Here is a 213,069-nt window from a genome sequence, read left to right as displayed (position 1 = left end):
TCGTAATGAATTACGTGTTCACTCCTGAGACTTGGTATTCATTTTTCGTCCGAGGACGTTAAGAATCCATGTCACTTTGAGTGCCCACACAGATTGTCTGATAAATTGTTAAAGAGCAGTTGCGACGCGCTTTAGCGCTCTGTCGCGAGGTCCCGTATAATACGTTTTCCTCATTCAGAGTCAAGCGCTTATTTTGCTTTTCTCTGTCGGCTTTCAACGTCGATTTCCGTCGCTGAATCCTCCTGGCCCGGCGGCTTGTTTGCCGTTGTTCCGTGTCAGTGGAGGCGCATTATAGGGGGTAATTCTGAAGTGACAAGGATAAATTCAAAAAAAGAATTCAACCGCTCACTTTTCAACCAAATCAGGTATTGAGTTTTAATTCTTGCCTGGTTTTTAAACAAAAACGAGCCCGCTGGGCTCGTTTTTGTCGTTTTGTGATTTACTGCACTGCCACAATGCGGTCGTCTTTTACTACCAGCTCGATGGTTTTACCCGGAACCAGCTCACCGGAAAGGATCTGCTGGGCTAACGGGTTCTCAATCTGCTGCTGAATAGCACGTTTCAATGGCCGCGCGCCGTATACCGGATCGTAACCGTTGGCGCTCAGCAGCTTCAGCGCCTCATCGGACATCTGCACTTCATATCCGCGCTCTTCCAGACGTTTATACAGACGCTGCAGCTGGATCTGGGCAATAGAGGCAATATGTTTCTCGCCCAGCGGATGGAAGACCACCACTTCGTCGATACGGTTGATGAACTCCGGACGGAAGTTCTGGCTGACTACCCCCAGCACCAGGTCCTTCATATGTCCGTAGTCCAGCTCGCCGAACCGTTCCTGAATCAGATCGGAACCGAGGTTCGAGGTCATGATGACTACCGTATTACGGAAGTCGACCGTTCTCCCCTGCCCGTCGGTGAGACGCCCGTCGTCGAGTACCTGCAGCAGAATGTTGAACACATCCGGGTGCGCTTTTTCCACTTCATCCAGCAGGATGACGGAATAAGGACGACGGCGCACCGCCTCGGTCAGGTAACCGCCCTCTTCATAGCCGACGTATCCCGGAGGCGCACCGACCAGACGCGAGACGGAATGTTTCTCCATAAACTCGGACATATCGATACGCACCATTGCGTCGTCGCTGTCGAACATAAAGTTAGCCAGCGTTTTACACAGCTCGGTTTTACCGACCCCGGTTGGACCGAGGAACAGGAACGAACCAATCGGCCGGTTCGGATCGGACAGCCCGGCGCGGCTGCGGCGAATGGCGTTGGATACCGCTTCAACCGCCTCATCCTGGCCAATCACCCGATGATGCAGCTCCTGCTCCATACGCAGCAGTTTGTCACGCTCGCTTTCCATCATGCGGGAGACCGGGATACCGGTCCAGCGAGCCAGCACTTCGGCGATTTCAGCATCCGTCACTTTATTACGCAGCAGACGCATGGTTTTCCCTTCGGACTGAGTGGCAGCCGCCAGCTGTTTCTCCAGTTCCGGAATTTTGCCATACTGCAGCTCGGACATCCGCGCCAGATCGCCGACGCGGCGCGCCTGTTCGATGGCGATTTTCGCCTGCTCCAGCTCAGCTTTGATGGTCTGGGTGCCGGAGAGCGACGCTTTTTCCGCTTTCCACTCTTCTTCCAGCACCGAGTACTGCCGTTCTTTATCCGCCAGCTCCTCGTTGAGCATATCGAGACGCTTCAGGCTCGCCTCATCAGACTCTTTCTTCAGCGCCTGCTGTTCCAGTTTCAGCTGGATAATACGCCGATCGAGACGGTCCAGCTCTTCCGGTTTGGAGTCAATCTGCATACGGATGCTGGATGCCGCCTCATCGATGAGGTCGATGGCTTTATCCGGCAGCTGACGGTCGGCAATATAGCGATGCGATAAGGTCGCCGCCGCCACGATAGCCGGGTCAGTGATCTGCACGTGGTGGTGCAGCTCATAACGTTCTTTCAGACCGCGCAGAATCGCGATGGTATCTTCTACCGAAGGCTCGGCAACGAACACTTTCTGGAAGCGACGTTCCAGCGCGGCGTCTTTTTCGATGTACTGACGGTATTCATCAAGCGTCGTCGCCCCGACGCAGTGCAGTTCACCACGCGCCAGCGCCGGCTTCAGCATGTTACCCGCATCCATCGCGCCGTCGGCTTTACCAGCGCCAACCATGGTATGCAGTTCGTCGATAAACAGAATGACGTTGCCTTCCTGTTTGGACAGGTCGGTCAGCACGCCTTTCAGACGCTCTTCAAACTCACCGCGGTATTTCGCCCCGGCCACCAGCGCCCCCATATCCAGCGCCAATACCCGACGGCCTTTCAGCCCTTCTGGTACTTCGCCGTTGACGATACGCTGCGCCAGGCCTTCGACGATTGCCGTTTTACCCACCCCGGGTTCACCGATCAGCACCGGGTTGTTTTTGGTACGACGCTGCAGTACCTGAATGGTACGGCGAATCTCTTCATCACGGCCGATCACCGGATCCAGCTTGCCCTGCTCGGCTCGCTCGGTCAGATCGACGGTAAATTTCTTCAATGCCTGACGTTGGTCTTCGGCACCCTGATCGTTCACGCTTTCACCTCCGCGCATTTGTTCAATCGCCTGAGTCACGTTGGCGGTTGTTGCTCCGGCGGATTTTAAAAGGTCGGTCAGCGTACCGCGCGATTCAAGCGCCGCCAGAACGAACAGTTCCGACGAAATAAAGTTGTCCTTTTTCTTTTGCGCCAGCTTGTCGCAAAGGTTGAGGATCCGCACTAAATCCTGAGAAGGTTGCACATCGCCGCCGGTGCCTTCCACCTGCGGTAAACGGCTCAAGGCCTGTTCGATGTCAGTGCGCAGTTTCCCGGCATTCACGCCCGCCGAGGTTAATAAAGGACGTACCGATCCCCCTTCCTGATTCAGCAAGGCGCTCATTAAATGAAGAGGTTCGATGAATTGGTTGTCGTGCCCGAGTGCGAGCGACTGGGCATCGGCAAGAGCAAGCTGGAATTTATTGGTAAGACGATCCAGACGCATAACTCCTCCCATAAACAGGTCAAATTTGCTACTGGAGATTAAATGAGGTCATCCCTCAATTATTCAAGGTTAAAGACCCGAACTATGTGAAAAATAAGTTTGCCTTCTGGATCGTCTTGATTCTCTAGGTTATATCAGCCAAATGAAACTTGCCATACGACCGGTGGTCTTGTCGCGCCGGTAAGAGAAAAAATCATCCTTTTCGCTTAGCGTGCAGCGATCGCCGCCGAAAATCAGCTCAACGCCGACGTTTGCCAGACGCTGCCGCGCCAGTTGGTAGATATCAGCAAAATATTTTTCGCCTGCCGGACGAAAAGCCCGGTGCGCATTCTCGTCCTTCGCCATAAAGGCATCCCGGACTTCCGGTCCCACCTCAAACGCCTGCGGACCGATGGCGGGCCCCAGCCACGCCATAATATTTTCGGCTTTATCGGCGAAACGAGCAATCGTCGCTTCCAGAACCCCTTCGCATAAGCCGCGCCATCCCGCGTGCGCCGCGGCGACTTCGGTGCCATCGCGGTTACAGAACAGCACCGGCAGGCAGTCAGCGGTCATCACCGCGCAGACGGTCCCTGGCGTACGACTATAAGAGGCATCCGCGCGTTTCGACGGATAGGGTCCGCCGTCCAGCGTCAGAACCTCGGTGCCATGGACCTGCTCCAGCCAAACCGGGTAAGACGGCAAGCCGCCGGCGGCAAACATCCGCCGCCGGTTTTCTTCGACATCCTGCAGATTGTCGCCGCAATGGGCGCCCAGGTTGAGCGAGTCATAGGGCGGCAGACTCACGCCGCCGATGCGGGTAGAACTACAGGCCGCCACGCTGCCGGGCATTGGCCACTGCGGTACAATCAGTTTCGTCATAACCAGTCAATATCGTCCTTATGGGCTTCAAAATCGGCGCGCATCGCCTCGATGAGCTCGACCATATCCTGTGGGATGGGCGCGTGCCACTCCATTTCAATGCCGGAGATCGGGTGATACAGGCGCAGCATGGTGGCATGCAGCGCCTGGCGGTCGAATTTACGCAGCGCGGTGATGAACTCCTCCGACGCGCCCTTCGGCGGACGCGGCCGGCCGCCATAGACCTGGTCGCCCACCAGCGGATGGGTGATATGCGACATATGCACGCGGATCTGATGCGTACGACCGGTTTCCAGACGCAGACGCAGGCGGGTATGGATGCGGAAATGTTCCATAATGCGGTAGTGGGTCACCGCCGGTTTGCCCATCGGATGCACCGCCATATGGGTACGCTTGGTCGGGTGACGGCTGATCGGCTCTTCCACTGTGCCACCGGCGGTCATATGACCGATCGCCACCGCTTCGTATTCACGGGTGATCTCGCGCAACTGCAGCGACTCCACCAGCCGGGTTTGCGCCGGAATGGTTTTCGCCACCACCATCAGACCGGTGGTGTCTTTATCCAGACGATGAACAATACCCGCGCGCGGCACATCGGCAATTGGCGGATAGTAGTGCAGCAGCGCATTCAGCACAGTACCGTCAGGGTTGCCCGCGCCAGGATGTACAACCAGATCGCGCGGTTTATTGATCACGATGATGTCATCATCTTCGTAAACGATATTGAGCGGAATATCCTGCGGCTGGAAGCGCGCCTCTTCTTCGATTTCCACATCGATAGCGATGCGTTCTCCCCCCAGCACTTTTTCTTTCGGTTTATCGCCAATGGTGCCATTGACTAATACGCGTTGGTCGAGGATCCATTCTTTTATCCGCGATCGCGAATAATCAGGGAACAATTCGGCCAAAGCCTGATCTAAGCGTTGACCGAGTTGATTTTCGGTCACCGTTGCGGTGAGTTGTACTCGTTGTGCCATATACAGCTTCTTCGTTTAACGTTGGGTTTTACGGCTTTGCCGTTTAATATAGTGTGCTATTGTAGCTGGTCTTAATCGGGAGCAGGAACAGAGATTCTCCCGCATAAACATTTTGAGGAAGTCAAAACGTCATGACGCGCATGAAATACCTGGTGGCAGCCGCCACACTGAGCCTGGCTTTGGTGGGTTGCTCCGGCTCTAAGGAAGAGGTGCCTGATAATCCGCCGAATGAAATCTACGCGACCGCCCAGCAAAAACTGCAGGACGGTAACTGGAAACAGGCGATAACGCAACTGGAAGCGTTGGATAATCGTTATCCATTCGGCCCTTATTCCCAACAGGTACAGCTGGATCTGATTTATGCGTATTATAAAAACGCCGATCTTCCTCTGGCTCAGGCGGCTATCGATCGCTTCATGCGTTTGAACCCCACCCATCCGAACATCGACTATGTCATCTATATGCGCGGCCTGACCAACATGGCCCTGGATGACAGCGCGCTGCAGGGCTTCTTCGGCGTTGATCGCTCCGACCGCGATCCGCAGCACGCGCGCGATGCCTTCAATGACTTCTCCAAACTGGTGCGTGGTTATCCGAACAGCCAGTACGCCACTGACGCCTATAAACGCATGGTGTTCCTGAAAGATCGTCTGGCCAAATATGAGCTGTCGGTCGTGGATTACTACACCGATCGTGGCGCATGGGTTGCCGTGGTTAACCGTGTGGAAGGGATGATGCGTAATTATCCGGATACCCAGGCCACCCGCGATGCCCTGCCGAAGATGGAAAACGCCTATCGTCAGATGCAAATGAACGCTCAGGCGGACAAAGTCGCGAAGATTATCGCCGCGAACAGCAAGAACACCTGAGCCTGACTCATCGATCGCAAACGGCAGCCACTGGCTGCCGTTTTTTTATACGTTTCCCGACGAGCTGAAGCGGTTTAGCGCCGGGTTAACTCATCAAATATGGCCTGCTTTATCGGGTTCGACAAGTAAAATCTCACTTCTTCCTGCCCTGTCTCACAAAATGAATTTGTTGACAAAAAGTGACAATAAAATGTGATTTAGATCACACATTTTGACATTGGGAAAGGTATGCTGGATTCACCAAGACGGGAAAGACAAGAGGTAAAATTTATGACAATGAACATTACCAGTAAACAAATGGAAATTACTCCGGCAATCCGCCAGCATGTCGCAGACCGTCTCGCCAAACTGGATAAGTGGCAAACTCATTTAATCAACCCGCACATCATTCTGTCTAAGGAGCCGCAGGGTTTTATCGCTGATGCAACCATCAACACGCCAAACGGCCATCTGGTTGCCAGTGCGCGTCATGAAGATATGTACGCCGCCATTAACGAATTGATCAACAAGCTGGAACGGCAGCTCAATAAAGTGCAACACAAAGGGGAAGCCCGCCGCGCCGCGACGTCGGTGAAAGAGGCAGGCTTTGTGGAAGAAGAAGAGTAATCCTTAACTTAAGTTGTGTCATGCCACGCGCCTTCGGGCGCGTTTTTTATTGACAGAGTGAAAACAGTACAGGTACTGTAATCCCCACTACCTAAAGGAATTTACCATGAAACTTGTCCCGTTCTTCTTCGCATTCTTTTTTACCTTCCCCTGACCGGGAGGCAATTCGTCGTATAAGAAAGAATGCGAAGACGAACAATAAGGCCTCCCACCCGGGAGGCCTTTTTTATTTGATAACAACAAAGGCAACATCTATGACCGAGGAAAACCCATTACTGGCGCTGCGCGATAAGATAAGCGCCCTGGACGAGAAGCTGCTTGCTCTGCTGGCGGAGCGCCGCGGACTGGCTGTTGAGGTTGGAAAAGCCAAACTGGCCTCCCATCGTCCGGTGCGTGATATTGACCGCGAACGCGATCTGCTGGAGCGCCTGATGACTATCGGCAAGCGCCATAATCTGGATGCGCACTATATCACCCGCCTGTTCCAGCTGATTATCGAAGACTCTGTTCTTACCCAGCAAACCCTGCTGCAGCAGCATCTGAATAAAATTAACCCGCATTCGGCCCGCGTGGCGTTCCTCGGTCCCAAGGGCTCTTACTCGCATCTGGCGGCGCGTCAGTACGCCGCTCGCCACTTTGAGCAGTTTATTGAGAGCGGCTGCGCGAAGTTCGCCGATATTTTTAATCAGGTAGAAACCGGCCAGGCCGATTACGCGGTGGTGCCGATTGAAAACACCAGCTCCGGCGGGATCAACGACGTCTACGATCTGCTGCAGCACACCAGCCTGTCGATCGTTGGCGAGCTGACGATCCCTATCGATCATTGCGTACTGGTGAGCACCTCGACGGATGCCGATAAAATTCAGACCGTTTACAGCCATCCGCAGCCGTTCCAGCAGTGCAGCCAGTACCTGAGCCGCTACCCGCACTGGAAGATTGAGTATACCGAGAGCACCTCGGCGGCAATGGAAAAAGTGGCGCAGGCGAACTCCCCGGCCGTCGCGGCCCTGGGTAGCGAAGCGGGCGGCGCTCTGTATGGTCTGCAGGTGCTGGAGCACTGCCAGGCCAACCAGACGCAGAACATCACGCGCTTCCTCGTCCTGGCGCGCAAAGCGGTGAACGTCTCCGATCAGGTGCCGGCCAAGACCACGCTGTTAATGGCGACCGGTCAGCAGGCGGGCGCCCTGGTGGAAGCCCTGCTGGTGTTGCGCAACCACAATCTGATCATGACCAAACTGGAATCCCGCCCGATCCACGGCAATCCCTGGGAAGAGATGTTTTATCTCGATATTCAGGCCAACCTGGATTCGCTGCCCATGCGCAAGGCGCTGAAGGAGCTGGCGGATATCACCCGCTCCATGAAGGTCCTCGGCTGCTACCCTAGCGAAAACGTGGTCCCGGTGGATCCGGTTTAACATTCGCGGAACGGTAATTTCTTCATCCCTGCCACCGCTACCGGCAGGGTGAAGATGGCGCCTGACAGCGGATACTGCGCCAGCTCATCGTCCTCCATGTTTTCCCGGGTGGTGGTGATATAGAGCGTTTTCATATCCGCCCCGCCGAAGCAGACCATCGTCGGGCAACGAACCGGCATCGGGTAGGATTCCAGCTCCTCGCCCTGCGGCGAGAAACGGGCGATCCGCCAGCCGTCAAACATTGCGCTCCAGTAACATCCCTCCACGTCGATCGCCGCCCCGTCAGGGATCCCTTCGCCAGGCTGAAAACGGCGAAAGACTTCGCGTCGGCCAGGCTCACCCTGCTCATCCAGCGGCGTACGGTAGATCACGGCGTTCGGCGTATCAGAGGTATACATCCAGCGCCGGTCGGCGCTAAAGGCCAGGCCATTGGCGCCATGGATGTCACACTGGATCACTTTCGGCTGCAGGTCGTTATCCACTCGCATCAGCAGCGCGCCGTTGTAATCCCCAGGCCCCCAGAAGGTACCGGCATAAAAGCGCCCATCGCGATCGGTCCCGCCGTCGTTAAACCGCGCCAGCTCCGGGTTGCTCGGGTTATCGCAGACTTTCCGCCGCAGCAGGCCGTGGGCGTCGGTCAGCCAGATGCCGCTGCGCAATGCAACGATAAACCCGCCCTTCTCGCGCAGGGCAAAACAGCCGACCTCCTCTGGAAACTGCAGCACCTGGTGTTCTCCGCTGCGGATATCGTAGCGGTGAATTTCACATTCCATGATATCAGCCCAGTAGAGGGCCTGCTCTGCCTCGCTCCAGGTCGGGCATTCCGGCAGGTATCCGGTGTAGTCAAACAGCGGTTGTGGTTCAGCCATCGTTGTCATCCCTATAAAAAAAGCCAGCGGTCGCTGGCTTTATTGTATACATCTTTTTCGCTTTACTGCCGATTATCGTTCGCCTGACGCAGCAGCGTGCGGCTCTCGCTCTGGAAACGCTGAGCGTAATCGCCAAACCAGTGTTCGACTTTACGGAAGCTGTCGATAAACGCCTGCTTATCGCCCTGCTCCAGCAGGCCGATCGCTTCGCCGAAACGCTGGTAGTAGCGCTTAATCAGCGCCAGGTTGTTTTCCGATGACATAATAATATCGGCGTACAGCTGCGGATCCTGGGCAAACAGACGGCCTACCATCGCCAGCTCCAGTCGGTAAATGGGTGACGAGAGCGCCAGCAGTTGCTCAAGACGTACATTCTCTTCCGCCAGGTGCAGGCCATAGGCGAAGGTGGCAAAGTGGCGCAGCGCCTGAATAAAGGCCATGTTCTGATCGTGCTCAACGGCGCTGATGCGGTGCAGCCGCGCGCCCCAAACCTGGATTTGTTCGAGGAACCACTGATAGGCCTCCGGCTGGCGGCCATCACAATAGACCACCACCTGCTTCGCCAGGCTGCCGCTGTCCGGACCGAACATCGGGTGCAGGCCAAGAACCGGGCCCTGATGCGCCGCCAGCATCGCCTGCAGCGGCTCCGCTTTCACCGAGGCAAGGTCAACCAGAATGCAATCCGCCGGAAGGGGCGGCAGCCTGCCGATCGTCTCCACGGTGGTGTGAATCGGTACGCTGACGATAACCATGCCGGCATCGGCGACGATATCCGCCGCCCGGGCCCAATCCTCTTTTTCCAGAATACGCACCTGGTAGCCGGACAGCGTTAACATCTTCTCAAACAGACGGCCCATCTGCCCACCGCCGCCGACGATGACCACCGGCCGCAGATTCGGCTGCAGGGTTTTGAAGCCTTTGTCGTTTTCGCTGGAATAGGATTCCCGCATCACGCGACGCAGAACATCCTCGATCAGATCCGGTGGTACGCCGAGCGCAGCCGCCTCTTTACGTCGGGAGGCGAGCATCGCCGACTCGCGCTCCGGGACGTAAATCGGCAGGCCATACTGGCTCTTCACCTCGCCGACTTCGGCCACCAGCTCCAGACGCTTAGCCAGCAGGCTAAGCAACGCTTTATCCACTTCATCAATTTGATCGCGTAACGCGGTCAGTTCAGCAACCATACTTTCCTCTTAAACCAAACGGGCCGCCAGGTGGCCGCGGAGATCCTTATCCAGTTCACGCAGCAGCGCCTCGGTAGTCTCCCAGCTGATGCAGGCATCCGTCACCGAGACGCCGTATTTCATCGCCTCACGCGGCTGTTCAGAGGACTGATTGCCTTCGTGGATATTACTTTCGATCATCAGGCCGATAATGGAGCGGTTGCCATCTTTGATCTGCGCGACCACGGATTCAGCCACGGCCGGCTGGCGGCGGAAATCTTTATTGGAGTTCCCATGACTGCAATCTACCATCAGCGACGGCTTCAGTCCCGCCTGCGCCATCTCTTTTTCGCATTTCGCCACATCTTCCGGACCGTAGTTCGGCGCCTTGCCGCCACGGAGGATCACATGGCCGTTCGGATTACCCTGCGTTTGCAGCAGGCAGACCTGCCCGGCCTGGTTGATGCCGACGAAACGGTGCGGCATCGCCGCGGCGCGCATGGCGTTGATGGCCGTGGCCAGGCTACCGTCGGTACCGTTTTTAAAGCCGACCGGCATCGACAGGCCAGAGGCCATTTCGCGGTGCGTTTGTGATTCCGTGGTACGCGCGCCGATAGCGGACCAGCTGAACAGATCCCCGAGGTACTGCGGGCTGTTGGGATCCAGCGCTTCCGTCGCCAGCGGCAGTCCCATATTGACGAGCTCGACCAGCAGACGACGCGCAATCTTCAGGCCGCCTTCAACATCAAACGAACCATCCATGTGCGGATCGTTAATCAGCCCCTTCCAGCCGACGGTGGTACGGGGTTTTTCAAAATAGACGCGCATCACCAGGTAGAGGCTATCGCTGACCTCTGCGGCAAGGGCTTTAAACCGACGAGCATATTCAATCGCAGCTTCCGGATCGTGAATGGAGCAAGGACCACATACCACCAGCAGGCGCGGATCGCGACCGGCGATGATATCCGAAATGGTCTGACGGGCGTGCGCGATCTGCGCTTCCTGCTCGACGCTCAGCGGGAATTCCGCCTTCAGTTGCTCCGGGGTCATTAATACATGTTCGTCGGTAATATGTACGTTGTTCAGCGCGTCTTTTTGCATGATTGCGATCCTGTGTAGCTCGTTTGCGATAAGGGTTGCCTCCGAGGGCATGACGTAACGATACCACACAAAGTAAAGAATTCAATCCATATTCCGTAAATTTTAATTTACACCAACGAATTAATTGCCACTCACAATGGCGCGATGCGTATAACAATATTTACACATAGAAAAAACAAGCCAAACTTGCGCACCCACGGTATCGGTACTACGAAAAATCCTGGTGAGAATTGTCCCAAAGCAAAGGGCGCATCTAATGACGGGTTTTATTAACAGTGGTATTCTTCGCCGGGCATCGGCAGCGGCTTTTCCCGCGCTATGGCGACTTTGACGGAAGCGTTAATGACAGTATTACACCGTCTTTTATTGACTGTATTTTTTCTCATCGCGGTATCTCCTGTTTTTGCTGCCGGACCTTCAGAACATGTTCGCGCTATTGTTTCCGGGATCGTGACCTACACCCGTTGGCCGTCATTAACAGGAGCGCCAAAGCTGTGCATTTTTGCCTCATCACGCTTCACCCATAGCCTGGCTCATGAAGATCCGGATGCATTACCCTATCAACCGGTGATAGTACGTAATCGTGAAGAAGCGTTAAAAACGACCTGCGATGGTTTTTATTTTGGCAGCGAATCGCCGACTGAACAGTCAGAACTCACTCGCCGCTATGGCCCGAGGCCGCTGTTACTCATCGCAGAACAAAATACGGATTGTTCAATTGGTAGCGCGTTTTGCCTGATCATCAATGACGACCGGGTCCGCTTCTCCGTTAATCTGGACGTTCTGACGCACAGCGGGGTTCGGGTTAACCCGGACGTCCTGATGCTTGCCCGGAAGAAACCACATGAATAAGGACTTTTCACAGACTCCGCGCCCGACTTTCAAACGCGCGCTCCGTCGCATTAGCGTGATAAGCGTGGTGATCTCCATGACGCTGGTCTGGCTGCTGCTGAGTACAGCCTCAATCTTCACGCTCAAGCAGTACGCGCAGAAAAATCTTGAGCTCACTGCCGCGACCATGGGGCGCAGCCTCGAAGCCGCCCTGGTGTTTGGCGACAGCGCGGCGGCAGAGGAGACCCTCGCGTCGTTGGGCAAGCAAGGGCAGATCTCCCAGGCAATCGTGCTAAACGGCCAGATGCAGCACTTCGCCGCGTGGCGCCATGAACCGCTGGCCAATAAAGAGCAAGTGAGCGGGCTTATCAGTAAATGGCTGTTTCCGGAGCCCACGGTGCAGCCCATCTGGCACCAGGGGAAACAAATCGGCGAGCTGAGATTGACCGCGCTTGATGAACTGATTAGCCACTTTCTCGGTATCTCGATTCTGGTGCTGACCGGCAGCATTCTGCTCGCCTCGTTCATCGCCCTGCTGCTGACCCACTCCCTACACCGGGGGATCGTCGCCGCCCTGCAGAGCATCACTGAGGTCGTGCATGATATACGTGAAAACCGCCACTTCTCCCGGCGGGTGCCGGAGGAGCGTATCGAGGAGTTCCATCTTTTCGCCCAGGACTTTAACAGCCTGCTGGGGGAAATGGAGGACTGGCAGCGCCAGCTGCAGGCCAAAAACGCGCAGCTGTTGCGCAGTTCGTTACACGATCCGTTGACCGGCCTGGCTAACCGCGCCGCCTTTCGTAACGCGCTCGCCGAGCTGATGCAGAATGAAGTCGATCATCAAACCTCGGCATTGCTGTTTCTTGATGGCGATAATTTCAAACTGATTAACGACAACTGGGGGCATGCGGCGGGCGATAAAGTGCTGATGGAGGTCGCCAGCCGCCTGATGACTTTTGCCGGTAAACGCCATCTGGCGTGGCGTCTTGGCGGCGATGAGTTTGCCGTTCTGCTGCGCGAGGTGCGCTCGGAAGCAGAAGTGCAGGCCCTGTGCCAGGCGCTAACGGAACAATTTCTTCCGTCATTCAACCTGCACAACGGTCATAGCGCCACGCTCTCGCTGAGCGTCGGTTATGCCCTGGCGTGGGAGCACGCCACCGCGGAATCACTGCAAGAACTTGCCGATCAGAATATGTATCGGATGAAAAACCAACGTATCCAGCAGACGCTGAAATAATAAAGGACTCATTATGATCAGAAAATATTTCGTCCCCGCCCTGATGGCGGCGGCGCTTTTGACAGGTTGCCAGGCTCCTCAGGGAAAATTTACCCCGGAGCAGGTGGCGGCGATGAAATCTTACGGCTTCACTGAAAGCAATGGCGATTGGTCCCTGGGCTTATCCGATAGCATCCTGTTTGACAAGAATGACTACCGACTACGTCCCGACAGCCGCCAGCAGATCACCACGATGGCCTCGCGGCTGGCGGCTACCGGGATCACCCATAGCCGCCTTGAAGGCCATACCGATAATTATGGTGAAGATAGCTACAATGAAGCCCTGTCGCTTAAGCGGGCCAACAGCGTGGCCGATGCCTGGGCGGAAGGCGCTCATGTCCCACGCAGTAATTTAGTCACCCGCGGCCTTGGCAAAAAATACCCGATCGCCAGCAACGACACGGCGGCCGGGCGCGCCGAAAACCGCCGGGTAACGGTGGTCATCAGCACGCCGTAAGTCTTCACTTAGTCGCTGGACTTCATCATCCTCATTGCCGTTGCCGCGCGCCAGCGCAGGTAGTCAACGGCAATGAACAGCAGCAGGCTGGCTCCCATTAACGGCATGGCCAATCCAAGGGCAAACGCCAGCCCAAGCACCAGGCTTCGGGCAGGCCAGGCGAGCGACAGCCACGCCTGCAGCAGCGAACGCGCCGGATCCCAGGCCGCCTGAGGGGGACGGCGGATCCACCATAACCGGTACCCCACCCCGATGGTAACGCACAGCGCGCAGCCAAATCCCACCAGCAGCAGCTGATTCGCCAGACCAAAGAGGATCCCCATATGGAAATCGACGCCCCAGCGGGTGAGCTTCGCCATCAGCGGAAAGTCGGCAAAACGCGTGCGATCCACCACCTGCATCGTGGCGCCATCGATCGCCACCGCGTCCACCTGCGTCGGCCAGCGACGGTCGATCTCATTCACCGTCCAGGCGCGGTCGTCTGACACTGGCGGACGGATCTCCAGCCGGCTGGCGTTCAGCCCCGCCTGACGGGCCGCCGCCAGCGCCTGGTCAAACTGGGCCAGCTGCAGCGCCGGCTGATGCTGGGCCATGGCCATCGCATCCATATGATGTCCGGCATGGGGATCGTGCGTCATCGGCATCTCGCCATGCAGCTGGGTATTGACCTGCGGCGTCAGCCAGCCGAACGCTGCCCGCATTTTGTCCACATTGCCGCCGGCCCATTGCGACCAGGTCAGGCCGGTGGCGGAGAAGAGCAGCATACCCACCAGTAAGCCCCAGCCCAGCGTCACGTGCAGCCGACGATGGTTCTGCAGGGCGTTATTCAGCCGCCGTTTTGGACGCGTCATCGCCCACAGGGCAATGCCTCCGAGCGCGGCCACCCACATCCAGGAGGCGGCCAGTTCGCTGTATAACCTCCCGCTGTCGCCCAGCAGCAGAGAGCGATGCGCATAATCAATCCACTGGCGCAGCGGCAGGATGCCGCTGGTGCCGTAGACCGTCATATCGCCCTTCACCCGCAGCGCGATCGGATCGACAAAAATAGCCCGGGATTCCGACTCTCCGAGACCCGGATCGGCAAACATAATGCGCGTGGTCTCGCCCAACGCAGACGCCGGACGCACCGCCAGCAGCCGCAGATTGCCCTGGGTCGCTTCTTCGGCCACCGCAATCTGGGCGCTGAGCGGCTGCGGAGTCCCCTCGGCAAGGCCATGCAGCGCGTCGTGATAGAGCCAGTTTTCCAGCTGCGGCGTCGCCACGTACAGCGTACCGGTCAGGGCAGCGACAAAGATAAACGGTCCGATAAACAAACCAATATAGAAATGGAGGCGACGCAGCAGGTTCAGCCATGCCGCGCGCGAGGTGCAGGTTGTCATACTTTTCCTTTTTTAAAGCAAAAGAGGTCGTTGCGCGGTGCGCAGATTGATTTTTATTAAAGGGAAAAAGCAGACAGCCGCGGCGGGGCGCGGGTTTCGGGGTAGAGCCAGGGAAAGTAGTGCCAGTGCTTTAATACCGGGCGAGAAATCGGCAGGCGAATGCGCCGCAGGAGCATGGCGACGAACAGCGCCAGCGCGAAAAGGAGCCCCGGGACATGGGCTAACAGCACGCAATAGCCACACGCTTCGGCATGGTCCAGCGGCATTTCGTGTCCGGTATGCGTAGCGCCGTCTGTGCTGTGCATCATTGCCATCTTGTGCCCAGGCATCTGCGCCATGTTCGCGGACGAGCTATCCATCATCATGGCGTGGTGCATGCCGGGCATGGCGCTCATGGGGTCTTTTTGCAGGGAGACGAAGATCAGGGGGGCCACCACGATCAGCAGGATCGCCAACAGCGCCAGCCAGGCGGCTCGCCGTTTAGGTGTCGTTTGCTGAAAACTGTTGCTGACCACCGCCCCTCCGTATAGAGGGCGTATTGTAAATGATTTACATCACGATGGTTACAACAAAGATAAAAAAAGGGCCGGCCCTGAGGCCAGCCCTTTTTGTCAGGATGTCGCGAAAGCGAATCTTAGTTAAGACGCTCTTTGATACGAGCAGACTTACCAGTGCGCTCACGCAGGTAGTACAGTTTAGCTTTACGTACAGCACCACGACGTTTAACAGCAATGCTGTCAACTACCGGAGAGTGAGTCTGGAAGACACGCTCAACGCCTTCGCCGTTGGAAATTTTGCGAACAGTGAATGCAGAGTGCAGACCGCGGTTACGAATAGCGATAACCACGCCCTCGAATGCCTGCAGACGTTTTTTGGAACCTTCAACAACCCATACTTTCACTTCCACGGTATCACCCGGACGGAAGGAAGGTACGTCCTGCTTCATCTGTTCTTGTTCAAGTTGCTTAATAATGTTGCTCATAATTTAATCTCTTATCCTGGGTAAACTGATATTGGGGGCTCACGCCTGCCCATCATGTTTATGCTGCTGTTGCGCGTGTTCAGTTTTGAACTCCGCCAGCAGCTTTGCTTGCTCTTCAGTCAGAGCCAGGTTTTCCAGAAGTTCAGGTCTTCTAAGCCAGGTGCGGCCCAACGACTGCTTCAGACGCCAGCGACGTATCTCAGCATGGTTTCCCGACAGCAATACTGGCGGTACTTCCATCTCCTCTAACACTTCAGGACGGGTATAGTGGGGGCAATCCAGCAACCCATCAGCAAAGGAATCTTCCGTTGCCGATGCTTCATGGCCCAGTACTCCCGGAATGAACCGGGAAACGGAGTCAATCAGCGTCATTGCCGGTAACTCACCACCGCTGAGAACGTAATCGCCGATTGACCATTCTTCGTCAATTTCGGTTTGGATTACGCGCTCGTCTATCCCTTCGTAGCGACCGCACACCAGAATCAGTTTCTGATTCGTTGCCAGTTCGCTGACGCCCGCTTGATCAAGCTTGCGTCCCTGAGGTGACAGATAAATCACCTTCGCGCCTTCACCTGCCGCGGCTTTTGCTGCATGAATGGCATCCCGTAAGGGTTGCACCATCATTAGCATCCCCGGTCCGCCGCCGTAAGGACGATCGTCCACGGTACGGTGCCGGTCATGCGTGAAGTCGCGAGGACTCCAGCTTTCGATGCTCAGCAGGCCATTTTTTACTGCCCGGCCAGTTACCCCGTAATCGGTAATTGCGCGGAACATTTCAGGAAACAGGCTAATTATGCCAATCCACATAGCGCCGTCTTTTACCGTTTATCCGGAGAATTTAAAAACCAGGATCCCAATCTACTTCGATAGTACGCGTAGTGAGATCGACTTTCTTGATAACCTGCCCATCGAGGAACGGAACCAACCGCTCCTTGATACCAAATGCATCTTTCAGGTTTGCCTTGATGACGAGCACGTCATTCGACCCGGTTTCCATCATATCGATGACTTTACCGAGGCTATAGCCTTCCGTCGTAACTACCTGGCAGCCCATCAGGTCTTTCCAGTAGTAGTCACCCTCTTCCAGCTCCGGCAACTGCGATGAATCCACGATAATTTCGCAATTAGTCAGTAGATTCGCGGCATCACGATCGTCAACGCCTTTCAGCTTGATGATGATGTCCTGATTGTGGTGGCGCCAGCTTTCCAGCTCAACGACCTGCCACTGACCCGCCTTCTGGATTAACCAGGGCTGATAGTCAAAAATGCTTTCGGCGTCTTCGGTGGAGGAAAACACTCTGAGCCAACCACGGATACCGTAGGAAGAACCCATTTTCCCCAATACGATCGGATCAACAGGTGCTTGCGCGGTGTGTTGCTTGCTCATCATGACCACCGTGACAGATTAAGCTGCTTTGTTAGCGGCTTTGATCAGCGCGGCAACGCGATCGGAAACAGTAGCGCCCTGGCCAACCCAGTGAGCGATACGATCCAGATCCAGGCGAGTTTCTTCTTCCGCACCGTTAGCGATCGGGTTGAAGAAACCAACGCGCTCGATGAAGCGACCGTTGCGTGCATTACGGCTGTCGGTGACAACAACCTGGTAGAACGGACGCTTTTTAGCGCCGTGACGTGCTAAACGAATAGTTACCATAACATCCTCTTGTGTGAATAAAACAACCGGGCCCCATCGAGGAACGGAGCCCGGTGTCATATTAAAAGCCCGAAAATTTTACTGATTTCTGGGGAAAATGCAATCAGCAGTTGATAAGTCTGCTGTAAAAGGCCGTCGGCGGTGCAGCCAGTTTAGTACCAGCGTGTGCGCAACCACTGGAACGTACAGGTAGTACGTGAGGATGGCGAGCACACCCCGGCGCTAAAATGGCAAACAAGATAGCCTTATGCCCTTGTTTTTAACGACCCGGGAAGCCTGGCGGCATCATCCCTTTCATCCCGCGCATCATCTTCATCATGCCGCCTTTCGATTTCATCTTCTTCATCATGCGCTGCATGTCGTCGAACTGCTTGAGCAGACGGTTCACATCCTGCACCTGCATGCCGCAGCCGGCGGCGATACGGCGCTTACGTGAACCTTTGATGATTTCCGGCTTAGCGCGCTCTTTCAGGGTCATCGAGTTGATGATCGCTTCCATACGCACCAGCACTTTGTCGTCCATCTGCGCTTTCACGTTGTCCGGGATCTGCCCCATGCCCGGCAGCTTGCCCATCAGGCTGGCCATGCCGCCCATGTTTTTCATCTGGCGCAGCTGCTCAAGGAAGTCGGTGAGGTCGAAACCGTCGCCTTTCTTCAGCTTGGAGGCCAGCTTCTCGGCCTGCGCGCGGTCAACCTTGCTCTCGATATCTTCGATCAGCGACAGCACGTCGCCCATGCCGAGGATACGGGAAGCGACGCGGTCCGGATGGAACGGCTCCAGCGCTTCGGTTTTCTCGCCGACGCCGAGGAATTTAATCGGCTTGCCGGTAATATGGCGAATCGACAGCGCCGCGCCGCCGCGGGCGTCGCCGTCCACTTTGGTCAGCACCACGCCGGTCAGCGGCAGCGCTTCGTTAAAGGCCTTCGCGGTATTCGCCGCATCCTGACCGGTCATCGCATCGACGACGAACAGGGTTTCAACCGGGTTAATGGCGGCGTGGACGTGCTTGATTTCGTCCATCATCGCTTCGTCAACGTGCAGACGACCGGCGGTATCCACCAGCAGCACGTCGTAGAATTTGAGTTTCGCTTCTTTCAGCGCCGCGTTGACGATATCAACCGGCTTCTGCCCGACATCAGACGGGAAGAAATCGACGCCGACCTGCTCGGCCAGGGTTTCCAGCTGTTTGATCGCCGCCGGGCGGTAAACGTCCGCGGAAACGACCAGCACTTTCTTCTTGTGCTTCTCGCGCAGGAATTTCCCCAGCTTACCGACGCTGGTGGTTTTACCAGCACCTTGCAGGCCAGCCATTAGCACCACGGCCGGCGGCTGCGCGGCCAGGTCGAGCGTCTGGTTCTCTTCGCCCATCGCCGCCACCAGCTCGTTGCGGACGATTTTGACGAACTCCTGACCCGGGGTCAGGCTTTTATTGACTTCATGGCCGACCGCGCTCTCTTTGACGCGGCTGATGAAATCACGGACCACCGGAAGCGCAACGTCCGCTTCCAGCAGCGCCATGCGCACTTCGCGCAGGGTGTCTTTAATATTGTCTTCTGTAAGGCGTCCGCGGCCGCTAATGTTGCGCAGCGTACGCGACAAACGATCGGTTAAATTATCAAACATTGTCTCTCGCCTGAGGTGGAAACGGTCGGTCGCCGCAGCGACACACAAAACGAATGTGGCGGAGTATAACACGACATCAATCTGAATGTGCTGCAACGGTTGGAGCAGAGGCCTGCTAACGTTATACTGCTTCTCTTTCTTATTTAGCCAACAGCCGACACCTATGCCTGTTTTTGCTCTACTCGCCCTTGTCGCCTACTCCGTCAGCCTCGCGCTGATTATCCCCGGCTTGCTGCAAAAAAACAGCAGCTGGCGGCGAATGGCGATTTTATCTGCAACTATCGCCTTGATCTGCCATGCTTTTGCGCTGGAAGCACGGATATTCCCCGGCGGCGAGAGCGGGCAAAATCTCAGCTTACTGAACGTCGGGTCGCTGGTCAGCCTGATGATCTGTACGGTGATGACTATCGTGGCCTCGCGCAATCGCGGCTGGCTGCTGCTGCCTATCGTCTATGCCTTCGCGCTGATCAACCTGGCCTTCGCCACTTTCGTGCCTAACGAATATATTACCCACCTGGAAACCACCCCGGGGATGCTGGTGCATATCGGCCTGTCGCTCTTCTCGTACGCCACGCTGATCATTGCCGCGCTGTATGCGCTGCAGCTGGCGTGGATCGACTACCAGCTCAAGAATAAAAAGCTGGCCTTCAGCAGCGAAATGCCGCCGCTGATGAGCATTGAGCGCAAAATGTTCCACATCACCCAGGTCGGCGTGGTGCTGCTGACCCTGACGCTGTGCAGCGGCCTGTTCTACATGCACAATCTGTTCAGCAGCGAAAATATCGATAAAGCGGTGCTGTCGATTATTGCGTGGTTCGTCTATATCGTCCTGCTGTGGGGGCACTATCATGAAGGGTGGCGCGGACGTCGTGTGGTCTGGTTCAGCGTCGCTGGCGCCGGTCTGCTGACGCTGGCCTATTTTGGTAGCCGCGTGCTGCAGCAGTTCGTGAGCTAAGTCTTTTAAGGAATCCTACGTGGAACATATCTCCACCACCACGCTGATCATAACGCTGATCGTCATGGTGATTATCTCTGCCTATTTCTCCGGTTCCGAAACCGGCATGATGACGCTGAACCGCTACCGGTTGCGCCACATGGCGAAACAAGGCAACCGCCCCGCCAAGCGCGTGGAGAAGCTGCTGCGCAAGCCGGACCGCCTGATTAGCCTTGTGCTGATCGGCAATAACCTTGTCAACATTCTCGCCTCGGCGCTGGGCACCATCGTCGGCATGCGCCTGTACGGCGACGCCGGCGTCGCGATCGCCACCGGCGTACTTACCTTTGTGGTGCTGGTATTTGCCGAAGTGCTGCCGAAGACCATCGCCGCCCTCTATCCGGAAAAGGTCGCCTACCCCAGCAGCTTCCTGTTGGCGCCCCTGCAGGTGCTGATGATGCCGCTGGTGTGGCTGCTGAATACCATCACCCGCATATTGATGCGCATGATGGGCATCCGCACCGATACCGTCATCAGCAGCGCCCTGAGCAAAGATGAACTGCGCACGATTGTGAATGAATCCCGTTCACAAATCTCACGACGCAATCAGGATATGCTGCTGTCGGTGCTGGACCTGGAGAAGGTCAGCGTTAACGACATCATGGTGCCGCGCAATGAGATTGTCGGCATCGATATCAATGATGACTGGAAATCTATCGTCCGCCAGCTGACCCACTCCCCGCATGGCCGCATCGTGCTCTACCGCGATTCGCTGGACGATGCCATCAGCATGCTGCGCGTTCGCGAAGCCTACCGTCTGATGACGGAGAAGAAAGAGTTCACAAAAGAGATCATGCTGCGGGCGGCAGATGAGATCTACTTTGTGCCGGAAGGCACGCCGCTCAGCACCCAGCTGGTGAAATTTCAGCGCAATAAAAAGAAAGTCGGTCTGGTGGTCGATGAATACGGCGATATTCAGGGGCTGGTCACCGTCGAAGATATTCTTGAAGAGATTGTCGGCGACTTCACCACCTCCATGTCACCCACCCTGGCGGAGGAAGTGACCCCGCTTAACGACGGCACGGTGATTATCGACGGCAGCGCCAACGTTCGCGAAATCAACAAAGCGTTTAACTGGCACCTGCCGGAAGATGAAGCCCGCACCGTCAACGGTATTATCCTCGAAGCGCTGGAAGAGATCCCGGTCCCGGGCACCCGCGTGCGCATTGAGCAGTACGATATAGATATCCTCGACGTGCAGGACAACATGATCAAACAGGTGAAAGTGATGCCGGTGAAATCATTACGCGAGAGCGTCGCGGAGTAGCGCGAGCGAAGGAATTAATATCACGGTGGGCTGCGGCCCGCCGTTTTTTTATCTCGCGTCAGCAGCGATGACACAAAAAACGGCCGCCCGCAGGCAGCCGTTGAGCAAGGCAGCAAGCGTTATTTCGCTTTCGCTACCGTCACCATCGCGGCGCGAATAGTACGGCCGTTCAGGGTATAACCTTTCTGCATCACGGACAGCACGTTGCCCGCCGCCACATCTTCAGACTCGACCATCGCAATGGCCTGGTGGACGTTCGGATCCAGCGGAACGTTGGTGTCGGCGATCACTTCCACGCCGAACTTACGCACTACGTCCAGCATAGATTTCAGGGTCAGTTCGATCCCTTCCACCATCGGCGCCAGCTCCGGATTAGCCTTGTCGGCCACTTCCAGCGCGCGGTCCAGGCTGTCGATCACCGGCAGCAGTTCATTGACGAATTTTTCCAGCGCGAATTTGTGCGCTTTCTCGATATCCTGCTCGGTACGGCGACGCAGGTTATCTTCGTCGGCTTTGGCACGCAGCATCACTTCACGTTCACGTTTCTGCGCTTCAGCCAGCTGGGCTTCCAGATTCGCAATTTTTTCATCGCGCGGATCCACCTGCTCAGCCGAAACTTCAGGCTCTACCGCCTCAACGTCGTCGTGCTGCTCCGTGATAATTTCTTCCGGGGCTTGCCCCTCAGGCGTTTTCTGTTCTTTACTACTCATGAATTTCTCCGCGTTTTTTTCGCATTCATCTCGCTAACTTCGCTTATTATGGGGATCAGTTTCCGGGTTTCAAGGGAAGCGGACAGATTGTCACTATTTCATTTAACGCAAGGACATCCAGATCATGAAGAACCATTTCAAGTGTATCGGCATTGTGGGACATCCTCGTCACCCCACCGCCCTGACCACACATGAAATGCTCTGGCGCTGGCTGTGCAGCAAAGGGTATGAAGTGCTGGTTGAACAGCAGATCGCCCATGAACTTCAGCTCAGCAACGTGAAAACCGGCACGCTGGCGGAGATTGGCCAACAGGCCGATCTCGCGGTGGTGGTGGGCGGCGACGGCAATATGCTCGGCGCGGCGCGGACCCTGGCCCGTTACGACATTAACGTCATCGGCATTAACCGCGGCAACCTCGGCTTTCTCACCGACCTTGACCCGGACAACGCCCTGCAGCAGCTCGCCGACGTGCTGGAAGGCCACTACATCGCCGAGAAACGCTTTCTGCTGGAGGCCCAGGTGTGTCAGCAGGATTGCCAGAAACGTATCAGCACCGCCATCAACGAAGTGGTGCTGCACCCCGGCAAAGTGGCGCATATGATTGAGTTCGAAGTCTATATCGACGAAGTCTTTGCGTTCTCTCAGCGATCCGATGGCCTGATTATCTCCACTCCGACCGGCTCCACCGCCTATTCGCTGTCGGCCGGCGGCCCAATCCTTACGCCGTCGCTGGACGCCATCACCCTGGTGCCGATGTTCCCGCACACCCTTTCAGCGCGACCGCTGGTGATCAACGGCGACAGCACCATCCGCCTACGCTTCTCTCACCGCTGCAGCGATCTGGAGATCAGCTGCGACAGCCAGATTGCCCTGCCGATCCAGGATGGCGAAGATGTCCTCATTCGCCGCTGTGATTATCACCTCAATCTGATTCACCCTAAAGATTACAGCTATTTCAATACATTAAGCACCAAGCTCGGCTGGTCGAAAAAAATGTTCTGATTTTCACGGCTGCCTCTTTACTGGATAAAAAACCAGTTTATACTGTACGAAAACACAGTATTGGTTTTTCATACAGGAAGGCAGCTATGTTGGCGCAACTCACCATCAGTAATTTTGCTATCGTTCGTGAACTGGAAATTGATTTCCACAGCGGCATGACCGCCATCACCGGGGAAACCGGCGCCGGGAAATCCATTGCCATCGACGCGCTGGGGCTGTGCCTCGGCGGCAGAGCGGAAGCCGACATGGTGCGTCGCGGCGCCACCCGTGCCGACCTGTGCGCGCGCTTCGCGCTGAAAGATACCCCTGCCGCCCAGCGCTGGCTGGAAGAGAATCAGCTGGAGAGCGGGCGTGAGTGTTTACTTCGCCGGGTGATCAGCGCCGACGGCCGCTCGCGCGGCTTCATCAACGGCACCGCCGTCCCGCTCTCGCAGCTGCGCGAGCTGGGCCAGCTGCTGATCCAGATCCACGGCCAGCATGCCCACCAGCTGCTGACCAAACCCGAACACCAAAAAACGCTGCTCGACGGCTATACCGGTGAGTATGCGCTTACTCAGCGTATGGCCGAGCACTATCGCCAGTGGCACCAGAGCTGCCGCGAGTTGGCCCAGCATCAGCAGCAGAGCCAGGAGCGCGCCGCCCGCGCCGATCTGCTGCAGTATCAGCTTAAAGAGCTGAACGAATTTAACCCGCTGCCGGGAGAATTCGAGCAGATTGACGAAGAGTACAAGCGCCTGGCCAACAGCGGCCAGCTGCTCAGCACCTGCCAGCACGCCCTTACGGTACTGGCGGACGGCGAAGAGGCCAATCTGCAGAGCCAGCTTTATACCGCGAAGCAGCTGGTCAGCGAGCTGGTGGGCATGGACAGCAAGCTTTCCGGCGTCCTGGATATGCTGGAAGAGGCGGCCATTCAGCTCAGCGAGGCCAGCGACGAGTTGCGCCACTACCATGACCGTCTGGATCTCGATCCGAACCGTCTGTTTGAACTTGAGCAACGGATTTCCCGACAAATCGCGCTGGCGCGTAAACATCAGGTGATGCCGGAAGAGCTGCCGGCGGTTTATCAGGCGATGCTGGAAGAGCAGCGCCTGCTGGACGACAGCGCCGGCTCGCTGGAATCCCTCAGCCAGCAGGTGGTCGAACATCATCAGCTGGCGCTGGAGACCGCACGCCAGCTGCATGCCCTGCGCCAGGCCAGCGCCGACGAGCTGACCCAGCTTATCACCGAAAGTATGCACTCACTTTCGATGCCGCACGGGGTCTTCGCGATTGAGGTCGCGTTCGATGAACGCCATCTCACCGCCGACGGCGCCGACCATATTGAGTTCCGCGTCACCACTAACCCCGGTCAGCCGCTGCAGCCAATCGCCAAAGTGGCCTCCGGCGGCGAACTGTCGCGCATTGCGCTGGCGATTCAAGTGATCACCGCGCGTAAAATGGAAACCCCGGCGCTCATCTTCGACGAAGTGGACGTCGGCATCAGCGGCCCGACCGCCGCCGTGGTCGGCAAGCTGCTGCGCCAGCTGGGCGAGTCCACGCAGGTGATGTGCGTGACCCACCTGCCGCAGGTCGCAGGCTGCGGCCACCATCATTTCTTTGTCTGCAAAGAGACCGATGGCGAGATGACCGAAACCCATATGCAGCCGCTGGATAAACGTGCTCGCTTGCAGGAGCTGGCCCGTCTGCTGGGCGGCAGCGAAGTCACGCGCAACACCCTGGCGAACGCGAAAGAGTTGCTTGCAGCGTAAACTTTTTGATTTTCACAGGGTCATAGTGAACAGCAAATTGCCTGCTGACCTGCAGCCGGAGGTTTCCAACGGCGCGAAGGTCTATTATTATCGGCATATTACAGATGAGCCACGTACTGCTCGGGCCCAAAAAGGAATCAAATCACTATGCGCTGTAAAACGCTGACTGCTGCCGCAGCGGTTCTTCTTATGTTGACCGCAGGCTGTTCCACTCTGGAACGAGTGGTTTACCGTCCTGACATCAACCAGGGTAACTATCTGGCACCAAACGATGTAGCAAAAATTCGTGTCGGTATGACGCAACAGCAGGTAGCTTATGCTCTGGGGACGCCAATGATGACGGATCCGTTCGGCACCAATACCTGGTTCTATGTCTTCCGTCAGGAGCCGGGCCACCAGAAAGTGACTCAGCAGACCCTAACCCTGACCTTCAACAGCGGCGGTGTGTTGACTAACATTGATAACAAGCCTGCGCTGACCAGTCAGTAAGGCCCGGAAAAGCAAAAAGCGCTCGATGAGCGCTTTTTTATGGCTGATAGTCGGTCTGCTGCAGGTTACTTTGCGGCGCTTTTCTCTGCCCGCTGGCGACGCAGCTCTTTCGGGTCTGCGATCAGCGGACGATAGATTTCCACCCGGTCGCCGTCGTGAACTTCGTCATGCAGCTTTACCGGACGACTATAGATACCCAGCTTGTTTTTCGCCAGATCGATGTCATCACGCAGCGCCAGCAGACCGCTGGCGATAATCGCCTGCTCGACCGTCGCCCCCTCGTCCAGCGTGACCCGCTGCAGATACTGCTTTTCAGGCAGCGCGTAGGCGACTTCAACACGAATATTAGCCGGCACTGTAAACCTCTTTGGCGCGCGAAGTGAACGCCTGCACCATGTTAGCGGCCAGCTCTTTGAAGATCCGACCAAAAGCCATCTCAATCAGTTTATTGGTAAACTCAAAATCGAGATGGAATTCTATTTTGCAGGCCTCGGGGCTCAGCGGAATAAACTTCCAGCCGCCAATCAGCTTCTTGAACGGGCCATCCACCAGGCTCATCAAAATGCTCTGGTTGCTGGTCAGTGTATTGCGTGTGGTGAAGGTCTTACTGATGCCGGCTTTGGACACATCAACCGCCGCCGTCATTTGCGTCGGCCCGAATTCCAGCACGCGGCTACCGGTGCAGCCTGGCAGAAAATCAGGATAGGACTTCACATCGTTTACCAGTTGATACATCTGTTCCGCGCTGAAAGGCACCAGCGCAGTACGGCTAATCTGAGGCATAGCAGGTTCCACATTTAAACACAGTGCAAATAATATCATTTATCTGCTGCTAAAAAAAACGCTGTGCCGCAACTCGTGCTAAGATGCGCAGTACACCTCGCAGGATGCGATCGAGGTAACTGTGTATAAGACGATGACTTCAGGACATTATGACTAAGAAAAAAGCCCACAAACCTGGATCAGCCACCATTGCGCTGAATAAACGCGCCCGTCACGAATACTTTATCGAAGATGAATACGAGGCTGGTCTCGCCCTGCAGGGCTGGGAAGTCAAATCCCTGCGTGCAGGCAAAGCCAACATCGGCGATAGCTATGTCATCCTGAAGGATGGCGAAGCCTTCCTGTTCGGCGCCAACTTTACGCCCATGGCCGTGGCTTCCACCCACTATGTCTGCGACCCGACGCGCACCCGTAAGCTGCTGCTCAACCAGCGCGAACTCGACACGCTGTACGGCCGCATTAACCGCGAAGGTTACACCGTCGTCGCCCTGTCGCTGTACTGGAAGAACGCCTGGTGCAAAGTGAAAATCGGCGTCGCCAAAGGTAAGAAACAGCACGACAAGCGTACCGACCTGAAAGATCGTGAATGGGCGCTGGATAAGGCGCGTATTATGAAGCACGCCGGACGTTAATTTCCCCTCCCCGAGGGCCAACTCTCGCTGGCCCTTACGCTATATCCTTGTTGATGCTGCTTTTTCGTCCATCCTGCTGAAATAATCCTGCGTGATGGGGCTGGTAACGACATTCACAAATCTGTTATACTTAACCTACACATTGGGGCTGATTCTGGATTCGACGGGATTTGCGAAACCCAAGGTGCATGCCGAGGGGCGGTTGGCCTCGTAAAAAGCCGCAAAAAATAGTCGCAAACGACGAAAACTACGCTTTAGCAGCTTAATAACCTGCTCTGAGCCCTCTCTCCCTAGCTTCCGCTCTTAAGACGGGGATCAAAGAGAGGTCAAACCCAAAAGAGATCGCGTGGATGCCCTGCCTGGGGTTGAAGCGTTAAATCTAATCAGGCTAGTTTGTTAGTGGCGTGTCTGTCCGCAGCTGGCAAGCGAATGTAAAGACTGACTAAGCATGTAGTGCCGAGGATGTAGGAATTTCGGACGCGGGTTCAACTCCCGCCAGCTCCACCAAACATTCATTCATGATGCATCATGAACCTTAAAAAAGCCTGTAACTTCAACGAGTTGCAGGCTTTTTTGTTGCATGTGTGGTCATGATCTCTGTATGAATCTTGAGCATTATGTATCTTGTTTTGTACCGCGTTGCCTGGACGCTAAAAAAACAAGGTGCAAAAACATGCCTAAGGTATTGAAATCCCTAACCAATACCGAGATCGCTGCCGCCAAACCGCAGAAGACTGAGTATATGCTGCGCGATGGCGACGGACTGGCGTTGTTGATTAAGCCATCCGGCAGAAAGATCTGGTACTTCGAATACGCTCCCCCGGCGCTGAAAAAACGGACCAAAATCAGCATTGGCCCCTACCCGGTAGTCACCCTCGCCATGGCGCGAGATTTCAGGTTGCAATACCGGCGTTTACTTGTGCAGGGCATCGACCCGCAGGCCCATCTGGAGCAGGTTGCAGAGGAGCAACGACTCCAGAATGAATGCACGCTGGAAAAAGTTGCGGAACAGTGGCTCAAAGAGAAAAAACGGACTAGCGATCTTAGCGAAGATCACGCCAAAGATGTCTGGCGCTCGCTGGAGATGCACGTCTTCCCCTCTTTGGGTAACACGCCCGTCACTGAGATCCGCCCGAAGATGCTCAAGGAACACCTCACGCTACTGGAAGAACAGGGCATACTGGAAACGCTGCGGCGGGTGATCTCACGGCTCAATGAAATCTTCCGTTTTGCCATCTCCGAAGAGCTCATCGAGTTCAATCCGGCTGACAACCTGGTCGCCCGCTTCAAGAAACCGAAAAAGCAGAACATGCCCGCCCTTCACCCCAGTGAACTGGGTAGGCTGATGCTGGCCTTACAGAACGCTTCTATCCGCAAGGAAACCCGCTGCCTTATCGAATGGGAGCTACTGACCTGGGTTCGCCCCGGCGAAGCCGTCAGCGCCCGCTGGTGCGACATCGACATGAAAAAAGCGGAATGGCGCATCCCCGACACCTTTATGAAGATGAACCGTTCGCACACTGTGCCTCTCAGCAAACAGGCGCTGCGCGTTCTTCAGATCATGGAGCCCGTCAGCCGCCATCGTCCGTGGGTGTTCCCCAGCATCCGCAAACCACTGGAGCATATGCACCAGCAGACCGCGAACGCCGCGCTTATTCGTATGGGGTTCGGCGGTGAGCTGGTTGCCCACGGTATGCGCAGTATTGCCCGAACGGCGGGAGCAGGTCATTTCCCCCGTGAAGTTCTGGAATCTGCGCTGGCACACCAGAAAGAAGACGAGATCGAAGCGGCCTACAACCGCAGCGACTATCTGGAACAAAGGCGACCGCTGATGCAGTGGTGGGGAAACTACGTTGATGCCGCCAGACGGCAGGCATTGCTCGGTGAAGAAGAACCGCTGCGGATCGTGGAAGGAGAATAATGTGACCAGTCCCATTCGTCAGAATCTGTTTGAACGGGAATGCGATATGCCGCTGCTGGAAGCGCGGCATCTCGCCCTTCTGCTTCTCGGCCTTGATGCTTCCCAACCGGCAAACGCCCTGCCGGAAGAACATCAGGAGAATTACCGTATCCTACACGACGCCATCAGTCGCACCATCAAAGCCACTGGCATGGTCAGCGCCCCGGCGAACAAACGCATGTTCTATGCCGATGAGATGTTCGCCCTGGCCTGGCGGCTTATTGATGACGAACTGACGCCGCCAGAAATTAAGGCCCGCAGCCTGAAGGCGGTGATGAAACTGTCACGCAACAGCCGTGGCCGCAAGTGGCTGAAGACGCTCGGTGACGACGCGCTACCAGATCTCACTACTTCAGCACAACCTTCCCAGCGTGGGATGCATAAACGCGACAAAGCGCGGGAGAATACTGCCAGGCTCTGCTGGCTGCTGGTTCAGCTTCTGGTTGAGGAGACTGACGGGCGTTATGGGACGTCTGATAAACCGGCTTCGGATAGGATACTTCGAAAGCTGAGAGCGCTAGCGCAGGAGCGTGAATTGCCGTCAGACGGGCTTGGGCGAGGGACGTTTTATGAGGTGTTGAAAATGGGACGAGAGAAGGAGAAGTAGGTATATACTTCTTGAACAGGGACTGAAAGTTGAAGAAGGAAATCTTAACTTCTTATACTATGCTGAGATTCACAGAGGAACTTTAGAAATACTTTTCTCTTGTGGGGTTCAACCCATATTAGAAGACATGGATATCATCAAAAAATTGAGGGGTAGTTGAGTATGGATCCAATATCAGTTACAACAGTATCAATTTATGTCGCAACAAAATTTATTGATCAGTTCATTGCAGAAGAAGGTTACGGATGGTTAAAAAAGAAATTATTCCCCAAAAACAACTATGTTAACCAGCTCTATAGAATAATTGAAGAAACGGCTATTGAATTCGAAAAAAAAATTCCCCATCGATAGTATAAAAATTCCATTTTACCAATCTCAACTATTGTTTGAAACATTGAATGAGCATATTTTATTCAAAGAATTACCAGATAAAGATTATTTGTTGCAAAAATTCAGTGAATATCCAAATGTCATCCCACCAACTCAAGAACAACTTGAAACTTTCTATAAAATTTTTTTACTAAAAATAAACAACTGTAAAGAATTAAAAAAACTCCACATTGAGGAGACTTATAAAGATAAGATATTCGATGTAAGCAATGAGATCATTCAGATAAAACTTTTGCTGCAATCATTTGATGAAAAATTTACTTTTCACTTAAACGATAATTGGTTAAATAATAAAAATAGAGAAGCTATAGCTGATTTAGGAGGACGTTACACACCCGAACTAAATTTAAAATTAGAGATCGCAGATATCTTCGAAGGGCTTGGGAAAACTAACAAATTTTCCAAAATATTTTACGAACATATCGATAATTTCTTGATCAAAGGAAACAATCTTCGAAACTGCGATGAAATACGTGAGCAGTTAGCTTTGATTTCTAAAGCCTTAACAGACACCTCAATTCTGTTTCTAAAAATTGATTTTCACGAATCCAAAAGCATTCCAATCAATAAATTTAATGAATATATCTCAAATTGTCAAAAATACATTTCTGAGGCGGAGTCGACACTATGGAAAATCGAGGAAAAGGAAAATCCGGATAAGACAACAAGTTTTAGCGATAAGTATTCATCAATTTTGAGAGACTTAAGAGAATTTTATTATGAGTGTGACACTTTATATATATTTCTCAATTCTATAACGGTAAAATTATCGAATAACCCATTTCTGCTCCTTGAAGGAGAAGCTGGGATTGGTAAGTCTCATTTGCTTGCTGATATCATCGAATCAAGAATTCAAACAGGATATCCATCTCTATTTTTATTAGGGCAGCAACTTACAACTGATGAATCCCCTTGGGTGCAAATTTTAAAAAGGCTACAGCTAAACACTGTATCCTCAGAATTTCTTGAAAAGCTAAATCTCTATGGTGAAAAACAAGGGAAAAGATTCCTGATATTTATTGATGCAATAAACGAAGGGAATGGTAACATTTTTTGGGAAGATAACATCAATAGCTTCGTTGATGAAATAAGAAGTTTTAAATGGCTTGGCCTTATAATATCAGTCAGATCAACATATAAAGATATTACTATCTCAAACGAACGGATCTCTCGTAATAATTTTGAAATTTATGAACACTTGGGTTTTAAGAATAAAGAGATGGAAGCTGTTAACTTATTTTATGATAATTATAATATAGAAAGACCATCATCACCTAATTTAAATCCAGAGTTTAAAAACCCTTTATTTCTTAAGTTACTATGCGAGGGGATAAAGAAAAGTGGTCTGACAAAAGTCCCTGTAGGATTTCATGGGATTTCTAAGATCTTAAGTTTTTTTGTTGAAGGCGTAAATAAGTCACTATCCTCTCACAAAAGATATAATTTCGATCCTAGTTTCCCATTAGTTAGTGATGCTCTCAATAAATTAATTAAAGTTAAACTAGCTAATGGCAGAAATAGTATTGCTCTTAAGGATGCTCATACAGCTGTCCAGTCTGTTGTTAAAGACTATGTGAACGATAAAACATTTCTCAGCTCTATGATAGATGAAGGAATACTGACCAAAGGTATCGTTCGCAATGAAGACAACTCTGTTGAAGAGGTCGTTTATATATCCTTTGAAAGATTTGATGATCATTTAACAGTTAACTATTTATTAAATGGTGTTGATAACATTGAAGATGAATTTAAAACAGGAGGTTCTCTTCAAAAATACTTCAATGATGAATACAGTTTTTATCGCAATCAAGGAATCATTGAGGCTTTATCTATTCAATCACCAGAAAAATATGGAAAAGAAATTTATGAATTACTGCCTAATTACAGTGACAATTATAATTTAGTGACTGCTTTTATCGATCGCTTAGTTTGGAGGGATTCCGCAGCAATTGATTTTGAAAAAATTAAGCCTTTTGTAAACAAGCAAGTACTCGGTTTCGATAATAGTTTTAGTCATTTTCTTGAGACGCTAATATCTATTTCTGGATTAGAAGAACATCCTTTCAATGCTAATTTCTTACATAACTGGCTATTACAGCATTCTTTACCAAATCGAGATGCCTTTTGGACTACTGCGTTAAAATATAGATATAGTGAAGACTCAGCATTTAAAAATTTGATTGACTGGGCATGGAGTGGGACTGATAAAAGCTATATATCAGATGATTCGATAGAGTTAGTTGCAACCACTCTATGCTGGTTTTTAACTTCAACTAATAGAGAGCTAAGGGATTGTACAACTAAAGCATTGGTTAATTTGTTAGAGGAACGTATCTCCGTTTTAATTAGGATAATCAATAAATTCGATGGGATAAATGATCCATATGTTTGGGAGAGAGTGTTTGCTGTAGCCCTAGGTTGCACATTGCGAACAAAGAATCATAATAAGCTAAGTCAATTGGCAGAGACAGTTTTTGCCAAAGTGTTTCAACCTAAATATGTGTATCCACATATTCTATTACGAGACTATGCGAGAGAGATTATAGAGTATGTTTCACATCTTCAATTGATACCGGAAGGACTCGACCTATCCAAAACTAAGCCGCCATACAAAAGTAAATGGCCTGAAAATATACCAACCAAAGAAGAACTTCAATCACTTTATAAAAAGGATGGGTATTGGTCACTTTGGGGATCCATAATGGGTGGAGGAGATTTTTCTAGATATACTATTGGAACAAATCATAATCACTCAAATTGGTCTGGTTGTAAATTTGGTGAAACTCCTATTAATCGCAAAAAAATTTTTAACGATTTTCTAGGTCAATTGTCAGACGAACAAAAAGCGCTCTACGACTCTACAGACCCTATTATTTACGATAAAAATTATAAAAGCATTTCATTCGGTAATACACTTATTAAATATGGTGTAGCAATAGGTAGAAAGAGTGAGGAGGAAGTTCTTTCCCATAAATCCGCGTTCAAGAAATCATTGCCAGAGGACTTATTAGCTACATTTGAAAGAGACATAGAAAAATATTTAGATCACAATAATAATCTGCTCGAAACCGATAAATATTTTGATCTAAGAATTGCTGAACGCATGATTTTTAATCGTGTTATTAACCTTGGTTGGGATCCAAAACTTCATGGTGATTTTGATAAGCAGGTAGGCTCTGGGCGCGGACGAAGAGAATCGTTACAAGAGCGAATTGGGAAAAAATATCAATGGATTTCTTACTATGAATATATGGCAATGCTTTCTGATAATTTTATTCGTTTTGATGGGTATGGAGATGAACGCAAAGAAAATCCTTATCAAGGACCTTGGGATCCATATGTAAGAGATATAGATCCAACCATTTTAATCAAAAATACAGGAACAAAAGAGTTAACCCAACAAGAAATGTGGTGGGATACTAAAGAAGTATTTGATTGGGATTGTACTTTTCAAGAATGGGTTAGCAATCCTTCCACGATAAGTAATCCATATGGACTGATTGAAGTCAATGACAACAATGGTACTGAATGGTTGATATTAGAAAGCTATCCCTCATGGAAAGAACCTAAAACTATCGGTAATGAAGAGTGGGGGCATCCTCGAAAGGAAGTTTGGTGTCAAATCAGAGGATATTTAGTTAGAACAACAGAATTAAATGCTCTTAAAAATTGGGCAGAAAACCAACACTACATGGGCAGGTGGATGCCAGAAGGAAGCAATAGGTATCAATTATTTAATAGAGAGTATTATTGGTCTGAAGCATTCCATTATTTTAAATCAGATTATTATGGCAGTTTAGATTGGAGTTCTGTAACAGATCAAGATTCTGGAGCTAAAATTGCTGATGTAAGCGTCACATCGATCAATTATTTATGGGAAGAAGAGTTCGATAAATCAAAAACAGATACTTTAAGTTTCCTCAAACCAACCAGCTTAATTTTCGACAAGATGGGCCTCAAAGATGGTAAATATGAAGGTAGTTATGAGGATAAATATGGAAGTATAGTTTGTTTCGCCACTGAAGCTTTAAATAACTCAAAAGCACATTTGTTAATTAAGAAAGAGCCGTTCTTAAAAATGTTGAATGAAAATAATCTAGAAATAGTGTGGACGCTTCTTGGTGAAAAAGGTGTTATCGGTGGGTCCTTAAGTTCAACTCACCAGTATGGTCGTATAGAATTCAGTGGTTTTTTTTCTTACGACGATGGAAAACTGACTGGAGCAAACAAAATATATTCATCTTGATATTTCCTTTAACTTGAAATTGTAGCACAGATAGAGACCTATTTGTGCTGCTAACTAATTCACGACATTCTCATTATCAAGTTTTTATCAATGATTTAGCTTTTAGCTTTTAGCTTTTAGCTTTTAGCTTTTAGCTTTTAGCTTTTAGCTTTTAGCTTTTAGCTTTTAGCTTTTAGCTTTTAGCTTTTAGCTTTTAGCTTTTAGCTTTTAGCTTTTAGCTTAACGTTAATGGAGTTTTTGTAGTAGTGCATTGCCATCCGTTAACCTCTGAACATCAACTCCCAATAAGAATCATAGGAATTAAAACTCTCAATTTCAGTAAGTTAACTAAATTCTATTGATTTTGCCAGCCAATTAAATCTTCTCGGACTAATTATTTTTTATCCGGATTCCCATTTTTCACCCGGACCTATACCTCCCCTCCCCGTTCCGCGCTATAACCGCTCCGATACTCTGTTCCCGTGAGGTGCAATCATGAAAACCCGTGCTGACAATAACGATGCTTTTCCCGAAAGCGGCAATGTGCGTATGCGGCAGGTGGTCCAGTTTCTGGCGATGAGTGAATCGTCGGTTTACCGCCTGATTAAAAACACCGACTTTCCCCGCCCCGTCCACCTATCTTCCCGACTGGTGGTTTTCGATGCCGCTGAAATCCGCCAGTGGCAGCAGCGCCGTACCGCCATCCGTTAATCCACGCTCAGGGATGAGCCGACCGATACCTCATCATGAAACGCGCCCCTTTTCTCTGTAAGCAGTCTCCGGACCGCACGCTCGAAGTGGTGATCCTTGCCGGAAGCCTGGCATGGGAGACCTCACGCGACTGGCGAAAAGATCCTGACCGGGAAGATGATATTCCTCCGGTGGTACTCGGCCCGGATGAACTGGCCGATCTGGACAACCTGACCATAATCAGGCCCGACACGCTTTACGTCCGGGTACTTCGCACCGGCGATATCCGCGAAGAGGAGTTGCTGAAAATCGCCGTAAAACTGGCGCACGCGGGTGTGCAGATGGCCCGGCTGATGAGCCCTGACGGTGAGTTACTGGAGAACTGGACCGGGCAGCTTGAACGCCTGCGACAGGAAAGGCCTTCCGATATCCTGCCGGATCACTTCCGCCTCGATGAAGAAGCGCTGTGGTTTGACAAGCTCACCGAACGACGCGACGGCGAAAGCGACGTCCAGCCCCAGCGCATCTGTTCCCCTCTGCGACCGGGTCGCCCGCTTCCACGGCACCGCCTTTCGTGCCTGGCTGACCTTCCTCACCGGCGACCTGGACGCCAGCACCACGCTGGCGAGAGAGTTACTTCGCCGCTACCAGACGGCCCTGATGCCGGACAACGCCGGAAATCAGGTGCAGCGCATCGTGGCCCGCTTTGCGCTGCTGGCGGTGGCCGGAGAGATAGCGACGCTGCAGGGCATTACGGGCTGGCAGGAAGGCACGGCGTATGAGGCGGTCCGGATCTGCCTGCACGCCTGGCTGAACGAGCGCGGCCATATTGCCAACCAGGAGGATGAAGGCGTGCTGGCGCAGATCAAACGGTTCATCACCGCGCACCAGTACAGCCGTTTTGCCTCGTGGGATGGCCCGGACCGCCCGCTGAATATGGTGGGCTTTCGCCGGGTGGAAAAAGATCCGCTGACGGGCGAGGAACACACGCTGTTCTTCATCCTGCCGGAGGGCTGGCGGGAAATATGCCGGGGATTCAGTCCCGCAAGTGCGGCCAGATTATGCCAGGAAGCAGAATGCCTGCTGCCCGGCAGCGACGGGAAATACCAGTCGCAGGTTCGCCTGCCGGAGATCGGCAAAGCCAGGGTCTACCGGCTCACCTCCCGCATCCTCAGTATCTGAGTGCCATCTCGCGTGTCTTAAATAAAGGTGGTACAGAATGGGACAAGTGGTACAGAGTGGGACAGCCGTTGCTGAATCTGTCCCACTTTTCCGACTGATGTTTTTCAGGTGGTACAGCGCAAGGCCACGGCTGGCGCGGTTGTACCACTTGTCCCACCTGTACCACCTCAAAAACAGAAGGAATGAAAATGGCGAAAAGGGACTGAAAAGGCAAAGGCTGAAAGGAAGGGAGAATAAGGGGAACGGGCCTGCTCTTAAAGGGTCAAATAGCTCGGTATAAATTGATTCCTAACGTATAAAAAAGACATCAATTTCCAGAGCCACTAATTAGTTTGTTTAGTTACAAACGATATGGTCCTGTGAATAGTTATTTTCATAGAGTCATACAGATAAAATCATCGTCCCTTGTTCATTATCTGACGAAAAAAGGAAAATACCATGAGGCCACAACAAGCGTTCAACATGAACGTTTAGTGCATATAAGTCCTCTCTAGTCCAAGATGGTTGCTTCCAGAAGCGTTCAAGATCATGTGCAAACACATCCACCCACCCAGCAAGTTCACGTGCGGCGATTGCTGCACCTACATCAGTATCAGAGTTTAGTAACGGTGATTTACTTATTCCCTGTAAATGGCCGATTAATCGAGCCATAGCAATCAAAATATCAGCTACTGCAGCATGCACAGTCCTAAACAATTTTGAATGATTGTTGTCTATTTTATGTTCTTCTTTTGCGCTAACTATCTTAAAAAAATTCGAATCAAGGGCTCTAATTACGTAATGTGAAAACTCCTGTTCTAATAATCCTTCGGCTCCAAATTCTGCACTTGCAAAAGCATAATAATAGGCACGCAGAGCCTTTCGCATAGCACAATGCATAACAGCTGGATGATTATTCATCATTACGGGCTCCAGCAGGAATTCTGGAAGTACATACTCAAAGTGATTAATTGTATGAACAATAAATAATGATGAAACAAGAAGATGAATAGCTACTTCCCTATTTTGCAGATCTTCACCAGCCAAAGCATGAGCATAATCTTGATGAAAGACAATGCGTACTTTTATTATCCCATTCCGCTTGACTAAAAGAGCAGCACCACCTTGAGCAAGGTAATCTGCTTCACTTTCTGGAGTTTCATTTCCATCAAAACCACGTTCGATATCTTCAAGTGCCTTTTCACAATTAGATGCATATGTAATTCCATCCAATCGTGAAAGATCCAGCCATTGGCTTAGTTTTGCCACAACCCCCTGAACTATCTCATTAATATTCTCAATATCATCACTAAGCCCATCATTAAAAGTAATCTGATAGCTAAATGAAGGACAAGAGATACTTTCCGCAACATTTAAATTATCATAGGCCTTATGTTCACATAGAGTATCCAATGTGTCATGGACAAGATTATCCATTCTATTTTTCCATCGCCCACCAATATTTTTACGTAAATATTCATGAGCAGATGATGCAGCAATAAATAATTCATCACTGCATTCCGAGGCGTCATCGTTGAATCCAGATAGGTCAACATTGATATTACTCGCTCGAACTCCAACAAGTAGTTTCTCGGAAGTAAGAGGCATGATGACAGTAGAGATAGAGGAGGCCATAATATAGGGAAGGTAAACACCCTCTTCCTCATCAAAACCAATAGCTATGCAATCTGGCATAATCGCCCCTTCTTGCGGGGCAGGGAAAATACGCCATAATAATGATTCGAGAGACTGCTTCCGAGCCTCTACAACAACACCATTATTAAGTACCTTTTTATGGCCATAACTAATAGCATCCTCAATACCAGTGAGAAGTTGAGTGAACAAGGGCTGTAATTGAAAGTAAAATGGATTTGCATCACCTAAAAAACTTTCTTTTGCACTCATAAATAGCATTCGCTCTATCGAATCTTTTGGAATGCCAATTTCCTCCGAAACACCCCCCAAGGATTTAGCTATTTCCGGATTTCTATTGAAAGAAGATGCTATATGTTCACTCCATTTTTTATTTGTTGTAGGTTCATCCAGCCCTAAAAGAGATATCATTAACGTTTTATCAGATATTACATCAGCTAAGCCAGAGATAAGTTTTTGTGTGCCATGGCCAAATATACTACGAAGGCTTTTACTTCTAGGTGTTAAATGTGCAATTACTTCTGCAGCAATAGATGCCTCGACATCAGTACCAACGTTTTTTTCCCGCAATATGCGAAGCAATTCCCCTAATCTACCTTCATAATCCGTCAGTTTATCATCAAGAGTTTTATTTGCATCATTTGCTGGCTTAGAGTAAAAATCCCTTTGTGCTGCCACACTATCAGTTTTAGATATGAACATTTTATCTCTGCGATAAACGTGTGTTTGCCCAGATTGCTGGCATATGAGAAACCCGCGCAGGAATAACTGTGGTATATAGTGCTGTTTTCTGCCTGACATACTGATCCCTCAAATATTTTACTTCAGATCATTTCTAATTATTTGGTGATAATAATAAAGTGCGACCGGGGTTACGCTTTTTAAACCGATGATATTGAAGAATCAATTCAGCTAAATCATCGTCAACAGCATAAAAATACGCTTCCGGTACATCAAGCGCTGCAGCCAGCTTACAGACGAGTTTGAAATCGGGTGCATGGACTTCCTTTTCATACGAACTGATCCGCGCGCTTGCGGATTCTTCATCCAGCCCTGCGAGTACACCCAGTTCCGCTTGCGTCAGATCAGCCCTGACTCTTGAAATCTTTAATCTTTTACCAATCACGATTGCCACCCTGCACCTGAACATGCAGGAATTATCCCTTTCTGGGCAGCAACCATCTTCAGGCATTCCCTTATCTATTCATGTATTACTTGAATTTTGATTACATTTAGAGCAATATTCAAGAATTGCGTGATTTATCACGGTTAAAAAGAGAAAACCGATGAAAAAGTCAACAACCAAAGACTGGCACCCCGCCGACATCGTTGCCGCCTTACACAAACGCGGTACCAGTCTGGCGAAACTGTCGCGGGAAGCGGGGCTGGCCTCGTCAACGCTGTCGAATACCCTGACGCGCCCGTGGCCGAAAGGCGAGTGGCTGATTGCCATCGCGCTCGACATGCATCCATCAGAAATCTGGCCCGGCCGTTACCTCAATTCCAGTAACAAACGTGAACCCCGAAAACCGCTTCACCCGATGACAACAACCGACAACTCCGGGACATAACGACCCGCGCTGTGAGTGGCAGGACGCATTAACCAACGACACCTGACAGGAGAGTTGTTTATGCACACCGAACCACAACCATGCACCATCGCACCACTCGCAGGAGGCCGCCATGTTTCTGGTCTCCCTGGCTGAAGGCTTCATCCACCTGTTCCAGGCCGCAGGCAAAATCTTCCTCGACATGATGACCGGGCTTATCCCGATGCTCATCTGCCTGCTGCTGGCCATCAACTTCCTGATGAAGCTGGTTGGCACCGTACGGATGGAGAAAGTCGCCGCCCTGCTCGGCCGCTCGCGCATCCTCACCTACGGCGTGCTGCCGGTACTCGGCTGGTTCTTTATGAGCAGCCCCGGCGCGCTGACGCTCGGTAAGCTCTTACCTGAGAAGAGTAAACCCGGCTATGAAGATGCACTCGGCACCACTGCCCACCCCCTCACCAGCCTGTTTCCCCACGTGGTGCCATCGGAGTTGTTCGTCTGGCTCGGCGTGGCCGCCGGGGTTAAGGAGCTCGGTCTGCCCGTCACCTCGCTGGCGTTGCGCTATATCGCTGCCGCCATGCTGATTGGTTTAATTCGCGGGATTATCACCGAGTACCTGTTCCTGCGGCTCAGCAGGCGGGGGAATGCGCCATGATGATTTACTGCGCGCGTATCGTCGCCATCGGGCTGTTTGTCGCCGACGGCCTGACCGACAAGATGCTCATCACCTTCGACAGCAACGGGCCGAAGGACTGTCTCGATTACTCCCTGTCGCTGGAGCCGTCGTTCCGGGAAGAGAGCCTGATGATACTCCCCGGCGACCGCCTGCTGCTGGCGGGCCATGATTATCTGGTGACCAGTGTTGGCAAAGGGGCACAACAGGCGCTGTTTGAACTCGGCCACCTGACGCTGGTGTTTAACGGCGACCTGAATGCCTGCCATGTCGGCGCGGTTCATCTCTCCGGCCCGGTGCCGAAACTCCGCGACCTGCACGGCAATCTGGTCATTGAGGAGGGACGCCCATGAACACGGTGCTTATTCCCCCCGGCCCCGGTGGCTACGGCAAGGGACTGTGGCTGCCCGTCGGCAGCGGCAAAAAGGTGCTGTCGCTCACCGGGCGGGAAATCCATCCGGTGGCGATTGAAATCGGCGCGCTGACGCAGTCTGAGGTGGTCAACGGCTTTGCCGATATTCCGCCGGATAACGACATCCTCTGCGTGGTGATTAACTGCGCAGGCTCTCTGCGCTGCGGCCTCTATCCGCAGAAAGGCATTCCGACCATCAACGTGCTGCCCACCTGGCGCGCCGGGCCACTGGCGCAGTTTATTACCGAAGAGAATTACGTCTCCGGCGTCACGATGGAGCAACTGGTTCTGGTGGATACCGCCGAAGCCCCGGACGGTAAACCTGAAACGACTCAGGAGCCTGCGCCACGGGTTATCAGTACACCGCCGTCTCCACGAGGCGCGGAGAAACTGGTGCGTATGGTCGAGCAGACCGGCACCGCCGTCGGGCACGTTATCGCCCTGCAGTTCGCCGCCAGCCGCGAGGCGGTGGACGTGTCCCTGCGCAACGTTATCCCGTTTATGGCCTTTGTCTCGCTGCTGATTGCCCTGGTGCAGGAAACCGCGCTCGGCAGCCTGATAGCCCATGCCCTGACGCCGCTGGCGAACTCGCTCTGGGGGCTGGTGCTGCTGTCGCTCATCTGCGGCATTCCGTTCCTCTCCCCGGTGCTCGGGCCGGGGGCAGCCATCTCGCAGGTGATTGGAGTGATGATTGGTACGCAGATTGGCGCGGGTGCGATATCTCCGGCCTTCGCCCTGCCCGCGCTGTTTGCCATCAACGTACAGGTCGGCTGCGACTTCGTGCCGGTAGGTCTTTCCATGCAGGAGGCAAAGCCGGAGACCATTGCGAAGGGCGTCCCCGCCTTCCTGCTGTCGAGACAACTGACTGGGCCGCTGGCGGTAATAGTCGGCTGGTTGTTTTCCCTGGGCTTATTCTGAGGACTCCATGATGAACAAAATCAGAGCCGCCGTGGTCGGCGCAGGCATCTACGGCAGACACCATATGAACGCGTACCGCCATAAGCCGGACACGGTGCTGGTCGCCATCTGCGACACCGACATAGAGCGCTGCGACGACCTTGCCATGGCCTACGGCGTGATGGGTTATACCCGGCTGGATGTCCTGTTGCAGGAGGAAGCCATCGACGTGGTCTCGGTGGCGACACCGGACCCGTACCACACCGAATCCATCCTCACCGCCCTGCGCCACGGCAAACATGTGCTGGCGGAAAAACCGCTCGCCACCTCAGTACGCGAGTGTGAGCTTATCGTGGAGATGGCGCAGCAGCGGGACTTGCTGGTTGGCGTCGATTTCCACAAGCGCTGGGATCCGGCGGTGATGCGCATTAAGGCTGAACTGGATAAGCCGGAAGCCGGGCGCATCCTGCGCGGCCATATCAGCATGGATGACGTAATCAGCGTGCCGACGGAGTGGCTGGACTGGGCGGGGCGCAAGCTCTCCGGTGTGGTTTCTCGGCTCACACTGCTTTGACCTGGTGCGCCACCTCTCCGGCCAGGAGGTGGTGTCGGTGTACGCCGTCGGGCAGAAGCGGCTGATGGCTGAATGCGGCCTCGACACCTTCGACAGCGTGCAGAGCCTGCTGACGATGGCCGACGGCAGTTCGTGGGTGGTGGAAAACTCGTGGGTACTGCCGGAGGGCTTTCCGAAGGACAACGACGGGCGTATCGATATTCTCTGCGAGGCAACGTATATCCGCAGTACTTCCCAACATCGCGGGCTGGAAATCACCACGCCGGGCATGACGCTCACGCCCAACAGCTATTTCATCAACTACCGCAACGGCATCGCCAGTGGTTTCGGTATCGACCCGATCAATGACTTTGTTCACTCCGTCAGACATAAAGCGCCGTACCCGGTCACCGCAATGGACGGACTGGCGGTCAGCCGGATTTGTGAGGCAGTGCACCGCAGCCTGGAAAGCGGCAAACTTGAACGCCCGATAAAGCCATAACTTCAAGGGCTGTACCTGTCTGCTATGTCAGACTGGTAAAGCCCTTAACCCAGCAAGCTAGTCAAAGCACAGGAATGATTTGAAAGCATGGTCAGCTTTGAGCGAGAAGCAGAAGTTTCTGCTTAATTATTTATATTATTGGTGATTTAATTCCCACTCAATACATGATTTCATCATAGGAATAAACCTCTCACAAGATGATGAAAATACCTCAACAAATTTTAATTTGTAACTTTCCGGAACATGCCAATCTTGAGGGATGCTATCTGCGATGGATTGATAAAATTCAATAGGTATTTCACAAATTTTATCCATACATGATTTATACTCTTCTGCAGAATGCAAAATTCCGCGATGATATGGCGATGATTCAATAAACAATTTATTTTCTGTCCATATAAGACCACCTTCCCCCCACGCCTCACAATTATCATCCTCAAAGGCTATTCCAGCATCCATGAATAGCAGTTCACCATTTAACAATTTGCAAGTATCATTTTTTACATCACCTATTGATAGCCAATTATCAAATATTGATTTGCCATAGAGATTTTTTATTTGGTTATTACTGAATTGATAACCCTCAGGCAACTCTTCTAGATTATGCATGAACTCATATGCAATAAAATGAGAAGTTGATACATTTAGTTCACTCTTTACACTTTCTGAAAACTGAACTAGATGGCCCTTTGGCCAAGGTAAACCTATCTTCTCAGCTAATTTAAAAGCTACTAATTCATTAAATAACGCATTTGTTTCATGACCGGACTTGCTGAAATATGTTTTTACAAACCAATCATTGCCTAACTCATCAACACCAATAAAAGGATTGGAGTGATTTGTGGATTTTTCCAGTTTATCTTTAATGGAATTAATTATAATCACGGTAACCTTCAATAGAAACAATAAAATATGACGCGAAGTATAATTGTATAACCAAATAGAGCACAAACATTTTCGAGAGACTCCTGAGTTATTAATTTTTCTACGTGAGCTACCTCTGGTGAAGAGTTTACTCACTTAACCGCATGTCCACTATTGGTGGGTAAGATCATTAAACATGTATCAACCAGACTGAAGGCATAATCTTTGATTATTCCGACATCTGGCACACAGTCGCGCCAGATGCCACTCTGTTCTTCTAACCTCAGTGATGCTGCAACAACACCTGTGAAATCTTCCTCGCTTCATCCGCCGGATCCGCCGAATGCGTGATCGCCGACCCCACAATTACCACATCCGGGCCTAACAGCGCATAGTCCTTCACCGTCTGGCTGCTGATACCACCTGCCACGGCAATCCGGGCTTTACGGCGCGCCTTCAACATCGTTATCAAATCATCAATCGGCTTGCGCCCTGCCGCCTGCTGGTCGGTGCCTGTGTGTACCGCCAGCATATCCGCGCCCGCCTCTTCCAGGAGGCGGACCCGCGCAGGGAGATCGTCGACGCAGATCATATCCACCACCACCTGCTTTCCGGCCTCTTTAGCCGCCCGAATGCATGACTGGATAGTCAACACGTCAGTCACGCCTAACACCGTGACATAATCTGCCCCGGCGTCGAAAAGCATCTGCGACTCAAAATGGCCACCATCCATAATTTTCGCATCCGCCAGCACTTCCTTATGCGGGTATTTTTCTTTAATGGCTTTAATCGCGTTCACGCCTTCCCGAATTAGAAAAGGCGTGCCCACTTCAATAATATCAACGTCGTCAACCACCTTATCAATAAATACCAGCGCTTCAGGCAGGGTTAACTCGTCCAGGGCAAGCTGTAATTTCATGTTGGTTTCCTTGTGTTGAATGACTATTCGAGGTTGGCGTGCAGCGCAAAGCCTTTGGTTAAGTGATATCCCGTCGACTGGGCCAGATTCACAATCATGGCGTCACCCAGCACCATGACAGCCTCTTCAAACAGGCTGCCGCCGGGCAGAATTCCTTTCACGTTATCCGGTCCATCCGGCAATTTGTCGGTATAGGCCGGGATCCTGACCACCACATCCGCCAGTTTCCCCAGCGTGGACTCGGGGAAAATGGTCAGCAAGGCCACGGTGCCACCCAGTTGCTTCGCTTTCGCAGCCACATTCACCAGCGAAGCCGTTTCGCCCGATGCACTCGCCAGTAACAGCAGGTCGCCTTTTTGCAGCGCAGGCGTGACCACATCGCCGACAACATGCACCTTCAGGCCGATATGCATCAGGCGCATCGCAAAAGCTTTCAGCATTAACAGCGAACGCCCTGCGCCAAAAACAAATACCGCGTTCGCCTCAGCGATGGCCTGCTCCAGACTCGCCAGTGCGGCACCATCAATCCGCGACATCGCCTGATGCAGGTCAGTACAGGCAACGCCTGCAACAAATTGCGTTTCCATCATGCGTCCTCCTGACTGAGCGGGAATAAATCATCCTGATACTCGAGCATCCCCATGATTTCCCGGACATAGTTATCGACATGCCCCAGAAAATGGAAACGTTCCGGCGCGGCGCGATAGCGCTGGTAAAGTGGCGTATCGAAGGTGATGCCAAGATGCGGGTTCTCTTTGACGGTGGCGAATTTGATGTACGGAATATGCGGATAGTAATGATTCTTGCGCACGCAGAGCTGCCCGTTCTCCTCCACGATGTAGCAGGCCATACCGTGGTAAAACTGCACCGTGTCGTAGTGAACCGCGCAGGGTTTATACGCCAGGTTGCTGAATACCAGCGGCCCGTCGCCGATATTGATAGAGCAGTGGCCGTAATTCGGCGGCACGATAATGCTCTGCCCTTCCTTCACCACCGCTACGATAAGATCGTCCACCAGCAGATCTTTTGGCTCAACGGCAAAATCCGGCGACTTTTGCAGGATATACGCCGCAGTGCCCTTAATCACTTCATACACTTCCGGATGGGTGTTGCGCCGCGTATCGTTATAGCCGTGATAGTGACCGCTGGTTTTCTTGCGCTCCTTGCCAATCGTTCCCGGCATGATGATGGTGATGTCGTACTGATACTGATCAGCGGCAAGCCGTTCCTGATCCTCCGGAAAGCACAAGCCGCGATAAACATCGTAAGCCGGTTCATCGCATAGCGCTTCGGTGAACTCCGGTAAGACCACCGCCATCTGCCCGGCGCTTTTGCGGCCAAAGCCGAGATAGTTTAGCGGCGGTTTCAGCGCCATTACGCCATCATCATCGAGATACAGCGGCAGGCCGCTGTGGTGTAGCTGTTTCATTTTGCCTCCTGTGTATACGCGTTAGCTGCGCGGATCGCCTCTTTCAGCCGATCGGACTTCATGCCAAATACGCTCTGGATGTTGTTCCCGACCTCGACGATGCCCGCCGCGCCAAGCTGTTTCAGCAGCGCTTTGTCCACCAGCGTCTTATCCGTTACGTCAATGCGCAGACGCGACATGCAGGCTTCGATGCTGGTCATATTTCCCAGTCCGCCATAGGCCAGAATGATGCCGCTCACCAGGTCGTTTTGTTCGCTTTCCTGCGCCACCGCGTTTTCTTCAACCTCACGCCCCGGCGTCAGCAAATTCCAGCTACGAATAGCAAAGGTAAACAGGGCGTAGTACAGCGCCCCCATCACCAGCCCGACCGGGAACACCATATACCAGTGAGGCGCGCGCGGCAGGACGCCAAAGAACAGATAGTCAATAAGCCCGCCAGAGAAAGAGAGCCCGATATGCACGCTGAACCACTCCATCAGCAGGAACACCAGTCCCGCCAGGACGGCGTGAATGCCATACAGCACGGGCGCAACAAACAGGAAGGAGAACTCAATCGGCTCGGTGATGCCGCAGACAATGGAGGTGATCGCGCCAGAGAGCATAATGCCCTTCACCCGCGCTCTGTTTTCCGGGCTGGCACAGCGGTAGATCGCCAGCGCAATCGCCGGAATACAGAACATTTTGATGGGCGTCAGCCCGGCCATAAAGGTTCCGGCGGTAATCGGCACCTGGTCTTTCAACTGGGCAAAGAAGATAAGCTGGTCGCCATGCACCACCTGCCCGGCCTTATTCACGTACTCGCCAAACTGCAGCCAGAAGGTCGGCCACCAGACATGGTTAAGACCAAACGGGATCAGCAGCCGCTCGACAAAACCAAACAGGAAGGCGGACACGCCCGGCCCCTGCACCGTCATGGTATTCGACAGGCCATTAATCAGATGCTGAACAGGCGGCCAGACCACCGCCATCACCAGCCCGACGAACAGCGCGGCGAAGGAGGTTATAATCGGCACAAAACGCTTGCCGGAAAAGAACTCCAGCCACGAAGGAAGCTGGATGCGGTAATAGCGTTTATACAGCCAGGCGGCGATAATCCCAATGATGATGCCGCCAAACACGCCAGTCTGGAGCGAAGGGATGCCCAGCACCATCGTGTAGTCACGCACCTGCGCCACCGACTCGGGCGTGATCCCCAGAAACTGGCCGATGGTGACGTTCATAATCAGAAACCCGGCGATCGCCGACAGCCCGGCAATGCCCTGATCGTCACTAAGCCCTACCGCCACGCCGACCGCAAACAGCAGCGGCAGGTTAGCGAAAATCACGCTGCCTGCTTCCGCCATCAGCTTCAGCACGTGAACCAGCCAGTCCGCGCCGAGAAACGGCAGGCTGGCGACAATATTGGGATCCTGAAAGCTGACGCCGAAGGCCAGCAAAATACCGGCGGCAGGCAGCATGGCAATGGGGATCATGAGCGATCGCCCGATGCTTTGTAACATTTGCAGAAGGTTGAATCTTTTCATCTCGATCTCCTGAGCGCGTCTTTATGACAGGGATTCGCACAACAGCAGGTTCTGCTCCGAACACCTTCAGTATCCGAACCGGGGATGATTAAAAAAACAGCAACCAAAGACGAAAGTTATTTCCGGTTTTCGCTTAAAACCGGAAAATTTATGAGGGCAATCACGCCGCAAACCGTCAGAAAGAGATAAAAGAGGAAATCGCGTTCGGCGGGAGGCCATCATATGAATATCTTCGAGGCGCATTTTCGCAGACTGCACGCCCGCTACGGCGCAGGTCAGACGCACGAATTACAGATGCAGGAGATCGCCGCCATCTTCGGCTGTTCAGTGCGTAACTGCCGTATTGCGCTGAAGAAGATGCATCAGGAAAAATGGCTCGACTGGCAGCCGCAGCGCGGACGCGGCAAGCGCTCACGGCTCCATCTGTTAACCTCGCCGGAAAAGCTGTTCAGCCAGAACGTCAATAAGCTGCTGGAGAAGCAGGATTACGGCAACGTGCTGAGGTTTATCGGCAACGACAAGTATCTGCTGGATCGCCTGAGCCTGTGGCGCTTTGGGGTACAGGATAAAAGCAGCGAAACGCGGGTGCGCATCCCCTACTACCGCAATCTGGATCCGCTTAATCCGCTCGTTCCCCTGCGGCGAACCGAACGCCACCTCCTGCGCCAGTGCCTGAGCGGGCTGACGCGCTATGACGCCATTCAGGGCAGGATCGTCCCCGATATCGCCCACTACTGGACCCACAACGACGACTTTACCCGCTGGGAGTTCTGGCTGAAATCCACCGCCCGCTTTGCCGATGGCAATGAGCTGGATGCCAGCGCCGTTCAGCGCGGCCTGCTCGCCGCCAGCCAGAGCCCGCAGTTCGCGCCGCTTTTCAGCCCAATCAAAGCCATCACCGCTGACGCCCCCTGGCATCTGGTGATTGAAACGCATCACCCGGTCAGGCGGCTCGACTGCCTGCTCGCCACCCAGCCGACGATGCTGTTTGATTACCAGCACGGACACATCCGCTGTACCGGCGCTTTCCACCTGCAGGAGCACAGCGACAACTTTATGGTTTTGCGGCGCAATCAACACTGGCATCAGGCGCGCCCCGGACTGGATGAGATCACCATTTTCACCTGGGCGCCAGAACATATCAGCATGAGCTTTATTCCCCTGCTGCGGGGCGAAGAGGCGCAGGATGACCGCCCGCTTAACGAGCGTAGTCTGGAACAGGGATGCTGTTTTGTTCTGCTCGACGGTGACGGTGCCTTTGCGGATGAGGCCAGAAGACGGTTTATCAATTATCTGCTGCAACCTGTCGAACTCCTCAGCCAGACGCAGCTTCCCGACGAATACGCACGCATCCTCTCCGTTGCTCAGGGCATGCTGCCGCATTGGAATCACCGCCCGGTGGATTTCGGCGGGATCACCGCGCCGTTTAACCTGCGTCAGCCGGTGATCATCAGCACCTTTCAGCAACCGGAACTGGCGGAGCTTGCCGGGGCGATTCGCATCCTGCTTGAGCGCTGGCATATTCGCGCCGAAATACGGATCGACGCATTTGACCGCTTTAACAGCCAGCCGCTTCCTCCTGCGGATATCTGGCTCAGCAACTTTATGCTCGATACGCTTTCGGTTCCGGCGTTTCTGGAATGGCTGGCGTCCACCACGCTGTTTACACGACTGCCTGAATCCCAGCGACGCAACCTGAACGCCCTGCTGTCGACCATTCTGAACAGCGACGATGAACAGGCATTCGCCACCATTGCCGCCTTTTTCCATGAGATTACCCATCAACGATATGTCATTCCTTTGCTGCATCACTGGATGGAATTTGCGACCGAGAAGTCATTTACCTGGCGGGATTTAAATACGCTGGGATGGCCGGATTTCAGCCAACTTTGGCTCGAATAATGCTACGCCCGCAAAAGCTCGCTAAAGGGCCTTTAAAGGCCTTTAAGGGTAAGGGAGAGAAGTGTGGGATTTGGGGGGGAATGTTTGACCATCTGCATTGGCTACGTCCTCACGACGGAGCCTGTTCAAAGGCCTATGTACTGACGCCCCAATATGGCTTTACCGCCAGCGCCGATTGTTGAACACGTCAATGTCATCGAAGATATCTGCATGATCCAGATCCTGGGTTTTGTAGACCCGTTTTCTGATGCACTGCTTTTTCAGCGAACTGAAGTAAGGTCGTAGAAGTAAAACAGTACCGCCTGGCAACTCGGGCATTTTCTCGTTCTACCACTGTGCTTAGATTCAGCTTATGACGTCAGCCGATAGTGCGACTGCACCAGACCCGAAGGGAAGCTGCGGCTGGATAATAGCGTCAAATCGACATCATGGGGCAGCACTCCGAACAGCGGTTTTCCCGAACCGAGCAGGACAGGAACGGTAGTGATAACGATATCGTCGACCAGACCTTCGCGCAGGAACGACTGTATTAACTGCCCACCATCGATATAGACCCGGTGCACGTTCTTCTCCATCAGGTCAGTAAGAGCCTCCCTGGGCGTGCGGCATGAAAACTGCACTTTGCCCTTCAGCGCCTCAGGCACCGGGGTATTGGTTAGCTGCCGGGAAAGTACCAGCACGGGTCGATCATAAGGCCATTCCTCAAAAGTCAGCACCTTCTCATAACTGCCTCGCCCCATAATGATCCAATCTTTGTCCGCGATGAATGCGGCATAGCCATGGTCTTCTGTCGGGTCATCGCGCTTCAACAGCCAGTCGATATCGCCATCCTGTCGAGCGATATAACCATCAAGACTGACCGCGATGAAAACATGTGTGGTAATCATCAAGTGCTCCGTATTCAGGTTGCATATATCTCGTTGAGTTTAGCAATGTAAACGATATTGATATGCTCCGATAAAGCCACATCATAATGTTCTCAACGTCCGTTCTAGGCACGAAGCAAGCAAGTTATCTAAGCTGAAGGTCCGCTGTGAGCGAGAAGCAGACATTGTGTTCATGTGGAAAACCGGAAGATTTAGCATCCGGTTTTCCGCACTCTTGGATTACATTAATGATCTCCAGCATCTCGTGCTGGCACCGCAGCAGCTTGTCGCACTTGACGACGCTGATTTCTTTTTTCCCACTTTGCTCGTAACCATTCGCTATATGCCGGCATGTTAAGGTATAACTGCTGTGTCATATCGGCCAGAACGCGAAGATTATCTGTATAGCCGAAGTGTCCCTTTCCCATTTCAGCATGGCGGCCACCTGCAGCATCCCAGGCTTGAGAAAGCGAATATGGTGCGAACAGCTCTAGACCAGTTAAGAGTATTACAGGAGCCCTTGTTTGTCGGCGCTCGTGGATGTATTCACGCCCCCAAGACGCGAGTTTTGTAATTCGCTGAATTTCGGCCGGGGAAAGATCTCCTGCCTGCTTCATGGTTGCAAAAACCAAAATTGCGCCAGGGAAGCGGATAGCAAGTTGTTTCATTCTTTCTACATCTTCAACTTCAAATGCATCAGCAACAGCTTTTTTCTCTTCGGAATTCTCGCCCCTAAAGCTTTTTGCCTCTCCAAATACGAGTTCTGCGTGGTGATCCAGCTCATTGAAAACTTTGCGTCGGTGCCAGAGTATTAGGTCAGCTTCAATATATTGTTTTGGGGCCAATGTCAGTATTTGGCCGGTTGACCATGTAATCGTGGCATCATGATTTCCAAATGTGTTGGCGAGAAATCTTAGCGTTAGGGATGCGGCGTATCCCCCACGAGCATAATCGGGAAGTGCAAAGGGGCCTATCAACCTGTAAGCCCAACGGGACAATTGACTCGAACTTGGATCGATCATTGGAAAGCTAAACTTATTTAGGCAAAGGCCGCATGCTACTACAAGATCCAGTTCGCGTAGCGCGTGCCATCCCCAAGTAGAGCATTTTGCACACTTTAACTCCAAGCCAAGCTCAACAGCACCAAGCTCAACTAAAGTTTCAGCATTTTTATTTCGCCATATATCACCCTTCACCACATTATTAATTTTATTCTGAAATTCTTGGTGTTGAATTGAGGGTGAAATGGGCCGTCGAGAAATTTTATTGAGAAGTTTCACTATCTCTGCATGAGCAAAACTACTAATTCCCCTGAAACCTCCGAGCGTATTAATAATTTGCTGTGTAGCTTGTCCTGCATCGGAGATTTGGCTTTCAACTCCATTGTTTTTTAGCCATTCACTTATCGCCGTTGTGCCGTCACTCAAACGCCAGAGATCGGACATATTATGGAAACGGCAAAATACAACAAAACCTTCAGTTGTAGATAAGATGCTTCTCTGTATTGACTGGAAACGTGGCATCTTGGGCGACCTGTAATTACAAGGATAAACGGTTGCAGCCCGACTGGTATTTGACCAATTTTTTAATTTCACTACGTTCACCCAGCGAGCATCATTGGCACCATATCTTTCAGTGAATTCTGGATGGAGATAATCAAATCGAACTTCGGTTCGGTCACCTTCGATTTGTGTGTCAAACGTTTTTTCTGCACAGGATAGAGTAGGTCGAGTACTGCGAACTGTAAAACCAGATGATGGTCGCCAAATCGGTGGATACCAATCTTGACGCCTATTTGCCTCATCTTGATTAACCCGCAAATAGTCGGCGTAAAGTTGTTCGATATTCGCAGTAGGGATAGATCTTGCAAACATTACGGTAGCATGAGTCATTAAGCCAAATTGATTCCCTCGAACGGGGCGATGGCAATCTTCAATGTATTCTCTGCAGTATGGGGAAAGCGCATCAATCCATTGGAGTGGAATTGGTCGGACATATTTCCGCATAGCGCGAAGGTTCCAGAAGTCAATAAGATCGCGCGAGTCATGTGCATCCATGACAAAGAGCGTTGGATCCGCATTGTCATGATAATTAACCTCAATATTCGAGTGACCGATTTGTAGTGCTGAATTAAATCCATCCTTGTACAGGTCTACTAGAGCTTCTGGGGATAATTCAACCTGTTTGGGATCAAAAGCATCACAGAACCCTTGGCCAAAATATTTAAGGTCTTCATCCTCAGGGAAGCTGCCAGATAGGCAAGCACAGAACGACTTCAATGCATTCGTCCGAGGTATGAGTTCCACGATATTGTGCTCATGTCGACGCACGAATTGAAATTGTTTCTTATACAGATCTTTATATAGGTCGAAGACATCAAGCCCAGCTTGACCCCGCAGTTCATCAGATCGCCTTAGCATGGCTGAAAGTTGCAGTACTCGGTCTGGGTCATAGCCAAACCCTTTAGCCAGCCCTGCTTCAGCTTCTACAAGGAAATCAGGTTCGAAAGCATCAAGATAGCCATTGACGATCTGCAAAGCGCTCTCAGGTTTGTAGTCATCCCTATCCCACCATTTAGGCACATGGCCAAAAATTGGAATGATAGGGTTAAATTTACCGCCCCAAAGGCATGTGTTTATTTGGAAGATTTCCAGTAACCGTTTACTGTCATTAGGTTTAACGAGGAATGCGAATCGAATTGGTCGTAGGGTTACGACGGCGCTGATATGAGCCATAATTCTTCCTGTCAGAATGTAGTACGTTCACTTTGAGGTTGCATAACCGATTTGTCACGCACCGCGTAACTGAGCGTTTACAAGCATTCTACTTTGATTTACCTGCCGTTTAAAAATGGTTTAAGCATTATGTTGTGTGGAAAAAGAGGCTATTGATCTACACCTAAAATTAAATCTACGTTCAGTTAATAACGTCCGCTCTTGGCACAATGCTGACGGGACATGAGCACTCTCGGAGTTCGGACCAGAAATGGAATGGCCTGAATAAGAAGGGTAAGTCTTATAACGAAAAGGCCGCGAAAGCGGCCTTTTTTAGTCCGATGCAACCTAACTAGACTGTTGAAACGGCAGGCTTTAAAGTAATCTCACGCAAGACGTTAATCAGCTCGCGGCCACATTTTAAGTGCGGCATTCCCTAGCAACGCACCACGGGAGAGAATTTGTTCCTCATCCCATCTGTCTTTAACGGTCAGAGGCACGTTCAAACGCAGGCTGGTATGGGCAAGAAAAGCATCGCGTTTCTTTAGAAAATCTGAGTGTTGGAGGGATCGATTCACGCTGAGGTTAAGTAACGTAAGATTTCCCAAAGTTGCAATTACTTGCTGCCGTTTCCGCACCAGTTCCTGATCAGGCGTCAGCTCCGCCCCTGCAAGAACTATCTGAGCAACCGCTGATGCTTCTGTATCCGTAACAGATTGCCCATTTTCGAGAGGCCAGTGAGAGAACCACTGTTGAGGCATAAGGTGATCGATATCAAGGCTGGAAAGTTTAGGAACATCTGGTTCCTCTGTTTTAACCTGACGGCGCAGTTCCCCTTCAAGCTCTGTCAGCATCATACGCATCTTCGGTGTATCAAGCCTGCCAGGATAAAGCTGTGCGGTGATACAGGCATTAAGGAATTCTGAGTCAGTCGGCCAGCGAGAAGCCTCGCCATTCAGATTCTTAAGGCTGTAGCGTAGCTCAATACTAGAAACGGCAGTTTTAGCCAGGTGCCGTAAGACAGCCATGAATATGTTATTGTAGTTCTTAGGTGTCAACCCACACACGGCTCTTCGTACAACATATGAGACTAGATCATTAAACATGATTGTCTTTTCGGTATCAGAGATATCAGTGACTGAAATCAGGAGCGCAAGAGGATGAATAGTCGTCACGTCATAGGCTGCAATACGACGGCCAAAGCGCGCGACAGGAGTCGTACCACTATCTCCGATCAGTTCTTTATATTGATTAGCATAGCGAGTGAGAAGCGCGACCTGCTGATCGGCGCGGCGCGCAGGCATATCCTTAGTCACAAAGTCCCGGAATTCATTGTAAAGGCGCGACAAATCCACCTCACTGCGTTTTTCAGCCTGTAGCGTGGCGTGAATTAACCATTCCAGTCGGGGTTTATAAATACGACCACGGCGTTGATTTTCAGTCCAGTAGGGATCTTCAAAAGGCTTCCAGTCATTCTCATACAACATCGCAGCATCAATATCGTCACTTACAGCGCGCATAAAGATGTAATTGCGAATGAGATCAGTTGCATGAAGTTCTGCCCCACGGCCATTTAACGTTTCAAAAATGATTTGAGCATCATCTCCTTCCTCCAGGGTGATGTTGATCATTTTGAGGTCAGTCAGGACTGCATTAATCAAAGCCTCTGCATTTGAGGCTACAGGGTGCCCTTCCGCGTTGATGAACTGAATAAAAGCGTCACTAAAGAACCATAATGCTTCCAGTGAGGGTGGGTGGCTGAAATACTTACGCAGGGTCCCGTGTTGTGTGAAGTTTTCCGGATAGACCTCGCGAAGAGCTTCGACTGAGTCAACGTTGAGACTTTTAATAAAGTCTTTTTGATCACGGAATGTCGGCCAAAGTTTGAAACGTTCAACGTCTACATTACGCATAGTCTCTTCGTTTATGTTGCGTAAACAAGGCAATACGATCTTCTCCAGGCCGGAAAGTCCTGTTGCCCGAAGAGCAAGACGGATGGAAGCAAGAACATACTGAAGTGTGGTGAGTCGCTGCTGGCCATCAATGATGTGTGACGTATCCACCCCCAATAGGCTGTCTTTGGATTGTGGTTCGAGCACGATGGCCCCGAGGAAGTGAGGCGTTGGTTTTGTTTTAGAAAGTCTGCTCTCAGCCTTATCGATAATATCTTCTAATAAAGCTGACCATTGGTCTCTTAGTGTCCATACATAGGCTCGTTGATAAAATGGAACGCAATACTGCCGACGATTCTGGAAGAGTTGATTGACGGTAAGCGGCTCTGATTTCATGGGGTTCCTATAATAACGTTAAGTATTTTAAGAGCTTAAGAAACGTAAGGTTGCCACCACCTATTCAGGTAACAAGCTCCTGTAGAAGTCAGTTAAGATATCGAAGATTATTGGTAAGCGTAAAGTGATAGCCGCATTGACGGCTATCACTTTACGCTTACCCTGTATCGCCGTCGATTATTAGTATGTATTTGATGAGCATGGTCTACAGGCCAGAAAATTAAAGAGAGTGAATTATCCGACAGAAACGCTCACTTTCGGAAACGAACGACAAGCCTGTAGCGTCCACCAGAGCCTAAACTAGCAAGGAAAATCCCACTCCCAACAATCAACTTAAAAATCAATCAGATAAAAAAACCCTTCCATATCAACATCATCGCCACTCTTTTTGCGCCTTTCCTTCACCGCAAAAAATCAAAATCCCCAACAAACTCAACCACCTCCCCCACCAATTACAAGGACGCCAGCAAAATTCTCCATCGGTGATTACCAGAGTCATCCGATGAAGTCCTGAAAACCCGCACGGCGCAAGCCCTGCGGGCTTTTTTGTGCCTGCAATTTGTCCCGCGAAGTCTGAAGAGAACTCATTAAATCCGAACCTTTTAGGCCCATTGATAGGCCCAACGAAAAGCTCTGTTGTTTTCGCGTTACCAATTACCCGGCAACCCATCCCTCTCAGAATTAGACCACCAACGACACCTTTCACCCTCCGGCCGCGTCCGCGGCCGGAGGGATAGATTTACCCCTTGTGAGAATACGCGTCCAGCATGGCAAGGACCGCCCGACGCGCCGCATCGTCTGCAATATTCTCAGGCAGCGCATCAGCCCGCAGATTGACATAAGCGTCGGCAGCCCTTCGGATGGCAATCCCGACAGAGTGACGATCGTGCGTTGCCAGAGTGGAAGTCAGCAGGCCATCGGGATCAATGCCGAGGGCTTCTATTCGACGAACGCCGCGTTGCGGTAGATTGGCGCGACGAAACAGCATCGGTCCCAGCACTTGTTCCCGGAAGAAAGACAGCATCCCCAGCGCTTCGAAGAGTTCCCCCCTGCCCAGTTTAACCACGGCATAATGCAGCCAGATCCAGGCCCGGGACTCAAACCACTCCGGCGTCATGTTCGGCCAGTGCGCGCTAAATTTTGCCAGCTGTCGCTTGAGAGCATCGTTATCACGGGTAAATAGCACGGTAGGCTCCTCAACGCGCTGAGTGAGCATGTCCAGGGTGATAAATTTCAGATCGACATGCAGAAGTTCCGGGCCAAACAGGCAGATCAGCAGGCGAGGCTCACCGACGTGTTCCCCGGTGAAAGCATGTAGCAGATGGCCGAGCGTTCCGGCGAACGCCATACGCTGAGCCATGATTTCGTCATAATAGAGAGGGTCGATCACCACCACGAAATCCAGATCGGAGTATTGATCAAACCCGCCATGGATAAACGAGCCGCCGGCGAGAAGGGAGTGGATCCGCGAATCAGACTGTAATTTAAGCTTCAGTTGCTCTGCAAAACTTCTGTGTAAATCGGGTAGCGTATTAAGCATACTTTTTCCTGTTCACAAAAAAGACAAAGCATTACAGAATATCGAGTGATTCATTAGCAGACCAGATATTTCTGCTGGAACCCTACCCTCCATCGCGAAGCGCTAAATGCAAGCAATACTCCCCTCAAACCACCTCGCTCATCCACTCAGCAAACGCCCGCACGGCGGGAGAGAGAAAGCGCTGGTGCGGATAGAGCAATGTGACGGGTACCGGGGGCGGCTGCCAGTCCGTCAGCACTTCCACCAGTCTCCCCTCCTGCAGGTGGTCAGCAACGATATTCTCCGCCAGCTGCGCCAGCCCAAATCCTGCCAGGCACATTTTTATATAGAGCCCCGTTTCATTCACCGCGGCGTTGCCGCTGACGGGTACAGAAAAGGTCTCGCCATGGCGAACGAAGCGGAACTCATCGGCCCGCCTCGCCTGACCGGAGAAATAATGCACAGCCCGGTGCTGAGAGAGCGCCTCCGGTGACGGCGGCACACCATATTCCCGAAGATAGTCCGGTGACGCGCAGGTGACCCAGCGAAAGCGGCCCAGAGGGCGGGCCACCAGGCTGGAGTTGTTCAGCTCTCCCGTTCGTATCACGCAGTCGACGCCTTCCTGAATGAGATCGACCTGGCGATCGCTGACGCCGATCATCAGGTAGATATCGGGATAGCGCCGGTAAAAGTCCGGCAGATGCGGCATGACGATGAAATGCGCGATGCCCGCGGGCATATCAACCCGCAGGCGCCCCTGAGGCCGCGCGACAGACTCGCTCAGGGTGGATTCACTATGTTCGATGAGGGCGAGAATTTCCCGGCACTGCGCCAGATACTGCATCCCTTCCGGGGTAAGGCTCACCCGCCTTGTGGTCCGGTTCAGCAGCCGCACCTTCAGGTATTTTTCAAGGTTTTTAATGGTACTGGTGACAGTGGAGGCCGGCAGGGAAAGGGTTTCCGCGGCACGCACGAAGCTTCCTGCCTCCGCGACGCGCATAAACATCTGCATAGCCTGAATACGATCCACCTTCTTTCTCTCCTGTAGCGAGCAGCTTACCGACAGACGGCATGATTATTCGTGGATTATGAATAATGAAAACAATTTACGCACCTTTTTACGCTTAATCGCCTGGCGTATCGTTGCACGGTGGATTACGAAAGGGGGCCAGAAAATGAACATGCCCTCAATAAATATTCAGATAATCATTACGTTAAATAGCATGCACAAAGGAAAAACCATGTCCGTTCAGCCTGTCGAAATAAGTAAGGCCTATCGTTTATTGCAGGTCGGGTCCACCACCATGATTTCCGCAAAATATGATGGCGTCGAAAATGTCATGTCAGCCGCCTGGGTTGGGCTGGCAGGCGAGCGAAAAGTGGTGGCCTATATTGGCACCCAGGCTTTCACTCGTCAGCTGGTGGAAAAGAGCGGCTATTTCGTGGTGCAGATCCCCGTAGTCAGCCAGATGGCAACCGTCCTCTACGCTGGCGGGCGCAGCTATGCCGACGCGCCGGATAAAAATGACACCATCCCCTTCTTTTATCAGCCGGAATTTGATCTTCCTCTTGTGGCAGGCTGTGCGGGCTGGCTGGTGTGCAAAGTGATGCCCTACCCGGACATTCAGCAGCAACACAATCTGTTTATGGGCGATATCGTCGCCGCCTGGAGCGATGACCGGGTATTCCGCAACGGACACTGGATTTTTGATGATGCGCCGGACGAGCTACGGACCGTTCACTATGTCGCAGGCGGGCAGTTCTATGCCATCGGCAAAGGCAGCAAATTCGATCATGGGCCGGGTCAGGACTGACCCTCCCCGGTCATGCGGATCGCTGACGAGATGTCTGCGCAACAGAGCGGCTGATACTCCGGCGCCAGACGCCGGGCGCCTGGCCGTACTGGCGCTTGAAGCTGCGGTTGAAGGACTGCTGGGAGTCAAAGCCGAGGGCAATCGCCACGTTCAGGATCGGCTCGTTGCTGTGGGCCAAGCGTTCGATCGACTTTTGCAGCTTTTTCGCCCGAATATATTCTCCGAGGGGCTGCCCGGTATGTTCTTTGAAGATCCGCTGCAGGTGCCACTTCGAATAGCCGGCTCGTCGGGCAACGGTGTCAATATCCAGACGGCTATCAAGATGGTTGTCGATCCAGTCGATCAGATCCTGAATGATGGCGCCAGTGTTCATCATGTTACCCCCTCGCGGCCGGTTAAAAGCATCTTTGTCAGTTGCATTTAAAGGTGGCCTGTTTTTACACAAAATGCAAGTTTTATTGTTACATTTAAATCCACGCCGGGATCGCGGTTTTTTATCCCCCCCTGGACCGCACATAAAGTGCAACAATTATTCTTGCACTTAGTTAAGCGCCTTCCTACAATCGCCGCGATAGTGTATTCGAAATTGTTACAGTTTTGTGGCGATGATCGACACAAATGGCCTTAAGCCAGCCCGGACAAAGGAAGTGGCGCGGCTTCTCACGCTGCGTCTTGCCCGGCGGCTACATTTACCGGAATAAAAATAATGAGCCTGCAAAAAACCTGGGGAAACATTCACCTGACCGCGCTCGGCGCGATGATGCTCTCCTTTCTGCTCGTCGGCTGCGACGACAGCGTCGCGCAGAATGCTGCGCCTCCCGCCCCGACGGTCAGCGCCGCTAAGGTGCTGGTGAAGTCGATCAGTCAGTGGGATAGTTTTAACGGTCGCATTGAAGCGGTGGAGAGCGTTCAGCTTCGCCCTCGCGTCTCGGGATACATTGATAAAGTGAATTACACCGACGGCCAGGAGGTGAAAAAGGGCCAGGTGCTGTTCACGATAGATGACAGAACCTATCGCGCCGCGCTGGAGCAGGCGCAGGCGGCGTTGGCAAGAGCCAAAACGCAGGCCAGCCTGGCGCAAAGCGAGGCGAACCGCACCGATAAATTAGTCCATACCAACCTCGTCTCCCGTGAAGAGTGGGAGCAGCGCCGGTCAGCCGCGGTTCAGGCGCAGGCCGACATTCGCTCCGCGCAGGCGGCGGTGGATGCCGCGCAGCTTAACCTCGACTTCACCAAAGTGACCGCCCCTATTGACGGCCGCGCCAGCCGGGCGCTGATCACCAGCGGTAACCTGGTCACCGCGGGCGACACCGCCAGCGTGCTCACCACCCTGGTCTCGCAGAAGACGGTGTACGTCTACTTTGACGTCGACGAGTCAACCTACCTCCACTATCAAAACCTCGCCCGCCGCGGGCAAGGCGCGTCCAGCGATAATCAGGCGCTCCCGGTGGAGATTGGCCTGGTTGGCGAGGAAGGTTACCCCCACCAGGGCAAAGTGGATTTTCTCGATAATCAGTTAACGCCGAGTACCGGCACCATCCGCATGCGTGCGCTGCTGGATAACTCGCAGCGTCTGTTCACACCGGGGCTGTTTGCCCGCGTGCGTCTGCCGGGCAGCGCAGAGTTCAAAGCCACGCTGATCGACGACAAAGCGGTACTGACCGATCAGGATCGTAAATACGTCTATATCGTTGATAAAGATGGTAAAGCACAGCGCCGCGACATTACCCCAGGGCGGCTGGCAGACGGTTTACGCATCGTTCAGAAGGGGTTGAATCCTGGGGATAGCGTCATCGTCGACGGCTTACAAAAAGTGTTTATGCCGGGTATGCCGGTTAACGCCAAAACCGTTGCCATGACCTCCAGCGCCACCCTTAACTGATCCCTAATCAGAGAATCCAAGACATGGACTTTTCCCGCTTTTTTATCGACAGGCCGATTTTCGCCGCGGTGCTGTCGATTTTAATTTTTATCACCGGGTTAATCGCTATCCCGCTGCTGCCGGTGAGCGAATATCCGGACGTCGTCCCGCCGAGCGTCCAGGTGCGCGCGGAGTATCCCGGCGCCAACCCGAAAGTGATTGCCGAGACCGTGGCGACGCCGCTGGAGGAAGCGATCAACGGCGTTGAAAACATGATGTATATGAAATCGGTCGCCGGCTCCGACGGCGTGCTGGTCACCACCGTCACCTTCCGCCCGGGTACCGACCCGGATCAGGCGCAGGTTCAGGTGCAGAACCGCGTCGCGCAGGCCGAAGCGCGTCTGCCGGAGGATGTACGCCGTCTGGGGATCACCACCCAGAAGCAGTCTCCGACGCTGACCCTGGTGGTGCATCTGTTTTCGCCAAAGGGTAAGTACGACTCGCTGTATATGCGCAACTACGCCACGCTGAAAGTGAAGGATGAGCTGGCGCGCCTGCCCGGCGTCGGTCAGATCCAGATTTTTGGCTCCGGTGAATATGCGATGCGCGTCTGGCTGGATCCCAATAAGGTCGCGGCCCGCGGTCTGACGGCCTCGGATGTGGTGACGGCGATGCAGGAGCAAAACGTCCAGGTGTCTGCCGGACAGCTTGGCGCCGAGCCGCTGCCGCAGGAGAGCGATTTCCTGATCTCCATTAACGCCCAGGGCCGTCTGCATACCGAAGAAGAGTTTGGCAATATCATTCTGAAAACGGCGCAGGATGGCTCGCTGGTCCGCCTGCGCGACGTGGCGCGCATCGAGATGGGTTCCGGTAGCTATGCGCTGCGCTCCCAGCTCAACAATAAGGATGCGGTCGGGATCGGTATCTTCCAGTCACCCGGCGCTAACGCCATCGATCTGTCGAACGCGGTACGCGCCAAAATGGCCGAGCTGGCCACCCGCTTCCCGGAAGATATGCAATGGGCGGCGCCGTACGACCCGACGGTTTTCGTCCGCGACTCCATCCGCGCGGTGGTGCAGACGCTGCTGGAGGCGGTAGTGCTGGTGGTGCTGGTAGTGATCCTGTTCCTGCAGACCTGGCGCGCGTCGATTATCCCGCTGATCGCGGTGCCGGTATCGGTGGTGGGTACCTTCAGCATTCTCTATCTGCTGGGCTTCTCGCTGAATACCCTGAGCCTGTTCGGGCTGGTACTGGCGATTGGTATCGTGGTGGACGACGCCATCGTGGTGGTGGAGAACGTCGAGCGTAATATCGAAGAGGGGCTTGCGCCGCTTGCCGCGGCGCATCAGGCGATGCGTGAGGTCTCCGGGCCGATTATCGCCATTGCGCTGGTGCTGTGTGCGGTGTTCGTACCGATGGCGTTTCTCTCCGGGGTCACCGGCCAGTTCTACAAACAGTTCGCGGTGACCATCGCCATCTCGACGGTGATCTCGGCCATCAACTCGCTGACGCTCTCCCCGGCGCTGGCGGCCCTGCTGTTAAAGCCGCACGGCGCGAAGAAAGACCTCCCTACCCGGCTGATCGATCGCCTGTTTGGCTGGATTTTCCGTCCGTTTAACCGCTTTTTCCTGCGCAGCTCGAACGGCTATCAGGGACTGGTAGGCAAAACGCTTGGACGCCGTGGCGCAGTGTTTGCGGTGTACCTGCTGCTGCTCTGCGCCGCTGGGGTGATGTTTAAAGTCGTCCCCGGCGGGTTTATTCCCACCCAGGATAAGCTGTATCTCATTGGCGGCGTGAAGATGCCGGAAGGGTCGTCGCTGGCGCGCACCGACGCGGTGATCCGCAAAATGAGCGAGATCGGGATGAATACCGAAGGGGTCGACTATGCGGTCGCTTTCCCGGGGCTTAACGCGCTGCAGTTCACCAACACGCCGAATACCGGGACGGTCTTTTTTGGCCTGAAACCGTTCGACCAGCGCAAACACACGGCGGCGGAAATTAACGCGGAGATCAACGCCAAAATCGCGCAAATCCAGCAGGGCTTTGGCTTCTCCATCCTGCCGCCGCCGATTTTAGGACTGGGTCAGGGTTCCGGCTACTCTCTGTACATCCAGGATCGCGGAGGGCTGGGCTATGGCGCGCTGCAAAGCGCGGTGAATGCGATGTCCGGGGCGATTATGCAAACGCCGGGGATGCACTTCCCGATCTCGACTTACCAGGCTAACGTGCCGCAGCTGGACGTGCAGGTCGATCGCGATAAGGCGAAAGCACAGGGGGTATCGCTAACCGAGCTATTCGGTACGCTGCAGACCTATCTCGGCTCGTCTTATGTCAATGACTTTAACCAGTTCGGGCGTACCTGGCGCGTGATGGCCCAGGCCGATGGGCCATACCGCGAGAGCGTGGAAGATATCGCCAACCTGCGCACCCGCAATAATCAGGGCGAAATGGTGCCGATCGGCAGTATGGTGAATATCAGTACCACCTACGGGCCGGATCCGGTGATCCGCTACAACGGTTATCCGGCGGCGGACCTGATTGGCGATGCCGATCCGCGGGTCCTCTCTTCTTCACAGGCGATGACGCATCTGGAGGAGCTGTCGAAGCAGATCCTGCCGAATGGGATGAATATTGAGTGGACGGATCTCAGCTTCCAGCAGGCCACCCAGGGCAACACGGCGCTGATCGTCTTCCCGGTGGCGGTGCTGCTGGCGTTCCTCGTGCTGGCCGCGCTGTATGAAAGCTGGACCCTGCCGCTGGCGGTGATCCTTATCGTACCGATGACGATGCTCTCCGCGCTGTTTGGCGTCTGGCTGACCGGGGGCGATAACAACGTCTTCGTGCAGGTGGGTCTGGTGGTCCTGATGGGCCTGGCCTGTAAAAACGCCATTCTGATCGTCGAGTTTGCCCGCGAGCTGGAGATCCAGGGGAAAGGCATCATGGAAGCGGCGCTGGAGGCATGCCGCCTGCGTCTGCGCCCGATCGTGATGACCTCCATCGCCTTTATCGCCGGGACCATTCCGCTGATCCTCGGCCACGGCGCGGGGGCGGAAGTCCGCGGCGTCACCGGGATCACGGTATTCTCCGGGATGCTGGGCGTGACGCTCTTCGGTCTGTTCCTGACGCCGGTGTTTTACGTGACGCTGCGGAAACTGGTGACCCGCAGGAAGCCGGTCCAGGAGGATCTGCCCGCCTAGCCTGCAGCAGATAACAAAAAAACCGCCTTCACAATTTGAAGGCGGTTTTTTTTCGTCACCAGAAAATGATTAATGCGCTTTTTTAAAGCGGGCGATCATTTCCGGCACCGGGTCGCAGCCGCTGGTATCGGCGTTTTTGACCGCCTCCAGCGCGCTGGCCACGGTATGGCGAGCGAGGACGTTTAACGAAGCCTGCTCTGCTTCGTCGGCAACCGATTTGAAGTACCAGCAGGCGTTGGCGCTGACCACGCAGCGGGCCGGGACGTCAGGACGCGACGCCCACAGTTTTTTATCTTCGATAACCGAAAGATAGATATCACGCAGGGTGATCTTGTCCGCCGGACGGCCAAGATGAATTGAGCCGTTGCGGCCAAGCGTGGAGACGATAATGCCGTCACGAGTTAGCGGAACCATTAGTTTACGGATAAAGCTCGGGTTCGCTTCCAGGCCGTAGGCCAGAATCGCACTCGTCGAACGTTCACCCATCTGCTCCGCCATTGCTACGCTGAGAACCATCTGCAAAGCTGTCGGGAAGCGGTAATCTAACATGGCAGTGTCCTGGGTTGCGGTGAATCTTGTTCTTTTTGGCACCGCAGAGGTGAATAATCAATGAACAACAATATAACAAATACGGGAATTTTTTTGAAGCAATCTGCGGTTAGCCTGCGAAGTAAATTTTCTGATTTCACGGGCAAAGGCGGGGCAAACACAGATTCCCTTTCGTACCGTTTTATTTAACGCAAACGCCATCCTTTGTTCCGCTAGCCGCGACCTGTCCACACCAGCGGCGCCTAACCCTGTGGATAACCTGGAGGCAGTTGCCTGGCAGCCGCAGCCCGGGCGGGCTACCGGCCGCCGTTCGTTTTTTGAACAGGGGACATACCCCCGCCGGGCAGCGCGCTAAGCGCGAAAATCACCACCCCGGCACAGGGAAGCGCCCGCCCCGCTTAATAATTCCACTTCGGCCGCGCTACCGTATTTTTCTTCAGCAGATCGCGGAACGCTTTCAGATAGGGTTCATTGCTGCGCCCGCGCTTACAGATGGCCGAGAACGGCGACTGAAAGCCAAACTCGTTGGGCAGCAGCACCCGCAGGCGGTTCTCTTTGATCCACGGCCAGGCGTAATGCTCCGGCAGATAGCCAATATATTTCCCCGAGAGGATCAGCAGCAGCTGGGCGTCGACGGTCTCGACGGTGGCGCTCCCTTTGCTGAAGCCCCGACGGCGGAGATCGCTGGTGTTCCAGTAGCTGCGGGTCACCAGCGGGCACTGGCTGATCTGCTCTTTATCGAGCTGGCGGCTGAAGAACATCGGGTGCAGATCGCTGCAGTAGAGCCAGTGCTGTTCACGGTACAGCGGCTCGCTGATGATGTTATGCACCTGCGAGTTGTAGCTGCCGATAGCCAGGTCGATATGGTTGTTCAGCACGCCGTTCAGTTGCTCCGCCGGGGTGCGGATAATCAGTTTGATATGCACATGGGGAAATTTGTCGCTGAAGCTGCGCAGAACCACCGGCAGCGAGAGCGCCGTTTCGGTCTCGATGGAGTCGAGCGTCGAGATGCACAGGGTGCCGCTGTGCTCCCCTTTGAGCAGCGCCGACTGCCGCTCCAGCTCATTGAGTTCGCTCAGTACGCGGATCGCCTGCTGTAAAAACTGCTGACCTTTCTCGGTCAGAGAAAAGCCGCCGCGCCCGCGCTGGCAGAGGGTGAAGCCGAGCTGTCCCTCCAGCTGCGACATCGCATTGCTGATGGCGGAGACCGAAATACCCAGCTCCTGCTGGGCCCGGCTGTAGCTCTCCAGGCGGGCCACCGCCTCGAAAACCTGCAGCTGGCGAATATTGAGGCTGGCGTCGTGATGCATCGTATTTAGTTCACCAATAAATGAACTGAGTATTTACGCCAGACGATGTAAAGTCCAGCGCGGGTTGCGCACTATCTCTCCTGTTACGTTTCATCCGTCAGATTCAGGAGCAGACATGGATAACCTCTTTCACCAACCGCAGGGTGGCAATGAGATGCCACGCTTCGCCGGCCGCGCCACAATGATGCGCCTGCCGTTTATTGAAGATTTACAGGGACTTGACGCGGCGTTTGTCGGCATTCCGCTGGATATCGGCACCTCGCAGCGCTCGGGCACGCGCTACGGACCACGCTATATTCGCGCCGAATCGGTGATGATCCGTCCGTACAATATGGCGACCGGCGCCGCGCCGTTCGACTCGCTGTCGGTGGCTGATATCGGCGATGTGCCGATCAATACCTACAGCCTGCTCAAATCGGTGCAAATTATCGAAGATTACTACACTGGTTTGAATAGTTATCCGCTGATCCCGCTGACCCTCGGCGGGGACCACACCATTACCCTGCCGATCCTGCGGGCGCTGACCAAAAAACATGGTCCGGTGGGGCTCATCCACGTCGACGCCCATACCGACACCAATGATGAGATGTTCGGAGAGAAAATCGCCCACGGCACCACCTTCCGCCGCGCCGTTGAGGAGGGACTGCTCGACCTCAAACGGGTGGTGCAGATTGGTCAGCGCGCCCAGGGCTATGCCGCCGGCGACTTCCAGTGGGGCGTTGACCAGGGCTTTCGCCTGGTGCAGGCGGAGCAGTGCTGGCATACCTCGCTGGCGCCGCTGATGGCCGAAGTCCGCCAGCAGATGGGCAACGGGCCGGTGTATCTCAGCTTTGATATCGACAGCCTCGATCCCATCTGGGCTCCAGGAACCGGGACGCCGGAAGTTGGCGGTCTGAGCTCCATTCAGGCGCTGGAGATCGTCCGCGGCTGCCGCGGCCTGAACCTGATTGGCGCCGATCTGGTCGAGGTCTCGCCCCCCTACGACGTGAGCGGTAATACCTCCCAGCTGGCGGCCAACCTGCTGTACGAGATGCTCTGCGTCCTGCCCGGCGTGAAGTACGCCTGAGGAAGCCGCCATGGAGCTGAAATGCTTTCGCACTCTCTGGGGAGTGACGACCCCCTGGCCGCAAACGCTGGATGAACTGCAGCGCGTCGGCTGCTGCGGCATCGAAGCCCGCGTGCCGTTAACGGTGGCCGAGCGGCGGCAGCTCGCCGACCGCCTGCAGGCGTCGGGGCTGGAGTATATCGCCATTCTTTTCAGCGGCGGCGGGGTGCTCCCCGCCCAGCATGAAACGCCCGAGCAGCATCTGGCGCGCCTGCAGACCCGCTTCGCCGAGGCCAGCAGCCTCAACCCGCGCTTTGTCAATTTGCTGGCGGGCAACGATCGCTGGCCGCTGGCGCAGCAGGTCGATTTTCTCGGCAAGGCGCACGAGCTGGCCGCCGGGTTTGGTTTGACCTGCAGCTTTGAAACCCATCGCGCCACCTCGCTGTACAGCCCGTGGCTCACCCTGGAGATCATTCAGCAGCTCCCCCAGCTGCGCTTTACCGCCGACATCAGCCACTGGGTGGTGGTCAGCGAGCGCCTGCTGGATGACCCCAGCGATGACTTCAGCGCCTTTATCGACCGCGTACATCACGTGCAGGCCCGGGTGGGCTACGACCAGGGGCCGCAGGTGCCGCACCCGGCGGCGCCTGAGTATCAGCCGGCGCTGGCTTTTGCCGAGCGCTTCTGGCAACAAATCTGGCGTTCGCAGCGCCAGCGCGGCTACCCGCAGACCACGCTGACCCCGGAGTTTGGCGCCGACGGCTATCTGCACCATCTGCCGTTCACCAACGTTCCGGTGGCCGATCTCTGGTCGCTCAACGCCTGGATGGCCACGCGCCAGCAGGCCCACTTTCAGCAGTTTTTATCGCTCACTGAACAGGAACCGCAGCCATGACCGCCGTGAAGCACGCTTTTACTGAACTCCCGACCATCGATATCCGCGATCTGGCCGGCGATGACCTCGCCAGGCGTCAGGCGGTGGCCGACGCCATCGGCCGCGCGGCGCGCGAGGTGGGCTTTTTCTACATCACCGGCCACGGTATCGACCCGGCGCTGATCGCCGGCGTCCGCGAGGCGGCGAAGCAGATCTTCGCCCTGCCGATGGAGGAGAAGATGAACTATTACATCGGCCACTCCAAAAGCCATAAGGGCTACGTTCCGGAAGGAGAAGAGATCTACGGCTCCGGCAAGCCGGACCATAAAGAGGCTTTCGATATCGGCTTCCAGGCAGCGGATGACCATCCGCTGGTGCTCGCCGGTACGCCGCTGATCGGCGCCAACGAGTGGCCCGATCTGCCAGATTTCCGCGCGCGGGTGCTGGCCTACTACGACGCGGTTTTCGCCCTCGGCCACCGTCTGTTCGACGCTTTCGCCCTCGCGCTCGGCCTGCCGGAAGGGTATTTCAAACCGATGGTGACCTGCCCGCCGGCTAAGCTGCGGCTGATCCATTACCCGTTCGACGCCAGCGTCGAAGATGTTCCCGGAATTGGTGCACACACCGACTATGAGTGCTTCACCCTGCTGCTCGCCGACCAGCCCGGCCTTGAAGTTCTCAATGAAGAAAGCGTGTGGATCGATGCACCTCCCGTCAAGAACGCCGCCGGAGAAGAGGCGTTCGTGATCAATATCGGCGACATGCTGGAAGTGCTCAGCGCTGGCACATTTGTTGCTACAGCCCACCGGGTGCGCAAAGTGCCGCAGGAGCGGTACTCCTTCCCGCTGTTTTTCGCCTGCGATTACCACACGCTGATCCGTCCGCTGCCGACTTTTCTCGCCGCCGGCGAAGCCGGTGAATATCAGGAGCTCAGCATCGGGGAGCATATGTGGAGCCAGGCCCTGCAAACCTATCGCTACCTGCGCGAAAAGGTCAATCGCGGTGAACTTCAGCTACCGGAGCGCGCGCGCGGCACCAATACGTTTGGCCATTTGAAAAAACAGGCTCAGCAAAAAAACCCCTAACCACCCGTGAGGATCCATGATGACTAGCACCCTGAAAAAAATCTCGCGCCATGTCGCGCTTACCCTCGCCGTCAGCGCCTGTTTTTCCCCTGTCACCCAGGCGGCGGAACTGCTGACCGAGGGCGTCTTTAAGGTGGGAATGGAGGTCACCTACCCGCCGTTTGAGTCCTATGACAGCAATAACAATATCGTCGGTCTCGACCCGGAGTTTGCCGCGCTGATCGCCCAACATCTGCAGGCCAAACCGCAGCTGATCGACACCAAGTTCACCAGCCTGATCCTCGGCATCGGCAAGAAATATGACGCGGTGATCTCCGGGATGTACGTGACGCCGGAGCGCCAGAAACAGGCCGACGCCATCCCTTACGCCCTCTCCGGCGCGTCGATCATCGCCCTGAAGGGCGGCGCGGTGCAGCCGAAAACCGAAGATGAGCTGTGCGGTGTGAAGGTCGGTCTGCAGGCGGGCACCACCTGGGTGACCAGCCTGAAAAAACACTCCGATGAGTGGTGCCTGAAAAACGGCAAACCGGCCATCACCATTCAGGAGTTCCCGACGGCGCCGGAAGCCTCGCAGGCGCTGCTGTCGAAGAACATCGGCGCTCAGCTTGAGATTGCCCCGGCAGCGCAGATCATCGTCGACAAGAGCCGCGGCCGCCTGGCGATAAGCTCTACGCGCCTGGTCTACCCGCTGCCGCTGGGGATCTACGTCGCCAAAGGCAACACCGAGCTGGCGGAGGCGATCAAGGCCGCCCTGGCCACGCTGAAGGCCAACGGCCAATATGCCGCGTTGATCAAAAAATACAACTTAGAAAGCATCGATTAAGACAATAAGCACTGCGCAACAGGAGTCAGTATGGCGTTCGATTGGGGATACTTTTTTTCATTGTTTAGCATTGGGGCATTCTGGCAGGCGTGCGTGACCGTCATCGTAATCAGCACCTTGTCCTGGGGGATCGGCCTGGTGGTCGGTTTTCTGTTAGCCTGCGCGAAGCTCTCGGCGCCGCGCTGGGTCAAGATCCCCGTCGAACTCTATATCTGGTTTTTTCGCAGCGTGCCGCTGATGGTGCTGCTGGTGTTTGTCTACAACCTGCCGCAGCTGTTTCCGGTGACCCAGCCGCTGCTCGGGGTGCCGTTTATCGCCGGGCTGGTGTCGATGACCGTCACCGAGGCGGCCTATATGGCGGAGATCCACCGCGGCGGGCTGCTGTCGGTGGCCAAGGGGCAGAGCGAGGCAGGCCATGCGCTGAGCTTCAGCTTTATCGGCATCCAGCGGCTGATCGTGATCCCTCAGGCGTTTCGCATCTCGCTACCGACGCTGATCAATGAATACATCACCATCATTAAGCTGAGCTCGATTCTGTCGGTGGTCTCCTTACCCGAGCTGCTGCTCACCGGCCAGCGCTTGTATGCGCAGAATTTCCTTGTGATGGAGACCCTGCTGGCGGTAGCGGTGTACTACGTGATGGTGGTTACCGTCTTCACCTGGCTGTTCCGGGCGCTGGAAAATCGTCTCGATATTCAGCGTAAGCGTCCGCAAACCCTCAGCGAGGCGGAATGCCAGGCGCTGCGCCAGAGCCTGCCGGCGCTGACGGAAGAGATCAAAACGCCGGCCGTCAACGGCGCGCCGCCAGCGCTCGATCTGCGGGGCATTCGCAAATCCTGGGGTCAGCATGAGGTGCTGAAAGGCATCGATCTGCAGGTGGAGAACGGGGAGGTGATCAGCATCATCGGCCCGTCCGGCTCCGGCAAAACCACCCTGATCCGCACCATCAACGCCCTCGAAAGCCTTGATGGCGGGGAGATCATTCTCTACGGCGAGGACTATCTGAAGGGCGGAGCCATCGTCGACAAACGCCAGATGCGCGCCGGGGTGCGGCGCATCGGCATGGTCTTCCAGAGCTTCAACCTGTTCCCCCACCGCACGGTGCTCGACAACGTGATGCTGGCCCCGCGCTATCACCAGCTGCTTGACCAGCCGGTCGCCCGCGAGCAGGCCCTGGCGCTGCTCGACCGCGTCGGCCTGCTGGCCCATGCCCACAAATACCCCGGACAGCTCTCCGGCGGCCAGCAGCAGCGCGTGGCGATCGCCCGGGCGCTGGCTCTGAAGCCGGACATTATGCTGTTTGACGAGCCAACCTCGGCGCTGGATCCGGAGCTGGTAGGCGAAGTGCTGAAGGTCATTCAGTCGCTGGCCCGCGAAGGCATGACCATGCTGATTGTCACTCACGAGATGGACTTCGCCCTGTCGATTTCCGACCGCGTGGTGCTGATGGAGAACGGCGTGGTGCAGGCCGATATCGCCCCGCAGGTGATCCGCAGCCCGCTAGAGGCCCCTTCTCTGCAACGAATCCGTGAATTTATGGGAGTACGCTAAATGGCAACTGAGCAACACCTGCGCCAGCAGTTGGCCGCCGCCTACCGGCTGGCGGCGCTGTTCGGCTGGGAGGATACCCTCTACACCCACTTCTCCGTGCGCCTGCCCGGCGATGGCGAGCCGCGTTTTTTAATTAACCCCTTCGGCATGATGTTTGACGAAGTCACCGCCAGCAACCTGATCGTGGTGGATATGCAGGGCAAGGTCGTAGCGGGCGACGCGCCAGCTAACTCGGCGGGCTTTACCATCCACAGCGCGGTGCATATGGCCCGGGAAGACGCCCACTGCGTGATCCACACCCATACGCTGCCGGGAATGGCGGTGGCCGCCTGCGAGGATGGCCTGCTGCAGCTTAACCAGATCAGCACCGAGTTTTACCAGCGCGTCGGCTACCATCCCTATGAAGGGGTGGCCTTTGACCTCGACGAACGGGCGCGCATCCAGCGCTCGCTGGGGAATAATATCGCCATGATCCTGCAGAGCCACGGCCTGCTGTCGGTGGGCCGCACCGTGGCCGATGCGTTTTACATCATGTACTACCTGAACCGCGCCTGCGAGATCCAAATGGCCACCGCCCAGCTGGCGGCCCTCAGCCCGATCCACACCATCGCTCCGCACCTCAGCCAGCACGCCTGCGAGCAGCTGATGGGCGTGGAGCATGAACGTCAACAGGTCTGGCAGGCGTGGCTGCGCCGTCTTGACCGTCTCGATACCTCTTACAAAGACTAACGCCTATGTCTGATATCACTATCGTGGTGGATTGTAACGACGCGGATTTCGCCCGCGATATCTGCGCCGCCCTGCAGCAGTTTCCCGACGTCACGGCGCTTCTGCCCCATCACCAGGCGGCGCGCGACGCCCAGTACGCCAGCTGCTGGTTCCCGGACCCGCAGCTGTTGACCCGTTCGCCGGGGCTGAAGCTGATCCAGGCCGCGTCCGCCGGGGTCGATCATCTGCCGCCCGCGCTGTTCGCCAGCGAGATCCCGCTGTGCCGGGTGATCGATGAAGATTTTCGCCACGGCATGTTCGAATATGCCCTGTGGAGCGTCCTGTGGTTTCAGCGCCATTTCGACCGGGCGCTGGCCCACCAGCGGACCCAAACCTGGAAGCTCTATCCCCAGCGCGCCGCCGCCGACTTCCATATCGGCATTATGGGGCTCGGCGAAATTGGCGGCTATATCGCCGACCAGCTGGCCCGCCTCGGCTATCGGGTCTCCGGCTGGTCGCGCAGTGAAAAGCAGTTGGCTGGCGTCACCTGCTATCGCGGCGAGGAGGCGCTCGACAGCTTCCTCGGGTCGCTTGACGGGCTGATTAACCTCCTGCCGCTCACCGCGCAGACCCGAGGTATCCTCGCCGCGCCGCTGTTCAACCGGCTACCCGCCGGGGCGGTGTTGATCAATTGCGGCCGCGGGGAGCATATGGTCAATGAGGATGTGCTGGCGGCGCTGGAGAGCGGCCAGCTCGCCGGGGCGGTGCTCGACGTCTTCCCGCAGGAGCCATTGCCGGCGGACGATCCGCTGTGGCGCCATCCGCAGGTGGTCATCACCCCGCATATGGCCTCTGCGGCCTCTGCCGAGGTGATCGCCCGCCAGCTGCTGGAGAACATTCAGCGCCAGCGCCGCGGGCTGCCGCTGAAAAACCTGGTCAATAAGCACGCCGGTTACTGATCCCCGGCTATATCGCCGCTGCTACGCTTAATAGGAGATCCACAACCAGAAGGCAGGAACATGAAAATTGATTTAGCGGGAAAAGTCGCGCTGATCACCGCCTCCACGGCGGGTATTGGCTTCGCCATCGCCAAAGGCCTGGCGGAGAGCGGCGCAGAGGTTATCCTTAACGGGCGCAGCGAGCAGAGCGTGAACGCCGCGATCGCCCGGCTGCAAAATGAGGTGCCGGGCGCGAAGGCGCGCCCCGCCATCGCCGACCTCAGCGACGCCGACGGCGCAGCGCAGCTGCTGCGGGCCGTGACCGGTGTCGATATTCTGGTCAATAACGCCGGAATCTATGGCCCGCAGGATTTCTACGCCACCGACGACGCGACCTGGGACAACTACTGGCAGACCAACGTCATGTCCGGCGTACGCCTGTCGCGGGGGCTGCTCCCGGCGATGGTCAGTAAAGGCTGGGGGCGGGTGGTGTTTATCTCCTCAGAATCGGCGCGCAATATCCCGGCGGACATGATCCACTATGGCGTCACCAAGACCGCGCAGCTGTCGCTGGCCCGCGGCCTGGCGAAATATGTCGCCGGCAGCGGAGTGACCGTTAACAGCGTTCTGCCAGGGCCAACGATTTCCGACGGCTTTGCCGAAATGCTGAAAGACGAAGTGGCGAAAACCGGTCAGTCGCTGGAGGAACTGGCGAAAGCGTTTGTCATGACCCATCGTCCGAGCTCGGTGATCCAGCGGGCGGCCTCGGTGGCAGAGGTCGCCAATATGGTGGTCTACGTCTGCTCGCCGCAGGCGTCAGCCACCTCCGGCGCCGCGCTGCGCGTCGACGGCGGCGTGGTGGATGATATTCTCTGAATCCCCTTTATGCAGGGGAGCCCCCTCCCCTGCCGCCTTCCCGGGCGCTAAAAAGCGCAAAATGTTAAAAAACAGCCGCAAAGTCGCACAAAGTGAACAGGAACATGTATTCCCAGAACTTATGATATTTGTTTTAAGCATAAGTTGTGGTGTTAATGTCTCTGTTACGAAGCTTGCTTTTCTTTTTCGGCGCGGCGGTCGCGGCCGCCCTCGCGGTACTCTGCCTGTGGGTGGATATTCGGGTGTTTGGCAACGACATCCCGGAGGTGTCGCTCACCGAAGTGGTCCAGGAGAGCGTGCTGGCCGTTATCGTGCTGGTTCATCTGCTGCTGGCGCGGAAATATGCCCACTTGCGCTATAGCAATATCCTCATCGGCGGCTTCTTTCTCGCCATGCTGATCCGCGAACTGGATGGCCTGTTTGATTTACTCTCCCACGGCAGCTGGGTGTGGTTTGCCCTGCTGGCCACCGCGGGGTCGCTGCTGTTGCCGTTGCGCCATCTGCGTAAGACTCTGTCGCAGCTGGCGGCGTATACCCGCACGCCCTATTACGGGATGATGATCAGCGGCCTGCTGGCGATTCTGGTCTTCTCGCGGCTGTTTGGCATGCACGGCCTGTGGTACGCCGTGCTGGAAGAGAACTACGCCCGGGTGGTAAAAAATACGGTCGAGGAAGGCAGCGAGTCGTTTGGCTATATGCTGTGCCTGACCGCCACCCTGGGCTACGCCTGCTACTTTCGCAGTCTGGCGCAACAGGCACTGTCGCCGCAGCGCTAATCGTGGACGATAGCCACCGCCGGGCGTGTCTGCTGGCGGTGGCGCGCCGCCGCGGTTAACCGCGAATTTTCCACTTCCGTTTGAGAACCTCTTTGTCCTGGCTATCCAGCCACTGGTTCACTTTCTCCAGCAGCGCCGGGTTATCTTTACTCATCATATACACCTTGTTGCTGGCGGTGCCGGCGAACGGTGTTTCGTTAGCAACGCAGAACACGCCGGGCTCTTTGCTCTGGTAATAGTCGCCTTCAATCAGATCGGTCACCATCATATCGGCCGTTTTCTGCCGCAGCGCCTGCAGGTTATCGACATTGTTCTGCACGCGGATAATTTGCGCCTGCTTGATGTGCTCATCGACAAAGCTCTGGTTTGTGCCGCCAGGGTTGACGACCACTTTCACGTCCGGGCGGTCAATTTTTTCCAGCGAACCGAGCCGCGGGGCGGCCTGGCAGTTGGCTAAGGCGATTTTTCCGTTCGCCACCACCGGATGGCTGAGGGCGAAGGCTTGCGCCCGCGCCGGGGTCTCGGTAACCCCACCCATCGCAATATCAAACTTGTCCGCCTGCAGATCGGCGGCGAGCGCGGGCCAGCTGGTGTAGACGAAGCTCACCTTCAGCCCGAGCGTGCGCCCGAGATCGCGGGCCATGTCCACGTCATAGCCCTGCAGTTCGCCGGCGGCATTGCGAAACGCCAGCGGCGCGTAATCGCCCGGCACGCCCACCTTCAGTTCACCGCTGTGCTCGATGGATTGCATATTGCGCGCCTGGGCGCCGCAGGTCATTATCGCCAGCGTCAGCGCCAGCCCCACCGTCAGTCTCATTTCGCCATCCTTAAAGTTATCGTTTTTCATGCCAGAGTGACCGGCCGCATCAGTCACAGTATCCGCCGCGCGAGCCAGGGCATTCATCCTATTTTTAAACACCGGGACATACAACCCGACGTGGGGCAAAACGTTAATTAATCCTCTTTCTCGCTGTGAGCTTGCTGGTTGTTTTGACTTTCAGTAAAATGCCCCGCAGCGCATTCATATTTTATTCCTGGCTATACGTTTAATATATTATTTATTATCGTTTATTTTACTTTTCTCTTATGCGTTAATAGTTGAATCTTAAATTATAACCCTCTGATTAATAAGTAAAAACACTTCATGCAACAACTTTCGTTAGGATTTTTCTAATGATCGTGCTTATCATCTTATTTACTCCCCTCCTCTCCAGCAGTAATACTTGGTTACAGAAGCAGTGTATAAGGAAATACATTATGATTATTATCATTTCCGCCAATAAATTTTTTATTAACGGCATCCGGTCTCTGGTTAACATGACCATGAGTGCTCAACGTCGGTATAGTCAAACATTGTTTCTGGATAATATTTCTGACGTGAATGATAAAAGTCTAACCATAGCCAGAACCATTATCGTGGACTATAGCCACCCGGACATTCAACAATTAGCCGCACTGCTCTATCGTAAAAAAAAGATCATTCATGGCGATATCGTTTTTGTCGTTAAAAGTGAGATTCTTGCCGATCCAGTCGAAAACATTATCATAAACTCTATTTCGACGATCGTGCTTGATTATATAGATGTTACCCAACGACTGCAGAAATACTTACAGAATGCGTCTGATCACCGCTGTATTAAAGTGTTCAGAAAATCAATTAGCTCGCTGGACAGTCGTGTCAATATTAAACTTACGAAACAGGAGGACTCTCTTCTCCCCTATATCATCTCAGGTTTAAATAATAAGAAAATTGCTCAGGCCACCGACCTTAGCAATATGATGATCAGTCACTATCGGAGAAACATCTACCAGAAACTCAATGTCCGCAATATTGCAGGCCTGTATCATTTCCTCCACTCCCTGGAGGGGGGATAAGTTCGCTTTATGGCTATCACAACAACAGAGCTAACGGCTTATGCAGCGTCAATGAGTATGCCTGGCTATTAGCTTCCCAGGGTCACAACAGAAGGAATTGGCTATGAAAATGAAATCACTTTGCCTGGCAATGGTACTCGTCGGCTTGACCTCACACTATGCCTCCGCGGCGGACGGTACGCTGTATTTTTCAGGTACAATTGTCAACTCAACTTGCAAACTGGCAAGCGGCAATGAGAAGGGTCTCATTGAAGTTAAGATGGGCGCTGTTCCGCTGTCTAAATTAAAAAATGATACCAATGGCACCGGGCCAGAAGTTGGGGTCAATATTAGCGTCAAAGATTGTGAAGCGGGCACGTACTATATTGTGCTCGACGGTGCTTCAGCCAACGAGGCGCCTATCACTAACGTACTGGCTCTCGATGCGGGTAATCCTACAGCTAAAAAAGTCGGCATTAAGCTAACCGACCGCAATAATACCCCGGTCACGCTCGATAAACCTTTCGATCCCAACGTCGACCCGCGTATTACGGTCAATGCCGATGGCACCGGTACCTTCAACCTGAAAGCCTATTACTATACCTGGGATAAAGACAACGCCGAAGCTGGCGACGGCAATGCGACCGCCAGGTTTACCATTATACAGCAATAACGCCTGGCCAGGGACGGCACGACGCGGATAAGGGGTAAGATATGAAAACGCTGCTGGCAGTGATCATAGGCGCTTTGGCTTTTCAGACCCAGGCGGCCATTACCATCGATGCCTCACGGGTTATTTATTCGGGCAAAGATAAATCGGCCAGTCTGAAAATTAACAACCGAAGCAGCAAAAACTATATCGTCCAGACCTGGCTTGATACGGGTCCGGAGACCCCCAGCAGCGGCTTACCCATTGTGGCAACGCCGCCCCTGGTCAAATTACGCCCCGAGCAATCGGCACAACTGCGCTTTATTTACTCAGGAACCGGTCTTCCTGCCGACAGGGAAAGTCTGTTTTGGGTTAATATTCAGGAGGTCCCTCCTGCGCCTGAGGAAAATAACATCCTGCAGTTCGCAATTCGCACTCGATTAAAACTATTTTATCGCCCGCAAGGAATTGCCACATCGCTGCCCAAAGCCGTTGAAAATCTGCAGTGGCAGCAAAGCGCTAACACGTTATCTTTTACTAACAACAGTCCACTGCATATTACGGTTATTAATGCCGAGGCGATCGACAACAAAGGCAAAATCTATCCTCTGAAAAACTTTATGTTGCTGCCGTACAGTCACCACGCTGTCAATATCGCCAGCATGCAGCGCTTGCATAAAATGAAATATATTAATGATTACGGCGCCGTTGTTGATATTCCAATAAAAAAATAAACGTCGCACCTCTTTAGGGAGATAGAGTGATGGACGATAGTAAATTACGCTATTTTGCCAGCGCATGGTTAATCTCCATCACGTTACCGGCAGACAGTGCGGAACGCTATAATGCCCAGTTTGTGAACGGTATCGACCCGCTGGCTTTTAATCAGTTTGTCGCCAGCGATGGCGACGTCATGCCGGGCACCTATGACGTTAATATTTACATTAACGATCTGCTGGTGGACAGTCGCCCCGTTCGCTTCTCAGAGGATAGCGCACACGGCGGGTTGGCCCCCTGCCTGAGCGCGGCGGAATATATCCGCTATGGAGTAAAGATTGACGATGACCACCAGCCCTGTTTCGCGCTGTCGCAGACGATCCGCCAGGCAGAGCAACAGCTGGATATCGCTAATCATCGGCTGATCATTCATATCCCTCAGCAATATATTGAGCACTATCCCCGTGACTATGTTTCCCCCATGCGCTTTGATGAAGGTATTAACGCTGCTTTCGTCAACTACAGCTATTCTACCGATGCCAATAATGGCGACGGGGGCAGCCACCAGTATCAATATCTTTCGCTAAACAGCGGGATCAATATTGCATCGTGGCGATTGCGCAATAATGCCTACTGGAATAAGTTCAGCGGCCAGGCGGATAAGTGGCAAAGCATCGCCAGTTGGGCGGAAACGAACATCATTCCCTGGCGCAGCCGGCTTGTCGTCGGCCAGACCAGTACCGACAACAGCGTCTTCGATAGCGTCCAGTTTCGCGGCGTACAGCTTGGCACCGATGTCGAAATGCGCCCCAGCAGCCAGACCGGCTTCGCGCCGGTCATTCGCGGTGTGGCCAACAGCAATGCTCGGGTGGAAGTTCGGCAGAACAACTATCTGATTTACAGCGAGAACGTCCCAGCCGGTCCCTTTGAGCTAAATGATATCAGCGCCGTTAACCGCAGCGGTGATTTCTACGTGACCGTCATTGAAGCCGACGGTAGCCAGACGACTTTTACTGTCGCCTACACCACCCTGCCACAGCTGGTGCGGGCAGGCCAATGGAATTATCAGCTGTCGGCGGGTAAGTATCATGACGGCGCTGACGGCTATGCTCCCGCCCTGATGCAAAGCTCGCTCTCTTATGGCCTGAATAATACCTTCACACTGTACGGTGGCGCCCTTGCCGCGGAGAACTATCGCGCCGGCGCCTTTGGCGTCGGTAGCAATCTGGGGGAGATTGGCGCCCTCTCAGCCGACTATACGCTGGCGGGAACGACGCTGGCGAATGGCCAGCGCAAGCAGGGAGGGAGCGTGCGTTTTCTGTATGCTAAATCCTTTTTGTCGAGCAAGACCGACTTTCAAATCGCGGGCTACCGTTACTCAACCGCAGGTTATTATAGCCTCAGCGATGCGGTTAACGAGCGTCGACGCTGGCACAATGGCCTGTACGAAAATGATTACTGGCCCTCTGACGAAGACGAAAGCTGGCAGGCAAGCGCTCCCCAACACTATTACACGTCCTGGTTTTATAATAAAAAGCATCGCTTTGATATTTCTGCCCGGCAAACTCTCGGTAAGAACAGCGCTTTCTTCCTTAACTTCAGCCAGCAAAATTACTGGAATAGCTCAGGAAGCGATATCTCGCTGCAGGCGGGCTTTAACAGCACTATCCATAACGTGAACTATGGTCTGTACTATCAGAATACGCGTAGCCACTTCACCCATGACGACAATAGCATCACACTGCGCGTTTCCATCCCTTTTACTCTGCAAGAAAACCGCCGGATCAATACCGCATTTACCCTCGCCCACAGTAAATCGTCTGGCACGTCCGGGCAGGCTGGGGTAAACGGCACGCTGCTCGATGATGATCGCCTGAGCTGGGCCGTCACCAGCGCCTATGATGACACCAGCCATAGCACCAACAGCGCCAGCCTGGGTTATCTCGGCCAGTACGGTAATCTGTATACCGGCTACGCCTACAGCAAAAACCATCGTCAGGCGAGTCTGAATCTGAGCGGCGGCGTGGTGGCACACCGCGGCGGCGTTACCCTCTCGCAACCGCTGGGCTCAACCTTTGCGCTGGTGGAGGCCAAAGACGCTCAGGGGGTAGGGATAGAGAATCAGACCGGCGTGCGCATCGATCCCTTCGGCTACGCTGTCGTACCACAAAGCGTTCCCTATCGGGTCAATTCTGTCGCGCTCAACCCTCAGGACTTCGATGCCTTTCTTGATGTCCCTAACGCAGTGGCGGATACCGTGCCTACCCGCGGGGCAATTACCCGGGTGCGCTTTGATACGTTCCGGGGATATAGCGTGCTGATCCACACCACCCTCGCCGACGGCAGCTATCCACCATTGGGCGCCGAGCTCTATCGCGCCAGTGGGATCAGCAATGGTCTGGTCGGCCCGGGAGGAGATGTCTATGTCAGCGGAGTCGATTCAGGCGAAAAGCTGCAGATGAAATGGGGCGAAACGCACCAGCAAAGCTGCGAAATCACCCTGCCCGAACTGCGCCAGGAGCCTCAGCAGGCGACGGCCTGGCGTGAATTATCCTTAATCTGCACAGTAACCCCCTCGAGGTAATTATGCGCCGACTTAGCGATACGTTATTTCTGACATGGCTTTCCGTTCTGTTCATGCTGAGCGCCTTCCCGGCGCAGGCGCTGACCTGCAAGACCACCTCGTCCACGATCAGCGAAGTCGTGAATATCGAGAGCATCATTAAAGTCTCCAGCAGCGAGCTTATTGCCAATAAAAAGATATGGGTCTCCAGCCCTATTACCGCCACCTTCAGTTGCGAAGATACCGATAATTTTCCGAACGGTGAAAGCGCCTATTTCTGGCTGGATCCGGAAAATAAAGCCAGCAGCTTGCCCGACTTTATCCAGGTAGGCATTACTTACAACGGCATCGACTATCTGCTACAAAATAAAAAATCGGTGGAGATTGGCCCGGCGACGCTGTGTGATAAAAGCGGGAATACCTGTAAGTCCCCGGCCATTGGGCAGACATTCAGCCTGGTTTACCAGGTCTATATCATCTCGACGGGCCGCAGAGTGACCGGGGAAGGTAAAATAGACGATAACCTAAAATTGTCGCTTTTTCAGGTAGATGGCCAAGGCGGTCTACGCAACGGCACCGCTGGCGCCAACTATAATCTTTTCATTACCGGCCTGAACCGTATCAGAACAATGGCCTGCGTCCCCACGGTATCTATTTCGCCAAGCGAAATTAACTTTGGCGATATTCCTGCCGGTAACGCCCGACCGGGCTACTATGAAAAAACACGCCCCTTTACCGTCACCTATGGTCTGGTCAAGCAGGGTAACGGCAGTGATTGCGGGACCGAACCTATGCTTGCTACGTTTAGCACCACTAATACGATACAGGAGAGCGCCATTATTTTGCCGCAGCCCGACAGCGGCTTCGGCATTGCCATCTCGCCAAACGCCAGCATGCATCCCCTTATTGAGATGAATGCTCCGATTCACTTTAAGCTGGCAACGGGCGCGACCCTCGCGAGCACCTATACGGCGGGGCTGCTCTGGTTGTCGAGAACGCCGAAGCTGGGGCCTTTTTCCGCGACCGCCAAAATCACCGTGACCTTTGAATAACGCCGCCCCAGGCTAGTTATACTCCAGGGCGAAAGTCACCATGCTGTTGGCCGTACCGGCTCCCACCGTGGCGTCAGTCTGCACATACTGGGCGTTGAAATTGATCGCCTCGGCGGTCCCGGCGCTGGCGCCGGTCACCCTTTTCAGGATCGGCAAGTTGCTGGCCTCGTTGATCTTAACGCTGGTGCCGTCGGGCACTGCCGCACCGGGGTTATTGCCGTAGGTCAGCTTCACGCCGACGCCGCTGGCGCTGTTGCTGGCCTGGCTCAGGGCCAGGGTATCGCTCTCCACGCTGACGCCGAAAAAGCCGATGCGCACGTCGGTCGGCGTCGGACAGAAGACCGGAATCGAAAAGCGCTTCGCCTGGCCGCCGGTAGTCCCTTTGCCATGAAACTCCCCCCGGTTAACCGTACCCAGACTGACCTGGATCGTCGATGTCGCTACCTGGCAGCTGCCGCTGCTGCCAATGTCCACATTCAGGGCGGCGATATCGATGCTGACCGGCGCGCTGGCGACAAAGCTGGCGCTTGCGCTGGTCTGCTGTTCAATGGTCATCTCCCCCACCTGCGGCAGCGGCGGCGAGTTGGTATGCGTCCCGTCCGCCAGTTGCACCGTTCCGGTTTTATAGAAGGTTACCGCAATCCTCACCGTGGTTTGCTGCTGCGTCATCAGCGCCGGGAGCGTCGCACTGTCGCATATCACCACCGACTCGCCGCCGGCGGAGTGGCTGCCATCGATGGCACGCATCGGGCCGCCGGCGCACTGGAAGCTGAGGGCGTAACCAATGCCGTCGATAGCGCTGGGGTAGACATGCTGTCCGTTAATCACCATCGGCGAGCCGCCGGTTTTCAGCTGCTTATAGACGATGCGTTTGGCGCTCGCCGTCGGCAGCTGCAGGTCGCAGGAAAAAGGGATCCCGCTGCCATTATCCGCCATCGCGCTGGTCATCTGGGTATTGACCGGCAGCGTGGGTAAATACTTGATATTAGGAATATTGACCGTGGTCTGGCCGATATTTGCGCGGCAGGTTTCAGCCCGCACGCCGGGAAGATAGGCGCTCAGCCCCAGCAGAAAGAGGAAAGGAAGTAGACGAAAAACAGATTTCATTGCCGCCTCAGCGTGTCTGGCACAGTCCGGAGACGGTTTTCACCGTATTCAGACTCTGCTGTGGGTTATCCGGAAGATGAAAATGCAGCGTGCAGCTCTGCGACTGGTTGTTGACGATCCAACTCACCGCCAGGGTTCCCTCCTGCGGCACGCCGCTGAGATACACCTGGCCGCCGTCGGCCACCATGCCGCCCGGCGGATTGCCGCTCTCCTCCTCCTCGATCAGCCGCGCACTGGCGCCAAACGGTAGCGGCCCCTGGGCATTGCGCAGGGTAAACAGCACCCGGTTGCCAATGTGGGTCTGGTAGTTGGCCATCACCACCGCGCCGCCGCCGGGGATCACGGTCTGCCCCTGCTGGTCGACGTCGGTGTCGTCGGCCATCGACTCCGTATCGAGGGTAATGACATTTTTCCGGTAGGCGGTCAGGGAGGGCACCACGGCATAGCCGCGCCAGTCGGTGTGCACATTGTTGCCGTTTTGCACCGCCACGCCGGCGGCCCCCGGCGCCCGGACGATGGCGAAGCTCTCACCCACCGTCTGGCCGAAGGTGACGCCGTGCGGATGCGCGACCACCGAGCCGGCGCCTCCCCAGGTCAACTGGTTGCTGGCGGCGTCATGGCGATAGCCGATCTGGGCGTTGCCGAAGCCGCCGTGGTAGTCCAGGGAGGCGCTGCTGTTGCTGCCTCGTCCCTGGTTGCCATAACCTTGCTGAACCGAGTAGAACAGATTTGGCCGCGTCGGCACCGCGCCATACAGCGACATCTGCTGCGAGGTATAGCCATTGCTGTCCGAGGTGGTGTTGTAGCTCACCGCGCTGTCGGACAGCGGACCACCCAGCGGAATATTGATATTGAATGACCAGGAGCGGTCATTTTTTTGCTGGCCGCTGGCGCGGGTGTAGTAATAGCCCACGCCCCAGGAGATCCCTTTCCAGGCGCTGTAGAACCCAAGGTGCACCGTCTCATCCCGACTCTGCCGATGCCAGTACTCCTGGGACCAGGCGGAAACCGCCAGACTGCCCAGGCCACCAAGGCTTTGCGACACCGACATCTCTTCCCGGCGACGCCGGTTGTCTACTTGCCCCTGGGCGCTTTCGAGGGCGCTGGCTTCGGCAAAATCGTAATAGCCGCTTGACGAGTAGCGATAGCTGGCGAGGCTGAACGCAGTGCCCGAGCTGACAAAATTTTTCTGATACTGAGCGCGCAGCGAATGGCCCGTATAGCGCTTGCCCGACGGCGTACGGGTGACGGCCTGGGTGACATCCCCTCCCAGCGATCCGAACTCGCCAAAACCGCGGCCCAGGCCCAGCGCCCACGCCTGATAGTCCCGGGCCAGCTGCGTACCACCGTAGAGGGTGAATCCCGCCGTCAAACCGTAGAACAAAGTGCCCTGCAGAAATTCCGGCGAGCGCACCGACTCCCCCCCGGAGTGGTAGCGGCCGGCGCTGAGACTGAATTTGCCGCGCCCTTCGCGCAGCATATATGGCACCGCGGAATAGGGCTGGGTAAAGGTACGCACCGCGCCATTGCTCTCGGTCACCTTCACCTCCAGATCGCCGCTCTGCGAGGTGGGGTAGAGATCGCTGATGGCGAACGCCCCCGGCGACACAAAGGTCTCGTAGATCACATACCCGTGCTGAGAGACGGTCACTTTGGCATTGCTGTGCGCCACGCCACGAATGGTTGGGGCAAAGCCGCGCTGGCTGTCCGGGAGCATTTCATCGTCAGACATCAGCTGGACGCCGCGAAACTGTATGCTGTCAAACACATCGCCGGTGGTATAGGTATCGCCGATCCGCAGCAAGCTCTTCAGCGAGCGGACATCGCGCTGCAGCCAGGTGCTCTGGGTATCCCAGTGCCGGCGCTGCTGGTCATACTGCATTGAGGAGATGTTGCGCAGTCGCCAGGCGCCCAGGTTGAGGCCGCTGCGTAAATTGAGATAGTTTGAGCGGCTGCTCTCCCCTTCGTCGGCGTTCTTTATTTGCGCGCCGGAAAAATAGTAATCGACAAACGCGGCCGGCACGCCATCGTCCCAGCGCGACGGATCGACATAGCCGCGGCTTTGCACGTTCATCGCCGCCTGGGGAATACTCAGCGTCAGGCGCTGGTTAGCGAAGCTGAACCGACTGCTGGCGTCGGGAATAAACTTCTCGATCCGGGTGAAGGTTTCGCCTTCATGCAGCGCTTGAAAGGCGGGAAACGCGCTGACGTTGACGCCATACTCCGCCAGCTGACCGGGCGTCAGCACCGGGCGCAGCTGCCCGCCATCGTCAACAAACGTGATATCAGCCTGACCCAGCTCCTGGTCATTAACCACCACGGTGACAGGATAAGTCCCCGGCTGCTGGCCGCCGGGTTTGGCGAAGTAGTGGAGATCGGAGGTTTGCTGCTGCGGGTCAGCAAACTCCAGCGCCGCCGGGTCAAAATAGTCGTCGGCCATCGCCCGGCTCAACGGACTGAGACAAAACATCATCGTCGGCACCGTCGCCAGCGCCACCGCCCGCCCGGCGGTAACGGGCAACAAGGCATACTCCCGCACCCTGGCTGTTGTTATTCTTTTCATGCTGGCGCCGTCCGGTAAGCTCATCAAAAAGGGGAATTACTGCTGGGCGAAATCGCTGACGCCGCCGTAGTCGTTAATCGCCCGCCATTTGACGGTGCCGTGCCCGCTCACCGGCCACGTTTTCTCGCCGAAGGGAGCCACCATGCCGGGATCGTCGATGCTTTGCCCGCCCACTTCGACGGCGTAAAAAGAGACGAAGTAGGGAGTGGGATTTATCACCGTCAGCCGACCGCCGGACTGGCTAAACTTCAGCTGCTGCCAGGCCTTTGCCGGGTCGCCCGCCAGGTTGTTGGGGCGATAGAAGATTTTGAATTTCGATTTAATATTCACCTGCAGCTTATTCACCTCGCCCTGAGGCGTCGGGGCGATACTTTTGACGTTCAGCCAGAAGACCGATTCACGGTCGCGGGGCAGCGAGGCGCCAATAAAGTTAATCCGCAGAACGTTATTTTGCTCCGGATCGAGACGGAACAAGGGCGGCGTTACAATGAAGGGCACCCTGGCCTTATCGTTTTCCGCGTAATTTTCCACCCACGACTGCACCAGATAGGGCGTATGGGTATCGGCATTGGTGACTGAAATAGCGGCTTCACGCTTCCCTTCCTGATAAATCACACGGGTTCCACCCATGACAATACCGGCCTGCGCTGCCGTGGTGCACAGCAGAAAAGCCGCAACGGCAATTATTTTCTTCATCATGACTTACCATCAGGTAAAAGTTGAACAGACAACAAAATAAAGCAGTGAATAACAGAGCCAGTACTCGACGGGATAATTAGCAAAAACAACTATACCGTCACGAATATATTTCGTGACTTCATGACAATTAACACATTAGCTATCTGTAATTAATCAAGACGCAGTGGGCTGACTCTGAATAACGCGCAATTAGATCAGTTATAAATCATATTGAAATTAGCTGTACCGTCGGCTTTACCTGCCGTCACGGTCGCCGCGGTGGAGATATAGTCGGCGTAAAACTCGAGGTCGGCAGAGCCGGTGCCGCCGCTGGTACCCGGAGTGACCGTCTGTTTGGCTGACGTTTTACCGAGGCTGACAGCCGTCGACCGATCGTGCTCATACAGCTTAATCGCTACGCCGCTGGCGCCGCCGTTGATGGCCAGCAGGGAGTTATCAGACTGATCGCGCGCCCCGTCAAACAGCACGGCGACCGTAGTCACGCTGGCCGGGCAATCTTTCACTTTGATATGGAAGGGGGTTTTGGTGGTTTCAAAACCAGTGCCGGTAAAATAGTTGCTGGCCCATTTGCCCAGATCAACCTTCTGGCCATTAGAACTACTATCGACGTTGCAAGAGCTGTCGGTGATTGACCCATTGAAGATGACCTGCCCGCCGGCGCCTTCCGAACTGGTGCCCGAGTCAGGATTGATAGTGTTGGCCGCGGTAGCCTGCAAGGCTACGCCAGAAAGCAGCGCTCCTATGAGGATGGTTATAAAGCGAGGTTGTTTTTTCATTATTTATCTCATCGTTAACGAACATATTTTCCATCATCGACAATAGCCCCAAAGCTATCGCGAAACGGCTCGTCAGCTCCTCCCTGTAAATGTACGTTGCGTTCCTTCCGCAGGATATTAGGCACATCCCCCTCTACTCTGCCTTATTTCACCAATAGATGGCCATGAATAACAAACAGAAGAAAAAAGAGTTATTTTGATGTGCGAAATAAATATATTACCCGAAGTATCAAAAGGCAACCCGGGGAGATGTTAACTATAAGTTAATAGCTATGTTCGCCATATATTTAATTTTTGGAATGGCTTTTCAATGTTAATTTACATATCTATACAAAAGAAATTCAAATACTTTTAAACAACAACAGATCAATTCAATTAACAAATTTAAAGACAATTGTTCAAAAATTCGTCTTGTTTTATTGTGCGCTCGTCAGAGCGTACACAAAAATTAGGAATTTTCCTGGTATTAATATTCATAATTTCTACACAAACGACGCCAGGGTGCGCCACCTCCACCCGCTAATCCCTTATTATGGAAGTGTTTTTATTTTCAAGTGAAAGCCAATACATAAGTGACATAAATACATGGGCGCTGCCGCCGGCAAAATAACCACCCTCTTCGAATGGTTATTTTGAAGTTAAAAAAAATCCGCAACCCGAATGGATTGCGGACTGAGGATCGGTCAGAAATGAGATGGACTTCAGAACAGGCCCAGCGGCGCGGTGCCGTAGCTCACCAGCAGGTTTTTGGTTTGCTGATAGGCATCCAGCGCCATCTTGTGCGTTTCCCGACCGACGCCGGACTGTTTATAGCCGCCGAACGCCGCATGCGCCGGGTAGACATGATAGCAGTTGGTCCACACGCGACCGGCTTTAATGCCGCGACCCATGCGATAGGCGAGGTTGGTATCCCGCGTCCACACCCCGGCGCCGAGACCAAACTGGGTCTCATTGGCGATAGCCAGCGCTTCCGCTTCGTCCTTAAAGGTGGTCACCCCGATCACCGGCCCAAAGATCTCCTCCTGGAAGGAGCGCATATCGTTGCGACCTTTAATCAGCGTGGGCTGAATATAAAAACCATTATCCAGCGCCGGCGCGATAGCCGCCCGCTCGCCGCCGGTCAGAATTTGCCCACCCTCTTCCCGGGCAATCTGAATATAGGAGAGGATCTTGTCGAACTGCTGGCGGGAAGCCTGAGCGCCGATCATGGTGTCGGTATCTAACGGATCGCCGCGGCGGATCTGCGCCACCTTCTCCATGACCCGTGCCATAAAGGGCTCATAGATGGATTCATGGATCAGCGCCCGCGACGGGCAGGTACAGACCTCACCCTGGTTGAAGAAGCCGAGCACCAGCCCCTCCACCGCCTTCTCAATAAATTCCTCTTCTCCGTCCATCACGTCGGCGAAGTAGATGTTGGGCGATTTCCCCCCCAGCTCGACGGTGCAGGGGATAATATTTTCCGCCGCGCAGGCGAGAATATGCCGCCCGACCGGCGTGGAGCCGGTAAACGCCAGCTTGGCGATACGCTTGCTGGTGGCCAGCGCCTCGCCCGCCTCTTTGCCGAAACCCTGCACCACGTTAAGCACCCCGGCCGGGAACAGATCGCCGATCAGCTCCAGCAGCAGGGTAATGCTTAGCGGCGTCTGTTCCGCCGGTTTGAGCACCACGCAGTTCCCCGCCGCCAGGGCCGGGGCCAGCTTCCACGCGGCCATCAGCAGCGGGAAGTTCCACGGGATAATCTGCCCGACCACCCCCAGCGGTTCATGGAAATGATAGGCCACCGTGGTTTCGTCAATCTCGGCGGTGCTTCCCTCCTGAGCGCGCAGGCAGCCGGCGAAGTAGCGAAAATGATCCACCGCCAGCGGCAGGTCGGCATTCAGGGTTTCGCGGATCGGTTTCCCATTGTCCCAGCTCTCCGCCACCGCCAGATATTCCAGATGCTGTTCAATACGATCGGCGACCTGCAGCAGCAGCCTGGAGCGCTGTTGCACTGAGGTTTTACCCCACGCCGGCGCCGCGCGATGGGCGGCGTCGAGGGCGAAGTCAATGTCTCTGGCATCCGAGCGGGGAAACTGCGCAATGTTGCTGCCGTCGACCGGCGAAGTATTCATAAAGAATTCACCGCTCAGCGGCTCGACAAATCTACCGTCAATAAAGTTGCCGTAAGCCGATTTAAATGAAACCACGGCGCCGGGCTGGCCAGGATGTGCATAACGCATCGCAAATCTCCTTCTGTAGGGTTGAGACGCAGCGGCATATTGATTTTTTAAATTTGCCGCCGAACGCTTCTCACTTTGCAGGGGTTATGCCAGTTTTTTATTTTCTTTAAATATTTTTTATTTATTAATACGTTGCCTTCACTAACCGAGCAGATGGTCAGCCACTGTCGCACGGGTTTCCACTTATGTGTTGCAAATCGCAACACCAAATAAACCAAATGGCTACAATATTGCAACACAGCAACATCGACCCAGAGGTGCCCTGTGGCAGGCAATCCCTTTCTTCTCGCACCAGAGGTTAATGCGAATCCCCTGCTGAGCGATTCGTGGTCTCGCTGCCAGCGCTACGGGCTGGATCCCGCCACCGAGGATTTTCCCCGCCTCGGCGCCGGCGAGCTGGCGGACCGGCTCGCCAGCCACCGCGGCCTGCAGCAGCTGGCGCAGCCGGTGGTGGAAGCCCTGTCGCGCCAGGTCGCAGACCTGCAGTCGGTGGTGATCCTTTCCGACCCCGACGGCCTGGTGCTGCATACTCTCGGCGATACCCAGGCGCTGCAAAAGGCCCAGCGCGTGGCGCTGGCTCCCGGCAATCTGTGGAGTGAAAGCGGGCGCGGGACCAACGCCATCGGCACCGCGCTGGCGATTGACGATGGCTGCGAGATCGATGGCCGCCAGCACTTTCTTACCCGCAACCAGAATCTGTACTGCGCAGCGATGCCGCTCCAGCGACCGGACGGAAGCATCGCCGGGGTGCTGGATATCTCCGGCCCGGCGAATTTTCCCCACCAGTACACCTTTGGCTGGGTAAAAGCGGCGGCAAAGCAAATTGAATATCTGTGGGTGAAACAGAGTCTGCATCCTGAGCAGTGGCTGATGAGCCTGCACCGGCAGGTGGACAAACTCGACAGCGTCGAGGAGCTGCTGCTGGTCTTTTCCGACAACGTCCTCACCGCCGGCAACCGGCTGGCGATGCGCGAGTTCGGCCTGAGCGCGGCGCAGTTTGGCCAGCTCACCTTTGCCTCGCTTTTTCCGACGCTGACGCAAACGGCGGTCAGCGTCCCGCTGCCACTGACCACGCCGCAGGGCCGCTACCACTATCGCCTGCGGGAGCCCACCCGCCGCCGGGTGGCGGTAAGCGCCCCGCCGGCCATGCATCTCCCCTTTACCAGTCCGCGCGAAGGCGAAAAGCTGCTGCGGCTGCTCAACGCCGGCATCGCCCTGTGCATTGAAGGAGAAACCGGCAGCGGCAAAGAGTATGTCAGCCGCACGTTGCACCGGCACAGCCGCTGGCGCAGCGGTAAATTTGTCGCCATTAACTGCGCCGCCATTCCGGAATCGCTGATCGAATCCGAGCTCTTCGGCTACCAGCCGGGGGCGTTTACCGGCGCCAGCAAAAATGGCTATATCGGTAAAATCCGCGAGGCTGACGGCGGGGTGCTGTTTCTTGATGAGATCGGCGATATGCCGCTGGCGCTGCAGACCCGCCTCCTGCGCGTCCTGCAGGAGAAAGAGGTCGCTCCGCTGGGCGCCAGCCGCAGCGTGCCGGTGAATTTCGCCTTGATCTGCGCCACCCACCGCAACCTGACCCAGCGGGTCAGCGCCGGAGAATTCCGTGAAGATCTGCTGTGGCGCCTCCGGGAATACGCCCTGGCGCTGCCTCCGCTGCGCGAGTGGCCGGCGCTGGAAACCTTTATCGCCACCCTGTGGTACGACCTGGGCGGTGCTTCACGCCGGGTGACGCTTTCAAATGCGCTGCTGGTTCACCTCAGCCAGCTGCCGTGGCCGGGAAACGTACGCCAGCTGCAGAGCGTCCTGAAGGTAATGCTGGCTCTCGCCGATGAGGGCGACACGCTGACGCCCGACGCGCTGCCGGAGGCGTATCGCGCCGCGCCTGCGCCGTTGCCGCGCGGGGGATTGCAGGCCCATGATGAGCAGTTGATTGTCGATACCCTGGCCAGGGTCAACGGCAACGTCAGCCGGGCGGCGCAGATACTGGGTATCGCCCGCAGCACGTTGTACCGCCGTGCCGCCCGTGCCGGACGGCCTCGTCGCTGAGGCTATGGCGTAAAGCGCGCCGGTAGCTTGCACGCTGTCGGAAAACCTCCGCCGCCATAGATGGCGGTTATTTCTCTCTGCGCTAACCAGGTGTTGCGGTAAGAGGTAGCCCTTCCCGCAGGGCATCGATCGCCGCCTGCGTTTTTTGCGGCAGCCACGGCCCCTCCGGCCATACCGCGTGGATGGCGAAACGCACCTGAGCGCTGGGCGCCAACACCTGCTGCAATGTCCCATCGGCAAGCGCCTGCGCCACCAGCCAGTCCGGCAGCCAGGCGATGCCCATCCCCTGCTGCACTGCCGCCGCGATGGCGGCAAAATCATCCTGTATCAGCCACGTCTGCGGACTGAAGCGCACTTCGCCCTGCTGCGGGTCATACAGTTGCCATTTTTGCAGCTGGCCGTTGTGCAGATAGCCGAGGGTACGGTGCTCGTTCAACCCGGCAATAGTCTGCGGCGCTGGCTGCTGGCGCAGGTACTCCGCCGCCGCGCACAGCACCATGCCATGCTCTCCCAGCGCCCGGGCCCGCAGCGACCCGGTATCGGCCAGGCTCCCGATACGCACCGCAAGATCAAACCCCTCCTCCAGCAGATTGACCTGTCGGTCGCTGTAGTGGAGCTCGAGCTTCAGTAACGGATAGCGCTGGCTGAGGCGGAACAGCAGCGGTGCCACGCAGCGCTGGCCAAACAGCACCGGCAGCGACACCCGCAGCCGCCCCTGCACCTCATCTTTGCCGCGCTGCAGCGTCTCTTCGGCCTCGCGGATGCGCTCCAGCGCTTCCCGGCACTGGAGATAGAATTGCTCCCCCTCTTCCGTCAGCAGTTGCCGTCGGGTGGTACGCTGGAATAACGCCACGCCGAGACGCGCTTCCAGCCGGGCAATGGTTTTTCCCACCGCCGAACGCGTCACATGGAGGATCGCCGCCGCGCTGGCAAAGTTGCCGCTCTCGACCACGGTGACAAATACCGGGATCGCATTCAGATCGTCGCGCACAGATTGGTTCCTTACGGGATACAATAGGGAAAAATAATGTCACTCCTGAGACAAAAAAGACAGTGTTAGTCTTTGCTTCTATCTTTCATTTGAGGCACTCATCATGGCTAACGTTCTGGTTTTAAAATCCAGCATTAATGGCGAAACATCCCTGACCAATCAGTTGATTAACGAATTTCTCGCGGCGCGCCAGGCGGCGGGACACGGCGATCGGCTCACCGAACACGATCTCAGCGCCATGGCGCTGCCAACGCTGGATCGCCCCCTGTTCGCCGCCCTGCGCGGGGCAGTGGATCCGCAGCCTGCTATCCGCGAGGCGGTCGCCCTCTCCGACCAGCTTATCGCCGAGTTAAAGGCCAGCGACCTGCTGGTGATCGGCGCGCCGATGTATAACCTCAACGTCCCGACCGATCTAAAAAAATGGTTCGACCTCGTGGCGCGGGCGCGGGAAACCTTTCGCTACACCGAGAGCTGGCCGCAGGGGCTGGTGGAGGGCGTCCGGGCGGTGGTCGTCAGCAGCCGCGGCGGTATTCACCAGGGAGAAACTACCGACGCCGTCACGCCCTATCTGCGCGCGGTACTGGGGCTGATGGGGATCCAGGAGGTGGAATTTATCTATGCCGAAGGGCTGGACAATCGCCCGCATGGTCGCGACGCCGGGATCGCCAGCGCCCGGGCGCAGATTGCCCGGCTCGCCGTTCCGGCCTGAGTCGTGGAGAAATTGTGCTGGCGCTGGCGGCCTTTTTATTTTAGAGTTATCTAAATTTAGACAAAGCTAAAATAAATGACCACACCTGAAGACCTGCAGGCCCGCGCCGGAGAAGCCGCCGCGCTGATGAAAGCGATGAGCAATCCTCACCGATTGCTGATCCTGTGCATGCTGTGCGATGCGCCCAGGGCCAGCGCCGGCGAACTCGCCCGGGCTACAGGGCTGAGCCCCTCCGCCACCTCGCAACACCTCGCGCGGATGCGTGACGAGGGGCTGATCGACAGCGAGCGCGACGCCCAGCGTATCCACTATTTCATCACCCACCCTGCGGTACAGCAGGTGATCAATACGCTGAAAACGCTCTATTGCCCGTGAGGATCCTATGACCATCGCCACCTTAACTCCCGCCGAGGCCCAGGCGCAGATTGCCCAGGGCGCCAGACTGATTGATATCCGCGATGCGGATGAATATGCGCGCGAACATATCCCCGATGCCGAGCTGGTGCCGCTCGCCACTCTGACCAGCGGTGCGCCCATCAATGCCCGGGCCGGAGAGACGGTCATCTTTCACTGCCAGGCGGGTTCCCGGACGCAGAATAATGCGATTCGTCTGGCCGCGGCCGCCGCGCCGGCGCAGCCATGCCTGCTGGCAGGAGGAATTCAGGCGTGGAAAGCCGCGGGGTTGCCGGTAGTGGAAGATTCATCGCAGCCGCTGCCGCTGATGCGCCAGGTGCAAATTGCCGCTGGCGTCCTGATTTTACTGGGGGTGCTGCTGGGCTATACCGTTAACGGCGGCTTTTTCCTGCTCAGCGGCGCGGTCGGCGCCGGGCTCACCTTCGCCGGCGTAACCGGCTTTTGCGGCATGGCGCGTCTGCTGGCGACCATGCCGTGGAACCGGCGCCAGGGGGTTAAAACGCGCTCCAGATAAGCCAGGCAATGCCGCCGAAGAGCAGCCATTTGACGATGTAATAGACCGTCTTATTCCATTTTTTCAACCGCTTACCAACAATGCGGATCTGGTAAATATAGCGAAACGCCCGGTTAATCCCGCCGGTGCGATCGCCGATATCGTTGGGCGCCGAAGCGGCGCTCATCAGATGGCGTCCCAGCCAGTGGTTAACTTTCTGCGCCCAGCGGTAGCGCATCGGCCGTTCAATATCGCAGAACAGAATCAGGCGATTCTCACCACTGGTATTTTCCGCATAGTGGATATAGGTCTCGTCAAACAGCACGCCTTCTCCATCGCGCCAACTGTAACGCTGGCCATCCACCTCGATAAAGCAGCGGTCATCGTTCGGCGTTGCCAGGCCCAGATGAAAGCGTAGCGAGCCGGCGTAGGGGTCACGATGGCGCGGCAGACGGCTACCGTCCGGCAGAGTGGCAAACATGGCCGCTTTCACCGACGGGATATCGCGCAGCAGCGCGGTAGTTTGCGGACAGAGCTGGCTGGCGGAAGGATGGGCATCCTCATACCATTTCAGATAAAAGCGTTTCCAGCCGGTTTTGAAAAATGAGTTAAACCCGGCATCGTTATATTTATCGGCCGCTTTAATCTGCTCCAGCTGCTGAAGGTGGAGACCTTCGTCGCGAATAACCTGCCAGTTTTGCTGCAATATCGCCAGCTCGGGAAACATCTCCGGCCGCAGATAAGGCGTATTCGGCACGCGGGAAAATAAATACATAAATCCATTCAGCGGCGCGGTAAATGTGGAATGGTCGGAGAGCTGCCGCCAGAAACGATAGCGCACCCGTCCGCGGTAATGGACATACAGTACAGCAATAACAATGATCAACAGAATGATATACTTCATGGTGTCTTTCCTGACCTGATTGGTGGTAACCCTACCCTCGCCGTCCCCCTTTCTCAGCAGCGGTATGGCGCCAGCAAAACATTAACAATGTTAATACATATAACTCCAAATTGTTTTAACAAAAAACAGCACGCCCGGTGTTCAGTGAGCGGGCGTTGAGCTATGGTTTAGGTTTATCCATGGTGTTAACAGTGAGGAGTGAATTATGTTTGCTGTCGGCGATCTGGTACAACCCCGAGCGGGCGGACCAAAACTGAAAGTGGTGGAAGTGCAAGGGGAGCAACTGGTGGTGGTTCAGGCCGCACAGGAGCAGGGAGAGCGCTATTCGCTGAAGTCGGACGAGGTCACGCCGTATCAGGAAGAGGGAGACTTCGGCGTCTGCTAAAGCCCCTCGCTTAAAGTCGTAAGGCCAGGCCGGTGGGTCTCTCACCACCGGGCTGGCGCTGGCCCGAAGGCGTTAAATTAAAAAGCTATCCAGCGATTTACCCTGGGCGACAGCCTCGGCAATCGGCTTCGGCATTCTTCCCTGTCCGGTCCAGGTTTTCTCTGCGCCAGTATGATCGGTATAACGATATTTCGCCGGGCGCGGTTGACGCTTTTTGCCTCCCGCCTTTGGCGGCTGAATATCGGCCACCAGCTCGTCAGGAGAAATACCGTCGGCGCGCATCAGTTCAAGCCAGGTATTCACTTTCTCCTGATATTCAGCCTGCTGCTGAGCTGCCTGCTGCTGTTGCGTACGTTTTTCTTCAGTGACGATCCTGAGCTTTTCCAGCATCTCTTCAAGCACGTCAATGGAGAATTCACGGGACAGGGCACGCAGTGAACGGATATTATTCAGTTTGTGTAACATTGAAGACATAAAATTAAAAAATTCCAAATAGCAAATTAAAAGATACAACGCGGCAAGTGTAATAGAAACGTTTATTTATTTCCAGCCTTCGGTTGTCCAGATAAATATATAAGGTGGATATTAGCGGTTATCCCCTGAAGCTATATTGGCAAATATCTGAGCCTTTTTCATAAGCACAGGCAAAAAAGAGAGTGAATAAATAAAAAAGGCAGAATGACGGGAAAAACCACCGTTCTCGCCAGGAATATTAGCTTTATAGTCAGCGGGTTACCTACTGTTCATACGTGGCCGCACTGATACATACCTTTGGCTGCAGTGAATAGTTAATCAGACAATGGGAATAAAACAACAATTCGCAATTCAGAATTTTTCACCATAAAAACGCGACTTACGGCATAAAAAATCCTAAAAGAGAGCGGAATCACACACTCGCGTGATGTTGCGCCATGGTTGGCTATCAGGCGCCGTTCCCTCGGCCAGTCTCGATTTCGCAATCAAGATTAACTCATTGATAAATATTGATATTTTCAAAAACAGGAATAAAAGTAGCGTAACGAACAAAAAACAAACCAGCGCAGAGTATTTTATCGACAAAAAGGCGATAAATAAAAATTTATAGCTAGTTGCCACTTTTAATGCAGAGATATACTCTACTCACATCAAAACAGGCAGCCCAAAAACGCTATACCAACGCGCATTTTTCGGCGTTAATGACTTCATTTTCGAGGAGCACTCCGATGTTCTCTGCGCACTCCCGCTTGCGGCATGCGGTTGCAGACACCTTTGCGATGGTGGTTTACTGCACCGTCGTCAACATGATGATCGAAATTTTTCTCTCTGGTATGACGTTTGAGCAGTCGTTATCGTCGCGTCTGGTGGCGATCCCGGTCAACATTATTATTGCCGTACCCTATGGGATATATCGCGATTTCGCCATGCGTCAGGCCCGGCGCATCAGCCCGGCCAGGTGGATGAAAAATATGGCCGACGTGCTGGCCTACGTCACCTTTCAGTCGCCGGTGTATGTCGCTATTCTGTGGAGCGTGGGTGCTGACTGGCACCAGATTGTCGCCGCGGTGAGCTCGAACCTGGCGGTATCGATGATGATGGGCGCCGCCTACGGCTACTTCCTCGACTATTGCCGCCGCCTGTTCCGCGTGGCGCCCTATCAGCAGGCGAAGGCCTGACCAACGCGTTAGCAGCGACTGGCTCTGCCAGTCGCCTCTTCCCGCCAGCCCGCCTCGCCTGGATCCTTAAATGCCTATCGGCGTATTAATTCGTCGACATTGCCGGCTGGGCTTCGCCAAATAGCCCATTCAGAAAACGCTCAAGCGCCATGCGTGAGCTAAATCCATGCGGAATACCATAATGTTGTTGCGCATCCCCGGCTAAATACAGCGGAAACTGTTCATAATGATCACAGGTTTTGATATCTGAAGCCGGTTCGGCCAGCATATTGCTGCGCTCTTTTAACGCCGGATGAATAACTAACGCTGTTCGCCCCATGCGCGCTTCGCGGTTCACATAAACATAATTATCGCCGCGGCGATAGCCGTACGCTTTTTGCGTCACAACATCCATGGTGAAGCCGGCTTTTTCAAGAACACGCGCCACCTCATCGGGTCTTAAATACATACTGATTCCTCGTTATCTTTTACCGCACATTGACCTTACCTTATTCATTAAGGACAGTGCTTTCGGAAAATTCCAGAAACCACAACAGTAAGCATAATTCAAAATCTTGTCCTACACTTACTCACTCGATGGAATTAAGGGAGATAACGATGGCTAACCATGTGAACCGCAACAATTTTGACGAGAACGCCGAAGATATTCATAACGATGTCAGCCAATTAGCGGATACGCTGGAAGAGGTGCTGAAATCATGGGGCAGTGACGCCAAAGAGGAAGCGGAAGCGGCGCGTGTCAAAGCGCAGTCGCTGTTAAAAGAGACTCGTGCCCGCCTTAATGGCCACAACCGGGTGCAGCAGGCGGCGCTGGATGCGCGCCAGGCAGCGTGCGATGCGCTGGGCTGTGCCGATACCTACGTGCGCAATAAACCGTGGCACAGTGTGGGCGCCGCCGCCGCCGTCGGGGTATTTATTGGCGTATTGCTCAATTTACGTCGATAATAGCTTAAGCGTCGGCTGCCGCCGCGCGATTGGCGCGCGGTAGCCCGCGAGCTTTACGGAAGGCAATGAAGATAACAAATACGCGTCAGCCCCTGCGCGCCTCTGGCCGCAGGGGTTTTTCTGCTTCCCCGACTTAAGCGCCATCAAATCGCTATCGCCTCTCTCAGCCGTCGGGCAAGTCCGTCAGCCATCGCCGGCGAACGTATATTGGTAAAACTCATCAATAATCCCCCCTCGCCCGCGTGGCGAATCCGCCAGTCGCTCAGCGCCTGCACCGCCAGCCCGGCCACAACCGCCCGCCGCGCGAGCAGCCGATCGTCGCCGCTGACCGACATAACCAGTTGGATTCCCCCCAGCTGCGGCGTGACCTGAAAGCCCTGCGCCTGCAGAGCCGACTCCAGCCACTGTCTACGCTGGCTATAGCTGGCACGCATTTTCTTCAAATGACGCCAAAAATGTCCCTGCTGGATAAAATCCGCCAGCGTCTGCTGCCACAGGGTGGGAACGGTGCAGGACTGGCGCTCCGCGGTCTGGTGAAAACGCGCCACCAGCGGGGTCGGCACCACCAGCCAGGCGGTGCGCAGCGCCGGGAACATCGACTTACTGAAGGTGCCCGCGTAGATGACCCTCTGCGGCGCATCAAGGCTTTTCAGCGGCGGCAGCGGTTTGCCGTGATAGCGAAACTCGCTATCGTAATCGTCCTCAATGATCCACGCGTCGCGCTCCGCGGCCCACGCCAGCAGCTGGCGGCGTCGGGGAAGCGACAGCGCGACCCCCAGCGGACTCTGATGGGCTGGTGTGAGCAGGGCAAATCGCGCCTGCGGGTGATGACGCTGGCCCCAGCCGACGTCCATCCCTTCGTCGTCCACGGGAATCGCATCCACCGCCAGCTGCCCAGCCTCGACGACCGGCCGGATAAAGGGATACCCCGGATCTTCCATCCACATATGCTGTCCCGGCTGCGCCAGGGTACGCAGGATAAGGTTCATGGAGGCGGCATAGCTGCCGGTGATCAACACCTGATCCGGCTGACAGTCGATACTGCGCGACAGGCGTAGATAATCGACGATAGCCTGGCGCAGAAGCGGATCGCCGCCGGGATCGCCGGGTGCAAGATCGAACCGCGACTGCGTCCGCAGCCGACGCCCCATCACCCGCGCCCACTGCCCGCGCGGAAAGAGATCCAGCGCCGGCAGCCCCATCTGAAACGGCAGCGGCTCCGTCGGCGCGGCCGGTTGCACTGGCGGTACCGGCGCCAGCTGGCGCGGGCTGAGCCGCTCGCTGACAAAGGTCCCCGCCTGCCCACGCCGCTCGAGCCATCCCTGGGCGACCAGCTCTCCCCAGGCGTTTTCGATGGTCGCCCGGGAGACGCCCTGCTCCTGAGCGTACACCCGGCTGGCGGGCAAACGGCTGCCCGGGGTCAGTTCGCCACGTTCAATCGCCGATTTCAACTGGCGGGCGATACGCTGATAAAGCGGGAGGTTAATCGCTTCCATTATGGTCTGCTTTTTTCATCACAATATGGCTATCTTTTGCAGTCCATTATAGTGCTATTTTGGCTGCCGTCTTAGAGAGGAGAACACCATGAACCAATTACGTCAGCCATTCAGTGAACTGAGCCCGGAAGTCTATAAAGGGCTGGTACAGGCCAGCATCGCGCTGGAGAAAAGCGAGCTGGGCAACGCCCTGGTAGAGCTGGTTTATTTACGCGTCTCGCAGATCAACGGCTGCGCCTTCTGTCTTGAGAAACATAGCCAGGCGCTGCGCAAAGGCGGCATGGCGCAAAGCAAACTGGATGCCCTTGCGGGCTGGCGGGTAAGCGCCCACTTTACTCCGGCCGAACGCGCGGCGCTGGCTTGGGCCGAGTCGGTCACCGACATTGCCGCCAGCCATGCGGAAGATGAGGTTTACCTGCCGCTGCGCGAACATTTTACCCCGCGTCAGATAAGCGATCTGACCTTCGCCGTCAGTTTGATGAACGCCTTTAACCGCCTCGCCGTGGCCATGCGCCTGTAGTTCCGCACAGCCTCCCCCCTCCTCCGCCGATCTATCCCGGCGGGGGACTCGCTTGCCAAAAACGCTATATATTGAGTGGTTGAAGTTTTAAATAACTACATCTAGTATTTCCTTATCGAATGGCCCACTACGTTCGACGCTATGTTTAGCGCCGTGCTGTTATCTTAAATGGAAATACGAATCATGCGCATTATTATTTACACTCGAAATGACTGCGTGCAGTGCCATGCCACCCGGCGAGCCATGGAGAGCCGGGGACTGGCCTTTGAAATGGTCAACGTCGACCAGCAGCCGGATGCCGCCGACACCCTGCGCGAGCAGGGATTTCGCCAGCTGCCGGTGGTGATCGCCGGTGAGCTGCGCTGGAGCGGCTTCCGCCCGGATATGATCAATCGCCTGCGCCCCTCCTTTACGGCGGCCAGCGCATGAGCCTCATCGTCTACTTCTCCAGCCGTTCGGAGAATACCCATCGCTTTGTGCAGCGCCTGGGGCTGCCAGCGGTGCGTATCCCGCTGAACGAGCGTGAACATCTGCGGGTAGACGAGCCCTATATTCTCATCGTTCCCAGCTATGGCGGCGGCGGCACCGCCGGCGCGGTACCGCGTCAGGCGATCCGCTTTTTAAACGACGTGCATAACCGCCAGCTGATCCGCGGAGTGATTGCCGCCGGCAATCGCAACTTTGGCGACGGCTGGGGGCGTGCCGGAGATGTCATCGCGCAAAAATGCGCCGTGCCCTATCTCTACCGCTTCGAGCTGATGGGAACCCCCGACGATATCAACACCGTGCGTAAAGGAGTCAGCGAATTTTGGCAACGACAACCGCAGAACGTATAACCGCCGCCGTGGATTTTCACGCCCTCAACGCGATGCTGAATTTGTACGACAGCGAGGGCCGCATCCCGTTTGAGAAAGATCGCCAGGCGGTTGAGGCCTTTATGGCGACCCAGGTTCAGCCCAACGCCCTCACCTTCCCCAGCCAGGAGGATAAGCTCAGCTGGCTCGTCAGCGAGGGCTATTACGATCCGCAGGTGCTGGCCGGCTATGACCGCGGGTTTGTGCTGGCGTTGTTCGCCCATGCCCGGCGCGCTCCGTTTCGCTTTCAGACCTTCCTCGGCGCCTGGAAGTTCTATACCAGCTATGCGCTGAAGACCTTTGACGGCAAGCACTACCTCGAGGATTTCGCCGAACGCAGCGTGATGGTGGCCCTGACGCTGGCCCGGGGCGATGAACAGCAGGCGCGGCAGCTGACGGAGGAAATACTCAGCGGCCGCTTTCAGCCCGCCACACCGACCTTCCTTAACGCTGGCAAACAGCAGCGCGGGGAGCTGATCTCCTGCTTCCTGCTGCGTATTGAGGATAATATGGAGTCCATCGGCCGGGCGGTGAACTCGGCGCTACAGCTGTCGAAGCGCGGCGGCGGGGTGGCCTTTTTACTCTCCAACCTGCGCGAGGCCGGGGCGCCGATCAAGCGCATCGAAAACCAGTCTTCTGGGGTGGTGCCGGTGATGAAGATGCTGGAGGACGCCTTCTCCTATGCCAATCAGCTCGGCGCCCGCCAGGGGGCGGGTGCGGTCTGGCTGCATGTTCACCATCCCGATATTTTACGCTTTCTTGATACCCGGCGTGAAAATGCCGATGAGAAAATCCGCATCAAAACCTTGTCGCTGGGGGTGGTGATCCCTGATATCACCTTCCAGCTGGCGAAAGAAGATGCGCAGATGGCCCTGTTCTCGCCTTATGACGTCGAACGGCTGTACGGCAAACCTTTCGCCGATTGCGCCATCGGCGACCTCTATCCGCAGCTGGTGGCCGACGAGCGGGTCCGCAAACGCTGGATCCGCGCCCGCGACCTGTTCCAGCGCCTGGCGGAGATCCAGTTTGAATCCGGCTACCCGTACATCATGTTTGAAGACACCGTGAACCACGCCAGTCCGGTGGCCGGGCGGGTCACCATGAGCAATCTGTGTTCGGAGATCCTGCAGGTCAGTACGCCGTCCGCCTATAATGAAGACCTCAGCTATGCGCATATCGGGGAAGATATCTCCTGCAACCTCGGCTCGCTGAACATCGCCCATACCATGGACTCGCCGGATTTCGGCCGCACAATCGCCACCGCGGTGCGCGCCCTGACCGCCGTGTCCGACATGAGCGACATTCAGTCGGTTCCCTCGGTGGCGGCCGGCAACGCGGCCTCCCACGCCATCGGCCTGGGGCAGATGAATCTGCACGGTTACCTGGCGCGGGAGGGCATTGCCTACGGCAGCCCGGAGGGGCTGGACTTCACCAATATCTACTTCTACACCGTGACCTGGCACGCGCTGCACACCTCGATGCAGCTGGCCCGCGAGCGCGGCCAGCGCTTCGCCGGCTTCGAGCAGTCGCGCTACGCCAGCGGGGCGTACTTCGACAAATATCTGCAGGAGGAGTGGCAGCCGAAAACCGAACGGGTGCGCACGCTGTTCGCCCGCGCCGGCATCTCTCTGCCCGACCGGGAAAGCTGGCGCCAGCTGCGCGACGATGTCATGCGCTATGGCATCTACAATCGCTATCTGCAGGCGGTGCCGCCCACCGGCTCGATCTCGTACATCAACCATGCCACCTCCAGCATTCACCCGATCGTCTCGAAGATTGAGATCCGCAAAGAGGGGAAAACCGGGCGAGTGTACTACCCCGCACCATTTATGAATAACGACAATCTGGCCCTCTACCAGGATGCGTATGAGATAGGGCCGGAGAAGATCATTGACACTTACGCCGAGGCGACGCGCCACGTCGACCAGGGGCTGTCGCTGACCCTGTTCTTCCCCGATACCGCCACCACCCGCGATATCAACAAGGCGCAAATTTACGCCTGGAAGAAAGGCATCAAGACGCTCTACTACATCCGTCTGCGCCAGCTGGCGCTGGAAGGCACTGAAATTGAAGGCTGCGTGTCCTGCGCGCTGTAAGGAGAACAGGATGACCCATTTAACGCGCGTCAGCGCAATCAACTGGAACCGCATTGATGACGATAAAGATCTTGAGGTCTGGAACCGTCTCACCAGCAACTTCTGGCTGCCGGAGAAAGTGCCGCTGTCGAACGACATTCCCGCCTGGCAAACCCTCAGCGCGGCGGAGCAGCAGTTGACCATTCGCGTCTTTACCGGATTGACCCTGCTTGACACCATTCAGAACACCGTCGGCGCCCCGGCGCTAATGGCGGACGCCTTAACCCCGCATGAGGAGGCGGTGCTGTCGAACATCAGCTTTATGGAGGCGGTTCATGCCCGCTCTTACAGCTCCATCTTTTCCACGCTGTGCCACAGCAAGGAAGTGGATGCCGCCTTCACCTGGAGCGAAAGCTGTGATCCCCTGCAGCGCAAGGCGCAGCTGATGCTGGGTTACTATCAGGCCGACGAGCCGCTGAAGAAAAAAATCGCCAGCGTGTTCCTCGAATCCTTTCTCTTCTACTCCGGCTTCTGGCTGCCGATGTACTTCTCCAGCCGGGGAAAGCTGACCAACACTGCGGATCTGATCCGCCTGATCATTCGCGATGAAGCGGTGCATGGCTATTACATCGGCTACAAGTACCAGAAAGGACTGGAGATCGTCAGCCCCGGCAAGCGCGAAGAATTGAAAAATTTCGCCCTCGATCTGCTGATGGATCTTTACGACAACGAACTGGCCTACAGCCGGGAGCTGTACGGCGAGAGCGGCTGGTTCGACGACGTCAGCGCTTTCCTGGGCTACAACGCCAACAAAGCGCTGATGAACCTCGGCTACGAGGCGCTGTTCCCGGCGGAGATGGCGGCGGTCAATCCGGCAATCCTCGCAGCGCTGTCGCCCAACGCCGACGAAAACCATGACTTTTTCTCCGGTTCCGGCTCCTCCTACGTGATAGGAAAAATGGAAGAGACCGCCGACGACGATTGGGACTTTTAACCGTACTTTCACCAGGAATATCGCAGGCGGATTCCTGGTGATTAATTTCACAAAATAGCGTTTAATCCACCAAATATTCTCTCCATGACCTAACCGTCATCACTTCGTCATATTTAGCAGAAAACCGGTCCATTTCAGTCGAATTATCCAAAGATAATCAAAAAATATTACCAACAACAAATTACCGCCCAGCCCTTATATCACGGGGGCTTAGCCACAGTTGTCCCCATCTGATTTTGCCGAGAGTTTGCCATTGAGGGTTGTCACAGAATCTGAGTATGTTAGGGTGTAAAAAGATCATAATCACCATCGGGTATCATATCGCAATAAACAAATAACAGGAACTTCTCTATTGCATGGCAATTAAATTAGAAATCAAAAATCTTTATAAGATATTTGGCGAGCATCCACACCGTGCTTTCAAATATATTGAGAAAGGACTCAACAAAGCGCAAATACTGGAAAAAACGGGGCTGTCGCTTGGCGTCAAAGACGCCAGTCTGGCCATTGAAGAAGGCGAGATATTCGTCATCATGGGGCTCTCCGGCTCGGGGAAATCCACCATGGTTCGCCTTCTCAATCGCCTGATTGAACCCACCCGCGGCCAGGTGCTGATTGACGGGGTCGATATCGCCAAAATGTCGGATGCCGAGCTGCGCGAGGTGCGTCGCAAGAAAATTGCGATGGTTTTTCAGTCCTTTGCGCTGATGCCGCACATGAGCGTGCTCGATAACACGGCGTTTGGCATGGCGCTTGCCGGCGTTCCCGCCGCCGAACGAGAGCAAAAAGCCCGGGAGGCGCTGCGTCAGGTGGGGCTGGAGAATTATGCCCACGCCTGGCCGGATGAACTCTCCGGCGGCATGCGCCAGCGCGTCGGTTTAGCTCGCGCCCTGGCGATTAATCCCGATATTCTGTTAATGGATGAAGCCTTCTCTGCGCTCGATCCGCTCATTCGTACCGAAATGCAGGATGAGCTCATCAAATTACAGGCGAAGCATCAACGCACTATCGTCTTTATTTCCCATGACCTTGATGAAGCCATGCGAATTGGCGATCGTATCGCCATTATGCAAAATGGCGAAGTGGTCCAGGTCGGCACTCCGGATGAAATATTAAATAATCCAGCCAATGATTATGTGCGCACCTTCTTCCGCGGCGTGGATATTAGCCAGGTATTCAGCGCGAAAGATATTGCCCGCCGCAGCCCGGTTGGCCTGATTCGTAAAACGCCTGGTTTTGGCCCCCGTTCGGCGCTGAAATTATTACAGGATGAAGACCGGGAATATGGCTATGTCATAGAGCGCGGTAATCGCTTTGTCGGGATTGTCTCGATTGATTCTCTGAAAACAGCCCTCAGCGCCGGGCAGGGGATCGAGGCGGCGCTGATTGACGCCCCGCTGGCGGTGGAAGCGCAAACCCCGCTCAGCGATCTGCTCTCCCACGTCGGCCACGCTCCGTGCGCCGTGCCGGTAGTGGATGAAGAACAACAATATATTGGCATCATTTCCAAACGGATGTTGCTCCAGGCTTTAGATCGCGAGGGGGTGAATCATGGCTGATCAGACCAATCCATGGGGCAGCGCCCCGTCAACCGACAGCGCCGCGCAGGCTGCCGACGCCTGGGGTGGCGCCTCTACTGCCGCGCCGGCTAATGGCGGCGGCGCCGACTGGCTGCACAGCGCCCCGGCGCCGCAGCCGGAACAGTTCAATATCATGGATCCGTTCCATAAGACCCTGATCCCGCTCGACAGCTGGGTGACCCACGCCATCGACTGGATCGTGCTGCACTTCCGTCCGCTGTTCCAGGGGATCCGCGTGCCGATCGACTACATCCTCAGCGCCTTCCAGCAGCTGCTGTTGGGGATGCCGGCGCCGGTGGCGATTATCGTCTTCGCGCTAATCGCCTGGCAGATCTCCAGCCTCGGCATGGGGGTCGCCACTCTGGTATCGCTGATTGCCATCGGCGCCATCGGCGCGTGGTCGCAAGCCATGGTCACTCTGGCGCTGGTCCTCACCGCCCTGCTGTTCTGCATGGTTATCGGCTTGCCGCTGGGGATCTGGCTAGCGCGCAGCCCGCGGGCGGCGAAAATCATCCGCCCGCTGTTGGATGCCATGCAGACCACGCCGGCGTTCGTCTATCTGGTGCCGATCGTGATGCTGTTCGGCATCGGCAACGTACCGGGCGTGGTGGTGACGATTATCTTCGCCCTGCCGCCGATCGTCCGTCTGACCATCCTCGGGATAAACCAGGTGCCTGCGGATCTGATCGAAGCGTCGCGCTCATTTGGCGCCAGCCCGCGCCAGCTGCTGTTTAAGGTGCAGCTGCCGCTGGCCATGCCCACCATTATGGCCGGGGTTAACCAGACCCTGATGCTGGCCCTGTCGATGGTAGTGATCGCCTCGATGATCGCCGTCGGCGGCCTCGGCCAGATGGTGCTGCGCGGTATCGGTCGCCTGGATATGGGCCTGGCGACCGTCGGCGGGGTGGGGATCGTGATCCTGGCGATTATTCTTGACCGCCTCACCCAGGCCGTCGGTCGCGACGCCCGCAGTCGCGGCAACCGCCGCTGGTACACCACCGGCCCGCTGGGGCTTATCACTCGCCCTTTCTGTCGATAAGTCGATAACAGCGCCGCTCCCCGACACCAGCCGATGCCCGGGAGCGGCCCTTCCCGTTAAACAATAAGAGGAACCACCATGCGACATAGTACGATGTTGGCCACCGCCGCCTTTGCCACCCTGCTCGCCACCAGCGCCTTCGCCGCCGACCTGCCGGGTAAAGGGATTACGGTGAAGCCCGCTCAGAGCACTATCTCCGAAGAGAGCTTCCAGACCCTGCTGGTCAGTCGCGCGCTGGAGAAGCTGGGCTACACCGTCGAGAAACCCAGCGAAGTGGACTATAACGTTGCCTATACGTCGATTGCCGCCGGAGATACCACCTTTATCGCCACCAACTGGCAACCGCTGCACGATGACATGTACGCCGCGGCGGGCGGTGATAACAAATTCTATCGCAAAGGAGTGTACGTCTCAGGCGCCGCCCAGGGCTATTTGATCGACAAAAAAACCGCTGAGCAGTACCACATCACCTCCATCGATCAGCTCAAAGATCCGCAGATCGCCAAACTGTTTGATACCAACAATGACGGTAAAGCGGATCTCACCGGCTGTACCCCAGGATGGGGCTGTGAAGCAGTGATTAACCATCAGATTGACGCCTATGGCCTGAGCAAAACCGTCACCCATAACCAGGGCAACTACGCGGCGATGATGGCCGACACCATTGCCCGGTATAAAGAGGGTAAACCGGTGCTCTACTACACCTGGACGCCGTACTGGGTTAGCGACGTGCTGAAGCCTGGCAAGGACGTCGTCTGGCTGCAGGTGCCGTTCTCCTCCCTTCCGGGCGAGCAGAAAAACATCGACACCAAACTGGCCAACGGCGCCAACTATGGCTTCCCGGTGAACACCATGCACATCGTCGCTAACAAAGCCTGGGCGGAGAAAAATCCGGCCGCCGCCACTCTGTTTAGCATCATGAAGCTGCCGATCGCCGACATCAACGCCGAGAATGCGATGATGCATGAAGGCCATGCTTCCGAAGCCGACATTAACGGCCACGTTGATGGCTGGATCAAAGCCCACCAGCCGCTGTTCGACAGCTGGGTGAAAACCGCCCTCGCCGCGCAGCAGTAAACCCGCTCACGGATAAGGCCCAGCGCCTTATCCGGCCCCCTTGCCCCCTTTCTCGTGGCCAGGTCATAGAAAAGCGATTCCAGGAATTTCCATAGTGTTAAGGCGCATCGCGCTCTGTTAAGGTGGAGACATCGGTCAAATTGCCACCTTCACATGGATCCAGCGATAAGTTATTCATATGGAAAACCCCGCGCCCTTAACCTGTGCCTTACCTGAACGCGTCGCCACCGTCGGCGAAGGCATCAAAGACAGTCTCCCCATCGTCATCAACTACCTTCCGGTGGCATTCGCCTTCGGACTCAATGCCACCCGGCTGGGCTTCACCCCGCTGGAAAGCCTGTTCTTCTCCTGCATTATTTACGCCGGCGCCAGCCAGTTTGTGATCACCGCCATGTTGGCCGCCGGCAGTTCGCTGTGGGTCGCCGCCCTGACGGTAATGGCGATGGATGTCCGCCACGTGCTGTATGGCCCCTCATTGCGCAGCCGCATTCGCTCAGCGCTGGATAAAAAGAAAACCGCCCTCTGGGCCTTCGGCCTGACCGATGAGGTTTTCGCCGCCGCTACCGCCAGGCTGGTTCGCGATAACCGCCGCTGGAGCGAAAACTGGATGCTTGGTCTCGCTTTTACCTCGTGGGCATCGTGGGTGTGCGGCACGCTGGCCGGCGCCTGGTCCGGCAACGGCCTGCTGGTGGATTATCCGGCGGTGGAAGCCGCCCTCGGCTTTATGCTGCCGGCGCTGTTTATGAGCTTCCTGCTGGCCTCTTTCCAGCGTCAGCAGTCACTCTGCGTCACGGCGGCGCTGGCGGGCGCGCTGGGCGGCATTCTGTTATTTTCCATTCCGGCGGCGATCCTCGCCGGAATTGTCTGCGGGTGTCTGACGGCGCTGCTTCAGGCCATGCTCAAGGGGATGCCGGATGAACAGTGAAGTCCTTCTGCTCGGGGTGATAGTCGGCGGCGTCAACTATCTCTTTCGCTATCTTCCTCTGCGTTTGCGCGTCGGCCACGCCCGTCCTGCCCGCCGCGGCCCGGTCAGCGTGCTGCTGGATACCATTGGCATCGCCTCGATTTGCGCGCTGTTGGTGGTCTCCAGCGTGCCGGAGATCCTCGCCGATGCCCATCGCCTGGCGCCGACGCTGACCGGCTTCCTGGTGCTGGGGGCCGCCTTCTGGAAAACCCGCAGCATCATTGTCCCGACCCTGCTGTCGGCGTTTGCCTATGGTCTGGCATGGAAAATCACCAACGGGCTCTAAGCTTTACGTATCAATTTTGGTCAATAATTCATTTGATTTATTTGTCACAATAGTTATTATATCGGCTGTAATTAATGAGGTCATACCCAAATGGATAGTTCGTTTACTCCCATTGAGCAAATGCTCAAGTTCCGCGCCAGCCGCCATGAAGATTTCCCGTTTCAGGAGATCCTGTTAACTCGTCTTTGCATGCATATGCAAGGTAAGCTGCTGGAAAATCGCAATAAAATGCTCAAAGCGCAGGGAATTAACGAGACATTATTTATGGCGCTGATTACGCTGGAGTCACAGGAAAACCACAGCATCCAGCCGTCCGAGCTGAGCTGTGCGCTGGGCTCGTCACGTACCAACGCCACCCGTATCGCTGATGAACTGGAAAAACGCGGCTGGATTGAGCGCCGCGAGAGCGATAACGATCGTCGCTGTTTGCATCTGCAACTGACCGAAAAGGGCCATCAGTTTTTGCGTGAAGTCCTGCCGCCGCAGCATAACTGCCTGCATCAGCTGTGGTCTTCACTTAGCACCAGCGAAAAAGATCAGCTCGAACACATCACCCGCAAACTCCTGAGCCGCCTTGATCAGATGGAAGAAGAAGGCGTGCTAGCGGACTCTCTACGCTAAGGGCGGCGTCGCTCAGCCCATTTTTACGTTGCAAGGAAAACAGCCAGGCCAGCAGATCTCTGCTGGCCTTTCTGATAAACAGGTCGGCTCAGCCGATGTGAAATAATAAGATCGTGGAGAATAACATGAGTGCAAATGCGGAGAGCCAAACCCCGCAGCAACCAGGCAGCAAAAAAGGAAAGCGTAAAGGCGCCCTTCTGTTGCTGACATTGCTCTTCATTATTATTGCCGTGGCATATGGGATTTACTGGTTTCTGGTACTGCGTCACTACGAAGAGACCGACGATGCCTACGTGGCAGGGAATCAGGTACAAATTATGGCTCAGGTCGCGGGCAGCGTGACCAAAGTCTGGGCTGACAACACGGACTACGTGCAGAAAGGCGATCCGCTGGTCACGCTCGATCGGACCGATGCCCAACAGGCGTTTGAAAAGGCTAAGACCCAACTGGCCGCCAGCGTGCGTCAGACCCGCCAGCAGATGATCAACAGCAAGCAGCTGCAGGCAAATATCGACGTCAAAAAAACCGCCCTCGCCCAGGCGCAGGCTGACCTGAACCGCCGCATCCCGCTGGGCGCCGCGAATCTCATTGGCCGCGAAGAGCTGCAGCACGCCCGCGATACCGTCGCCAGCGCACAGGCCGAACTCGACGTGGCAATCCAGCAGTACAACGCCAACCAGGCGATCGTGCTGGGCACCAGGCTGGAACAGCAGCCGGCGGTGCTCCAGGCGGCCACTGAAGTGCGTAACGCCTGGCTGGCCCTGCAGCGTACGCAGATCGTCAGCCCGATTAGCGGCTACGTTTCCCGTCGCTCGGTACAGCCTGGCGCGCAGATCGGCACCACCACGCCGCTGATGGCGGTGGTCCCGGCGACCAACCTGTGGATCGATGCTAACTTTAAAGAGACTCAGCTGGCGCATATGCGTATCGGCCAGCCGGCCACCGTGATCAGCGATATCTATGGCGATGACGTGAAATACACCGGTAAAGTGGTCGGTCTGGATATGGGCACCGGCAGCGCCTTCTCTCTGCTGCCGGCGCAGAATGCCACCGGCAACTGGATCAAAGTGGTACAGCGTCTGCCGGTTCGTATCGAGCTGGATGAAAAACAACTAGCGGAACACCCGCTGCGCATCGGCCTCTCGACGCTGGTGGAAGTCAACACCACCGATCGCGATGGTGAAATGCTGGCCAGCCAGGTGCGGAGCTCCCCGGTTTACGAGAGCAATGCCCGTGAAATCGCTCTCGATCCGGTTAATAAGCTGATAGACGAGATCATTCAGGCCAACGCCGGATAATTCGGGGTGAGTGTAATGCAACAGCAAAAACCGCTGGAAGGCGCGCAGCTGGTCATTATGACCATTGCGCTGTCGCTCGCGACGTTCATGCAGGTGCTGGATTCCACTATCGCCAACGTGGCGATCCCGACCATTGCCGGCAACCTTGGCTCGTCGCTGAGCCAGGGGACCTGGGTCATCACCTCGTTCGGGGTCGCTAACGCCATCTCCATCCCGATCACCGGCTGGCTGGCCAAGCGCGTCGGCGAGGTGAAGCTGTTCCTGTGGTCAACCACCGCCTTCGCCATTGCCTCCTGGGCCTGCGGCGTCTCCAACAGCCTGACGATGCTGATTTTCTTCCGCGTCATTCAGGGGATCGTCGCCGGACCGCTGATCCCGCTGTCGCAAAGTCTGCTGCTCAGCAACTATCCCCCGGCGAAGCGCTCTATCGCTCTGGCGCTGTGGTCGATGACGGTGATTGTCGCACCCATCTGCGGTCCGATCCTTGGCGGCTATATCAGCGATAACTATCACTGGGGCTGGATCTTCTTTATCAACGTGCCCATTGGCGTGGCGGTGGTGCTGATGACCCTGCAGACCCTGCGCAACCGGGAAACCAAAACCGAACAGCGGCGGATCGACGGCGTCGGTCTGGCGCTGCTGATCATCGGTATCGGTAGCCTGCAGGTGATGCTGGACCGGGGTAAAGAGCTGGACTGGTTCTCCTCCAATGAGATTATCATTCTGACCATCGTGGCGGTGGTGGCGATAAGCTTCCTGATCGTCTGGGAGCTAACCGACGATAACCCGATTGTCGATCTGTCGCTATTTAAGTCGCGCAACTTCACCATCGGCTGCCTCTGTATCAGTCTGGCCTATATGCTCTACTTCGGCGCCATCGTACTGCTGCCGCAGCTGTTGCAGGAGGTATACGGCTACACCGCGACCTGGGCCGGCCTGGCGTCGGCGCCGGTGGGGGTGATCCCGGTCATTCTGTCGCCGATTATCGGCCGCTTCGCGCATAAGCTCGACATGCGGCGGCTGGTCACCTTCAGCTTTATTATGTACGCGGTCTGCTTCTACTGGCGCGCCTGGACCTTCGAACCGGGGATGGACTTTGGCGCCTCGGCGTGGCCACAGTTTATCCAGGGCTTCGCGGTGGCCTGCTTCTTCATGCCGTTGACCACCATCACCCTCTCCGGCCTGCCGCCGGAGCGGCTGGCGGCGGCGTCGAGCCTGTCGAACTTCACCCGTACCCTTGCCGGCTCCATCGGGACCTCGATCACCACCACCCTGTGGACCAACCGCGAGGCGCTGCATCATGCGCAGCTCACCGAATCGGTGACCCCCTTTAACCCCAACGCGCAGCAGATATACGATCAGCTGCAGGGCATGGGAATGACGCAGCAGCAGGCGTCCGGCTGGATAGCGCAGCAGATAACCAACCAGGGGCTCATTATCTCCGCCAACGAAATCTTCTGGATTTCTGCGGCTATTTTCATCCTGCTGTTGGGGCTGGTGTGGTTCGCCAGACCACCGTTCAGCGCCGGCGGAGGCGGCGGCGGCGCGCACTAAGCCTCACATAAAGGGACCTCCGGGTCCCTTTTTTACGGCGTCAGGTTGTCCAGTTCTCGCTAGTTTCTGTCTCGTTTGCGAAAGCCCGTCACCCTGCGCTCGGGCAGGATAAAGGCTGACCATTAAGGAGAACACTATGCTGAGCCATCCTGCTGAAAAGTACCGTCCCTATCCGCCGATCGCCCTGCCTGACCGCCGCTGGCCAGACCGGCAAATCAGTCACGCCCCGCGCTGGCTGTCGACTGACCTGCGCGACGGCAACCAGGCGCTGGCGGAGCCCATGGACAGCGCCCGCAAACTGCAGTTCTGGGATCTGCTGCTGGAGTGCGGCTTTAAAGAGATTGAAGTCGCCTTCCCTTCCGCCTCACAAACCGATTTCAACTTTGTCCGCCAGCTGATTGACGAACAGCGCATCCCGGAGGATGTCACCATCCAGGTGCTGACCCAGGCGCGAGACCCGCTGATCCTGCGCACCTTTGAGGCGCTGCGCGGCGCCCGCCGGGCTACCGTCCACCTCTACAATGCCACCGCGCCGCTGTTCCGCGAGCTGGTTTTCGGCATGGACAAGGCCGAGGTGATCGCCCTCGCGACCCGCGCCACCCGGCTTATCCGTCAGCAGTGCGAACAGCAGCCGGAGACCCGCTGGCAATATGAATATTCGCCTGAAACCTTCTGCTTCACCGAGCCCGAGTTTGCGCTTGAGATTTGCGAAGCGGTGGCGGATGTCTGGCAGCCCTGCGCCGAGCGACCGATGATCGTCAATCTGCCGGCGACGGTGGAAGTCAACACCCCCAACGTCTATGCCGATCAGATCGAGTATTTTTGCCGCCACTTCTCCCGCCGCGGCGAGGTCTGCATCAGCGTGCACCCGCATAACGATCGCGGCACCGGCGTCGCCAGCGCCGAGCTGGCGGTGATGGCCGGCGCCGATCGGGTAGAAGGCTGCCTGTTTGGCAACGGCGAACGCACCGGCAACGTCTGTCTGGTGACTTTGGCGATGAACCTCTACAGCCAGGGCATCGACCCTGAGCTTCGCTTCGAGCAGATGAACCGGGTGGTGGAGGTGGTGGAAAACTGCAACCAGATCCCCGTTCACCCGCGCCACCCGTGGGCGGGAAGTCTGGCTTACACCGCCTTCTCCGGCTCCCATCAGGATGCGATCAAAAAAGGGTTTGATGCCCGTCAGCCTGGCGATCCGTGGCAGATGCCCTACCTGCCCATTGACCCGCAGGATATTGGCTGCAGCTATGAGGCGGTGATCCGCGTCAACAGCCAGTCGGGGAAGAGCGGCAGCGCCTGGCTTATCGAACAAAATCATGGTCTGAAACTGCCCCGCGGGCTGCAGCAGGACTTCAGCCAGCACGTTCAGCAGGCCACCGATAGCGACGGCAAAGAGATGACCCACCATGCGCTGTGGCAGCTGTTCCGCACGCGCTACGGGCTGCAGGCGCAACCGGCGCTGACGCTGCTCGATTATCAGAGCGCCAGCCAGCAGGATGGCCAGCTTTCCCTGCAGGCAACGCTGCGTCACCACGGCGAAACCCGACGCCTGCAGGGCCAGGGCAACGGCCTGCTCTCCGCCGCAGCCAGCGGGCTCAGCGCGCTGTTTCGGCAGCCGTTTATGATCAAGGACTATCATGAGCATACCCTCGGCGCGCGCAGCGACAGCCGGTCGGTGGCCTATATCCGCTGCGTTTTTCCGCAAGGAGAAAGCTACTGGGGCGTGGGTATCGATAATGACGTGGCGCGCGCCTCGCTGCAGGCGCTGTGCAATGCGCTCAGCGCCGCCGATCAGGCCGGGGGACGAAAATAGTCGCTGGGGGCGACGCCCATCACCCGACGAAACATGGCGCTGAAGGCGCTGTGGCTACCGTAGCCCAGCTCCAGCGCCACCCGAAGCACGGAGTGGCCCTGCGCCAGGCGCACCAGCGCTTCCATTAGCTTCGCCCGGCGCACCCACTCGCTCCACGTCAGGCTAGTCTGCTGCTGAAAATGGCGGTTTAGGGTTCGCTCGCTCATGCTGCACGCCTTCGCCGCCTGGCCGCTGCTCCAGGCCTCGCCCGGCGCCTCGCGTACCTGCTGGCACAGCCGACGCAGCGTTTCGCTTTGCGGCTCCGGCAGGCCAAACGGCAGGATCGCCATCCCGCGGATCTCATCGAGGATCAGTTCATAAATTCTTTCGTCGCGGCTGGCGGGGGCATAGCGTTCCGCCAGCGCCAGGGATGACACGATCAGTTCCCGCAGCAGCGGCGTGATCTGTACGATCTGGCAGCCCGCCGGAAGATCGGCGCGCGCCAGCGGATCGATAAACAGGGTGCGCGCCGCCACGTTGCCGGTCATGCGTAGCGCGTGCGGCGTTCCCGCCGGCAGCCAGACGCCGCGCCCGGGCGGCACCACCCAGTAGCCTACCGGCGTCGCGACCCGCACCACGCCGCTTAGTATATGCAGCAGCTGGGCGCAGTCATGCTGATGCCAGTCTTCCTGGTCACCGTGGGCATAATCATGGGCAAAGGGCACCAGTGGGCGGTGCTGAAAGGAGAAGGAAAGCGTCGTCGTCATCGCGGCGTTAGAAGAGCGGCCCGGCGACAGGCGTCGGGCCGTGGCGGAAGCACTAGATGTGCAGTTCCTGCAGTTTTTCTTTCGGCAACGCCAGTTCGTCGTTGCTGTTGATGCGCACATCGCGCTCAATGATATGGCGAGCGATGTCCTGGGCCTCTTCCAGCGAGTGCATGGTGTAAGTCCCGCACTGGTAGACGTTGAGCTCCGGGATCTGGTTCTGATCTTTCACCTTCAGCACATCGGCCATCGCCGCTTTCCAGGCGTCAGCGACGCGCTGCTCGTCCGGCGTACCAATCAGGCTCATATAGAAGCCGGTGCGGCAGCCCATTGGCGAAATGTCGATAATTTCCACGCCATTCCCGTTCAGATGATCGCGCATAAAGCCCGCGAACAGATGCTCCAGGGTGTGGATACCGCGTTCCGGCATCACTTCCTGGTTCGGTACGCAGAAGCGCAGATCGAAAACGGTGATTTCATCGCCATGCGGCGTGTTCATTTTCTTCGCGACACGCACCGCTGGGGCTTCCATTCGGGTATGGTCGACTGTGAAACTATCTAACAACGGCATTCGTCACCTCCGGGAGTGAATTTTTTTAAAATAAAATGAACTCTTTGTTCAGCCGCGAGTCTCAGTATATGAAAGACGCGCATTTATTATCATCATCATCCCTGAATCAGAGATGAAAGTTTGGCCACAGTGATGTGGCCTTTTTCTTTTCCAGCGCTACGCGTGCCGCGCCAGCAGCGCCTCAAACGGCTCGCTGTCTTCAGCTTCCACTTTCTTTTGTCGCGCCACCGACGCGTCGCGCTCGGCGATAAAATCGTCTTCGCTCAGGATCTCCAGCGGCTCTTCGCGCAGCTGCGTCCGGTAACGATCGGCAAGCGCACGGCCGGTACCGCCAATGCCTTCTTCAATCATAGAACGCAGAATGCGGGCTGAGAAGGTTAATTCCGGATCGTCAAAGCAGGCCAGCAGCTCGTCGCAGACCTGCTGATATGCCTGGCCACCGTGGATACTGTCCAGGGTCTGCGCCACGCGGCGTAAATCGCGGAACAGATCTTTGCCCACCTGAGCCAGCGGGAACTGCGCGCTTTCGCAGCCAATCCCCAGCGTTAAGCCCGGCTTACGCCCTTCCAGAATCACCCGATTCCAGTTGGTGCGGGTGCACAGCAGCTCATCGCTGCTCATCTCCGGCGCGTCGGCCAGCGCGCACCAGACCATAAACAGGTCGAGGAAACGCACCTGCTGGGCGTCAACGCCGATCGGCGAGAACGGATTGATATCCAGCGAACGCACTTCGATATACTCAATACCACCGCGCAACAGCGCATCGGACGGGGTTTCGCCCCGACGGGTGACGCGTTTCGGGCGGATCGGCGCATAAAGTTCATTTTCAATCTGCAGAATGTTGCTGTTGATCTGCAGATACTTGCCGTCTTTCTGCAGCCCGATTTTGGCGTACTCTTCCGACGGCGTTTTAATCGCCCGCTTCAATCCTGCCACATACTCGTGCAGATCGTTAAACGTAATTCCGAGATTGCTTTGCGACTTATTGGTATAACCAAGGTCGCTGAGGCGCAGCGAGGTGGCATACGGCAGGTAATACATGCCGTTGCCCGTTTCCTCAAAGGGCAGCGTTGTCGGTTTGCCTTGCAGGAATGAGGAGCAAATCGCCGGCGAGGCGCCAAACAGATAGGGGATCACCCAGCCAAAGCGATAGTAGTTACGAATTGAGCGGAAATAGCCCGCCGAAATGGCCTCTTTACCACTCTCGGCATCTTCCACACCACATTTTGCCTGCCAGAAGGCCATCGGTAGGGAGAAGTTATAGTGCACGCCGGAGATAGTCTGCATCAGCGCGCCATAGCGGTTCTTCAGCCCCTCGCGATATAGCGTTTTCAGGCGCCCCACGTTAGAGGTGCCGTACTGCGCCAGCTCAATATCCTGACCGGGGGCGATATAGCATGGCATGCTCAGCGGCCACATCCGCTCGTCGCCAAGCTGACGCGCGGTATAGCGATGGACATCGCGCATAAAGGTCAGCATATGCTCAATATCGCCATCTACTGGCGTAATGAACTCAAGTAAAGCTTCGGCAAAATCGGTGGTAATCCATTTATGCGTCAGCGCTGAGCCTAACGCCGGAGGGTGACCGGTCGTTGCAAGGGTGCCGTCTGCGTTCACGCGCAGCGTTTCCCGCTCCAGACCACGTTGAATACCCTGCAGAGCCTGCGGATGTTTTTCCAGCCAGGCCAGCGCCTGTGATACGTCCGGGATCAATTTGACCTCCCGCCTGTCGAAATCGTTTGAATAAGCATAATTGTAATGGATGAACTGTCAGTCCAATTAGTGCCACCACGTCATGCCCTGAAGCGTCGCTGCCGCAATAGCGATATAGCGCAGCGCCTTACCAAGGCATAAGAAAAAGAGTACCGGTCCCCAGGAAATGCGCATCCATCCCGCCAGCAAACACAGTAAATCGCCGACAACCGGCGCCCAGCTCAGTAAGAGCGTGACCGCGCCGTAGCGCTTAAGCCAGCCGGCCGCCCGCTCCTGCCAGCGCGAGGTTTTGCGCAGCGGAAACAAGCGCCCCAGAATAACGTTAGTTACCCCTCCAAGGCTATTGCCGATTGTTGCTATTAATACTAACCACCACGGATGACTGACCCCCGCAAGTAGCATAGCCACCAGCACAACCTCCGAATTGCCGGGGAGCAGCGTGGCGCTTAAAAAGCTACTGGCAAACAGCGAGGTGAGTGACAGCGCGTCGCTCACAGCAAACGCACGTCAACTGCGTCCATTCCCGCGCGCTTCGCCGCCTGCAGACCAAAGTCGGCATCTTCGAAGACGACGCATTTTTCCGGCGCGACGCCCATGCGCTCGGCGCACAGCAGGAAGGTATCGGGCGCGGGTTTATGGTTGACCACATGATCGGCCGCCACCACCGCGGAGAAGTAATGACGCAGCCCCAGGTGCGCCAGCAGCGCTTCGGCGACGGCGCTCTCGCTGCCGGTTCCCACCGACATCGGGCGACGGCCGTGCCATGCCTTAACCACCTCAATCAGCGGCAACGGGCGTACGCTGTCCAGCAGCATCGCTTTGACGGCCTGGGTTTTTTCCTGCGCCAGACGATGTGGATCGAGATCGGCCTGATTGAGTTCGATAATCGCCTGGGCGATTCGCCAGGTTGGTGAGCCATTGAGCGCGACCATCGCCTGTTCGTCGAAACGCATACCGTAGCGGCCCAACACCTCGTTCCATGCCTGCCGATGGGTCGGCTCGGTATCGAGAATGGTGCCATCCATATCAAAGATCAGTCCTGCGTAACCTTCGTACATTGTCTTCTCACCAACCGGTTTGGGAATGATTACTGTAACGCAAAAGCCCGCCGTTGTCGCGGCCAGCGGCGCAGACGACAAAGGCGCCCTCAGGCGCCCCCAAACATTAGGCCGGATAACCAGCCTTATTTAATACGCAGATCGTTCTCGACCATTCGCACGCCCTGCACTCGGCGTGTGACTTCTACGGCTCGTTTAGCGCTCTCCGCGGAGGAGACAAATCCGCTCAGCTGGACGCGGCCTTTAAAGGTCTGGACGCTAATTTCTGAGGACTTAATGTCTTTATCATTAAAGAGCGCCGTTTTCACCTTGGTGGTCACCACGGTATCGTCAATATAGCCGCCCGTACTCTCCTTTGTAGCCGATCCCGCACAGCCAGCGAGGGCCGTCGTTACCAGCAGCGTCGCGCAAAAAGCAGGTATTGCTTTGAACCATTTCATGGATTTCTCTCCTTGCATTTATCTCAGCCTGATAACGCTGATATACAAGGATAAATTATAGTGGAAAGCGCGTCTTGCCAATAAAAAAGTCAGGATGAAGCCAGTGATGGAAAACGAGGTAATCGGGATGGTGAGAGAAGAGTGAAGATTATGCATTCAGAACGGGTGCGGCGATAATTTCGCAGCCTACGCAACAACATCGTCGTTGTTACTGAGGAGAATATGGTGCATCCGGGAGGATGACTCGGCTACGCCTCGCCCTTTGGGCCGTTGCTTACGCAACGTTATCCCCCTGGTGCTGGCGATGATTTCGCAGACCATAAAACAACATCGTCGCTGTTACTAAGGAGAATATGGTGCATCCGGGAGGATTCGAACCTCCGACCGCTCGGTTCGTAGCCGAGTACTCTATCCAGCTGAGCTACGGATGCATCGGGAAAGCTATTTTACTGCGGGGTTACTCTCCTGGCACTTACGATGGTTTCGCAAACCAGATAACAACAATGTTGCTGTTACTAAGGAGAATATGGTGCATCCGGGAGGATTACTCGGCTGCGCCTCGCCCTACGGGCCGTTGCTTACGCAACGTTATCCTCCCTGGTGCTGGCGATAATTTCTCAGACCATAAAACAACATCGTCGCTGTTATCAAGGAGAATATGGTGCATCCGGGAGGATTCGAACCTCCGACCGCTCGGTTCGTAGCCGAGTACTCTATCCAGCTGAGCTACGGATGCATCGGGATTACTGCTGTAATTCTGATATCAAATTTCGCGATTTGCCATTCTTATTAAAGAATGGTGCATCCGGGAGGATTCGAACCTCCGACCGCTCGGTTCGTAGCCGAGTACTCTATCCAGCTGAGCTACGGATGCATCGGGAAACTTGCTTTACTACGCGTCAGTGTCACAACTAACACATGCCACACTGAGTATGATGGCATAATCGGTAGAGTGACTCGATTATGCCTCGCACTGCGGGCCGCTGCTTTCACAGCGCTCTTCTCTCTTAATTCAGAAAGAAGATGGTGCATCCGGGAGGATTCGAACCTCCGACCGCTCGGTTCGTAGCCGAGTACTCTATCCAGCTGAGCTACGGATGCAAAATGGCGGTGAGGCGGGGATTCGAACCCCGGATGCAGCTTTTGACCGCATACTCCCTTAGCAGGGGAGCGCCTTCAGCCTCTCGGCCACCTCACCACACACGCCTCTTTCGAGTGCTTCGAAGAACTTGTTTCTGCTCTTCGTCGCTGCGATGGCGCACATATTACTTTCTGGTACTTATAAGTCAAACACTTTTTCGAGACCTTTTTTCGTTTGCACACTTCGCACGCAATTCGCGTGCAAAAACGGCAAAAAGGGCAATTTATCAACAGGAAATCAGCCCTGACGCTGGCATAACGCCAAACGACCAAAGCGGCAAAGGGTAATGAAAAGCGGTATGGCGCAGGGGGAAAAAATAGAAAAAGGGAAAAAGCGGCGGTAAGTGATGCGCCTCACTGCACAGCGAGGCGCGGAAACCTTAGTAACTGGACTGCTGGGATTTTTCAGCCTGAATACGCTGGTAGATCTCTTCACGGTGAACAGACACTTCTTTAGGGGCGTTTACGCCAATACGAACCTGGTTACCCTTCACCCCTAAAACTGTCACAGTGACCTCATCTCCAATCATGAGGGTCTCACCAACTCGACGAGTCAGAATCAGCATTCTTTGCTCCTTGAAAGATTAAAAGAGTCGGGTCTCTCGTATCCCGGCATTATCCATCATATAACGCCAAAAAGTAAGCGATGACAAATACCTTAGGGTATAAGCAGTCATGGCATCACATTCTGTTAAACCTAAGTTTAGCCGATATACACAATTTCAACCCGACTTTATCGTTATCAGTGTTTCTGACGCAAGGTGCCATAACCCTCTGGTTATGGCACCTATACCCCTCATACTTCAAGTTGCATGCGTGTTGGCTTTCCTCGCTCACCCCAGTCACTTACTTGAGTAAGCTCCTGGGGATTCGCTGCGTCGCCGCCTTCCTGCAACTCGAATTATTTAGGGTAAATGCGTTTATAGTTATTACAGTTTTGCGCTGACCCAGCCTTTCACACTGGCTAACGCTGCAGGGAGAGCAGACGCATCGGTACCACCGGCCTGCGCCATATCCGGACGACCGCCCCCTTTACCGCCCACCTGCTGGGCGACCATACCAACCAGCTCCCCTGCTTTCACGCGGTCTGTCACATCCTTAGACACACCTGCAATCAGAGAAACCTTACCATCCGCTACCGTAGCTAATACAACGATCGTCGAACCGAGCTGGTTCTTCAGATCGTCAACCATGGTACGCAGCATTTTCGGCTCAACGCCGGTCAGTTCGCTGACCAGCAGCTTAACGCCGTTAATCTCTTCCGCTTTGCTGGAGAGGTTTGCGCTCTCCTGCGCCGCAGCCTGCTCTTTCAGCTGCTGCAGCTCTTTTTCCAGCTGACGGGTACGCTCCAGCGCGGCGCGAACCTTCTCGCCAAGATTGTGGCTGTCACCCTTCAGCAGCTGAGCGATATCATTGAGCTGATCGCTCTGCGCATGCAGGATGGCCATCGCGCCTTCGCCAGTCACCGCTTCGATACGGCGCACGCCAGCAGCGGTGCCGGACTCTGACGTGATGCGGAACAGGCCGATATCGCCGGTACGCGCCGCGTGAGTCCCGCCGCACAGCTCCGTGGAGAAATCGCCCATCCGCAGAACGCGCACGCGATCGTCGTATTTCTCGCCAAACAGCGCCATGGCGCCGGATGCGCGCGCGGCATCGATATCCATAATGTTGGTTTCGATAGCCAGGTTACGACGGATCTGCGTGTTGACCAGGTCTTCCACCGCACGAATTTCTTCCGGCTTCATCGCTTCAAAATGCGAGAAGTCAAAGCGCAGCGCTTTATCATTGACCAGCGAACCTTTCTGCGCCACATGGGTGCCGAGCACCTGGCGCAGCGCCGCGTGCATCAGGTGCGTCGCGGAGTGGTTGAGACGGATACGCTGACGGCGAGCCTCATCTACGTCGGCCTGCACCGCGTCACCCACTTTCAGTGAGCCGCTGGCGACTTTACCGATATGACCAATAGCCTGGCCGTACTTCTGCGTGTCGCTGACTGCGAAGGAGAAGCCCGCGCCTTTTAATTCGCCTTTATCGCCCACCTGGCCGCCGGACTCCGCATAGAACGGGGTCTGGTCAAGGATCACCACCGCTTCCTGGCCAGCGCTAACGCTATCCACCGCTTTGCCGTCGATAAACAGGGCGGTAACCTTGCCGTTCAGCTCCAGATGATCGTAGCCTTTAAATTCAGAGGCGCCGTCAACGCGGATCATCGCATTATAGTCGGCGCCGAAACCACTGGACTCGCGCGCGCGGCGGCGCTGCTCTTCCATCGCGGCTTCAAAACCAGCTTCATCAACCTTGATGTTGCGCTCGCGGCACACATCGGCGGTCAGGTCGACCGGGAAGCCGTAGGTGTCGTACAGACGGAAGGCGGTTTCGCCGTCCAGGGTGTCGCCTTTCAGCTTCGACAGCTCCTCATCCAGCAGCGCCAGGCCGCGCTCGAGGGTGCGGGCAAACTGCTCTTCTTCGGTTTTCAGCACCTGCTCAACCTGAGCCTGCTGCTGCTTCAGCTCGTCGCCGGCGGAGCCCATCACATCGATCAGCGGGGCAACCAGTTTCCAGAAGAAGGTGTCCTTCGCGCCCAGCATGTTGCCGTGACGGATCGCGCGGCGAATGATACGACGCAGCACGTAGCCGCGGTTTTCATTCGACGGGATCACGCCGTCGGCAACCAGGAAGGCGCAGGAGCGAATGTGGTCGGCGATAACGCGCAGCGACTTGTTCGTCAGATCGGTCGCGCCGGTGACTTTCGCCACGCTGGCGATCAGATCGCGGAACAGATCGATGTCATAGTTGGAGTTAACGTGCTGCAGCACCGCGGCAATACGCTCCAGACCCATACCGGTGTCGACGGACGGCTTCGGCAGCGGCTCCATGGTACCGTCAGCCTGACGGTTGAACTGCATGAAGACGATGTTCCAAATCTCAATGTAACGGTCGCCATCTTCTTCCGGGCTTCCCGGAGGGCCGCCCCAGATGTGATCGCCGTGGTCAAAGAAGATTTCGGTGCACGGGCCGCACGGACCGGTGTCGCCCATCTGCCAGAAGTTGTCAGAAGCAAACGGCGCGCCTTTGTTGTCGCCGATGCGGATAATACGCTCGCGCGGAACGCCTACTTCATTGGCCCAGATGTCGAAAGCTTCGTCATCGGTCTCGTAAACGGTAACCCACAGTTTTTCTTTCGGCAGCGCGAACCAGTTCTCACCGGTCAGCAGTTCCCACGCGTATTTGATGGCATCCTGCTTGAAGTAATCGCCAAAGCTGAAGTTGCCCAGCATTTCAAAGAAGGTGTGGTGACGCGCGGTGTAACCGACGTTTTCCAGATCGTTGTGTTTACCACCCGCACGCACGCAACGCTGTGCGGTGGTCGCACGCGAATAATTACGTTTGTCGAGACCAAGGAAGACATCCTTGAACTGGTTCATCCCTGCATTGGTAAACAGCAGGGTCGGATCGTTGTGCGGCACCAGGGAGCTGCTGGCAACTACCTGATGTCCCTTGCTATGGAAAAAGTCGAGAAACGCCTGACGGATCTCAGCGGTGCTCTTGCTCATAATTATCCTGAAATCAAGCTACACGTCATCCTTCAAGTCGCCTCTGTCCTGGCTGCGCTTGCTCTTCCGGCACCGAACTGACGTACGTTGCGAAAGAGAGTCTCTCTTGCCGCCCTGATGCAGCTTGAATGATTTTGTGTAAAGGAATAATCGCCCAGGCCGCTGCCTGCACAGTCACAACCAGCGGCCCGACGGAATAAAGTGGGAATAAGATAAGTTTTCTTTACGGCGAAGTAAAATCCCGGATGGGTCAATCTGCAAAATTTCGCCAGATTTCCTGGATATCTTCCATCAGGTAGCCGCGGTAAAGCAGGAATCGCTGAACTTTCACTTTTTCAGTAAAGGCGGAAGGTAACGGTTCGCCGTATTTACGCTGTGCCTGCTCCCTGGCAAGGCTCACCCAGTCGATATCGCATTCGCGCATCGCCTGGTCAACGACCTGGCGCGCAATGCCTTTCTGGCTGAGCTCCTGGCGAATGCGCGCCGGACCATAGCCTTTGCGGCTCCGGCTGGCGATGAACTGGCCGACGAAGCGGTTGTCGTCAAGGTAGCGGTTTTCGATACACCAGGCGACAACCTGCTCCAGCTCGTCGGGGGTGACGTCCAGCGCCTCAGGACCGTTTTTGCTCATCACCGGAGCGACCAGCTTGCGTCGCAGCTCCTGCTCGCTGTGGTCGCGCATCGCCAGAATGCGGATAGCACGGTCCAGCAGGCGGGCGTAGCCGGAGCGGCGTGATGAAGGTTCAGTCACAGGCACCTCGATAATCTCACAAAGCAAAAGGGCTGCCTAAGCAGCCCTGTCAGTCTTGCAGACGATATCAGAAATCCTGTTCGGTTTCTTCTGCGTCGTTGCCGTCAACAACGAAGTCTGGCTTCGCATCCTGATTGTTGAGCAGCAGTTCGCGCACTTTCTTCTCAATCTCTTTCGCCGCCGCCGGGTTCTCTTTCAGCCAGGTGATCGCGTTCGCTTTACCCTGACCGATTTTGTCGCCGTTGTAGCTATACCAGGCACCCGCTTTCTCAATCAGCTTCTCTTTCACGCCGAGGTCTACCAGCTCGCCGTAGAAGTTGATGCCTTCGCCGTAGAGGATCTGGAATTCGGCCTGTTTAAACGGCGCGGCGATCTTGTTTTTCACCACTTTGACGCGGGTTTCGCTGCCGACGACATTGTCGCCCTCTTTCACCGCGCCGATGCGGCGAATGTCCAGACGCACAGAGGCGTAGAACTTCAGCGCGTTACCACCGGTAGTGGTTTCCGGGTTACCGAACATCACGCCAATTTTCATACGGATCTGGTTGATAAAGATCAGCAGCGTGTTGGACTGCTTCAGGTTACCCGCCAGCTTACGCATCGCCTGGCTCATCATACGCGCCGCAAGGCCCATGTGAGAGTCGCCGATTTCGCCTTCGATTTCCGCTTTCGGCGTCAACGCCGCGACGGAGTCGACGACGATAACATCAACCGCGCCAGAGCGCGCCAGCGCGTCACAGATCTCCAGCGCCTGCTCGCCGGTGTCCGGCTGAGAACACAGCAGGTTGTCGATATCGACGCCCAGTTTGCGTGCATAGACCGGATCCAGCGCATGTTCAGCATCGATGAACGCACAGGTTTTACCTTCGCGCTGCGCTGCGGCGATAACCTGCAGCGTCAGGGTGGTTTTACCGGAGGATTCCGGACCGTAGATCTCGACGATACGGCCCATTGGCAGACCGCCGGCGCCCAGCGCGATATCCAGAGAAAGCGAGCCGGTGGAGATGGTTTCCACATCCATGGTGCGGTCTTCACCCAGGCGCATGATGGAGCCTTTACCGAATTGCTTTTCGATCTGGCCCAGTGCAGCCGCCAACGCTTTCTGTTTGTTTTCGTCGATCGCCATTGTTACTCCTAATCATGCAGGGTAAAGCGTGTTCGCTTCGCCGTTAATATTTGTTCAGTTGAGGCAATTATACTGTATGGTCATACAGTATCAAGTGTTTTGTAGAAATTGTTGCCAGAGCAGATTTAGCGCATAGGCCGTCGCCTGACGACGCACCGCTTCGCGGTCTCCGGCAAAGCATTCCCGCCGCGTCACCCCTTGCCCGCTCACGCTGGCGACGCCGAACCATACCGTGCCGACCGGCTTTTCGACGCTGCCGCCATCCGGCCCGGCGACGCCGCTAACGGAGATGGCATAATCCGCACGCGCCGCGCGCAGCGCGCCAATCGCCATCTCCACCACCACCGGTTCGCTTACCGCGCCGTTGTCGCGCAGCGTCGCTTCGCTGACGCCGATCATTTGCGATTTAGCTTCGTTGCTGTAGGTGACAAAGCCGCGTTCAAACCACGCCGAGCTGCCGGCAATATCGGTGATCGCTTTCGCAATCCAGCCGCCGGTACAGGATTCCGCCGTGGTCACCGTCGCCCCACGCGCCTTCAGCGCCCGGCCAATCTTCTCGCTTAGCTGCATTAATTCTGAATCGGTCATTATCGCCCCGCTTTGCTCTGGATAAAGAGGCCATCAAAGATAGCACTTTCGACAGAGATATGGGGATGAAGCGGCGATTTTACGAGGGGGGATCCAGAAATGGGTCGTCCTGTGATAACCAGGACGACCAGACAACCTGTTACTTCATGCTGTTAGCGATAAGCTCAACGTTGTGACGCATCATTTTGACGTAACTATCGGCGACGCCGCCCGGCTTAGATAGCGCTTCCGGATAGAGTTCGCCCCCCGGCTGCGCGCCGGTGGCGCTGGCAATCTGCTTCACCAGCCGCGGGTCAAGCTGGTTCTCCATAAACCAGGAATGGACGCCATCCGCTTTGATTTGCTTAATCAGCGCCGCCACCTGCGCCGCGCTAGCCTCGCTCTCTGAAGAGAGCCCCTGTGGCGCGAGGAAGGTCACGTGATAAGCCCGGCCAAAATAGCCGAAAGCGTCATGGCTGGTCAGGACCTTGCGCTTGGCCAGCGGAATGGCGCTGAACTGCGCTTTCGCCCAGCCGTCGAGAGACGTCAGCTGGTCGATATAGCGCTTGCCGCTGCTGGTCAACGCCGCTTTATCTTCCGGGTCGGCTTTCACCAGACCATCGAGGATATTCTGCGCATACAATGCGCCGTTCGCTGCGCTGTTCCAGGCGTGGGGATCGGTCACCGTTTTACCCTCTTCATCAAGGGTATGGGTCTTGACGCCTTTCGATGCCACCACCAGCTCGCCCTTAAAACCAGAGGCCTTAATCAGGCGATCCAGCCACCCTTCCAGCCCCAGGCCGTTAACCACCACCACGTCGGCCTTGCTGAGCAGCGCGCTATCCTTCGGAGACGGTTCGAAGGTGTGCGGATCGCCGTCCGGGCCGACCAGGGTATCCACATGGACATGCTCCCCGCCGACCTGCTGCGCTATATCACCCAACACCGAAAAACTGCTTACCACATTCAGCGTTTTCGCCATGGCCCCCTGCGCCATCAGGCCGAGGGCCAGCGCGACCACTATTGCACTACGTTTCATCATTTCCTTACCCCATCAATGTGCGCCAACCGACCAGCAGCCGGCTGCGCGTGCCAAAAAATAGCGAAACAAAAAACAGTGCGCTGGCGGTCAGCACAATAGCGGGCCCGGCGGGAAGACTAATCGCCCAGGAGAGGCTTAATCCCAGCCAGGCGCAGAGCGCGCCCATTCCCGCCGCCAGTAGCAGAATGCCCGGCAGCGTGCGCGCCCAGCAGCGCGCGGCGACCGCCGGGAGCATCATTACCCCTACCGCCATCAGCGTGCCGAGCACCTGAAACCCGGCCACCAGATTAAGCACCAGCAGCGCCAGAAAAAGCCCATGCAGCAGCGCAGGCAGCCGCCGGTGATTCACCTGCAGCCAGGCGCTGTCGAACGCCTCGCTGACCAGACCGCGGTAGCACAGCGCAATGCACAATAGCGTCAGGCTGGCGACGCCGCTGACAAACAGCGCCGCATCGCGGTCGACCGCCAGAATGGAGCCAAATAGCAGATGCAGGAGGTCCACGCTGGAGCCGCGCAGCGACACCAGGGTGACGCCCAGGGCCAGCGAGCCCAGATAAAATCCGGCAAAACTGGCGTCCTCTTTTAACGGTGTCCGCCGGCTCACCCACCCGGCCACCAAGGCAACCACGATACCGGCGATGAAGCCGCCGAGGGTCATGGCCAGCAGCGACATGCCGCTCAGCAGATACCCCACCGCCACGCCGGGGAGAATGGCGTGCGACAGCGCATCGCCCATCAGGCTCATGCGCCGCAGCAGCAGGAAGACGCCCAGCATGGTGGTGCTCAGCGACAGCGCCAGACACACCACGAGGGCCCGACGCATAAAGCCGAATTCAATGAAAGGCTGAAAGAAGGTATGCCAGATCATGCCGACCTCACATGACTGAAGGCCGGGAGCACCGCCCGGGTAGCGCCCCAGCAGGCGCGCTGGGGAGTCAGCAGCAGCGTCTCGGGGAAAAAGTCGGCCACCCGCTGGTTATCATGCAGCACCGCCAGGATGGTCTGTCCCTGCCGGTGCATCTCGAGGATCAAATCCATTAGTTCGCGACTGGTCGCTTCGTCGATACCGGTGAAGGGCTCGTCGAGCATCACCAGCGGCGCCTGCTGCACCATCACCCGGGCAAATAGCATGCGCTGAAACTGGCCGCCGGAGAGCGCTTCGATCGGCGTTTTCGCCAGGCCCGCCAGCCCGACCCGCTCCAGCACCGCGCCGATGCGTCGCCGGGTGCCGCCCCCCAGACCGCGCAGCAGCGACACGCCGGGCCATGCGCCCTGGCTTACCACATCCTGCACGTTGAGAGGAAACTGCGACTCGAGGGCATGGCGCTGCGCCAGCCAGCCGATCACCGGCCGTTTTCCCTGCCAGCGCAGGCGGCCACTGACCGGCGGAAGAAACCCGGCGAGGGTTTTCAGCAGCGTTGATTTTCCGCAGCCATTGAGGCCAACAATTGCCGTCAGGCTGCCGGGGCATATCATCCCGCTCAGCGGAGGGGTGATCGCTACCCCGTCATAGCCGGCGACCAGCTGCTCCAGTTCAATCATGGCAGCGTCACCGCCCACCAGGTTGCTAACCATAGCGCCGCCAGCAGCACGCCTGCGATAGCCGCGCGCGCCGCGCCGGATGCCATAAAAATCGATGTGAACATATCCCCGCCTCAATTTAATGTTATAACATAACAATAACGAAGCGAAGAAAGAATGTAAATCAGCGTCAGTCAGCGGAAATGTAACAAAGGTCAACAAGAGGCATGGAGACGGGAAAAAACGGGGGGATAAGCGCGGCCTCCCCGGCGTCATCCCCCGGTCGCGCTGCGCTTACCGGGGCTAGCAACCGGATACCAGACCGTAGCCCGGATAAGGCGCTACGCGCCGCTATCCGGGGAGGCTGGGAAATTGTCAGCCGGATGAAAGGATTAATAACCGCCGCGGGCCTGCGCAACCGCCAGACCCAGCTGCCAGACGGCCATCGCGTAGTGGGTGCTGTGGTTGTAGCGGGTGATGGTGTAGAAGTTCGGCAGCCCGTACCAGTACTCATAGCCGGTGCCGACGTCCAGCCGCAGCAGGCTGGCCTGCTGATGGTTACCCAGCGGCTGGGTCGGGGTCAGCCCTGCGGCCGCCAGCTGCGAAACGCTGTATTTAGTCTTGAAACCATTCTCCAGCCCCGGGGCCTGCCCCAGCGCCTGCACCGCCACCAGATCGCCGCTCACCCAGCCATGCTGTTTGAAGTAGTTGGCCACGCTGCCGATAGCATCCACCGGGTCCCACAGGTTGATATGTCCGTCACCGTTAAAATCGACCGCATACTGCTTATAGGAGGACGGCATAAACTGGCCGTAGCCCATCGCCCCGGCGAAAGAGCCTTTCAGATCCAGCGGGTCGTCGCTTTCGCTGCGCGCCATTAGCAGGAAAGTTTCCAGCTCCGACGAGAAGTATTCGGCGCGGCGCGGGTAGCTAAACGACAGCGTCGCCAGCGCGTCGAGGATCCGGGTTTTGCCCATCACCCGGCCCCAGCGAGTCTCCACGCCGATAATGCCGACGATGATTTCCGGCGGCACGCCGTAAACCTGATAAGCGCGGTTGAGCGCGTCCTGATACTGATTCCAGAACACCACGCCGTTCTGCACATTATCCGGGGTAATGAACTGTTTCTTGTAGCGCAGCCAGGCGCCGGTCGGCCCGGTTGGCGGCAGGCCGGTCGGCGCCTGACGATCCATCAGCCGCAGGACGTAATCCAGGCGCTTTGCCTGCGACAGGATCTCCTGCAGCTGCTGCCTGTCGAAGCCGTGCTTCGCCACCATCTTATCGATAAACTGCGCCGCCACCGGGTTGTTGGCGAAGTCGCCGCCCATCTGCATCACGTTATGCTGCGGTTCCAGCAAAAAGCCGCCGGTTCCACTCGCCATCTCCGTTTCCGCGGGGGTCTTGGGTTTGCTGCTGCAGGCAGCGAGGAGCACACAAAGGGGAAGTAAAGCCAGATAGCGACGCTTCAACATGGGAATTCCGTTTAACAAATTCAGCAAGGGATAATTATGGTAAAGCATGCGACGACCAACAAGAAAGCGACAATCTGTTTGTAGACAAAATAGTCCTTCAACGGCTCCTCCCCTGCGTGCTTTCATGCCCTGCAACATTTCATCTCGCCCGCATCATCTTTCAAAATAAAATATTTATCTTTCATTTTGCGATCCATTTAACACTTTTAAACCTTTCAAAATGATTAAAATCAGCCTGCGATTAGCAAGAAAAATAACATGCTGAAGGAGAGAACAATGATTGACGTCGTGACCCACGGCGCGGAGTGGTTTATCGGCCTGTTTCAGAAAGGCGGCGAGGTATTTACCGGCATGGTGACCGGGATCCTCCCCTTGCTGATCAGCCTGCTGGTGATCATGAACGCGCTGATCAACTTTATCGGCCAGCAGCGGATCGAGAAGCTGGCGCAGCGCTGCGCAGGAAACCCAATCTCCCGCTACCTGCTGCTACCCTGCATCGGCACCTTCGTGTTTTGTAACCCAATGACGTTAAGCCTCGGCCGGTTTATGCCAGAGAAGTACAAGCCCAGCTATTACGCGGCGGCGTCGTATAGCTGCCACTCAATGAACGGGCTGTTTCCACATATCAACCCCGGCGAGCTGTTCGTCTATCTCGGCATCGCCAACGGCCTCACTACCCTCGGCCTACCGCTCGGTCCGCTGGCGGTGAGCTACCTGCTGGTCGGGCTGGTGACTAACTTCTTCCGCGGCTGGGTCACCGACCTGACCACCTCGATTTTCGAGAGAAAAATGGCGATTCAGCTTTCCCAGAAAGTGCATCTGTCAGGAGCGACATCATGACCCGTATTCGTATAGAGAAAGGCACCGGCGGCTGGGGCGGCCCGCTTGAGCTCGACGCCGTCGAAGGCAAAAAGATCGTCTATATCACCGCCGGCACCCGCCCGGCGATCGTTGACCGCATCGCCAGCCTGACCGGCTGGCAGCCGGTGGACGGGTTTAAAGAGGGGGAACCAGCGGAAAGCGACATCGGCGTGGCAATTATCGACTGCGGGGGCACCCTGCGCTGCGGGCTCTATCCTAAGCGCCGCATCCCGACGGTGAATATCCATGCCACCGGCAAATCAGGGCCGCTGGCCCAGTACATCACGGAAGATATTTATGTCTCCGGCGTCAAAGAGGACAACATCCAGTGCATCGCTCCCGACAGCGCAGGGGTTTCCGAGCCGCCGGCGGAAAACAAGAGCGCGGGTCGCGATTACGACACCAGCAAGAAGATTACTGAACAGAGCGATGGCCTGCTGGCGAAGGTCGGGATGGGCATGGGTTCGGTGGTGGCGGTGCTCTTCCAGGCCGGGCGCGACACCATTGATACGGTGCTGAAAACCATTCTGCCGTTTATGGCTTTCGTCTCGGCGCTGATCGGCATCATCATGGCCTCCGGCATCGGCGACTGGATCGCCCACGGCCTGGCGCCGCTCGCCAGCCATCCGCTGGGACTGGTAACCCTGGCGCTGATTTGCTCTTTCCCGCTGCTGTCGCCGTTTCTCGGCCCCGGCGCGGTTATTGCCCAGGTGATCGGCGTGCTGATCGGCGTTCAAATCGGCCTCGGCAACATTCCGCCGCACCTCGCCCTGCCCGCCCTATTCGCCATTAACGCCCAGGCCGCCTGCGATTTTATTCCGGTAGGCCTGTCGCTAGCCGAAGCCCGCCAGGATACCGTGCGCGTCGGCGTGCCGTCGGTGCTGGTCAGCCGCTTTCTGACCGGCGCACCAACGGTGCTGATCGCGTGGTTCGTTTCCGGATTTATTTACCAGTAAGAGGTTCCTGCAGATGACTGTGATTTACCAGACCACCATTACGCACATCGGCGCCTGCGCGACGATGGCGCTGGAAGAGCAAATGCTGATCACCTTCCGCGAGGGCGCCCCGGCGGATATCGAAGAGTACTGCTTTATTCACAACCACGGCGAGCTTGCTGGCACGCTGCAGCCGGGGGCAGAGCTGCAGCTTGGCGAACAGCGCTACCTGGTGACCGCCGTCGGCGAGGTCGCTGAACAAAACCTGCGCGAGCTGGGCCACATCACCCTGCGCTTTGACGGCCATCGTGAAGCGGAGTTCCCAGGTACCGTCCATGTGGCGGGCCCGGTGCCGGACGCCATCGCGCCCGGCTGCGTACTGAAGTTTGTTGCTTAAAAGGAGAGAGAGATGAATCAGGTTGCTGTTGTCATTGGCGGTGGACAAACCTTAGGAGAGTTTCTGTGCCGCGGGCTGGCCGCCGAGGGCTACCGCGTGGCGGTGGTCGATATTCAGAGCGAAAAAGCCAGCCGCGTCGCCCAGGAGATTAACGCTGAGTATGGCGAAGGTATGGCGTACGGCTTCGGCGCCGACGCCACCAGCGAGGCCAGCGTCACCGCCCTGGCCCACGGGGTGGATGAGATTTTTTCGCGCGTCGACCTGCTGGTGTACAGCGCCGGGATCGCCAAGGCGGCGTTTATTAGCGACTTCGCGCTGGGGGATTTCGACCGCTCGCTGCAGGTCAATCTGGTGGGCTATTTTCTCTGCGCCCGCGAGTTCTCGCGGTTGATGATCCGCGACGGCATTAAGGGGCGGATCATTCAGATCAACTCGAAATCCGGCAAAGTCGGCAGTAAGCACAACTCCGGCTACAGCGCGGCGAAGTTCGGCGGCGTCGGGCTGACCCAGTCGCTGGCGCTGGATCTGGCGGAATATGGCATTACCGTGCATTCGCTGATGCTCGGCAATCTGCTGAAGTCGCCGATGTTCCAGTCGCTGCTGCCGCAGTATGCCACCAAGCTCGGTATCGATGAGAGCGAAGTCGAGCAGTACTACATCGACAAGGTGCCGCTGAAGCGCGGCTGCGAATATCAGGATGTGCTGAACGTATTGATGTTTTACGCTAGCCCACAGGCGTCGTACTGCACCGGGCAGTCAATCAACGTCACCGGCGGCCAGGTGATGTTTTAACAGGTTCCCGGATGGCGCTGCGCTTATCCGGGCTACAAAACTGTAGGTCGGGTAAGGCGTTAGCCGCCACCCGACAAAAAAACGGCACCGCGGGTCGCTCGGGTTAGGCGCTCGCGCCGTGACCTGGGCTGTTCCCGCCCCCCTTAAGGAGAGACCTATGGTTACTGCATTAATCATCGTCGCCGCCATCGCCTGGCTTACCCAGCTGGCCTTTGGCGGCTGGCAGATCCGCCGCTTCAATCGCGCCTTTGATAGCCTGTGCCAGCAGGGGCGGGTGGGCGTCGGCCGCTCCGCCGGGCGCTTTCAACCGCGCGCCATCGTCGCCATCGCCGTCGATGATAACGACCGCATTAGCGACACGCTGCTGATGAAAGGCTTCACCATTTTCGCCAGTCCGCAAAAGATCCCGGCTCTGGCAGGCAAACATATTGCGGAATTGCAGCCTGATGTGATCTTTCCCCATGATCCGCGCTGTCAGAATGCACTATCATTAGCGCTTAATCCGAAACATGGATAATTTCGTTGTAAAAGTAAATATCTTGCGAAATTATCACTTCGAAACTTAAACGCAGGATAGACGCCTATGAAACCACGTCAGCGCCAGGCAGCCATTCTCGAGTTCCTGCAGTCGCAGGGAAAATGCTCGGTCGAAGAGCTGGCGCAACACTTCGATACCACTGGCACCACCATCCGCAAGGATCTGGTCACGCTGGAAAACGCCGGCACCGTCATTCGCACCTACGGTGGCGTGGTACTCAACAAGGATGAAGCCGATCCGCCGATTGACCATAAAACGCTGATCAACACCCATAAAAAAGCCCAGATTGCCGAGGCCGCCGTGCGATACATCCACGATGGCGATTCAATTATCCTCGACGCCGGCAGCACCGTGCTGCAGATGGTGCCATTGCTGAGTCACTTTAATAACATCACGGTGATGACCAACAGCCTGCATATCGTCAACGCGCTATCAGAGTTCGATAACGAGCAGACCATCCTGATGCCGGGCGGCACCTTCCGTAAAAAATCGGCCTCTTTTCACGGCCAGCTGGCGGAAAACGCCTTCGAACAGTTCAGCTTCGACAAGCTGTTTATGGGCACCGACGGTATCGATCTGAACGCCGGAGTCACTACCTTTAATGAGGTCTATACCGTCAGCAAAGCGATGTGCAACGCCGCCCGCGAAGTGATCCTGATGGCCGACTCATCCAAGTTTGGTCGTAAAAGCCCCAATATTGTCTGCGGCCTTGAACGCGTGGATAAATTGATTACCGATGCCGATATTGACCCGGAATTCCAGCGGGCGCTGGAAGCCAAAGGCATAGCAGTCATTATTACTGGAGAACATCATGAGTAACTTTTTGTTAGAGGCCGGACGCCAGACCCTGATGCTTGAGCTGCAGGAGGCGAGCCGCCTGCCGGAGCGCCTGGGCGACGACTTCATCCGCGCGGCGGAAACCATTATCCACTGCGAGGGCAAACTGATTGTCTCCGGTATCGGTAAATCCGGCCACATCGGTAAAAAGCTGGCGGCAACATTCGCCAGCACCGGCACCCCGGCCTTTTTCGTCCATCCGGCGGAAGCCCTGCACGGCGATCTCGGCATGCTCGATAGCCGCGACGTGATGCTGTTTATCTCCTACTCCGGTAGCGCGAAAGAGCTGGATCTCATCGTGCCGCGGCTGGAAGAAAAAGGCATTCCGCTGCTGGCGATGACCGGCAAATCCACCTCGCCGCTGGCGCTGGCGGCGAAAGCGGTGCTGGATATCGCCGTGGAGCGCGAGGCCTGCCCGATGCATCTGGCGCCAACCTCCAGCACCGTCAATACGCTGATGCTGGGCGACGCGTTGGCGATGGCGGTGATGCAGGCGCGCGGTTTCAATGAAGAGGATTTCGCCCGTTCCCACCCGGCGGGCGCCCTCGGCGCGCGGCTGCTGAACAAAGTGCATCACCTGATGCGTCGTGATGAAGAAGTGCCGCGGGTCAATACCGAGGCTAACGTCATGGACGCCATGCTCGAACTAAGCCGAACCGGACTCGGCCTGGTGGCGGTCTGCGATGAAGCCAACCGCGTGCAGGGCGTTTTCACCGACGGCGACCTGCGCCGCTGGCTGGTTGCTGGCGGTACGCTCAACGATGGCGTCACTCGGGCGATGACCCGCAACGGCGTAACGCTGCAGGCGGATAGCCGCGCGGTGGAAGCCAAAGAGCGGCTGATGAAACACAAAATCAGCGCCGCGCCGGTAGTGGATGAGAACGGCCAACTGGTCGGCGCCATTAACCTGCAGAACTTTTACCAGGCGGGGATCCTTTAAGCCCCAGACGTTTCGCCAGCCGATGCAGGTTGGCGACGTCCAGTTCCAGCGCTCGGGCGGTCGCCGCCCAGTTGCCCTGGTTAGCCTCCAGCGCGCGGCTAATGGCTTCTCGCTGAAAAGAGTCGGTCGCCTCGCGCAGATTGATGTTTCCCGTCGCGGGCGCCGCTGCCGCCATCTCAGTCGGCAACATCGGCGCCGCCACCGCAAACTGGAAATGCTGCGGCTCCAGGACCACTTCATCACCGGCCTGGGTGGCCCGCGCCAGCACCACCGCCCGATGGATAGCATGCTCCAGTTCGCGCACGTTGCCCGGCCAGGACCACTGCTGCAGCCGGTTTCGCGCCGCCTCAGCCAAAATGACCCGCGCCAGCCCCATCCGCAGGCGGCACTGCTCACAGAAATAGCCCGCCAGCAGCACCACGTCACTTTCCCGCTCGCGTAGCGGCGGAACCGACAGCGGGAAGACGCTCAGCCGATGGTACAGGTCGGCGCGAAAGCGCCCTTCCACCACCTCCTGGCGCAGATCGCGGTTCGTCGCCGCCAGCACCCGCACATCGACCCGCAGGCTGCGGTCATCGCCGACGCGCTGAATATCGCCATACTGCAGCACGCGCAGCAGTTTGGCCTGCAACGCCAGCGACAGTTCGCCGATTTCGTCAAGAAACAGGGTGCCGTTATCCGCCATCTCAAATTTACCGCTGCGGTTGCTGATAGCCCCGGTAAATGCCCCTTTCACATGGCCGAACAGCTCGCTCTCCGCTACGCTTTCCGGCAGCGCCGCGCAGTTGAGGTACACCAGAGGGTTGGCGGCTCGCGGCGACCCCTGATGCACCGCCTTCGCCACCAGCTCTTTGCCGGTGCCGGTTTCGCCGCTGATCAGCACGTTTAAATCCGAGGCGGCGACGATATCGATCTCTTTTTTCAGCTGCAGCATGGGCCCCGACAGGCCGATGATCTCCTGGCGCTCCGGCAGCGGGTAATTCACCGCCTGCGCCGGCAGGACGTTTTGCGCTTCAAGGCGGGCGATAAGCAGCGCATTATTCAGCGCCCCGGCCACCAGCGCGGCAATCAGCCGCAGCTCTTCATCGCTGAAGCTATCGAAACGATCGGCATCCATGCCGTCCAGGGTCAGCGCGCCAATCAGCGTCTGCCCGGCAAACAGCGGCAGTCCCACGCAGGCATGGACTTTGAGGCTCTCATGACCGGGGATCAGCCCGTCATAGGGGTCGGGCAGGTCGCTATCCGCCGGGAAGCGCACCACATCCCCGGCGCGCGCAATCGCCTCCAGCCGCGGGTGTCCTTCCAGGGCAAAGCGCCGACCGAGCACATCCTGCGCCAGGCCATCGATCGCCAGCGGCACAAACTGATGCGCCTCATAGCGCAGCAGCGCCGAGGCATCGCAGCCAAGAATTTGCCGCAGGGTAGTAATCAGGCGCGAAAAGCGGTCGGTGTGACCAATATCGCTTTGTAAATCTATGGCGATTCTCGCCAGCTCGTCGACGGAAAAACTCATTGCCGCTCCATTGTCATTTTGACAATACGCATTGTCATATCGACTATTTTAACCATTGTCATTTTGACAACAACCAAAATCAGAAAAAATTAAAAACAGATAATTATCAATGAATTAAAAAGTTGGCACGCAACTTGATATAAGCCAGTCAACTGAGTTTAAACACACTGTATTGATTGAGGTTGCTATGTCTATTGTGGTGAAAAATAACATTCTTTGGGTTGGCCAACGTGACTGGGAAGTGCGTGATTTCCACGGCACCGAATATAAAACGCTGCGCGGCAGCAGCTACAACAGCTATCTCATCCGCGAAGAGAAAAACGTGCTGATCGATACCGTCGATCATAAATTCAGCCGCGAGTTCGTACAGAACCTGCGCCGCGAAATCGACCTCGCCGACCTCGACTATATCGTCATTAACCACGCCGAAGAGGACCATGCCGGCGCGCTGACCGAACTGATGATGCGGATCCCGGATACGCCGATCTACTGCACCGCCAACGCCATCGACTCGATCAACGGCCACCATCATCATCCGGAGTGGAACTTCCACGTGGTGAAAACCGGCGATACTCTCGACATCGGTAACGGTAAACAGCTGATCTTCGTGGAAACGCCGATGCTGCACTGGCCGGACAGCATGATGACCTACCTGACCGGCGACGCGGTGCTGTTCAGCAACGACGCCTTCGGCCAGCACTATTGCGACGAACATCTGTTCAACGATGAAGTGGACCAGACTGAACTGTACGAACAGTGCCAGCGCTACTACGCCAACATCCTGACGCCCTTCAGCCGCCTGGTGACGCCGAAAATTACTGAAATCCTCGGCTTCAACCTGCCGGTGGAGATGATTGCCACCTCCCACGGCGTGGTCTGGCGCGATAACCCGACGCAAATCGTCGAGAAATACCTCGAGTGGGCGGCGGATTATCAGGAAGATCGCATCACCATCTTTTACGACACCATGTCCAATAATACCCGCATGATGGCGGACGCCATTGCCCAGGGGATCACCGAGGTTGACCCACGGGTAGCGGTGAAAATCTTTAACGTCGCCCGCAGCGACAAAAACGACATCCTCACCAATGTTTTCCGCTCGAAAGGCGTACTTGTCGGCACGTCCACCATGAACAACGTGATGATGCCGAAAATCGCCGGGCTGGTGGAAGAGATGACCGGGCTGCGTTTTCGCAATAAACGCGCCAGCGCCTTTGGCTCGCACGGCTGGAGCGGCGGCGCGGTAGACCGCCTGTCCACCCGCCTGCAGGATGCCGGCTTTGAGATGTCGCTGAGCCTGAAAGCCAAATGGCGCCCGGATATCGACGCGCTGGAGCTGTGCCGCCAACACGGTCGCGACATCGCTCGCCAATGGGCCCTCTCGCCGCTGCCGGTTGCTGAAGCAGCGACAACGCCGGAACCACAGGACTGCGCCTGTGCCGCGGCCGCGGCCGCCGATCTCGGTCCCATGATGCAGTGCAGCGTGTGCCAGTGGGTCTATGACCCGGCGAAAGGCGAACCTAATCAGGATGTACAGCCGGGTACGCCGTGGAGCGAAGTGCCGGACAATTTCCTCTGCCCTGAGTGTTCTCTTGGCAAAGATGTCTTTGACGTACTGGCGACGGAGGCAAAATGAGTGATGGCATCGTCATCATCGGCTCGGGCTTCGCGGCCCGCCAGCTGGTGAAAAATATTCGTAAGCAGGATGCGCAAATCCCGCTGACCCTCATCGCCGCCGATAGCATGGATGAATACAACAAACCGGACCTCAGCCATGTCATCAGCCGCGGACAGAAGGCCGACGATCTGACCCTGCAAAGCGCCGGCGAGTTCGCCGAGCAGTACACTCTGCGTCTGTTTCCCCATACCTGGGTAAGCGATATCGACGCCGGAAACCGGTTAGTGAAGAGCCACGATAACCAGTGGCGCTACGACAAACTGGTGCTGGCCACCGGCGCGACGCCGTTTATCCCGTCGGTGCCGGGGCGCGAGCTGATGCTAACGCTCAATAGCCAGCGCGAATATGGCGCGGCGCAGAGCCGGCTGCACGACGCGAAGCGCGTGCTGATCGTCGGCGGCGGCCTGATTGGCTGCGAACTGGCGATGGATTTCTGCCGCGCCGGTAAAGCGGTAACGGTAGTCGATAACTCCGCCAGCGTGCTGGCGGCGCTGATGCCGCCGGAGGCCAGCAGCCGCCTGCAGCATCGGCTCACCGAGATGGGCGTACATCTGATGCTGAAAACGCAGCTGGAGGGGCTGGAGCAAACCGCCGACGGCATTCGCGTCAGTCTCGATCGCCAGCGCGCGATAACCGTCGATGCGGTGGTGGCCGCCGCCGGCCTGCGCCCGGAAACGTCGCTGGCGCGCCACGCCGGACTGCAGATTAACCGCGGTATTGTGGTCAATAGCCAGCTGCAAACCAGCGACCCGGCGATTTATGCGCTCGGCGACTGTGCGGAAATCAACGGCGTGGTACTGCCGTTCCTGCAGCCGATTTTACTCAGCGCCATGTGCCTGAGTAAAAATCTGCTGGCGCAGGCGGGAGAACTCAAGCTGCCGCCAATGCTGGTGAAGGTGAAAACCCCGGATCTGCCGCTGCATCTGGCCGGCGACACCCGCCGCGACGATCTGACGTGGAACATCGTGGCCGCCAAAGAGGGGCTGGTGGCGAAAGGCGTGGATGCCGAAAACCAGCTGCGCGCCTTTGTGGTCAGCGAAGACAAAATGAAGGAAGCCTTTGCGCTGCTCAAACAACTGGTAAGTTGATGGTTTTCCCGGCTTGCGGCGTAAACGCCTTAGCCGGGCTACGGTATTGTTCTGGTAGCCCGGCTAAGCGCAGCGCAAGCCGGGAACATATCCAGCCTAGCGCGCCAGATTGTCGTAGCCGCGCCAGCGATAGTTAAGCACCGATAGCGCCCAACAGGCGACAAACAACCCGACCACCACAAATCCGGCGTCGCCGAGGTTGTCGTTTAACGCCCCTACCCAGCGCCATATTCCGCCGCTGAGCGCAAACTTATCCATCAGCAGGCCCAGCGCTTCCAGGCCGCCGATAAACAGCGCCACCACCACCGAGGTGCCGGTGATGGTCATGTTGTAATAGAGCTTGCGCTGCGGTTTGCTGAACGCCCAGCCGTAGGCGCCGACCATCAGCACGTTATCGAGGGTATCCACCAGCGCCATACCACTGGCGAACAGCGCCGGGAAGACCATAATCGACCAGACGGAAATCCCGCTCGACGCACCGGCGGCGGAGATACCCAGTACGCCGATTTCGGTGGCGGTATCAAAACCGAGACCAAACAGGAAACCGACCAGGTACATCTGCCAGCTGCGGCTTATCAGACGGAAGGTCTTGCCAAACAGCCAGCTCATCACCCCGCCGCCGCTGACGATTTCGTCGCTCACCGGCTCCCCGCGCTTCCATGCCTGAAAGCTGCGCCACACGCTGCGTAAAATCACCAGGTTGATAAAGGCCATCGCCAGTAAAAACAGGGCCGACACCGCGGTGCCGATGACGCTGCCGGTATCATGCAGCCAGCTCATCTGCGTGCTGAAGGCGGTGGCGGTCGCGGCAATCGCCGCCGAGGCCAGCACCACAATCGATGAGTGGCCCAGCGAAAACCACGCCCCGACGGCGAAAGGCCGCCGCCCCTGCTGCATCATCTTGCGGGTCACGTTATCAATCGCCGCAATATGGTCGGCGTCCACCGCGTGGCGCAGGCCGTAGCCCCAGGCCAGCAGGCTGGCGGCCATCAGCGCGCCGCTGTCGCCAAAGGCCTGCAGCGCCCAGCACCAGGCCAGTAAATTCGCCGCGATCAACCCCAGCACCAGACCCGCGGCGCGCGGCTGCTGGCGTAAAACTGTCATTATCATGGTTGTATTCCTTGAGCCTGCCAGCGGGCGGCGGCGATCACCGCCTGACCATAGGCGATTGCGCCGTCGCCGGCCGGCAACTGCTGTGCAAACAGCAGAGTAAAATCCGCCAGATAAAAGGTCAATCGCGCCGCCAGCAGGCGGTTATGCAGCACCCCGCCGCTGCAGACCATCGTGTCGATGCCGCGGACGGTGGCGCAGTCGCGGGCCATCGCCGCCAGTCCCCAGGCCAGGGCGTCGTGGAAAGCCCAGGCTTTCTGCGCCGGAGTCGCCTGCCAGCTCAGCCATTGCCGCCAGAAGGTCGCTAAATCCAGCGCGTCGTCGCGCCACGGCAGCGTAACCGGGTGGCTGACGCCGGGGCAGCTGGCGGCCAGCGCCTCCAGCCGACAGGCCGCTTCGCCTTCATAGCTCAGACTCTCCGGCGCGCAATCCAGGGCGCAGGCAACGGCATCAAACAGCCGTCCGCAGGATGAGGCGCGCGGCGCGTTAATCCCGCGCTCGATGGCCTGCGCCAGCAGCGGCCAGTTGCGCTGGCGCAGGGTGGCGGCCTGCGGATAATCCTGCCAGTCAGGGACAAATGCCAGACAGTGGGCCAGCAAATTTCGCCACGGCTGGCGTGCCGCCAGGTCCCCCCCTGGCAGCGCGACGGCCGGCAGCCCGCCAAGATGTTCGCATTCGCGATAGTTGACCCGCAGGCACTCCCCGCCCCACAGCGCGCCGTTCTCCCCCATACCAATACCGTCGAGTGTCAGGGCGATAACGTCCCCGCCGTCAAGCGGCCAGCGGTGCTCCGCCAGGCATGCCGCGGCGTGGGCATGGTGATGCAGCACTGTCTCCAGCGGCAGGGGCAGGGAGGCCGCCCACTGCGTTGAGCGATAGCCGGGATGGGCATCAACCACCACCCGCTGCGGCACAAACGCGTAAATGCTCTGCATCAGCTGCAGGGCGCTGCGCCACTGCTGTTCAACACCTTCCTCGCCAAGATCGCCAAAGTGCTGGCTCAGCACCGCTTCGCTGCCGCGCGCCAGGCAGAAGGTATTTTTCATATCCGCGCCGAGAGCCAGCAGCGGCGGGATGTCTCCTAGCCCTGGCGGCAGCGGCAGCGCGTCCGGGACGTAGCCCCGGGCGCGGCGCAGCATTTCACCGCTTGAGCGCACCAGTGAATCATCCATCCGCTGTACGATGTCGCGATTATGCAAGAGAAAGCCGTCGGCAATGTCGGCTAACTCATTGAGCGCCTGAGCATTACTTAACGTCGGCGGACGGCCGCTAAGATTGCCGGAGGTCATTACGATGGGGCGCGCCAGGCCCTGCAGAAGCAAATGCTGCAGCGGATTAGACGGCAGCATCACCCCAACTTCCGCAAGCCCTGGCGCTATTTCGTCGCACAGGCCGGAGACCTGCGCTTTGGCAATCAGTACGATGGGCGCCGCCGGGGAGCCCATCAGCGCCGCAGCGGCGGCGGGTAAGCCCGTTGCCGTCGGCAGCATTACCGCCAGCGGTTTTGCCGGGCGGTGTTTTCGCGCCCGCAGCGTGGCAACGGCAGCGGGGTTACCGGCATCGCAGGCCAGATGAAAGCCGCCGATGCCTTTTATCGCCACGATTTTGCCCGCCGCCAGCCGGGCGATAGCCGCCTGCAGCGCCGCCTCGCCGTCCAGCGTTTCCCCCTCTGCCCGCCATTCCAGTCGCGGCCCGCAGTCGGGGCAGGCCACCGGCTGGGCGTGAAAACGGCGATCGGCAGGATCGCGGAATTCCGCCTCACAAGGGGAACAGAGCGGGAACGGCGCCATTGCGGTGAAGGGCCGGTCGTAGGGCATGGCGCGAATAATGGTCAACCGCGGGCCGCAGTGGGTGCAGTTGATAAAGGGGTAGCGGTAGCGGCGTGCCCGGGGATCGTTCATCTCCGCGAGGCACGCCGGGCAGGTCGCGGCATCGGGCACAATCTGAGTCCGCATCCGTCCCGCCCCGCTCTCGCGGATGGTGAAATCCTGCGGCGTGGCCGCCCAGCGATAGGGAATGCAGGCGGTACTGTCGATCCGCGCCAGCGGCGGGCAGTGGTCAGCCAGAGCGGCAGTAAAACTGTCGTCGCCCCCGACCAGCCGCACCAGTACGCCGTCGCCGTCGTTACAGACATCGCCGCAGCGGGCCTGCGCCCGGGCCAGCTGCCAGACAAAGGGGCGGAACCCCACCCCCTGCACTTTACCGCGAATGCGGATTTGCACCCCGTTCATGCCTTGACTTACCAGGCCAGCGCCGTACGGCGACGTTTCTCGATATTCATCTGCTCAAGTTTGTTGCGGTCAACGCACACGAGGGCATGCGTCGGGCAGACTTCCATGCAGGCCGGGCCGCTCTCGCGGTGGAAGCAGAGATCGCACTTGTTGGCTTCGGCTTTTTCCGCCACGACGTTCAGTCCGGCGCCGCTATGGCGGATCACCGGGCGCACCACCACCTCCATCGCCCCGTACGGGCAGGCGACGACGCAGGTTTTGCAGCCGATGCAACGCTCCTGCATCACATGGACAAAGCCTTTATCGCGGCTGATGGCGCCGTTCGGGCAGACATTGGCGCAGGGGGCGTCTTCACACTGACGGCAGGCGGTCGCCGTGGAAACATTGACCCCTTTGATCACGTGAATACGCGGCTGAAAGGTGTGAGGCGTCAGGGAGGCGCAGTCCTGATGTTCCTGATGGGATACCACGCAGGCCACTTCGCAAGTGCGACAGCCGATACATTTGCTCGCATCGGCGATAATGAAACGGTTCATCCATTTCTCCAGCAGTAAGAAGGTTACGCGCCGGAGTATGCATAATACGTTCCAAGTTTTTAATATATTGATTATAAAGATTATTATAGCTGCGGTTTGCTGTCATCGTCAGTAGTGACGATGACAGCTGACGACGTCAGGCACAGGGGCCCGCCACCAGCGACTCGCGTTCAATCAGCGCTCCGGGAAAGCTTTGCTGAAAGTTGAATTCCCCGCCATCCAGCATAAAGATCAGCCGATTGATGCTCTCTTTAATCATCTCCGTCACCGGCACCCGGACGCTGGCGAGCGACGGCACCATATACGGCGCAAGAGCAATATCGTCAAACCCCACCACCGAGACCTGTTCTGGCACCTTAACGCCCAGCTGGTGAAGCTGCTTCATCGCCCCGATGGCCATATCGTCATTGCTCGCCACCAGCGCGCTGTAGGTAACCCCGCGCTGACGCAGGCTCTCCACCCCCGCCGCCCCGGTTTCCGGCGTCCAGCGCCCTTCGGCGATAAGCGCCTCGTTCAGGGCGATGCCGTGGCCAGCCAGCGCGTCTTTGTAGCCGGCGAGGCGTTCGACGCCGGTGGGAGAGTCAAGGGAGCCGGTAATAAAGGCGATATCGCGATGGCCAAGCGCAATCAGCCGCTCCACTACCCGCATCGCCGAGGCTTTTTGATCGGACCAGACGCAGTGGCTGGCGTGGCGGCGCAGGCGGCGATTAAGCACCATGATCGGCTGCGAGTGGTTCTCAACGATCTCGTCCATCTCATCAACGGTGAGAAAGCGCGGGTAGATGATGATCGCATCGCAGCGCAGATCCAGCAGGTACTGGATCGCCTCCCGCTCCTCTTGCGCGCTGTGCTTGCCGTCGGCCAGGATCAGCTGCCGCCCTTTATCCTCCGTCATCCGCGCCACGTGATACAGCAGTTCGCTAAAATAGACGCCGTGGTACAGGGTATTGGTCACCACCAGGCCGAGGGTTTGCGTGGTTTTGGTCGCCAGGTTGCGCGCCAGCAGATTAGGCCGGTAGCCGCTCTCCGCCACCGCCTTAAACACCCGGTCTTTGGTCTCCTGGCTGACATAGCCGTTGCCCGACAGCACCCGCGAAACGGTCGCCTTCGATACCCCCGCGCGCTTTGCGACCTCCAGCATCGTTGCCATGTGATTCTTCCTGTTGCAAAAGTTGCAGGCAGTGTACTGCACGTTTCCCGCTTTTACAGCACTCCCCTGTTCATCACCGCGATCCGGCTCACGGCGACGCTTAGCGATCAAAATCACAAAATTGAGATCATATTTTTTTATTTCTTGTGCAATTAAATAAAACTCACCATGATTTTGTGGAACCGGTTTCCTACAAAAACATGGTATCGCCCGGCGATGCGGGGCGGTGGGAGATCAGTACCCTATTGATAAACAGGATAAAATCCGATGTCGAAAAATTATGCAGCCCTGGCGCAACAGATAGTCGCGGCAATCGGCGGGGTCGACAACGTCGCCGCCGTTACCCACTGCATGACCCGTCTGCGCTTCGTGGTTAAAGACGACGAACAGGTCGATAGCTCTACCCTGAAAGGCCTGGCCGGGGTGCTCGGCGTCGTGCGCAGCGATAACCAGTGCCAGGTGATCATCGGCAACACTGTCTCCCAGGCCTACCGCGAGGTGGTGAATCTGCTGCCAGGCGACCTGCGCCCGGCTGAGCCGCAGGGCAAAGCGCCGCTGACCCTGAAACGCATCGGCGCCGGGATCCTCGACGCGCTGATCGGCACCATGTCCCCGCTGATCCCGGCGATTATCGGCGGATCGATGGTCAAGCTGCTGGCGATGATCCTCGAGATGAGCGGCGCGTTGCCGAAAGGCTCGCCGACGCTGACCCTGCTGGCGCTTATCGGCGACGGCGCATTTTTCTTCCTGCCGCTGATGGTGGCCGCCTCCGCGGCGGTGAAATTCAAAACTAATATGTCGCTGGCTATCGCCATCGCCGGGGTGCTGGTGCATCCTGGGTTTATCGAATTGATGGCCAAAGCCGCCCAGGGAGAACACGTTGAATTCGCCTTTATTCCGGTTACCGCGGTGAAATACACCTATACGGTGATCCCGGCGCTGGTGATGACCTGGTGCCTGTCGTATATCGAGCGCTGGGTGGATCGCATTACCCCGGCGGTGACGAAAAACTTTCTGAAGCCGATGCTGATCGTGCTGATCGCCGCCCCGCTGGCGATCCTGCTGATTGGCCCGCTGGGCATCTGGATCGGCAGCGCCATTTCCGCGCTGGTGTATACGATCCACAGCTATCTCGGCTGGCTGTCGGTGGCGATCATGGGCGGGCTGTGGCCGCTGTTGGTGATGACCGGTATGCACCGCGTCTTTACGCCGACCATCATTCAGACCATCGCCGAAACCGGCAAAGAGGGTATGGTGATGCCATCGGAGATCGGCGCCAACCTGTCGCTCGGCGGCTCTTCGCTGGCGGTAGCGTGGAAAACCAAAAACCCGGAGCTGCGCCAGACGGCGCTGGCCGCCGCGGCATCGGCGATTCTGGCCGGGATTTCCGAACCGGCACTGTACGGCGTGGCGGTGCGCCTGAAGCGCCCGCTGATCGCCAGCTTAATCAGCGGCTTTATCTGCGGCGCGGTGGCAGGCATTGCCGGACTGGCCAGCCATTCGATGGCGGCGCCGGGGCTGTTTACCAGCGTGCAGTTTTTCGATCCGGCCAATCCAATGACCATCGTCTGGGTGTTTGGCGTGATGGCGCTGTCGGTGGTGCTGTCGTTTGCCCTGACGCTGATCCTTGGCTTTGAGGACATTCCCGTTGAGCAGGCCGCTGCCGACGCCAGAGCGCGCCAGGCCCGGGCCCAGGCATCCCACGCCTGAATACACTATTGATAATGAGGTAATGCATGGCGAGTTTCCCACAGGGATTTTTATGGGGCGGCGCACTGGCCGCCAACCAGTCTGAAGGCGCTTATCTTGAAGGCGGTAAGGGGCTGACCACCGTGGATACCCTTCCCCACGGCGCCCATCGCCTGCCGGTAAAATTAGGCCTGGAGAAGCGCTTTACGCTGCGTGAAGACGAATTTTACCCCAGCCACCAGGCGATCGATTTTTACCATCGCTATAAAGAAGATATCGCCCTGATGGCCGAGATGGGGTTCAGCGTCTTTCGCACCTCCATCGCCTGGAGCCGCCTGTTCCCACGCGGCGACGAACAGCAGCCGAATCCGCAGGGCATCGCCTTCTATCGCTCACTGTTCGAGGAGTGCAAAAAGCACGGTATCGAGCCGCTGGTCACCCTGTGTCATTTCGACGTGCCGATGCATCTGGTGATGGAGTACGGCTCCTGGCGCAACCGCAAAATGGTGGATTTTTTCAGCCACTACGCCCGCACCTGCTTTGAAGCTTTTGACGGCCTGGTGAAATACTGGCTCACCTTCAATGAAATCAACATCATGCTGCACAGCCCCTACTCCGGCGCCGGTCTGGTGTTTGAGGAGGGAGAAAATCAGGAGCAGGTGAAGTATCAGGCCGCGCATCACGAGCTGGTGGCCAGCGCGCTGGCGACGAAAATCGCCCATGAGATTAACCCGCAAAATCAGGTCGGCTGTATGCTGGCCGGCGGTAATTTCTACCCTTACTCCTGCAAGCCGGAAGATGTATGGATGGCGCTGGAGAAGGACCGCGAAAACCTGTTCTTTATCGATGTCCAGGCCCGCGGCGCCTATCCGGTGTGGGCCGCGCGGGTGTTCCGGGAAAAAGGGGTCACGATTGCGAAACAGCCGGGCGATGACGAGATCCTAAAAAACACCGTCGATTTCGTCTCCTTTAGCTACTACGCGTCGCGCTGCGCCTCGGCGGAGATGAACGCCAGCAACACCAATGCCGCCAACATCGTCAAGTCGCTGAAGAACCCGCACATTCCGGCCAGCGAATGGGGCTGGGGCATCGACCCGCTGGGCCTGCGCATCACCATGAACATGATGTACGACCGCTATCAGAAACCGCTGTTCCTGGTGGAAAACGGGCTTGGCGCCCGCGATGAGATCGATGCCAATGGGGACATCAATGACGACTATCGCATCAGCTACCTGCGCGAGCACATCAGGGCGATGCGCGATGCTATCGGCGACGGCATTCCGGTGCTGGGCTACACCAGCTGGGGCTGCATCGATCTGGTCTCGGCGTCCACCGGCGAGATGAGCAAGCGCTACGGCTTTGTCTATGTCGATCGCGACGATGCCGGCAACGGCACCCTGGCGCGTAAGCGTAAAAAGTCATTCTTCTGGTACCAGAAGGTGATAGCCAGTAACGGCGCCGATCTCGACTAAGCACCCTCGCCCACGCGCGCCCGTTCCCCGCGCTAACCGGGGGACGGACGTCGGCTATCTGTTGCATCCATTACATGCTTTTTTCTCGAGCCTGATTCCAGTTTCTGGTTTGCCACCTGTTTACAATAACTGGTATTTTATCCAGTACTTTTACCGGGGTATCTTCAGCAAGGAGCACATCATGAGCGCACAGCACCCTACCGCAGCCAGAGGGATAGCCAGGGCCATTCGCCAGTTAACCGTGGGATATGTCAGAAAACGCCATGAGGACCGCAAAACGCGGGAGACGCGGCGCTACACCCGCCACGCGGCATTAAGCTTAAACGGCGACTGGCTGGAGCAGGCGGGGTTTCCGGTCGGCACGCAGGTCAGAGTCTCGGTGTCGCCCGGTAAATTAGTGATAGAGAATCTTGAGCTGGCAGCGCCGGGAACGGGGCTCCCGTCCGGCCAGTCGTGCGCCGGCGGAGAGCCCGGTTCGCCACAGGGCTAGTCGTCCGCGGCCTCCAGCTGAGTAAAGCCGCCCTTGCCCTGCCAGCCTGCCAGCTGCTGATACACCCGGGCAACGGCCTCTTTCACCGGCTGGGTCATCGGATAATAAAAACCGACGATATCCGGCTGAATGCCGAGGAAAATCACCTCGCCGACGTCTTCTTTCAGCTGATCGACCAGATAGTTGAGCGGCATGTTATGGGTGGTCATCATAAACATCTCGGCGATGTCGTCGGGATCGATGATGCGAATGTCGCCGGGGTTTAGGCCCATATCGGTGGCATCGACAATCAGCAGGCGTTCGGGGCGTAATTCGCGGATCGCCACGATGTCGTTTTCCGGCGCGCTGCCGCCGTCGATGACCACCCACTGGCCGGCCGGGTTCGCCGCGCACATCTCCGCCAGCAGCGGGCCGGCGCCGTCGTCGCCCATCATGCTGTTGCCGACACAGAGTAAAACGTCAGTCACGTAATCTCCTCACCATCAGGTAGATGGCGCTCTCCTGGTGAATATCATGCAGCATGCTGAGCAGGGTTTTGCTCCACGCCTGCTGCTGCGGGGTCTGCGCGGACTGCGCTTTATCAAAGGCGTTGGCCAGCATCGCCACATGACTGCTGTCGATGACGATTTCGCCATACTTCGGCACGCCCTCCATTTTGCGCCGCGCGGCGCTTCCGGCCTCAAGGGTGGCGATCCATGCCAGATACGCGTCCCACGGGCAGCTCAGCGCAGCCTCCAGACAGTCGATGACGCCGAGGTGGTGGCCAATCGCCAGGCTGTAATAGACCACCTGCTGCGCCTGATCCGGCGTGGCGTCGTTCTCATCAATAAATTTACGGCTCAGCTGACTGAACACCACCGTCTCGCTCATCGGATACGCGCCCCCTCGACCACCTGGTTGAGATGGGTGACGATCTCGGTCAGACGCGGATCTTTCTCCGCCTCCAGCCAGCGCAGCACCTGACTGTCGCCCTGGCCAAGCAGACGCATATAGTCATCGGCAATCTGCCGTCCATAGCGATAGCCCGCCAGACGCCGCGCTTCGCGATCGATGCGCACCCGCAGAGGCTGCACCATATCGGCATGCAGCAGCTCGGTCGGCTGTTCGTCGAGCTCACCCGGCAGACGGGCATGAATTTTCTGCTCCAGCAGGCCAAGCGCCATGGCGAAGCCGTACAGCGTGGCGGCTGGCGTCGGCGGGCAGCCCGGAATATAGACGTCGACCGGTACGATTTTATCGGTACCGCCCCAGACGCAGTACAGGTCGTGGAAGATGCCGCCGCTGTTGCCGCAGGCGCCGTAGGAGATACAGATCTTCGGATCCGGCGCCGACTGCCAGGCGCGCAGCGCCGGGGAGCGCATCGCGCGAGTCACTGCCCCGGTAAACAACAGAATATCGGCATGGCGCGGCGAAGGCACCACCTTAATCCCGAAGCGTTCAGCGTCGAACAGCGGCGAAAGGGTGGCGAAAATTTCGATTTCGCAGCCGTTGCAGCCGCCACAGTCGACGCGGTAGACGTAGGCCGAACGTTTAATCTTCTTCAGTAGCGAGGCCTTCATGCTGGCGATGGATTCATCCACCGTCATCGGCACGGGAATGCCGTTTTCATCGCGCGGGCCAAGTAAAGTGCTCATCAGCTGGCCTCCCTCATATGGCGGGTCAGTTCAATACGATCGGACGGCACCAGGCATTTCTGGCGCTTGCATTCCGGGCAGGTTTCGAAGCTTTCGCGGTGCAGCTCGGCGCGGGTATCGCCGTTATGCTTGAGCAGCGCGATGGCGTAGTCGATCTCCTTCTGCACCGCGAACGGAAGCTGGCACTCCCGGCAGTGGCAGATAGCGAAGCGCGACTGCTGGAGGAAATCCTCTTTCTTCCACACCGCCAGCTCATACTCCGGCGACAGCTTAATCGCCGCCGTCGGGCACACCTCTTCACAGCGACCGCAGAAGATGCAGCGCCCGAGATTGAACTGCCACGCCAGCTGGTTAGTGGCCAGATCGATCTCGACCGTCAGGGCGTTCGACGGGCAGGCGTTCACGCAGGCCGCGCAGCCGATACACTGCTGTGGCGTATGCTCCGGCTTGCCGCGAAAGTTTTTGTCCACCGGCATCGGCTCCAGCGGGTAGGCGTGCGTCGCGGTGCCGGTCTTAATAACTTTTTTAATAAAGGTAAACATGGCGATTCCTTATTTCAGCGGCGAGTTTTTACGCTCGATGCTGTAGCGCTCCAGCTCTTTGTATGGCACCACTTTGCTCTTCTTCTTGCGTACATCGACCACGGTCATGCGGTCAGTACAGGAGTAGCACGGGTCGAGGCTGCCGATGATCAGCGGCGCATCGGAAACGGTGTTGCCGCGCAGCATATAGCGCAGGGTTGGCCAGTTGGCGTAAGTCGCCGCCCGGCAGCGCCAGCGGTACAGTTTCTGGTTGTCGCCGGTCATGCTCCAGTGGATATCGTCGCCGCGCGGCGCCTCGGAGAAGCCCAGCGCGAAGCGGTGCGGAATATAGGTGAACCCCTCCACCATCAGCGGGCCGCCCGGCAGGTTATCGAGACCGAAATCAATCATATTCAGCGCGGTGTAAACCTCGTTGATCCGCACCTTGAGGCGAGATATCACGTCGCAGCCCTGTTCGCTGTGAACTTCCATCGGCAGCAGGCCGTAACCGACAAACGGGTGGTCGGCGCGGGTGTCGCGGGCGTGGCCGCTGGCGCGCACCATCGGGCCGACGTTGCTGAAGTCACGGGCGATTTCCGGGTCCAGACGGCCAATACCGACGGTACGCTGTTCCATATTCGGCGTGCTGAGCAGCATATCCACCAGCTCCTGCACGTCGCGACGCATCTGCTGCGCCAGCTGACGGGTCTGGATCATGTCCTCTTTCAGCAGGTCGCGGCGGATCCCGCCGATCAGGTTCAGGCCGTAGGTTTTACGCGCGCCGGTAAGGATCTCTGCCATCTTCATCGAGGTTTCGCGCACGCGGAAGAACTGCATAAAGCCGGAGTCAAAGCCGGTAAAGTGGCAGGCCAGACCGAGGTTCAGCAGGTGCGAGTGCAGGCGTTCCACCTCCAGCAGAATGGCGCGGATCATCTGCGCCCGCTCCGGCACCACGATGCCCATCGCGTTCTCCACCGAGGTGGTGTAAGCGGTGCTGTGGGCGAAGCCGCAGATGCCGCACACCCGGTCCGACAGGAAGGTCACTTCGTTATAACCCATGCGGGTTTCCGCCAGCTTTTCCATTCCGCGATGGACGTAGAACAGGCGGTAGTCGGCGTCGATAATGTTCTCGCCGTCAACGAACAGGCGGAAGTGGCCAGGTTCATCAGAGGTGACGTGCAGCGGGCCAATCGGCACCACGTTGTTTTTCTTGCTGCCGAGCTCGTTAATAAACTCGTAGGTTTCGGCGTCGGTGGTCGGCGCCGGACGCTGGCGATAATCCATGCTGTCTTTGCGCAGCGGATAGAGTTCGTCCGGCCAGTCGTCCGGCAGCACCAGCCGGCGTTCGTCCGGCAGGCCGACCGGCACCAGGCCGTACATATCACGCACTTCGCGCTCGCCCCATACCGCCGCCGGGACGCGCGGCGTCACCGACGGGTATTCCGGTTTGTTGGCGTCCACTTCCACGCGCACGGTGATCCAGCATTTGGTGCCCTGCTCCATCGACAGCACGTAATAGACCGCGTAGTGGCCGTTGAGCTTACGTTCATCGTTGCCGAACAGCACCGACAGCCAGCCGCCCTGCTGGTAGTAGAGAAACTCCACCACTTCCGGCAGGTAATTGACCTTCACGGTGATGGTTAACTGGTCTTTGGTCTGCCAGGCTTCGTCCAGCACCACGCCGGGAAAGGCCTGGTGCAGCGCCGCAAGGTAGTGTTGACCGATTTTTTCTTCAGACATGCTCAAACTCTCTTAATCACGCCACCAGCAAGGAGACGAAAGCTAAAAAGGCGAAACCAAACCCGGCCCAGGTGACGCGGGAGGTGGCACAAAAACGCAGACGCGCCATGCTGTTTTCAAACAGCGCGATAATTAGCACCCCAACCACCAGCTTAACGATGGCGACCACCAGCGCCAGCAGCAGGCCGCCGACGCTGAAGCTGGTCATCTGGCCCCACGGAAAGAAGACCCCGACAAACATCTGCAGCACCACCAGCTGTTTGAGGCTGATGCCCCACTTCAGGATGCCAAAGCCGCTGCCGCTGTATTCCGACAGCGGCCCTTCCTGCAGCTCCTGCTCCGCTTCCGCCAGATCGAACGGCAGTTTGCCCATCTCGATAAAGGTGGCGAAGGCGCAGGCGCATAACGCAAGAATCAGTGGAATGCTGCGCGCCGCCGGCCAGTGGTAAAGGGTATCGGTGATGGCGCTGATATGGGTCGAGCCGGCGACCTGCGCCGCCACCCACAGGCCCAACAGCAGGATCGGCTCCACCAGCACGCCGAGCATCGCTTCGCGACTGCTGCCCAGCGCGGTAAACGGGCTGCCGGTGTCCAGACCGGAAATGGCAAAGAAGAAACGGGCGATGGCGAACAGGTAGATCAGGGTGATGAGATCCCCCAGCACCGGCAGCGGGGAGTCTACCGTCATCACCGGCAGCGCGGTGGCGATGGTCAGCATCACGCCCACCATGACGTACGGCGTCAGGCGAAACACCCAGCCCGAGGCGTCAGGACCGACGCTCTGGCGGCCCAGCAGTTTCAGGATATCGCGATACTCCTGCAGTACCCCCGGTCCACGGCGGTTATGCAGCCGCGCGCGGGCGACGCGAACGATCCCGGACAACAGCGGCGCGACGGCAAACAGCACCAGCGCCTGTAGCAATGCAATTAACAGACTCATTCTCAGGCTCCTCGCGAAATGACAATCACCACCAGCACCGCCAGCTCAACCAGCGCGATCCCGCGCAGCAGCGCCGGCGCCGAGGCCGATTGCCAGCCCGGCACCAGACGCACCGGGTTCAGCCAGTGACGCAGCTTCAGCAACGGCGCAAAGGCCTCTTTCACCGGCATGGCAAAGCCGTGGGCCGTTACCACCATCGACTGCTCGTGGTCGTAACCGCAGACCCACGCCGCGCCGCGCGAGCGCGCCGCCAGGCGATCGCCTTTAAAGAAGATCATCAGCAGGAACGGCAGCAGCGGGCAGGCAATAAGCAGCAGCGCGATCATCGGCTGCGACACCACGCTCGATACCTGAGCCTGCACCGGGAAGGCGCCGCTCACCAGCGGCAGCAGCCACGGCGCGGCGATGCCGCCAACGAGGCAGAACACAGCCGCCAGCACCACGCTCAGGGTCATCAGCCAGGGGGCGCAGGTGGCGTTTTCCGCCTCTTTCGTCCGCGGCGCGCCGAGGAAGGTCACGCCGTAGACTTTCGCCATACACATCACCGCCAGTGCGCCAGTGATCGCCAGGCCAACGGCCAGTAGCGGCCCCAGCAAACGGCCGATAAACAGGTCGCCAGTGCTCATTTTGAAGAAGGATTGATAGATAACCCACTCGCCGGCGAAGCCGTTCAGCGGCGGCAGGGCCGCCATTGCCATCAGCCCCACCAGCATGGCGAGGGAGATCAGCGGCATTTTTTTACCGATGCCGCCCAGCTTCTCGATATCGCGATGACCGGTGCGGAACCACACCGCTCCGGCACCGAGGAACAGCGTGGTTTTGAACAGGCTGTGGTTAATCAGGTGATACATGCCGCCGATAAAGCCCAGCACCATCAGCGTGCTGTTGCGGGTCGCCACGCCGGTGACGAAGGCGCCCAGCCCCAGCAGGATAATGCCGATATTCTCCAGGGTGTGATAGGCCAGCAGGCGCTGAATGTTATGCTCCATCAGCGCATACAGTCCGCCGATAAAGGCGGTGATCATCCCCAGCGCCAGCAGCATCACGCCCCACCACAGCGGCGGCACGCCGCCGGCCAGCGAAACGGTCAGCATGCCGTACAGACCAACCTTCATTACCACCGTGGAAAACAGCGCGGCGGCCGGCGCGCTGGCCCCGGCGTGAGCCTGCGGCGCCCAGCCGTGCAGCGGGATCGCCCCGGCCAGCAGGGCGAACCCCACCAGACCCGGCAGCCAGAGCAGCGGGTTCTGCATCATATCCACCGCCTGAAGGTTGATCTGCGCCAGCTCGAGGGTGCCGTAGGTTGACCACACCAGCCAGCAGGTCCAGGCCATCAGCAGAGTACCGAGACGCCCCAGGGCAAACCACAGCTTACCGGAGGCGGCGCAGCCGGTGAGAAACGCCGCGCAGAGCGCCATGATCTCCGCCATCACCACCAGTGAACCGATATTGGTCACCACCACCGCGCAGGTCGCGGCAGCCAGCAGCAGGTTGACCAGCGGGCCGTTGGCCTTCACCTGCGGGTGGCGATGCCAGCTAATATTGAACAATGACACCGGCAGCGCCGACAGGCCGATGGCCAGCAGCCACAGCGCGTTGACGCCCCCTACCCGTATCGTCAGGTGGAGAAACTGCAGCATGCCGCCGTGGATCCGCTCCGGCATCAGCAGCGCGGCGCCGCCGGCGACCACCAGCATGGCGCTGGCCACCGCGCCGCCGATCCCGGCAATGGCGCCGCTGAGCGGTTTGCGCATGGCAAACAGAAAGGCCAGTACGGCGCTGGCGGCATACCACGCCACCGCCTGATTCACTAATCCAATTACACTCATTCCCTCTCCCCCTGTTGCGCCTGGAACAGCGACAAGTCGCCAAGGTCGGTATTAAAGGTCAGCTGGCGTTTACGCTTGCTGGCCTGGGCGATATCACGGCTATCCACCAGCATCAGCGCGTTGGTCGGACAGGTCCGCACGCAGGCCGGGCCCTGGTCATCGAAGTGGCAGAGGTCGCATTTCACGGCAATAGCGCGCACGCCCGGTACCCAGTCGAGCAGCGAGCTGACGCGCGCCGGCGCCGGCGGCGCGGGGGGCGCCAGCCGGGTATTGGCATTCGCCGGGATATCCAGCGGGCGGCTGCCGGAAAATTCAATGGCGCCGAACGGGCAGGCAATGCCGCACAGTTTGCAGCTTACGCACAGGCTCTCGTTGAGCTGGACCGCGCCATCGACGCGCTGGATGGCGTTAACCGGGCAGACGGTGGCGCAGGGAGCATCTTCACAGTGGTGGCACATCTGCGGTGCCGATTCTTTTTCATTACGCATCACCTGCAGCCGCGGCATAGCCTGCAGGCCGTGCTGGCGATGCGTCTCAGAGCAGGCGGCTTCGCAGGTGCGGCAGCCGATACAGACAGTGGAGTCAGCAATTACAAAACGGTTCACCGGGTCATCCTCGGGTGAAAGTCATTTTTGACGAAATCAGGTTGCGCAGGTGTCATTTTCGACACGTGTCGACACCTTACGATCAGTGGGTCAGCGCCAGATGGCTTAAATCCACCGGTTGGTCTTGTTCCATGGCGTCATACAGACGGTCATAGACGGTGGCGATAATCGCCAGATAGTGCTCCAGCACCTGGTCGCGGGAGCGGTTGCTGATGCGGCCGTCCACCGTGCCATCCATTGCGAGGGTGGCCTGAGCAATCAGATACTTATCACCGCCGTTTTTGTTTTCGACGTAGTACTCGATGGTGTGGCTGTTGAAGCCTTCCGCGAGGGCGACGAACACCTGAAAATGGCCGAACAGCACGAAGCACAGCTCTTTGTCCGGCGCGCAGCTCATCGCGTGATGCAGGCGGGCCTTCGACAAGGTGATCCCCTGAACCAGCGAGTTACAGTAGATGTGCCACTGCTCCTGCTGCTGCCGGTGACGGTCGGCGATGTAATCCGCCTTTTCACTTATTTCCCAAATAGTCATATCGGTTTCTCCGTAGCATGAGATGCACCCTCTAAGCATTTTTCATGCCACATTTTATTTAATTGATTTAACTATGTTTTTATATCGACCTCTGCCGATGCGACATGTCGATGACAGCCCCGGGGCGTCGACATCGACATTGACTGCTACGACGATTTCATTCTGGCATCGTTATTGCATAGAAGGCGCATCGCGATACGGAGGCGACTATGCACGAAATCACCCTCAGCCAGCGGGCGCTGGAAATTATTGAACAACAGGCGCAGCAGGCCGGCGCGCGGCGGGTTACCGGCGTGTGGCTCAAGGTCGGCGCATTTTCCTGCGTGGAAGCCAGCGCCCTGACCTTCTGCTTTGAGCTGGTCTGCCGCGGCACGCTGGCGGAGGGGTGCGAACTGCATATCGCCGAACAACAGGCTGAATGCTGGTGCGATCGCTGTCAGCAGTACGTCCATCTTGTCTCGCAGCACGTTCGCCGCTGCCCGCACTGCAATAACGACCAACTGCAGATCGTGGCGGATGATGGCTTACAGATTCAGCGTTTAGAATTGGAGTAAATTATGTGTACAACATGCGGCTGTGGCGAAGGCAACCTCTATATTGAAGGAGACGAACGAAACCCGCATTCCGCGTTCCGCAGCGCCCCCTTCGCGCCCGCCCCACGCCAGACGATGACCATCACCGGTGTCAAAATCGACCACTTCGCCCCCACCCGCACGCCAGAGGGCGACCTGCATTACGGCCACGGCGAAGCGGGTACCCACGCCCCGGGGCAGAGCCAACGGCGGATGCTGGAAGTGGAGATCGACGTGCTGGATAAAAACAACCGCCTGGCGGCACGCAACCGCGCACGCTTCGCAGCAAAACAGCAGCTGGTGCTGAATCTGGTTTCCAGCCCCGGCTCCGGCAAAACCACCCTGCTCACCGAAACCCTCACCCGGATGAAAGGACGCGCCGACTGCGCGGTGATTGAAGGCGATCAGCAAACGGTCAATGACGCCGCCCGCATTCGCGCCACCGGCACCCCGGCGATTCAGGTCAATACCGGGAAAGGCTGCCATCTCGACGCCCAGATGATCGCCGATGCCGCCCCGCGCCTGCCGCTGGCTGACCGCGGCATTCTGTTTATCGAAAACGTCGGCAACCTGGTCTGCCCGGCCAGCTTTGATCTCGGCGAGCGCCATAAGGTGGCGGTGCTGTCGGTCACCGAAGGCGAAGACAAACCGCTGAAGTATCCGCATATGTTCGCCGCCGCCAGCCTGATGCTGCTCAACAAAGTCGACCTGCTGCCGTATCTCAATTTCGACGTTGAGCGGTGCCTGGCCTGCGCCCGCGAGGTCAATCCGCATATTGAAATTATTCTTGTCTCCGCCACCAGCGGCGAAGGCATGGAGCAGTGGCTCACCTGGCTGGAGACGCAGCGATGTGCATAGGCATTCCGGGACAAATTTGCGCCATCGACGGCGTGCTGGCGAAGGTGGAAGTTTGCGGTATTCAGCGCGACGTCGACCTGACGCTGGTCGGCGCCGTTGATGAGCAGGGCCAGCCGCGGCTCGGCCAGTGGGTGCTGGTGCACGTCGGCTTCGCCATGAGCGTCATTAATGAAGCCGAAGCCCGCGACACCCTCGAGGCGCTGCAAAATATGTTTGACGTGGAGCCGGACGTCGGCGCGCTGCTGTACGGCGAGGAGCGATAATGCGTTACGTAGATGAATACCGCGCCCCCGAACAGGTGATGCAGCTGGTGGCCCATCTTCAGCAGCGTGCGCGTCTGCTGCCGCACACCGCCGCGCGACCGCTGCGCATCATGGAGGTCTGCGGCGGCCATACCCATGCCATTTTTAAATTCGGGCTCGACCAGCTGTTACCGGAGAACATCGAATTTATTCATGGTCCCGGCTGCCCGGTGTGCGTCCTGCCGATGGGGCGCATCGACGCCTGCATTGAGATTGCCAGCCGCCCGGGAGTGATCTTCTGCACCTTCGGCGACGCCATGCGCGTGCCGGGTAAAAACGGCTCGCTTCTGCAGGCGAAAGCCCGCGGCGCCGATGTCCGCATCGTTTACTCGCCGATGGACGCTCTGCGGCTGGCGCAGCAAAATCCGCAGCGCGAGGTGGTCTTTTTTGGTCTCGGTTTCGAAACCACCATGCCCGCTACCGCCCTGACCCTGCGTCAGGCGCGAGAGCGCAACGTCGATAACTTCTACTTTTTCTGCCAGCACATCACCCTGCTGCCGACCCTGCGCAGCCTGCTGGACCAGCCGGAGAACGGAATCGACGCCTTTCTCGCCCCGGGCCACGTCAGTATGGTGATCGGCACCGAAGCCTACGGCTTTATCGCCAGCGACTATCACCGTCCTTTAGTGGTCGCCGGTTTCGAACCGCTTGATCTACTGCAAGGCGCGGTGATGCTGGTTGAGCAGACAATAGCGCAGCGCAGCGATGTGGAAAATCAATACCGTCGCGTGGTGCCGGATGAGGGCAACCCGCTGGCGCAGGCGGCGATGGCCGACGTCTTCCGCCTGGATGGCGACAGCGAATGGCGCGGCCTGGGGGTCATCAGCGACTCCGGCGTGCAGCTTACGCCAGCCTATCAGCGCTTCGATGCCGAGGCGCATTTTCGCCCGGCGCCGCAGCGCGTGTGCGACGACCCGCGCGCCCGCTGCGGCGAGGTGCTGATCGGCCGCTGTAAACCGCACCAGTGCCCGCTCTTCGCCAGCACCTGCAATCCGCAAAGCGCCTTTGGCGCGCTAATGGTCTCCTCTGAAGGGGCCTGCGCCGCCTGGTATCAATATCGCAGTCAGGAAAATGAAGTATGAAAAGCGTCCAGTTAGCCCACGGTAGCGGGGGACAGGCAATGCAGCAGCTGATCGGCGACCTGTTTATGCAGGCCTTCGCCAACCCCTGGCTGGCGGAGCAGGAGGATCAGGCGCGCCTCGATCTGGCGGCGCTCGCCGCCCAGGGGGACCGCCTCGCCTTCTCCACCGACAGCTACGTGATTGACCCGCTGTTCTTTCCCGGCGGCAATATCGGCAAGCTTGCCGTCTGCGGTACCGCCAACGATGTGGCTGTCAGCGGCGCCATCCCGCGCTATCTTTCCTGCGGCTTTATTCTCGAAGAGGGGCTGGAGATGGCCACCCTGGAAGCGGTGGTCGCCAGCATGGCCGACACCGCCCGGGCGGCAGGGGTCGCCATCGTCACCGGCGACACTAAAGTGGTGCCGCGCGGCGCGGCGGATAAGCTGTTTATTAACACCGCCGGCATCGGCGCCATCCCGGCGGACGTTCACTGGGGGACGCAGCAGATTAGCGCCGGTGATGTGCTGCTGGTCAGCGGCACGCTGGGGGATCATGGCGCCACCATCCTTAACCTGCGCGAGCAGATGGGGCTGGACGGCGCGCTGTCCAGCGACTGCGCGGTGCTGACGCCGCTTATCCAGACCCTGCGCCCGCTGAGCGGAGTGAAAGCCCTGCGCGACGCCACCCGCGGCGGGGTTAACGCGGTCGCCCATGAGTTCGCCGCCGCCAGCGGCTGCGGCATCGAACTGCAGGAGGCAACGCTGCCGGTCAACGACACGGTGCGCGGCGTCTGCGAGCTGCTTGGTCTGGACGCCCTGAACTTCGCCAATGAAGGCAAGCTGGTGCTCGCCGTCGCCCGCGACGAGGCGGAAAACGTGCTGGCGCATTTGCGGTCTCACGCGTTAGGGCGCGATGCGGCGATAATCGGCGAAGTGGTCGCCCGCCCGGGCGTACGTTCCGTTGGGCTGTACGGCGTGAAGCGGACGCTCGATCTTCCCCACGCCGAACCGCTGCCGAGAATTTGTTAACGACGGCGTCGGGTCCCGGATAGCGGCTGGCGCCTTATCCGGGCTACAAAACTGCGCGCATATGTAGCCCGGCTAAGCGCAGCGCGAGCCGGGAAAAAGCCAGCGTAATTATTTTGCCCAAACCAGCGGGCGCCCATGGATGGGTTAAAGCGGCAATAACCGCTTTATTAACATACTATTATTTGTACCATCATTTTCTTATGCGCCGCGTTGTCGGCGCGTTTTGGACGTAAGCAATGTCGTATACACCGATGAGCGATCTCGGCCAGCAGGGGCTGTTCGATATCACCCGGCTTTTATTACAGCAGCCCGATCTGGCCGCGCTAAGCGAAACCCTGACCCGTCTGGTGCAACAGTCCGCGCTGGCCGATGAGGCGGCCATCATCCTGTGGAACGCGGGTAATCACCGCGCGGCCAGGTACGCCTGCGATGAGGCCGGCCATCCGGTAAGCTACGAGGATGAAACCGTCCTGGCCCACGGTCCGGTGCGTCGCTTACTCTCCCGGCCGGATGCCCTGCATTGCGATCATGAAACCTTTGCCGACACCTGGCCGCAGCTTATCCGCAGCGGACTGTATCGTCCGTTCGGTTACTACTCGCTGCTGCCGCTGGCGGCGGACGGGCGGATCTTCGGCGGTTGCGAATTCCTCCGCCGTGACAACCGGCCGTGGAGTGAGAAAGAGTTCCAGCGGCTGCATACCTTCGCGCAGATCGTCGCCGTCGTCACCGAACAGATTCAGAACCGGGTCAGCAATAACGTCGATTACGATCTGCTGTGCCACGAGCGCGACAACTTTCGCATCCTGGTGGCGATCACCAACGCGGTGCTCTCGCGACTGGATATCGACGAGCTGGTCAGCGAGGTGGCGAAAGAGATCCATCGCTACTTCCGGATCGACGCCATCAGCGTGGTGCTGCGCAGCGACCGCAAGGGGAAGCTCAACATCTATTCCACGCATTATCTTGACGCCAGCCACCCGGTTCACGACCAGAGCGAGGTGGATGAAGCCGGCACCCTCACCGAGCGCGTGTTCAAAAGCAAAGAGATGCTGCTGCTTAATCTGCACGAACATGACACCCTCGCGCCGTATGAGAAAATGCTCTTCGAGATGTGGGGCAATAAGATCCAGACCCTGTGCCTGCTGCCGCTGATGTCCGGCAATACCCTGCTCGGGGTGCTTAAGCTGGCGCAGTGCGACGAACAGGTTTTCACCACCACCAATCTCAAGCTGCTGCGGCAGATCGCCGAGCGGGTGTCGATCGCTATCGATAACGCCCTCGCCTACCGCGAAATTCAGCGCCTGAAAGAGCGGCTGGTGGATGAGAACCTCGCCCTCACCGAGCAGCTTAATAATGTCGAGAGCGAATTCGGCGAGATTATCGGCCGCAGCGAGGCGATGAACAATGTGCTCAAGCAGGTAGAGATGGTGGCGCACAGCGACAGCACCGTGCTGATCCTTGGCGAAACCGGCACCGGCAAAGAGCTTATCGCCCGCGCTATCCACAACCTCAGCGGACGCAACGGTCGGCGGATGGTGAAGATGAACTGCGCGGCGATGCCCGCCGGGCTGCTGGAGAGCGATCTGTTCGGCCACGAACGCGGCGCGTTCACCGGGGCCAGCGCCCAGCGTATCGGCCGCTTCGAACTGGCGGACAAAAGCTCCCTGTTCCTCGATGAAGTGGGCGATATGCCGCTGGAACTGCAGCCCAAACTGCTGCGCGTCCTCCAGGAGCAGGAGTTCGAACGTCTGGGGAGCAACAAGCTGATTCAGACCGACGTTCGATTGATCGCCGCCACCAATCGCGATCTCAAGCAGATGGTTATCGACAGGGAATTCCGCAGCGATCTCTACTACCGGCTCAACGTGTTCCCGATCCATCTGCCGCCGCTGCGTGAACGTCCCGACGATATCCCGCTGCTGGTGAAGGCGTTTACCTTTAAAATCGCCCGCCGCATGGGGCGCAATATCGACAGCATTCCGGCGGAAACCCTGCGCACTCTGACGCGTATGGAGTGGCCGGGCAACGTGCGCGAGCTGGAAAACGTTATCGAACGGGCGGTATTGCTCACCCGCGGCAACGTACTGCAGCTCTCCCTGCCGGAGCGGGATATCGTGGAAGCCCCGCGGACGCCGGCGGTCCTGCCTGAGGAAGGTGAGGATGAATATCAGCTGATCGTCCGGGTGCTGAAGGAGAGCAACGGCGTGGTGGCCGGGCCGAAAGGCGCCGCCCAGCGGCTGGGGCTCAAGCGCACCACGCTCCTGTCACGCATGAAGCGGCTGGGTATTAATAAAGACGAACTGGTATAACCTCGCGCGCTCCCCCTTTCCGCGCCGGTGAGAGGGAGCGCTGGCGCAGCGCGCTATTTATCGCTGGTAAAACCGTTGCTGGTCGCCAGTTCGGCAAACCACAGCGCATTGCGTTTTATCTGTCGCTCGCCGGTCTCCAGATCCAGTCGCCAGAAGCCGTAGCGCCGTTTGAAGGCATTGATCCACGACCAGTTGTCGATAAACGTCCACTGGTGCACGCCAAAGCAGTTCGCGCCGTCGGCTATCGCCCGATGCAGCTGCACCAGATGCTCCTCCATCAGCTGGATGCGGAAAGTATCGTCTATCACCCCGTCCGCCCCGGGCTCGCCCTCTGATTGTCGATCCATCGCGATGCCGATTTCCGCGAGATACCACTTAATATTGCCGTAGTTATCGCGAATATTGGCGGCAATGTCATAGATCGCCTGCGGCAGGATCTCGTTGTTATCACGATAAGGATTAAAGCGGCCCTGCGGGTTCACCGCGTTTTCGAAATAGTATTCCGGGGTGAAATAATCGAGGTCATATTCGCTCTCACGCGCTTTTACCCGCCGCGGCACATAATAGTTTACCCCAAGAAAATCGATATCCGCGCTGAGGATCAACGCCGCGTCGTCTTTGCTGGTCGTCGGCAGGCAGTCGTGGGCGGCAAGGATCTCGCACAGCGCTTTGGGGAATTCATGTTTTACCAGCGGGTCAAGGAAGCTGCGGTTAAAAAACAGGTCGGCATACCCGGCGGCTTTTTTATCCGCGTCGCTGTCGGTGAGGGTATAGCTCGGGGTCAGGTTGAGCACCACGCCGATCTCGCCCGCCAGCGCCAGTTCACGATAAGCCGTTACCGCTTTGGCGTGCGCCAGCATAATGTTAAACGCCACCTGCGCCGCCAGCCGGCCATCTTTCTTACACGGATAGTGGAAGTCGTACAGGTAGCCCCCCTCAACCGGCACAATCGGCTCGTTGAAGGTTATCCAGTATTTAACCTTATGGCCAAACAGGCTAAAGGCGGTGCGGGCAAAGCGGGCAAACAGCTCGGCTACGTGCGCCGATTCAAAGCCGCCGTACTGTTTCTGCAGCGCTTCCGGCATATCAAAGTGGTAGAGATTGATCATCGGCTCAATGCCGTTGGCGATCATCTCATCCAGATAGGCATGATAAAAACGCACCGCGTCCGGGTCCGGCGCGCCGGTTTCCAAATCCGCGATCAGTCGTGACCACTGTATCGAGGTACGAAATGAGTTGAAGCCGGTCTGTTTCATCAGCGCCACGTCCTGCGGATACTGATGATAAGTATCACACACGGTTTGCGGCCCTACCTGCTGATAAAATCGCTCCGGCTGTTCGGCAAACCAACTGTCCCAGATGGAACGATGGCGCTTATTGGTGACCCCTTCCGTTTGCGGGCCGGACGCCGCCGCCCCCCACAGGAACCCTTGCGGAAACTGATACTGCTGCATAACCTCTCCTTCGAAAAAAGGCTGCGCCCGTCTGGCGCAGCCTGAACGTACTACTCAGCGACCACTTCGATCGATTTAATGAACATATAGCCCCAGTCGCCGGCGAAGCGGCCGAAGTCAATCTGATTGCTCCCGGCTTTAAGCGTCACCGGTATCCGCAGCTGCTGGCCCTGCTCATCCGTCTGCGGGAAGGCCACGGTCTGCGGAGCGCCCCCGTTGACGACAAATGAGTTCTGCTTACCGCCCCATTTGCCGTTGAAGGTTACATTGAGCAGGAACTGACCGCTCCACGGCGCCTGCACCTGCCAGCTGACCTTATCCCCCTCGTTGGCAAATGGGCCGAGGAAGCCGTCCTCGCCAACTGTCAGCGCGTCTTTATCACTCTTCATCACCGTCAGCCGCCCCTCAGCCACGCCATAAACTTCGCCGTGATAACGACAGAAATCCGCTGGCGCTTTCCCCGCCGCCTCGCCCACCGTCACGGTCACGGTTTTGCTGCTTTTCAACAGCCCATCGTCCGCCGTGAACGTCAGCGCATAGGTGCCTGGCGCCGTAAACCAGGCCCGGGTTTGAGCCCGATCGGCATGGCAGAAATGCACCTGGCCATCGCCGGCGTGCTGCCAGCCCACCTTAACCTCTCGCGACGGCAGGCCATCGTCCTGCCAGCTGGCCGTAAGCTCGACGCCCTGGTCCTGCGTGGTGGTTAGGGCCGGTTCCAGCGTGACAACCGGCGGCTGATTCTCCTCGCTATGCTGCACGCTAATCACATTGGAAGGGGCCGAACGACCACTCTCGTTTTTCGCCGTCACCCGGTAGTAATACGTGTGCCCGAGCTGAAGCTGACGATAATCGTCGCGGAACAGAACCATGGTTTCTGGATTCCATTCGTTAACGCCATCGGAGATACCCCGGCCCACCACCGTCCACGGCCCGGTCGGTGAGGCGGCGCGTTCGACATCGTAGCTGCGTCCCACCGCAGCGCCCATCCAGTTGATCGCGAAGGGCGAGGTGGTCTCGCGCAGCAAAGGCGCCTCCGGCTTCGGCAGCGGCGCCATCGTCTGCTGCCCGGCCATCTGCGCCGCGGCGGTGCGCACCAGATCGACCACCGCCTGCTCCTGGTTCGCTTCGCCTTCTTTGGCAAACCCCGGCAGGTGGTAGCTGTAGTGCCCGGTCGACTCCTTATGCCAGTAGAAGCCGCCGTCGTGACGATGGCCGCGGAAGCCCCAGATAAGCCCGCCGGCGGCTTGCGCCCCGTTGACGTCGCTGTGAACAATCGACTGCATAATGGCGTTCAGTTGATCCGCCGGCAGCAGGCCAAACTCGCCGACGAGATAGACTTTTTGTCCGCCGACGGCGCGCAGATCCTGCGTCACCTGCCCGGGATGGTTATTATCGGCATTGGTGTAATAGTGATTGCTGACGATATCCACATTGGGGTCGGTCAACGCAAACGGATTAATTTTCTTATAGGTGCCATCCACAACCAGCTGATGAGGGGCCCACTTTTTAATCCACGCCGCGGTCTGATGCAGGAAATCGGCGTTGGTATCCTCCAGCTCGTTACCGGTTTCCCAGGCCATGATCGCCTTTTCATCATAATAGGCGCGGCCGGTGACAGTATTTGTCCGGGTGATAACCTGGCGGATCACATCCAGATAGGCTTTGAAGGTCTTGCTATCGGTCCGATAAAAGTCTTCCGCTTTTTCATGATAGAACGCCGCCAGCTGCTCGCGCCCGCCCCACCACCACCAGTGGTCGATAAACGGCAGGATCAGACGCAATCCCTGTTTATCCGCTTCGGCAATCATGTTGTCATACACCCGCATGGCTTTCTCATTCAGCCGCGGCATGCCGTCCGCCGTTTCCGGCGCCAGAATATGGGTCTCACGCCCGCAGGCCTTATCAAATTCCTGCTGCACCGACAGCACGTAGACGCGCTGGGCTTTCGCCCCGGTTTGCACCATCGCCTGGATCCAGTTTTGCTGCTCCTGGGCCGTTGGCCATTTAAAGTATTGCCCCCAGCCGCGCGGGTCTGCCCTGCAGGGGCCGCGGGCGTCGTCTTCAATGCGGTGCAGCTCCGGCGCGTGGATCCCGGCGAAACGAAACACCTTGTCGCCGTCCTTGAGGGTGGCGCCGTCGCGAGTGATAAAGTGCGTAAAGTGCGAGCGCTCGGCGGCCAGCGCCCCGCCGGCCCCCAGCGCGGACAGCAGCCCCATCAGCAGCAGGTTTTTCATCGGCTTCATCGTTCTCTCTCCTTAGAACCAGACCTCGGCCTGTACGCCGAAGTTAACGGTATCGGTAGAGCCACTGCGGGAATACCCGCCGGCGGTGATGGTATTGGTATCCCAGTTGTAGTTACCGTCTAATGCATCGGAGACACCTTTATCCCACTTCGCGTAGGTGACGAAGAAGCGCAACTGCGGACGCGCCCAGAAACCGGAGTCAAAGGTCAGCGTTGGCGCAACGGTGACTTTGGTCAGGCCGCCTTTGCCTTTGCCGTTTACTCCTTTGTAGTTTTTGTCATCCAGGTATTCGTAGCCCAGCTCGTACTGCATGGCAAAGTTGCGGGTGATCTGATGATAAGGGCGGATACCAGCGACCCACATCGAGCGTCCCCAGCCATTTTCATCTTCTGTCCACCAGCGGTAGTTTTTATCTTTCTGCCAGAAAGCGAAGGTCGAGATCTCCAGATCGCCCATCGAGGCCACGCTATCCAGCACCACTCGCCAGGACTGGGTGTTTTCCAGGTTGGCCCAGCCCCAGCCGTTTTTACCCAGCGAGTCACCCGCCGCCAGCCCTTTCCCGTACTGCAATGCGAGGCGGGAGTATCCTCCGGTCAGACCATAGAAGCCGTCAAAGTTATAAATACCGGTCACGCCATAGCCCTTCTCGGCGGAAGTCGGATGGTTTTCGTTACGGTTCATGTGGTGGCCGATCAGCTCCAGATCGAAGCCTGTCCCCGCGATCTTTTTCAGCCACAGGTTGAGGGAATAGTCATCCGGGTAGCCCTGATCTCCCTTATCCACCGGGTAGGCTTTGGTTTCATCGGTGGGTGAAAAGGCGTACACCCCGGCGTCGAAGCGGGCGAAGCCGAGATCCATGTTATCGAAGCCGCCGCCGGTGCCGTTGTACTGAATGTACTCCCAGTCGAACTGATGGCTGGAGGTGTTGGAGCTGCTGTAGCGCTTACCGGCCCAGAAGGTCATCTCCGGCGCAAAATCCAGATTGCTCAGCTCGGCGAACCCTTCACGAAACTGTACGTCATGGCCATCGTCATCCTGACAGTTCCAGTCGGAGGTGCATTTCGACTGGTGAGTGAGGTTGGCCTGCACTTTCGCCACCACGCCGCTGTCCGCCGTCAGCGTCACGGTGGGGATCAGTTCGATCTTGGTGTCTTCTTCGTTGCCCAGTCGCCACTTACCGTCCGGCATCAGGCCGACGGAGTCCGCGCGGTTGCCATCGGAGTTCGCCAGGATCCCGGAGCGGATATAGCCATGCAGCGCAAAATCATACTTCGGATCGGCGCAGGCCGGGCTGCTGGCCCCTGCCAGCGAGAGGAGAGCCAGAGGTATTGAGTGTTTCAGCTTTATCATTATTTTTTTCCCACGTTATGTTTGTTAACACGAACCGATAACGGAGGGGAAATTTACGGATCAAAAACGGAAATGTACATCCACTCACGGAAAGCGCTTTCCATAATTGCCTATCTGGTTCACAAAATTAGCTCTGCGGCGAATATATTCGTGAGACTGATCACATAAAATGACAAGAATGCCGCCGGGCGCCGGCAGTGGAGCGGAAGGAGGAGCAGATGAGCAGGTGCCGCCGGGGGATAAGCCGCCGACGGCGAGAGGATCAGCGTTCGGTTTCCGCGAGCTGACGTTCGTACACTTTGAAGAAGGGGCGATAGAGCATCCAGGCGTTAAACATCGCGAACAGGCTCATGCACAAATTTTTCCAGCTGCCGTTCGCCGACCATGCTGCCCCCAGCGGGGAAGGCATCGACCATGGCAGCATCGCCACCGCGCGGTCGAGGATACCCAGCTGAGTTAAATACCATGCGATACAGGCATTTATCAGCGGAACAAAGAGAAACGGCAGTAAAAAAACCGGGTTCATGATCACCGGAAAACCAAACAGTATTGGCTCGTTGATATTAAACAGCGACGGCAGCAGGCCAATCTTGGCCACGCTTTTCAGCTGCCGCGAGCGGCTGCGCATCGCCATCAGCACTAGCGGCAAAGTGGAGCCAATACCGCCGATCAGCAGGTAAAAATCCCAGAACCCCTGCAGATAAATATGCGGCAGCGTTGGCGAACCCGCCGCCAGCGCCTGCTGATTTTCAAACAGATAGGTCATCCAGAAGGGGTTCATGATCCCGGTGATGATCAGCGCGCCGTGGATACCGATAAACCAGAGTAAGTTACAGATAAATAAAGAGATAAGTACCGCCATTAGCGTGTCGGACGCCAGCACCAGCGGCCGCACCGCTTCGCTGATCAACTCCGGTACGATGCGTCCGGTGGTCTGCAGCAGTATGGCATTCATCACGCTTATCGACAGCATCACCACCAGCAGCGGGATCAGCAGTTGAAAGCCATTGCGGGTCATCAGCGGCACTTCATCAGGCAAGCGAATGCACCAGCCTTTTTTGTAGAAAAAGCGAATTATCTCAATGGAATAGGTGCTGGATATCAGGGCGGTAAATATCCCCATACCGCCGAGATAAACATTGCTCACCGCAGTCTCGCGAAAGCCGATAAACAGCAGAAAAGCCAGACACCCGGTTAAACCGCAGAGCCGTTCCGGCAGACGGTACTGCTTGGCGAGACTGGCGCTGGCGCCGAAGGCGACAATCAGCGCCACCAGGCCAATAGTTAGCTGAAAGGTCGGCAGCAGGATAGGCCGCAGCAGCAAATAGACCTGGCCGAAACGCGAGGCGCCGTCGATGGAAACGGGCGGAAACAAAATGGGAACTAACAGGCTGCCAACGATCACAAAGGGCATAGCCAGCGCAAAGCTATCGCGCATCGCCGTAATGTGGTTGTTGCGCGTCAGAACGTTCGCCAGCGGCGCCAGCCGCTGCTCGATGATGTCCACGGCCACATTCATTAACTGAATGTTCATACTCCTACCTTTGCGAATGGTTGTCTCGCCGGGATGATCGCCCACAACACCGGAAAGTGAAAGCCTGCCATAGGTGATCATGGTCACAATTAATAAATCCACAAACGGAAAGCGCTTTCCGTAATGCATCCATTTTGACTATAGTCCGCTCATCCAACCTCATCAGGAGCGGTAATTATGAAAAAAATTATGTTGTGTTGTTCGGCAGGCATGTCCACCAGCCTGCTGATGAAAAAAATGATTGCGGAAGCCGAACAGCGGGGCCTGCCGGTAGAGATCAACGCCTATGGCGTAGCGGAGTTTGCCGAACAGGTCGGCCATTATCAGGTGGTACTGCTGGGGCCGCAGGTGAAATACATGCAGCAGGACCTGCAAAAACAGGCGGATAAATACGGTATCCGCGTCGAACCCATCAATATGATGGACTACGGCATGCAAAAAGGCGCCGCGGTCCTTGATTTCGCCCTTTCCCTTATCGAAAACAAGAACTAAGGAAAGATCATGAGCTCTCTGTACGCTAAACTGATCGACGTGATCGAACGGCAGATCACGCCTATGGCCGGCGCGATCGGCCAGCAAAAATATGTCACCTCGATCCGCGATGGCTTTATCACTGCCCTGCCCTTTATGATCGTCGGCTCGTTCCTGTTGGTGTTTATCTTCCCGCCGTTTTCTCCGGATACGACGTGGGGGTTTGCCCGCGCCTGGCTGCAATTTTCGCTCGATCATCGCGATGCGCTGATGCTGCCGTTCAACTTCAGCATGGGGGTGATGACCCTGTTTATCGCCGTCGGGATCGCCGCCAGCCTCGCCAAACACCATCATCTGGACTCGCTGACCGCCGGGATGCTGTCGCTGATGTCGTTTCTGCTGGTAGCCGCGCCGCTGAAAGATGGCCAGATCTCTACTGCTTACTTCTCCGGTCAGGGGATCTTTACCGCCATTCTGGTGGCCATCTATTCCACCGAGCTGTACGCCTTCCTCAAACGGCATAACATCACCATTCGCCTGCCGCCGGAAGTGCCTGCCGGGGTGGCCCGCTCGTTTGAAATCCTGATCCCGGTGCTGGCGATCATTCTGACGCTGCATCCGCTGAACCTGTTTATCGAAGCCCAGCTGGGGATGATCATTCCGGAAGCGATCATGTCGCTGGTGAAGCCGCTGGTCGCGGCTTCCGATACGCTGCCGGCGATCCTGCTGTCGGTGCTGGTCTGTCAGGTGCTGTGGTTCGCCGGGATCCACGGCGCGCTGATCGTCACCGGGATCATGAACCCGTTCTGGATGGCCAACCTGTCGGTCAATCAGGCGGCCATGGCCGCTGGCACCGCTATCCCGCACATCTATGTCCAGGGCTTCTGGGATCACTATCTGCTGATCGGCGGCGTCGGCTCCACCCTGCCGCTGGCGCTGATGCTGCTGCGCAGCAAGGCCGTGCATCTGCGGACGATCGGCCGGATGGGGGTCGTGCCTGGGGTATTCAATATTAACGAACCGATCCTCTTCGGCGCGCCGATCATCATGAACCCGCTGTTTTTCCTGCCGTTCGTGCTGGTGCCGATGGTGAACGCGACCCTGGCGTACTTCGCGCTGAAGCTGGACCTGGTCAGCCGCGTAGTGTCGATGACGCCGTGGACAACGCCGGCGCCTATCGGCGCCTCGTGGGCGGCGAACTGGAGCTTTAGCCCGGTGATCCTGTGCCTCATTTGTATGGCCACCGCCATGGTGATGTACCTGCCATTTCTCAAAGCTTACGAAAAACAGCTGCTGGCCCAGGAGCGTGAAAACGCCGTCGGCCAGGCTGACAACGCGGCGCAAACCGCTTAACGCTAACGATTCAGAGGATAATCATGGAATTAGAAGAACAGGTGATGGGGATCATCATCAATGCCGGCCAGTCACGTAGCCTGTGCTACGAAGCGCTGCACGCCGCTAAAGCGGGTGATTTCGCCACCGCCGACGCCAAAATGCAGGAAGCGGCGCACTATTCCCGCGAAGCTCACCTTGTACAGACCCAGCTTATCGAAGCTGACGAAGGCGAGGGAAAAACCAAAATGACGCTGGTGATGGTCCATGCTCAGGATCACCTGATGACATCCATTCTGGCGAAAGAGCTGATTGCCGAACTGATTGCGATTTACCGCGCGCAGCCGCTTCACGCCTAGCGCCTTGCCCGGCCAGACGCGCTGGCCGGGCCTGATTCCCCGAGGTCACTATGTTACATCTTGGAATAGATATTGGCGGCACCAAAATGGAAGCCGTACTGCTGGACCCGGCGGGCGAATGCGTCCAGCGCCTGCGCCGGCCGACCCACAAAGAGAGCTATGACGCCTTTATGCGTCAGCTGCTGACCCTGATTGCCGATATTCGCGCGGTCAGCCCGCAGCCGTTCACCCTGGGGATCGGCCTGCCCGGGGCTATCGATCCGCAAAGCGGACGCATTAAAAACTGCAACTGCCTGGTGCTCAACGGTCACGATCTGCGCCGGGATATCATGCAGCAGCTTGGCCAGCCGGTGTGGATGGCAAACGATGCCGACTGCTTCACCCTTTCGGAGGCGGTGGATGGCGCCGGCGCCGGAGCTACCACCGTCTTCGGGGTGATTATCGGTACCGGCTGCGGCGGCGGGATCGCCGTTCATCAACAGCTACTCAGCGGCCCCAACGCTATCGCCGGGGAGTGGGGGCATAATCCGCTGCCGGGCTATACTCCTGAGCGCGATGGCCCGCCGCAGCCCTGCTACTGCGGCAAAACGAACTGCATCGAAAGCTTTCTCTCCGGCACCGGCTTCGCCCGCCGCTATGGGGAACAAGCCCGTGCGGAAGCCATTGTCGCCGCGGCGCAAAACGGCGATCCGCGCGCGCTGGCCCACTGGCGACACTTTATCGATGCCTTTGCCCGCAGCCTGGCGTCGGTGATCAATATTCTCGACCCGCAGGTGATTGTGCTGGGCGGCGGTCTGTCCAACGTCAGCAAGATCTATCGCGATCTGCCTGCCGCCATCGTGCCGTGGATCTTCTCCGACACCTGCCGCACGCAGATCAAACCGGCCCGTTTCGGCGACGCCAGCGGCGTGCGCGGCGCGGCCTGGCTGCCCCGGCTTCCCGGCGCCGCGCAAGGGCAGCGGTAGACACTTTTTTCAGCAGGTATGTTAAGCTAGGCGAAAATGTTCAGACAGAAAAAGCCATGCCAACGATTGATGATGTTTCAAGATTAGCGAATGTCTCAAGAGCGACGGTATCCCGCGTGCTGACCGGCACCCGGGGCGTGCGCGAAGAGAGCCGGGAAGCTGTGCTGCGGGCCGTTGAAGAACTCAACTATCGCCCGAGCTTTGCCGCGCAAAACCTCGCCAGTCAGACATCCAGCCACGTTGGTCTGGTGATTTCCGCGCAGGACGAAAGCCACGGCGCACGTCTGCTGCCGCTGCTCTCTCAGGCGCTGAAAGTGCTGAATAAAAGCCTGCTGGTCCAGTACGTCAGCGACCCGGTAGAGCAGGCGGCGGTAATCGACGATCTGCAGCGCCAGTGCGTGGCGGTGGTGGTGCTGGGCGCCGTTGCCGCCGACGCGCCGCGCAACGTTATCGCCTTTGACCGCTTCGGCGTCGCCGGGAGCAACAGCCAGGGCTATGACTTCGCCTTTGCCACCGAAAGCGCCTGCCGCTATGTGATTGGCAAGGGACACCGCAACATCGCCCTGCTGGTGGACAGCGATAGCGACGATGCCAGCCGTCAGATGCTGGAAGGCTACCGCAACGTCCTGCAGAACTACTCCATTCCTTTTAACCGCCAGCTGGTGCTGACGGCCAACGATGACGTCGAGCAGGCGCTGCTGACCTTAATTAACAGCTTCAGTAAATACTCAGTCATTATCGTTAAACGCGACCGCTACGCGGCTGAGGCGATGCGTCTGCTGCGCGAATTCACCATCGCCGTCCCGCAGGAGGTCTCCCTGCTGAGCCTTGAGGATTCCCCGCTCGCCTCGCTGCTCTACCCGCCGCTGACCTGCATCTCCTGGCCACTGGAGGCGCTGCTGGATAACTGTATTCAGCGTATTCGCAGCCTGATTGACGACCGGCCAACCTTCACCGCCGAGGGCCGCTCGCTGGCTGGCCGCCTGATCCCGCGCCAGTCGGTCGCCGATATCTCTTGATCTTCGCCCGGTTGGCGCCGGGCCAGACTTACCTCCCCTTTTCGCGCTTTCGTTTCCGGGCTCATTATTACCCACGCATGCAAATAAGAATTATTTTCATTTATAAATAGCTTGTGCTATATAACATAGCAATGGCTATAAACGCTGGGAAATTAACCACACCATTGCGAGGGATCCTATGCTACACCTGACACCGCTGAAATCATTGCTGCTGGCCAGCGCGCTGGCTCTGCTGGCCGCGACGCCGGCCTCGGCGCAGGAGAAATTCAGGGTTATCACCACCTTCACGGTTATCGCCGATATGGCGCAGAACGTGGCCGGCGACGCCGCCGACGTGAGCTCCATTACTAAACCGGGCGCGGAGATCCATGATTACCAGCCCACGCCCGGCGATATCAAACGCGCGCAGGGGGCGCAGCTGATCCTCAGCAATGGGCTTAATCTCGAACGGTGGTTTGCCCGTTTTTATCAGCACTTACAGGGCGTTCCGGAGGTGGTGGTCAGCGAGGGGATCCAGCCGATGGGCATCAGCGCGGGTCCCTATAGCGGGAAGCCCAATCCCCATGCCTGGATGTCGGCAGATAACGCCCTGATCTATGTCGATAACATTCGCGATGCGCTGGTGAAGTACGATCCGCCTCACGCCGACACCTATCGCCGTAACGCCGAGGCCTACAAAGAGAAGATCCGTCAGACGATGGCGCCGCTGCAGGCCAGACTGGCGCAGCTGCCGGCGGATAAGCGCTGGCTGGTCACCAGCGAGGGAGCCTTCTCCTATCTGGCCCGCGACTATGGCCTGCGCGAACTGTATCTGTGGCCGATCAATGCCGACCAGCAGGGCACCCCGCAACAGGTGCGCAAGGTTATCGACACCATGAAGAAAGAACGCATCCCGACCATCTTCAGCGAAAGCACCATCTCCGATAAACCGGCGCGTCAGGTGGCGCGGGAAGCCGGGGCCCACTACGGCGGCGTGCTGTATGTCGATTCGCTGAGCGCCGCCGACGGCCCGGTGCCGACCTGGCTCGACCTGCTGCGCGTCACCACCGAAACCATCGTCAACGGTATCCAGGACGGGATGAGGAAGCAGCCATGAATGCAGCGCAAGCGGGACTGTATGTCGACCAGCTCACCGTCACCTGGCGCAACGGCCACACAGCCCTGCGCGACGCCTCGTTCAGCGTGCCGCGCGGCTCCATTGCCGCGCTGGTGGGGGTTAACGGCTCCGGTAAATCCACGCTGTTTAAAGCGCTGATGGGCTTTGTGCGTGTCGGCCACGGCGAGATCGCCATACTCGGCCAGCCGGTCAACCGCGCACTGCGCCAAAACCTGGTCGCCTATGTCCCGCAGTCGGAAGAGGTAGACTGGTCCTTCCCGGTGCTGGTGGAGGATGTGGTGATGATGGGCCGCTACGGCCATATGGGCTGGCTGCGGCGGGCAAAGCCGCGCGATCGCGAAATTGTCGATGCCGCGCTGGCCCGCGTGGGCATGAGCGAGTACCGCCATCGGCAGATTGGCGAGCTCTCCGGCGGGCAGAAAAAGCGCGTCTTTCTTGCCCGCGCCATCGCTCAGCAGGGTCAGGTGATCCTGCTGGATGAGCCTTTCACCGGCGTCGATGTGCAGACCGAAGCGCGGATCATCAGCCTGCTGCGCGAGCTCCGCGATGAGGGCTGTACCATGCTGGTCTCCACCCACAACCTCGGGTCAGTGAGCGAATTTTGTGATTATACGGTGATGGTGAAAGGCACCGTGCTGGCCAGCGGCCCGACAGAAACCACCTTCACTGCCGAGAATCTGGAGCGGGCTTTCAGCGGCGTGCTGCGCCACGTCGCGCTCACAGGCGGGGAAGCGCAGGTTATCACCGATGACGAGCGGCCGTTTATCAGCCGGCGCGCGGCGGGAGGCCCACGATGAGCTGGCTGCTGGAGCCGTTTGGCTATCACTATATGCTCAATGCGATGTGGGTGTCGGCGCTGGTGGGTGGCGTCTGCGCGTTTCTCTCCTGCTACCTGATGCTCAAAGGCTGGTCGCTGATTGGCGACGCCCTCTCCCACTCGATTGTACCCGGCGTCGCCGGGGCCTATATGCTCGGCCTGCCCTTCGCGCTCGGCGCGTTTCTCTCCGGCGGCCTGGCGGCGGGCAGCATGCTGTTTTTGCAGCAGCGCTCGCGGCTAAAAGAGGATGCCATTATCGGGCTGATCTTCTCCTCCTTCTTCGGGATCGGGCTGTTTATGGTGTCGCTGAATCCGACGTCGGTGAATATTCAGACCATCATCCTCGGCAATATTCTGGCCATCGCCCCGGAGGATATTATCCAGCTGGCGGCGATCGGCTTTATCTCAATGGCGATTCTGCTGCTGAAATGGAAAGACCTGATGGTGACCTTCTTTGATGAACACCATGCCCGCTCGATTGGCCTGAACACCCGCGGCCTGAAGCTGCTGTTCTTTACCCTGCTGGCCGCCTGCACCGTGGCGGCGCTGCAGACCGTCGGCGCCTTTCTGGTCATCTGCCTGGTGGTCACTCCCGGGGCTACCGCGTGGTTGTTAACCGATCGCTTCCCGCGCCTGCTGGCTATCGCCGTGGCTATCGGCAGCCTGACCAGTTTCTTCGGCGCCTGGCTCAGCTACTATCTCGACGGCGCCACCGGCGGCATTATCGTGGTCGCGCAAACGCTGCTGTTCCTCATCACCTTTATCTTCGCGCCGAAGCACGGCCTGCTGGCCAGCCGCCGCCGCGCCAGGGAGGCCGCATGCTGAACCTGTTCCTGGCCCCGTTCCAGTTTCCTTTTATGGTCAATGCGATAGCGATATCGATCGTCGTCGCCATTCCCTGCGCGCTGCTGTCGGTGTTTCTGGTGCTCAAAGGCTGGGCGCTGATGGGCGACGCCATGAGCCACGCGGTCTTTCCGGGCGTGGTGCTGGCCTACATTATCGGCATCCCCTTCGCCATCGGCGCGTTTATCGCTGGTCTGCTGTGCGCCGTGACGACCGGTTTTCTCGACGATAACAGCCGACTCAAGCGCGATACCATCATGGGGATTGTCTTCTCCGGCATGTTTGGCGCCGGACTGGTGCTGTACGTAGCGATCCAGTCCGATGTTCATCTCGACCATATCCTGTTCGGCGATATGCTGGGAATATCCCTCCGCGATATTGGGCAAACGACGGCTATCGCACTGGTGATTGCGTTGATTATCGGACTCAAATGGCGGGATTTTTTGCTGCACGCCTTCGATCCAACGCAGGCTAAAGCCAGCGGCCTGCGCGGCGGACTGCTGCACTACGGCCTGCTGTGCATGATCGCCCTGACCATCGTCGCGACGCTGCAGTCGGTGGGGATTATTCTGTCGATTTCGCTGCTGATTGCCCCCGGGGCGATCGCGCTTCTGCTGGTGAGACGCTTTATGCACGCCCTGCTGCTGGCGGTAGCGGTGGCCATCGGCTGCTCGGCGGGAGGGGTGTGGCTGGCGTTTTATCTCGACAGCGCGCCAGCGCCGACTATCGTGGTGCTGTTTACCGCGCTGTTTGTAGTCGCCTTTGTCGCAAGCACGATCCGCGATAGTCAGAAACAGAAAACTTCAGCAATTATCCCCGGTGGCGGCTAACGCCTTGCCGGGGCTACAAGAGCACGACTTGTCGCCCGGCTGCGCAGCGCTGACCAGGGAAAGCCGCTATTTTTTCGGTCGATATTTTTCCGGCAGCGGCGGCACCGGGCGCCTGTCGTCCAGCAGATGGCGAATAGTGAGGATCGGGTGGCGCCAGAGCATCCGCGGCCCGGCCCAGCGCATAATCTGCTTCATCTCCTCGCGCTTCGCCGGCTGGTAGCAATGCACCGGACACTGCTTGCAGGCCGGTTTGTTCTCGCCAAACACGCACTTATCAAGGCGCTTGTCAGCGTAGGCGTTCAGCGCCTGATAGTGCGCATTATCGGCCTGCGCCTCGGGACAGCGCCGCTGGTAGAGGGCAATCATCCGCTGAATCGTCATTTTTTCCCGTTCGATACGCTTCCCCATCTCCCCGCCTTTCGTCTTTTTTAAGATGCATTTATCATACACCTTAATATCCATACCCGACCAGACTCACTGCTTCAGATGTTGAATCAACTGCAGGGCTGCCCCGGACAGAACCCCGAAATGGCTGTAGGCATAGAAATCCCGGATAAAAACGCTGCCCTCGAGCTCAAACGGGCGCAGCAGGCCAAGCGCTTCTTCGTGTCGGTAAACCGGGGCCGGCATCGACGTTAACAGATCGCTCTCGCACAGAAAGGCCTTAATGGCCGAGGATGAGGCGCACTCAATAACCGGTTGCGGACAGGGCAACTGCCGGGCGCGAAAGATATCCGCCAGGATGTTCATTGGCGTACTAGACGGCGGCGGCATGATCCACGGATAGTCCAGCATCGCCTCCAGGGTGACGTCTGCCGCCTGATGCAGCGGGTGGTGCTGCCTGGCGACGATGCAGATCCGGTCCTGCCAGTTAATTTTGCCCCGCACCACGATTTTCTCATCATGCGGTAAGGGGCCGCAGAGGGCGATATCGATGTCGTGCATCAGCAACAGCTTATACAGCTCGGAGTCAATGCGGTCGACGATCCGCAGATGGATCTGGGGATGGCGCTGATGGAAAGCCGCCAGCTTATCGATGAAATGGCTGGTCAGCAGACTGGAAACGCAGCCAATCCGCAGAATGCCTTTCCCGGCGCCGCGGATGAGCTCAATTTCCTCGCGCGCCTTTTGTTCGGTATTCAGCATCGTCAGCGCGTAGGGTAAAAAGGCGCTGCCATATTCGCTCAACGCCATGCCGTGCTTATGTCGTTCGAATAAGGATGCGCTCAGGTCCGCTTCCAGACTCAATAGCAGTCGGCTCAGTCCCGACTGGGTGATCCCCATTTTCTCTGCGGCCAGGGTCATATTGCCTTCGCGGGCGACGGTAATAAATGCCTGAATCTGCTTAAATTTCATTGGCATGATATTTACTCATTGAATAAACGGTTTTTGCATTTCCCCTGCGCCCTTTTTTAGCGAATAAATATCGCTATCAATACGCTCAAAAATCACCGGAACGCATACTTCAAAAGGATTTATTTATCTCACCACCCACGGCAAAACACATTTCTGAACCGAAGATAATTTATAATGAGAATATATCACCATGACACAGAACAATATTCTATTAATTTCAGGCGCTATATTACCGGTCATCATTACCGTCATCATCGGCTATATTAGCGGTAAACGAAAAGACTTTAACTGGCAGCAGGCAGGAGACATCAATAAAATTGTGATGCTCTACGCATTGCCGCTAAGTATTTTCAGTAATATGGTGATGACGCCGCGACACATCGTCATGACCATGGGCCCGGTCGCCGTGGCTATCATCCTGGCGCTGATTCTCAGCTTCGTCATTCCCTTACTGGTCGCCCGCTATCTGTTTCGACGCGACCTCGCCCTCAGTACGCTGCAGGCGCTGGCCATCGGCTCGCCGGCAGTCCCGTTTATCGGCACCTCAGTGCTGGCCTTTTTATTTGGCACCGTCAGCGCGTCGCTGATCACCGTGTCCAGCATCACGCAAAACGTCTTCCAGCTGCCGCTGGTGATGATACTGATGTCGGTCGCCACCGGCGATAAGAGCCAGCATATTTCCTTTGGCGCACGGGTGGTGAACGCCATTAAACAACCCGTGGTCTGGTCGCCGGTGATCGCCCTGATCATCGTGCTGGCGGATATCCATATTCCGCAGACTATCTCGATGTCGCTGGGTCTGCTGGGCAAAGCCTCTGGCGGGCTGGCGCTGTTTGCCGCCGGGATCGTGCTCTATACGCGCAGCATTGTTATCACCACCGCTACCATTATCACCGTTATCGCCCGCAATATTCTGGTCCCCGGCGCCTGCTATCTCATTTTATTAAAAATGGGCTTCAGCATGGAGCAAATAAAGGAAGTCGTATTGACGATGGCTATCCCGGTAGGCTCCATCGCGATAATTATTGCTATGCAGTATAAAACCGGCGAGCAGGAAATGGCCTCGACGATGGCGCTGAGTATTATTGCCTCCATCATTACGATGGGCGGATTTATTTTCTTAACCTTTTAATTACCGCGATTACACCGCGTGAATACGGAGAGAATATGGCCTCTATCACATTATCGGCTGCTGAACTGTTACTGCATCGGCTACAGGCGCTGGACGTGGCGTATATTTTTATCAACTCGGGCACCGATTATCCTCCAGTCATTGAAGCCTGGGCAAAGGCCCGGGCGACCGGGCAAAAGGTACCGGAGTTAGTGATCTGCCCGCATGAAAACGCCGCCATCGGCATGGCCCATGGCTATTACCTCGGCACCGGCAAGGTGCAGGCGGTGATGGTTCACACCAACGTCGGGCTAGCCAACGCCGCCTGCGGCGTCATCAATCTGGCGAACAGCAATATTCCGGTGCTGATTTTTGGCGGCCGCACGCCGATAAGCGAACATTCCCACTTCGGCTGCCGTAATACGCCGATTGGCTACGGCCAGGAGATGCGCGACCAGGCGGCGCTGATCCGCGAATCCGTGAAGTGGGATTTTGAACTGCGGCTGGCCGATCAGATCGGCGAGCATGTTGACCGGGCCTGGGCGATCGCCAGCTCCCTGCCGAAAGGGCCGGTCTACCTGAGCTTACCGCGTGAGCCACTGTGCGAAACCTTTGCCGTCGATGAGGCCGCGCTGCAGGCTGGCCCTTCGCAGCAGCCGGTCCGCTATGCGCCAGTCCGGGAAGATATCGCCCGTGCAGCCGAGGCAATCGCCTGCGCCAGACACCCGGTCATCTTCGCCCAGCGCGGCGCCCGAACGGCGGAAGGCTTTGCGCGCCTCGATAGTCTGGTGTGCGAATGGGCGATCCCTCTGGTGGAATACTGGGGCACCGAGGTGACCCTGAGCGCCGATAATCCCCTGCTCGCCGGGGCTGATCCCAGCGTCTGGCTCGCTGACGCCGATGTGATTCTGGTGGTCGACTCGCAGGCACCATGGATGATCGCCGAGGGCGACTGTCGCCAGGACTGCACCGTGATCCAGATGGGGCCCGATCCGCTCTTCTCCCGCTACCCGGTGCGCGGCTATCGCGCGGACATCAACCTGGCGGGCGAGACCGATGAAGTCTTCAGCCTGCTGGAAGAGGCGCTGCGCCCGCTGCAGGCCGCCCGCCAGCAGCATGTGGCGGAGCGGGCGGCATATACGCAGAGCCGCATCCAGCAACAGAAAAACCAGCGCGACGCGCTTCTCCATGCCAGCCAGACCGGGGCCATTACCAAACCCTGGCTCAGCTACTGCCTCGGCCATCTGGCTAATCAACACCGCGGCCGGATCGTTTCTGAACTGACCACGCTGCCGCAGTTTGCCGGACTGACCCATGCCGAGAGCTATTACCAGGAAGCGCTGGCCGGCGGCCTGGGCGAAGCCCTGCCCATCGCGCTGGGGCTGCAGCTTGCGCGCCGGGAAGAGCTGATTATTGCCGCCGTCGGCGACGGGTCGTACCTGTTCGCCAACCCTGCGGTCTGCCACCATATTGCGGAGGTAATGAAGCTTCCTGTCCTCGTCGTGGTCGGAAATAACGGCGGATGGGGCGCCGTCGCGGGCGGCACCAAAGCGCTCTACCCGGACGGCTACGCGGCCCGAGCGGAAACCATTCCGGCCACCGCCTTTACCATCTCGCCGGATTTCGCCGCGATCGCCGCCTCCAGCCGCGCGGCGGCCCTGTCGGTTTCCCGGGCCGAAGATCTCCCCGGCGTGCTGGAAGAAGCGGTATCCCTCATACGCACCCGCCGACAAAGCGTGCTGGTTGACGTGCAGTTAGCCCGCTAACGGTTTATCCTCCGGGCGCTTGTCGTCCGGAGGGGGTTGTCACCCCTTCTGGTCACCTTTATCCACATGGCCCAGCGGCTTCTCCGGGAAGCAGACATCGCGCACCCGGCGTTTCAGCTCGGCCGCATCCGGAAAACCGCCATCCTGCTTGCGCTCCCAGATCTGCTGACCGTCGACATCGATCGTGAAGATCCCGCCGGTCCCCGGCACCAGCGTCACCGAGGCGATGTCGGTGCTGAAGGTATGTAACAGCTCCTGCGCCATCCAGCTGGCGCGCAGCATCCAGTTGCACTGGGAACAGTAGGTGATGGTGATGGCCGCTTTTGAGTTCATCGTCGTCTCGCTAAGTCTGAAAGGGCAAATTGTAAACAAAGTGCAGTTTAAATGAAGAACACATGATTATTTTGTTGCAAACGATAATACCTATCATTACCATTCGCAATCAACAAATGGAGTAAGACCCTATCCGCAACGGAAAAGACGGAGCAACCTGCAACTCTGGAAGTAACGCGTGAGCCGATACTAATAACGATCAAGGCGTGGCGACTATGTACAAATCGACTCCGTCAGCAGCATGCTGTAAAAAACGCCTGCTGGTGACCTCTTTGTTTGCAGCAATTTATCAGTCTTCTGCCATCGCAGCAGATACTTCCGCCGTTAGCGGCGAGGCGGTGGATGACACCTCGGAACAAATGACCGTCACCGCCCCCGCGCCGGTGCAGAAAGCCGGTAGCGAACATAGCATCAGCGCCCGGGAGCTGGAGAATAAAGGCGCTAACGATTTCGGCTCAATCATGCGCTATGAGCCGCTCATCAGCGCCACCGGGGCCAGCGGCGGCTCCGGCAACGGCAAAAGCGGCTTCGACCGCGGAGGTTACACCGGCTACAACATTCGCGGTATGGAGAGCAACCGCGTAGGCATCGACGTGGACGGTATCGCGCAACCCAACGCCACCGGCCGCGGCTACGTCGGCCGCGCCGGGCTCAACACCTTCGGCATCGGCCGCGATTATATCGACCCGTATATGTACGGCAGCGTGGATATCCAGTCCGGCGCCACCTCGACGGAAACGGCCAACAACGCTATCGGGGGGAATGTCTCCTTCCGCCCGAAATCAGCGGATGATTACCTGCGCCCGGGCAAGACCAGCGCCTTCGGCTACCGCAGCGGTTACGACTCTGCGGATCGCAGCTGGCACAACGGGGTGACCGTCGCCGGCGGCGATGAGTTCCTGCGCGGGATTTTGGTCTATAGCCGCCGTGACGGCCAGGAAACCGAAAACAACAGCGGCACCGTCGACGCCTACCCGGCGAACTGGCACTCCGATGCTTTTCTGGCCTCCGGGATCTGGCAGCCTAACGATGAGCACAAGCTGACCAGCACCTTCGACTATTACCATAAAACCAACCACACCCACTACGATACCTGGGACTCCAGCGGCAACAGCACCATCGGCACCGCCAACCAGACCAGCCAGACCCGGCGCTGGGGCCTGAGCCTGAAGGATGACTGGACGCCGATGAACGACTACCTCGACAGCGTCTCCACAAAAATCTACTACCAGCATACCGAAGCCCATGACTGGACTTATATGCCGGACAGCGTCACCCGCAGAATGCAGACGGTGAACTCTAACTACGATACCGACACCTGGGGCCTGCAGACTGCGCTGGCGAAAACCCTGGGCCGCCACGATCTAAGCGCCGGTTTCAACGCCAGCACCAGCAAAACCCAGCGGCCGTTCAGCCAGTCGCCGATCCCCAGCGTTTACAGCGAGATCATGCAGCCGGAGGCAGACAGCCGCAGCTACACCCTCGGCGGCTTTGTCCAGGATAAGATCAACTTCGACCTTGATAGCCACAACTTCGCCATTATTCCCGGCGTGCGCGTGGTGCATCAATCGACTAAGCCGGAAAATCTGTCCGACCTTGCCGCCAACAGCAGCGTACTGAGCGAATCGTCGGTGGCGAATCTGTACGGCAAAAACAGCGATACCCAGGTTCTGCCGTCGTTGACCTTCCAGTACGACCTCACCCCGCGCCTGATGACCTACCTGCAGTACCAGCGCGGGGCGCAGTTCCCCAACGCCAGCCAGCTGTATGGCTCCTGGAACCTCGGCTCCAGCTACGCCGGCAGCCAGCAGTATGCCCTGATCGGCAATACCGATCTGAAGACGGAAACCAGCGATAATCTCGAGTGGGGGCTGAAGGGGGAAGTTACCGAAGGCATCACCCTGCGCACGGCGCTGTTCTACAACAGCTATAAGAACTTTATCGCCTATACCCGCTATACCCGCGCCAACAATCCGGGCCAGTTCACGAATGTGCCGTCGAACATCTACACCATTTATCAGGCGGAAAACCGCGATAAAGCCTATATCTACGGCGGTGAGATCAGCACTAAATTTAACTTTGGCACCTGGTTTGAGCAGGTGGACGGCCTGAGCGCCACCCTCGCCCTCGGCTATAGCGAAGGGAAATCGAAATCCAGCTACAGCGGCGATAAATACGTCGACCTCGACAGCGTGGCGCCAATGAAAGCCATCGTCGGCGTGGCGTGGGACGAGCCGGCGAAACGCTACGGCACCGCCCTGACGGCGACCTTTGTCAAAGGGAAACAGGCGACCGCCACCAACCGCGAAAGCTACAGCAACAGCGGATCCGCCATCACCGATGCCAGCAGCGACTATATGCGCGTGCCGGGCTACGGCATGCTGGACTGGACCGCGTACTGGCAGGTGGCGAAAAACGTGCGCCTCAATGGCGGGGTCTACAACCTCACCGATCGTAAATACTGGGATTACCTGAGCAGCCGCAATATCGAGACCGGCACCAACCAGGACGCCAACGATAAAGCGCTGGCGGTGATGCCGGGCCGCACCTGGCAGCTGGGCGTCAACGTCGACTTCTGATTGCCCGAATAATAACGCACCTGCCCCCGGCCCGCCGGCCGGGGATATTCATCGTCGAGAAGGATATGATTATGCCAAATGCACACCCTGACCTGTGGCAGCGCTACCAGGCCACCAAAGCGGCCAGTACCGCGAAATATGCCCGCGATATCGCCGCGGAAATGGGGATCAGCGAAGCCGAGCTGACCGCCGCCCGCCTCGGCCATGATGCCGTGCGCCTGAGCGATGACGCCCGGGCGCTGATTGCCGCCCTGGAGCGCGTCGGCGAAACCAAATGCATCTGCCGCAACGAGTATGCCGTGCATGAGCAGGTGGGCCAGTTCACGCACCAGCACCTCAGCGGCCACGCCGGGCTGGTGCTGAACCCGCGCGCGCTCGACCTGCGTCTGTTCCTCAGCCAGTGGGCCAGCGCCTTCCATCTGAACGATAATGGCCGTCAGAGCATCCAGTTTTTCGACCACCACGGCGACGCCCTGCTGAAAGTCTATGCGACCACGCAGACCGACATGGCGGCCTGGGAGACCCTGATCGAGGAATATCGGGTGGCGGCGCCGGCACCGCTGACCCTGCGCCCGCTGGAGCCGGTGAAATATGCCGATACCGCCGACGGCGCCGCCCTGGAGAACGACTGGCGCGCGATGACCGACGTTCACCAGTTCTTCGGTCTGCTGCGTAAATATCAGCTTTCCCGCCAGCAGGCCTTCCGTCTGGTGAGCGACGACCTCGCCTGCCGCGTGGATCGCCATGCGCTGCCGTCGCTGCTGGAGACGGTGCGCCAGGAGGGCAATGAAATCATGATTTTCGTCGGCAATCGCGGCTGCGTGCAGATCTTTACCGGCGCCCTGGAAAAGCTGGCCCCCATGCGCGGCTGGCTGAATATCTTCAATACTACTTTTACCCTGCATCTGCGCGAAGAGAGCCTCGATGAAGTGTGGGTGACCCGCAAGCCGACTTCGGACGGACACGTCACCAGCGTCGAACTGTTCGCCAAAGACGGCACCCAGATTGCCCAGCTCTACGGCCAGCGCAGCGAGGGGCACCCCGAGCAGACGCAATGGCGCCAGCAGGTAGACCGCCTGACCCGTGAAGGGCAGCCCGCATGATGCGCTGGTTACTGCTCTTGATCGCTTTCCCGCTGCTGAGCCACGCCGCCGTTGAGCGGCTCGTCACCCTCGGCGGAGATGTCACTGAGATCGTTTATGCCCTTCACGCGGAGGAGAGCCTGGTGGCGCGGGACAGCACCAGCAGCTGGCCCCCGGCGGCGCAAAAGTTGCCGGACGTCGGCTACCTGCGACAGCTGAACGCCGAGGGGATCCTCGCGTTACGCCCGCAGCTGGTGTTAGCGAGCGCCCAGGCGCAGCCCTCGCTGGTCTTACACAAAGTGCAGGCGAGCGGGGTGAAGGTGGTGAACGTGCCGGGCGGCGAAAGTCTGTCCGCGATCGATAACAAAGTGGCTGTCATTGCCGAAGCGTTAGGCAAAACGGCGGCAGGCGACGCGCTGCGCCAGCAGCTTCAGCAGCAGATCGCCGCCATTCCAACGCAGCCGGTTGCTAAGCGGGTGCTGTTTATTCTCAGCCACGGCGGAATGAATACCCTGGTGGCCGGACAGCATACCGCGGCCGATGGCGCCATTCGCGCCGCCGGATTGCAGAACGCGATGCAGGGCTTCGACCACTATCGCGCCATGTCGCAGGAAGGGGTCGCCGCCAGCCAGGCGGATCTGGTGGTGATCTCCGCCGATGGTCTCAAAGGGATGGGCGGCGAAGCCGGGCTGTGGAAACTGCCCGGCCTGGCGCAGACCCCGGCGGGGCGTCATAAACAGCTGCTGACGATCGACGATATGGCCCTGCTGGGCTTCGGGCCGCGCACACCGCAGGCGATAATCGCGCTGCGAAACAAAGCGGAGCAGTTGCCCTGATGCGCCCTGCCCTCGCTCGCCGTTTGCTGCTGATGACGCTACTGCTGGTCTCCCTGACGTTGTTTGCCACCACCCTCGGCGCCATGCGCTTGCCGCTGGTCAACCTGCTGCCTTCCGGGGATGACATGCTGCGCCATATCTGGCTGACCATCCGTCTGCCGCGGGTGCTGCTGGCCCTACTGGTGGGCGCGGCGCTGGCCCTCTCCGGCTGCGTGATGCAGGGGCTGTTTCGCAACCCGCTTGCCGACCCGGGCCTGCTGGGCATCAGCAGCGGCGCCGCGCTGGCGGTGGCCAGCTGGCTAGTGCTCCCGTTCTCCGCTGCGGGGCTGATCGCTCTGTATATGCCGATGCTGGCGGCGTTTATTGGCAGCCTGGCGGTGATGGTGGTGATTTTCATCCTCAGTCGGGCGGAGGAGGGTTCGCTGTCGCGCCTGCTGCTGGTGGGGATCGCCATCAACGCGCTGTGCGGCGCGCTGGTCGGCGTCCTGTCCTGGCTGAGCAATGACGCCCAGCTGCGCCAGCTGTCGCTGTGGGGAATGGGCAGTCTGGGCCAGGCCGAATGGCCGACGCTGCTGGTGGCCGCGACCTTGATTATCCCTGCGGCGCTGGCGGTGTGGTGGATGGCGTCCCGCCTCAATCTGCTGCAGCTTGGCGATGAAGAGGCGCACTATCTCGGGGTCAACGTGCAGGCGCTGCAGCGCTGGCTGCTGCTGTGCAGCGCGGTCCTGGTGGCCGTCGCGGTGGCCATCAGCGGAGTCATCGGCTTTATCGGCCTGGTGGTGCCGCACCTGATGCGCCTGTGGCTGGGACCGGACCATCGCGGACTGATCCCCGGCTCGCTGCTGGCCGGCGCGATCCTGCTTCTGCTGGCCGACACCCTGGCCCGCACCGTGGCGGCGCCGGCGGAGATACCGGTCGGTCTGCTCACCAGCCTGCTGGGCGCCCCCTGGTTTCTGTGGCTGGTCTTTCGTCGGGAGAACTCCAGACATGGTTAATGAATACTGCGCCCAGGGGCTGTCACTTCACCTTGGTAAACGACAGATTATCGACAACGTCTCCGTCGCGCTGCGCGGAGGCGAGATGACGGCGCTTATCGGGCCGAACGGCGCCGGGAAATCCACTCTGCTGCGCCTGTTGACCGGCTATCTGACTCCGGACAGCGGCACCCGCCATCTTGCAGGCAAGCCGCTGGAAGCCTGGTCCCCCGAGGCGCTGTCGCGCCGGCGGGCGGTCATGCTGCAGCGAACGGCCCTGCAGGCCGACTGGACGGTGGAAACGGTCATTGCCATGGGACGCTCACCGTGGGGCGCGACGGCGGATCCGGCGGTGCTGGCGGCGGTGATGGCCGTCACCGGCTGCGATGGCCTTGCCGGTCGCCGCTATCCCGGCCTCTCCGGCGGCGAGCAGCAGCGGGTGCAGCTGGCCCGCTGTCTGGCGCAGCTATGGCGCGACGGCGCGCCGCAGGGCTGGCTGTTTCTCGATGAGCCCACCTCGGCGCTGGACCTTTACTATCAGCAGCACCTGCTGCGCTTGCTCAAACGGCTCACCGCCGGCGGGCAACTGCACGTCTGCGTGGTGCTGCATGACCTTAACCTCGCCGCCCTGTGGGCCGACCGCATCCTGCTGCTCCACCAGGGACATCTGGTCGCCCAGGGCACGCCGCAGGAGGTGATCCAGCAGCCGGTTATCCATCGCTGGTACGGGGCGGATGTCCGCCTCGTCCAGCACCCGGACAACGCGGTCCCCCAGGTTTATCTGGCGCCGTAACCCCCCGCGCGGCGCAACTGGAATCCGGATCGCGCCGCGCGCTTTCGTCGGTTTCCCTCACCTGCCCATCTCCGTTATTATGTCTCATCCATGTGATAACGACGAAAACTACAAAATCGCAGCCATTTAAAATCAGGGATCTGGATAACACCCCATGAGCACAATTGACAATCTCGACGCCCACACGCCGATGATGCAGCAGTATCTCAAGCTAAAGGCGCAACATCCTGACATTCTGCTGTTTTACCGGATGGGGGATTTTTACGAGCTATTTTATGACGATGCGAAACGCGCCTCGCAGCTGCTCGATATCTCGCTGACCAAGCGCGGCGCCTCCGCGGGCGAACCGATACCCATGGCCGGCATCCCCCACCACGCCGTAGAGAACTACCTCGCCAAACTGGTCAATCAGGGCGAGTCGGTGGCCATTTGCGAGCAGATTGGCGACCCGGCCACCACCAAGGGGCCGGTCGAGCGTAAAGTGGTGCGTATCGTCACCCCGGGCACCATTAGCGATGAAGCGCTGCTGCAGGAGCGCCAGGACAACCTGCTGGCCGCCATCTGGCAGGACAGCAAAGGCTTCGGCTACGCGACGCTGGATATCAGCTCCGGGCGCTTTCGTCTGAGCGAACCGGCCGACCGCGAAACCATGGCGGCAGAGCTGCAGCGCACCAACCCGGCGGAACTGCTGTATGCGGAAGATTTTGCCGAATCGTCGCTGATCGAGGGCCGCCGCGGTCTGCGCCGTCGCCCGCTGTGGGAATTTGAAATCGACACCGCGCGCCAGCAGCTAAACCTGCAGTTCGGCACCCGCGATCTGGTCGGCTTCGGCGTCGAAAACGCCCCGCGCGGCCTGTGCGCCGCCGGCTGCCTGCTGCAGTATGTCAAAGACACCCAGCGTACCTCGCTGCCGCACATCCGCTCCATCACCATGGAACGCCAGCAGGACAGCATCATTATGGATGCCGCCACCCGCCGTAACCTCGAGATCACCCAGAATCTGGCCGGCGGCACCGACAACACCCTGGCCTCGGTACTCGACTGTACGGTGACGCCGATGGGTAGCCGGATGCTCAAGCGCTGGCTGCATATGCCGGTCCGCGATACCGCCGTGCTGGTGGAGCGCCAGCAGACCATCGGCGCGCTGCAGGAGCGCTATACCGAGCTGCAGCCGGTGCTGCGCCAGGTCGGCGATCTGGAGCGTATTCTGGCGCGTCTGGCGCTGCGTACCGCCCGGCCGCGCGATCTTGCCCGCATGCGTCATGCCCTGCAGCAACTGCCTCTGCTGCGTGAGCTGCTGGCCGACATTGACAGTCAGCCGGTGCAAAAATTGCGCGAGAAAATGGGCGAGTTCACCGAACTGCGCGAACTGCTGGAGCGCGCGGTGATCGACGCCCCGCCGGTGTTGGTCCGCGACGGCGGAGTCATCGCCCCGGGCTATAGCGAAGAGCTGGACGAGTGGCGGGCGCTGGCCGATGGCGCCACCGATTATCTCGATAAGCTGGAGATCCGCGAGCGCGAGCGGCTGGGCCTCGATACCCTGAAAGTCGGCTACAACGCCGTCCACGGCTACTACATCCAGATCAGCCGCGGCCAGAGCCACCTCGCGCCGATCCACTACGTGCGCCGCCAGACGCTGAAAAACGCCGAACGCTACATTATTCCTGAGCTGAAGGAATACGAAGATAAGGTGCTGACCTCCAAGGGCAAAGCGCTGGCGCTGGAAAAACAGCTTTATGACGAACTGTTCGACCTGCTGCTGCCGCATCTCGCCGATCTGCAAACCAGCGCCAGCGCGCTGGCCGAGCTGGACGTGCTGGTCAACCTGGCAGAACGTGCGGAAACCCTGAACTACTGCTGCCCGACCTTTAGCGATAAGCCAGGCATTCGCATTAGCGAAGGCCGCCATCCGGTGGTCGAGCAGGTGCTGAAAGAGCCGTTTATCGCTAACCCGCTGCAGCTGGCGCCGCAGCGGCGGATGCTGATCATTACCGGGCCGAACATGGGCGGTAAAAGTACCTATATGCGCCAGACCGCGCTGATTGCGCTACTGGCCTATATCGGCAGCTACGTCCCGGCGCAGAAAGTAGAAATTGGCCCCATCGATCGCATCTTCACCCGCGTCGGCGCGGCGGATGACCTGGCCAGCGGCCGCTCGACCTTTATGGTGGAGATGACTGAAACCGCCAATATCCTGCACAATGCCACCGAGCATAGCCTGGTGCTGATGGATGAGATTGGCCGCGGCACGTCCACCTACGATGGGCTATCGCTGGCGTGGGCCTGTGCGGAAAATCTGGCCAACAAAATCAAGGCGCTGACCCTGTTCGCCACCCACTACTTCGAGCTCACCCAGCTGCCGGAGAAAATGGAAGGCGTCGCCAACGTCCACCTCGACGCGCTGGAGCACGGCGATACCATCGCCTTTATGCACAGCGTGCAGGACGGCGCGGCCAGCAAGAGCTATGGCCTGGCGGTCGCCGCGCTGGCGGGGGTGCCGAAAGAGGTGATCAAGCGCGCGCGGCAGAAACTGCGCGAGCTGGAGAGTATCTCGCCCAACGCGGCGGCGACCCAGGTCGACGGCACGCAGATGTCGCTACTCGCCGCCCCGGAAGAGACCTCGCCTGCGGTTGAGGCGCTGGAGAATCTTGATCCGGACTCCCTGACCCCGCGTCAGGCGCTGGAGTGGATCTACCGTCTGAAAAGCCTGGTCTAGCCACCCATTAAGGTGAAAAACGGCAGCGCTGTGAAGCGCTGCCGTTTTAGTAAACAAAAAAATGGGTGCTAGAGGATGCGTCCTGACAACCCATACGCGGGGTTGCCCCCGCGCGGATGCTACTTCTCCGATTCGTAAGCGAGAACAGCTTTAAACTCAATATTACGCTCTTTAATACTCAGCTCGCATAGTGAGCTGTGCACCAACAGCGTAAATCCCAGTACCGTAATACAGAGTACGATGATTGCCACAAGGGCATATTTTGTCAGCATATCTTGCCTCCCTGCAAAGAAGAGACTAACATCTGAATTGTCTATGTTCATTCGCTAGCCTCAGTTGATAGAAATATCTCCTGGGGCTTTCGTCTGTCTGGGGTCCTGGTAATGCTCAAGGCCAGACAGCCTCAAGCACCCGCCGCAATTCTACACTCGTCAGGGCGTGAAATTTATCTGCAAGGAATTAATCAGACGAATTTTATAATAATCTGGATGCAGGCTCGCAAAGTCATCCCGGTATATTAAACCTTCACGTAATTTTTTAATTTAATGAAAAAATAATTTCCATAATTGTACTAAATATAAAAAAGGCCCGACTTAGCGGGCCCCTTTCATTAACGCTTATCTTCCGGCAATAGCGGCGGTACGTGCGGCACCTGCGGCGCCTCATCGATATCTTTCTGCGTCATGCGGAACGCTTCCGGATAGTGTTCGCGGCTGGTGCGGCGCAGCGGCTCGGTATCTCGCCAGGTGTAAAGACAGTGCTGGCACTGATACACGGTCCAGACCCCTTTCACCGGCGAGGTCGCCATGACTTCAATCTTTTCATCGGCGCAACGTGGACAAATCATCTTCTTCTCCTTATTTACGGTTGGCCAGCATAGCGGTCAGTTTTTCAGCCCAGGCTTTGGTTTCCGGCAGATCCTGCACCGGCTGGCTGTAGTGACCGCGAAGGTCCGGCGCAACCGGGGTGGTGGCGTCGATAATCAGTTTGTCGGTAATGCCTGCCGGGCTGGAGCCTGGGTCAAGTTCAAGGACCGACATGTTCGGCAACTGCACCAGGTCTCCCGCCGGGTTAACCTTCGAGGAGAGCGCCCACATCACCTGCGGCAGGTTGAACGGGTCGACGTCTTCATCAACCATGATCACCATCTTCACATAGCCGAGGCCGTGGGGAGTGGTCATCGCCCGCAGGCCCACCGCGCGGGCAAAACCGCCGTAGCGTTTTTTGGTGGAGATGATCGCCAGCAGACCATGGGTGTACATGGCGTTGACCGCCTGCACTTCCGGAAATTCGGCCTTCAGCTGCTGATACAGCGGTACGCAGGTCGCCGGGCCCATCAGATAGTCAATCTCGGTCCACGGCATACCGAGGTAGAGCGATTCAAAAATCGGTTTGCTGCGATAAGAGACTTTGTCGATACGCACTACCGTCATGTTACGACCGCCGGAGTAGTGACCGGTAAATTCACCGAACGGCCCCTCGATCTCACGCTTACGCCCTTCAATGACCCCTTCGAGGATCACTTCCGAACCCCAGGGCACGTCAAAGCCGGTCAGCGGCGCGGTAGCGATGGGATACGGGCTCTCGCGCAGCGCGCCAGCCATCTCATATTCAGACTGATCGTATTTCAGCGGCGTGGCGCCCATCAGGGTAATAATCGGGTCGTTACCGAGGGTAATGGCGATCGGCAGATCTTCCCCACGCTCTTCCGCTTTGTGCAGATGCAGCGCGATATCGTGCATCGGTACCGGCTGCAGGCCGAGCTTGCGCTTGCCTTTCACTTCCATGCGGTAGATACCGACGTTTTGCTTACCGAAGTTATCTTTATCCAGCGGATCGCGTGAAACGACACAGGCTTTATCGAGGTAGAAACCGCCGTCACCATCGTTGAGGCGGAACAGCGGCAGAATATCGAACAGGTTGATATCATCGCCATCAACAGTATTTTCTGCCCACGCCGGGTTGGCGCGGCGCTCTGGCGTCACCGGGAAGTTATCCCAGCGGCGAATGAACTCATCAATCTGCTTTTTCACCGGCGTGTTAGGCGGCAGGCCCAGCGAGATGGCATGGTTCTGCCACGAGCCGATGGTGTTCATCGTCACGCGAGCGTCGTTAAAGCCGCGAATATTATCGAACCACAGCGCCGGGGCACCGTCGCCGATGCGTCCGGTCGCATTGGCGGCCGCCGCCAGATCGGGCTCAGCGTTCACCTCTTCACTGATTTTCAGCAGTTGTCCCTGGTCATCCAGCGCCTGCAAAAAGCTGCGCAAATCATCAAAAGCCATTATTCGATCTCCTGTGCAAATTGTTCTGCCGTGCGCAAGCCGTTCCAGCGGCGCGCTTTGTGATAGTCGAGGCCAAACTGATCCAGCACCCGGGTGACGATATGATTGGTGATATCGTCAACCGTCTCCGGGTGGTTGTAGTAAGCTGGCATCGGCGGGACCATCGCCACGCCCATGCGGGACAGCGCCAGCATGTTCTCCAGATGGATCGTGCTGAGCGGCATTTCCCGCGGGACCAACACCAGCTTGCGCCCCTCTTTGAGCACCACGTCCGCCGCGCGGCCCACCAGCCCTTCGGCATAACCCGCGCGAATGCCTGCAAGCGTTTTCATACTGCAGGGAATAACGATCATGCCGTCGGTACGAAATGAACCGGATGAGATGGTGGCGGCCTGGTCTGCCGGGCTGTGGGAAAAGTCCGCCAGCGCGGCCACTTCGCGCGCCGTCCAGGGCGTTTCCAGTTCGATGGTGGTTTTGGCCCATTTCGACATCACCAGATGGGTTTCCACCTCCGGCATATCGCGCAGCGCCTGCAGCAATGCCACCCCAAGCGGTGCCCCGGTGGCCCCCGTCATCCCAATAATCAGTTTCATTCCAGACCTCATTACTTTTGTTCGTGTACGAACTTTATATTTAAACTACCCCCTCCAGCCCTTATTGGCAAGATCGTTCGTATACGTGCGCATTTTTAATCAAAACGCAGAAAGGGTATAAAAAGGCGTACGAACGGCTATCATAGAGGTGACAGTTTTGTTACGGAGTATTCATGGAGTTACGAAACGAAGCATTCCACCTGCTGCGCCAGCTTTTTCAACAGCATACCGCCCGCTGGCAGCAGGCGTTGCCGGACCTGACTAAACCTCAGTATGCGGTGATGCGCTCGGTAGCGGAGCACCCCGGGATCGAACAGGTGGCGCTGATTGAAGCGGCGGTCAGCACCAAGGCTACGCTGGCGGAGATGCTCAGCCGAATGGAAGCGCGCGGCCTGGTGCGCCGGGAGCACGATCCGGCCGATAAACGCCGCCGTTTTGTCTATCTGACCGACGAAGGCGAGGCGTTGCTTAACCGTTCCATTCCGCAGGGCAATGAGGTCGATGACGAGTTTCTCGGCCGCCTGAGCGATGACGAGCGCGAGCAGTTCTCCCGGCTGGTGCACAAAATGATGGCGCCCTGAACGGGCGCTTAACCGACCTTCTCGCGCAGGAAGTCAATAAATGCCCGCACCCGGGTCGGCAAATGCTGAGAGTCGGGATAAAGGGCATACACGCCCTGCTGTGGGAAATGGTATTCCGGCAGGAGCGGCACCAGCTCCCGCTGCGCCACCTTTTTGGCTACCAGCCATGCGGGCAGCAAGGCGACGCCGCATCCCGCCAGAGCAAAGCTCATCAGCGCCGTAGCGCTATCAGCAGAAAACCGTGGCGCGCTGGCTATCGCGAAATCCACCTCTGTCTGGTGATCCGTGCGCAGCTGCCAGCGCAGCGGCGTCGGCAGGCGCTCGTGAATAATCCACTCAGCTTGCGCCAGATCGGACAGCGTCTGCACCGGATGGCTTGTCAGCCAGGCCGGAGAGGCGACGGGCAGGATCGCGAAACTGGCTATCCGCGTCGCCCGATAGCGGGAATCGGCCAGCGTACCGAGGCGTATCGCCACATCAAATCGTTCTGAAATGAGGTCGGCATGATGGGAGGAGGAGACGTGGCGCACCCGCAGCGCCGGATGACGACGGGCGAACGCGGCCAGCGCTGGAATGATAACCTGCTCGCCATACTCCGGCGTGGTGGTGATCCGTAGCTCCCCGCTTAAGCCGCTATGGCTGGCCCGCACCTCATCCTGGAGATTTTCCGCCGCGTTCAGGAGCGCCACCCCGCGCTGATAGAACAGCACCCCGGCGTCAGTAAGCCGCAAACGCCGCGTCGAACGCAGCAGCAGCGTCACCCCCAGCTCATTTTCCAGCTGCCGTACGTTAAAGCTGACCACCGCCTTGGTCTGCCCCAGCGCCGCTGCGGCCAGGGTGAAACTGCCGGCATCTACCACGGCGATAAACATAGTCACGCGCTGAAGATTAAGCATCGTCGTCCGGATGATTGTCAAAAATATTCAGACAGTATATCCCGATTAGTCCCGTTTATCCCTCGCTGCGGCAGGTTTACAGTAGCCGCCTGTCTGAGGGAGTGAACCATGACCTACCGCCACCGCGTTGCCACCGTTTTTCTGTTCGGCTTTTTTCTCGATTTGATCAATATGTTTATCGCCAGCATCGCCTTTCCGGCAATCAGCCGCGCGCTGGCGGTTTCCGTCTCGCAACTGGCGTGGGTCAGTAATGCCTATATTCTCGGTCTGACGGTCGTTGTGCCGTTCAGCGCCTGGCTCAGCGAGCGCTGGGGGGCGAAACGGCTGTTTTTACTCTCGCTGGGGCTGTTCAGCCTCGGCGCGCTGGCGGCAGGGCTTGCCAACAGCCTGAGCGAACTGATTTTATGGCGGACGCTGCAGGGGATGGGCGGCGGGCTGTTAATCCCCCTCGGCCAGGCGCTGACGTGGCCGCTGTTTCAGCCGCATGAGCGGGCGAAGCTGTCGGCGGCGGTGATGCTGGTCGGCCTGCTGGCCCCCGCCTGCTCGCCGGCGATCGGCGGCCTGTTAGTCGAGGCGTTCAGCTGGCGCTGGGTCTTTTTCGCCAGCCTGCCTGTCGCTCTGCTAACCTTTGTGCTGGCGGTGCGATGGCTGAACGACACCCCCCGTCCGGTTCGCCCGACTCGCTTTCTTCCACTGTCGCTGCTGGCCGATCCCCTGCTGCGCTTCGCGATGCTGATCTACCTCTGCGTCCGGGGATGTTTATTGGCGTCAACGTGGTGGGGATGTACTACCTGCAACGCGTCAGCGGGATGGCGCCGGGGGCAATCGGTGCCCTGATGGTGCCCTGGTCGCTGGCCTCGTTTGCCGCCATCACCTTTACCGGCAGATATTTCAATCGCTTCGGGCCCCGGCCGCTGGTTGTCATCGGCTGCCTGCTTCAGGCGATGGGGATCATGCTGCTGCTGAAGATCGATGCGGACAGCTCGCTGGCGCTGTTGATTCTGGCCTTTACGCTGATGGGCGGCGGAGGCAGCTTATGCAGCAGCACCGCGCAAAGCAGCGCTTTCCTGCATACGCCTGCCGAAAAGATGCCTGACGCCAGCGCGCTATGGAATCTTAACCGCCAGCTCAGCTTCTTTGCCGGCAGCGCCCTGCTCGCCCTGCTGCTGAGGGTATTCCCGCCGGCCTACGCCTGGCAGGGGATATTTATCAGCGCCGCCGTCATTACCCTGTTGCCGCTGCTGTTTTGCCTGCGGCTGAATAATCGGGCGATTATCCATCGCCTGCACACCACTCTGGAGAAGTCATGAATCCTTATCTGCAGGAAGTCCTCGATGCCCATGTCCTTATCGAACGCTGGTTAAGCCATGGCGAAGGAAGCGCTGAGGCGCTGATGAAACGTTTTGCCGCCGATTTTACCATGATCCCCTTGAGCGGTGAGAAGATGGACTACCCAACGGTGAGCCGTTTTTTCCACCACGCCGGCGGCAGCCGTCCGGGGTTAGATATCGTAGTGGATCAGATGGAAATCATCAGCGAGTGGCACGACGGCGCCGCAGTGCTATATCGTGAAAGCCAAACGCTGGCGGATAGCAGTCAGAACGTTCGCTGGTCGACGGCGATTTTTCAGCAAGCGGAAGGGAAAATTGTCTGGCGCCATCTGCAGGAAACCCGCCTCGGCTAGCCCAAAGAAAAAGGCCCCGACTTTCGAGGGGGCCTTTTTGACAGAAAACGTCTTATTCGCGGAAGAGCGCTTCGATATTCAGCCCCTGTCCCTGCAGAATTTCCCGCAGGCGACGCAGACCTTCCACCTGGATCTGCCGCACGCGTTCGCGGGTCAGGCCAATTTCACGGCCCACATCCTCCAGCGTGGCAGCTTCATAACCCAGCAGACCAAAACGACGTGCCAGAACTTCACGCTGCTTGGCGTTCAGTTCGAACAGCCATTTGACGATACTTTGCTTCATATCATCGTCCTGCGTGGTGTCTTCCGGGCCGTTCTCTTTCTCATCGGCCAGAATATCCAGCAGCGCTTTTTCTGAATCGCCACCCAGCGGAGTATCCACGGAGGTGATGCGCTCGTTCAGACGCAGCATACGGCTGACGTCATCGACCGGTTTGTCCAGCTGTTCGGCGATCTCTTCCGCGCTAGGCTCGTGGTCCAGCTTATGGGACAACTCGCGCGCGGTACGCAGATAGACGTTCAGCTCTTTAACAATATGGATCGGCAAACGGATCGTACGGGTTTGGTTCATGATCGCCCGTTCAATAGTCTGGCGGATCCACCAGGTCGCGTAGGTCGAAAAACGGAACCCACGTTCCGGGTCAAACTTCTCAACGGCGCGGATCAGGCCGAGGTTACCTTCTTCAATCAGATCCAGCAGCGCCAGACCACGATTGCTGTAACGACGGGCAATCTTCACCACCAGACGCAAGTTACTTTCAATCATGCGACGGCGTGAAGCGACATCACCACGCAGTGCGCGACGCGCGAAATAGACTTCCTCTTCCGCGGTCAGCAGTGGGGAATAACCAATCTCTCCAAGATAAAGCTGAGTGGCGTCAAGTACGCGCTGGGTTGCGCCTTGCGACAGCAGCTCTTCCTCAGCCAGATCGCTATCACTGGGTTCCTCTTCTACTAAGGCTTTCTCGTCGAAAACCTCAATTCCGTTCTCATCAAATTCCGCGTCTTCATTTAAATCATGAACTTTCAGCGTATTCTGACTCATAAAGGTGGCTCCTACCCGTGATCCCTGAGCAAAGCACCTTCCACGGCACATCAACAAACGACGCCTGGACGATTTCCCCTGCCCTCTCTGCGAGAGGAACGTAGACACCGCCCTGGCGCCTGTTAGCTGATGCTTCGCTTATCCGTACTTTGCCAAATTATCGCTGCGGTAAGTACTGCAGCGGGTTGACGGATTTCCCCTTGTAACGAATTTCAAAATGTAATCTTGTTGAGCTGGTTCCGGTGCTACCCATGGTAGCGATTTTCTGCCCCGCTTTGACTTCCTGTTGCTCCCGAACCAGCATGGTATCGTTATGAGCGTAGGCACTCAGGTAATCATCGTTGTGTTTGATGATAATAAGATTACCGTAGCCGCGCAGTGCGTTACCGGCATAGACGACGCGCCCATCGGCGGTCGCGACAATAGCCTGTCCCTTACTGCCTGCAATATCGATACCTTTATTGCCGCCTTCCGCGCCGCTAAAGTTCTCGATAACCTTGCCATCAGTCGGCCAGCGCCATGCTGAGATCGGCGAACTGGTTGACGTACTGCTTGCAGTCGGCTGGGTTGTGCTCACCGTTGTTGGTGCCGTCACCGGCGCGACAACCGTTGTGGTCGTGGTCGCTGGTTTATTATTAGGCAACATCTTGGTAGCACTCTGTTCACCTGAAGATTCAGAATACGTAATAGTCGGTTGTGAAGCAACCACCGCGGTCGATTTTTGTGCAGAAGTTGTGCTGGTCGTCGCACCGCCGCTCGCTCTGGCGCTGGCCTGAGAAACGGCGTTTTCGCCGGTGATCGGCTGGCCTGAGGCGTTACCGACCTGCAGTACCTGCCCCACGTTCAGCGCGTACGGGGCCGGGATATTGTTGCGTTGCGCCAGGTCGCGGAAATCGTTGCCGGTGACCCAGGCGATATAGAATAGCGTGTCGCCGCGTTTTACCGTATAGGTACTGCCGCCGGTATAGCTACCTTTCGGAATATCGCCATATTTGCGGTTGTAAACGATCCGGCCATTTACCGTCTGTACCGGCTCCTGCGCCACCGGCGCCGGCTGCGGCTGAATGGTCTGGGTCTGCATCGGCTGAATCGGCTGCGCCTGAGGAGCGGACTTGACGCCGGAGGGTGGCGGCGTAATCAGCATGCCGGAGTTGGTGCTGGAAGAGGCGGCGCCGCCGGCAGAGCTAACCGGCGCAGGCGGATTATTGGTGTTGGTACACCCGGCCAGCCAGAGTGAAACCAGTGAAAGAGCCGCAATACGGCTGACGGTAAATTTGGTGCTTCCCGCGCTCATTTATCCCCCAGGAATATGTTAACTGCCAATATCTTGCTTACCGGGCGGCGCCCGGCCAGGACACTGAAAAATGTGTCCACCCTACGCCTAAAGTCAGGCAAAAAAAACCTGGAATAATCCGGGTCTCAGGCCAGCTCCCCCTTCACCAGGGGAACAAAGCGAACGGCCTCGACGGTATCAATGATAAATTCGTTGCCCCGACGACGGATCCGTTTGAGAAACTGATGCTCTTCGCCGACCGGCAGCACCAGCACGCCGTCATCATCCAGCTGCGCCAGCAGCGCGGTCGGTATTTCCGGCGGCGCCGCCGTCACAATAATGGCATCAAACGGCGCCCGCGCCTGCCAACCTTGCCACCCATCGCCATGACGGGTTGAAACATTATGTAAATCAAGTTGTTTCAGGCGACGACGCGCCTGCCACTGTAAACTCTTAATTCGCTCTACCGAGCATACGTGATGCACCAGATGCGCCAGGATGGCCGTCTGGTAGCCGGAACCGGTGCCGATCTCCAGCACCCGCGACTCCGGCGTCAGCGTCAGCAGCTCGGTCATCCGCGCCACCATATACGGCTGGGAGATGGTCTGCCCCTGGCCAATCGGCAGCGCGGTGTTTTCCCACGCTTTATGTTCAAAGGCTTCATCAACAAACTTTTCGCGCGGGACCAGCGCGATCGCCTCGAGGACACGTTCATCGACGATGCCCTGCGTGCGCAGTTGATTCAACAAACTTTCAACACGTTTACTTACCATTGCCTGTCAACCCCGACACGTTCCAGCCAATCGGTGACCACCTCATGCGCCTGATGGGCGGTTAAATCGACGTGCAATGGCGTCACGGAAACATAGCCTTCATCCACTGCCGCAAAATCGGTGCCCGGCCCGGCATCGCGCTTATCGCCCGGCGGGCCAATCCAGTACAGGGTGTTGCCGCGCGGATCTTTTTGCGGGATCACCTGGTCGGCCGGATGGCGGTTGCCGCAGCGGGTCACGCGAATGCCCTTGATTTGATCAAGCGGGAGATCCGGCACGTTGATGTTAAGGATCCGCCCGGTACGCAGCGGCTCGCGGCTTAAGGCGCGCAGAATGGTGCAGGTTACCGCCGCGGCGGTATCGTAATGCTGATAGCCGTTCAGCGACACGGCCAGCGCGGGGAACCCCAGATGACGGCCTTCCATCGCCGCGGCCACGGTGCCGGAATAGATGACGTCGTCGCCCAGGTTGGGGCCGGCATTAATGCCGGAAACCACGATGTCCGGACGCGGGCGCATCAGCGCGTTCACGCCGAGATAGACACAGTCGGTCGGGGTGCCCATCTGGACGGCGATGTCGCCATTTTCAAAGGTAAACGTACGCAGGGACGATTCCAGCGTCAGCGAATTTGAGGCCCCGCTGCGGTTACGATCGGGTGCAACCACCTGGACCTCGGCAAACTCCCTTAAGGCCTTCGCCAGGGTCTGTATCCCCGGCGCATGGATCCCGTCATCGTTACTCAGCAATATTCGCATAGTCACCCGTTGTATTGATAAGCTCCCTGACCACGCTGGTGGCGAAGCTGCCCGCCGGCAGCCAGAAACGCAGTTCAACGGTTACGTCATCCCACCAGTTCCAGCTGAGCTGCTGTGGATAGAGAAGCATCGCCCGGCGCGCCGCCTCGACTTTCTCCCGTACCAGCAGCGCCTGCAACGCGGTTTCCTCGGCGATCGCGGCCTGCTCGAAAGCCAGGGCGTCGCGCTGGCTTCCCCAGTCGCCGCTGCCCGGCAGCGTGGCCGTAATCATCAGTTCGCGGTTATGCACCCGCGCCTGCGAAACCTCGAGTTCTTCCGGTGTGACGACAAACCAGCTCCCGCGCCCCGCTAATTGTAGCGCATCGCCATCAACGACCTGATTAAATTCCGTTTTTTTTAATCTAATACTCACTTGCTGATTAAACAACGCGCTGCGGGCTGCCGACAACCAAAAACTGCGCTTATTGCGATCGCGCACTGGCGCGCCGCTCTCCGCCCAGCGCAGGGCGCCCTGCAGGTTACTGCCGCCAATGCCGAAGCGCTGCGCGCCGAAATAGTTCGGCACTCCCCGTTCAGCGATGGCCTGCAGACGCGTCTCCACGTCCTGGCGATCGCTAATCTCGCGCAGGATCACGGTAAACTGGTTGCCTTTCAGCGCGCCTAAACGCAGCTTACGCTTATGGCGAGCATATTCCAGTACCTGGCAGCCCTCGAGCTGAAATTTGCTCAGGTCCGGCATCTCTTTGCCGGGCACCCGGGCGCACAGCCACTGCTCGGTGACCGCGTGCTTATCTTTTTGCCCGGCGAAGCTCACTTCACGGGCGTGGATCTTAAGGAATTTTGCCAGCGCGTCGGCGACAAAGCGCGTATTGCAGCCGTTTTTCAGGATCCGCACCAGCACGTGTTCGCCTTCGCCGTCCGGGGCAAAGCCCAGATCTTCCACCACCAGAAAATCTTCCGGATTGGCTTTCAGCAGCCCACTGCTCTGCGGCTTGCCGTGCAGCCAGGTCAGTTGGTCAAAGGCGATCATTTGTCGGCCTTACGCAGCAGCGCAACCGCTTCGCAGGCGATCCCTTCCCCGCGGCCGGTGAAGCCGAGCTTCTCGGTGGTGGTCGCTTTCACGTTGACGTCGTCCATATGGCAGCCGAGATCCTCAGCGATAAAGACGCGCATCTGCGGAATATGCGGCAGCATTTTCGGCGCCTGGGCAATAATCGTGACGTCGACGTTGCCGAGCGTATAGCCCTTGGCCTGAATGCGGCGCCATGCTTCGCGTAGCAGTTCGCGGCTATCGGCGCCTTTAAACGCCGGATCGGTATCGGGGAACAGCTTGCCGATATCGCCCAGCGCCGCGGCGCCAAGCAGCGCGTCGGTCAGCGCATGCAGCGCGACGTCGCCGTCGGAGTGGGCCAGCAGCCCTTTTTCATAAGGAATGCGTACCCCGCCAATGATGATTGGGCCTTCACCGCCAAAAGCGTGTACGTCAAAACCATGTCCAATTCGCATTAAGCTTTCTCCTGGTGTCGGGAACGGGTGAGGTAAAATTCAGCCAGCGCCAGGTCTTCCGGGCGCGTCACTTTAATATTATCCGCGCGTCCGGCGACCAGCTGCGGATGGAAGCCGCAGTACTCCAGCGCCGAGGCTTCATCGGTGATAGTGGCTCCCTCGTTTAGCGCGCGAGTGAGGCAATCCACCAGCAGCTCGCGAGGGAAAAATTGCGGGGTGAGCGCATGCCACAGGTCATTGCGGTCGACGGTATGGGCGATAGCGGTTTTGTCCGGCTCGGCGCGCTTCATGGTGTCGCGCACTGGCGCCGCAAGGATCCCGCCGACGCGGCTGGTTTCGCAGAGCGACAGCAGGCGGCTGAGGTCGTCCTGATGCAGGCAGGGGCGCGCGGCGTCATGCACCAGCACCCACTGCGCCTCCGGCAACGCCTGCAGGCCGGCGAGCACCGAATCGGCACGCTCGGCGCCGCCATCCACCACGGTAATCTGCGGATGCTGCGCCAGCGGCAGCTGGCTGAAGCGGCGATCGCCGGGGCTGACGGCAATCACCACCCGCTGGACGCGCGCATCCGCCAGCAGCGCGGCGACCGCGTGTTCGAGAATCGTTTTGTTACCGATTGAGAGATATTGTTTCGGGCATTCCGTTTGCATGCGGCGGCCGAAACCGGCTGCCGGCACCACGGCGCAAACGCCCGGAAAAGTGGCTGCCATGTTGTAATCCTGGGCCTGGTTATCGATTGTTCTGCTGTTGCCCCGATGCCTGATTGCGTTTAGACGCATCCGGTACCAGACGATAGAAGGTTTCGCCCGGGCGGGTCATGCTGAGTTCATTGCGCGCACGCTCCTCAATCGCTTCCTGCCCGCCGTTGAGGTCGTCAATTTCGGCAAACAGCTGATCGTTGCGTGCTTTTAATTTGGCGTTAGTCGCCTGCTGGGCGGTGACGTCGTCGTTAACCCGCGTGTAGTCATGCAGGCCGTTTTTACCGAACCACAGCGAATACTGTAGCCAGACCAGCAAAGCTAATAATAGCAGCGTTAGTTTACCCATCCTGCCCCCTGAAAAACGGCATCATCATCCCAAAACTCGCCCGGGTACGCTACCGGGGCGCGCGGACGATGCCGCGTAACGCGGGGACTGTACCATATTTTTGCTGTCGATACCCATGCTTGATTCATACCAGCAACGGGTTATCCCAACAGCCAGAGGAAGAGTAGCGCAAACATCAGCCCAACGGTCAGGATGGTCGCGCTGACGCTATAGAGCAGTTTGCCATTGAGCAGAGAGTGCAGCGCAATACCGACCACCACCGCCACCGGCATCAACGCAAGGAAGAATGGCCAGGTGTAGAGGAGAAAGAAGAGTGTATTACTGCCATAGAGAAGGAAGGGAATACCCAGCGCCAGCAGCCACGAAATAAAGCCCACGGCAGCGCCCGACAAAGACCAGGTGGTCTCGTCGCCGATCGCCGGAGGCGGTTCTGAACGAATAATACTGAGGTTCTGGGTATTGCGCATATCGAATCCTGTAGACCGGGCAACCGGCACCCCTCGATGCCGCTGCCGTTTCAGGATCTGATAATATCGCTCTGTTGCAGCAGGTCTAATAGTTGGTGCACCAAATTTGTTACCAATTGTTCACCATCCAGATGAATTTCCGCCTTTTCCGGTGCCTCATAGACCGAGTCTATACCGGTGAAATTGCGTAATTCCCCTGCCCGCGCTTTCTTATACAATCCTTTCGGATCCCGCGCCTCGCAGATGGCCAGCGGGGTATCGACGAACACTTCGATAAAGCGTCCTTCCCCGAGGCGCTCGCGCACCATCTGCCGTTCCGCACGGTGCGGAGATATAAATGCCGTCAATACCACCAGCCCGGCATCGACCATCAGCCTGGCCACTTCCCCGACGCGGCGAATGTTCTCTTTGCGATCCTCATCGCTGAATCCCAGGTCGCTGCACAGGCCATGGCGCACGTTATCGCCGTCCAGCAGATAGGTGCTGACGCCGCGCTCATGCAGGGCCTCCTCCAGCGCCCCAGCGACGGTGGATTTACCCGACCCCGAAAGGCCGGTAAACCACAGCACCACGCCGCGATGGCCGTGATGCTGTTCCCGCTGCTGTTGGGTCACAGGGTGGGCATGCCAGACGACGTTTTCGTCATGCTGGGCCATTATTTGCCTCCCAGCAGGTCGCGGGCGTCCCAGTGCGGGAAATGTTTACGGATCAGCTGGTTCAGCTCCAGCTCGAAGGCGCTGTACTGTGATGCCGAAGTCGATGCCTGCAGGTGCGGCTCGTTGACCATCCCGGCGCCGACGGTGACGTTGGTCAGGCGATCGATAAAGATAAGCCCGCCGGTCACCGGGTTTTGCTGATACGGATCCAGCACTAAAGGTTCGTCAAAGGTCAGCTCCACCAGGCCGATGCCGTTCAGCGGCAGAGACTCGACTTCACGCTGGGTCAGGTTGTTAATATCGACCTGGTAGCGGATAGCGTCGACGCGAGCGCGGGTCTTCTTGCCGGCGATTTTGATGTCGTAGCTCTGGCCCGGGGTCAGCGGCTGTTCGGCCATCCACACCACGTCGATGCTGGCGCTTTGTACCGCCGGCAGCGAGGCTTGCGCGTCAACCAGCAGGTCGCCGCGACTGATGTCGATTTCATCTTTCAGCACAAGGGTAATGGCTTCGCCGGCGGCGGCTTCCTGCAGGTCGCCGTCGAAGGTGACGATACGCGCCACGCTCGATTCGACGCCCGACGGCAGCACCTTCAGACGCTGGCCAACCTGCACGGTACCGGAGGCGACCGTGCCGGAGAAGCCGCGGAAATCGAGGTTCGGACGGTTAACATACTGCACCGGGAAGCGCAGCGGCTGGCTCTCAACCACCCGCTGGATCTCCACGGTTTCGAGGACCTCCAGCAGCGTCGGGCCACTGTACCACGGCATATTCGCGCTCTGGCTGGCGACATTATCGCCTTCCAGCGCCGACAACGGCACAAAGCGGATATCAAGGTTGCCCGGCAGCTGCTCGGCAAAGGTCAGATAATCTTCCCGGATCTCGTTGAAGCGCGCTTCGCTAAACTCGACGAGATCCATTTTGTTGACCGCTACCACCAGGTGTTTAATGCCCAGCAGCGTAGAGATAAAGCTGTGACGGCGGGTCTGGTCGAGCACGCCTTTGCGCGCATCGATCAGCAGGATCGCCAGGTCGCAGGTTGACGCGCCGGTGGCCATATTGCGCGTGTACTGCTCGTGCCCCGGGGTGTCGGCGATGATAAATTTGCGCTTTTCGGTCGAGAAGTAGCGATAGGCCACGTCAATGGTGATGCCCTGCTCGCGCTCAGCCTGCAGGCCGTCCACCAGCAGCGCCAGGTCCAGCTTTTCGCCCTGGGTGCCGTGACGCTTGCTGTCGTTGTGCAGCGAAGAGAGCTGGTCTTCATAGATCTGGCGCGTATCGTGCAGCAGGCGGCCAATTAAGGTGCTTTTGCCGTCATCGACGCTGCCGCAGGTCAAAAAACGCAGCAGGCTCTTGTGCTGTTGCGCGTGCAGGTAAGCTTCTACGCCGCCTTCGTTGGCAATTTGTTGGGCAATGGTCGTGTTCATGGCGGCTCCTTAGAAATACCCCTGACGTTTCTTCAGCTCCATCGAGCCGGCCTGGTCGCGGTCAATGACGCGCCCCTGACGTTCGCTGGTGGTCGATACCAGCATCTCTTCAATAATTTCGGGTAGCGTCTGCGCTTCAGACTCCACCGCGCCGGTCAGCGGCCAGCAGCCGAGGGTACGGAAACGCACCATCCGTTTTTCAATCACCTCGCCCGGCTGCAGATCGATACGGTCGTCATCGATCATCATCAGCATACCGTCGCGCTCCAGCACCGGACGCTCAGCGGCCAGATACAGCGGCACGATTTCAATATTTTCCAGATAGATGTACTGCCAGATATCCAGCTCGGTCCAGTTGGAGAGCGGGAAGACGCGGATGCTTTCGCCTTTGTTAATCTGGCCGTTGTAGTTGTGCCACAGCTCCGGACGCTGATTTTTCGGGTCCCAGCGGTGGAAGCGGTCGCGGAAGGAGTAGATGCGCTCTTTCGCGCGGGATTTCTCTTCGTCGCGACGCGCGCCGCCGAACGCGGCGTCAAAGCCGTATTTGTTCAGCGCCTGCTTCAGCCCTTCGGTTTTCATGATATCGGTATGCTTGGCGCTGCCGTGGACAAACGGGTTGATACCCATCGCCACCCCTTCCGGGTTTTTATGCACCAGCAGTTCACAGCCGTAGGCTTTAGCGGTCCGGTCGCGGAACTCATACATCTCACGGAATTTCCAGCCGGTATCGACGTGCAGCAGCGGGAACGGCAGGGTTCCCGGATAAAACGCTTTGCGCGCCAGATGCAGCATTACGCTGGAATCTTTCCCGATGGAGTACATCATTACCGGGTTAGAAAATTCGGCGGCCACCTCACGAATAATATGGATGCTTTCCGCCTCCAGTTGCCGCAGGTGAGTGAGTCGTTTTTGGTCCATAACCGTTCCTTAAGCCAGATTGACCACCGAAGCGTTAAACCCCTCGGCGGATGATGTATGTTGAAACCAGGCGAGCTGCTGATGCAGCTGCACCACTTCGCCTACCACCAGCAGGGCGGGCATCGGGGCGTCTTTCGCCAGGTGTTCGAGTTGTTGCAATGTGCCGGTTATCGTCTGCTGATCGTCACGGGTGCCACGGGAAATCACCGCCACCGGCGTGTCGCTGTCGCGACCGTGGGCGATCAGCTGGGCGCTGATTTCCGCTGCCTTCATGGTGCCCATGTAGATCGCCAGCGTTTGTTGGCTCTTCGCCAGCAGCGACCAGTCGAAGGGGGCGCTGTCCGGCTTATAGTGGCCGGTGACAAAGACGGCGCTTTGCGCATAATCGCGATGGGTCAGCGGAATACCGGCGTAGGCCGTCGCTCCGGCGGCTGCGGTGACGCCCGGCACCACCTGGAACGGGATCCCCGCCTCGGCGGCAGCCTGCAGCTCTTCTGCGCCGCGGCCAAAAATAAACGGATCGCCGCCCTTCAGGCGCACGACGGTTTTCCCCGCCTTCGCCGCCTCCACCAGCAGCTGATTGGTTTCATGCTGCGGCACCGAATGCTCGCCGGCGCGTTTGCCAACGCAGATCAGCTCGGCATCGCGGCGCACCAGCTCGAGAACCGGCTGAGTCACCAGATGATCGTGGAAAACCACGTCCGCCTGCTGGATCGCCTGCAGACCGCGAAGGGTCAGCAGCCCGGCATCGCCCGGCCCGGCGCCGACCAGAATAATTTCTCCCGTCTCACGTTCGGGCTTATCCAGCTCATCCTGCAGCGCCTTTTCCGCCTCCGCTGAGTTGCCCGCCACCATCAGGCTGGCGAAGCGGCCGGTAAAGACGCGCTCCCAGAAGCGGCGACGCGCTTCGGTAGTCGTCAGGCGGGTTTTCAGATGGTTGCGCCAGTAGCTTGCTGATTCCGCCAGCCGACCGAGATTCGTCGGCAGCAGCGCTTCGATTTTTTCACGCAGAATGCGCGACAGCACCGGCGCTTTACCGCTGGAGGAGATCGCCACCAGCAGCGGCGAACGGTCGACGATAGAAGGGAAAACAAACGAGCACAGCGCCTGGTTATCCACCACGTTGACCAACCGGTAGCGCGCGTTAGCTGCCGCAAATACCCGCTGGTTAAGCGCATCATCCTCGGTGGCCGCAATCACCAGAAAGACATCATCCACCAGCGAGTCGCTGAATTCCGTCGCCCGCCAGCTGAGTGCCTGGCGCGCAGCCAGATCGGCCAGCGCCGGTGACAGCGTTTCAGCGACCACCTGCACCTGCGCCTGGGCGCGCAGCAGGAACTTGATCTTACGTTCAGCAATCTCGCCGCCGCCGATCACCAGCACGGGCCTTTGTTTCAGTTCGGCAAAAAGGGGCAAGTAATCCACGGTGCAACAACTCTCTTACATTCAGCGATACTGCGACTATAGGGTGCGCCTTAGAGCAAATGAAATTACGAAATGGAATGAGTTGTGACACAAAGGAATAACGCGGCGGAAATACAAATATCAAAAAGTGCTTAACGCGCTATTTTTCCGCTATTTAAGAGCAATTGAAATTGTTTAACCGCGGTCACAGTTTCATACTGTACGCGTCAAATTGTCTTGTTCGTGTAAGGACCCCTTATGTTTTCCGCGTTGTGCCGCCGTCTGCTTCCGCTGGCGCTCGGCACCGGTTTTGTTTTTGCCGCCGCCCCCGCATTCAGCGCGCTGGGCGACACCGCCAGTAGCCAGGCCCGCCATATCGCCACCGTCTTCCCGGGACGAATGACCGGAACGCCGCCGGAAATGCTCTCAGCTGACTATCTGCGCCAGCAGTTCGCCCTGATGGGGTATCAGAGCGACGTGCGAAGCTTCAATACCCGCTATATCTATACCGACAGCAATCAGCGTAAGAACTGGCATAACGCCACCGGCAGTACGGTGATCGCCGCCCATGAAGGTAAAGTGCGCCAGCAGATTATTATCATGGCACACCTCGACACCTATGCGCCGCAGAGCGATAAAGACGTGGAGAACAACCTCGGCGGCCTGACGCTGCAGGGCATCGACGACAACGCGATGGGACTTGGCGTATTGCTGGAGCTGGCGGAGCATTTAAAGAACGTCCCTACCCGCTATGGCATCCGCTTTATCGCCACCAGCGGTGAAGAGGAAGGCCGTCTCGGCGCGCAAAACCTGCTGCAGCGGATGAGCGAAGCGGAAAAGAAAAATACCCTGCTGGTGATCAATCTCGATAATCTGGTGGTGGGCGATAAGCTTTATTTCAACAGCGGCCGCAGCACGCCGGCCTCGGTGCGCAAGCTGACCCGCGATCGCGCGCTGGCTATCGCTCGCAGCAAGGGCATCGCCGCCTACACCAACCCGGGACTCAATCCGGCTTATCCGAAAGGCACCAGCTGCTGCAATGACGCCAGCGTCTTCGACAACGCCGGGATCCCGGTGCTGTCGGTCGAGGCGACTAACTGGTCACTCGGCAAAAAAGATGGCTATCAGCAGCGGAGCAAATCGGCCAGTTTCCCGCAGGGAACCAGTTGGCATGACGTCCAGCTGGATAATCAGCAGTATATCGACCACGCGCTGCCCGGGCGCATCGAACACCGCGGACGCGAGGTAGTGAAAGTCATGCTGCCGCTGGTGAAAGAGCTGGCGAAGGTGGAGAAGAAAAGCTAATACGCACAAAAGAACGCGCGGTATCGCCCGCGTGTTCTTTTTGAATTATCACTCAGAGGAAGAGCTAACAGCTTAACCCTCGTGCAATCCGCACTCGCGTTTAAGCCCGAAGAACCGGGTCTCTTCTTCTGCCATGCCCGGCTCCCATTTGCGGGTGGTGTGGGTATCGCCTACCGAGAGATAGCCCTGATCCCACAGCGGATGGTACTTCAGCCCGTGCTTCTGCAGGTACTGATACACCGTGCGGTTATCCCAGTCGATAATCGGTAGCACCTTGAACACCCCGCGCTGGACCGCCAGCACCGGAAGCGTAGCCCGGCTGCCCGACTGCTCGCGGCGCAGACCGGCAAACCACGTCTGCGCGTTGAGCTTTTTCAGCGCCCGGTTCATCGGCTCAACCTTGTTGATCTCATTGTATTTCTCAATGCCCTCAACGCCCTGCTCCCACAGCTTGCCGTAGCGCGCCTCCTGCCAGGCCGCGCTTTCAGCCGCGCGGTAGACCTTCAGGTTCAGCTTGAGCTTGTCCGTCAGCTCGTCAATAAACTGATAGGTTTCCGGGAACAGGTAGCCGGTATCGGTGAGGATCACCGGAATGTCCGGGCGGATCTGATTCACCAGATGCAAACTTACCGCCGCCTGAATGCCAAAGCTCGACGACAGCACATAGTTTCCCGGCAGATTTTCCAGCGCCCACGCCACACGCCCTTCGGCGTCAAGCTTTTCCAGTTGGGCGTTGGTTTCCGCGAGTGCCAGAATGCGTTCCACTTTCGGCAATGCATTAAGCGCGTTTAGATCGAGTACGGACATATGAACCTCGTTTGCCTGTTTTGCCGGACGACACTGCGTTCGTCCGGCCTACGGGTTTCGCTGGCCCGGATCGCTACGCGCCACCGGGCACCAGGATGTTATTCCCAGAAATCGCGGGCTGGGTCGAGCACCGGGCGAATGATGCCCGCACGCACCGTAAAATCGCCGAAGCCTTCACCCGCTTCGCGCTCTTTCGCCCAGCGCCCTACCAGTTCGTCTAGCGAGTCGAGAATTTCCGACTCGGTAATATTCTCACGGTACATCCGCGGGATGCGGGTGCCGTCGCGGTTACCGCCGATGTGCAGGTTATAGCGGCCCGGCGCTTTGCCCACCAGTCCCACTTCCGCCAGCATCGCGCGGCCGCAGCCGTTCGGGCAGCCGGTGACGCGGGTGACGATATGCTCATCGCTCACGCCGTGCTTGCTCATCACCCCTTCCACCTTGTCGATAAACGACGGCAGGAAACGCTCGGCTTCCGCCATCGCCAGCGGACAGGTCGGGAAGGAGACGCAGGCCATCGAGTTTTCGCGCTGCGGGGTGACGGCATTCATCAGGCCATGATCCCGCGCGAGCTTCTCGATCCGCGCCTTCTGATCTTCCGGTACGCTGGCGACAATCAGGTTCTGGTTAGCGGTGATGCGGAATTCGCCTTGATGGACCTTAGCAATCTCCAGCAGGCCAGTCTTCAGCGGACGACCCGGATAATCGAGAATGCGGCCGTTTTCAATAAACAGCGTCAGGTGCCACTTATCATCAATCCCCTTCACCCAGCCGATGCGATCGCCGCGGCCGGTAAATTCGTACGGGCGGATCGGCTCAAACTTAATGCCTGCCCGGCGCTCCACTTCCGCTTTGAAGGTTTCGACACCGACGCGCTCAAGGGTGTACTTGGTTTTCGCATTCTTACGGTCGGTACGGTTGCCCCAGTCGCGCTGGGTGGTCACAACCGCTTCCGCCACCGCCAGCGTATGCTCCAGCGGCAGATAACCGAATTCGCTCGCCGTGCGGGCGTAGGTTTTTTTGTTACCATGTTCGATAGAGAGACCGCCGCCCACCAGCAGGTTAAAGCCCACCAGCTTGCCGTTTTCGGCGATCGCCACGAAGTTCATGTCGTTGGCGTGCAGATCGATATCGTTCTGCGGCGGGATCACCACCGTGGTTTTAAACTTACGCGGCAGATAGGTCTGGCCGAGGATCGGCTCTTCGTCGGTAGTGGCGACCTTTTTCTGATCCAGCCAGATCTCGGCATAAGCGCGGGTACGCGGCAGCAGATGCTCGGAGATCTTTTTCGCCCACTCGTAGGCCTCAGCGTGCAGCTGCGACTCGTAGGGGTTGGAGGTGCACAGCACGTTACGGTTCATATCGTTGGCGGTGGCCAGCGCGTCCAGCCCCACCGAGTGCAGCATCTGATGCACCGGCTTGACGTTCTTTTTCAGAATGCCGTGGAACTGAAAGGTCTGCCGGTTGGTCAGGCGAATACTGCCGTAAATGGTGTTCTCAGCGGCAAACTTATCGATCGCCTTCCACTGGGTGGTGGTGATCACCCCGCCCGGCAGACGGCAGCGGAGCAGCATCGCATGACGCGGCTCCAGCTTCTGGGCGGCGCGCTCCGCGCGGATATCGCGATCGTCCTGCTGGTACATGCCGTGGAAACGGATCAGCAGGAAGTTATCGCCTTTAAAACCGCCGGTCAGACCGTCGTTTAAATCTTCCGCAATGGTGCCGCGCAGGTAATTGCTCTCAAGCTTCATGCGCTCGGCATCGCTCAGTTTACCTTCGACCACTAAAGGCCCCGGATGTTTTTCGCTCATTAGTAGACATCTCGCTGATAACGGCGCTCAACGCGCAGCTCACTTAAAAATTCGTCCGCCGCTTCGGCGTCCATCGCGCCGTATTCGGCAATCACTTCCAGTAAGGTGTTTTCCACGTCCTTCGCCATACGATTGGCGTCGCCGCAGACATAAATGTGGGCGCCGTCATTGATCCAGCGCCACAGCTCGGCCCCCTGCTCGCGCAGTTTGTCCTGCACATAGATTTTTTGTTGTTGATCGCGGGACCAGGCCAGATCGATACGGGTCAGCAGACCTTCCTTCATATAGCTCTGCCACTCCACCTGATAGAGGAAATCTTCGGTGAAGTGCGGGTTGCCGAAGAACAACCAGTTCTTGCCTTGCGCTCCGTCCGCAGCGCGCTGCTGCATAAAGGCGCGGAACGGCGCAATACCGGTGCCCGGGCCAATCATGATCACCGGGGTCTCCGGGTTGGCTGGCAGACGGAAGTTGTCGTTGTGTTCGATAAAGACACGGACTTCGCCATCCTCTTCCACGCGGTCGGCGAGGAAGCTGGAGGCGCCGCCAGCCCGGGCGCGGCCTTCAATTTCATAGCGCACCACGCCCACGGTGACATGCACCTCGCTCTCCACTTCCGCCTGTGAGGAAGCAATAGAATACAGGCGCGGCGTCAGCGGACGCAGCAGACCGATTAACGCCTCAGCGTCCAGCTGCGCTGGAGAGAAACGGACCATATCGACGATCGGCGTCGCGGCGGCATACTGCTGCAACTGAGCTTTGTCGCCCACCAGCGGCAGCAGCGATTCGCTGCGCGTCAGGGTGGCGTAGTTTTCAACGATAGTCGCGGTGTTAACCGTCAGCTCAAAATGCCACTGCAGGGCTTCCGACAGCGGCAGAGTTTTACCCTCAACGGTCACCGGCTCGTCGCCTTTCAGCCACAGCAGCTCCACCAGCTCTTTCACCAGCTGAGGATCGTTCTGGTACCAGACGCCCAGGGCGTCGCCCGGCTGATAGCGCAGACCGGAATCACCGAGGTCTATTTCGATATGGCGCACATCTTTTTCTGAATTGCGGCCGGTGATTTTCTGATTGACCGACAGGGTCGCCGTCAGGGGCGCTTCTTTGGTATATGGGCTGGTGTGAATATCGTTCACCGCGCCGCTGGTGGCCAGCTGAGCGGGCGCAGCGACCGGCGCACGGGCCTTCAGCGCCTCAACCACGCGCGCGCGCCATTCAGCGGCCGCGGCCTGATATTCAACGTCGGCATCAACGCGATCGAGCAGACGTTCCGCGCCGAGCTCGGCCAGCTTGTTGTCGAAATCTTTGCCGGACTGGCAGAAAAATTCATAAGAGGTATCGCCGAGACCAAAGACGGCGAACGCGGTCCCGTCCAGCTTCGGCGCTTTCTTAGAGAACAGGAACTTATGCAATGCGACCGCTTCTTCCGGCGGCTCTCCTTCCCCCTGGGTGGACGTCACTACCACCAGCAGTTTTTCCGCAGCAATTTGTTTGAATTTATAATCGCCTGCATTCACCAGCTTCACGTTCAGCTTCGCCGCCAGCAGATCGTCACGCAGCGCTTCGGCGACGCGGCGGGCGTTGCCGGTTTGCGAGGCGGAAATCAGCGTGATCGTCGGTACCTCGGCGGCCGGGGCGGGGGCGGCTACCGCCGCGCCGGACTGCTGATTCAGCACGCCCCAGAAATAGCCAGATACCCAGGCGAGCTGAGTGGGCGTGAAGTCAGTGGTGGCCGCCTGAAGGCGCGCCAGTTGCTCCGGGTTGAGCGGCAGCAAGTTGGAAGGTGGGGCCTGTGTCGTCATGCGTCGTTTGTTCCAGTAAGCAAAGCTGTTATTCGCACCCTGTCAGCGCGACAAAAACAGAAGAGAATAGAAGGTTAACGGCGGGCATAGTAACAATTAAAGAAGGGATGGAAATAATAAATAACCAAATGGACTAACCTGTTTTAGTTGTAGTTATTAACAACAAAATCGATTAAATAAGCAATTGAAATATAAGAGATTAAATCAAATAAAGCAGATAAACATGTCCATTTTCTGTTCACGGCCGTTTTAGTTAATGCGAAAAAATGTACTTTCCGGTACCCTACGGCGGTTTTTTTCGTCCTGTTGAGAGTCAATGATGTCCACCACGCTGTTTAAAGATTTCACCTTCGAAGCCGCCCACCACCTGCCGCACGTCCCGGAAGGACACAAATGCGGTCGCCTGCATGGCCACTCCTTTATGGTGCGTCTGGAGATCACCGGTGAAGTCGATCCCCATACCGGGTGGATCATGGATTTTGCCGAGCTGAAGGCCGCCTTTAAGCCGACATACGATCGCCTCGACCACTATTATCTGAACGATATTCCTGGTCTGGAAAACCCCACCAGCGAAGTGCTGGCCAAATGGATCTGGGATGAGATGAAACCGCGGGTGCCGCTGCTGAGCGCCGTGATGGTCAAAGAGACCTGCACCGCCGGCTGCGTCTATCGCGGCGAGTAAGCGAAAAAAAGCCCGGTCAGTACGCTGCCGGGCTTTTTTATCAGGCAATATTCAGATACTTGTGCGTCTGCATAGACAGGCGCCAGTTGCGGGCGATGCAGGTGTCGATACACAGGCGCGTCGCATCTTCTTTCTGACTGATCGGCTGCAGGGCGATGATCCGCGGTTTGTCATCGCTCAGCGTTTCCAGCAGTTCGTCCAGCGCTTCTATGTCGCGGACGCGCCCTACCGGATGCTTGATCTCATCCGCCCGCTGCAGGGCCTGAGACAGCACGTCATAGCCACCGCGCATGTTGACCTTCGGGGAAACCGTCACCCAGGTATTGGGGCTGCAGCGTACTTCATGGGTGCCGCTGGTTTCAATCTGACAGCTAAAGCCGTTTTGTTCCAGAAGCGAGGTTAACGGCGTTAAATCATGAATGCAGGGCTCACCGCCGGTAATGACCACGTGGCGGGCTGTCCACCCCTGCCGCCCAATAATCGCCAGCAGATCCTCGCTGCTTGCCGGGCCCCACTTGTCGCTCTCTTTGGTTTTCGCCAGGATGCTGAACAACGACACTTCCCGATCGGCCAGCTTGTCCCAGGTATGCTTGGTGTCACACCACGCGCATCCTACCGGGCATCCCTGCAGACGAATAAAGATGGCAGGCACGCCGGTGAAGTAACCCTCGCCTTGCAGGGTCTGGAACATCTCGTTAATCGGGTACTGCATAGTCATCTCTGTTTAGGGTGATAAACGTTCATTATCGCAGATTTCGCTGCCCAGGTCTTGTCCTGCGCTGCGATCGCTTTTTTACCCCTCCGTCAATATCCGTGTCGGGAATAATATTATTGATTAAAAAGGCAATCTTTTCTTTTGGCTTAGTTTATTAGCATGATAAGAATTAAAATAAATAGCATTCTGACGCGCGGGGGGAAATATGTAACAAAAAATGTTATTCCTGTCATTCAGGATAAAATAAAAGGTCCAAGAACCAAAATAAAAAACCTTAAAATACAGTAATGTACAAACTGATACATGAAAGAGTGAATTATCTGGCCGATCTGCGAGTCCAATTCTATCCCCCGGTAATAATAACCTTAAACTGGTCTTAATAAAGCCCTGATCGGGCCCCTTTTTTATTTAATTGTCGTTTACTTTTGCCCGCCTAGAATCCCGCAGACCAACCATAATGAGATAGCGTTTATGACCACATTATTCATTACCGGCGTTACGGGGTTTCTGGGCGGTGCCGCGTTAGGGAAGGTGCGAATAAGCAGG

General features: G+C 57.3%; 199 protein-coding genes, 5 tRNA genes, 1 other RNA gene, 4 pseudogenes and 1 other annotated feature. Of the genes and pseudogenes, 103 read left to right on the top strand and 106 right to left on the bottom strand.

All coding sequences use genetic code 11. The features are described from left to right. Window positions 1-439: 439 nt before the first annotated feature. From clpB to rluD, 3 genes are all read right to left on the bottom strand, one after another. Window positions 440-3,013 (bottom strand): ATP-dependent chaperone ClpB, encoded by a 2,574-nt coding sequence (clpB, locus tag KHQ23_RS16510; RefSeq protein WP_004150973.1) that lies wholly within the window; start codon window positions 3,011-3,013, stop codon window positions 440-442. A 129-nt stretch (window positions 3,014-3,142) separates the two neighbouring features. Continuing rightward, on the bottom strand, window positions 3,143-3,874 hold the full coding sequence (gene yfiH, locus KHQ23_RS16505) for a purine nucleoside phosphorylase YfiH (RefSeq protein WP_015958812.1): 732 nt from the start codon (window positions 3,872-3,874) through the stop codon (window positions 3,143-3,145). After that, window positions 3,871-4,851, bottom strand: a complete 981-nt coding sequence (rluD, locus tag KHQ23_RS16500) for a 23S rRNA pseudouridine(1911/1915/1917) synthase RluD (RefSeq protein WP_002914110.1) — start codon at window positions 4,849-4,851, stop codon at window positions 3,871-3,873. The genes yfiH and rluD overlap by 4 nt, the downstream gene beginning before the upstream one ends. Window positions 4,852-4,982: 131 nt before the next feature. On the opposite strand from rluD, the gene bamD reads away from it, so the two are divergent. The 4 genes from bamD to pheA all read left to right on the top strand — a co-directional run bounded on the left by bamD (window position 4,983) and on the right by pheA (window position 7,741). Next, entirely contained in the window at window positions 4,983-5,720 is a 738-nt protein-coding gene (gene bamD / locus KHQ23_RS16495) for an outer membrane protein assembly factor BamD (protein ID WP_004145664.1), read from the top strand. Window positions 5,721-5,990: 270 nt separating this feature from the next. Next, the gene (gene raiA, locus KHQ23_RS16490) at window positions 5,991-6,326 is read left to right on the top strand and encodes a ribosome-associated translation inhibitor RaiA (RefSeq protein WP_002914111.1); all 336 of its coding nucleotides are present in this window, start codon (window positions 5,991-5,993) and stop codon (window positions 6,324-6,326) included. Window positions 6,327-6,431: 105 nt separating this feature from the next. Next, window positions 6,432-6,556 (top strand) — a sequence feature (Phe leader region). Continuing rightward, entirely contained in the window at window positions 6,433-6,480 is a 48-nt protein-coding gene (pheL, locus tag KHQ23_RS16485; protein WP_100250063.1) for a pheA operon leader peptide PheL, read from the top strand. Its footprint overlaps the feature before it by 48 nt. 24 nt (window positions 6,557-6,580) lie before the next feature. Next, entirely contained in the window at window positions 6,581-7,741 is a 1,161-nt protein-coding gene (gene pheA, locus KHQ23_RS16480) for a bifunctional chorismate mutase/prephenate dehydratase (RefSeq protein ID WP_004150975.1), read from the top strand. Here pheA and KHQ23_RS16475 read toward each other — a convergent pair. The 3 genes from KHQ23_RS16475 to aroF all read right to left on the bottom strand — a co-directional run bounded on the left by KHQ23_RS16475 (window position 7,738) and on the right by aroF (window position 10,874). Further along, window positions 7,738-8,610 carry an SMP-30/gluconolactonase/LRE family protein gene (locus KHQ23_RS16475; RefSeq protein WP_004174805.1) on the bottom strand — a complete coding sequence of 291 codons (873 nt, stop codon included), beginning with the start codon at window positions 8,608-8,610 and terminating at the stop codon, window positions 7,738-7,740. The two genes, pheA and KHQ23_RS16475, sit on opposite strands and share 4 nt — an antisense overlap. A 62-nt stretch (window positions 8,611-8,672) precedes the next feature. Then, entirely contained in the window at window positions 8,673-9,794 is a 1,122-nt protein-coding gene (gene tyrA, locus KHQ23_RS16470; RefSeq protein WP_032434924.1) for a bifunctional chorismate mutase/prephenate dehydrogenase, read from the bottom strand. A gap of 9 nt (window positions 9,795-9,803) precedes the next feature. Further along, window positions 9,804-10,874: a 3-deoxy-7-phosphoheptulonate synthase AroF gene (gene aroF / locus KHQ23_RS16465; RefSeq protein ID WP_002914114.1), complete on the bottom strand. Its 1,071-nt coding sequence runs from the start codon at window positions 10,872-10,874 to the stop codon at window positions 9,804-9,806. Between the two features lie 342 nt (window positions 10,875-11,216). On the opposite strand from aroF, the gene KHQ23_RS16460 reads away from it, so the two are divergent. From KHQ23_RS16460 to KHQ23_RS16450, 3 genes are read left to right on the top strand one after another with little or no spacing between them, the layout of a single operon-like run. Then, window positions 11,217-11,726 carry a YfiR family protein gene (locus KHQ23_RS16460; RefSeq protein ID WP_004174804.1) on the top strand — a complete coding sequence of 170 codons (510 nt, stop codon included), beginning with the start codon at window positions 11,217-11,219 and terminating at the stop codon, window positions 11,724-11,726. Continuing rightward, window positions 11,719-12,942: a diguanylate cyclase DgcN gene (gene dgcN, locus KHQ23_RS16455; RefSeq protein ID WP_032434926.1), complete on the top strand. Its 1,224-nt coding sequence runs from the start codon at window positions 11,719-11,721 to the stop codon at window positions 12,940-12,942. The genes KHQ23_RS16460 and dgcN overlap by 8 nt, the downstream gene beginning before the upstream one ends. A gap of 13 nt (window positions 12,943-12,955) precedes the next feature. Further along, window positions 12,956-13,438 (top strand): OmpA family protein, encoded by a 483-nt coding sequence (locus KHQ23_RS16450; protein ID WP_004145671.1) that lies wholly within the window; start codon window positions 12,956-12,958, stop codon window positions 13,436-13,438. Window positions 13,439-13,446: 8 nt separating this feature from the next. Here the strand turns inward: KHQ23_RS16450 and KHQ23_RS16445 are convergent, their stop codons facing one another. The 7 genes from KHQ23_RS16445 to ffh form a co-directional block, all read right to left on the bottom strand. Further along, window positions 13,447-14,817 carry a PepSY domain-containing protein gene (locus tag KHQ23_RS16445; RefSeq protein WP_032434928.1) on the bottom strand — a complete coding sequence of 457 codons (1,371 nt, stop codon included), beginning with the start codon at window positions 14,815-14,817 and terminating at the stop codon, window positions 13,447-13,449. 56 nt (window positions 14,818-14,873) lie between these two features. Further along, complete coding sequence (locus KHQ23_RS16440; protein ID WP_211776849.1) at window positions 14,874-15,332, bottom strand: DUF2946 domain-containing protein; 459 nt, start codon at window positions 15,330-15,332, stop codon at window positions 14,874-14,876. Window positions 15,333-15,451: 119 nt separating this feature from the next. Next, the gene (gene rplS / locus KHQ23_RS16435; protein ID WP_002914145.1) at window positions 15,452-15,799 is read right to left on the bottom strand and encodes a 50S ribosomal protein L19; all 348 of its coding nucleotides are present in this window, start codon (window positions 15,797-15,799) and stop codon (window positions 15,452-15,454) included. Between the two features lie 39 nt (window positions 15,800-15,838). Then, on the bottom strand, window positions 15,839-16,606 hold the full coding sequence (trmD, locus tag KHQ23_RS16430) for a tRNA (guanosine(37)-N1)-methyltransferase TrmD (RefSeq protein ID WP_002914147.1): 768 nt from the start codon (window positions 16,604-16,606) through the stop codon (window positions 15,839-15,841). Window positions 16,607-16,637: 31 nt separating this feature from the next. Beyond that, entirely contained in the window at window positions 16,638-17,186 is a 549-nt protein-coding gene (gene rimM / locus KHQ23_RS16425; protein WP_004150977.1) for a ribosome maturation factor RimM, read from the bottom strand. Between the two features lie 18 nt (window positions 17,187-17,204). Next, the gene (rpsP, locus tag KHQ23_RS16420; protein WP_002914149.1) at window positions 17,205-17,453 is read right to left on the bottom strand and encodes a 30S ribosomal protein S16; all 249 of its coding nucleotides are present in this window, start codon (window positions 17,451-17,453) and stop codon (window positions 17,205-17,207) included. A 259-nt stretch (window positions 17,454-17,712) separates the two neighbouring features. Next, complete coding sequence (gene ffh, locus KHQ23_RS16415; RefSeq protein ID WP_002914152.1) at window positions 17,713-19,077, bottom strand: signal recognition particle protein; 1,365 nt, start codon at window positions 19,075-19,077, stop codon at window positions 17,713-17,715. A gap of 163 nt (window positions 19,078-19,240) precedes the next feature. Here ffh and KHQ23_RS16410 point away from each other — a divergent pair, with 163 nt between their 5' ends. Both KHQ23_RS16410 and KHQ23_RS16405 read left to right on the top strand, forming a co-directional pair. Further along, window positions 19,241-20,032, top strand: coding sequence for an inner membrane protein YpjD (locus KHQ23_RS16410; protein WP_002914153.1), 792 nt, complete (start codon window positions 19,241-19,243; stop codon window positions 20,030-20,032). Between the two features lie 19 nt (window positions 20,033-20,051). Beyond that, complete coding sequence (locus KHQ23_RS16405) at window positions 20,052-21,338, top strand: HlyC/CorC family transporter (protein WP_004149392.1); 1,287 nt, start codon at window positions 20,052-20,054, stop codon at window positions 21,336-21,338. Between the two features lie 119 nt (window positions 21,339-21,457). On the opposite strand, the gene grpE is transcribed toward KHQ23_RS16405, so the two are convergent. Beyond that, window positions 21,458-22,048, bottom strand: a complete 591-nt coding sequence (gene grpE, locus KHQ23_RS16400; protein ID WP_002914155.1) for a nucleotide exchange factor GrpE — start codon at window positions 22,046-22,048, stop codon at window positions 21,458-21,460. Window positions 22,049-22,172: 124 nt separating this feature from the next. Here grpE and nadK point away from each other — a divergent pair, with 124 nt between their 5' ends. The 3 genes from nadK to bamE all read left to right on the top strand — a co-directional run bounded on the left by nadK (window position 22,173) and on the right by bamE (window position 25,288). Further along, window positions 22,173-23,051 (top strand): NAD(+) kinase, encoded by an 879-nt coding sequence (gene nadK / locus KHQ23_RS16395; RefSeq protein WP_047693830.1) that lies wholly within the window; start codon window positions 22,173-22,175, stop codon window positions 23,049-23,051. Between the two features lie 86 nt (window positions 23,052-23,137). Next, on the top strand, window positions 23,138-24,799 hold the full coding sequence (gene recN / locus KHQ23_RS16390; RefSeq protein ID WP_004174799.1) for a DNA repair protein RecN: 1,662 nt from the start codon (window positions 23,138-23,140) through the stop codon (window positions 24,797-24,799). 147 nt (window positions 24,800-24,946) lie between these two features. Next, window positions 24,947-25,288 carry an outer membrane protein assembly factor BamE gene (gene bamE / locus KHQ23_RS16385; protein ID WP_002914160.1) on the top strand — a complete coding sequence of 114 codons (342 nt, stop codon included), beginning with the start codon at window positions 24,947-24,949 and terminating at the stop codon, window positions 25,286-25,288. Window positions 25,289-25,353: 65 nt separating this feature from the next. Here bamE and KHQ23_RS16380 read toward each other — a convergent pair whose 3' ends face one another. Together KHQ23_RS16380 and KHQ23_RS16375 are read right to left on the bottom strand one after the other, a co-directional pair. Beyond that, window positions 25,354-25,644: an RnfH family protein gene (locus tag KHQ23_RS16380; protein ID WP_004145682.1), complete on the bottom strand. Its 291-nt coding sequence runs from the start codon at window positions 25,642-25,644 to the stop codon at window positions 25,354-25,356. Beyond that, the gene (locus KHQ23_RS16375) at window positions 25,634-26,071 is read right to left on the bottom strand and encodes a type II toxin-antitoxin system RatA family toxin (protein WP_004145683.1); all 438 of its coding nucleotides are present in this window, start codon (window positions 26,069-26,071) and stop codon (window positions 25,634-25,636) included. The genes KHQ23_RS16380 and KHQ23_RS16375 overlap by 11 nt, the downstream gene beginning before the upstream one ends. 149 nt (window positions 26,072-26,220) lie before the next feature. Between KHQ23_RS16375 and smpB the strand changes: the two genes are divergently transcribed. The 7 genes and pseudogenes from smpB to KHQ23_RS16340 all read left to right on the top strand — a co-directional run bounded on the left by smpB (window position 26,221) and on the right by KHQ23_RS16340 (window position 35,757). Beyond that, window positions 26,221-26,703 (top strand): SsrA-binding protein SmpB, encoded by a 483-nt coding sequence (gene smpB / locus KHQ23_RS16370; RefSeq protein WP_002914164.1) that lies wholly within the window; start codon window positions 26,221-26,223, stop codon window positions 26,701-26,703. A gap of 144 nt (window positions 26,704-26,847) precedes the next feature. After that, window positions 26,848-27,210: a transfer-messenger RNA gene (ssrA, locus tag KHQ23_RS16365) on the top strand. 166 nt (window positions 27,211-27,376) lie between these two features. Then, on the top strand, window positions 27,377-28,624 hold the full coding sequence (locus KHQ23_RS16360; protein ID WP_015958820.1) for an integrase domain-containing protein: 1,248 nt from the start codon (window positions 27,377-27,379) through the stop codon (window positions 28,622-28,624). Between the two features lies 1 nt (window position 28,625). Continuing rightward, a complete protein-coding gene (locus KHQ23_RS16355; RefSeq protein ID WP_015958821.1) occupies window positions 28,626-29,270 on the top strand; it encodes a hypothetical protein in 645 nt (214 codons plus the stop codon). Between the two features lie 319 nt (window positions 29,271-29,589). Then, entirely contained in the window at window positions 29,590-33,906 is a 4,317-nt protein-coding gene (gene avs2 / locus KHQ23_RS16350; RefSeq protein ID WP_228296224.1) for an AVAST type 2 anti-phage system protein Avs2, read from the top strand. A 474-nt stretch (window positions 33,907-34,380) separates the two neighbouring features. After that, window positions 34,381-34,596, top strand: coding sequence for an AlpA family transcriptional regulator (locus KHQ23_RS16345; RefSeq protein WP_015958823.1), 216 nt, complete (start codon window positions 34,381-34,383; stop codon window positions 34,594-34,596). Between the two features lie 35 nt (window positions 34,597-34,631). Next, window positions 34,632-35,757 (top strand): annotated as a pseudogene (locus tag KHQ23_RS16340) (hypothetical protein). 381 nt (window positions 35,758-36,138) lie between these two features. On the opposite strand, the gene KHQ23_RS16335 reads toward KHQ23_RS16340, so the two are convergent. Further along, complete coding sequence (locus KHQ23_RS16335; protein ID WP_071889157.1) at window positions 36,139-38,190, bottom strand: DUF4238 domain-containing protein; 2,052 nt, start codon at window positions 38,188-38,190, stop codon at window positions 36,139-36,141. A 34-nt stretch (window positions 38,191-38,224) separates the two neighbouring features. Continuing rightward, window positions 38,225-38,581 carry a helix-turn-helix domain-containing protein gene (locus KHQ23_RS16330; RefSeq protein ID WP_087652692.1) on the bottom strand — a complete coding sequence of 119 codons (357 nt, stop codon included), beginning with the start codon at window positions 38,579-38,581 and terminating at the stop codon, window positions 38,225-38,227. Window positions 38,582-38,675: 94 nt separating this feature from the next. On the opposite strand from KHQ23_RS16330, the gene KHQ23_RS16325 reads away from it, so the two are divergent. The 5 genes and pseudogenes from KHQ23_RS16325 (at window position 38,676) to KHQ23_RS16305 (ending at window position 41,976) form a co-directional block, all read left to right on the top strand. Further along, window positions 38,676-38,960, top strand: coding sequence for a helix-turn-helix transcriptional regulator (locus KHQ23_RS16325; protein ID WP_000749979.1), 285 nt, complete (start codon window positions 38,676-38,678; stop codon window positions 38,958-38,960). 112 nt (window positions 38,961-39,072) lie between these two features. Then, window positions 39,073-39,594, top strand: coding sequence for a PTS glucitol/sorbitol transporter subunit IIC (locus KHQ23_RS16320; RefSeq protein ID WP_015958827.1), 522 nt, complete (start codon window positions 39,073-39,075; stop codon window positions 39,592-39,594). Continuing rightward, entirely contained in the window at window positions 39,591-39,965 is a 375-nt protein-coding gene (locus tag KHQ23_RS16315) for a PTS glucitol/sorbitol transporter subunit IIA (RefSeq protein ID WP_015958828.1), read from the top strand. Before KHQ23_RS16320 ends, KHQ23_RS16315 begins: the two co-directional genes overlap by 4 nt. Further along, window positions 39,962-40,942 carry a PTS glucitol/sorbitol transporter subunit IIB gene (locus KHQ23_RS16310; protein ID WP_073553689.1) on the top strand — a complete coding sequence of 327 codons (981 nt, stop codon included), beginning with the start codon at window positions 39,962-39,964 and terminating at the stop codon, window positions 40,940-40,942. Before KHQ23_RS16315 ends, KHQ23_RS16310 begins: the two co-directional genes overlap by 4 nt. A 10-nt stretch (window positions 40,943-40,952) precedes the next feature. Next, window positions 40,953-41,976: pseudogene (locus KHQ23_RS16305) on the top strand (Gfo/Idh/MocA family protein). Window positions 41,977-42,111: 135 nt separating this feature from the next. Here the strand turns inward: KHQ23_RS16305 and KHQ23_RS16300 are convergent. The 5 genes from KHQ23_RS16300 to ptsG all read right to left on the bottom strand — a co-directional run bounded on the left by KHQ23_RS16300 (window position 42,112) and on the right by ptsG (window position 46,711). Continuing rightward, window positions 42,112-42,861: a HipA family kinase gene (locus tag KHQ23_RS16300; protein ID WP_123615962.1), complete on the bottom strand. Its 750-nt coding sequence runs from the start codon at window positions 42,859-42,861 to the stop codon at window positions 42,112-42,114. 262 nt (window positions 42,862-43,123) lie between these two features. Next, window positions 43,124-43,759, bottom strand: a complete 636-nt coding sequence (hxlA, locus tag KHQ23_RS16295; RefSeq protein ID WP_015958833.1) for a 3-hexulose-6-phosphate synthase — start codon at window positions 43,757-43,759, stop codon at window positions 43,124-43,126. Between the two features lie 23 nt (window positions 43,760-43,782). After that, window positions 43,783-44,346: a 6-phospho-3-hexuloisomerase gene (hxlB, locus tag KHQ23_RS16290; RefSeq protein ID WP_049771237.1), complete on the bottom strand. Its 564-nt coding sequence runs from the start codon at window positions 44,344-44,346 to the stop codon at window positions 43,783-43,785. After that, the gene (locus KHQ23_RS16285) at window positions 44,346-45,188 is read right to left on the bottom strand and encodes a glucose-6-phosphate isomerase family protein (protein WP_015958835.1); all 843 of its coding nucleotides are present in this window, start codon (window positions 45,186-45,188) and stop codon (window positions 44,346-44,348) included. Before KHQ23_RS16285 ends, hxlB begins: the two co-directional genes overlap by 1 nt. Beyond that, a complete protein-coding gene (gene ptsG, locus KHQ23_RS16280; protein ID WP_032434937.1) occupies window positions 45,185-46,711 on the bottom strand; it encodes a glucose-specific PTS transporter subunit IIBC in 1,527 nt (508 codons plus the stop codon). The genes KHQ23_RS16285 and ptsG overlap by 4 nt, the downstream gene beginning before the upstream one ends. A 222-nt stretch (window positions 46,712-46,933) precedes the next feature. Here ptsG and KHQ23_RS16275 point away from each other — a divergent pair, with 222 nt between their 5' ends. Next, window positions 46,934-48,613 carry an SgrR family transcriptional regulator gene (locus KHQ23_RS16275; protein WP_015958837.1) on the top strand — a complete coding sequence of 560 codons (1,680 nt, stop codon included), beginning with the start codon at window positions 46,934-46,936 and terminating at the stop codon, window positions 48,611-48,613. Window positions 48,614-48,772: 159 nt separating this feature from the next. Here KHQ23_RS16275 and KHQ23_RS16270 read toward each other — a convergent pair. The 6 genes and pseudogenes from KHQ23_RS16270 to KHQ23_RS16245 form a co-directional block, all read right to left on the bottom strand. After that, window positions 48,773-48,889 (bottom strand): annotated as a pseudogene (locus tag KHQ23_RS16270) (IS3 family transposase); the annotation flags it as partial. A gap of 74 nt (window positions 48,890-48,963) precedes the next feature. Then, window positions 48,964-49,500, bottom strand: a complete 537-nt coding sequence (locus tag KHQ23_RS16265) for a dihydrofolate reductase family protein (RefSeq protein ID WP_015958838.1) — start codon at window positions 49,498-49,500, stop codon at window positions 48,964-48,966. 224 nt (window positions 49,501-49,724) lie between these two features. Further along, on the bottom strand, window positions 49,725-52,214 hold the full coding sequence (locus KHQ23_RS16260; protein ID WP_015958839.1) for a hypothetical protein: 2,490 nt from the start codon (window positions 52,212-52,214) through the stop codon (window positions 49,725-49,727). A gap of 377 nt (window positions 52,215-52,591) precedes the next feature. Continuing rightward, on the bottom strand, window positions 52,592-54,481 hold the full coding sequence (locus KHQ23_RS16255) for a DUF262 domain-containing protein (RefSeq protein ID WP_015958840.1): 1,890 nt from the start codon (window positions 54,479-54,481) through the stop codon (window positions 52,592-52,594). A gap of 739 nt (window positions 54,482-55,220) precedes the next feature. Further along, window positions 55,221-56,021, bottom strand: a complete 801-nt coding sequence (locus tag KHQ23_RS16250; RefSeq protein ID WP_015958841.1) for a hypothetical protein — start codon at window positions 56,019-56,021, stop codon at window positions 55,221-55,223. Between the two features lie 124 nt (window positions 56,022-56,145). Beyond that, window positions 56,146-57,030, bottom strand: coding sequence for a LysR family transcriptional regulator (locus KHQ23_RS16245; protein WP_002914178.1), 885 nt, complete (start codon window positions 57,028-57,030; stop codon window positions 56,146-56,148). Between the two features lie 211 nt (window positions 57,031-57,241). On the opposite strand from KHQ23_RS16245, the gene KHQ23_RS16240 reads away from it, so the two are divergent. Continuing rightward, window positions 57,242-57,814, top strand: a complete 573-nt coding sequence (locus tag KHQ23_RS16240; protein WP_004174789.1) for a flavin reductase family protein — start codon at window positions 57,242-57,244, stop codon at window positions 57,812-57,814. A 10-nt stretch (window positions 57,815-57,824) separates the two neighbouring features. Here the strand turns inward: KHQ23_RS16240 and KHQ23_RS16235 are convergent, their stop codons facing one another. Further along, complete coding sequence (locus KHQ23_RS16235; RefSeq protein WP_002914181.1) at window positions 57,825-58,187, bottom strand: helix-turn-helix domain-containing protein; 363 nt, start codon at window positions 58,185-58,187, stop codon at window positions 57,825-57,827. A gap of 333 nt (window positions 58,188-58,520) precedes the next feature. On the opposite strand from KHQ23_RS16235, the gene KHQ23_RS16230 reads away from it, so the two are divergent. Next, window positions 58,521-59,696: a multidrug efflux RND transporter periplasmic adaptor subunit OqxA6 gene (locus tag KHQ23_RS16230; RefSeq protein ID WP_047693838.1), complete on the top strand. Its 1,176-nt coding sequence runs from the start codon at window positions 58,521-58,523 to the stop codon at window positions 59,694-59,696. A gap of 23 nt (window positions 59,697-59,719) precedes the next feature. Then, window positions 59,720-62,872, top strand: a complete 3,153-nt coding sequence (gene oqxB / locus KHQ23_RS16225; protein WP_015958843.1) for a multidrug efflux RND transporter permease subunit OqxB — start codon at window positions 59,720-59,722, stop codon at window positions 62,870-62,872. Between the two features lie 69 nt (window positions 62,873-62,941). On the opposite strand, the gene KHQ23_RS16220 is transcribed toward oqxB, so the two are convergent. After that, window positions 62,942-63,421: an Rrf2 family transcriptional regulator gene (locus KHQ23_RS16220; RefSeq protein ID WP_000888203.1), complete on the bottom strand. Its 480-nt coding sequence runs from the start codon at window positions 63,419-63,421 to the stop codon at window positions 62,942-62,944. Window positions 63,422-63,819: 398 nt separating this feature from the next. Beyond that, window positions 63,820-64,731, bottom strand: a complete 912-nt coding sequence (locus tag KHQ23_RS16215; protein ID WP_002914199.1) for a LysR family transcriptional regulator — start codon at window positions 64,729-64,731, stop codon at window positions 63,820-63,822. A 115-nt stretch (window positions 64,732-64,846) separates the two neighbouring features. On the opposite strand from KHQ23_RS16215, the gene speB reads away from it, so the two are divergent. The 9 genes from speB to KHQ23_RS16170 all read left to right on the top strand — a co-directional run bounded on the left by speB (window position 64,847) and on the right by KHQ23_RS16170 (window position 73,407). Then, a complete protein-coding gene (gene speB / locus KHQ23_RS16210; RefSeq protein WP_015958844.1) occupies window positions 64,847-65,797 on the top strand; it encodes an agmatinase in 951 nt (316 codons plus the stop codon). 10 nt (window positions 65,798-65,807) lie between these two features. Continuing rightward, complete coding sequence (locus KHQ23_RS16205; protein ID WP_004145694.1) at window positions 65,808-66,671, top strand: sugar phosphate isomerase/epimerase; 864 nt, start codon at window positions 65,808-65,810, stop codon at window positions 66,669-66,671. Further along, window positions 66,668-67,735 carry an isopenicillin N synthase family oxygenase gene (locus KHQ23_RS16200; protein ID WP_004145695.1) on the top strand — a complete coding sequence of 356 codons (1,068 nt, stop codon included), beginning with the start codon at window positions 66,668-66,670 and terminating at the stop codon, window positions 67,733-67,735. The genes KHQ23_RS16205 and KHQ23_RS16200 overlap by 4 nt, the downstream gene beginning before the upstream one ends. 19 nt (window positions 67,736-67,754) lie before the next feature. Then, complete coding sequence (locus KHQ23_RS16195) at window positions 67,755-68,558, top strand: ABC transporter substrate-binding protein (RefSeq protein WP_032434942.1); 804 nt, start codon at window positions 67,755-67,757, stop codon at window positions 68,556-68,558. 30 nt (window positions 68,559-68,588) lie between these two features. Continuing rightward, window positions 68,589-70,109 (top strand): amino acid ABC transporter permease/ATP-binding protein, encoded by a 1,521-nt coding sequence (locus KHQ23_RS16190; RefSeq protein WP_004212910.1) that lies wholly within the window; start codon window positions 68,589-68,591, stop codon window positions 70,107-70,109. After that, entirely contained in the window at window positions 70,110-70,838 is a 729-nt protein-coding gene (locus KHQ23_RS16185) for a class II aldolase/adducin family protein (RefSeq protein WP_004174769.1), read from the top strand. A gap of 5 nt (window positions 70,839-70,843) precedes the next feature. Further along, window positions 70,844-71,776: a glyoxylate/hydroxypyruvate reductase A gene (locus KHQ23_RS16180; protein ID WP_015958846.1), complete on the top strand. Its 933-nt coding sequence runs from the start codon at window positions 70,844-70,846 to the stop codon at window positions 71,774-71,776. A 60-nt stretch (window positions 71,777-71,836) separates the two neighbouring features. After that, window positions 71,837-72,631, top strand: coding sequence for an SDR family NAD(P)-dependent oxidoreductase (locus tag KHQ23_RS16175; protein ID WP_015958847.1), 795 nt, complete (start codon window positions 71,837-71,839; stop codon window positions 72,629-72,631). Between the two features lie 155 nt (window positions 72,632-72,786). After that, on the top strand, window positions 72,787-73,407 hold the full coding sequence (locus tag KHQ23_RS16170; RefSeq protein WP_015958848.1) for a hypothetical protein: 621 nt from the start codon (window positions 72,787-72,789) through the stop codon (window positions 73,405-73,407). A gap of 55 nt (window positions 73,408-73,462) precedes the next feature. Here KHQ23_RS16170 and KHQ23_RS16165 read toward each other — a convergent pair whose 3' ends face one another. After that, on the bottom strand, window positions 73,463-74,311 hold the full coding sequence (locus tag KHQ23_RS16165) for a transporter substrate-binding domain-containing protein (RefSeq protein ID WP_015958849.1): 849 nt from the start codon (window positions 74,309-74,311) through the stop codon (window positions 73,463-73,465). 353 nt (window positions 74,312-74,664) lie between these two features. Here KHQ23_RS16165 and KHQ23_RS16160 point away from each other — a divergent pair, with 353 nt between their 5' ends. The 5 genes from KHQ23_RS16160 to KHQ23_RS16140 all read left to right on the top strand — a co-directional run bounded on the left by KHQ23_RS16160 (window position 74,665) and on the right by KHQ23_RS16140 (window position 80,242). Next, on the top strand, window positions 74,665-75,282 hold the full coding sequence (locus KHQ23_RS16160; protein ID WP_015958850.1) for a LuxR C-terminal-related transcriptional regulator: 618 nt from the start codon (window positions 74,665-74,667) through the stop codon (window positions 75,280-75,282). 103 nt (window positions 75,283-75,385) lie between these two features. Beyond that, entirely contained in the window at window positions 75,386-75,934 is a 549-nt protein-coding gene (locus KHQ23_RS16155; RefSeq protein ID WP_032434944.1) for a fimbrial protein, read from the top strand. 41 nt (window positions 75,935-75,975) lie between these two features. Then, the gene (locus tag KHQ23_RS16150) at window positions 75,976-76,644 is read left to right on the top strand and encodes a molecular chaperone (RefSeq protein WP_009486158.1); all 669 of its coding nucleotides are present in this window, start codon (window positions 75,976-75,978) and stop codon (window positions 76,642-76,644) included. Between the two features lie 29 nt (window positions 76,645-76,673). Then, entirely contained in the window at window positions 76,674-79,211 is a 2,538-nt protein-coding gene (locus tag KHQ23_RS16145) for a fimbria/pilus outer membrane usher protein (protein ID WP_032434945.1), read from the top strand. 2 nt (window positions 79,212-79,213) lie between these two features. Then, a complete protein-coding gene (locus tag KHQ23_RS16140; protein WP_004212899.1) occupies window positions 79,214-80,242 on the top strand; it encodes a fimbrial protein in 1,029 nt (342 codons plus the stop codon). Window positions 80,243-80,254: 12 nt separating this feature from the next. Here the strand turns inward: KHQ23_RS16140 and KHQ23_RS16135 are convergent, their stop codons facing one another. The 5 genes from KHQ23_RS16135 to KHQ23_RS16115 all read right to left on the bottom strand — a co-directional run bounded on the left by KHQ23_RS16135 (window position 80,255) and on the right by KHQ23_RS16115 (window position 87,609). Beyond that, window positions 80,255-81,349 (bottom strand): fimbrial protein, encoded by a 1,095-nt coding sequence (locus KHQ23_RS16135; protein ID WP_009486160.1) that lies wholly within the window; start codon window positions 81,347-81,349, stop codon window positions 80,255-80,257. A gap of 7 nt (window positions 81,350-81,356) precedes the next feature. Next, on the bottom strand, window positions 81,357-83,912 hold the full coding sequence (locus tag KHQ23_RS16130; protein WP_048280167.1) for a fimbria/pilus outer membrane usher protein: 2,556 nt from the start codon (window positions 83,910-83,912) through the stop codon (window positions 81,357-81,359). A 36-nt stretch (window positions 83,913-83,948) separates the two neighbouring features. Beyond that, window positions 83,949-84,611 (bottom strand): molecular chaperone, encoded by a 663-nt coding sequence (locus KHQ23_RS16125; protein ID WP_032434948.1) that lies wholly within the window; start codon window positions 84,609-84,611, stop codon window positions 83,949-83,951. Window positions 84,612-84,805: 194 nt separating this feature from the next. Further along, window positions 84,806-85,387 (bottom strand): fimbrial protein, encoded by a 582-nt coding sequence (locus KHQ23_RS16120; RefSeq protein WP_004145710.1) that lies wholly within the window; start codon window positions 85,385-85,387, stop codon window positions 84,806-84,808. Between the two features lie 701 nt (window positions 85,388-86,088). After that, the gene (locus KHQ23_RS16115) at window positions 86,089-87,609 is read right to left on the bottom strand and encodes an aldehyde dehydrogenase family protein (protein ID WP_004174747.1); all 1,521 of its coding nucleotides are present in this window, start codon (window positions 87,607-87,609) and stop codon (window positions 86,089-86,091) included. A gap of 264 nt (window positions 87,610-87,873) precedes the next feature. Here KHQ23_RS16115 and KHQ23_RS16110 point away from each other — a divergent pair, with 264 nt between their 5' ends. Further along, complete coding sequence (locus KHQ23_RS16110) at window positions 87,874-89,661, top strand: sigma-54-dependent Fis family transcriptional regulator (RefSeq protein ID WP_032434950.1); 1,788 nt, start codon at window positions 87,874-87,876, stop codon at window positions 89,659-89,661. Between the two features lie 82 nt (window positions 89,662-89,743). Here the strand turns inward: KHQ23_RS16110 and KHQ23_RS16105 are convergent, their stop codons facing one another. Beyond that, entirely contained in the window at window positions 89,744-90,652 is a 909-nt protein-coding gene (locus KHQ23_RS16105; protein WP_032434952.1) for a LysR family transcriptional regulator, read from the bottom strand. Between the two features lie 103 nt (window positions 90,653-90,755). On the opposite strand from KHQ23_RS16105, the gene KHQ23_RS16100 reads away from it, so the two are divergent. The 3 genes from KHQ23_RS16100 to KHQ23_RS16090 all read left to right on the top strand — a co-directional run bounded on the left by KHQ23_RS16100 (window position 90,756) and on the right by KHQ23_RS16090 (window position 92,289). Then, the gene (locus tag KHQ23_RS16100) at window positions 90,756-91,361 is read left to right on the top strand and encodes an FMN-dependent NADH-azoreductase (RefSeq protein ID WP_004212889.1); all 606 of its coding nucleotides are present in this window, start codon (window positions 90,756-90,758) and stop codon (window positions 91,359-91,361) included. Window positions 91,362-91,436: 75 nt separating this feature from the next. Further along, complete coding sequence (locus KHQ23_RS16095; protein WP_002914277.1) at window positions 91,437-91,736, top strand: helix-turn-helix transcriptional regulator; 300 nt, start codon at window positions 91,437-91,439, stop codon at window positions 91,734-91,736. Window positions 91,737-91,743: 7 nt separating this feature from the next. After that, window positions 91,744-92,289, top strand: coding sequence for a rhodanese family protein (locus KHQ23_RS16090; RefSeq protein ID WP_032434954.1), 546 nt, complete (start codon window positions 91,744-91,746; stop codon window positions 92,287-92,289). Here the strand turns inward: KHQ23_RS16090 and lpxO are convergent. Continuing rightward, a complete protein-coding gene (gene lpxO / locus KHQ23_RS16085; RefSeq protein ID WP_002914281.1) occupies window positions 92,270-93,172 on the bottom strand; it encodes a lipid A hydroxylase LpxO in 903 nt (300 codons plus the stop codon). The two genes, KHQ23_RS16090 and lpxO, sit on opposite strands and share 20 nt — an antisense overlap. A gap of 205 nt (window positions 93,173-93,377) precedes the next feature. Here lpxO and KHQ23_RS16080 point away from each other — a divergent pair, with 205 nt between their 5' ends. Beyond that, window positions 93,378-93,557, top strand: coding sequence for a hypothetical protein (locus tag KHQ23_RS16080; protein ID WP_002914284.1), 180 nt, complete (start codon window positions 93,378-93,380; stop codon window positions 93,555-93,557). Between the two features lie 72 nt (window positions 93,558-93,629). Here the strand turns inward: KHQ23_RS16080 and stpA are convergent, their stop codons facing one another. After that, the gene (gene stpA, locus KHQ23_RS16075) at window positions 93,630-94,031 is read right to left on the bottom strand and encodes a DNA-binding protein StpA (RefSeq protein ID WP_002914287.1); all 402 of its coding nucleotides are present in this window, start codon (window positions 94,029-94,031) and stop codon (window positions 93,630-93,632) included. Between the two features lie 728 nt (window positions 94,032-94,759). Between stpA and alaE the strand changes: the two genes are divergently transcribed. Beyond that, a complete protein-coding gene (gene alaE / locus KHQ23_RS16070) occupies window positions 94,760-95,209 on the top strand; it encodes an L-alanine exporter AlaE (RefSeq protein ID WP_002914289.1) in 450 nt (149 codons plus the stop codon). A gap of 85 nt (window positions 95,210-95,294) precedes the next feature. Here alaE and KHQ23_RS16065 read toward each other — a convergent pair whose 3' ends face one another. Continuing rightward, window positions 95,295-95,657 carry a DUF2002 family protein gene (locus KHQ23_RS16065; protein WP_002914291.1) on the bottom strand — a complete coding sequence of 121 codons (363 nt, stop codon included), beginning with the start codon at window positions 95,655-95,657 and terminating at the stop codon, window positions 95,295-95,297. Between the two features lie 149 nt (window positions 95,658-95,806). On the opposite strand from KHQ23_RS16065, the gene KHQ23_RS16060 reads away from it, so the two are divergent. Continuing rightward, entirely contained in the window at window positions 95,807-96,154 is a 348-nt protein-coding gene (locus KHQ23_RS16060; RefSeq protein WP_002914293.1) for a DUF883 domain-containing protein, read from the top strand. Window positions 96,155-96,297: 143 nt separating this feature from the next. Here the strand turns inward: KHQ23_RS16060 and KHQ23_RS16055 are convergent, their stop codons facing one another. Beyond that, on the bottom strand, window positions 96,298-97,650 hold the full coding sequence (locus KHQ23_RS16055; protein ID WP_004149442.1) for a PLP-dependent aminotransferase family protein: 1,353 nt from the start codon (window positions 97,648-97,650) through the stop codon (window positions 96,298-96,300). A gap of 88 nt (window positions 97,651-97,738) precedes the next feature. On the opposite strand from KHQ23_RS16055, the gene KHQ23_RS16050 reads away from it, so the two are divergent. The 14 genes from KHQ23_RS16050 to leuA all read left to right on the top strand — a co-directional run bounded on the left by KHQ23_RS16050 (window position 97,739) and on the right by leuA (window position 112,325). Continuing rightward, window positions 97,739-98,170, top strand: a complete 432-nt coding sequence (locus tag KHQ23_RS16050; protein WP_021312379.1) for a carboxymuconolactone decarboxylase family protein — start codon at window positions 97,739-97,741, stop codon at window positions 98,168-98,170. Between the two features lie 183 nt (window positions 98,171-98,353). Continuing rightward, complete coding sequence (nrdH, locus tag KHQ23_RS16045) at window positions 98,354-98,599, top strand: glutaredoxin-like protein NrdH (protein WP_002914320.1); 246 nt, start codon at window positions 98,354-98,356, stop codon at window positions 98,597-98,599. Further along, window positions 98,596-99,006 (top strand): class Ib ribonucleoside-diphosphate reductase assembly flavoprotein NrdI, encoded by a 411-nt coding sequence (gene nrdI, locus KHQ23_RS16040; RefSeq protein ID WP_002914321.1) that lies wholly within the window; start codon window positions 98,596-98,598, stop codon window positions 99,004-99,006. Before nrdH ends, nrdI begins: the two co-directional genes overlap by 4 nt. Further along, window positions 98,979-101,120, top strand: coding sequence for a class 1b ribonucleoside-diphosphate reductase subunit alpha (gene nrdE, locus KHQ23_RS16035; protein WP_032434955.1), 2,142 nt, complete (start codon window positions 98,979-98,981; stop codon window positions 101,118-101,120). Before nrdI ends, nrdE begins: the two co-directional genes overlap by 28 nt. A 10-nt stretch (window positions 101,121-101,130) precedes the next feature. After that, window positions 101,131-102,093, top strand: a complete 963-nt coding sequence (gene nrdF, locus KHQ23_RS16030; protein ID WP_032434956.1) for a class 1b ribonucleoside-diphosphate reductase subunit beta — start codon at window positions 101,131-101,133, stop codon at window positions 102,091-102,093. 356 nt (window positions 102,094-102,449) lie between these two features. Beyond that, the gene (gene proV, locus KHQ23_RS16025; protein ID WP_002914328.1) at window positions 102,450-103,652 is read left to right on the top strand and encodes a glycine betaine/L-proline ABC transporter ATP-binding protein ProV; all 1,203 of its coding nucleotides are present in this window, start codon (window positions 102,450-102,452) and stop codon (window positions 103,650-103,652) included. After that, window positions 103,645-104,712, top strand: a complete 1,068-nt coding sequence (gene proW, locus KHQ23_RS16020; protein WP_004174727.1) for a glycine betaine/L-proline ABC transporter permease ProW — start codon at window positions 103,645-103,647, stop codon at window positions 104,710-104,712. The genes proV and proW overlap by 8 nt, the downstream gene beginning before the upstream one ends. Before the next feature lie 78 nt (window positions 104,713-104,790). Then, entirely contained in the window at window positions 104,791-105,789 is a 999-nt protein-coding gene (gene proX / locus KHQ23_RS16015; protein WP_004149446.1) for a glycine betaine/L-proline ABC transporter substrate-binding protein ProX, read from the top strand. Window positions 105,790-105,967: 178 nt separating this feature from the next. Further along, the gene (locus KHQ23_RS16010) at window positions 105,968-106,714 is read left to right on the top strand and encodes an AzlC family ABC transporter permease (RefSeq protein ID WP_047693844.1); all 747 of its coding nucleotides are present in this window, start codon (window positions 105,968-105,970) and stop codon (window positions 106,712-106,714) included. Beyond that, window positions 106,704-107,039, top strand: coding sequence for an L-valine transporter subunit YgaH (gene ygaH / locus KHQ23_RS16005; protein WP_002914335.1), 336 nt, complete (start codon window positions 106,704-106,706; stop codon window positions 107,037-107,039). The genes KHQ23_RS16010 and ygaH overlap by 11 nt, the downstream gene beginning before the upstream one ends. 90 nt (window positions 107,040-107,129) lie before the next feature. Next, a complete protein-coding gene (gene mprA, locus KHQ23_RS16000; protein ID WP_002914337.1) occupies window positions 107,130-107,660 on the top strand; it encodes a transcriptional repressor MprA in 531 nt (176 codons plus the stop codon). Window positions 107,661-107,785: 125 nt separating this feature from the next. Beyond that, the gene (emrA, locus tag KHQ23_RS15995; RefSeq protein ID WP_002914339.1) at window positions 107,786-108,958 is read left to right on the top strand and encodes a multidrug efflux MFS transporter periplasmic adaptor subunit EmrA; all 1,173 of its coding nucleotides are present in this window, start codon (window positions 107,786-107,788) and stop codon (window positions 108,956-108,958) included. Window positions 108,959-108,973: 15 nt separating this feature from the next. After that, on the top strand, window positions 108,974-110,512 hold the full coding sequence (emrB, locus tag KHQ23_RS15990) for a multidrug efflux MFS transporter permease subunit EmrB (RefSeq protein WP_002914342.1): 1,539 nt from the start codon (window positions 108,974-108,976) through the stop codon (window positions 110,510-110,512). Window positions 110,513-110,648: 136 nt separating this feature from the next. Next, on the top strand, window positions 110,649-112,325 hold the full coding sequence (gene leuA / locus KHQ23_RS15985) for a 2-isopropylmalate synthase (protein WP_004185353.1): 1,677 nt from the start codon (window positions 110,649-110,651) through the stop codon (window positions 112,323-112,325). Here leuA and KHQ23_RS15980 read toward each other — a convergent pair. The 20 genes from KHQ23_RS15980 to mltB all read right to left on the bottom strand — a co-directional run bounded on the left by KHQ23_RS15980 (window position 112,304) and on the right by mltB (window position 128,026). Next, entirely contained in the window at window positions 112,304-113,071 is a 768-nt protein-coding gene (locus tag KHQ23_RS15980; RefSeq protein ID WP_004149452.1) for a helix-turn-helix transcriptional regulator, read from the bottom strand. The two genes, leuA and KHQ23_RS15980, sit on opposite strands and share 22 nt — an antisense overlap. Before the next feature lie 52 nt (window positions 113,072-113,123). Then, entirely contained in the window at window positions 113,124-113,639 is a 516-nt protein-coding gene (luxS, locus tag KHQ23_RS15975) for an S-ribosylhomocysteine lyase (protein WP_002914351.1), read from the bottom strand. A 156-nt stretch (window positions 113,640-113,795) separates the two neighbouring features. Further along, window positions 113,796-115,352 (bottom strand): glutamate--cysteine ligase, encoded by a 1,557-nt coding sequence (gene gshA, locus KHQ23_RS15970; protein ID WP_002914353.1) that lies wholly within the window; start codon window positions 115,350-115,352, stop codon window positions 113,796-113,798. A 66-nt stretch (window positions 115,353-115,418) separates the two neighbouring features. Next, window positions 115,419-115,847, bottom strand: coding sequence for a YqaA family protein (locus KHQ23_RS15965; RefSeq protein WP_002914355.1), 429 nt, complete (start codon window positions 115,845-115,847; stop codon window positions 115,419-115,421). Next, a complete protein-coding gene (gene yqaB / locus KHQ23_RS15960) occupies window positions 115,844-116,410 on the bottom strand; it encodes a fructose-1-phosphate/6-phosphogluconate phosphatase (protein ID WP_004174701.1) in 567 nt (188 codons plus the stop codon). The genes KHQ23_RS15965 and yqaB overlap by 4 nt, the downstream gene beginning before the upstream one ends. Window positions 116,411-116,535: 125 nt before the next feature. Continuing rightward, window positions 116,536-116,850, bottom strand: a complete 315-nt coding sequence (locus KHQ23_RS15955) for a BON domain-containing protein (RefSeq protein ID WP_002914359.1) — start codon at window positions 116,848-116,850, stop codon at window positions 116,536-116,538. Window positions 116,851-117,204: 354 nt separating this feature from the next. After that, window positions 117,205-117,281 (bottom strand) — tRNA-Arg (locus tag KHQ23_RS15950). A 228-nt stretch (window positions 117,282-117,509) separates the two neighbouring features. After that, window positions 117,510-117,586: transfer RNA gene (locus KHQ23_RS15945), tRNA-Arg, on the bottom strand. A gap of 61 nt (window positions 117,587-117,647) precedes the next feature. Beyond that, window positions 117,648-117,724 (bottom strand) — tRNA-Arg (locus tag KHQ23_RS15940). 150 nt (window positions 117,725-117,874) lie between these two features. After that, window positions 117,875-117,951 (bottom strand) — tRNA-Arg (locus KHQ23_RS15935). 4 nt (window positions 117,952-117,955) lie between these two features. Continuing rightward, a tRNA-Ser gene (locus tag KHQ23_RS15930) sits at window positions 117,956-118,048 on the bottom strand. A 322-nt stretch (window positions 118,049-118,370) separates the two neighbouring features. Continuing rightward, window positions 118,371-118,556: a carbon storage regulator CsrA gene (gene csrA / locus KHQ23_RS15925; protein ID WP_000906486.1), complete on the bottom strand. Its 186-nt coding sequence runs from the start codon at window positions 118,554-118,556 to the stop codon at window positions 118,371-118,373. Window positions 118,557-118,919: 363 nt separating this feature from the next. Next, the gene (gene alaS / locus KHQ23_RS15920; RefSeq protein WP_047693846.1) at window positions 118,920-121,547 is read right to left on the bottom strand and encodes an alanine--tRNA ligase; all 2,628 of its coding nucleotides are present in this window, start codon (window positions 121,545-121,547) and stop codon (window positions 118,920-118,922) included. 250 nt (window positions 121,548-121,797) lie between these two features. Continuing rightward, window positions 121,798-122,298: a recombination regulator RecX gene (recX, locus tag KHQ23_RS15915; protein WP_004213244.1), complete on the bottom strand. Its 501-nt coding sequence runs from the start codon at window positions 122,296-122,298 to the stop codon at window positions 121,798-121,800. A 67-nt stretch (window positions 122,299-122,365) separates the two neighbouring features. Next, complete coding sequence (gene recA, locus KHQ23_RS15910; RefSeq protein ID WP_002914769.1) at window positions 122,366-123,424, bottom strand: recombinase RecA; 1,059 nt, start codon at window positions 123,422-123,424, stop codon at window positions 122,366-122,368. Window positions 123,425-123,514: 90 nt separating this feature from the next. Continuing rightward, the gene (gene pncC, locus KHQ23_RS15905; RefSeq protein WP_002914771.1) at window positions 123,515-124,012 is read right to left on the bottom strand and encodes a nicotinamide-nucleotide amidase; all 498 of its coding nucleotides are present in this window, start codon (window positions 124,010-124,012) and stop codon (window positions 123,515-123,517) included. Between the two features lie 139 nt (window positions 124,013-124,151). After that, entirely contained in the window at window positions 124,152-125,030 is an 879-nt protein-coding gene (locus KHQ23_RS15900; protein WP_211776848.1) for a metal ABC transporter substrate-binding protein, read from the bottom strand. Between the two features lie 7 nt (window positions 125,031-125,037). Further along, entirely contained in the window at window positions 125,038-125,901 is an 864-nt protein-coding gene (locus tag KHQ23_RS15895; protein ID WP_004149458.1) for a metal ABC transporter permease, read from the bottom strand. Continuing rightward, window positions 125,898-126,608 (bottom strand): metal ABC transporter ATP-binding protein, encoded by a 711-nt coding sequence (locus tag KHQ23_RS15890; protein ID WP_015958867.1) that lies wholly within the window; start codon window positions 126,606-126,608, stop codon window positions 125,898-125,900. The genes KHQ23_RS15895 and KHQ23_RS15890 overlap by 4 nt, the downstream gene beginning before the upstream one ends. Before the next feature lie 338 nt (window positions 126,609-126,946). Then, on the bottom strand, window positions 126,947-128,026 hold the full coding sequence (gene mltB / locus KHQ23_RS15885) for a lytic murein transglycosylase B (protein WP_032434958.1): 1,080 nt from the start codon (window positions 128,024-128,026) through the stop codon (window positions 126,947-126,949). A 276-nt stretch (window positions 128,027-128,302) separates the two neighbouring features. Here mltB and KHQ23_RS15880 point away from each other — a divergent pair, with 276 nt between their 5' ends. The 7 genes from KHQ23_RS15880 (at window position 128,303) to gutQ (ending at window position 133,326) form a co-directional block, all read left to right on the top strand. Further along, on the top strand, window positions 128,303-128,866 hold the full coding sequence (locus KHQ23_RS15880) for a PTS glucitol/sorbitol transporter subunit IIC (protein WP_002914812.1): 564 nt from the start codon (window positions 128,303-128,305) through the stop codon (window positions 128,864-128,866). Next, window positions 128,863-129,843: a PTS glucitol/sorbitol transporter subunit IIB gene (locus tag KHQ23_RS15875; RefSeq protein ID WP_004149462.1), complete on the top strand. Its 981-nt coding sequence runs from the start codon at window positions 128,863-128,865 to the stop codon at window positions 129,841-129,843. Before KHQ23_RS15880 ends, KHQ23_RS15875 begins: the two co-directional genes overlap by 4 nt. 13 nt (window positions 129,844-129,856) lie before the next feature. Next, on the top strand, window positions 129,857-130,219 hold the full coding sequence (gene srlB, locus KHQ23_RS15870; RefSeq protein ID WP_032434959.1) for a PTS glucitol/sorbitol transporter subunit IIA: 363 nt from the start codon (window positions 129,857-129,859) through the stop codon (window positions 130,217-130,219). 12 nt (window positions 130,220-130,231) lie between these two features. Continuing rightward, on the top strand, window positions 130,232-131,011 hold the full coding sequence (gene srlD, locus KHQ23_RS15865) for a sorbitol-6-phosphate dehydrogenase (RefSeq protein WP_002914815.1): 780 nt from the start codon (window positions 130,232-130,234) through the stop codon (window positions 131,009-131,011). Window positions 131,012-131,168: 157 nt separating this feature from the next. Beyond that, window positions 131,169-131,528, top strand: coding sequence for a transcriptional regulator GutM (gene gutM, locus KHQ23_RS15860; RefSeq protein ID WP_004145754.1), 360 nt, complete (start codon window positions 131,169-131,171; stop codon window positions 131,526-131,528). Window positions 131,529-131,594: 66 nt separating this feature from the next. Further along, entirely contained in the window at window positions 131,595-132,368 is a 774-nt protein-coding gene (locus KHQ23_RS15855; RefSeq protein WP_004181024.1) for a DNA-binding transcriptional repressor, read from the top strand. Further along, window positions 132,361-133,326 (top strand): arabinose-5-phosphate isomerase GutQ, encoded by a 966-nt coding sequence (gutQ, locus tag KHQ23_RS15850; RefSeq protein WP_004174691.1) that lies wholly within the window; start codon window positions 132,361-132,363, stop codon window positions 133,324-133,326. The genes KHQ23_RS15855 and gutQ overlap by 8 nt, the downstream gene beginning before the upstream one ends. Here the strand turns inward: gutQ and norR are convergent. Then, a complete protein-coding gene (gene norR, locus KHQ23_RS15845; RefSeq protein ID WP_032434960.1) occupies window positions 133,289-134,839 on the bottom strand; it encodes a nitric oxide reductase transcriptional regulator NorR in 1,551 nt (516 codons plus the stop codon). The genes gutQ and norR overlap by 38 nt on opposite strands. Before the next feature lie 187 nt (window positions 134,840-135,026). Between norR and norV the strand changes: the two genes are divergently transcribed. Continuing rightward, a complete protein-coding gene (gene norV, locus KHQ23_RS15840; RefSeq protein WP_211776846.1) occupies window positions 135,027-136,475 on the top strand; it encodes an anaerobic nitric oxide reductase flavorubredoxin in 1,449 nt (482 codons plus the stop codon). After that, window positions 136,472-137,605: an NADH:flavorubredoxin reductase NorW gene (gene norW, locus KHQ23_RS15835; protein WP_032434961.1), complete on the top strand. Its 1,134-nt coding sequence runs from the start codon at window positions 136,472-136,474 to the stop codon at window positions 137,603-137,605. The genes norV and norW overlap by 4 nt, the downstream gene beginning before the upstream one ends. Before the next feature lie 96 nt (window positions 137,606-137,701). Here the strand turns inward: norW and KHQ23_RS15830 are convergent, their stop codons facing one another. From KHQ23_RS15830 to KHQ23_RS15815, 4 genes are all read right to left on the bottom strand, one after another. Next, window positions 137,702-138,715, bottom strand: a complete 1,014-nt coding sequence (locus KHQ23_RS15830; protein WP_004900080.1) for a HoxN/HupN/NixA family nickel/cobalt transporter — start codon at window positions 138,713-138,715, stop codon at window positions 137,702-137,704. Continuing rightward, entirely contained in the window at window positions 138,712-140,946 is a 2,235-nt protein-coding gene (gene hypF / locus KHQ23_RS15825) for a carbamoyltransferase HypF (RefSeq protein ID WP_032434962.1), read from the bottom strand. Before hypF ends, KHQ23_RS15830 begins: the two co-directional genes overlap by 4 nt. Before the next feature lie 8 nt (window positions 140,947-140,954). Then, on the bottom strand, window positions 140,955-141,482 hold the full coding sequence (hydN, locus tag KHQ23_RS15820; RefSeq protein ID WP_002914875.1) for an electron transport protein HydN: 528 nt from the start codon (window positions 141,480-141,482) through the stop codon (window positions 140,955-140,957). Between the two features lie 136 nt (window positions 141,483-141,618). After that, entirely contained in the window at window positions 141,619-142,632 is a 1,014-nt protein-coding gene (locus KHQ23_RS15815) for a LacI family DNA-binding transcriptional regulator (RefSeq protein ID WP_004174685.1), read from the bottom strand. Between the two features lie 267 nt (window positions 142,633-142,899). Between KHQ23_RS15815 and ascF the strand changes: the two genes are divergently transcribed. The 3 genes from ascF (at window position 142,900) to KHQ23_RS15800 (ending at window position 146,283) form a co-directional block, all read left to right on the top strand. Further along, complete coding sequence (gene ascF / locus KHQ23_RS15810) at window positions 142,900-144,342, top strand: PTS cellobiose/arbutin/salicin transporter subunit IIBC (RefSeq protein WP_002914879.1); 1,443 nt, start codon at window positions 142,900-142,902, stop codon at window positions 144,340-144,342. Window positions 144,343-144,368: 26 nt separating this feature from the next. Then, a complete protein-coding gene (locus KHQ23_RS15805; RefSeq protein ID WP_025367940.1) occupies window positions 144,369-145,793 on the top strand; it encodes a 6-phospho-beta-glucosidase in 1,425 nt (474 codons plus the stop codon). Window positions 145,794-145,974: 181 nt separating this feature from the next. Continuing rightward, window positions 145,975-146,283, top strand: a complete 309-nt coding sequence (locus KHQ23_RS15800; RefSeq protein WP_002914883.1) for a SymE family type I addiction module toxin — start codon at window positions 145,975-145,977, stop codon at window positions 146,281-146,283. On the opposite strand, the gene hycI is transcribed toward KHQ23_RS15800, so the two are convergent. From hycI to hycA, 9 genes are all read right to left on the bottom strand, one after another. Next, window positions 146,280-146,750, bottom strand: coding sequence for a hydrogenase maturation peptidase HycI (gene hycI, locus KHQ23_RS15795; protein WP_004174683.1), 471 nt, complete (start codon window positions 146,748-146,750; stop codon window positions 146,280-146,282). The two genes, KHQ23_RS15800 and hycI, sit on opposite strands and share 4 nt — an antisense overlap. After that, the gene (locus tag KHQ23_RS15790) at window positions 146,743-147,153 is read right to left on the bottom strand and encodes a formate hydrogenlyase maturation HycH family protein (protein ID WP_002914887.1); all 411 of its coding nucleotides are present in this window, start codon (window positions 147,151-147,153) and stop codon (window positions 146,743-146,745) included. The genes hycI and KHQ23_RS15790 overlap by 8 nt, the downstream gene beginning before the upstream one ends. Continuing rightward, a complete protein-coding gene (locus KHQ23_RS15785) occupies window positions 147,150-147,917 on the bottom strand; it encodes an NADH-quinone oxidoreductase subunit B family protein (RefSeq protein ID WP_002914891.1) in 768 nt (255 codons plus the stop codon). Before KHQ23_RS15785 ends, KHQ23_RS15790 begins: the two co-directional genes overlap by 4 nt. Continuing rightward, the gene (locus tag KHQ23_RS15780; protein WP_004185379.1) at window positions 147,917-148,459 is read right to left on the bottom strand and encodes a formate hydrogenlyase complex iron-sulfur subunit; all 543 of its coding nucleotides are present in this window, start codon (window positions 148,457-148,459) and stop codon (window positions 147,917-147,919) included. Before KHQ23_RS15780 ends, KHQ23_RS15785 begins: the two co-directional genes overlap by 1 nt. 9 nt (window positions 148,460-148,468) lie before the next feature. Then, window positions 148,469-150,178, bottom strand: coding sequence for a formate hydrogenlyase subunit HycE (hycE, locus tag KHQ23_RS15775; RefSeq protein ID WP_004151044.1), 1,710 nt, complete (start codon window positions 150,176-150,178; stop codon window positions 148,469-148,471). Between the two features lie 16 nt (window positions 150,179-150,194). After that, a complete protein-coding gene (locus KHQ23_RS15770; RefSeq protein ID WP_023286814.1) occupies window positions 150,195-151,118 on the bottom strand; it encodes a respiratory chain complex I subunit 1 family protein in 924 nt (307 codons plus the stop codon). Between the two features lie 2 nt (window positions 151,119-151,120). Beyond that, on the bottom strand, window positions 151,121-152,947 hold the full coding sequence (gene hycC / locus KHQ23_RS15765; protein ID WP_004890213.1) for a formate hydrogenlyase subunit 3: 1,827 nt from the start codon (window positions 152,945-152,947) through the stop codon (window positions 151,121-151,123). Beyond that, a complete protein-coding gene (locus KHQ23_RS15760; protein WP_004151047.1) occupies window positions 152,944-153,552 on the bottom strand; it encodes a 4Fe-4S dicluster domain-containing protein in 609 nt (202 codons plus the stop codon). The genes hycC and KHQ23_RS15760 overlap by 4 nt, the downstream gene beginning before the upstream one ends. Before the next feature lie 82 nt (window positions 153,553-153,634). Beyond that, complete coding sequence (hycA, locus tag KHQ23_RS15755; protein ID WP_002914925.1) at window positions 153,635-154,084, bottom strand: formate hydrogenlyase regulator HycA; 450 nt, start codon at window positions 154,082-154,084, stop codon at window positions 153,635-153,637. A gap of 209 nt (window positions 154,085-154,293) precedes the next feature. Here hycA and hypA point away from each other — a divergent pair, with 209 nt between their 5' ends. The 6 genes from hypA (at window position 154,294) to flhA (ending at window position 160,214) form a co-directional block, all read left to right on the top strand. Continuing rightward, entirely contained in the window at window positions 154,294-154,638 is a 345-nt protein-coding gene (gene hypA / locus KHQ23_RS15750) for a hydrogenase maturation nickel metallochaperone HypA (protein ID WP_002914928.1), read from the top strand. 3 nt (window positions 154,639-154,641) lie between these two features. After that, window positions 154,642-155,514, top strand: coding sequence for a hydrogenase nickel incorporation protein HypB (gene hypB, locus KHQ23_RS15745; RefSeq protein WP_032412129.1), 873 nt, complete (start codon window positions 154,642-154,644; stop codon window positions 155,512-155,514). Beyond that, the gene (locus KHQ23_RS15740; RefSeq protein WP_002914934.1) at window positions 155,505-155,777 is read left to right on the top strand and encodes a HypC/HybG/HupF family hydrogenase formation chaperone; all 273 of its coding nucleotides are present in this window, start codon (window positions 155,505-155,507) and stop codon (window positions 155,775-155,777) included. Before hypB ends, KHQ23_RS15740 begins: the two co-directional genes overlap by 10 nt. Beyond that, on the top strand, window positions 155,777-156,898 hold the full coding sequence (gene hypD / locus KHQ23_RS15735; RefSeq protein WP_032434965.1) for a hydrogenase formation protein HypD: 1,122 nt from the start codon (window positions 155,777-155,779) through the stop codon (window positions 156,896-156,898). Before KHQ23_RS15740 ends, hypD begins: the two co-directional genes overlap by 1 nt. Continuing rightward, entirely contained in the window at window positions 156,895-157,905 is a 1,011-nt protein-coding gene (gene hypE, locus KHQ23_RS15730) for a hydrogenase expression/formation protein HypE (RefSeq protein WP_032434967.1), read from the top strand. The genes hypD and hypE overlap by 4 nt, the downstream gene beginning before the upstream one ends. A 236-nt stretch (window positions 157,906-158,141) precedes the next feature. Beyond that, entirely contained in the window at window positions 158,142-160,214 is a 2,073-nt protein-coding gene (flhA, locus tag KHQ23_RS15725; RefSeq protein ID WP_004174677.1) for a formate hydrogenlyase transcriptional activator FlhA, read from the top strand. Window positions 160,215-160,267: 53 nt separating this feature from the next. Here the strand turns inward: flhA and KHQ23_RS15720 are convergent, their stop codons facing one another. From KHQ23_RS15720 to KHQ23_RS15705, 4 genes are all read right to left on the bottom strand, one after another. Beyond that, the gene (locus tag KHQ23_RS15720) at window positions 160,268-161,668 is read right to left on the bottom strand and encodes a glycoside hydrolase family 1 protein (RefSeq protein ID WP_002914970.1); all 1,401 of its coding nucleotides are present in this window, start codon (window positions 161,666-161,668) and stop codon (window positions 160,268-160,270) included. Between the two features lie 50 nt (window positions 161,669-161,718). Next, on the bottom strand, window positions 161,719-163,911 hold the full coding sequence (locus KHQ23_RS15715; protein ID WP_016947574.1) for a CBM35 domain-containing protein: 2,193 nt from the start codon (window positions 163,909-163,911) through the stop codon (window positions 161,719-161,721). Between the two features lie 12 nt (window positions 163,912-163,923). After that, window positions 163,924-165,261: a carbohydrate porin gene (locus tag KHQ23_RS15710; RefSeq protein WP_002914972.1), complete on the bottom strand. Its 1,338-nt coding sequence runs from the start codon at window positions 165,259-165,261 to the stop codon at window positions 163,924-163,926. Between the two features lie 262 nt (window positions 165,262-165,523). Next, a complete protein-coding gene (locus KHQ23_RS15705) occupies window positions 165,524-166,795 on the bottom strand; it encodes a PTS sugar transporter subunit IIC (protein ID WP_004151052.1) in 1,272 nt (423 codons plus the stop codon). Between the two features lie 177 nt (window positions 166,796-166,972). On the opposite strand from KHQ23_RS15705, the gene KHQ23_RS15700 reads away from it, so the two are divergent. The 9 genes from KHQ23_RS15700 to KHQ23_RS15660 all read left to right on the top strand — a co-directional run bounded on the left by KHQ23_RS15700 (window position 166,973) and on the right by KHQ23_RS15660 (window position 174,548). Beyond that, window positions 166,973-167,287 (top strand): PTS sugar transporter subunit IIB, encoded by a 315-nt coding sequence (locus KHQ23_RS15700; RefSeq protein WP_002914979.1) that lies wholly within the window; start codon window positions 166,973-166,975, stop codon window positions 167,285-167,287. Between the two features lie 9 nt (window positions 167,288-167,296). Then, a complete protein-coding gene (locus tag KHQ23_RS15695) occupies window positions 167,297-168,619 on the top strand; it encodes a PTS cellobiose transporter subunit IIC (protein ID WP_002914981.1) in 1,323 nt (440 codons plus the stop codon). A 23-nt stretch (window positions 168,620-168,642) separates the two neighbouring features. Then, window positions 168,643-168,957, top strand: a complete 315-nt coding sequence (locus tag KHQ23_RS15690; protein WP_002914983.1) for a PTS lactose/cellobiose transporter subunit IIA — start codon at window positions 168,643-168,645, stop codon at window positions 168,955-168,957. A 50-nt stretch (window positions 168,958-169,007) separates the two neighbouring features. After that, window positions 169,008-169,922, top strand: coding sequence for an ROK family protein (locus KHQ23_RS15685; protein WP_032434970.1), 915 nt, complete (start codon window positions 169,008-169,010; stop codon window positions 169,920-169,922). Window positions 169,923-169,978: 56 nt separating this feature from the next. Continuing rightward, window positions 169,979-170,941 carry a LacI family DNA-binding transcriptional regulator gene (locus KHQ23_RS15680; protein ID WP_015958879.1) on the top strand — a complete coding sequence of 321 codons (963 nt, stop codon included), beginning with the start codon at window positions 169,979-169,981 and terminating at the stop codon, window positions 170,939-170,941. A gap of 178 nt (window positions 170,942-171,119) precedes the next feature. Then, window positions 171,120-172,037, top strand: a complete 918-nt coding sequence (locus tag KHQ23_RS15675) for a metal ABC transporter substrate-binding protein (RefSeq protein ID WP_004890185.1) — start codon at window positions 171,120-171,122, stop codon at window positions 172,035-172,037. Next, window positions 172,034-172,855: a manganese/iron ABC transporter ATP-binding protein gene (locus KHQ23_RS15670; RefSeq protein ID WP_009485519.1), complete on the top strand. Its 822-nt coding sequence runs from the start codon at window positions 172,034-172,036 to the stop codon at window positions 172,853-172,855. The genes KHQ23_RS15675 and KHQ23_RS15670 overlap by 4 nt, the downstream gene beginning before the upstream one ends. Further along, window positions 172,852-173,700, top strand: coding sequence for an iron/manganese ABC transporter permease subunit SitC (gene sitC / locus KHQ23_RS15665; RefSeq protein ID WP_004145794.1), 849 nt, complete (start codon window positions 172,852-172,854; stop codon window positions 173,698-173,700). The genes KHQ23_RS15670 and sitC overlap by 4 nt, the downstream gene beginning before the upstream one ends. Then, window positions 173,694-174,548, top strand: a complete 855-nt coding sequence (locus tag KHQ23_RS15660) for a metal ABC transporter permease (RefSeq protein WP_032434972.1) — start codon at window positions 173,694-173,696, stop codon at window positions 174,546-174,548. Before sitC ends, KHQ23_RS15660 begins: the two co-directional genes overlap by 7 nt. A gap of 66 nt (window positions 174,549-174,614) precedes the next feature. Here the strand turns inward: KHQ23_RS15660 and KHQ23_RS15655 are convergent, their stop codons facing one another. Together KHQ23_RS15655 and KHQ23_RS15650 are read right to left on the bottom strand one after the other, a co-directional pair. After that, entirely contained in the window at window positions 174,615-174,956 is a 342-nt protein-coding gene (locus KHQ23_RS15655) for a nitrous oxide-stimulated promoter family protein (protein ID WP_004900121.1), read from the bottom strand. A gap of 66 nt (window positions 174,957-175,022) precedes the next feature. Next, window positions 175,023-175,910, bottom strand: coding sequence for a LysR family transcriptional regulator (locus KHQ23_RS15650; protein ID WP_004151056.1), 888 nt, complete (start codon window positions 175,908-175,910; stop codon window positions 175,023-175,025). A gap of 184 nt (window positions 175,911-176,094) precedes the next feature. Here KHQ23_RS15650 and KHQ23_RS15645 point away from each other — a divergent pair, with 184 nt between their 5' ends. Together KHQ23_RS15645 and KHQ23_RS15640 are read left to right on the top strand one after the other, a co-directional pair. Beyond that, on the top strand, window positions 176,095-177,036 hold the full coding sequence (locus tag KHQ23_RS15645) for an AEC family transporter (protein WP_002915041.1): 942 nt from the start codon (window positions 176,095-176,097) through the stop codon (window positions 177,034-177,036). Window positions 177,037-177,071: 35 nt separating this feature from the next. Beyond that, window positions 177,072-178,781, top strand: a complete 1,710-nt coding sequence (locus tag KHQ23_RS15640; protein WP_032434974.1) for a thiamine pyrophosphate-requiring protein — start codon at window positions 177,072-177,074, stop codon at window positions 178,779-178,781. Window positions 178,782-178,820: 39 nt separating this feature from the next. On the opposite strand, the gene KHQ23_RS15635 is transcribed toward KHQ23_RS15640, so the two are convergent. Further along, window positions 178,821-179,114: a SelT/SelW/SelH family protein gene (locus KHQ23_RS15635; protein WP_002915045.1), complete on the bottom strand. Its 294-nt coding sequence runs from the start codon at window positions 179,112-179,114 to the stop codon at window positions 178,821-178,823. 215 nt (window positions 179,115-179,329) lie between these two features. Between KHQ23_RS15635 and KHQ23_RS15630 the strand changes: the two genes are divergently transcribed. From KHQ23_RS15630 to mutS, 6 genes are all read left to right on the top strand, one after another. Further along, on the top strand, window positions 179,330-181,693 hold the full coding sequence (locus KHQ23_RS15630) for a TonB-dependent receptor domain-containing protein (RefSeq protein ID WP_032434976.1): 2,364 nt from the start codon (window positions 179,330-179,332) through the stop codon (window positions 181,691-181,693). Between the two features lie 71 nt (window positions 181,694-181,764). Beyond that, window positions 181,765-182,796 (top strand): hemin-degrading factor, encoded by a 1,032-nt coding sequence (locus KHQ23_RS15625; RefSeq protein ID WP_032434978.1) that lies wholly within the window; start codon window positions 181,765-181,767, stop codon window positions 182,794-182,796. Continuing rightward, window positions 182,793-183,611, top strand: coding sequence for a hemin ABC transporter substrate-binding protein (locus KHQ23_RS15620; RefSeq protein ID WP_004181072.1), 819 nt, complete (start codon window positions 182,793-182,795; stop codon window positions 183,609-183,611). The genes KHQ23_RS15625 and KHQ23_RS15620 overlap by 4 nt, the downstream gene beginning before the upstream one ends. Next, a complete protein-coding gene (locus KHQ23_RS15615; protein ID WP_004174663.1) occupies window positions 183,611-184,606 on the top strand; it encodes an iron ABC transporter permease in 996 nt (331 codons plus the stop codon). Before KHQ23_RS15620 ends, KHQ23_RS15615 begins: the two co-directional genes overlap by 1 nt. Continuing rightward, window positions 184,599-185,378 carry a heme ABC transporter ATP-binding protein gene (locus KHQ23_RS15610; protein WP_004149516.1) on the top strand — a complete coding sequence of 260 codons (780 nt, stop codon included), beginning with the start codon at window positions 184,599-184,601 and terminating at the stop codon, window positions 185,376-185,378. The genes KHQ23_RS15615 and KHQ23_RS15610 overlap by 8 nt, the downstream gene beginning before the upstream one ends. A gap of 154 nt (window positions 185,379-185,532) precedes the next feature. Beyond that, entirely contained in the window at window positions 185,533-188,094 is a 2,562-nt protein-coding gene (gene mutS / locus KHQ23_RS15605) for a DNA mismatch repair protein MutS (RefSeq protein ID WP_032434980.1), read from the top strand. A 119-nt stretch (window positions 188,095-188,213) separates the two neighbouring features. Here the strand turns inward: mutS and KHQ23_RS15600 are convergent, their stop codons facing one another. From KHQ23_RS15600 to KHQ23_RS15585, 4 genes are all read right to left on the bottom strand, one after another. Next, window positions 188,214-188,366, bottom strand: coding sequence for a Hok/Gef family protein (locus KHQ23_RS15600; protein ID WP_021440632.1), 153 nt, complete (start codon window positions 188,364-188,366; stop codon window positions 188,214-188,216). Window positions 188,367-188,704: 338 nt separating this feature from the next. Beyond that, complete coding sequence (locus tag KHQ23_RS15595; RefSeq protein ID WP_002915098.1) at window positions 188,705-188,941, bottom strand: non-oxidative hydroxyarylic acid decarboxylases subunit D; 237 nt, start codon at window positions 188,939-188,941, stop codon at window positions 188,705-188,707. 10 nt (window positions 188,942-188,951) lie between these two features. Then, window positions 188,952-190,379: a non-oxidative hydroxyarylic acid decarboxylases subunit C gene (locus tag KHQ23_RS15590; RefSeq protein ID WP_004151060.1), complete on the bottom strand. Its 1,428-nt coding sequence runs from the start codon at window positions 190,377-190,379 to the stop codon at window positions 188,952-188,954. After that, the gene (locus KHQ23_RS15585) at window positions 190,379-190,972 is read right to left on the bottom strand and encodes a non-oxidative hydroxyarylic acid decarboxylases subunit B (RefSeq protein ID WP_002915099.1); all 594 of its coding nucleotides are present in this window, start codon (window positions 190,970-190,972) and stop codon (window positions 190,379-190,381) included. Before KHQ23_RS15585 ends, KHQ23_RS15590 begins: the two co-directional genes overlap by 1 nt. A gap of 173 nt (window positions 190,973-191,145) precedes the next feature. On the opposite strand from KHQ23_RS15585, the gene KHQ23_RS15580 reads away from it, so the two are divergent. Further along, window positions 191,146-191,553, top strand: coding sequence for a MarR family winged helix-turn-helix transcriptional regulator (locus KHQ23_RS15580; protein WP_002915102.1), 408 nt, complete (start codon window positions 191,146-191,148; stop codon window positions 191,551-191,553). 8 nt (window positions 191,554-191,561) lie between these two features. Here the strand turns inward: KHQ23_RS15580 and KHQ23_RS15575 are convergent, their stop codons facing one another. Further along, window positions 191,562-192,449, bottom strand: a complete 888-nt coding sequence (locus KHQ23_RS15575) for a LysR family transcriptional regulator (RefSeq protein ID WP_032434981.1) — start codon at window positions 192,447-192,449, stop codon at window positions 191,562-191,564. Window positions 192,450-192,557: 108 nt separating this feature from the next. Between KHQ23_RS15575 and KHQ23_RS15570 the strand changes: the two are divergent. Beyond that, a pseudogene (locus KHQ23_RS15570) lies at window positions 192,558-193,759 on the top strand (MFS transporter). Then, window positions 193,756-194,133 carry a hypothetical protein gene (locus KHQ23_RS15565; RefSeq protein WP_002915104.1) on the top strand — a complete coding sequence of 126 codons (378 nt, stop codon included), beginning with the start codon at window positions 193,756-193,758 and terminating at the stop codon, window positions 194,131-194,133. The pseudogene KHQ23_RS15570 and the gene KHQ23_RS15565 overlap by 4 nt, the downstream one beginning before the upstream one ends. A 52-nt stretch (window positions 194,134-194,185) precedes the next feature. Here the strand turns inward: KHQ23_RS15565 and rpoS are convergent, their stop codons facing one another. The 13 genes from rpoS to cysG all read right to left on the bottom strand — a co-directional run bounded on the left by rpoS (window position 194,186) and on the right by cysG (window position 205,416). Continuing rightward, complete coding sequence (gene rpoS, locus KHQ23_RS15560) at window positions 194,186-195,178, bottom strand: RNA polymerase sigma factor RpoS (RefSeq protein WP_002915106.1); 993 nt, start codon at window positions 195,176-195,178, stop codon at window positions 194,186-194,188. A gap of 157 nt (window positions 195,179-195,335) precedes the next feature. Beyond that, window positions 195,336-196,472, bottom strand: a complete 1,137-nt coding sequence (nlpD, locus tag KHQ23_RS15555; RefSeq protein ID WP_004149542.1) for a murein hydrolase activator NlpD — start codon at window positions 196,470-196,472, stop codon at window positions 195,336-195,338. A 125-nt stretch (window positions 196,473-196,597) separates the two neighbouring features. Then, window positions 196,598-197,224, bottom strand: coding sequence for a protein-L-isoaspartate(D-aspartate) O-methyltransferase (locus tag KHQ23_RS15550; RefSeq protein WP_002915108.1), 627 nt, complete (start codon window positions 197,222-197,224; stop codon window positions 196,598-196,600). Beyond that, entirely contained in the window at window positions 197,218-197,979 is a 762-nt protein-coding gene (surE, locus tag KHQ23_RS15545) for a 5'/3'-nucleotidase SurE (RefSeq protein WP_004142750.1), read from the bottom strand. The genes KHQ23_RS15550 and surE overlap by 7 nt, the downstream gene beginning before the upstream one ends. Beyond that, entirely contained in the window at window positions 197,960-199,009 is a 1,050-nt protein-coding gene (truD, locus tag KHQ23_RS15540) for a tRNA pseudouridine(13) synthase TruD (RefSeq protein WP_004185423.1), read from the bottom strand. The genes surE and truD overlap by 20 nt, the downstream gene beginning before the upstream one ends. Then, complete coding sequence (ispF, locus tag KHQ23_RS15535; protein WP_004181093.1) at window positions 199,006-199,485, bottom strand: 2-C-methyl-D-erythritol 2,4-cyclodiphosphate synthase; 480 nt, start codon at window positions 199,483-199,485, stop codon at window positions 199,006-199,008. The genes truD and ispF overlap by 4 nt, the downstream gene beginning before the upstream one ends. Further along, window positions 199,485-200,195, bottom strand: a complete 711-nt coding sequence (gene ispD, locus KHQ23_RS15530) for a 2-C-methyl-D-erythritol 4-phosphate cytidylyltransferase (protein ID WP_004151063.1) — start codon at window positions 200,193-200,195, stop codon at window positions 199,485-199,487. Before ispD ends, ispF begins: the two co-directional genes overlap by 1 nt. Window positions 200,196-200,214: 19 nt before the next feature. Continuing rightward, window positions 200,215-200,532 carry a cell division protein FtsB gene (ftsB, locus tag KHQ23_RS15525; protein WP_002915156.1) on the bottom strand — a complete coding sequence of 106 codons (318 nt, stop codon included), beginning with the start codon at window positions 200,530-200,532 and terminating at the stop codon, window positions 200,215-200,217. A 140-nt stretch (window positions 200,533-200,672) separates the two neighbouring features. Beyond that, a complete protein-coding gene (locus KHQ23_RS15520) occupies window positions 200,673-200,999 on the bottom strand; it encodes a DUF3561 family protein (protein WP_002915157.1) in 327 nt (108 codons plus the stop codon). Between the two features lie 50 nt (window positions 201,000-201,049). Continuing rightward, entirely contained in the window at window positions 201,050-201,655 is a 606-nt protein-coding gene (gene cysC, locus KHQ23_RS15515) for an adenylyl-sulfate kinase (RefSeq protein WP_002915158.1), read from the bottom strand. Beyond that, window positions 201,655-203,082 carry a sulfate adenylyltransferase subunit CysN gene (cysN, locus tag KHQ23_RS15510; RefSeq protein ID WP_004181094.1) on the bottom strand — a complete coding sequence of 476 codons (1,428 nt, stop codon included), beginning with the start codon at window positions 203,080-203,082 and terminating at the stop codon, window positions 201,655-201,657. Before cysN ends, cysC begins: the two co-directional genes overlap by 1 nt. Window positions 203,083-203,091: 9 nt before the next feature. Continuing rightward, entirely contained in the window at window positions 203,092-204,000 is a 909-nt protein-coding gene (cysD, locus tag KHQ23_RS15505; protein WP_002915160.1) for a sulfate adenylyltransferase subunit CysD, read from the bottom strand. Window positions 204,001-204,009: 9 nt separating this feature from the next. Continuing rightward, on the bottom strand, window positions 204,010-205,416 hold the full coding sequence (gene cysG / locus KHQ23_RS15500) for a siroheme synthase CysG (RefSeq protein WP_073553611.1): 1,407 nt from the start codon (window positions 205,414-205,416) through the stop codon (window positions 204,010-204,012). Between the two features lie 246 nt (window positions 205,417-205,662). Between cysG and KHQ23_RS15495 the strand changes: the two genes are divergently transcribed. Next, the gene (locus KHQ23_RS15495; protein WP_004174643.1) at window positions 205,663-206,709 is read left to right on the top strand and encodes an aminopeptidase; all 1,047 of its coding nucleotides are present in this window, start codon (window positions 205,663-205,665) and stop codon (window positions 206,707-206,709) included. 72 nt (window positions 206,710-206,781) lie between these two features. Here KHQ23_RS15495 and cysH read toward each other — a convergent pair whose 3' ends face one another. The 3 genes from cysH to cysJ all read right to left on the bottom strand — a co-directional run bounded on the left by cysH (window position 206,782) and on the right by cysJ (window position 211,126). After that, window positions 206,782-207,516, bottom strand: a complete 735-nt coding sequence (gene cysH, locus KHQ23_RS15490; RefSeq protein WP_032434986.1) for a phosphoadenosine phosphosulfate reductase — start codon at window positions 207,514-207,516, stop codon at window positions 206,782-206,784. A 98-nt stretch (window positions 207,517-207,614) separates the two neighbouring features. Further along, a complete protein-coding gene (gene cysI / locus KHQ23_RS15485; RefSeq protein WP_032434988.1) occupies window positions 207,615-209,327 on the bottom strand; it encodes an assimilatory sulfite reductase (NADPH) hemoprotein subunit in 1,713 nt (570 codons plus the stop codon). Then, window positions 209,327-211,126, bottom strand: a complete 1,800-nt coding sequence (gene cysJ / locus KHQ23_RS15480) for an NADPH-dependent assimilatory sulfite reductase flavoprotein subunit (RefSeq protein WP_211776847.1) — start codon at window positions 211,124-211,126, stop codon at window positions 209,327-209,329. Before cysJ ends, cysI begins: the two co-directional genes overlap by 1 nt. Window positions 211,127-211,442: 316 nt before the next feature. On the opposite strand from cysJ, the gene queD reads away from it, so the two are divergent. Further along, window positions 211,443-211,808, top strand: a complete 366-nt coding sequence (gene queD, locus KHQ23_RS15475; RefSeq protein ID WP_004174641.1) for a 6-carboxytetrahydropterin synthase QueD — start codon at window positions 211,443-211,445, stop codon at window positions 211,806-211,808. 40 nt (window positions 211,809-211,848) lie between these two features. Here the strand turns inward: queD and queE are convergent, their stop codons facing one another. Continuing rightward, a complete protein-coding gene (queE, locus tag KHQ23_RS15470) occupies window positions 211,849-212,520 on the bottom strand; it encodes a 7-carboxy-7-deazaguanine synthase QueE (protein WP_002915210.1) in 672 nt (223 codons plus the stop codon). Window positions 212,521-213,069: the final 549 nt, after the last annotated feature.

The organism is Klebsiella sp. 64 (assembly GCF_018223915.1).
In the GTDB taxonomy this organism is placed as follows: Bacteria; Pseudomonadota; Gammaproteobacteria; order Enterobacterales; family Enterobacteriaceae; genus Klebsiella; species Klebsiella pneumoniae.
The sequence above is the reverse complement of the archived record's forward strand: the minus strand, read 5'-3'. Positions and strand labels throughout refer to the sequence as shown.

What these genes read in the sequence shown, in the direction of transcription:
- clpB (WP_004150973.1), bottom strand. Translation starts at nt 3,013, where the DNA reads ATGCGTCTGGATCGTCTTACCAATAAATTCCAGCTTGCTCTTGCCGAT.
- yfiH (WP_015958812.1), bottom strand. Translation starts at nt 3,874, where the DNA reads ATGACGAAACTGATTGTACCGCAGTGGCCAATGCCCGGCAGCGTGGCG.
- rluD (WP_002914110.1), bottom strand. Translation starts at nt 4,851, where the DNA reads ATGGCACAACGAGTACAACTCACCGCAACGGTGACCGAAAATCAACTC.
- bamD (WP_004145664.1), top strand. Translation starts at nt 4,983, where the DNA reads ATGACGCGCATGAAATACCTGGTGGCAGCCGCCACACTGAGCCTGGCT.
- raiA (WP_002914111.1), top strand. Translation starts at nt 5,991, where the DNA reads ATGACAATGAACATTACCAGTAAACAAATGGAAATTACTCCGGCAATC.
- pheA (WP_004150975.1), top strand. Translation starts at nt 6,581, where the DNA reads ATGACCGAGGAAAACCCATTACTGGCGCTGCGCGATAAGATAAGCGCC.
- KHQ23_RS16475 (WP_004174805.1), bottom strand. Translation starts at nt 8,610, where the DNA reads ATGGCTGAACCACAACCGCTGTTTGACTACACCGGATACCTGCCGGAA.
- tyrA (WP_032434924.1), bottom strand. Translation starts at nt 9,794, where the DNA reads ATGGTTGCTGAACTGACCGCGTTACGCGATCAAATTGATGAAGTGGAT.
- aroF (WP_002914114.1), bottom strand. Translation starts at nt 10,874, where the DNA reads ATGCAAAAAGACGCGCTGAACAACGTACATATTACCGACGAACATGTA.
- KHQ23_RS16460 (WP_004174804.1), top strand. Translation starts at nt 11,217, where the DNA reads ATGACAGTATTACACCGTCTTTTATTGACTGTATTTTTTCTCATCGCG.
- dgcN (WP_032434926.1), top strand. Translation starts at nt 11,719, where the DNA reads ATGAATAAGGACTTTTCACAGACTCCGCGCCCGACTTTCAAACGCGCG.
- KHQ23_RS16450 (WP_004145671.1), top strand. Translation starts at nt 12,956, where the DNA reads ATGATCAGAAAATATTTCGTCCCCGCCCTGATGGCGGCGGCGCTTTTG.
- KHQ23_RS16445 (WP_032434928.1), bottom strand. Translation starts at nt 14,817, where the DNA reads ATGACAACCTGCACCTCGCGCGCGGCATGGCTGAACCTGCTGCGTCGC.
- rplS (WP_002914145.1), bottom strand. Translation starts at nt 15,799, where the DNA reads ATGAGCAACATTATTAAGCAACTTGAACAAGAACAGATGAAGCAGGAC.
- trmD (WP_002914147.1), bottom strand. Translation starts at nt 16,606, where the DNA reads ATGTGGATTGGCATAATTAGCCTGTTTCCTGAAATGTTCCGCGCAATT.
- rimM (WP_004150977.1), bottom strand. Translation starts at nt 17,186, where the DNA reads ATGAGCAAGCAACACACCGCGCAAGCACCTGTTGATCCGATCGTATTG.
- rpsP (WP_002914149.1), bottom strand. Translation starts at nt 17,453, where the DNA reads ATGGTAACTATTCGTTTAGCACGTCACGGCGCTAAAAAGCGTCCGTTC.
- ffh (WP_002914152.1), bottom strand. Translation starts at nt 19,077, where the DNA reads ATGTTTGATAATTTAACCGATCGTTTGTCGCGTACGCTGCGCAACATT.
- KHQ23_RS16410 (WP_002914153.1), top strand. Translation starts at nt 19,241, where the DNA reads ATGCCTGTTTTTGCTCTACTCGCCCTTGTCGCCTACTCCGTCAGCCTC.
- grpE (WP_002914155.1), bottom strand. Translation starts at nt 22,048, where the DNA reads ATGAGTAGTAAAGAACAGAAAACGCCTGAGGGGCAAGCCCCGGAAGAA.
- nadK (WP_047693830.1), top strand. Translation starts at nt 22,173, where the DNA reads ATGAAGAACCATTTCAAGTGTATCGGCATTGTGGGACATCCTCGTCAC.
- recN (WP_004174799.1), top strand. Translation starts at nt 23,138, where the DNA reads ATGTTGGCGCAACTCACCATCAGTAATTTTGCTATCGTTCGTGAACTG.
- bamE (WP_002914160.1), top strand. Translation starts at nt 24,947, where the DNA reads ATGCGCTGTAAAACGCTGACTGCTGCCGCAGCGGTTCTTCTTATGTTG.
- KHQ23_RS16375 (WP_004145683.1), bottom strand. Translation starts at nt 26,071, where the DNA reads ATGCCTCAGATTAGCCGTACTGCGCTGGTGCCTTTCAGCGCGGAACAG.
- smpB (WP_002914164.1), top strand. Translation starts at nt 26,221, where the DNA reads ATGACTAAGAAAAAAGCCCACAAACCTGGATCAGCCACCATTGCGCTG.
- KHQ23_RS16360 (WP_015958820.1), top strand. Translation starts at nt 27,377, where the DNA reads ATGCCTAAGGTATTGAAATCCCTAACCAATACCGAGATCGCTGCCGCC.
- KHQ23_RS16345 (WP_015958823.1), top strand. Translation starts at nt 34,381, where the DNA reads ATGAAAACCCGTGCTGACAATAACGATGCTTTTCCCGAAAGCGGCAAT.
- KHQ23_RS16335 (WP_071889157.1), bottom strand. Translation starts at nt 38,190, where the DNA reads ATGTCAGGCAGAAAACAGCACTATATACCACAGTTATTCCTGCGCGGG.
- KHQ23_RS16330 (WP_087652692.1), bottom strand. Translation starts at nt 38,581, where the DNA reads ATGCCTGAAGATGGTTGCTGCCCAGAAAGGGATAATTCCTGCATGTTC.
- KHQ23_RS16325 (WP_000749979.1), top strand. Translation starts at nt 38,676, where the DNA reads ATGAAAAAGTCAACAACCAAAGACTGGCACCCCGCCGACATCGTTGCC.
- KHQ23_RS16320 (WP_015958827.1), top strand. Translation starts at nt 39,073, where the DNA reads ATGTTTCTGGTCTCCCTGGCTGAAGGCTTCATCCACCTGTTCCAGGCC.
- KHQ23_RS16315 (WP_015958828.1), top strand. Translation starts at nt 39,591, where the DNA reads ATGATGATTTACTGCGCGCGTATCGTCGCCATCGGGCTGTTTGTCGCC.
- KHQ23_RS16310 (WP_073553689.1), top strand. Translation starts at nt 39,962, where the DNA reads ATGAACACGGTGCTTATTCCCCCCGGCCCCGGTGGCTACGGCAAGGGA.
- hxlA (WP_015958833.1), bottom strand. Translation starts at nt 43,759, where the DNA reads ATGAAATTACAGCTTGCCCTGGACGAGTTAACCCTGCCTGAAGCGCTG.
- hxlB (WP_049771237.1), bottom strand. Translation starts at nt 44,346, where the DNA reads ATGGAAACGCAATTTGTTGCAGGCGTTGCCTGTACTGACCTGCATCAG.
- KHQ23_RS16285 (WP_015958835.1), bottom strand. Translation starts at nt 45,188, where the DNA reads ATGAAACAGCTACACCACAGCGGCCTGCCGCTGTATCTCGATGATGAT.
- ptsG (WP_032434937.1), bottom strand. Translation starts at nt 46,711, where the DNA reads ATGAAAAGATTCAACCTTCTGCAAATGTTACAAAGCATCGGGCGATCG.
- KHQ23_RS16275 (WP_015958837.1), top strand. Translation starts at nt 46,934, where the DNA reads ATGAATATCTTCGAGGCGCATTTTCGCAGACTGCACGCCCGCTACGGC.
- KHQ23_RS16265 (WP_015958838.1), bottom strand. Translation starts at nt 49,500, where the DNA reads ATGATTACCACACATGTTTTCATCGCGGTCAGTCTTGATGGTTATATC.
- KHQ23_RS16260 (WP_015958839.1), bottom strand. Translation starts at nt 52,214, where the DNA reads ATGGCTCATATCAGCGCCGTCGTAACCCTACGACCAATTCGATTCGCA.
- KHQ23_RS16255 (WP_015958840.1), bottom strand. Translation starts at nt 54,481, where the DNA reads ATGAAATCAGAGCCGCTTACCGTCAATCAACTCTTCCAGAATCGTCGG.
- KHQ23_RS16250 (WP_015958841.1), bottom strand. Translation starts at nt 56,021, where the DNA reads ATGCTTAATACGCTACCCGATTTACACAGAAGTTTTGCAGAGCAACTG.
- KHQ23_RS16240 (WP_004174789.1), top strand. Translation starts at nt 57,242, where the DNA reads ATGTCCGTTCAGCCTGTCGAAATAAGTAAGGCCTATCGTTTATTGCAG.
- KHQ23_RS16235 (WP_002914181.1), bottom strand. Translation starts at nt 58,187, where the DNA reads ATGAACACTGGCGCCATCATTCAGGATCTGATCGACTGGATCGACAAC.
- KHQ23_RS16230 (WP_047693838.1), top strand. Translation starts at nt 58,521, where the DNA reads ATGAGCCTGCAAAAAACCTGGGGAAACATTCACCTGACCGCGCTCGGC.
- oqxB (WP_015958843.1), top strand. Translation starts at nt 59,720, where the DNA reads ATGGACTTTTCCCGCTTTTTTATCGACAGGCCGATTTTCGCCGCGGTG.
- KHQ23_RS16220 (WP_000888203.1), bottom strand. Translation starts at nt 63,421, where the DNA reads ATGTTAGATTACCGCTTCCCGACAGCTTTGCAGATGGTTCTCAGCGTA.
- KHQ23_RS16215 (WP_002914199.1), bottom strand. Translation starts at nt 64,731, where the DNA reads ATGCATCACGACGCCAGCCTCAATATTCGCCAGCTGCAGGTTTTCGAG.
- speB (WP_015958844.1), top strand. Translation starts at nt 64,847, where the DNA reads ATGGATAACCTCTTTCACCAACCGCAGGGTGGCAATGAGATGCCACGC.
- KHQ23_RS16205 (WP_004145694.1), top strand. Translation starts at nt 65,808, where the DNA reads ATGGAGCTGAAATGCTTTCGCACTCTCTGGGGAGTGACGACCCCCTGG.
- KHQ23_RS16200 (WP_004145695.1), top strand. Translation starts at nt 66,668, where the DNA reads ATGACCGCCGTGAAGCACGCTTTTACTGAACTCCCGACCATCGATATC.
- KHQ23_RS16195 (WP_032434942.1), top strand. Translation starts at nt 67,755, where the DNA reads ATGACTAGCACCCTGAAAAAAATCTCGCGCCATGTCGCGCTTACCCTC.
- KHQ23_RS16190 (WP_004212910.1), top strand. Translation starts at nt 68,589, where the DNA reads ATGGCGTTCGATTGGGGATACTTTTTTTCATTGTTTAGCATTGGGGCA.
- KHQ23_RS16185 (WP_004174769.1), top strand. Translation starts at nt 70,110, where the DNA reads ATGGCAACTGAGCAACACCTGCGCCAGCAGTTGGCCGCCGCCTACCGG.
- KHQ23_RS16180 (WP_015958846.1), top strand. Translation starts at nt 70,844, where the DNA reads ATGTCTGATATCACTATCGTGGTGGATTGTAACGACGCGGATTTCGCC.
- KHQ23_RS16175 (WP_015958847.1), top strand. Translation starts at nt 71,837, where the DNA reads ATGAAAATTGATTTAGCGGGAAAAGTCGCGCTGATCACCGCCTCCACG.
- KHQ23_RS16170 (WP_015958848.1), top strand. Translation starts at nt 72,787, where the DNA reads ATGTCTCTGTTACGAAGCTTGCTTTTCTTTTTCGGCGCGGCGGTCGCG.
- KHQ23_RS16165 (WP_015958849.1), bottom strand. Translation starts at nt 74,311, where the DNA reads ATGAATGCCCTGGCTCGCGCGGCGGATACTGTGACTGATGCGGCCGGT.
- KHQ23_RS16160 (WP_015958850.1), top strand. Translation starts at nt 74,665, where the DNA reads ATGATTATTATCATTTCCGCCAATAAATTTTTTATTAACGGCATCCGG.
- KHQ23_RS16155 (WP_032434944.1), top strand. Translation starts at nt 75,386, where the DNA reads ATGAAAATGAAATCACTTTGCCTGGCAATGGTACTCGTCGGCTTGACC.
- KHQ23_RS16150 (WP_009486158.1), top strand. Translation starts at nt 75,976, where the DNA reads ATGAAAACGCTGCTGGCAGTGATCATAGGCGCTTTGGCTTTTCAGACC.
- KHQ23_RS16145 (WP_032434945.1), top strand. Translation starts at nt 76,674, where the DNA reads ATGGACGATAGTAAATTACGCTATTTTGCCAGCGCATGGTTAATCTCC.
- KHQ23_RS16140 (WP_004212899.1), top strand. Translation starts at nt 79,214, where the DNA reads ATGCGCCGACTTAGCGATACGTTATTTCTGACATGGCTTTCCGTTCTG.
- KHQ23_RS16135 (WP_009486160.1), bottom strand. Translation starts at nt 81,349, where the DNA reads ATGAAATCTGTTTTTCGTCTACTTCCTTTCCTCTTTCTGCTGGGGCTG.
- KHQ23_RS16130 (WP_048280167.1), bottom strand. Translation starts at nt 83,912, where the DNA reads ATGAAAAGAATAACAACAGCCAGGGTGCGGGAGTATGCCTTGTTGCCC.
- KHQ23_RS16125 (WP_032434948.1), bottom strand. Translation starts at nt 84,611, where the DNA reads ATGATGAAGAAAATAATTGCCGTTGCGGCTTTTCTGCTGTGCACCACG.
- KHQ23_RS16120 (WP_004145710.1), bottom strand. Translation starts at nt 85,387, where the DNA reads ATGAAAAAACAACCTCGCTTTATAACCATCCTCATAGGAGCGCTGCTT.
- KHQ23_RS16115 (WP_004174747.1), bottom strand. Translation starts at nt 87,609, where the DNA reads ATGCGTTATGCACATCCTGGCCAGCCCGGCGCCGTGGTTTCATTTAAA.
- KHQ23_RS16100 (WP_004212889.1), top strand. Translation starts at nt 90,756, where the DNA reads ATGGCTAACGTTCTGGTTTTAAAATCCAGCATTAATGGCGAAACATCC.
- KHQ23_RS16095 (WP_002914277.1), top strand. Translation starts at nt 91,437, where the DNA reads ATGACCACACCTGAAGACCTGCAGGCCCGCGCCGGAGAAGCCGCCGCG.
- KHQ23_RS16090 (WP_032434954.1), top strand. Translation starts at nt 91,744, where the DNA reads ATGACCATCGCCACCTTAACTCCCGCCGAGGCCCAGGCGCAGATTGCC.
- lpxO (WP_002914281.1), bottom strand. Translation starts at nt 93,172, where the DNA reads ATGAAGTATATCATTCTGTTGATCATTGTTATTGCTGTACTGTATGTC.
- KHQ23_RS16080 (WP_002914284.1), top strand. Translation starts at nt 93,378, where the DNA reads ATGTTTGCTGTCGGCGATCTGGTACAACCCCGAGCGGGCGGACCAAAA.
- stpA (WP_002914287.1), bottom strand. Translation starts at nt 94,031, where the DNA reads ATGTCTTCAATGTTACACAAACTGAATAATATCCGTTCACTGCGTGCC.
- alaE (WP_002914289.1), top strand. Translation starts at nt 94,760, where the DNA reads ATGTTCTCTGCGCACTCCCGCTTGCGGCATGCGGTTGCAGACACCTTT.
- KHQ23_RS16065 (WP_002914291.1), bottom strand. Translation starts at nt 95,657, where the DNA reads ATGTATTTAAGACCCGATGAGGTGGCGCGTGTTCTTGAAAAAGCCGGC.
- KHQ23_RS16060 (WP_002914293.1), top strand. Translation starts at nt 95,807, where the DNA reads ATGGCTAACCATGTGAACCGCAACAATTTTGACGAGAACGCCGAAGAT.
- KHQ23_RS16055 (WP_004149442.1), bottom strand. Translation starts at nt 97,650, where the DNA reads ATGGAAGCGATTAACCTCCCGCTTTATCAGCGTATCGCCCGCCAGTTG.
- KHQ23_RS16050 (WP_021312379.1), top strand. Translation starts at nt 97,739, where the DNA reads ATGAACCAATTACGTCAGCCATTCAGTGAACTGAGCCCGGAAGTCTAT.
- nrdH (WP_002914320.1), top strand. Translation starts at nt 98,354, where the DNA reads ATGCGCATTATTATTTACACTCGAAATGACTGCGTGCAGTGCCATGCC.
- nrdI (WP_002914321.1), top strand. Translation starts at nt 98,596, where the DNA reads ATGAGCCTCATCGTCTACTTCTCCAGCCGTTCGGAGAATACCCATCGC.
- nrdF (WP_032434956.1), top strand. Translation starts at nt 101,131, where the DNA reads ATGACCCATTTAACGCGCGTCAGCGCAATCAACTGGAACCGCATTGAT.
- proV (WP_002914328.1), top strand. Translation starts at nt 102,450, where the DNA reads ATGGCAATTAAATTAGAAATCAAAAATCTTTATAAGATATTTGGCGAG.
- proW (WP_004174727.1), top strand. Translation starts at nt 103,645, where the DNA reads ATGGCTGATCAGACCAATCCATGGGGCAGCGCCCCGTCAACCGACAGC.
- proX (WP_004149446.1), top strand. Translation starts at nt 104,791, where the DNA reads ATGCGACATAGTACGATGTTGGCCACCGCCGCCTTTGCCACCCTGCTC.
- KHQ23_RS16010 (WP_047693844.1), top strand. Translation starts at nt 105,968, where the DNA reads ATGGAAAACCCCGCGCCCTTAACCTGTGCCTTACCTGAACGCGTCGCC.
- ygaH (WP_002914335.1), top strand. Translation starts at nt 106,704, where the DNA reads ATGAACAGTGAAGTCCTTCTGCTCGGGGTGATAGTCGGCGGCGTCAAC.
- mprA (WP_002914337.1), top strand. Translation starts at nt 107,130, where the DNA reads ATGGATAGTTCGTTTACTCCCATTGAGCAAATGCTCAAGTTCCGCGCC.
- emrA (WP_002914339.1), top strand. Translation starts at nt 107,786, where the DNA reads ATGAGTGCAAATGCGGAGAGCCAAACCCCGCAGCAACCAGGCAGCAAA.
- emrB (WP_002914342.1), top strand. Translation starts at nt 108,974, where the DNA reads ATGCAACAGCAAAAACCGCTGGAAGGCGCGCAGCTGGTCATTATGACC.
- leuA (WP_004185353.1), top strand. Translation starts at nt 110,649, where the DNA reads ATGCTGAGCCATCCTGCTGAAAAGTACCGTCCCTATCCGCCGATCGCC.
- KHQ23_RS15980 (WP_004149452.1), bottom strand. Translation starts at nt 113,071, where the DNA reads ATGACGACGACGCTTTCCTTCTCCTTTCAGCACCGCCCACTGGTGCCC.
- luxS (WP_002914351.1), bottom strand. Translation starts at nt 113,639, where the DNA reads ATGCCGTTGTTAGATAGTTTCACAGTCGACCATACCCGAATGGAAGCC.
- yqaB (WP_004174701.1), bottom strand. Translation starts at nt 116,410, where the DNA reads ATGTACGAAGGTTACGCAGGACTGATCTTTGATATGGATGGCACCATT.
- KHQ23_RS15955 (WP_002914359.1), bottom strand. Translation starts at nt 116,850, where the DNA reads ATGAAATGGTTCAAAGCAATACCTGCTTTTTGCGCGACGCTGCTGGTA.
- csrA (WP_000906486.1), bottom strand. Translation starts at nt 118,556, where the DNA reads ATGCTGATTCTGACTCGTCGAGTTGGTGAGACCCTCATGATTGGAGAT.
- alaS (WP_047693846.1), bottom strand. Translation starts at nt 121,547, where the DNA reads ATGAGCAAGAGCACCGCTGAGATCCGTCAGGCGTTTCTCGACTTTTTC.
- recA (WP_002914769.1), bottom strand. Translation starts at nt 123,424, where the DNA reads ATGGCGATCGACGAAAACAAACAGAAAGCGTTGGCGGCTGCACTGGGC.
- pncC (WP_002914771.1), bottom strand. Translation starts at nt 124,012, where the DNA reads ATGACCGATTCAGAATTAATGCAGCTAAGCGAGAAGATTGGCCGGGCG.
- KHQ23_RS15900 (WP_211776848.1), bottom strand. Translation starts at nt 125,030, where the DNA reads ATGAAACGTAGTGCAATAGTGGTCGCGCTGGCCCTCGGCCTGATGGCG.
- KHQ23_RS15895 (WP_004149458.1), bottom strand. Translation starts at nt 125,901, where the DNA reads ATGATCTGGCATACCTTCTTTCAGCCTTTCATTGAATTCGGCTTTATG.
- KHQ23_RS15890 (WP_015958867.1), bottom strand. Translation starts at nt 126,608, where the DNA reads ATGGTTAGCAACCTGGTGGGCGGTGACGCTGCCATGATTGAACTGGAG.
- mltB (WP_032434958.1), bottom strand. Translation starts at nt 128,026, where the DNA reads ATGTTGAAGCGTCGCTATCTGGCTTTACTTCCCCTTTGTGTGCTCCTC.
- KHQ23_RS15880 (WP_002914812.1), top strand. Translation starts at nt 128,303, where the DNA reads ATGATTGACGTCGTGACCCACGGCGCGGAGTGGTTTATCGGCCTGTTT.
- KHQ23_RS15875 (WP_004149462.1), top strand. Translation starts at nt 128,863, where the DNA reads ATGACCCGTATTCGTATAGAGAAAGGCACCGGCGGCTGGGGCGGCCCG.
- srlB (WP_032434959.1), top strand. Translation starts at nt 129,857, where the DNA reads ATGACTGTGATTTACCAGACCACCATTACGCACATCGGCGCCTGCGCG.
- srlD (WP_002914815.1), top strand. Translation starts at nt 130,232, where the DNA reads ATGAATCAGGTTGCTGTTGTCATTGGCGGTGGACAAACCTTAGGAGAG.
- gutM (WP_004145754.1), top strand. Translation starts at nt 131,169, where the DNA reads ATGGTTACTGCATTAATCATCGTCGCCGCCATCGCCTGGCTTACCCAG.
- KHQ23_RS15855 (WP_004181024.1), top strand. Translation starts at nt 131,595, where the DNA reads ATGAAACCACGTCAGCGCCAGGCAGCCATTCTCGAGTTCCTGCAGTCG.
- gutQ (WP_004174691.1), top strand. Translation starts at nt 132,361, where the DNA reads ATGAGTAACTTTTTGTTAGAGGCCGGACGCCAGACCCTGATGCTTGAG.
- norR (WP_032434960.1), bottom strand. Translation starts at nt 134,839, where the DNA reads ATGAGTTTTTCCGTCGACGAGCTGGCGAGAATCGCCATAGATTTACAA.
- norV (WP_211776846.1), top strand. Translation starts at nt 135,027, where the DNA reads ATGTCTATTGTGGTGAAAAATAACATTCTTTGGGTTGGCCAACGTGAC.
- norW (WP_032434961.1), top strand. Translation starts at nt 136,472, where the DNA reads ATGAGTGATGGCATCGTCATCATCGGCTCGGGCTTCGCGGCCCGCCAG.
- KHQ23_RS15830 (WP_004900080.1), bottom strand. Translation starts at nt 138,715, where the DNA reads ATGATAATGACAGTTTTACGCCAGCAGCCGCGCGCCGCGGGTCTGGTG.
- hypF (WP_032434962.1), bottom strand. Translation starts at nt 140,946, where the DNA reads ATGAACGGGGTGCAAATCCGCATTCGCGGTAAAGTGCAGGGGGTGGGG.
- hydN (WP_002914875.1), bottom strand. Translation starts at nt 141,482, where the DNA reads ATGAACCGTTTCATTATCGCCGATGCGAGCAAATGTATCGGCTGTCGC.
- KHQ23_RS15815 (WP_004174685.1), bottom strand. Translation starts at nt 142,632, where the DNA reads ATGGCAACGATGCTGGAGGTCGCAAAGCGCGCGGGGGTATCGAAGGCG.
- ascF (WP_002914879.1), top strand. Translation starts at nt 142,900, where the DNA reads ATGTCGAAAAATTATGCAGCCCTGGCGCAACAGATAGTCGCGGCAATC.
- KHQ23_RS15805 (WP_025367940.1), top strand. Translation starts at nt 144,369, where the DNA reads ATGGCGAGTTTCCCACAGGGATTTTTATGGGGCGGCGCACTGGCCGCC.
- KHQ23_RS15800 (WP_002914883.1), top strand. Translation starts at nt 145,975, where the DNA reads ATGAGCGCACAGCACCCTACCGCAGCCAGAGGGATAGCCAGGGCCATT.
- KHQ23_RS15790 (WP_002914887.1), bottom strand. Translation starts at nt 147,153, where the DNA reads ATGAGCGAGACGGTGGTGTTCAGTCAGCTGAGCCGTAAATTTATTGAT.
- KHQ23_RS15785 (WP_002914891.1), bottom strand. Translation starts at nt 147,917, where the DNA reads ATGAGCACTTTACTTGGCCCGCGCGATGAAAACGGCATTCCCGTGCCG.
- KHQ23_RS15780 (WP_004185379.1), bottom strand. Translation starts at nt 148,459, where the DNA reads ATGTTTACCTTTATTAAAAAAGTTATTAAGACCGGCACCGCGACGCAC.
- hycE (WP_004151044.1), bottom strand. Translation starts at nt 150,178, where the DNA reads ATGTCTGAAGAAAAAATCGGTCAACACTACCTTGCGGCGCTGCACCAG.
- KHQ23_RS15770 (WP_023286814.1), bottom strand. Translation starts at nt 151,118, where the DNA reads ATGAGTCTGTTAATTGCATTGCTACAGGCGCTGGTGCTGTTTGCCGTC.
- hycC (WP_004890213.1), bottom strand. Translation starts at nt 152,947, where the DNA reads ATGAGTGTAATTGGATTAGTGAATCAGGCGGTGGCGTGGTATGCCGCC.
- hycA (WP_002914925.1), bottom strand. Translation starts at nt 154,084, where the DNA reads ATGACTATTTGGGAAATAAGTGAAAAGGCGGATTACATCGCCGACCGT.
- hypA (WP_002914928.1), top strand. Translation starts at nt 154,294, where the DNA reads ATGCACGAAATCACCCTCAGCCAGCGGGCGCTGGAAATTATTGAACAA.
- hypB (WP_032412129.1), top strand. Translation starts at nt 154,642, where the DNA reads ATGTGTACAACATGCGGCTGTGGCGAAGGCAACCTCTATATTGAAGGA.
- KHQ23_RS15740 (WP_002914934.1), top strand. Translation starts at nt 155,505, where the DNA reads ATGTGCATAGGCATTCCGGGACAAATTTGCGCCATCGACGGCGTGCTG.
- hypD (WP_032434965.1), top strand. Translation starts at nt 155,777, where the DNA reads ATGCGTTACGTAGATGAATACCGCGCCCCCGAACAGGTGATGCAGCTG.
- hypE (WP_032434967.1), top strand. Translation starts at nt 156,895, where the DNA reads ATGAAAAGCGTCCAGTTAGCCCACGGTAGCGGGGGACAGGCAATGCAG.
- flhA (WP_004174677.1), top strand. Translation starts at nt 158,142, where the DNA reads ATGTCGTATACACCGATGAGCGATCTCGGCCAGCAGGGGCTGTTCGAT.
- KHQ23_RS15720 (WP_002914970.1), bottom strand. Translation starts at nt 161,668, where the DNA reads ATGCAGCAGTATCAGTTTCCGCAAGGGTTCCTGTGGGGGGCGGCGGCG.
- KHQ23_RS15715 (WP_016947574.1), bottom strand. Translation starts at nt 163,911, where the DNA reads ATGAAGCCGATGAAAAACCTGCTGCTGATGGGGCTGCTGTCCGCGCTG.
- KHQ23_RS15710 (WP_002914972.1), bottom strand. Translation starts at nt 165,261, where the DNA reads ATGATAAAGCTGAAACACTCAATACCTCTGGCTCTCCTCTCGCTGGCA.
- KHQ23_RS15705 (WP_004151052.1), bottom strand. Translation starts at nt 166,795, where the DNA reads ATGAACATTCAGTTAATGAATGTGGCCGTGGACATCATCGAGCAGCGG.
- KHQ23_RS15700 (WP_002914979.1), top strand. Translation starts at nt 166,973, where the DNA reads ATGAAAAAAATTATGTTGTGTTGTTCGGCAGGCATGTCCACCAGCCTG.
- KHQ23_RS15695 (WP_002914981.1), top strand. Translation starts at nt 167,297, where the DNA reads ATGAGCTCTCTGTACGCTAAACTGATCGACGTGATCGAACGGCAGATC.
- KHQ23_RS15690 (WP_002914983.1), top strand. Translation starts at nt 168,643, where the DNA reads ATGGAATTAGAAGAACAGGTGATGGGGATCATCATCAATGCCGGCCAG.
- KHQ23_RS15685 (WP_032434970.1), top strand. Translation starts at nt 169,008, where the DNA reads ATGTTACATCTTGGAATAGATATTGGCGGCACCAAAATGGAAGCCGTA.
- KHQ23_RS15680 (WP_015958879.1), top strand. Translation starts at nt 169,979, where the DNA reads ATGCCAACGATTGATGATGTTTCAAGATTAGCGAATGTCTCAAGAGCG.
- KHQ23_RS15675 (WP_004890185.1), top strand. Translation starts at nt 171,120, where the DNA reads ATGCTACACCTGACACCGCTGAAATCATTGCTGCTGGCCAGCGCGCTG.
- KHQ23_RS15670 (WP_009485519.1), top strand. Translation starts at nt 172,034, where the DNA reads ATGAATGCAGCGCAAGCGGGACTGTATGTCGACCAGCTCACCGTCACC.
- sitC (WP_004145794.1), top strand. Translation starts at nt 172,852, where the DNA reads ATGAGCTGGCTGCTGGAGCCGTTTGGCTATCACTATATGCTCAATGCG.
- KHQ23_RS15660 (WP_032434972.1), top strand. Translation starts at nt 173,694, where the DNA reads ATGCTGAACCTGTTCCTGGCCCCGTTCCAGTTTCCTTTTATGGTCAAT.
- KHQ23_RS15655 (WP_004900121.1), bottom strand. Translation starts at nt 174,956, where the DNA reads ATGGGGAAGCGTATCGAACGGGAAAAAATGACGATTCAGCGGATGATT.
- KHQ23_RS15650 (WP_004151056.1), bottom strand. Translation starts at nt 175,910, where the DNA reads ATGCCAATGAAATTTAAGCAGATTCAGGCATTTATTACCGTCGCCCGC.
- KHQ23_RS15645 (WP_002915041.1), top strand. Translation starts at nt 176,095, where the DNA reads ATGACACAGAACAATATTCTATTAATTTCAGGCGCTATATTACCGGTC.
- KHQ23_RS15640 (WP_032434974.1), top strand. Translation starts at nt 177,072, where the DNA reads ATGGCCTCTATCACATTATCGGCTGCTGAACTGTTACTGCATCGGCTA.
- KHQ23_RS15635 (WP_002915045.1), bottom strand. Translation starts at nt 179,114, where the DNA reads ATGAACTCAAAAGCGGCCATCACCATCACCTACTGTTCCCAGTGCAAC.
- KHQ23_RS15630 (WP_032434976.1), top strand. Translation starts at nt 179,330, where the DNA reads ATGTACAAATCGACTCCGTCAGCAGCATGCTGTAAAAAACGCCTGCTG.
- KHQ23_RS15625 (WP_032434978.1), top strand. Translation starts at nt 181,765, where the DNA reads ATGCCAAATGCACACCCTGACCTGTGGCAGCGCTACCAGGCCACCAAA.
- KHQ23_RS15620 (WP_004181072.1), top strand. Translation starts at nt 182,793, where the DNA reads ATGATGCGCTGGTTACTGCTCTTGATCGCTTTCCCGCTGCTGAGCCAC.
- KHQ23_RS15615 (WP_004174663.1), top strand. Translation starts at nt 183,611, where the DNA reads ATGCGCCCTGCCCTCGCTCGCCGTTTGCTGCTGATGACGCTACTGCTG.
- KHQ23_RS15610 (WP_004149516.1), top strand. Translation starts at nt 184,599, where the DNA reads ATGGTTAATGAATACTGCGCCCAGGGGCTGTCACTTCACCTTGGTAAA.
- mutS (WP_032434980.1), top strand. Translation starts at nt 185,533, where the DNA reads ATGAGCACAATTGACAATCTCGACGCCCACACGCCGATGATGCAGCAG.
- KHQ23_RS15600 (WP_021440632.1), bottom strand. Translation starts at nt 188,366, where the DNA reads ATGCTGACAAAATATGCCCTTGTGGCAATCATCGTACTCTGTATTACG.
- KHQ23_RS15595 (WP_002915098.1), bottom strand. Translation starts at nt 188,941, where the DNA reads ATGATTTGTCCACGTTGCGCCGATGAAAAGATTGAAGTCATGGCGACC.
- KHQ23_RS15590 (WP_004151060.1), bottom strand. Translation starts at nt 190,379, where the DNA reads ATGGCTTTTGATGATTTGCGCAGCTTTTTGCAGGCGCTGGATGACCAG.
- KHQ23_RS15585 (WP_002915099.1), bottom strand. Translation starts at nt 190,972, where the DNA reads ATGAAACTGATTATTGGGATGACGGGGGCCACCGGGGCACCGCTTGGG.
- KHQ23_RS15580 (WP_002915102.1), top strand. Translation starts at nt 191,146, where the DNA reads ATGGAGTTACGAAACGAAGCATTCCACCTGCTGCGCCAGCTTTTTCAA.
- KHQ23_RS15575 (WP_032434981.1), bottom strand. Translation starts at nt 192,449, where the DNA reads ATGCTTAATCTTCAGCGCGTGACTATGTTTATCGCCGTGGTAGATGCC.
- KHQ23_RS15565 (WP_002915104.1), top strand. Translation starts at nt 193,756, where the DNA reads ATGAATCCTTATCTGCAGGAAGTCCTCGATGCCCATGTCCTTATCGAA.
- rpoS (WP_002915106.1), bottom strand. Translation starts at nt 195,178, where the DNA reads ATGAGTCAGAATACGCTGAAAGTTCATGATTTAAATGAAGACGCGGAA.
- nlpD (WP_004149542.1), bottom strand. Translation starts at nt 196,472, where the DNA reads ATGAGCGCGGGAAGCACCAAATTTACCGTCAGCCGTATTGCGGCTCTT.
- KHQ23_RS15550 (WP_002915108.1), bottom strand. Translation starts at nt 197,224, where the DNA reads ATGGTAAGTAAACGTGTTGAAAGTTTGTTGAATCAACTGCGCACGCAG.
- surE (WP_004142750.1), bottom strand. Translation starts at nt 197,979, where the DNA reads ATGCGAATATTGCTGAGTAACGATGACGGGATCCATGCGCCGGGGATA.
- truD (WP_004185423.1), bottom strand. Translation starts at nt 199,009, where the DNA reads ATGATCGCCTTTGACCAACTGACCTGGCTGCACGGCAAGCCGCAGAGC.
- ispF (WP_004181093.1), bottom strand. Translation starts at nt 199,485, where the DNA reads ATGCGAATTGGACATGGTTTTGACGTACACGCTTTTGGCGGTGAAGGC.
- ispD (WP_004151063.1), bottom strand. Translation starts at nt 200,195, where the DNA reads ATGGCAGCCACTTTTCCGGGCGTTTGCGCCGTGGTGCCGGCAGCCGGT.
- ftsB (WP_002915156.1), bottom strand. Translation starts at nt 200,532, where the DNA reads ATGGGTAAACTAACGCTGCTATTATTAGCTTTGCTGGTCTGGCTACAG.
- KHQ23_RS15520 (WP_002915157.1), bottom strand. Translation starts at nt 200,999, where the DNA reads ATGCGCAATACCCAGAACCTCAGTATTATTCGTTCAGAACCGCCTCCG.
- cysC (WP_002915158.1), bottom strand. Translation starts at nt 201,655, where the DNA reads ATGGCCCAGCATGACGAAAACGTCGTCTGGCATGCCCACCCTGTGACC.
- cysN (WP_004181094.1), bottom strand. Translation starts at nt 203,082, where the DNA reads ATGAACACGACCATTGCCCAACAAATTGCCAACGAAGGCGGCGTAGAA.
- cysD (WP_002915160.1), bottom strand. Translation starts at nt 204,000, where the DNA reads ATGGACCAAAAACGACTCACTCACCTGCGGCAACTGGAGGCGGAAAGC.
- KHQ23_RS15495 (WP_004174643.1), top strand. Translation starts at nt 205,663, where the DNA reads ATGTTTTCCGCGTTGTGCCGCCGTCTGCTTCCGCTGGCGCTCGGCACC.
- cysH (WP_032434986.1), bottom strand. Translation starts at nt 207,516, where the DNA reads ATGTCCGTACTCGATCTAAACGCGCTTAATGCATTGCCGAAAGTGGAA.
- cysI (WP_032434988.1), bottom strand. Translation starts at nt 209,327, where the DNA reads ATGAGCGAAAAACATCCGGGGCCTTTAGTGGTCGAAGGTAAACTGAGC.
- cysJ (WP_211776847.1), bottom strand. Translation starts at nt 211,126, where the DNA reads ATGACGACACAGGCCCCACCTTCCAACTTGCTGCCGCTCAACCCGGAG.
- queD (WP_004174641.1), top strand. Translation starts at nt 211,443, where the DNA reads ATGATGTCCACCACGCTGTTTAAAGATTTCACCTTCGAAGCCGCCCAC.
- queE (WP_002915210.1), bottom strand. Translation starts at nt 212,520, where the DNA reads ATGCAGTACCCGATTAACGAGATGTTCCAGACCCTGCAAGGCGAGGGT.